153 protein-coding genes, 2 tRNA genes, 1 rRNA gene and 4 pseudogenes are annotated in these 178426 nt (G+C 41.1%); 94 read left to right on the plus strand and 66 right to left on the minus strand.

The window, feature by feature from the left end:
- The first annotated feature begins 4 nt into the window (after positions 1 to 4).
- The 6 genes from rrf to FTU87_RS09135 all read left to right on the plus strand — a co-directional run bounded on the left by rrf (position 5) and on the right by FTU87_RS09135 (position 5983).
- Positions 5 to 119 (plus strand): 5S ribosomal RNA (rrf, locus tag FTU87_RS09110).
- A gap of 166 nt (positions 120 to 285) precedes the next feature.
- On the plus strand, positions 286 to 1533 hold the full coding sequence (locus FTU87_RS09115; RefSeq protein WP_225553404.1) for an esterase-like activity of phytase family protein: 1248 nt from the start codon (positions 286 to 288) through the stop codon (positions 1531 to 1533).
- Positions 1534 to 1821: 288 nt separating this feature from the next.
- Complete coding sequence (locus tag FTU87_RS09120; RefSeq protein WP_171255752.1) at positions 1822 to 3186, plus strand: MFS transporter; 1365 nt, start codon at positions 1822 to 1824, stop codon at positions 3184 to 3186.
- A 336-nt stretch (positions 3187 to 3522) separates the two neighbouring features.
- The gene (locus FTU87_RS09125; protein WP_074383777.1) at positions 3523 to 4872 is read left to right on the plus strand and encodes an aromatic acid/H+ symport family MFS transporter; all 1350 of its coding nucleotides are present in this window, start codon (positions 3523 to 3525) and stop codon (positions 4870 to 4872) included.
- 95 nt (positions 4873 to 4967) lie between these two features.
- Positions 4968 to 5642 (plus strand): hypothetical protein, encoded by a 675-nt coding sequence (locus tag FTU87_RS09130; protein ID WP_159516523.1) that lies wholly within the window; start codon positions 4968 to 4970, stop codon positions 5640 to 5642.
- 17 nt (positions 5643 to 5659) lie between these two features.
- Positions 5660 to 5983, plus strand: a complete 324-nt coding sequence (locus tag FTU87_RS09135; RefSeq protein ID WP_074383774.1) for an ankyrin repeat domain-containing protein — start codon at positions 5660 to 5662, stop codon at positions 5981 to 5983.
- 47 nt (positions 5984 to 6030) lie between these two features.
- Here the strand turns inward: FTU87_RS09135 and FTU87_RS09140 are convergent, their stop codons facing one another.
- On the minus strand, positions 6031 to 6582 hold the full coding sequence (locus FTU87_RS09140) for a type 1 glutamine amidotransferase domain-containing protein (protein WP_180097064.1): 552 nt from the start codon (positions 6580 to 6582) through the stop codon (positions 6031 to 6033).
- A gap of 379 nt (positions 6583 to 6961) precedes the next feature.
- Positions 6962 to 7651: a TIGR04219 family outer membrane beta-barrel protein gene (locus FTU87_RS09145; protein ID WP_100357649.1), complete on the minus strand. Its 690-nt coding sequence runs from the start codon at positions 7649 to 7651 to the stop codon at positions 6962 to 6964.
- A gap of 135 nt (positions 7652 to 7786) precedes the next feature.
- Between FTU87_RS09145 and FTU87_RS09150 the strand changes: the two genes are divergently transcribed.
- The 4 genes from FTU87_RS09150 to zupT all read left to right on the plus strand — a co-directional run bounded on the left by FTU87_RS09150 (position 7787) and on the right by zupT (position 12328).
- Complete coding sequence (locus FTU87_RS09150; RefSeq protein WP_180075602.1) at positions 7787 to 9235, plus strand: aldehyde dehydrogenase family protein; 1449 nt, start codon at positions 7787 to 7789, stop codon at positions 9233 to 9235.
- A gap of 596 nt (positions 9236 to 9831) precedes the next feature.
- Positions 9832 to 11307, plus strand: coding sequence for a sodium-dependent transporter (locus FTU87_RS09155; RefSeq protein WP_074383770.1), 1476 nt, complete (start codon positions 9832 to 9834; stop codon positions 11305 to 11307).
- A gap of 10 nt (positions 11308 to 11317) precedes the next feature.
- Complete coding sequence (locus FTU87_RS09160; protein WP_005173576.1) at positions 11318 to 11428, plus strand: methionine/alanine import family NSS transporter small subunit; 111 nt, start codon at positions 11318 to 11320, stop codon at positions 11426 to 11428.
- 90 nt (positions 11429 to 11518) lie between these two features.
- Complete coding sequence (zupT, locus tag FTU87_RS09165) at positions 11519 to 12328, plus strand: zinc transporter ZupT (protein WP_074383769.1); 810 nt, start codon at positions 11519 to 11521, stop codon at positions 12326 to 12328.
- Positions 12329 to 12399: 71 nt separating this feature from the next.
- On the opposite strand, the gene rsmB is transcribed toward zupT, so the two are convergent.
- Together rsmB and fmt are read right to left on the minus strand one after the other, a co-directional pair.
- The gene (gene rsmB, locus FTU87_RS09170; RefSeq protein WP_100355465.1) at positions 12400 to 13707 is read right to left on the minus strand and encodes a 16S rRNA (cytosine(967)-C(5))-methyltransferase RsmB; all 1308 of its coding nucleotides are present in this window, start codon (positions 13705 to 13707) and stop codon (positions 12400 to 12402) included.
- Positions 13704 to 14666, minus strand: a complete 963-nt coding sequence (gene fmt / locus FTU87_RS09175; RefSeq protein WP_180097066.1) for a methionyl-tRNA formyltransferase — start codon at positions 14664 to 14666, stop codon at positions 13704 to 13706. The genes rsmB and fmt overlap by 4 nt, the downstream gene beginning before the upstream one ends.
- Before the next feature lie 408 nt (positions 14667 to 15074).
- Here fmt and ilvD (FTU87_RS09180) point away from each other — a divergent pair, with 408 nt between their 5' ends.
- The 7 genes from ilvD (FTU87_RS09180) to FTU87_RS09210 all read left to right on the plus strand — a co-directional run bounded on the left by ilvD (FTU87_RS09180) (position 15075) and on the right by FTU87_RS09210 (position 23950).
- A complete protein-coding gene (gene ilvD / locus FTU87_RS09180; RefSeq protein WP_180097067.1) occupies positions 15075 to 16904 on the plus strand; it encodes a dihydroxy-acid dehydratase in 1830 nt (609 codons plus the stop codon).
- A gap of 196 nt (positions 16905 to 17100) precedes the next feature.
- Positions 17101 to 18408 carry an RNA-guided endonuclease TnpB family protein gene (locus tag FTU87_RS09185; protein ID WP_005173589.1) on the plus strand — a complete coding sequence of 436 codons (1308 nt, stop codon included), beginning with the start codon at positions 17101 to 17103 and terminating at the stop codon, positions 18406 to 18408.
- Positions 18409 to 18534: 126 nt separating this feature from the next.
- Positions 18535 to 20220 (plus strand): dihydroxy-acid dehydratase, encoded by a 1686-nt coding sequence (ilvD, locus tag FTU87_RS09190; protein WP_004280835.1) that lies wholly within the window; start codon positions 18535 to 18537, stop codon positions 20218 to 20220.
- Between the two features lie 177 nt (positions 20221 to 20397).
- Entirely contained in the window at positions 20398 to 21693 is a 1296-nt protein-coding gene (locus FTU87_RS09195; protein WP_180076523.1) for an RNA-guided endonuclease TnpB family protein, read from the plus strand.
- A 178-nt stretch (positions 21694 to 21871) separates the two neighbouring features.
- Positions 21872 to 23194 (plus strand): hypothetical protein, encoded by a 1323-nt coding sequence (locus FTU87_RS09200; protein WP_180097201.1) that lies wholly within the window; start codon positions 21872 to 21874, stop codon positions 23192 to 23194.
- Positions 23175 to 23462, plus strand: coding sequence for a chorismate mutase (locus tag FTU87_RS09205; RefSeq protein ID WP_004647685.1), 288 nt, complete (start codon positions 23175 to 23177; stop codon positions 23460 to 23462). Before FTU87_RS09200 ends, FTU87_RS09205 begins: the two co-directional genes overlap by 20 nt.
- 308 nt (positions 23463 to 23770) lie before the next feature.
- On the plus strand, positions 23771 to 23950 hold the full coding sequence (locus FTU87_RS09210; protein ID WP_004280844.1) for a hypothetical protein: 180 nt from the start codon (positions 23771 to 23773) through the stop codon (positions 23948 to 23950).
- Positions 23951 to 24216: 266 nt separating this feature from the next.
- Here FTU87_RS09210 and FTU87_RS09215 read toward each other — a convergent pair whose 3' ends face one another.
- The 3 genes from FTU87_RS09215 to FTU87_RS09225 form a co-directional block, all read right to left on the minus strand.
- A complete protein-coding gene (locus FTU87_RS09215; RefSeq protein WP_148334914.1) occupies positions 24217 to 25512 on the minus strand; it encodes a solute carrier family 23 protein in 1296 nt (431 codons plus the stop codon).
- A gap of 296 nt (positions 25513 to 25808) precedes the next feature.
- Positions 25809 to 28493 (minus strand): phosphoenolpyruvate carboxylase, encoded by a 2685-nt coding sequence (gene ppc / locus FTU87_RS09220; protein WP_180097069.1) that lies wholly within the window; start codon positions 28491 to 28493, stop codon positions 25809 to 25811.
- Positions 28494 to 28642: 149 nt separating this feature from the next.
- Positions 28643 to 29266: a TetR/AcrR family transcriptional regulator gene (locus tag FTU87_RS09225; protein ID WP_180097071.1), complete on the minus strand. Its 624-nt coding sequence runs from the start codon at positions 29264 to 29266 to the stop codon at positions 28643 to 28645.
- A 148-nt stretch (positions 29267 to 29414) separates the two neighbouring features.
- On the opposite strand from FTU87_RS09225, the gene FTU87_RS09230 reads away from it, so the two are divergent.
- The 4 genes from FTU87_RS09230 to dnaJ all read left to right on the plus strand — a co-directional run bounded on the left by FTU87_RS09230 (position 29415) and on the right by dnaJ (position 35389).
- A complete protein-coding gene (locus FTU87_RS09230) occupies positions 29415 to 30518 on the plus strand; it encodes an efflux RND transporter periplasmic adaptor subunit (protein ID WP_035337502.1) in 1104 nt (367 codons plus the stop codon).
- A gap of 2 nt (positions 30519 to 30520) precedes the next feature.
- Positions 30521 to 33658 (plus strand): efflux RND transporter permease subunit, encoded by a 3138-nt coding sequence (locus tag FTU87_RS09235; RefSeq protein WP_180097073.1) that lies wholly within the window; start codon positions 30521 to 30523, stop codon positions 33656 to 33658.
- A 130-nt stretch (positions 33659 to 33788) separates the two neighbouring features.
- Entirely contained in the window at positions 33789 to 34166 is a 378-nt protein-coding gene (locus tag FTU87_RS09240) for a hypothetical protein (protein WP_004280853.1), read from the plus strand.
- 104 nt (positions 34167 to 34270) lie between these two features.
- Positions 34271 to 35389: a molecular chaperone DnaJ gene (gene dnaJ, locus FTU87_RS09245; RefSeq protein ID WP_005094779.1), complete on the plus strand. Its 1119-nt coding sequence runs from the start codon at positions 34271 to 34273 to the stop codon at positions 35387 to 35389.
- Positions 35390 to 35542: 153 nt separating this feature from the next.
- Here dnaJ and FTU87_RS09250 read toward each other — a convergent pair whose 3' ends face one another.
- Both FTU87_RS09250 and FTU87_RS09255 read right to left on the minus strand, forming a co-directional pair.
- A complete protein-coding gene (locus FTU87_RS09250) occupies positions 35543 to 36868 on the minus strand; it encodes an ISNCY family transposase (RefSeq protein WP_180097203.1) in 1326 nt (441 codons plus the stop codon).
- A 134-nt stretch (positions 36869 to 37002) separates the two neighbouring features.
- A complete protein-coding gene (locus FTU87_RS09255; protein ID WP_180097075.1) occupies positions 37003 to 37905 on the minus strand; it encodes a beta-1,6-N-acetylglucosaminyltransferase in 903 nt (300 codons plus the stop codon).
- Positions 37906 to 38347: 442 nt separating this feature from the next.
- Here FTU87_RS09255 and dapB point away from each other — a divergent pair, with 442 nt between their 5' ends.
- Complete coding sequence (dapB, locus tag FTU87_RS09260; RefSeq protein WP_180097077.1) at positions 38348 to 39169, plus strand: 4-hydroxy-tetrahydrodipicolinate reductase; 822 nt, start codon at positions 38348 to 38350, stop codon at positions 39167 to 39169.
- 58 nt (positions 39170 to 39227) lie between these two features.
- On the plus strand, positions 39228 to 39872 hold the full coding sequence (locus FTU87_RS09265) for an START domain-containing protein (RefSeq protein WP_180097079.1): 645 nt from the start codon (positions 39228 to 39230) through the stop codon (positions 39870 to 39872).
- A 411-nt stretch (positions 39873 to 40283) separates the two neighbouring features.
- On the opposite strand, the gene FTU87_RS09270 is transcribed toward FTU87_RS09265, so the two are convergent.
- From FTU87_RS09270 to FTU87_RS09320, 11 genes are all read right to left on the minus strand, one after another.
- A complete protein-coding gene (locus FTU87_RS09270; protein ID WP_005094772.1) occupies positions 40284 to 41312 on the minus strand; it encodes an NAD(P)-dependent alcohol dehydrogenase in 1029 nt (342 codons plus the stop codon).
- A gap of 4 nt (positions 41313 to 41316) precedes the next feature.
- The gene (locus FTU87_RS09275; RefSeq protein WP_180097081.1) at positions 41317 to 41898 is read right to left on the minus strand and encodes a DNA-3-methyladenine glycosylase I; all 582 of its coding nucleotides are present in this window, start codon (positions 41896 to 41898) and stop codon (positions 41317 to 41319) included.
- 24 nt (positions 41899 to 41922) lie between these two features.
- Positions 41923 to 42168 (minus strand): hypothetical protein, encoded by a 246-nt coding sequence (locus FTU87_RS09280; protein WP_004728896.1) that lies wholly within the window; start codon positions 42166 to 42168, stop codon positions 41923 to 41925.
- Positions 42169 to 42183: 15 nt separating this feature from the next.
- Positions 42184 to 42726, minus strand: coding sequence for a M23 family metallopeptidase (locus FTU87_RS09285; RefSeq protein ID WP_005173640.1), 543 nt, complete (start codon positions 42724 to 42726; stop codon positions 42184 to 42186).
- Between the two features lie 69 nt (positions 42727 to 42795).
- A complete protein-coding gene (mutY, locus tag FTU87_RS09290; protein ID WP_180040383.1) occupies positions 42796 to 43824 on the minus strand; it encodes an A/G-specific adenine glycosylase in 1029 nt (342 codons plus the stop codon).
- A gap of 160 nt (positions 43825 to 43984) precedes the next feature.
- Positions 43985 to 44344 (minus strand): HIT family protein, encoded by a 360-nt coding sequence (locus tag FTU87_RS09295; RefSeq protein WP_155861633.1) that lies wholly within the window; start codon positions 44342 to 44344, stop codon positions 43985 to 43987.
- A gap of 94 nt (positions 44345 to 44438) precedes the next feature.
- A complete protein-coding gene (locus tag FTU87_RS09300) occupies positions 44439 to 45173 on the minus strand; it encodes a dienelactone hydrolase family protein (protein ID WP_100355448.1) in 735 nt (244 codons plus the stop codon).
- Between the two features lie 163 nt (positions 45174 to 45336).
- Positions 45337 to 46026: an FKBP-type peptidyl-prolyl cis-trans isomerase gene (locus FTU87_RS09305; protein ID WP_005268184.1), complete on the minus strand. Its 690-nt coding sequence runs from the start codon at positions 46024 to 46026 to the stop codon at positions 45337 to 45339.
- Between the two features lie 48 nt (positions 46027 to 46074).
- Positions 46075 to 46779, minus strand: a complete 705-nt coding sequence (locus FTU87_RS09310; RefSeq protein ID WP_005094756.1) for an FKBP-type peptidyl-prolyl cis-trans isomerase — start codon at positions 46777 to 46779, stop codon at positions 46075 to 46077.
- Between the two features lie 165 nt (positions 46780 to 46944).
- A complete protein-coding gene (locus FTU87_RS09315; RefSeq protein WP_180097083.1) occupies positions 46945 to 49128 on the minus strand; it encodes a polysaccharide biosynthesis tyrosine autokinase in 2184 nt (727 codons plus the stop codon).
- Positions 49129 to 49562: 434 nt separating this feature from the next.
- The gene (locus FTU87_RS09320) at positions 49563 to 50639 is read right to left on the minus strand and encodes a polysaccharide biosynthesis/export family protein (RefSeq protein ID WP_100355446.1); all 1077 of its coding nucleotides are present in this window, start codon (positions 50637 to 50639) and stop codon (positions 49563 to 49565) included.
- A 741-nt stretch (positions 50640 to 51380) separates the two neighbouring features.
- Here FTU87_RS09320 and rfbB point away from each other — a divergent pair.
- The 12 genes from rfbB to FTU87_RS09380 all read left to right on the plus strand — a co-directional run bounded on the left by rfbB (position 51381) and on the right by FTU87_RS09380 (position 64216).
- Complete coding sequence (gene rfbB, locus FTU87_RS09325; RefSeq protein WP_100329659.1) at positions 51381 to 52445, plus strand: dTDP-glucose 4,6-dehydratase; 1065 nt, start codon at positions 51381 to 51383, stop codon at positions 52443 to 52445.
- On the plus strand, positions 52445 to 53320 hold the full coding sequence (gene rfbA, locus FTU87_RS09330; protein ID WP_100329660.1) for a glucose-1-phosphate thymidylyltransferase RfbA: 876 nt from the start codon (positions 52445 to 52447) through the stop codon (positions 53318 to 53320). The genes rfbB and rfbA overlap by 1 nt, the downstream gene beginning before the upstream one ends.
- A gap of 5 nt (positions 53321 to 53325) precedes the next feature.
- Positions 53326 to 53739 (plus strand): FdtA/QdtA family cupin domain-containing protein, encoded by a 414-nt coding sequence (locus FTU87_RS09335; protein ID WP_180050547.1) that lies wholly within the window; start codon positions 53326 to 53328, stop codon positions 53737 to 53739.
- A gap of 111 nt (positions 53740 to 53850) precedes the next feature.
- Positions 53851 to 54942 carry an acyltransferase gene (locus FTU87_RS09340; protein WP_180097085.1) on the plus strand — a complete coding sequence of 364 codons (1092 nt, stop codon included), beginning with the start codon at positions 53851 to 53853 and terminating at the stop codon, positions 54940 to 54942.
- A 98-nt stretch (positions 54943 to 55040) separates the two neighbouring features.
- On the plus strand, positions 55041 to 56156 hold the full coding sequence (locus FTU87_RS09345; protein ID WP_180097087.1) for a DegT/DnrJ/EryC1/StrS aminotransferase family protein: 1116 nt from the start codon (positions 55041 to 55043) through the stop codon (positions 56154 to 56156).
- The gene (locus FTU87_RS09350) at positions 56157 to 57416 is read left to right on the plus strand and encodes an O-antigen translocase (RefSeq protein WP_180097089.1); all 1260 of its coding nucleotides are present in this window, start codon (positions 56157 to 56159) and stop codon (positions 57414 to 57416) included.
- A complete protein-coding gene (locus FTU87_RS09355; protein WP_180078354.1) occupies positions 57413 to 58300 on the plus strand; it encodes a glycosyltransferase in 888 nt (295 codons plus the stop codon). Before FTU87_RS09350 ends, FTU87_RS09355 begins: the two co-directional genes overlap by 4 nt.
- A gap of 150 nt (positions 58301 to 58450) precedes the next feature.
- A complete protein-coding gene (locus tag FTU87_RS09360; RefSeq protein WP_100329664.1) occupies positions 58451 to 59593 on the plus strand; it encodes an O-antigen ligase in 1143 nt (380 codons plus the stop codon).
- Between the two features lie 2 nt (positions 59594 to 59595).
- Positions 59596 to 60462 carry a glycosyltransferase family 2 protein gene (locus FTU87_RS09365; protein WP_180097091.1) on the plus strand — a complete coding sequence of 289 codons (867 nt, stop codon included), beginning with the start codon at positions 59596 to 59598 and terminating at the stop codon, positions 60460 to 60462.
- On the plus strand, positions 60462 to 61613 hold the full coding sequence (locus FTU87_RS09370; protein ID WP_005173678.1) for a glycosyltransferase family 4 protein: 1152 nt from the start codon (positions 60462 to 60464) through the stop codon (positions 61611 to 61613). Before FTU87_RS09365 ends, FTU87_RS09370 begins: the two co-directional genes overlap by 1 nt.
- A gap of 81 nt (positions 61614 to 61694) precedes the next feature.
- A complete protein-coding gene (locus FTU87_RS09375; protein WP_180083345.1) occupies positions 61695 to 62648 on the plus strand; it encodes a GNAT family N-acetyltransferase in 954 nt (317 codons plus the stop codon).
- A 917-nt stretch (positions 62649 to 63565) separates the two neighbouring features.
- The gene (locus tag FTU87_RS09380) at positions 63566 to 64216 is read left to right on the plus strand and encodes a sugar transferase (protein WP_034609171.1); all 651 of its coding nucleotides are present in this window, start codon (positions 63566 to 63568) and stop codon (positions 64214 to 64216) included.
- A 533-nt stretch (positions 64217 to 64749) separates the two neighbouring features.
- Here the strand turns inward: FTU87_RS09380 and FTU87_RS09385 are convergent.
- From FTU87_RS09385 to FTU87_RS09400, 4 genes are all read right to left on the minus strand, one after another.
- Positions 64750 to 66201 carry a capsule assembly Wzi family protein gene (locus tag FTU87_RS09385; protein WP_180097093.1) on the minus strand — a complete coding sequence of 484 codons (1452 nt, stop codon included), beginning with the start codon at positions 66199 to 66201 and terminating at the stop codon, positions 64750 to 64752.
- A 145-nt stretch (positions 66202 to 66346) separates the two neighbouring features.
- Positions 66347 to 68530, minus strand: coding sequence for a polysaccharide biosynthesis tyrosine autokinase (locus FTU87_RS09390; protein WP_180097095.1), 2184 nt, complete (start codon positions 68528 to 68530; stop codon positions 66347 to 66349).
- A 35-nt stretch (positions 68531 to 68565) separates the two neighbouring features.
- A complete protein-coding gene (locus FTU87_RS09395; protein WP_129717794.1) occupies positions 68566 to 68994 on the minus strand; it encodes a low molecular weight protein-tyrosine-phosphatase in 429 nt (142 codons plus the stop codon).
- The gene (locus tag FTU87_RS09400; protein WP_180097097.1) at positions 68994 to 70094 is read right to left on the minus strand and encodes a polysaccharide biosynthesis/export family protein; all 1101 of its coding nucleotides are present in this window, start codon (positions 70092 to 70094) and stop codon (positions 68994 to 68996) included. Before FTU87_RS09400 ends, FTU87_RS09395 begins: the two co-directional genes overlap by 1 nt.
- A 301-nt stretch (positions 70095 to 70395) precedes the next feature.
- Here FTU87_RS09400 and tviB point away from each other — a divergent pair, with 301 nt between their 5' ends.
- From tviB to galE, 22 genes are all read left to right on the plus strand, one after another.
- A complete protein-coding gene (gene tviB / locus FTU87_RS09405; RefSeq protein ID WP_180097099.1) occupies positions 70396 to 71673 on the plus strand; it encodes a Vi polysaccharide biosynthesis UDP-N-acetylglucosamine C-6 dehydrogenase TviB in 1278 nt (425 codons plus the stop codon).
- Positions 71674 to 71691: 18 nt separating this feature from the next.
- Entirely contained in the window at positions 71692 to 72714 is a 1023-nt protein-coding gene (locus tag FTU87_RS09410) for an NAD-dependent epimerase/dehydratase family protein (protein WP_180097101.1), read from the plus strand.
- 11 nt (positions 72715 to 72725) lie between these two features.
- Complete coding sequence (locus FTU87_RS09415; protein WP_180097103.1) at positions 72726 to 74219, plus strand: oligosaccharide flippase family protein; 1494 nt, start codon at positions 72726 to 72728, stop codon at positions 74217 to 74219.
- A 16-nt stretch (positions 74220 to 74235) separates the two neighbouring features.
- The gene (locus FTU87_RS09420) at positions 74236 to 75465 is read left to right on the plus strand and encodes an EpsG family protein (RefSeq protein ID WP_180097105.1); all 1230 of its coding nucleotides are present in this window, start codon (positions 74236 to 74238) and stop codon (positions 75463 to 75465) included.
- A gap of 10 nt (positions 75466 to 75475) precedes the next feature.
- Positions 75476 to 76582 carry a glycosyltransferase gene (locus FTU87_RS09425; RefSeq protein ID WP_180097107.1) on the plus strand — a complete coding sequence of 369 codons (1107 nt, stop codon included), beginning with the start codon at positions 75476 to 75478 and terminating at the stop codon, positions 76580 to 76582.
- Positions 76583 to 76609: 27 nt separating this feature from the next.
- On the plus strand, positions 76610 to 77689 hold the full coding sequence (locus FTU87_RS09430; protein WP_180097109.1) for a glycosyltransferase: 1080 nt from the start codon (positions 76610 to 76612) through the stop codon (positions 77687 to 77689).
- Positions 77690 to 77724: 35 nt separating this feature from the next.
- Positions 77725 to 78747, plus strand: a complete 1023-nt coding sequence (locus FTU87_RS09435) for a glycosyltransferase family 4 protein (RefSeq protein ID WP_180097112.1) — start codon at positions 77725 to 77727, stop codon at positions 78745 to 78747.
- A gap of 24 nt (positions 78748 to 78771) precedes the next feature.
- Positions 78772 to 79980 carry a UDP-N-acetyl-D-mannosamine dehydrogenase gene (wecC, locus tag FTU87_RS09440; protein ID WP_180097114.1) on the plus strand — a complete coding sequence of 403 codons (1209 nt, stop codon included), beginning with the start codon at positions 78772 to 78774 and terminating at the stop codon, positions 79978 to 79980.
- A complete protein-coding gene (gene wecB / locus FTU87_RS09445; protein WP_180097116.1) occupies positions 79980 to 81125 on the plus strand; it encodes a non-hydrolyzing UDP-N-acetylglucosamine 2-epimerase in 1146 nt (381 codons plus the stop codon). The genes wecC and wecB (FTU87_RS09445) overlap by 1 nt, the downstream gene beginning before the upstream one ends.
- A 368-nt stretch (positions 81126 to 81493) precedes the next feature.
- Positions 81494 to 82624 (plus strand): glycosyltransferase family 4 protein, encoded by a 1131-nt coding sequence (locus tag FTU87_RS15300; RefSeq protein ID WP_180097118.1) that lies wholly within the window; start codon positions 81494 to 81496, stop codon positions 82622 to 82624.
- Positions 82625 to 83659 (plus strand): polysaccharide biosynthesis protein, encoded by a 1035-nt coding sequence (locus FTU87_RS09455; protein WP_180097120.1) that lies wholly within the window; start codon positions 82625 to 82627, stop codon positions 83657 to 83659.
- Positions 83660 to 83661: 2 nt separating this feature from the next.
- Positions 83662 to 84774 (plus strand): NAD-dependent epimerase/dehydratase family protein, encoded by a 1113-nt coding sequence (locus tag FTU87_RS09460; protein ID WP_180097122.1) that lies wholly within the window; start codon positions 83662 to 83664, stop codon positions 84772 to 84774.
- 11 nt (positions 84775 to 84785) lie between these two features.
- A complete protein-coding gene (gene wecB / locus FTU87_RS09465) occupies positions 84786 to 85916 on the plus strand; it encodes a non-hydrolyzing UDP-N-acetylglucosamine 2-epimerase (protein WP_180097124.1) in 1131 nt (376 codons plus the stop codon).
- 10 nt (positions 85917 to 85926) lie between these two features.
- Positions 85927 to 87123 (plus strand): glycosyltransferase family 4 protein, encoded by a 1197-nt coding sequence (locus FTU87_RS09470; protein WP_180097126.1) that lies wholly within the window; start codon positions 85927 to 85929, stop codon positions 87121 to 87123.
- Complete coding sequence (locus tag FTU87_RS09475) at positions 87116 to 88060, plus strand: NAD-dependent epimerase/dehydratase family protein (RefSeq protein WP_180097128.1); 945 nt, start codon at positions 87116 to 87118, stop codon at positions 88058 to 88060. The genes FTU87_RS09470 and FTU87_RS09475 overlap by 8 nt, the downstream gene beginning before the upstream one ends.
- A 7-nt stretch (positions 88061 to 88067) precedes the next feature.
- Positions 88068 to 89081: a glycosyltransferase family 4 protein gene (locus FTU87_RS09480; RefSeq protein WP_180097130.1), complete on the plus strand. Its 1014-nt coding sequence runs from the start codon at positions 88068 to 88070 to the stop codon at positions 89079 to 89081.
- Positions 89074 to 89604 carry an acetyltransferase gene (locus tag FTU87_RS09485; RefSeq protein WP_180097132.1) on the plus strand — a complete coding sequence of 177 codons (531 nt, stop codon included), beginning with the start codon at positions 89074 to 89076 and terminating at the stop codon, positions 89602 to 89604. Before FTU87_RS09480 ends, FTU87_RS09485 begins: the two co-directional genes overlap by 8 nt.
- A gap of 42 nt (positions 89605 to 89646) precedes the next feature.
- Complete coding sequence (locus FTU87_RS09490; protein ID WP_180097134.1) at positions 89647 to 91521, plus strand: nucleoside-diphosphate sugar epimerase/dehydratase; 1875 nt, start codon at positions 89647 to 89649, stop codon at positions 91519 to 91521.
- Between the two features lie 13 nt (positions 91522 to 91534).
- Complete coding sequence (gene galU / locus FTU87_RS09495) at positions 91535 to 92410, plus strand: UTP--glucose-1-phosphate uridylyltransferase GalU (protein WP_180097136.1); 876 nt, start codon at positions 91535 to 91537, stop codon at positions 92408 to 92410.
- A gap of 25 nt (positions 92411 to 92435) precedes the next feature.
- Positions 92436 to 93692: a nucleotide sugar dehydrogenase gene (locus FTU87_RS09500; protein ID WP_180097138.1), complete on the plus strand. Its 1257-nt coding sequence runs from the start codon at positions 92436 to 92438 to the stop codon at positions 93690 to 93692.
- Positions 93692 to 95359, plus strand: coding sequence for a glucose-6-phosphate isomerase (gene pgi, locus FTU87_RS09505; protein ID WP_180097140.1), 1668 nt, complete (start codon positions 93692 to 93694; stop codon positions 95357 to 95359). The genes FTU87_RS09500 and pgi overlap by 1 nt, the downstream gene beginning before the upstream one ends.
- Complete coding sequence (gene galE, locus FTU87_RS09510) at positions 95352 to 96368, plus strand: UDP-glucose 4-epimerase GalE (protein ID WP_180097142.1); 1017 nt, start codon at positions 95352 to 95354, stop codon at positions 96366 to 96368. Before pgi ends, galE begins: the two co-directional genes overlap by 8 nt.
- Positions 96369 to 96447: 79 nt before the next feature.
- On the opposite strand, the gene FTU87_RS09515 is transcribed toward galE, so the two are convergent.
- The 6 genes from FTU87_RS09515 to FTU87_RS09540 all read right to left on the minus strand — a co-directional run bounded on the left by FTU87_RS09515 (position 96448) and on the right by FTU87_RS09540 (position 105768).
- A complete protein-coding gene (locus FTU87_RS09515; RefSeq protein WP_180097205.1) occupies positions 96448 to 97818 on the minus strand; it encodes a phosphomannomutase CpsG in 1371 nt (456 codons plus the stop codon).
- Positions 97819 to 97999: 181 nt separating this feature from the next.
- Positions 98000 to 99613, minus strand: coding sequence for a Tn7-like element transposition protein TnsE (locus tag FTU87_RS15230; RefSeq protein ID WP_180097144.1), 1614 nt, complete (start codon positions 99611 to 99613; stop codon positions 98000 to 98002).
- A gap of 2 nt (positions 99614 to 99615) precedes the next feature.
- Complete coding sequence (locus FTU87_RS09525) at positions 99616 to 101151, minus strand: TnsD family Tn7-like transposition protein (RefSeq protein WP_180097146.1); 1536 nt, start codon at positions 101149 to 101151, stop codon at positions 99616 to 99618.
- Between the two features lie 27 nt (positions 101152 to 101178).
- Positions 101179 to 102861 carry an AAA family ATPase gene (locus FTU87_RS09530; RefSeq protein ID WP_180097149.1) on the minus strand — a complete coding sequence of 561 codons (1683 nt, stop codon included), beginning with the start codon at positions 102859 to 102861 and terminating at the stop codon, positions 101179 to 101181.
- Entirely contained in the window at positions 102858 to 104978 is a 2121-nt protein-coding gene (locus FTU87_RS09535; RefSeq protein ID WP_180097151.1) for a Mu transposase C-terminal domain-containing protein, read from the minus strand. Before FTU87_RS09535 ends, FTU87_RS09530 begins: the two co-directional genes overlap by 4 nt.
- A complete protein-coding gene (locus FTU87_RS09540; RefSeq protein ID WP_180097153.1) occupies positions 104965 to 105768 on the minus strand; it encodes a TnsA endonuclease C-terminal domain-containing protein in 804 nt (267 codons plus the stop codon). The genes FTU87_RS09535 and FTU87_RS09540 overlap by 14 nt, the downstream gene beginning before the upstream one ends.
- A gap of 433 nt (positions 105769 to 106201) precedes the next feature.
- On the opposite strand from FTU87_RS09540, the gene FTU87_RS09545 reads away from it, so the two are divergent.
- Together FTU87_RS09545 and FTU87_RS15235 are read left to right on the plus strand one after the other, a co-directional pair.
- Positions 106202 to 106468 carry a DUF1778 domain-containing protein gene (locus FTU87_RS09545; RefSeq protein WP_180097155.1) on the plus strand — a complete coding sequence of 89 codons (267 nt, stop codon included), beginning with the start codon at positions 106202 to 106204 and terminating at the stop codon, positions 106466 to 106468.
- A pseudogene (locus tag FTU87_RS15235) lies at positions 106458 to 107030 on the plus strand (GNAT family N-acetyltransferase). Before FTU87_RS09545 ends, FTU87_RS15235 begins: the two are co-directional and overlap by 11 nt.
- A 598-nt stretch (positions 107031 to 107628) precedes the next feature.
- On the opposite strand, the gene glmS reads toward FTU87_RS15235, so the two are convergent.
- The 9 genes from glmS to FTU87_RS09595 form a co-directional block, all read right to left on the minus strand.
- A complete protein-coding gene (glmS, locus tag FTU87_RS09555) occupies positions 107629 to 109467 on the minus strand; it encodes a glutamine--fructose-6-phosphate transaminase (isomerizing) (protein ID WP_180097157.1) in 1839 nt (612 codons plus the stop codon).
- A gap of 12 nt (positions 109468 to 109479) precedes the next feature.
- A complete protein-coding gene (gene glmU, locus FTU87_RS09560; RefSeq protein WP_180097159.1) occupies positions 109480 to 110844 on the minus strand; it encodes a bifunctional UDP-N-acetylglucosamine diphosphorylase/glucosamine-1-phosphate N-acetyltransferase GlmU in 1365 nt (454 codons plus the stop codon).
- A 20-nt stretch (positions 110845 to 110864) separates the two neighbouring features.
- Positions 110865 to 111386, minus strand: a complete 522-nt coding sequence (locus FTU87_RS09565; RefSeq protein WP_180097161.1) for a phosphatidylglycerophosphatase A — start codon at positions 111384 to 111386, stop codon at positions 110865 to 110867.
- Positions 111364 to 112281, minus strand: coding sequence for a thiamine-phosphate kinase (gene thiL, locus FTU87_RS09570; RefSeq protein WP_074383718.1), 918 nt, complete (start codon positions 112279 to 112281; stop codon positions 111364 to 111366). Before thiL ends, FTU87_RS09565 begins: the two co-directional genes overlap by 23 nt.
- 18 nt (positions 112282 to 112299) lie before the next feature.
- Complete coding sequence (gene nusB, locus FTU87_RS09575; protein WP_004728813.1) at positions 112300 to 112749, minus strand: transcription antitermination factor NusB; 450 nt, start codon at positions 112747 to 112749, stop codon at positions 112300 to 112302.
- Positions 112750 to 112753: 4 nt separating this feature from the next.
- Positions 112754 to 113224: a 6,7-dimethyl-8-ribityllumazine synthase gene (gene ribE / locus FTU87_RS09580; RefSeq protein ID WP_004280926.1), complete on the minus strand. Its 471-nt coding sequence runs from the start codon at positions 113222 to 113224 to the stop codon at positions 112754 to 112756.
- Between the two features lie 18 nt (positions 113225 to 113242).
- Positions 113243 to 114358: a bifunctional 3,4-dihydroxy-2-butanone-4-phosphate synthase/GTP cyclohydrolase II gene (gene ribBA / locus FTU87_RS09585; RefSeq protein ID WP_005105068.1), complete on the minus strand. Its 1116-nt coding sequence runs from the start codon at positions 114356 to 114358 to the stop codon at positions 113243 to 113245.
- A 404-nt stretch (positions 114359 to 114762) separates the two neighbouring features.
- Positions 114763 to 116274 (minus strand): aldehyde dehydrogenase family protein, encoded by a 1512-nt coding sequence (locus FTU87_RS09590; protein WP_005094691.1) that lies wholly within the window; start codon positions 116272 to 116274, stop codon positions 114763 to 114765.
- Between the two features lie 347 nt (positions 116275 to 116621).
- Entirely contained in the window at positions 116622 to 117584 is a 963-nt protein-coding gene (locus tag FTU87_RS09595) for an alpha/beta hydrolase (protein WP_180097163.1), read from the minus strand.
- 366 nt (positions 117585 to 117950) lie between these two features.
- On the opposite strand from FTU87_RS09595, the gene FTU87_RS09600 reads away from it, so the two are divergent.
- Positions 117951 to 119651 (plus strand): NAD-dependent malic enzyme, encoded by a 1701-nt coding sequence (locus FTU87_RS09600; RefSeq protein ID WP_005094687.1) that lies wholly within the window; start codon positions 117951 to 117953, stop codon positions 119649 to 119651.
- Between the two features lie 269 nt (positions 119652 to 119920).
- Here FTU87_RS09600 and FTU87_RS09605 read toward each other — a convergent pair whose 3' ends face one another.
- Positions 119921 to 120157 (minus strand): VF530 family DNA-binding protein, encoded by a 237-nt coding sequence (locus tag FTU87_RS09605; protein ID WP_005173763.1) that lies wholly within the window; start codon positions 120155 to 120157, stop codon positions 119921 to 119923.
- Between the two features lie 166 nt (positions 120158 to 120323).
- Positions 120324 to 120461 (minus strand): annotated as a pseudogene (locus tag FTU87_RS15170) (type II toxin-antitoxin system HipA family toxin); the annotation flags it as partial.
- Between the two features lie 346 nt (positions 120462 to 120807).
- Here FTU87_RS15170 and FTU87_RS09610 point away from each other — a divergent pair.
- A complete protein-coding gene (locus FTU87_RS09610; protein ID WP_180097165.1) occupies positions 120808 to 121899 on the plus strand; it encodes an ATP-binding protein in 1092 nt (363 codons plus the stop codon).
- Positions 121900 to 121947: 48 nt separating this feature from the next.
- Here FTU87_RS09610 and FTU87_RS09615 read toward each other — a convergent pair whose 3' ends face one another.
- Complete coding sequence (locus FTU87_RS09615) at positions 121948 to 122256, minus strand: helix-turn-helix transcriptional regulator (protein WP_005173768.1); 309 nt, start codon at positions 122254 to 122256, stop codon at positions 121948 to 121950.
- A 376-nt stretch (positions 122257 to 122632) separates the two neighbouring features.
- Here FTU87_RS09615 and acnA point away from each other — a divergent pair, with 376 nt between their 5' ends.
- Positions 122633 to 125389 (plus strand): aconitate hydratase AcnA, encoded by a 2757-nt coding sequence (gene acnA, locus FTU87_RS09620; protein ID WP_180097167.1) that lies wholly within the window; start codon positions 122633 to 122635, stop codon positions 125387 to 125389.
- Between the two features lie 267 nt (positions 125390 to 125656).
- Here acnA and FTU87_RS09625 read toward each other — a convergent pair.
- The 5 genes and pseudogenes from FTU87_RS09625 to FTU87_RS09645 form a co-directional block, all read right to left on the minus strand.
- Positions 125657 to 125919 (minus strand): annotated as a pseudogene (locus tag FTU87_RS09625) (helix-turn-helix domain-containing protein).
- Positions 125879 to 126241, minus strand: coding sequence for an MbcA/ParS/Xre antitoxin family protein (locus FTU87_RS09630; RefSeq protein ID WP_159138894.1), 363 nt, complete (start codon positions 126239 to 126241; stop codon positions 125879 to 125881). Before FTU87_RS09630 ends, FTU87_RS09625 begins: the two are co-directional and overlap by 41 nt.
- Positions 126242 to 126369: 128 nt before the next feature.
- A pseudogene (locus tag FTU87_RS09635) lies at positions 126370 to 127527 on the minus strand (site-specific integrase); the annotation flags it as partial.
- Between the two features lie 155 nt (positions 127528 to 127682).
- Positions 127683 to 127758 (minus strand) — tRNA-Gly (locus FTU87_RS09640).
- A 48-nt stretch (positions 127759 to 127806) separates the two neighbouring features.
- Positions 127807 to 127879: transfer RNA gene (locus tag FTU87_RS09645), tRNA-Gly, on the minus strand.
- A gap of 233 nt (positions 127880 to 128112) precedes the next feature.
- Here FTU87_RS09645 and FTU87_RS09650 point away from each other — a divergent pair.
- The 5 genes from FTU87_RS09650 (at position 128113) to FTU87_RS09670 (ending at position 130949) form a co-directional block, all read left to right on the plus strand.
- Positions 128113 to 128421, plus strand: a complete 309-nt coding sequence (locus FTU87_RS09650; RefSeq protein ID WP_005094610.1) for a BolA family transcriptional regulator — start codon at positions 128113 to 128115, stop codon at positions 128419 to 128421.
- A 9-nt stretch (positions 128422 to 128430) separates the two neighbouring features.
- Complete coding sequence (locus FTU87_RS09655; RefSeq protein WP_180097169.1) at positions 128431 to 128823, plus strand: SirB2 family protein; 393 nt, start codon at positions 128431 to 128433, stop codon at positions 128821 to 128823.
- 95 nt (positions 128824 to 128918) lie between these two features.
- The gene (locus tag FTU87_RS09660) at positions 128919 to 129755 is read left to right on the plus strand and encodes a ParA family protein (protein WP_005094607.1); all 837 of its coding nucleotides are present in this window, start codon (positions 128919 to 128921) and stop codon (positions 129753 to 129755) included.
- Positions 129756 to 129768: 13 nt separating this feature from the next.
- On the plus strand, positions 129769 to 130161 hold the full coding sequence (locus FTU87_RS09665; protein WP_180097171.1) for a hypothetical protein: 393 nt from the start codon (positions 129769 to 129771) through the stop codon (positions 130159 to 130161).
- Positions 130162 to 130355: 194 nt separating this feature from the next.
- The gene (locus tag FTU87_RS09670; protein WP_180097173.1) at positions 130356 to 130949 is read left to right on the plus strand and encodes a threonine transporter RhtB; all 594 of its coding nucleotides are present in this window, start codon (positions 130356 to 130358) and stop codon (positions 130947 to 130949) included.
- 21 nt (positions 130950 to 130970) lie between these two features.
- On the opposite strand, the gene FTU87_RS09675 is transcribed toward FTU87_RS09670, so the two are convergent.
- The gene (locus tag FTU87_RS09675; RefSeq protein WP_074383709.1) at positions 130971 to 131609 is read right to left on the minus strand and encodes a DedA family protein; all 639 of its coding nucleotides are present in this window, start codon (positions 131607 to 131609) and stop codon (positions 130971 to 130973) included.
- 271 nt (positions 131610 to 131880) lie between these two features.
- On the opposite strand from FTU87_RS09675, the gene FTU87_RS09680 reads away from it, so the two are divergent.
- A complete protein-coding gene (locus FTU87_RS09680) occupies positions 131881 to 132243 on the plus strand; it encodes a NirD/YgiW/YdeI family stress tolerance protein (RefSeq protein ID WP_005094599.1) in 363 nt (120 codons plus the stop codon).
- Between the two features lie 191 nt (positions 132244 to 132434).
- Positions 132435 to 134003, plus strand: coding sequence for a glutamine-hydrolyzing GMP synthase (gene guaA, locus FTU87_RS09685; protein ID WP_005094597.1), 1569 nt, complete (start codon positions 132435 to 132437; stop codon positions 134001 to 134003).
- A gap of 274 nt (positions 134004 to 134277) precedes the next feature.
- Here the strand turns inward: guaA and FTU87_RS09690 are convergent, their stop codons facing one another.
- Positions 134278 to 135627, minus strand: a complete 1350-nt coding sequence (locus tag FTU87_RS09690; RefSeq protein ID WP_159138891.1) for a GGDEF domain-containing protein — start codon at positions 135625 to 135627, stop codon at positions 134278 to 134280.
- Positions 135628 to 136138: 511 nt separating this feature from the next.
- Here FTU87_RS09690 and FTU87_RS09695 point away from each other — a divergent pair.
- Positions 136139 to 137086 (plus strand): pirin family protein, encoded by a 948-nt coding sequence (locus tag FTU87_RS09695; protein ID WP_180097175.1) that lies wholly within the window; start codon positions 136139 to 136141, stop codon positions 137084 to 137086.
- Between the two features lie 163 nt (positions 137087 to 137249).
- Positions 137250 to 137900, plus strand: coding sequence for a glutathione S-transferase family protein (locus FTU87_RS09700; RefSeq protein WP_180076447.1), 651 nt, complete (start codon positions 137250 to 137252; stop codon positions 137898 to 137900).
- A gap of 48 nt (positions 137901 to 137948) precedes the next feature.
- Here the strand turns inward: FTU87_RS09700 and phoR are convergent, their stop codons facing one another.
- The 3 genes from phoR to FTU87_RS09715 form a co-directional block, all read right to left on the minus strand.
- Positions 137949 to 139307, minus strand: coding sequence for a phosphate regulon sensor histidine kinase PhoR (phoR, locus tag FTU87_RS09705; protein ID WP_074383705.1), 1359 nt, complete (start codon positions 139305 to 139307; stop codon positions 137949 to 137951).
- A gap of 25 nt (positions 139308 to 139332) precedes the next feature.
- Positions 139333 to 140043, minus strand: a complete 711-nt coding sequence (phoB, locus tag FTU87_RS09710) for a phosphate regulon transcriptional regulator PhoB (protein WP_005094589.1) — start codon at positions 140041 to 140043, stop codon at positions 139333 to 139335.
- A gap of 249 nt (positions 140044 to 140292) precedes the next feature.
- On the minus strand, positions 140293 to 140970 hold the full coding sequence (locus FTU87_RS09715) for a TetR/AcrR family transcriptional regulator (RefSeq protein ID WP_074383704.1): 678 nt from the start codon (positions 140968 to 140970) through the stop codon (positions 140293 to 140295).
- 223 nt (positions 140971 to 141193) lie between these two features.
- Here FTU87_RS09715 and FTU87_RS09720 point away from each other — a divergent pair, with 223 nt between their 5' ends.
- Positions 141194 to 142042 carry an SDR family oxidoreductase gene (locus tag FTU87_RS09720; protein WP_074383703.1) on the plus strand — a complete coding sequence of 283 codons (849 nt, stop codon included), beginning with the start codon at positions 141194 to 141196 and terminating at the stop codon, positions 142040 to 142042.
- Positions 142043 to 142139: 97 nt separating this feature from the next.
- Here the strand turns inward: FTU87_RS09720 and FTU87_RS09725 are convergent, their stop codons facing one another.
- On the minus strand, positions 142140 to 143504 hold the full coding sequence (locus FTU87_RS09725; protein WP_100355405.1) for an MATE family efflux transporter: 1365 nt from the start codon (positions 143502 to 143504) through the stop codon (positions 142140 to 142142).
- 128 nt (positions 143505 to 143632) lie between these two features.
- Positions 143633 to 144787, minus strand: a complete 1155-nt coding sequence (locus FTU87_RS09730) for a methionine aminotransferase (protein ID WP_180097177.1) — start codon at positions 144785 to 144787, stop codon at positions 143633 to 143635.
- 245 nt (positions 144788 to 145032) lie between these two features.
- On the opposite strand from FTU87_RS09730, the gene FTU87_RS09735 reads away from it, so the two are divergent.
- The 3 genes from FTU87_RS09735 to FTU87_RS09745 are packed head-to-tail and all read left to right on the plus strand — an operon-like array spanning position 145033 to position 149693.
- Positions 145033 to 147876 (plus strand): type VI secretion system Vgr family protein, encoded by a 2844-nt coding sequence (locus FTU87_RS09735; RefSeq protein WP_180097179.1) that lies wholly within the window; start codon positions 145033 to 145035, stop codon positions 147874 to 147876.
- A 2-nt stretch (positions 147877 to 147878) separates the two neighbouring features.
- Positions 147879 to 149213: a LysM peptidoglycan-binding domain-containing protein gene (locus tag FTU87_RS09740; RefSeq protein WP_180001341.1), complete on the plus strand. Its 1335-nt coding sequence runs from the start codon at positions 147879 to 147881 to the stop codon at positions 149211 to 149213.
- Positions 149214 to 149231: 18 nt separating this feature from the next.
- Complete coding sequence (locus FTU87_RS09745; RefSeq protein ID WP_100329702.1) at positions 149232 to 149693, plus strand: hypothetical protein; 462 nt, start codon at positions 149232 to 149234, stop codon at positions 149691 to 149693.
- Between the two features lie 87 nt (positions 149694 to 149780).
- On the opposite strand, the gene FTU87_RS09750 is transcribed toward FTU87_RS09745, so the two are convergent.
- Entirely contained in the window at positions 149781 to 150701 is a 921-nt protein-coding gene (locus FTU87_RS09750; RefSeq protein WP_180001340.1) for a Dyp-type peroxidase, read from the minus strand.
- Positions 150702 to 150862: 161 nt separating this feature from the next.
- Between FTU87_RS09750 and FTU87_RS09755 the strand changes: the two genes are divergently transcribed.
- Both FTU87_RS09755 and FTU87_RS09760 read left to right on the plus strand, forming a co-directional pair.
- Entirely contained in the window at positions 150863 to 151483 is a 621-nt protein-coding gene (locus FTU87_RS09755; protein ID WP_180000265.1) for a LysE family transporter, read from the plus strand.
- Positions 151484 to 151574: 91 nt separating this feature from the next.
- Complete coding sequence (locus FTU87_RS09760; protein ID WP_180000267.1) at positions 151575 to 151829, plus strand: hypothetical protein; 255 nt, start codon at positions 151575 to 151577, stop codon at positions 151827 to 151829.
- Here FTU87_RS09760 and FTU87_RS09765 read toward each other — a convergent pair.
- Genes FTU87_RS09765 through FTU87_RS09780 form a run of 4 tightly spaced genes read right to left on the minus strand, consistent with a single transcriptional unit; the run spans position 151812 to position 154363 of the window.
- Positions 151812 to 152294 carry a DUF523 domain-containing protein gene (locus FTU87_RS09765; protein WP_180001339.1) on the minus strand — a complete coding sequence of 161 codons (483 nt, stop codon included), beginning with the start codon at positions 152292 to 152294 and terminating at the stop codon, positions 151812 to 151814. The genes FTU87_RS09760 and FTU87_RS09765 overlap by 18 nt on opposite strands.
- A gap of 3 nt (positions 152295 to 152297) precedes the next feature.
- Entirely contained in the window at positions 152298 to 153098 is an 801-nt protein-coding gene (znuB, locus tag FTU87_RS09770) for a zinc ABC transporter permease subunit ZnuB (RefSeq protein ID WP_100329705.1), read from the minus strand.
- A 3-nt stretch (positions 153099 to 153101) separates the two neighbouring features.
- Positions 153102 to 153884, minus strand: coding sequence for a zinc ABC transporter ATP-binding protein ZnuC (znuC, locus tag FTU87_RS09775; protein ID WP_100535453.1), 783 nt, complete (start codon positions 153882 to 153884; stop codon positions 153102 to 153104).
- The gene (locus tag FTU87_RS09780; RefSeq protein ID WP_005173814.1) at positions 153866 to 154363 is read right to left on the minus strand and encodes a transcriptional repressor; all 498 of its coding nucleotides are present in this window, start codon (positions 154361 to 154363) and stop codon (positions 153866 to 153868) included. Before FTU87_RS09780 ends, znuC begins: the two co-directional genes overlap by 19 nt.
- Before the next feature lie 146 nt (positions 154364 to 154509).
- Here FTU87_RS09780 and FTU87_RS09785 point away from each other — a divergent pair, with 146 nt between their 5' ends.
- The 12 genes from FTU87_RS09785 (at position 154510) to FTU87_RS09840 (ending at position 164367) form a co-directional block, all read left to right on the plus strand.
- Positions 154510 to 155346, plus strand: coding sequence for a metal ABC transporter solute-binding protein, Zn/Mn family (locus FTU87_RS09785; protein WP_100329707.1), 837 nt, complete (start codon positions 154510 to 154512; stop codon positions 155344 to 155346).
- A gap of 174 nt (positions 155347 to 155520) precedes the next feature.
- A complete protein-coding gene (locus tag FTU87_RS09790; protein WP_005173819.1) occupies positions 155521 to 155913 on the plus strand; it encodes an ATP synthase subunit I in 393 nt (130 codons plus the stop codon).
- 110 nt (positions 155914 to 156023) lie between these two features.
- Positions 156024 to 156899 carry a F0F1 ATP synthase subunit A gene (gene atpB, locus FTU87_RS09795; protein WP_005094552.1) on the plus strand — a complete coding sequence of 292 codons (876 nt, stop codon included), beginning with the start codon at positions 156024 to 156026 and terminating at the stop codon, positions 156897 to 156899.
- 85 nt (positions 156900 to 156984) lie between these two features.
- Positions 156985 to 157230, plus strand: coding sequence for a F0F1 ATP synthase subunit C (atpE, locus tag FTU87_RS09800; protein WP_000424060.1), 246 nt, complete (start codon positions 156985 to 156987; stop codon positions 157228 to 157230).
- A 39-nt stretch (positions 157231 to 157269) separates the two neighbouring features.
- Entirely contained in the window at positions 157270 to 157740 is a 471-nt protein-coding gene (locus FTU87_RS09805) for a F0F1 ATP synthase subunit B (protein ID WP_005173825.1), read from the plus strand.
- A 12-nt stretch (positions 157741 to 157752) separates the two neighbouring features.
- Positions 157753 to 158289, plus strand: a complete 537-nt coding sequence (locus tag FTU87_RS09810) for a F0F1 ATP synthase subunit delta (RefSeq protein WP_180097181.1) — start codon at positions 157753 to 157755, stop codon at positions 158287 to 158289.
- Positions 158290 to 158332: 43 nt separating this feature from the next.
- The gene (gene atpA, locus FTU87_RS09815) at positions 158333 to 159877 is read left to right on the plus strand and encodes a F0F1 ATP synthase subunit alpha (protein ID WP_074383695.1); all 1545 of its coding nucleotides are present in this window, start codon (positions 158333 to 158335) and stop codon (positions 159875 to 159877) included.
- Between the two features lie 88 nt (positions 159878 to 159965).
- A complete protein-coding gene (atpG, locus tag FTU87_RS09820; protein WP_004280996.1) occupies positions 159966 to 160835 on the plus strand; it encodes a F0F1 ATP synthase subunit gamma in 870 nt (289 codons plus the stop codon).
- A gap of 26 nt (positions 160836 to 160861) precedes the next feature.
- Complete coding sequence (gene atpD, locus FTU87_RS09825; protein ID WP_004280997.1) at positions 160862 to 162256, plus strand: F0F1 ATP synthase subunit beta; 1395 nt, start codon at positions 160862 to 160864, stop codon at positions 162254 to 162256.
- Positions 162257 to 162282: 26 nt separating this feature from the next.
- The gene (locus tag FTU87_RS09830) at positions 162283 to 162702 is read left to right on the plus strand and encodes a F0F1 ATP synthase subunit epsilon (protein WP_005094544.1); all 420 of its coding nucleotides are present in this window, start codon (positions 162283 to 162285) and stop codon (positions 162700 to 162702) included.
- Between the two features lie 101 nt (positions 162703 to 162803).
- The gene (locus FTU87_RS09835) at positions 162804 to 163754 is read left to right on the plus strand and encodes a hypothetical protein (RefSeq protein ID WP_180097183.1); all 951 of its coding nucleotides are present in this window, start codon (positions 162804 to 162806) and stop codon (positions 163752 to 163754) included.
- A 13-nt stretch (positions 163755 to 163767) separates the two neighbouring features.
- On the plus strand, positions 163768 to 164367 hold the full coding sequence (locus FTU87_RS09840) for a hypothetical protein (RefSeq protein WP_180097185.1): 600 nt from the start codon (positions 163768 to 163770) through the stop codon (positions 164365 to 164367).
- Between the two features lie 53 nt (positions 164368 to 164420).
- Here the strand turns inward: FTU87_RS09840 and FTU87_RS09845 are convergent, their stop codons facing one another.
- On the minus strand, positions 164421 to 165353 hold the full coding sequence (locus FTU87_RS09845) for an IS5 family transposase (RefSeq protein WP_005103080.1): 933 nt from the start codon (positions 165351 to 165353) through the stop codon (positions 164421 to 164423).
- A 431-nt stretch (positions 165354 to 165784) separates the two neighbouring features.
- On the opposite strand from FTU87_RS09845, the gene FTU87_RS09850 reads away from it, so the two are divergent.
- Complete coding sequence (locus tag FTU87_RS09850) at positions 165785 to 167161, plus strand: NAD-dependent succinate-semialdehyde dehydrogenase (protein ID WP_180097187.1); 1377 nt, start codon at positions 165785 to 165787, stop codon at positions 167159 to 167161.
- Positions 167162 to 167189: 28 nt separating this feature from the next.
- Here FTU87_RS09850 and FTU87_RS09855 read toward each other — a convergent pair whose 3' ends face one another.
- The 3 genes from FTU87_RS09855 to FTU87_RS09865 form a co-directional block, all read right to left on the minus strand.
- Positions 167190 to 168194: a pirin family protein gene (locus FTU87_RS09855; protein ID WP_180097189.1), complete on the minus strand. Its 1005-nt coding sequence runs from the start codon at positions 168192 to 168194 to the stop codon at positions 167190 to 167192.
- A 129-nt stretch (positions 168195 to 168323) separates the two neighbouring features.
- The gene (locus FTU87_RS09860) at positions 168324 to 168926 is read right to left on the minus strand and encodes a hypothetical protein (RefSeq protein ID WP_005173841.1); all 603 of its coding nucleotides are present in this window, start codon (positions 168924 to 168926) and stop codon (positions 168324 to 168326) included.
- A gap of 528 nt (positions 168927 to 169454) precedes the next feature.
- Complete coding sequence (locus tag FTU87_RS09865) at positions 169455 to 170000, minus strand: glutathione peroxidase (RefSeq protein ID WP_100358032.1); 546 nt, start codon at positions 169998 to 170000, stop codon at positions 169455 to 169457.
- A gap of 190 nt (positions 170001 to 170190) precedes the next feature.
- Here FTU87_RS09865 and FTU87_RS09870 point away from each other — a divergent pair, with 190 nt between their 5' ends.
- Positions 170191 to 171087, plus strand: coding sequence for a DMT family transporter (locus FTU87_RS09870; RefSeq protein ID WP_180097191.1), 897 nt, complete (start codon positions 170191 to 170193; stop codon positions 171085 to 171087).
- Positions 171088 to 171528: 441 nt separating this feature from the next.
- Here the strand turns inward: FTU87_RS09870 and FTU87_RS09875 are convergent, their stop codons facing one another.
- From FTU87_RS09875 to FTU87_RS09885, 3 genes are all read right to left on the minus strand, one after another.
- Entirely contained in the window at positions 171529 to 172098 is a 570-nt protein-coding gene (locus FTU87_RS09875; RefSeq protein WP_074383691.1) for an L-threonylcarbamoyladenylate synthase, read from the minus strand.
- Between the two features lie 41 nt (positions 172099 to 172139).
- On the minus strand, positions 172140 to 173279 hold the full coding sequence (gene dprA, locus FTU87_RS09880) for a DNA-processing protein DprA (RefSeq protein ID WP_180097193.1): 1140 nt from the start codon (positions 173277 to 173279) through the stop codon (positions 172140 to 172142).
- Between the two features lie 92 nt (positions 173280 to 173371).
- Entirely contained in the window at positions 173372 to 174526 is a 1155-nt protein-coding gene (locus tag FTU87_RS09885) for a LysM peptidoglycan-binding domain-containing protein (protein WP_180097195.1), read from the minus strand.
- Between the two features lie 120 nt (positions 174527 to 174646).
- Between FTU87_RS09885 and def the strand changes: the two genes are divergently transcribed.
- The 3 genes from def to FTU87_RS09900 all read left to right on the plus strand — a co-directional run bounded on the left by def (position 174647) and on the right by FTU87_RS09900 (position 177795).
- Positions 174647 to 175177, plus strand: coding sequence for a peptide deformylase (gene def / locus FTU87_RS09890; protein ID WP_180097197.1), 531 nt, complete (start codon positions 174647 to 174649; stop codon positions 175175 to 175177).
- Between the two features lie 92 nt (positions 175178 to 175269).
- Positions 175270 to 175683: a DUF2946 family protein gene (locus FTU87_RS09895; RefSeq protein WP_180097199.1), complete on the plus strand. Its 414-nt coding sequence runs from the start codon at positions 175270 to 175272 to the stop codon at positions 175681 to 175683.
- 72 nt (positions 175684 to 175755) lie between these two features.
- Positions 175756 to 177795: a TonB-dependent copper receptor gene (locus FTU87_RS09900; RefSeq protein WP_180041307.1), complete on the plus strand. Its 2040-nt coding sequence runs from the start codon at positions 175756 to 175758 to the stop codon at positions 177793 to 177795.
- Positions 177796 to 178426: the final 631 nt, after the last annotated feature.

The raw sequence follows: 178426 nt of genomic DNA on the forward strand, positions 1-178426 counted from the left end.
TTGTGCTGGCGACAATAGCAAGAGTGAACCACCTGATCCCTTCCCGAACTCAGAAGTGAAACCTCTTTGCGCTGATGGTAGTGTGGGGTTACCCATGTGAGAGTAAGTCATCGCCAGCTCATTATTCAAAACACCCTCAAGCCAAGGCTTGGGGGTGTTTTTTTGTGCGTGGGGTTTATAATTATTAAGATAAAACTGTCCTTAAAACTTCATCTCATCGCAACTGTCCTGTCATTCACACTGTATTAAATAAGACGTCGACTTTATAAAAAGATGAATAGACGTATGAGAAAAATTTCTTTAAGTTTGCTGGCGGTCTCTGTATTCGCTCTGACGGCATGCAATGAATCCGATGATAAAACCCTTCAGCCCATCGAAAGCGTAACTGAACCAACTTTGGTGTCTTTTGCCAAACTGGATGTAGAGACCTATGCAGAAGGCCTTGATTCAGGACGAGATGTACGTGGGGCAAATGGTATTTTTCCTCCATTTTCAGGCCAGCCTGTACAGGGTTTTTCTGCTGCATTAAAGCAGCCGGATGGAACTTATCTGGTGATGTCGGATAATGGCTTTGGCTCGCAAGATAATTCTTCTGATTATTTATTGCGTTTGCATCATCTTTCTAGCGATTTCAGAACCAAGGCGGGCGGTACAGCAACTGTCAAACATTTATCTTATATTCAGCTTCGTGATCCGAACAAACTGATTCCTTTTGAAATTGTCCATCAGAATACTCAAGAGCGTTTATTGACAGGTGCTGACTTTGATCCGGAATCTATGCAGCGCGCGCCCAATGGCGATATCTGGATTGGAGATGAATTTGGCCCTTATTTATTACATTTTAGTGCAGATGGAATATTAAAAAGTCCGCCGATTGCTTTAGCGCATCCATTAGAAGCTGGAACTGAACTCAGATCTCCACAAAATCAGCTAAACAAGGGGACTACCGGTTATATTGAACCTTTGGTACAGCGGAGTGGGGGCTTTGAAGGTATGGCAATTTCCCCCAATGGTCGCTATTTATATCCTTTACTTGAAAAACCTTTATTAAATGCCACGACGCCACAACTAATCATTTCAGAATTTGATCTGGAAAAGAAAGTTTATACTAGAAATTTCTATTATTTTGAGTTGGCTTCGAAAGCCTCTGCAATTGGTGATTTTCAGTTATTTAGTGCCAAAGAAGGTGTGATTATTGAACGTGATGACAGTGAAAATAATCTGGGCGGCTATAAAAAATTAATCAAGGTCAGATTGAATCAGTCCGGTGAGTCTGTCGCACGTGAAGAACTGGTTAATTTAATGGATCTGGCCAATCCAGATTTACTTTATGGTCCGGTACGTCCGGGAGATCTTGCCACCGGTCAGCGCTTTGGTTTTCCATTTCAGACCATTGAAGACATTATTATTGAAGGGCCTGATTTAATTACCGTCTTGAATGACAATAACTTTCCCGGTTCAAGTGGTCGTAATCGAAATCTGGCAGATGATAATGAAATTATTCAAATCCGATTAGCTCAAGCATTATATTAATTTCAGTTTTTTCTCAATTTTAAAACGTTCCCTGAGTCTGAGAACTCAGGGATTTTTATATCGAAGAAGTAGCTTGAATTGTTAAGAAATCATTAAAAACTGGACGCATGGGTTTAGAATTTTGAGCAAAGCTTAAGACTTTAGTCGCATATTGCCTGAAAATTAGCTGTGTTGAACTAAGTTGTTGCACGAACATGGCGATAAGAATCATTAAAAATAATAAATAAGAGTTAGTGGCATGTGTCGTGCTGAAAACAACGAATAATAACTCACAGGAGGTGAGTAAAAATGGTAGAAAACACGAAAATGGCAGCAAATACGGTTAGTGTGAATGATGTGATTGATCAGGCAAAATTCAATAAATTTCACTTAAGCATTGTATTGTGGTGTTTGTTTATTGTTCTATTTGACGGGTATGATTTAGCAATTAACGGTGTCGTTCTGCCTCTACTGATGCAGGAGTGGGGCATGAGTGCTGTTGAAGCAGGCATGCTTGCCAGTACAGCACTAGCCGGCATGATGTTTGGTGCCATGCTGTTTGGGATGCTTGCAGACAAAATCGGTCGTAAAAAAGTGATTTTAATTTGTGTCACTTTATTTAGTGCTTTTACATTTTTGGGTGGATTTACCACCACTCCAACAGAGTTTGGTATTTTACGTTTTATTGCCGGCTTGGGCATAGGCGGGGTATTACCTAACCTGGTTGCGTTAACCTCTGAATATGCGCCTAAACGTTTAAAAAGTACACTTGTAACCACCATGTTTAGTGGTTATGCCGTAGGTGGGATTATGGCTGCATTATGTGGTACATGGTTTACTCCAAGTTTTGGTTGGGAAATTATGTTCTTCATTGCAGGTATTCCCTTACTTTTTGTTCCATTGTTTTGGAAGTTCTTACCTGAGTCTCTAACTTTCTTGGTTAAAGAACAAAAAATGAATGAGGCACGTCATTTTATAAAACGAGTTGAGCCAACTGCAGACGTACGAGCAGACACTGAACTGGTTCTAGCCACAGGCGATCAGACACAAAGTGCATCAGTAAAAGCGTTATTTACAGAAAATCGTGCAATGGGAACATTCTTATTCTGGATTGCTTTCTTTATGTGCTTGCTCATGCTTTATGCACTTGGAAGTTGGCTGCCAAAACTCATGATGGCTGCGGGATATTCTTTAGGCAGCAGTTTAATGTTCTTATTAGCACTGAATATTGGTGCCGTGATCGGAACCATTAGTGGTGGTATTCTGGCAGACCGTTTTGACTTTAAACCTGTTCTTATTAGTATGTTAACTGTGGGTGTACTGTCTCTGGTTGGTTTAGGCTTTAACTCTCCAACACCTGTTATTTATTTACTTGTCAGTTTAGCAGGTGCTTCATCTATTGGTACCAGTATCTTGTTATATAGCTATGTTGCTCAATACTATCCTGTTGCAGTACGTTCTACCGGTATTGGTTGGGCTTCTGCTGTGGGGCGTACAGGTGCAATTGTGGGTCCAATTGTGATTGGTATGCTGCTGGGTATGGAATTACCACATAAATGGAATTTCATCGCGGTTGCCATGCCGGGTATTATTGGTATCATCGCTATTTCAATGATTCGTCAACCACAACCCGGTCGCGTTCAGGTGAAACAATTAAAAGCAGCCAAAATTTAAACGATCCTCATAGATTCATTCAGTTTAAAAAACCCCTTTGTCTGAAGGGGTTTTTTATATCTTTAGTATGAAATAAAACCACTCAAAAAAAGTGATTGAGCTAAAAAATCTACAAATTCTGCTTAAATTAAAGTCATTATTATTAATGGCTTAAAATTTAATTTTAATAATAATGTGACATATCACGCAAATAAATGGCATTACATTTGTCATAGCAGAATATCAATTAGTCTTATTGTGCCTTAAATCCCGCTTGCGTATATTGCCTGACATTGAAGATTGCCTTCAATCTTCAACAAAGATGTTATGGACAAGTACTCATGGGAGATGAGAACGATGACAACGGAAAAAATAGATGTAAATTCTGTAGTCGATAATGCGAAATTCACGCCTTTCCACTTCAATGTAGTTGCTTGGTGTTTACTTATTATCTTATTTGATGGCTACGATTTAGCAATCAATGGTGTGGTTTTACCCTTACTGATGCAAGACTGGGGCTTAAGTGCAGTGCAAGCGGGCATGCTTGCAAGTACCGCACTGGCTGGCATGATGTTTGGTGCGATGATCTTCGGTTCCCTCGCGGACAAGATCGGTCGTAAGAAAGTGATCATGATCTGTATTGTATTATTCAGTGGTTTAACTTTTGCGGGTGGCTTTGCCTCAAATCCAACCGAATTCGGTATTTTACGTTTTCTTGCCGGTCTGGGTATTGGTGGGGTCATGCCGAATCTGGTGGCATTGACTTCGGAATATGCGCCACAAAAAATGCGCAGTACCTTGGTAACCACCATGTTTAGTGGTTATGCCGTCGGTGGTGTAATGGCTGCGTTGTTGGGTTCATGGTTTACCCCAAGTTTTGGTTGGGAAATCATGTTCTTTATCGCGGGTATTCCATTATTTTTATTACCAGTGATCTGGAAATTTTTGCCTGAATCGCTGGCATTTATTGTGAAGCAAAACAAGCAGGCTGAAGCACGTCAAATCGTACGTCGTCTGGCACCAAATCTAACGGTTACCGAGAATACAACGCTTACCCTGCCACAGGAAAATGTGCCTGAAGCAGCGAACGTGGTGAGCTTGTTCCGTCGTGGCCGTGCGGTCAATACCTTATTGTTCTGGGTCGCGTTCTTCACTTGTCTGTTAACCATGTATGCTTTAAGTAGCTGGTTACCGAAGTTGATGATGGCAGCGGGCTACTCGATGGACAACAGTCTGATGTTCATGATGGTGATGAACGTGGGTGCGGTCGTGGGTATTGTGGGTGGTGGTATTCTGGCGGATCGTTTCCACTTGAAACCGGTACTGATGTTCCTGGGTATTATGGGTGCGATTGTGATGAGCCTGATGGGCTTCGCATCTAACCAATTCTTACTTTACATCCTGGTGTTTCTGGCGGGTGCAGCGTCGATTGGTTCACAAATGTTGCTATATAGCTATGTTGCGCAGTTCTACCCGCTTGCGGTACGTTCGACAGGCATTGGCTGGTCTTCTGCGATTGGTCGTATGGGCGCGATTGTAGGGCCGATCCTGATTGGTGGTTTGCTTGGTATGAACCTGCCTGCTTACTTCAACTTTATGGCAGTCGGCTTACCGGTTCTGATTACTGCAATTGCGGTTGCGTTAATCATGCATGACAATGAATCTGAAAAGATTGGTGCAATTGAGCCAGCAGTGTCTAAAGCTTAAAGCTAAGTTTTTAAATAAGAAGCCTCCGAAAGGGGGCTTTTTTATTATTATCATTAAATGATAAATTTTAAAAATATTAAAAAAGTGATAAATAAATGAACCTAAATGATCGTTTTAAGAAGTTTGCGGATTCTGAATATGAATCGATAGATGATATACAGGATATTAAATTTATAGGGCGTAAGGCAGATTATTTTGCTTTTGAGCGCTCATGGATTTTGGAAGTCAAATTTTTAGAAAAAGATAGACAGAGTACAATTAATGACTTTACAAATGATCAAGTAGATAAAGATCAGGATTTCCCAGAATTTTTTGGGACTGTACATATTGAAGAGTTGATCCAAAAACATAAAGATCCTAATTTTATTAGAAATAAATTATGTGATTATGCCTCTCGAAATTTGCGATCACTTCTTTCATCAGCAGATAAACAAATCTCTGAAACTAAAAAAGCTATAGGAAAAGATGATTGCACAGGGATATTAGTTCTTCTAAATGAAAGAAATGATTTTCATGATCAAGATTTTATTTACCAAGAAATAAGTCGTCTATTACATAGAAAAGATGAACAAGGCAATATTCAAAGAAAACATATACAGGGTGTATGGTATATCCATGAATATAAAGAAAATAATAAAAGAAATGTTTTCTCTAGTTTTTTAATGGGTCCTACAGCTAATATTGAGTCAGTTAAATCATTAGGAAATTTTTTGCACATGGATTGGATTAGTTATAATGGATATGCTTTTATACCCTCAGACTTAAAATAAATCTTGAGGTAGATTCTATGCAATTCGACTCATTCTCCCCAATCCCTGAAGATGATGACGAATTACATCTTCCTGAACTGGTGTACTGGGCTTCTTTAGGCGATGTTGAACAGGTCGAGCAAGGCTTGCAAGAAGGTCTGGATGTCAACTCTGTCGATGACGAAGGCTATAGTGCTTTACAGGCCGCTGCTGAAAATGATCATCTGGAAGTGGTCAAACTCTTGGTCAGCAAGGGTGCTGATATTGCACATCGCAGTCCTAATACTGCTTTAGAATTGGCCGAAATGGCAGGCAATAAAGAAGTGATGGTTTATCTAAAAAGCTTGACCGGAACTATTTAAAGCAAAAGAGAACCTTAATCATGAGGTTCTCTTTTTATGGTAGGAACTTAGGTAGCATCGCCTTCAAGTTCTTTTAAAATGGCTTCATTAAAGGCCGGAAGATCATCCGGATTCCGTGAAGTAATCAGTACCCAGCCACCGGTATTACAGCGATGCACTTCTTCATCGACCCATTTTCCGCCGGCATTTTCCAGATCCAGCTTGATGCTTTTATACGAGGTCAGATTCTTGTCTTTAATTCGATCTGCATCAATTAAGGCCCATGGCCCGTGACAAATCGCCGCAATCGGTTTGTGATTGTCGGCAAAGTGCTGAATAATTTTCTGGGCATCCTGATTAATTCTTAAAGTATCTGCGTTGACTGTACCACCTGGAATCACCAACAGATCATAATCATTCAGGTCGACATGGTCGAAACTGGTATCAGGCGTATATTGGGTAGCAGCTTTGGTATCACCTTTGACAGTGGCTACATCTTCATTTTTTTCTGCAGCATGAATCACTTCAAAACCTTTGGACTTTAAAAAATTTAAAGGCTCAGTCAGTTCATCATGTTCAATACCTTGATTGGATGTAATAAAGAGGACCTTTTTTACCATGATTGCTGTTCCCAAAAAATGTGAGGATTTTTAGCTTAACAACAAGCCGATTTTTACAATGTTGGAGTTTTAACTCGGAACTGTTAAGCAATGATAAATAAAGCAATGCACAGAAAAAGAAATAGCAGAAAAAAAGCCCCAACATCCTGTTGGGGCTTTTTCCGTATCTCGTGATTTAGGTATAACTCCTGTCGTACCTCACGTCCTGATGCTTGCTTATTCTTGTTGTTTTTAGGTTTTCGGAGCATCCTGCTCTCTATGTGTCTAAAGTAATACACAAGCAGATTTTGTACCAGCAGCAGATTGCGCTTATTGTTGTACGCTTTGACTTACATGAACGCAGAGAAATTGAGCACGACCAGCTGCTGAATTCTTGGCATCAAAAATGTACATCTAAGCCAATATACGGGCCTTTAAATTCCAGCTGTAAATCTGGACGTTGATCCTGTTGAAAATCTACCGTCATCATGCGATAACCGATTTTGGCACCGACATCGACCAGCAGATTATCAATAAAATCATATTGTAACTCAGCCTGTACATCGGTCTTTTTACTATCGCTGCCATGACTGTAAACGGCTTCTGCTTTGGCACTCAGTCCGGTAAATGGCAATTTAACCCCTGCAGTTGCATAGAGCAGTGGAGTGTATTCATCCAGATCGTATTGCGTGAAAGCCTCGGTATTCAGGTTTTTTACCGTACCCTCCAGATTGCTTAAGCCTGCGCCTACATCGGCATGTACCACGGTATCCAGTAATTCGTAATACAGAATATAGTCAATATTCTTCAGTTCGATTTCTGAGGCATTGATCGGAGTGCTTTGTTCGCTGTTGCTGTCCAGATTGACATATTTGATTTTGGCATTCGGTAAAAGCGGAATCGGATGTTCAAAAGCCACGGACAGCTGCGCCGTACCTTGTCGATCCAGATCATGTTTCATACTGCTATTTTCGCTATAACCGTTAAAATTCCAGTAGCTGAGATCGGCTTTTGCCCCGATGAAATCTGCATGACTGAGCGTGCTTAATCCAAAACTGAAGAATAATGTGGCGAGTATTTTTGTCTGCATGACAGTGAGTCCCTAAAGCTTTATTAAAATTGAGCGTGTCTGGTTACTTAAAAACATCTTCTTAATATTTATCAGCAAGTGCATGATATAGAGAATTTCAAAAATGTATATCCTGGGATTTTGAAGGACTAAAAAATGCGATCTACAGCAGTACAACAGTGTAAAGACTATTCATTCTATGTGGCTGGTCAGGCGGTTCAGACCGGAGAATGGCTAGAGGTTAAACATAAATATACGCAAGCACTCTATGCACGTGTCGCTTTGGCCGATGCCAAAAGTCTGGAGCAGGCCATCCAGTCTGCCCTAGACACCGAGGCAGAGATGGCGGCTTTAGAACCCTTTCAAAAACAGAAAATTCTACTGCATTGTGTGCGCCGTTTTCATGAAATTCGTGAAGAACTGACTGAAATTCTGATTGCAGAAGGCGGTAAACCGCGCAAAGCGGCAGAAGCCGAAGTCGAGCGTCTGATTAATACCTTTCAAATTGCCGCAGATGCCGTGACTCAAATTGATCAGGGACGTATGCTGCCTTTGGCTGTAACCGCGGCAGCATCGGGGTATCAGGGTATGGTTAAGCAGGTGCCGATTGGCGCAGTGTCTTTAATCAGCCCTTTTAATTTTCCCTTAAATCTGACCGCCCACAAAATTGCACCAGCGATTGCTGCCGGTTGTCCTTTCGTGTTGAAACCCGCCAGTCTGACGCCGATTTCTGCCTTGAAAATTGCCGAGATTCTGGCGGAAACCGATTTGCCGAAAGGCGCATTTTCAGTTTTACCCTGTCCGCGCGAGCTGGCCGATGTGCTGGTCACCGATGACCGTTTTAAATTACTCAGTTTTACCGGTTCCGATGTGGTGGGTTGGGATATGAAAGCGCGAGCTGGCCGCAAAAAAGTGGTTCTGGAGCTGGGCGGTAATGCCGCAGTGATGATCGAGCCGGATACCGAAATTAATGATGCCTTGATTACCCGTCTGGTTGGCGGTGCTTATGGTCATGCCGGGCAGGTCTGTATCAGTGTACAGCGCATTCTGGTGCATCAGGATATTTATGCCGAAGTCAGAGATAAACTGCTTGCAAAACTCAAACATCTGAAAGCCACCGATCCAAATCTGAGCACAACTTTGGTGGGGCCGATGATCAAGGAAGCAGAAGCCAAACGCCTGAAAAAATGGCTGGAAAAAGCACTGAAAAAGGATGCCAGAATTCTGGTAGGTGGTGAGCTGGATGGAGTGATGTTCGCACCGACTTTATTGGAAAACGTGGATCATAATCTGGAAATTTACCGTGATGAAGTCTTTGGTCCGGTGGCGATGATTGAACCTTATCCTGATTTTGAAGCGGGGATTGCCTGTATCAATCGTAGCCGTTTTGGCTTGCAGGCCGGAGTTTATACCCAGAACTTGAACAAGATGCTGTATGCCTGGGATCATCTGCATGTCGGCGGGGTCATTATCAATGACATTCCATCTTTCCGGGTGGACAACATGCCCTATGGTGGGGTGAAGGATTCAGGTTTAGGCCGTGAAGGGATTCAATCTGCCATTCGCGATATGCAGGAAGAACGGATGCTGGTGATTAAATCTTAAGTAAATGACATCAATCGCTCAGATTCTATAATGAATTTGCTGCAGGTCAGACCGGGGTATTGCAGTCCATTTTCAGATGTCAAAGATGCACGTGGAGCAGGGCGATCAGATCTCTGCTCCGCGCATTTCAGCTATAGAGTGGCTCACATCGCGATAAGCCTTTGACTCGAATTCTTCTATAAATATAAGGCGATTTGGATGATCGCAGCATGAGCTTTGCTTGACTGCGGTTCTGTAGTCAAACTTAAGAAAGATATATTCCAAAAAGTTTGTCAATATATAGCCTATAAAATCAGGTGGGTTTCGTTGAATTATTGAACGCTTAATTCGAATAGATTATAAATAACGAATATTTTCAGCAGAATTTACAGAAAAAATTTAAAAAAGTCAGTATTGTTGAACCATCTACAAGGTCAGCTTTTCGATCAGACTTTAAGCAAGATGTAAGACCTGCTGACCTGTTTGTACATTAGAATTCGACGCCCAAAAGGTGCAGCTCTAATCCAAACACCCGAAATAATTGAAATGCTTCTTTATTTGCTTGCGCTATAACCATAACAAGCAGCATCTGAAGGGGTTTAAAGTTTAGGTGTTCTATGACAGAAACTCGTGAGAATTGGTCTGCACGATCAGGATTCATTATTGCAGCCATTGGTTCCGCCGTTGGCTTGGGAAATATCTGGCGTTTCCCTTATGTGGCTTATGAAAATGGGGGTGGGGCTTTCCTGATCCCTTACCTGATTGCGATTTTTGCAGCAGGTTTGCCTTTATTGTTTTTAGACTATGCGGTCGGACACAAGTTCCGTAAAGCACCACCCATGGCCTATAAAAAACTCATGAATGCCGAATCCTTGGGGTGGTGGCAGGTGATGGTGACCCTGATCATCGGGATTTATTATGCCAGCGTTTTGTCCTGGGCCGGCAGTTATATGTTCTATTCCTTTGGACAGCAGTGGGGCACAGATACCCAAGACTTTTTCTTTAACACTTATCTGCAAAATGGTGAAGGTTTAAGTTTAGGTTTTGTTCCTGTCCTGTTTTTCGGTCTGGTGGTTGTTTGGGCTGCGGTGATGCTGATTCTTTACGGTGGGGTACGCCGTGGGGTGGAACTGGCGAATAAAATCTTTATGCCACTTCTGGTAATTTTATTTTCTATTCTGGTGATTCAGGCGGTACGCTTACCGGGTGCAGTCGACGGCTTGAATGCTTTCTTTACGCCGAACTGGGAGGCCATGAGTAACTATAAAGTCTGGCTGGCCGCATTTGGTCATATCTTCTTCTCACTGTCGGTGGGCTTCGGGATTATGTTGACCTATGCCTCTTATTTGAAACGCAAAACCAACTTGACCGGTTCTGGGATCGTGGTAGCACTGGCCAACTCATCCTTTGAAATTCTGGCGGGTATTGGTGTATTTGCAGCGCTTGGTTTTATGGCCTTCAGCGCAGGTGCAAATGTTGAAGATGTCGTATCTGGCGGTATTGGTCTGGCCTTTATTGCTTTCCCGAAAATCATTTCCAGTTTAGGTGCAGGCGGTGACCTGTTTGGCTTCCTGTTCTTTGCTTCATTGACCGTTGCCGGTATTACCTCGATGGTCAGTATCCTGCAAGTTCCGATTGCTGCATTCCAGGACAAACTGGGCTGGTCGAAGAACAAGTCAGTCACGATTATTGCCGGTGGTTCAGCGGTGATTTCTACCTTGATGTTCTCGACCCATAGTGCGATTACCTTTGTCGACATTATTGACTACTTTGCCAATAATATCGGTATTGTCGGTGGTGGTTTGATCTCCATTATTCTGTTGTCGTGGTTCCGTCGTCCATTAATGAAGCAGCTGGAAGGCCATGTGAATCAGTTCGCCAGCGTGAAACTTGGTCGCAGCTGGAACTTCATGCTGACCGTCATCACGCCGTTGTCCTTATTAATGGCATTGGGTCTGACCCTGAAATCGATCATGGCAGAAGGTTATGGTGGCTATGCTGCCAGCACCCTGTGGATGGTGGGTGGAGGTGTCATGGCATTCTTTATTCTGGGCGCCATTCTGTTTAGTCTGGTCAAAGACCGTCATAGCTAGGAGAGCGACTATGAATACATCTGCACTGGTGATGATGATCATCTCTATCGTTTTATTGTGGGGTGGTCTGGTACTGTCCGTGATTCATCTGGCAAAAAATCCGGAAGAACCAGAAGACTAAAAATCTTCACATAAACCTACTGTTTTACTGTAAACGAAAGTCATTATCATCTATGGTGATAATGACTTTTTTAATGGCTGACGATTTGGCATGATTTCCGTTTCAGATGGACAAGTCTATACAGCCTTTGCCGTGACCTTCTTCGCTGGGCTTGCCACCGTGTTGGGTGGGGGACTGATACTCTTCTTAAAAAAACCCAATTTCCGTCTGCTGGCCTTTGGTCTGGCCTTTGCCGCGGGCGCCATGATCTATGTCTCTTTAACCGAAATTCTAAATAAATCGATTGCCTCCTTTAGTCTGGCTTTTGATGAAAAAACCGGTTTTGCCTTTGGCACCTTTGCATTTTTGTTGGGCGTGATTCTGGTGTTATTGCTGGATCATTTTGTGCCGAATCCGCATGAAACTGTTGAAACGCATGCCAGTGAGGGCGTCAGTTCACCGCAACTATTGCGTACCGGTATGCTGACTTTATTCGCCATTAGCGCACATAACCTGCCAGAAGGTCTGGCGACCTTTTTTGCCACGCTGGAAAGTCCTGCCTTGGGTGCGCCTTTGGCGGTGGCAATTGCGATTCATAATATCCCGGAAGGTGTGGCAATTGCCTTGCCAGTGTATATGGCGACCGGACGCAAAGATTATGCGCTCTGGGCCAGTCTGGTGTCGGGACTGGCTGAACCTTTGGGTGCCGCCTTGGGTTACTTTATTCTGGCACCTTATATGAGCGATACAGTATATGGTCTGGTTTTTGGTTTAATTGGCGGGGTGATGGTCTATCTGGCACTGGATGAGTTATTGCCGACGGCAAAACGTTATTCCGAAGGGCATGAAACGGTATATGGACTGGTGAGCGGTATGGCTGCGTTGGCCAGCAGTCTGGTGATCTTTAAGTTTATTCAGTAAGTCCTGTTGCCATCCGGAAACTCCATAAAAAAAGCAGCCTAAGCTGCTTTTTTTGATTGTAAACTAATGATTTATGCGGTCTTTTCAATATGGCAATAGAAGAAACCGTCGCCTTGATCGGCTGTTGGTAACAACTGACGACCGTGAATCTGTTCGATGCCCCAATCGGCTTCAATCTTGATTTCTTTGGCATCGCTATGCTGGGCAAAGAACTCGACCATCTGCTGTTCATTTTCCGCTTTTAGAATCGAACAGGTGATGTACAGCAAGCTGCCGCCAACTTTCAGCTGCTGCCACATATTTTCCAGAATCTGCTTTTGCAGCGCGACGGTTTGCGGAATATCTGTGGAATGACGCAGCAAGCGAATATCCGGATGACGACGAATCACACCAATCGCAGAACATGGCGCATCCAGTACGATACAGTCGACTGGTTCAGGCGCTGTCCAGTTGATGGCATCGGCTGCAATAATTTCAACTTCGGCATATTCTGTTAACAGTAGGCGTTCCAGATTTTCTGCCACACGCACTAAACGTTTGGCGTCCTGATCAATTGCATACAGCTTTTTCGGGCTGTATTTTTCCAGAATATGCGCAGTTTTCCCACCCGGCGCGGCGCAGGCATCGACTACGACCTTGCCTTCAAGATCAGGCACTAAAGTTGCGCAAAGCTGTGCGTGTTCATCCTGAACCGAGAAACCGCCGGCTTCATAGCCTGGCAGGTTCGGAATATGCACGTTTTGTTCCAGCACAATGCCGACTTCAGACAGGGTACAGGCGCGTGCCTCATAACCTTCTTCTTCCAGAATTTCCAGATATTCATCACGGCTGACCTGATTGACATTGACACGCAAGGTCAACGGCGCAATCTGTTTTAACTCATGCGACAGTTCAGCCAGCTGTTCCGGCCAGTCTTTCTTTAAACGCTTAAATAACCAGCTTGGCAGGCCATGCGCCTGATTTAAAGCCAGATCAAATTCTTCTGTTTCACGTGAAACACGACGCAGCACCGCATTGACCAGACCACTTAAAGGTTCGAATCCCAGTTGTTTGGCTGCTGTCACCGTTTCTGAAATCGCAGCATGCGCCGGAATACGGGTACATAGAATCTGGTATAAACCTAAATATAAGCAGCTTTCCAAGGCCTGATTATCGAGAGGTTTGGTTAACAGTGGCAGGGTAATGGCTTTCAGGCCATGCCATTGACGTAAACAGCCCAAGGTTAACTCGTGATACAAGCCACGGTCACGTTCAGACACAATATTGATATGTTGGTTGAGTACAGAAGCAAGTGATTGGCCGTTTTGTACAGCCAATAGCGTTTTGACAACTTGCGCGCGCAAATTCAAGTTTTTAGCTGATGATTGAATTTGGCTCATGTGAATTTATATCCTAGCGATAGTTTTTGAGTTTGATTAATTTGAACAGCATTCAGGGCTTTGCCGCCCGGCCATTGCAGATTGGTGATGCAAATGGCGCTCTGATCACCACACATCACATGTACGCCGTCTTTATCCAGGGCAATCACTTCACCAGGCAGAGCAGTGCTTGCGTTGTGCGTAGAAAGTGATGAGTTCCAGATGCGTAAATTGTTTGTATCATCCAGCGGGGTAAAGGCTACCGGCCAAGGATTAAAAGCGCGGATATTACGGTCAATCTCTGCCGCAGCTTGTGTCCAGTCAATTTGCGCTTCTGCTTTAGACAGTTTATGTGCATAGACCGTCAGGCTGTCATCTTGCACTTCACGCTGTGCTAAATAGTGCTGCAAGGTCTGTTCCGATTCAAGCACAGCCGCAATTGCCTCAGCACCCTGCAGCGCCAGTTTGTCATGCAGGCTGGCAGAAGTATCCTCGGCAGTAATCGGACATCGTGTTTTATACATCATATCCCCGGTATCCAGACCGGCTGCCATTTTCATAATGGTCACACCCGTTTCGGCATCGCCAGTAGCAATCGCGCGCTGAATCGGCGCCGCACCGCGCCAGCGTGGCAACAGGGAACCATGAATATTCAGGCAACCATATTTTGGTGTATCCAGAACCACTTGTGGCAGGATCAGGCCATAGGCTGCTACCACCATCACATCTGCATTTAAGGCTTTGAGTTCTGCTTGCGCTGCCAGACCTTCTTCAGTCGATGACTTAAAATGCAAAGGCTGATAAACCGGAATATTGTATTCAAGCGCCAACTGCTTGACCGCAGATGCCGTGAGTTTTTGTCCGCGTCCGGCCTTGCGGTCAGGCTGGGTATACACCGCCACAATTTCATGCTCGGTTTTGAGCAGCGCAGCCAATGCAGTCGCTGCAAATTCTGGTGTGCCTGCAAATATGATCTTCACACATGAAATTCCAAATAAACTTAAAGCGTATTATAAGCCAAAAGCCAAATTTCAGCCTAATCGTTGCAAAAACTTATTGAATAAGACCGGTGAGTGCTTGAATTTCAGTGGAATTTTTATATAAAAAAAACTCATGCAAATTGTAAAAATTATTCATGAAAGTTTTGTATTGTCCTGATGATGATGACGGTATAGTAGATTTCATCAAGAAATTTTTATCGTCAGATCATTACGACCTCTCTATAGACATTTTTGCCTGCATCTACAACCAAAGGGTCATCTTGTAAAACAAGGGCTTGTAGTATGATAGGTGTAAAATTTAACTGATTTAAGCTTATTGTCAGTATGATTTAGCCAGAGTGGATCTGTCCGGTTCATTTCAAGCTCAAACTTTGTTGGAAATATAAAATGCCTGACTATCGTTCAAAAACATCGACACACGGAAGAAATATGGCTGGCGCACGCGGTTTATGGCGTGCTACCGGAATGAAAGATGAAGATTTCGGTAAGCCGATTATTGCGGTGGTGAACTCGTTCACCCAGTTTGTACCGGGTCATGTGCATCTCAAAGACCTGGGTCAGCTGGTGGCACGTCAAATTGAAGCGTCAGGCGGTGTGGCAAAAGAATTTAATACCATTGCAGTCGATGACGGCATCGCGATGGGTCATGACGGCATGCTGTATTCATTGCCTTCGCGTGACCTGATTGCAGACTCAGTTGAATACATGGTCAATGCGCATTGCGTCGATGCCATGGTCTGTATCTCAAACTGTGACAAAATCACCCCGGGCATGTTGATGGCTGCGATGCGTCTGAACATTCCCGTGGTATTTGTCTCTGGTGGCCCGATGGAAGCGGGTAAAGTCCAAATCCGTGGTAATGAACAGGCGATTGACCTTGTTGATGCGATGATTGTGGCGGCAGATGACAACTACACAGACGAAGAAGTCAAAGCATACGAACGTTCTGCATGTCCAACCTGTGGTTCTTGTTCAGGTATGTTTACGGCCAACTCAATGAACTGTTTGACTGAAGCTTTGGGTCTTTCATTACCGGGTAATGGTTCTACGCTGGCAACACATGCCAACCGTAAGAAATTATTTGAGCGCGCAGGTCAGTTGATCGTTGAAATCACCAAGCGTCATTATGAACAGAATGATTACAGCGTATTGCCACGTAATGTAGCAACCAAAGCATCTTATGAAAATGCCATGACTTTGGACATCGCGATGGGTGGTTCAACCAACACCGTTCTTCACTTGTTGGCAGCTGCTCACGAAGCAGAAGTAGACTTCACCATGGACGATATCGACCGTTTATCTCGTAAAGTGCCTGTACTGTGTAAAGTGGCACCTGCGGTTAAAAACGTCCACATGGAAGATATTCACCGTGCCGGCGGCATTATGTCGATCCTCGGTGAACTAGACCGTGGTGGCTTACTGGATACGTCTGTACCGACCGTACATGAAGCAACGTTGAAAGATGCTTTAGACAAATGGGACATCATCCGTACTGAAGATGAAGAGGTATATAACTTCTTCAAATCGGCACCGGGCGGTGTACCAACCCAAACTGCATTCTCACAAGATCGTTATTACACCCGTCTAGATGGCGACCGTGAAAATGGTGTAATACGTAATGTTGAACATGCCTTCTCGCAAGACGGCGGTTTGGCAGTGCTTTACGGCAACATTGCACTGGATGGTTGTATCGTCAAAACTGCGGGTGTAGATGACTCTATCTTGAAATTCAACGGCACAGCACGTGTATTTGAAAGCCAGGATGATGCAGTTGAAGCCATTCTTGGTGGGAAAATCGTGGCAGGTGATGTGGTGCTGATCCGTTATGAAGGTCCACAGGGTGGTCCAGGCATGCAAGAAATGTTGTACCCAACCAGCTACTTAAAATCGAAAGGTTTAGGTAAAGACTGTGCACTTGTCACTGATGGTCGTTTCTCTGGTGGTTCTTCAGGTCTTTCCATTGGTCACGTTTCCCCAGAAGCAGCTGAAGGCGGCACAATTGCCCTGGTTGAAGATGGCGACCGTATCGAAATTGATATTCCAAACCGTAGCATTCATTTAGCCGTTGCTGAAGATGTATTGGCAGCACGCCGTGAAGTACAAGAAGCCAAAGGTTGGAAGCCTGCAAAGGAACGTCCACGTAAAGTATCTAAAGCGCTGAAAGCCTATGCAATGCATGCCACCAGTGCGGCGAAAGGTGCGGTACGTGATATCTAAGCTGTAATTTTACAGATTTAAATAGCACTCCAGATGGGGTGCTTTTTTATACAAGAAACTATCTTAAAATGAAAGAGGACTCCACCCGACAGTCAGGGTGGAGGTGAATTTCGTAAGTTTTTTAATTTAGCTTTAATTCGTTTTTATGTTAAAATAAAAGAAATATAACATTGTATTTAAATAAGTTTTAAAAAAAATGAAAATCAACAAGGCGTATAAATTTAGGCTTGAGCCTAATGAAGAGCAAGAGGTTATTTTAAACAATCTTGTTGGTTCTGCGCGTTTTGTTTGGAATCAAATTTTAGTTGTGTCATTTGAAATGTTTGCAAAGAATGAATTTATCAATGCAACCAATTTGGTGAATAAAATCACCAGTCTTAAAAAGAATCCTGAATATGCTTTTTTAGCAAATCATTCTAATGCTGTTTCCCTACAGCAAAAAATTCGTGATCTGGCTTCGGCTTGGACAAGGTTTTTCAATGCAAAAGAACATGCAAGATTAAAAGAAAATAAGCGTAAACCACGCAAGCCCAAATTCCTCAAACTCACTGATGGTTCTGAAATCCAGTTACGCCCACTGATGCCTAGATTTAAGAAAAAATCAGATGGTTACGATTCAATTAGATTGGTGCAATTTGATAAATATTGTCGAATTGAGGGTAATCGAGTTAAGCTGCCAAATGGCATAGGATTTGTGAAATTTAGAAAATCACAAGATATTCTAGGCACAATTAAGAATGTGACAATCAGTAAGAGATCAGGTCATTGGTATATTTCATTTGGCAGTGAAAAAGAGTTATTGGAAAATCCAGTACATCCATCCAAAACCGCAGTTGGTGTTGATTTAGGTGTCAAGAAATTAGTCACAACATCTGAGGGTGAGGTATTTAACCCAAAGAACAGTTTTAAAACCAACCAAATTAAATTAGCTAAACTTCAACGTAAGTTGAGCAAAAAATTGAAGTTTAGTGAAAATTGGAAAAAGTTGAACACCACAATTAACAAGCTACATTATCATATTGCTAATATTCGGCATGACTACCTACATAAAGTCACGACAACTCTCAGCAAAAACCACGCAATGATCGTAGTTGAGGACTTAAAAGTAGCCAATATGTCGAAGTCAGCAAGTGGCACAATCGAGAAAAAAGGAAAGAATGTCAAAGCCAAGTCGGGCTTAAACAAGGCAATCCTAGATCAAGGTTGGTCAATGCTTGTTGATATATTGGAGTACAAACAACAATGGCGAGGTGGTTTACTCGTTAAGATTGACCCGAAATACACAAGTCAAACGTGTAGCTCCTGCGGTCATGTTGCAAAAGAAAATAGGCTTACTCAGGCACATTTTGAATGTGTTGCGTGTGGCTTTAGCGAGAATGCGGATATTAACGCTTCTCGTAATATTTTGGCGGTGGGACACACCGTTTTGTCTGTGGAGGGTGGATGCGGTAAAGGTCGCCCGATGAAGCAGAAAGCAAGCGAAATCCGTGAGGAAGTCACCTAAGAGCTGATGCTTTTAGAATCCCCCACTTGAATAAAGTGAAAGTGGTGGGAGTATGTCAAACAATGATCTTAAAATAAATTGTCCAAGACCGACGCTTAAAATCGGTCATCGCCCAGGAAGAGAATAATGAGTAAAGATAATATCCGCGAGCATTCTGCCCCCGTTTATGAAGGTATTGAAAATGCACCGGCGCGTTCCATGATGCGTGCCACCGGTTTTCAGGATGCCGATTTTAACCGGCCATTTATCGGCATTGCTTCGACCTGGGCCAATGTCACGCCTTGTAATATGCATATTGATGGTCTGGCCAGAACCGTAGAGCAGGGCGTGAGTGCGGCGGGTGGCAAGGGCATTATCTTTAATACCATTACCATTTCAGATGGCATTTCCAATGGCACCGAAGGCATGAAATATTCCCTGCTGTCACGGGAAGTGATCGCAGATTCGATTGAAACCGTGGTCGGCTGTCAGGCTTATGATGGTGTGATTGCCATTGGTGGCTGTGACAAAAATATGCCCGGCTGCATCATGGGATTGGCGCGCCTCAACCGTCCGGGGCTGTTTATTTATGGCGGAACCATCAAACCGGGTGAAGGTCATACCGACATGATTTCAGTGTTTGAAGCGGTGGGTCAATATGCCAAAGGTGAAATCAACGCGATTCAGGTCAAGCATATTGAAGAGGTTTCCTTGCCAGGTCCAGGTTCGTGTGGCGGTATGTACACGGCCAACTCGATGGCCTCTGCGATTGAAGCTTTAGGTATGAGCCTGCCGGGCTCTTCGGCACAGGAAGCGGTATCGGAAGACAAGCAAATTGACTGTGCCCGGGCCGGTGAAGCGGTGATGAACCTGTTGCGACTGGATATTAAGCCGCGCGACATCATGACCAAAGCCGCCTTTGAAAACTCGATTAAAGTCTTGATTGCGCTGGGTGGTTCGACCAATGGTGTACTGCATCTTTTAGCCATGGCACATACAGCAGGAGTGGAATTGAGTCTGGATGATTTCGTGCGGATTGGTAAAGATATTCCGGTGGTGGCCGACGTGCGTCCATCAGGTAAATATCTGATGTCAGAACTGATTGCGATTGGTGGAATTCAACCACTGATGAAGCGCATGCTGGATGCCGGCATGCTGGATGGCTCATGTCTGACGGTCACAGGTAAGACGCTGGCAGAAAATCTGGCCGATGTGCAGGACTATCCGGAAGGCCAGCAGATTATTCTGCCTTTTGATGCGCCAGTGAAAAAAGACTCACATCTGGTGATTCTAAAAGGCAATCTGTCACCGAAGGGCGCGGTCGCCAAAATTACCGGTAAGGAAGGACTGCATTTTGCTGGCCCGGCTCGCGTGTTTGAAGGTGAGCAGGGTGCCATGCGCGGTATTCTGGATGGCGAAGTCCAGCCGGGTGAAGTGGTGGTGATTCGTGGCGTTGGTCCCAAAGGTGGCCCGGGAATGCCAGAAATGCTGAAACCGACCTCTGCGATTATCGGGAAGGGCTTAGGCGCTTCAGTTGCCCTGATTACCGATGGACGCTTCTCGGGTGGCAGTCACGGTTTTGTGATTGGTCATGTCACCCCCGAAGCTTATGATGGCGGCCCGATTGGTCTGGTACAAAATGGCGACCAGATTTCAATTAATGCGGAAACCCGGGAAATGACCTGGCATGTGGATGAGCCGGAGATTGCAGCACGTCAAGCAGCCTGGATCAAACCAAAACCGAACTATACCCATGGAGCACTGGCCAAATTCGCCAAACTGACCTCAGGTGCAGAAACCGGGGCGGTCACTGACTTGAATCTTGACCTCTAATCCATTGTTAAACATTGAACATTTGTTTATCTTAATCGGGCGTAAGACCCTCACCGACAGTCAGGTGGGGGATACAAGCGAGTGGCGATAGCCATATTAAAGATAATGTTTTCTTGGTTTTATTGCTTATTTTTGCTATAATTCAAACACTACAATTCTTTTATAAACAATGATTTAATGAAGATTTTACAACACTACAAGTTTAGGCTTCTGCCTAACCAAGAACAGGAAATATTGCTTAATCAAGCAATAGGTTCTGCTCGTTTTGTGTGGAATCAAATTCTCGCTAAATCATTTGAAATGTTTGCTAAAGATGAATATATTCGTTACGAAAGCATTGAAAAAAAATTAGTACCCCTTAAAAAAACACCTGAATTTTCTTTTCTTGGTCAAACATATTCAGCTTGCTTACAGCAAAAAATACGTGATCTTGCTCAAGCATGGGGTAAGTTTTACAACAAAAAAGAACAAGCTCGTTTAAAGCAAAACAAGCGGAAACCACGTAAACCCAATTTTTTTAAATTGGCTGATGGTGGTGAGATTCAGCTTAGACCACTCATGCCAAGATTCAAGAAGAAATCAGATGGTGAGCAATCTTTTAGACTTCCATTTGCAGATTGTGAGGTTATTGGTGATCGAGTTTCTTTGCCTAAAAAAACAGGTTGGATAAGATTTAAAAAATCACAAGAAATTGTTGGTAAAATCACAAGTATTACAATTAAGAAAATTTGTGGGCTTTGGTATGTTTCATTTTGTACTAACCGTGAAATCGAACAACCAATTCATCCATCAAAATCTGCAATTGGTGTTGATCTTGGCATTAAGAAATTAATTACAATATCAACAGGTCAGGTATTTGACCCAATCAATAGTTTTAAAGCCAATCAAGTAAAGTTGGCTAGGCTTCAACGCAAGTTGAGAAAGAAAACCGAATTTAGTCAAAATTGGAAAAAACTTAATTTAAAGATCAATAAATTACATCATCATATTGCCAATATTCGGCATGACTACTTGCACAAAGTCACGACAACTCTCAGCAAAAACCACGCAATGATCGTAGTTGAGGACTTAAAAGTAGCCAATATGTCGAAGTCAGCCAAAGGCTCAATCGAAGAAAAAGGAAAGAATGTTAAAGCTAAATCAGGCTTGAACAAATCAATCCTAGATCAAGGTTGGTCAATGCTTGTTAATATGTTGGTGTACAAACAGCAATGGCGAGGTGGTTTACTCGTTAAAGTTGACCCTAAATATACAAGTCAGACTTGTAGTTCATGTGGTCACGTTGCAAAAGAAAATAGGCTCACTCAGGCAAACTTTAGTTGTGTCGAGTGTGGCTTTAGCGAGAATGCAGATATTAATGCTTCTCGCAACATTTTAGCGGTGGGACACACCGTTTTGTCTGTCGAGGGAAGATGCGGTAAAGATCGCCCTGTGAAGCAGAAAGCAAGTGAAATCCGTGAGGAAGTCACCTAAGAGCTTTTGCTTTTAGAATCCCCCACTTGAGCTAGTCGAAAGTGGGGGGAGTATGTCAAGACTTGATATAAGTTTTTACACCATGCAGGGCTTTTGCTCTGCGATCTTAAAAATAGATTATTCTGTACAGATTCAATTTTTTGAACTGCACACCGTCATCTTTGTCGAGGCCGATCTCATGTCCCTGTTACGCCGTTGGTTTGATCCAATCCGATCGAGTTGGTTTTACCAAAAACCGACCCGTCAAACGGTGTTATCTATTCAAGATGGGCTGAGTATCCATTTAAGACTGGATGATGTGTACAGTTATCTGGCGGTACAACAGTTGCCCCAGCTCGAAGAAATTTTAAGTCCGCAGCTCAAGCCGCTGAAAGTGATCATTTCCAGTGAGCATGCCGAAGCGCCGAACCAGATGTCTTTTGATGAATGGCAGCACTACACGATTAATGATGCAAAAATCTTGTCAAAACAGCATCGTTTCAGTTTTCATGATACGCCGGAATTACCGAGCGCTGAGGCCTTAAAACAGGCTGAACTGATTTTGCGGCATACACCTCTGCGTGGACAAGATTTCCTGTATTTGCTGGAAGATGTGTTTCATATGTTGTGGCAAAAACAGACCGGAAAATTACGAACTCTTTATGCCATGGCCAGTCGCCATCATCAGCCACAGGATTTTCCCGAACGTATTTTTGATCAGACCCCGATTCTGGCCAGCTATTTTAATTTAGGCGGACGCCAGTATCAGGCAGTCGATGATCTGTTGCGTCTGACCCGGCGTCTGGAGCAGCAAAAACTGCTGACCGGTAATCCAATTTTTCTGATTGATCACATTGAATGGCGTGAGCATCTGATCAGTGATGCCGAAGAGCTGAACGAGATCCAGTCGATGGACCCGGAACTGGATTTATATATTGCGCTGGAAGATCCGATTTCCTGGTTGTTGCTGGCCTATATCAAAGAAGAACTGGCGGATTATTATAATATCCAGTTGAATGTCTATCCTTTGTCTTACCGTGGCCGGGATGAGTTTGACTGGAGTCTGGCCACGCGTTTGTCGAAACGGACTGAGGTCGAATTTACCCCGTTCTGCCGTCCGACTGAACAGGCGATTGCCCCCATGGCGCAGTTATTTTATAGCTGTCCTGAAGAACAGCGCATTGAGGCCATGTATCAGATCTTGCAAGCTGTCTGGACCCGTGGTCAAGACTTGTCCTATGCACCGCATTTTAAGCGTATGCAGCAGCAACTCAACATTGCCGAGCTGAGCCAGGACGATATTCTGGCCAAGTTGCAGGACAATGATATGCTCTGTGAAATGAAGTCGCAGCCGAACTTTCCGGTACTGGAACTGCGCATCGATGATCAAAGTTATACATTTAATAGCTTATATCGGGTCTGGATGATTGAAAGTATTTTCAGTAATGTGTTAGAAGAAAAGTATAAGAGTAATAATCAAACTGAAAGTGAACTGAAAAAACATGGAAAAGATCAAAGCTGAATCACTAGAACATGCACGTCAACAGATCGATGCCATTGATACAGCTTTAGTTGAGCTGATCGCTGCGCGTCAATTTTATGTTGATCAAACCACCCGTTTCAAAAAAACCGAAACCGATTTGCAGTCACCAGAACGTATGGAACAGATTGTAGAAAATGTTAGGGCATTGGCGCAAAAGCAGGGCCTCGATCAGGAGTTTATTGAACATCTATACCGTGAAATGTTCCAATACTTTATTCAACGTGAACTGAAAGAGTTTCGTCCTTAAACGGGCTCATTTCAGTTCAACTACGCCGGACGATCTTCAAGCTATGCAGGAGATCTTGCTGTAGCCATGGCGATTTTTAAGCACAACATCGCCTTTTTGCAAAAATAATTTATCCATAAAAAGCCCATTCAGCCAAGTGCCTAAAGCCTTGCCTGGACGGGCTTTGCACGGTTTTATAGAAATTATGGTAAAAAAAATAAATTGATTTTATTAAATATTTTTACAATGTAGGTTTGATTTAATTTAAAAAGTATATATATTGTATATACATCTTTTGCAAAGCAGTCTTTATTTTGGAGAGATAAGCAATGAGCGAGCAAATCAAAAAAATAAAGACAGGCAAGAAAGATGGACAACTTTTAATTCGTATTCAGAGTACGGAGCGTGATGAATTTATTCGTCTCTGCGAAGAACTGGATACTAGTGCTGCTCGTGAATTAAGAAAATTTATTCGTGGTTTTGTGAAACAACACAAGCCTAACGAATAGCCTTACTAGGGAGTAATACCATGGCTAAGCAAGTTAAATCTTTAAAGCAAGAAATCAAAGCACGTTTGAAAAAGATTTCAAAACATAAAGGCAAATTGAAGCAACTGAAGCAAGCGCTTAAAAAACAGAAATAAGCCAACGTGAATCAATTGCCAGTCACTTAAAACAGTTCATTCTAGACAGACTGTTTTAGGCTACAAAAAAGACCGAACATATATGTTCGGTCTTTTTGCTTGCAACAGGCTGTGCCCAGTCATCGCTGAATTTTATTTTTTATCGACCAGACTGAAGAACCAGTTTAAGAACAGGGCTGCAAACGTTGCCGTACCAATACCACCCAGATTGAAGCTACCAAAAGTCAGGGCAAAATCACCCGTACCTAAAATAATGGTCACCGCAGCCACCATCAGGTTCTTGTTCTGCGAAAAATCGACCTTGTTCTCAATCCAGATTTTGGCACCAGCAATAGTAATCAAACCAAAGACTATAATCGAAGCACCGGTCAGAATCGCCGTTGGAATAGTATGAATCACCGCACCAAACTTAGGCGATAAACCCAGGAACACAGCAAAGACACCCGCGACTGCAAAGATGATGGTCGAGTAAACCCGTGTCACGGCCATTACACCAATGTTTTCACCATAGGTGGTCATACCCGGCGCACCCACACCACCGGCTAAAGTGGTTGCAATACCATCTGCTACAAAGGCTTTACCAATATGCGGATCTAGGTTTTCACCGGTCATCGCGCCTACGGCTTTAATATGGCCCAGATTTTCAGCCACCAGAATCAAGGCAATTGGCGCAATGATCAACATCGCATTCAATTCAAAGGTCGGTGCATGGAAAGTCGGTAACCCAAACCAGGCCGCTTGCTGAATGGGAAGGAAGTTGATTGCAGTACCATAACCCATGATATTGCTGAGCATGAAATAGATCAGATAGGCCAGTAACAGACCGACCAATAATAGCAGGCGTTGCAGCAGGCCTTTGGTAAAGACGGCAATCGAGCCCATGCACATCACGGTAACGAGAGACATCCACATATTAAAGGTGTTGCCCATGACGCTTTTAACCGTGACTGGAGCAAGGTTCAGGCCAATGATCATCACCACAGCACCGGTGACCACCGGTGGCATCAACTTTTCAATCCAGCGCGTGCCGGTCGCCATGACCAGAAAACCCATCAGGGCATAGAAGATACCACAGGCAATAATACCGCCGGCTGCGACGCCAATATTGGGGTTGAGTCCACCACCACCGGCATAACCGGTTGCCGCGATGACCACCCCAATAAAGGCAAAGCTTGAACCTAAATAACTTGGAACCCGGCCACCGGTAATCAGAAAGAACAGGATGGTACAAATCCCTGACATTAAAATGGCCAGGTTAGGGTCAAAGCCCATTAAAAAAGGTGCCAGTACAGTCGCGCCAAACATGGCAAAAGCATGTTGTACACCCAAAACGACCGTTTGTGCGGGTGGCAAATACTCTGCGGTACCTACTGGGCGTGCATCGATGCTGCCCTCATAAGGGCGCCATTTGGGAAACCAACTGGACATAAAATGAGCACTCGAAAGATAAATTGTGCACATCATACTCTTGTTCTTTAGAAGATTTAATCACTTAAACAAAATTTTTGTTCAAATTAATTCTATGACTTTATTTAATATTTTACCGGGTGGTAAAAGAATTTTGAGTTAAAACTAAAGTGAAATCAGTAGATTAATTTCTTATAATCAATAGGGCTATGTATAAATAAATCTGATTTACTATATAAAATAAAATATTTCTTGGCTATTGACTGCTCAATAAAAAAGCACATCGCGAAGATGTGCTTTTAAACGGTCTGTTTGGATTAACCGGTATTGCGTAAACCCGCAGCAATTCCGGCAATACTGACCATTAAGGCGTGATCCACCGGGGTATTTTCAGCTTGCTGCTGTTGCAGATAGAGACGACGACGTTTCATCAGCTCGGCTTGCAGCAAATGTAGTGGCAACAAATACGGTTTACGGACTTTCATGGATTGATCCAGAACGCCGTTGCTACTCAACAATTTGGATTCACCCTTTAACGTCAGCAAGGTCTGTACAGCATCCTGCAAACGCTGGCGCAGCTCTGTGCCGAGTACTTTGAGATCTTCATCTTGAGTTAAATGTGATTCATAGTACAGGGCCACATGTGCATCGGCTTTGGACAGCACCATTTCCAGCATATCAATCAGGGTCTGAAAATATGGCCACTCTGCCAGCATCTCATCGAGTACCGCCCGTTGCCCCTGATCCAGGACTTCATTCAGCGCGGCACCGGTACCGAGCCAGGCAGGCAGCATCAGACGAATCTGGGTCCAGGCAAATACCCAGGGAATCGCACGTAGGGACTCAATCCCGCCACTGACTTTACGTTTCGCCGGCCGTGAACCCAACGGCAGCATTTGCAGTTCAAGCTCAGGGGTAACGGTGCGCAGGTATTTGACAAAATATGGGTTTTCCCGCACGGTCTGGCGATAGACCTGAACCGAGAGTTCGGTCATTTGATGCATCAAGTCGCGCCATTCCTGTTTTGGCTCGGGTGGCGGGAGCAAGGTTGCTTCTAAGGTCGCAGCGGTATAAATTTCCAGATTTTGCAGGGCAATTTCTTCCAGTCCGAATTTAAAGCGGATCATTTCACCCTGTTCAGTCACCCTAATCGTGCCTGAAATCGACCCCGGTGGCTGTGAGAACAAGGCTTGCTGGGTTGGTGCACCGCCACGGCTGATCGAACCGCCACGGCCATGGAACAGGGTCAGCTGAACGCCATGTTGCTGGGCAATCGTCGTCAGTTCTTCCTGGGCACGGTACTGCGCCCAGTTGGCCGACATAAAACCGGCGTCCTTGGCTGAATCCGAATAGCCAATCATCACTTCATGCTTGCCCTGAATATGCTGTTTATACCAATGCATATTGAACAGGGTTGACATGGTCTCGGCTGCACCGTCCAGATCTTTGAGGGTTTCAAACAGCGGTACCACTCGTAAGGCGTGCTTGATACCCGCTTCTTTTTGTAGAAGCAATACCGCCAGCACATCACTTGGATATTCCGCCATGGAAATAATATAGGCACCCAGAGACTCACTTGGCTGTTCTGCCAGGGTGCGCATGGTGGCAAAGACTTCCTGTACATCCGGGTGCTGAATCAGACTGCCGGCTGGTTCATTCAGATGTTTTGGGAGCAAGGGACGTTTGCTTTGCAATTCTTGCAGTAAAAAGTTTTGACGTGCCTGTTCGGTCCAGGTTTCAAAATTTCCCAACCCTAAATATTCGGTAATCGCCGAGATTGCCTGACGATGACGTCCTGATTCCTGACGAATATCCAGTTTCAGTAACTCAATCCCAAAGCTGTTGACCCGGTAAATAAAGTCCAGCAGGCTACCATTGGCAATTTCGGCCAGATTGCAGTCCATTAAGGAGCGATAGCAGGTCAATAGTGGCTGTAATAGCTCATCTTTACTTTTAATGACTAAACTATCATCGGCATCATTGCCCTTTAATTTTTCTGCCAGCCAGTGTCGGGTCGCTTTCAGTCGGCTACGGGTATCACGTAAATATTCACGATAGGGTTCCGGATGGTCCTGACCCAATGCCTTGGAGATTTCCGTACTACATTGCTGAATGGAGAGTTCCCAGCGCAGGTTCTCAATATCGCGTAAATACAGATCGGCAGCTTTCCAGCGTGACAGCCACAACACTTCTTGCGTCACATTATGGGTGACATTCGGGTTGCCATCGCGGTCACCGCCCATCCAGGAAGCAAAACGTACCGGTGCAATATCTAAGGGCAAGTTCTGGCCGCATTGTTGTTCGACCATGCCATTTAATTCCCGGATAAATTTCGGAACCGCATTCCACAAGGTCTGTTCAATGGTAGTAAAGCCCCATTTGGCTTCATCAATCGGAGTTGGACGATGCTGACGGATTTCATCGGTTTGCCAGGCAGAGCTGATCAGCTGTTTCAGATCGGCCAGAACTGCCTGACGTTCACGTGGAGTCAGTTTCTGCTGGTCAAATTTGGACAGGGCATTATTGATACCGTCATATTTTTGAATCAGGGTACGGCGGCTGACTTCTGTGGGATGCGCGGTCAGAACCAGTTCAATTTTCAGTTCACAGATTTGCTGATACAGCGTATCGGCAGAAATTTCCTGCTGTTTAAATTTTTCAAATAAAGGCACCAGAGGATTGGGCGATTCTGCAGTGTCATCAAACTCGCTCTGACGGCGACGACGTACCACATGATATTGTTCGGCAATATTGGCAAAGTTCAAAAAATGGGTAAAGGCACGGGTTAGAGGCAGGATTTCCGCATCTTCCAGACTCAAAAATAATTGTTCTAGCTGTTTTTCTGCTTCGACCTGTCCATCGCGAGCGCCTTTGGACAGGGCACGGATCTGCTCGATCTGATTAAACAAATCCTGCCCGGCATGTAATTTTAAGGTTTCCCCAAGCAAATTACCCAGTAAGCGTACGTCTTCGCGTAGTGGTGCATCAATCTGTTGAATCATTTTTTATTCCCTCACATGCATGCTTTGACTATACCGCGACTGCATGACAATCCAAGTCCCTTAGAGACAAAAGTTGCAGAGCATTGGCTGCTTTTTTAGCAACTTTTAGGCCATATACGGTGATCGATGATCAGTCCGAAGGAAAGGAGTTAATCCGGCAGGGCATATTTCAGCATAAACAGTTCAATCGCCTCGCTAATAATCTGTTGCTGTTCTGTGCTTGAAGGGGGAGGGCTGAGACCCAGCAGGATTTTCTGATGACGGGTTCCGGTCAGCAGGGACACGATCAGCTCGGTCTGTTTTTCTGGAAGATCGACCTGAATAAAGCGGTATTGCTGGGCCAGGTTAAAAAAATCATTCCAGACTGCATCCAGTTTGCTATGCGAGGCCTGATAAAACTGCTCTGCCAGCGGGCTTTGCTGCGAGGCCAGCTCCATGAGTAATAGGTCCAGTTTGATGGCTTCAGGCAGGCTAATAATATTCAAAGCGCGTAAACAGGCCCGATGAAATTCCTGAGCAAAGTCACTGCTTGGCTGCAAGACCTGCGGATGCTCATGCAGAATAGCTTCACATGTATCTTCAATGGCACAGCTGAACAGCGTCGCCTTGTCCTGGAAATGGTTATACACCGTCAGTTTGCTCACCCCTGCTTCACGGGCAATCTGGTTCATGCTGGAGGCATGATAACCATGCGCTAAAAATAGCGCTTTGGCCGCGCTCAGGATGCGTTGGCGTTTCTCCAGATCTTTCGGTCGTCCTACAGGTATTTGCACAATTTCTTCCAAAAAAAGTCAACTTGGTCATTGCTTCGAGGGTTCTGTTGTAATTAGTGTACCGGGTGGTATATTAATTAAAAAATAAGCAATTCAATATATCAGCATAGTTTGCCCGAAAAAAGATGATCAGATAAGAGCGAATAAGATGAGCAGGATTTACAGCGTGTTGGCTGGCATGATGATGCTTTGCAGTGTGACCTTAAATGGGTGCAGTAAAGATACAATCGCCGCAGAACAGGAGGTTCCCTTTGTCATGGTGACCACACCGAGCACTTCACAGCATGAACTGAAAAGTTATGCCGGCGATGTGCAGGCGCGTCAGCAAACAGCACTGGCCTTTCGGGTAGCGGGACAGGTGACCCAGCGCTTCGTTGATGTCGGGGACCAAGTCAAAGTCGGACAGGTGCTGGCCACACTGGATGTAAAAGATGCCCAGTTGCAGCTGAATGCGGCACGTGCCCAGCTGGAAAACGCGCAGTCTGCCAGTAAAATTGCTCAGGATGAACTACAGCGTTTCAAGCAGCTGTTACCGGTCAATGCCGTGAGTCGCTCGCAATATGATGCCATCGATAATCAATATAAAGCTGCACAGTCGAGTCTGAAACAGGCGCAATCCAATTATGATACTGCCAAAAACCAGACCACTTATAACCAGCTGATTGCCACTAAAAATGGCGTGATCACGGCACGCAATATCGAAACGGGTCAGGTGGTCGCAGCCGGGCAAGCGGTATATGAGTTAGCCATTTCCGGTGAGCGTGAAGTGGTGATTGGCGTGCCGGAACAGGCCATTTCAGAGGTCAAGGTCGGACAGCCTGCCACGGTGACTTTATGGTCCAAACCAGAAGAAAAATTTAGTGCCTTTGTCCGTGAAATATCACCAGCTGCGGATCAGTCCCGTACCTTCCGGGTCAAAGTCTCACTGCGCGAAGGCAATGCTCAGATCCAGCTCGGACAAAGTGCCCGGGTGTTTTTCCAGCACAGCCGGGACAATAGGCTCAGTGTACCGCTGTCCAGTGTCTCAGCCACAGATCAACAAGCCTATGTGATGCTGGTCAAGCCGGATCATACTGTACACAAAGTCCCGGTGACTTTAGGGGCTTATGGTCGCGATAGCGTACCGGTACTCAGTGGCCTGAAAGCGGAAGATTATGTGGTGATTGGCGGCGTACATTTGCTGCGTGACCAGCAAAAAATCAATCCGATTAATCGTGAAAACCGTCCTGTGACCGTTCAGGCAGGGAGTTAAATATGAACTTTAACCTGTCGGAATGGGCTTTAAAGAATAAGGGCCTAGTACTGTATTTTATGATCCTGCTCGGGCTGATTGGCATCGTGTCCTATTCCCAGCTGTCGCAAAGTGAAGATCCGCCTTTTACCTTTAAAGTGATGGTGATCCAGACCTACTGGCCGGGTGCCAGTGCCAAAGAAGTGTCCCTACAGGTCACGGATCGGATTGAAAAGGAACTGATGACCACGGGGCAATATGACCGCATCATGGCCTATTCGCGTCCGGGTGAATCCATGGTGACCTTTATTGCCAAGGATTCTCTGGCTTCGAAAGATGTGGCCGATGTCTGGTATAACGTGCGCAAGAAAGTCAGCGATATCCGGCATGAATTGCCGCAAGGGGTACAAGGCCCATTCTTTAATGATGAATTCGGCGATACCTTTGGCAATATCTATGTGCTCAAAGGCAAAGACTTCGATTATGCGACCCTCAAGGAATACGCCGACCGTTTGCAGCTACAACTGCAACGGGTCAAAGATGTCGCCAAAGTCGATTTAATCGGCCTGCAAGACCAGAAAATCTGGATTGAGATTTCCAACACCAAAGCTATCCAGCTCGGAGTTCCAGTCAGCGCCATTCAGCAGGCTTTGCAGCAGCAAAATGCCATGACCCATGCCGGTTTTTTTGAAACCGGCTCAGACCGGATTCAGGTTCGGGTCAGCGGTGCCTTAAACAGTATTGAAGAATTACAGCAACTGCCACTTTTGATAAATGGCAAAACCATTCAGCTGGGAGATGTTGCTGAGATCTATCGCGGCTTTAGTGATCCGGCCCAACCCCGGATGCGTTTTATGGCTGAAAATGGCATTGGTATTGCCGTGTCCATGCGCAAAGGCGGCGATATTCTGGCACTGGGCAAACATCTGGAACAGGAATTTGCCCGTCTGCAAAAAACCTTGCCCCTTGGCATGGAGCTGCAAAAAGTCTCCGATCAGCCAGTGGCAGTCAAACGCAGCATTAACGAATTTATGAAAGTGCTGGCAGAGGCAGTAATTATTGTGCTGCTGGTCAGTTTCTTCTCGCTGGGTTTTCGTACCGGACTGGTGGTGGCCTTTTCGATTCCGCTAGTATTGGTCATGACCTTTGCCGGCATGCATTTATTTGATGTCGGCCTGCATAAAATTTCCTTGGGTGCCCTGATTCTGGCACTCGGTCTTCTGGTCGATGATGCGATTATTGCCATTGAAATGATGGCGATTAAAATGGAGCAGGGCTATAGCCGGCTTGAGGCGGCAGGCTTTACCTGGAAAACCACCGCCTTTCCAATGCTAACCGGCACCCTGATTACCGCCGCCGGATTTTTACCGATTGCCACAGCAGCATCGAGTACCGGTGAATATACCCGTTCTATTTTTCAGGTGGTCACGATTGCACTGCTGATGTCCTGGATTGCCGCGGTGTTATTTGTGCCTTATCTAGGCGATAAACTGCTGCCCAATTTCAACAAAGACTTGATACAAAAAGCGCCGTGGTATCAGCGCCTTTGGGCGCGTTTGCGCAAGCAGCCTGAACCTCAGCCGGTCGTACATCATGCCGGCGAACAGCATGACCCTTATCAAACCCGGTTCTATCAAGGTTTCCGCCGTTGGGTAAATACCTGTGTGACCTATCGTAAGACCGTGATTACAGCAACGGTAGGAATTTTTATCCTGTCGATTCTGATGTTTAAGCTGGTGCCACAGCAATTTTTCCCGCCCTCGAATCGGGCTGAAATTCTGGTGGATCTCAAACTTGAAGAAGGCGCCTCTCTGAAAGCCACCGAAGCTGCGGTGAAAAAAGTTGAAGCCTTTTTGTCGAAACAGCAGGGCATTGATAACTATGTGGCCTATGTCGGAATTGGTTCTCCGCGTTTCTATTTACCGCTGGATCAGCAGCTGCCGCAAACCAGTTTTGCCCAGTTTGTGGTGCTGGCATCCTCTTTGGAAGATCGTAACGAAATCCGTCAATCCTTGAGTGACCAGATTCGGCTGTTATTACCGGAAGTCCGTACCCGGGTGTCCCTGCTGGAAAATGGCCCTCCAGTCGGTTATCCATTGCAGTTCCGGGTCTCTGGTGAAGATCTGGGACTGGTTCGTGAATGGGCGCAGAAAGTCGCCGCAACCGTGGGCGATAATCCGAATACCACCAATGTACATCTGGACTGGGGTGAGCCGAGCAAAGTCATCAAACTGGAGATCGATCAGGATCGTGCCCGTCAGTTGGGCGTGACTAGCAGTGAGCTGGCCAATGTGCTGAACAGCTCGATTTTGGGGGCCGGCATTGATCAGTATCGGGAAAAGCGTGAACTGATTGAAATCCGTTTACGTGGTGCGCAGGCTGAACGCGTTGATGTCGCTTCTTTAAGCAGTCTGGCGATACCGACGTCACGTGGTACTTCGGTACCGTTGGCACAGCTTGCCAACATTGAATATAGCTTTGAAGAAGGCTTGATCTGGCATCGGAATCGTTTACCGACCATCACAGTGCGTGCCGATATTCGCACGGCCTTACAGCCGGCCACTGTGGTGAATGAATTACACGATTCACTGCACCAACTTCGAGCTGAGTTGCCGAATGGCTATCTGCTGGAAGTCGGCGGCACGGTCGAAGAATCCGCGCGTGGACAGAACTCGGTCAATGCTGGCATGCCTTTATTCCTGGCGGTAGTGATGACCCTGTTAATGATTCAGCTCAAGAGCATCTCACGGGCCTTTATTGTATTCCTGACCGCACCTTTAGGCATTATCGGGGTGGTGTTATTCCTATTACTTTTCAATAAACCTTTCGGTTTTGTGGCCATGCTCGGGACAATTGCGCTTTCTGGAATGATCATGCGAAATTCCCTGATTCTGATTGACCAGATCGAGCAGGATATTCAGGCCGGAGAATCCCCATGGGATGCCATTATCAATGCCACAGTCCGCCGTTGTCGCCCGATTGTCTTGACCGCATTGGCCGCAGTTTTAGCCATGATTCCCTTGTCTCGCAGTATTTTTTTCGGGCCGATGGCAGTGGCCATTATGGGCGGTTTAATTGTGGCAACACTTCTGACCCTGTTTTTCCTGCCTGCCTTATATGCACAATGGTTTAAAGTGAAAAAAAGTTTAAATTCTGTTTAAAATTGTCATAATTTCAGGTGCGAAATATTGAAATTTTCAATATAGTAGCAGCTGAGATTTTTATAATTTAAAAAAATAAGTAACTACTGCATTGGCCGAACTGCCAATCCGGTAATGAGGTTAAACCAACATGACTCAAACTACATTAACCAAGATGCGACGTTCCGTAGCGATGGCTTATGTCTTCATGTTTTTGGCCTTATTTACGCTATTTAGTGGACTTTTTGCCTACTGGTTGGCCCGTAAAGTGACACAAGTCGATTATGCCGAAGTCTGGTTACAGGCACAGGCCTTGTGGATCATGCGAAATATCGTGATTTATACCATTTTGGCGCTCTTTGCTGCGCTGTGGTTTATTCCGCTGTTTTTCTTTGCCTGGGACAGCCAGTTATGGGTCAAAGCCTGTGTCGTGACCGGGGTGATTTTCAGCTTTATTGCCTTTATTTTCCTGCTCAATGCCTGGTTTAAAGGCCTGCATAAATTCTCTCAAAATAAAGCTGTGTTCTAAAGCATATAATTTTTTTCATATTTCCCCTTGTAAAATCAGGTTTGACCCCAATTTCAGACCTCAGTTGAATATTAAACAAAATTCCGTGAGGAGCATCGCCAGACATGGCTAAACGTGATTATTATGAGGTTTTGGGCGTCGCTAAAACCGCTAGTGATGATGAAATCAAAAAAGCCTACCGTAAGTTGGCGATGAAATATCATCCAGACCGTAACCCGGACAATGCTGAAGCTGAAGATAAATTTAAAGAAGCAGCAGAAGCCTATGAAGTGCTGTCTGATGGTGAAAAGCGCAGCATGTACGACCGTATGGGCCATCAGGCCTTTGAAGGGGGTATGGGCGGCGGTGGCGGCTTCGGTGGTGGTTTCAGCGCAGAAGACATTTTCAGCCAGTTCGGTGATATTTTCGGTGGTGCTTTCGGTGGCGGCGGTGGTCGTGGCCAGCAACGTGCACGCCGTGGTTCGGACTTACGCTATGTGATGGAATTGACCCTGGAAGAAGCGGTCAAAGGCGTCAAGAAAACCATTACTTTTACTGCACCGGCACCATGTGATGCCTGTGATGGTAAAGGCTCAAAAAATCCAAATGATGTAGAAACCTGCCGTACCTGCCATGGTGCCGGTCAAGTGCGTATGCAGCAAGGTTTCTTCTCGGTGCAGCAAACTTGTAGTACCTGTCGCGGTCAGGGCAAGATCATCAAGAACCCATGTAATAAATGTCATGGTTCAGGTGTGTCGGATCGTCAGCAAACGCTGGAAGTTACTATTCCTGCGGGTGTGGATAATGGCGACCGCGTACGCTTGACCGGTAAAGGTGAAGCGATTCGTGATGGTCAGTCAGGTGATTTGTACGTCGAAGTGGTGGTGCGTGAGCACGAAATCTTCCAGCGTGATGGTGCTGACCTGTATATGGATGTGCCGGTTTCAATCGCCGATGCAGCGTTAGGTAAGGAGGTTCAGATTCCGACTCTAGACGGTCGAGTAAGCCTGAAAATTCCTGAAGGGACGCAAACGGGTAAACTGTTCCGCTTACGTGGCAAAGGTGTTAAACCGGTACGTACCAGCATGCAAGGTGATTTGCTGTGCCGTATTGTAGTGGAAACACCAGTTAATTTAAGTGCACGTCAACGTGAACTGTTGAAAGAGCTGCAAGAAACTATGGATGGTGAAGACAGTAAATCATCACCAAAGAAAAAATCATTCTTTGATCGTTTGTTTGATTGATCGAATGAAAATAAAGAAGGACGCTGCGGCGTCCTTTTTTGTGCTTTAAATTTATACTATGATAGAAATAGAATTAGGTACTTGAAATGGGTTCTAACACTGAATGTTATTCCCAAGTAGAAATGTCCTACCTAATAACCAAATAGAAATGTCCTATATGGACATTTCCAAGTCAAGCACAGGATTCAGATTTCGTTGTTGAATTGCTGTTTTCTGTGCACGTCTGCTTGGCATCTTTTGAGAACGATTGCGTTTGTTTTGTTGTTCCAGTTCTTCATGCTGTTGTTGGATATGATTCAGAACAGCACCCAACCGTTTATTCTCAACAATCTCTCGCTGGTTGAGCTGACTTAATTTATCGAAGATGCTGTAATTGATCTTCCGGCCTTCATGCATGATGGCTACAGTACCATCCGGGTATTCTAGAAACTCAAGATATTTACCAATCAGCCTCTGGTTTTCTTCTGTACTCTCCAGGAGATATACACATTTATCATAAGTAATGGTCAGGCTATTGGTGACTCTACGTGGCTCTCGCCAGGTAAAAATATCATCTAATTGCTCAGCTGTTTCGGTGGCAGAGCGGTGTAAGTTCTTAGGATTAAAGGCCGTCTTTGCAAACTTGAGATTGAACTGCTCAATAAAGCAGGGTAACCACTTATTCGCATCTGCAATCGAACTGATACCTTCCAGGCGCATCTCCTTAATCAGACGGTCCTGAAGGGTTCTGTTGGCCCGTTCCACCCGTCCTTTGGCCTGAGGGGAGTTAGCGAAGATGATATCGATATTGAGGGTACTGAGTACGCGTCCAAACTGGGTAATCTTGCTGTCTTTCTTGCTGCTTTGATTCACCCTAAAGACTGAATGTTTGTCGCTGTAAAACGCTAAAGGCTTACCATGCTGTTCAACATACAAGCGTGTCGAAATCATATAGTCAAAGGCTGATTCTGATTCACAGAAGCGTAAATGCTGCAATTTGCCTGTGGCATCATCGATAAAGACTAGCAGACAGCATTTAGCGGCTCTTCCTTCAAACCAGTCATGGTGTGAGCCATCGATTTGTACCAGTTCACCATAACAATCTCGGTTATATCGAGGCTGATATGGGCGTTTCAGGCGCTTGGAGCGAGGAATCCATAAATCGGCTGCAATCATCCAGCAACGCAGGGTTTCCACTGAAAGATCGAATCCATGAACGGTAGTGAGCTTTTCATGCGCTAAAGTGGGTCCGAAACCATGGAGTTGATCCGAAACAATATTGAGGCACTTGAGTCTGAGTTCTTCAGGAAGTTTGCAGTTGCTGGTTTGGCCACGACCAGCATGGGCTAATGCAGCTGGGCCTTGAGCTTTGTATTTCTGCAGTAAGCGTCTGATCTGACGTTCTGAAATATGAAGTAGCTGAGCAGCCTGGGACTGAGTTATGCGTTGATCGCAGATTTCCTGCAAGACCGACAATCGTTTAAGTTCTTTATCCGACATAGACACCAACATATCAAACCGTCCGCTTCAATAATCGCAAAAGTGCATATTCTAAAAGCGGACATTTTTACTTTGGAGAAACCGGACATTTCTATTTTGGGCTTACACTGAAACTTCGTATAAGAAATTTTATGTTAAATTGTTTCTAGATTATTCCGATTTTGATCTAAAAATTCATTTAATTCCTTCAGAGTTAGATCTGGACTCATCTTTCTAGCAAATAAAGCATTACTTGAGCTAATTCTCTTGAAGTCTGATTTATCTAATGTTCTTGGGTAATCTGGACCTGTTTTCCAATCAATGTATCTTAGTGCCATCATTGGTGAAGATAAATCATAATTTAAATTTATGTTTTCTTTAAAGGGAGAGTTATAAATTATTGTATGAAAGAAAACTTCATCTCCACAAAAAGATTTTTCAAATGCAGGAATATAGTTCTGGTTTTTTGATAAATAATCAAAAATATACAATATTGCATCGCAAGTTAAGGTAAACCATTGTGTACCTTTATATAGAGTTGGGAGTTGAGGATAAAGTTTATTTTTAAATAAACCTTTATTGATTAGAATCATTATAAATTTTGATAATAATTTTTCATTAATTGATTTTGATGTGCTTTTTTTAAATAAAAAATCATAAGGATATATATTTTTTAATCTTGGTGTTGGATCTGTAAACTTATCATGACCAATATATTCTTGATTAGATTTCGATAAAAATTCTTCTATTTGGGAAATAGGTTTTACACAAATATCATCCCCAGATAAAAGTGAAAAATATTTAAAATCATATTTTTTAGCTTCATTTAACAGGTTAAGGGTAGCTTCAATTTGTGTGAAGCTACCCCATCTGACGTCAACTCTATCAGAAATGTAAATAATACTCTTATTATTTAATTCTTTTTTGAATTGATTTATATCACTTTTTTTATCTACGTGAATTAAAATAATACTATTAGGGCTTTTAGATAGTTCATCGATGAGTACTTGCAGAGCAGTTGTAACACGGTGACATATTATTCCGTATATAAATTTCATAAATTTCCTAATTTATCAAAAAATTGATATGAATGAGATATAAAATTAGATTGAGTTTAATTTCATATAATTCAATTATATATATATTTATTTTAATAAACTTTTAATTTCATAGATAAATTTAAGTTTTTCTAAAATTAACATAATACACCTTATACGAAATGCTTCAAATTATTTGTTTTAATTCAGTTGTTTATGTTGTATTGAAAAGCCCAATCCTCACCGATTGGGCTTTTTTTATGATTATTCACGTTCCACGCTTACTATTTGAGCAATGTTCCACAACTTTATAAAGCCAATCTAATCAGAAAATTCTAGATATATAAAAATCGCTCATAACACCTTTCATATCTTTTCATTGATTTTTATGCAATGCATCTTAGTGTTATTCCGCAGTTTTGCTATAGTAAAAGCAATTTTGGATCAACATCAGGACTATGTTATGTCAGCTACACCACGCATTGGAATCTTGGGTGCAGGCGGCCGTATGGGGCGTATCCTCATTCAGGCTGTGCATGAAGCCGGTTATCAATTGGCAGCTGCAGTAGAACGCCCTGAAAGTACCCTATTAGGCACAGATGCGGGCGAACTTGCCGGGATTGGTGCAGTCGGTGTCAAGGTGGTGGGTAGTCTTGCAGAGGTGGTCAAAAACTGTGATGTCGTGATTGATTTCACCGCACCGGCAGCGACCGTCAATCATCTGAAAATTTGCCGTGAAGCAGGTGTTGCCATCGTGATTGGTACCACGGGGATGAATGATGAGCAAAAAGCTTATTTAGATGAATCAGCAGCTGAAACCCCTGTGGTTTATGCAGCGAATTATTCAGTCGGTGTGAACGTATCGATTAAACTGCTTGAACTGGCATCGAAAGTCTTTGGCGATACGGTGGATATCGAAGTGATTGAGGCACATCACCGTCATAAAGTGGATGCACCATCGGGTACTGCACTTATGTGGGGTGAAGCGATTGCGGATGCTTTAGGCCGTGACCTGAAAGAAGACGCTGTGTACTGCCGCGAAGGTCATACCGGTCCGCGTGAGCGTCAAAGCATTGGTTTCCAGACCATTCGTGGTGGTGACATCGTCGGTGAACATACCGCCATGTTTATTGCTGATGGTGAACGTGTGGAAATTACCCATAAAGCCACCAACCGCATGAACTTTGCCAGCGGTGCAGTACGTGCTGCTGCCTGGGTGGTCGGCCGTGATGCACGTAAATATGACATGAAAGACGTGCTGGGTTTTAACGACATTCAGGTTTAAAATCTAGTCAAAATCATTTATAAAAAAGATCTAAAACTAAAATAAGACGAATAATAAAATGCAAAAAATGATTTTCCTGCTCTGTGCAGTGGCGCTTGGTGCCATTGCGCAGGCAAAGCCGGCCGAGAATACCAAACTTAGTATTGATAAAAATAATATCAAGGTCTGGACTTATCAGAACCAGCAAAACCCGGTCTTTCTGTATAAAGCTGAAACCACCTACCATGCCCCGATTGAAAATGCCGTGTCGCTGATTCTGGATATCGAGCATGCAGTACAATGGGTGCCCTATATGGGCAGCATCAAGGTCTTGTCCCGCGATGATAAAAAAGGCGATTTCACTTTGTATATGGTGCTGGATTTTCCATTTCCCTTAAAAGACCGTGATCTGATTGTGCAGGGCAAGATGATCAAGCAACCTAATGGACAAATCAGTATCAAGAATAAAGCCATTCAGACCGGCTATCCCTTAAATCCAAACTATGTACGTTTGACCGATTATCAAGGGGATTGGACTTTTCAAAAGCTGGCCAATAATCAGGTCAAGGTTTCAACTTATGGTTATGCCAATCCGGAAGGCTCGATTCCCTTAACTTTTGTAAATATGTTTGTACAGCAGCAGCCGTATCAGATGTTGCAAAAGATGAAAGCAGAGCTGGCCAAGCCTTCAGGCCTTGCAGTTTTGCCTGAAGTACTGCAATAAAAAAAAGACCCAATTGCTGTAATGCTGATCAGTTAAGGAGTTTATAAGTAAAATCTTTAATTTTTTAGTCATTCACGACGGAGTATTAACATTCTAAATCAAATACTTGTAAATCATTTGTTACTTTTGTTTCGCCCAAATGAGAAGCGAAGCTTCGCAAGGAAGGCATCTTGCGGAGCAACACTCCTCATCCGCAAAACTCGTCAGCCACCATCGACTAGTAAATTTGTCGCAGAAACAATCATTTTTAATCTTGCGGTGCAATACACCTCATGTCTCAAACAGTTGCGGATGACTTTTCTACCTATCAAGTATGATCATGAATTTAAAAAATAAAATGCCAGTCAATTCCTTAATTGACTGGCATTGCCCAATTACTGGGTCTTTTTGACAGATTGAAACAGGCAGAGTTTAAGCTTCAAAATCCGCTTTAAGTACAATCCGGTAGCGGGCTTTACCGGAATGCAGATGTTCAATGGCCTGATTCAGCTGTGACATCGGGAAGACTTCAATTTGTGGCGCAATGTTTTTACGTGCGGCAAATTGGAGTAACTGACGCAGTGCCGCAGGTGAACCGGTCGGTGAGCCGGTGACCGATTTAGCGCCGCCAATCAGCATGCCCGCCGGAATTTGCATCGGTTCTAAAGGGAGACCGAGCATATGTACTGTACCGTTCGGTGCCAGAGTGGCCAGATAAGCCTGCCAGTTCAAGGTGACATTGACCGTACTCAGCAATAAATCGAACTTGCCACGCTGTGCCTTTAGGGCAGCAACATCACGACTATTCACCACATGATCTGCGCCCATGGCTTTCAGCTCATCGGTCTTGTCCAGATTTGATGTGAAAGCCGTAATCTCACAGCCCCAAGCTTTGAGCAGTTTAATTGCGATATGACCCAGACCCCCAATCCCGATCACGCCAACATGATGAATAGCCTGAATCTGATGTTTCAGGATTGGATCAAATACGGTAATGCCGCCACAGAGCAGAGGGCCGGCACTTTCAGGATCCAGATCTTCAGGCAGAGGAATGACCCATTGCCAGCCAGCACGGACCTTGTCGGCGAAACCACCGGCATGTCCGACAATAGTCGCCACTTGGCCGCCAGTACAGAGTACCTGCTGACCTGAAATACATGGATCACAATACTGGCAGCTTTCCGCCGTCCAGCCAATGCCAACCCGTTGACCCACTTTCAGGCCTTTGGCTTCGCCACCCAGTTGCGTGATGATACCGATAATTTCATGTCCAGCCACGACCGGATAAACGGATGAACCCCAGTCATTATTGAGGACTGAAATATCAGAATGACACAGGCCACAGTATTCTACTTTGACTTCGACCTGATGTGGCTGTAGTTCACCAGCATCGAATTGATAGGGTTCGAGTGCAGCACCTGCTGACATTGCAGCATAAGCGTGGATAATATTATTCGACATAAATTCAGCTCTTCTTTGAATGGGAGGATCTTGTTTTAAAGTGACAATGATTTTCGTGATCATCGACCATACCGACGGCCTGCATAAAGGCATAGCAAATGGTGGGTCCGACAAATTTAAAACCGGCCTTTTTTAAGGCTTTTGACATGATCTGGCTTTCGATAGTCTGTGCCGCTGCCTGATGATAATCCGCAACATCATTATTCAGTCGTGGTTGCTGGGCAAAAGACCAGAGCCATTGCCCTACATTGATGCCTTGCTGTTGCAGCTTGAGCCATGCTTGGGCATTCTCGCGAATGGCATGCAGCTTGCCACGATGACGGATCAGGCGAGCATCCTTAAGCTTGAGGTCGAGTTGTTGATCTGTAAGTGCTGCAATCGACTGAATGGAATATTGAAAAAAATGTTCACGATACGCTTCACGTTTTCTGAGTACGGTAATCCAGGCTAGACCGGCCTGCTGTCCTTCCAGACACAGCATTTCAAACAGGCGATTTTCATCCAGCAGGGCTTGTCCCCATTCCTGATCATGATAGGTGATATACAGCGGATCATTGGAGCACCAGCCACAGCGTTGCAGAGTCATGCCATGCTCCTTGTTTTTATGGTTTTATAATTTAAACACAGCCCATTGATCCTGCTGATTGTCCCAGTACGACAGTTCAGCCTGATCCAGATCGCTAAATTGAATCCACATGTCTTTACCACTTTTGTCGGTATAACCGGTACTGATCAGCAGCGCATCTTCGGTAATTTCCATCACCCAGCCCTGGTAGCTTTGACCATTCAGCACGATTTTTTGTTGATTGCCTGATTCAGCAAATTCTACCAGACGGTTGATCAACGTTTCTGACATGTAAATATCCTAAAATTAACGTAAATAGGGGTAGGGGTTGACCACACCGCGCCCCTTGCCCTGTAAATAAATACCATAATGCAGATGTGGTGCAGTATGTCGGGCATTACCGCTATTGCCGACATAGCCGATGAGCTGGCCTTTTTTGACAGCATCACCTACTTTCAGGCCGCGTTTATGTCCATCCAGATGTGCATAATAATGCCAGGAGCCGCCCGGACCGAGAATCCAGACTACTTTACCACCCAAATTGTTATTGCGTAAATCTGCAATCAGACCTTCTGTGGCACTAAAGACTTTGGTTCCACGTGGAGCCATGATGTCAATGCCCTCATGCAAACGTCCGCGACTGCGCGACGCCCCCCAAGTATCCTGTAATTCACGTGCCTGTACACGTGCCACCGGGATGGGCAGTGAAGAAGGCATTCGCTTATTTTGCAGTTTTTGTACCAGTAGCGGATTTAACTGTGCAGAAGAAGGTTGTTTCGGCGTACTGCTACAGGCGGTCAGTAATATGGCAATCAAAGCCACCCAGGTCAAAGCAAGGTATTGGCGCACGTTATTCATCCTTAAATATTGGCAATGCTCATTCTGAGCTGATCGATATGATGCTTTGTCCAGACTATGTCATAGGTTAACGGCAGAGATCAATTTTTTCATTGCTGTCGGCAGACCGCAATCAATGGCTGTCTCTGGACGCATCCAGTTGCCTTGCAGTTCAATTGCCAGATGTTCCTGCTGATCCTGATCCACTGCGAAAACGATTGCTTCAAGCTGCCAGGTGAAGTGGGTGAAACTGTGGCTGATCTGGACTTTTTTGAGGATATTTTTCAGGCCAAGCTGCTGACATTGCTGTTCGAATTCATGGGCATTTTCAATAATCGGCAAGCACCAGAGTCCGCCCCACAGGCCACTGTTCGGTCGTTGTTGCCAGAGCCATTCTTCACCGGACTGAATCAGCAAGACCTGTGCTGAGCGCACTGGCACCGGTTTTTTGGCTTTCTTGAATGGTAATTCATTTTCCAGACCTTGCTGATGCGCTTTGCAATGTTGCTGCATCGGACAGTATAGGCACAGAGGTTTTTTCGGAGTGCAGACCGTAGCACCGAGATCCATAATCGCCTGGGTATAGTCATGATTACGTTCGACCGGACATAATTCTTCGGCCAGTTGCCATAAGGCACGTTCATGGATAGGTTTGGACAGATCATCTTCAATCGCGAAGAAACGCGACAAGACCCGTTTGACATTGCCATCCATGATCACGCCGTATTGGCGTAAACCCAGTGACATTAAGGCACCAGCGGTGGAACGGCCGATCCCCGGCAAGGCAATCCATTGTTCCAGAGTTTGGGGAAACTGCTGCTGTGCTGTCACCATGCCGGCAGCTTTGTGCAGGTTACGGGCACGAGCATAATAGCCCAGTCCTGCCCAGTACGGTGCGACCTCATCCCAAGAGGCTTGACCCAAGTCCTGTACAGTGGGAAAACGCTGGATAAAGCGTTCATAATATTGCAGCACAGTTTTGACCTGGGTTTGTTGCAACATGATTTCAGAGACCCAGACTTTGTAGGGATCATCTGTCACCTGCCAGGGCAAGTCATGACGACCATGCACATCAAACCATTCTAACAGGGCATCTGAAAATACAAACATGGATAAATAGCAACCGAATAAGCAGCAGCCATTATAGCGGAATCGGTAGGCTTGAAATGTGAAAAGTAGATAAAAACTGCGGAGTAGTGTGTATGGATATCGGCTTAATAACACAAACAATAAATGCTCCGAAGAGCATTTATTTTAAAACAGCAAAGATTTAGTCGCTAATCCCCCAGCGTTCATCCAGCTTCAACACTTTGTCTTTATAGCGCGGAATAATATGAATATGCAGATGTTCGACCTTTTCCTGAAATACCTCACCATCAATAAAACCGACATGGAAACCGGCGGGCTGGTAACGTAAATGGAGCTCATTACGTGCCTGTTCGAGCAAAGACATCAGGCTTTTACGTTCTTTGTCCGTCACTTCGAAAAACGAGGCCACATGCCGCAATGGAATAATCACACAGTGACCTTCGGATAATGAATTCGGTTCAGGCAGCACCACACCATAATCATTTTTGGCAATGACATCATATTCGTCATAGTTACAGTAAGGGCAGTTGGTTTCAGCCATAGTCAGCATTCTCCTCTGGTAGGATTTATCGTTCTTTTCTTCAATGATTCTTTAAAGTGCTCAGCTTGATTTCAAGTCGAGCACTTATATCTATTTAAGCCAAATGACGTTCCAATAAGGCATACATCGCCGCCAAGCTTTTTTGTTCCGCTTCAGCATTGTAACCAAGATCCACGCCATTGGCTTTGGCCCGTTCGTCGGCGAGCGGGTTGCTAAAGCCATGTTTGGCATCTTCAAAGACAATCACCTCATGCTCGACGTTGGCCGCATGCATTTCTTCACGGAAACTGGCGACATCATCTAAGGTGACCATGCTGTCTAGCTCACCGTGCAAGACTAGAATTTCGGCCTGAACTTGACCTTCTTGAGCCGGTGCTTTGGCAGCAAGTGTCCCGTGGAAGGTGGTCACTACTTTTAAAGGGGCATTGGCACGCGCCAGATCCAGCACTACTTTACCGCCGTAACAAAAACCGATGGCAGCAAGTTTCTCTGCATTGACTTCATCCTGTGCTGCCAAGGTATTTAAAGCTGCTGTCGCACGATCAACGATGGTGTCCGGATCTTCAAAGGTCTGCATCATCCACTGGTAGGCCTGATCAGAATGGGTGGTCACTTTTTTGTCACCATACATGTCAATCGCCAAGGCCGCATAGCCATGTTCTGCAAGTTCGCGAGCACGCTGTTCGGTATATTCATTACGACCCCACCATTCTGGTGCGACCAGCACACCTGCAAGGGGTGTATCTGTTTCTGGAGCGGCAAAATAGCCAATCAATGCGCTACCATCCGGCGCAGTATAATGAATTTCACGGGTCTTGATTGCTGCCATGCTGACGTCCTCTATTCTTGTTGAACCGTTTAATTAACATATAACATAGCAAAACTGATCTGAATGTGACATGAAAACATTCGATTAATTATGCTTCATCCATATAAAAAAGAGAGGCCGCTATCGCGCCTCTCTGATTGAATATTTAAAAAAACAGTATTGATTACTTCATAATTTCCAGTAATTCCACATCAAAAATTAAGGTACTGTTTGGCTCAATCACATCACCTGAACCAATTTGTCCATAGGCCAGTTCTGCAGGAATGAAGAAGCGGTATTTGGCACCTTCTTTCATCAGTTGCAGGCCTTCAGTCCAACCGGTAATCACTTGGGTGGTACGGAAGACCACAGGCTGATTACGGGCAATTGAACTGTCAAAAACCGTGCCATCAATCAAACGGCCTTCATAATGTACGCGGACATTGCTATCGGCTTTTGGCGATTTGCCTTTGCCTTGCTGAAGAATCTGATATTGCAGGCCAGATTTAGTCGTTTTTATCCCTGCTTTTTTGGCATTTTCTGTCAGAAAAGCCTGACCGATTTTGGTGTTTTCTTCAGCTTTTTGTTTTAATTCAATCAGCTCTTTGGCTTCACTTTGACGTTTAAACTGGGTCAGCACTCGAGCCATGTCTTCTTCAGTTAAAGTGGATTGTTTTCCGGCAGCAGCAGCTTTTAAACCGGCACTGAAAGCATCCAGATCAATCCCTTGCAAAGAGTCGGCATTACTTTTTCCCATCAGATAACCAAAGCTATAACCGACCTGTTCAGCTTCCGGGCTTTTATTGGTCACATCTTTGGCAAGCAGATTGCCAGAACTTAGCAGTAAAACCATCAAGCTTATTTGTATTTTCATATTTATTCTCAAAATAAAGGAGAGCGCATTGCTCTCCTTATTTATAGATTATTTGACTTCAATGAGTTCCACATCAAAAATCAAAGTACTGTGTGGAGGAATCGTCCCTGGCACGCCTTGTTCACCATAACCAAGTTGAGATGGGATATACAGGGTCGCTTTACCGCCTTCTTTCATCAGTTGCAGACCTTCAGTCCAGCCTGGAATCACTTGATTGAGTGGAAACTCAATCGGCTCGCCACGTTCAACCGAACTGTCAAATACAGTACCATCCACCAGTTTGCCGGTGTAATGGACTTTCACGATTGAAGAAGCAGCTGGCTGTTTGCCCGTGCCTTCTTTAGTCACTAGGTATTGCAAACCGGAAGCTGTGGTTTTTACACCCGCTTTTTTGGCATTTTCTGTCAGGAAACTGTCACTCGATGCTTGTGCCTGTTTAGTGCTATCGAGTTGCTTTTGCTGCATTTCTTTCTGGAACTGTTCGTAAGCTGCCTGTAATTCTTCTTCAGTATACGCCGGTTCAGTACGCGCATGTCCTTCACGTACGCCTGTCACAAAGCTATTAATATCGAGTTCAGGTGGGGTTTGATGAGCCACTTCATAACCGAGAGCATAGCTGATTTTAGAAACAGCAGAGGCATCTTTAGATGCTTTAGTCGTTTGAGCAGCTGGGTTTTGAGTTGCATAGTAAACAGGTACTAGCGCGGCACCGCCTAGAAGAACAGCGACAGCAATCGGTAAGGCCTTGCTCATGTATTATTCCAATCTAATGTTATCGTTGAGGTTCATTCCATCTTAGCAGAAAATTTTGAGAAATCTTGCAGAATGGGTGGTTTTTTAGCAAGCAAATATCGCAGTTTGGTAGAGCTTTAAAAAAATAAAAAAACCAGCAATGGCTGGTTTTTTTATTCAAAAAGATCAACTGGTTTTTGTTTCGGTTTTATAGCTATAAGTATAATCATAGCTATAACTACCACCTGCTGAACGCTGGATATCATTCAGGATAAAGCCATTTACGGTACTTCCCGCTTGTTTAAAACGGTTCACTGTCAGTGCCAATTCCTTCATTTGTGTTTTTGCATAGCGGGCCACCACCAGATTGAGTCCGACATATCGGGACACGATGATCGCATCCGTGACCGCCAGGACAGGAGGCGTATCAATTATAATATGATCATAGTGTGGCGTCAGGTGTTGCAGTAATTCCTGAAACCGTACCGAATTGAGAAGTTCGGATGGATTGACTGGATTTTCACCACAGGTGATGACGCTGAGGTTTGCTACATTGGTGCTTTGCACCATCTGTTCCAAGGTAATTTGCTCATTCAGGTATTCAGTTAATCCATATTGATTATCCAAATCAAAATATTTGTGTATATGACCACGACGCAAGTCCGCATCAATGATCAATACGCGTTTATGTTTTTCTGCCATGATGACTGCCAGATTGCTGGAAACAAATGATTTTCCAACTCTAGGCGCTGGACCCGAGATCATAATAATATTGTTTTTGGCCTGAGACAGAGCGAAATGACTTGCTGTCCGGATGCTGCGCAAGCTTTCGATCGCCATATCATCACTATGTTTAAGGGCTAATAAGAAAGGCAGTTTTTTCTTTTTCAGCAGTTTCAGCCCCGGTTTCTGAACAGGGGAGTGTGCAATATTGGCATAGACGGGAAGATCCAGCTGGTATTCTATTTGGCTACTATCTTTCACTCCAGAACGGAACATATTGCGGAATAATGCCACCAGAATTCCCAAGAAAGTACCGAAGCAAAAAGTTAAGAACAGAATTAATGGCTGTTTCTGTTTAATCACGTCAATCGGTTCAAGCGCAGTATCAATAACATGTACATTGCCAATCTCGCCGGCTTTGGCAATTCGCAGTTGTTGGTAGGAATTGACCAAATTGGTATACAGTTGTTGTTTGACTTCGACTTCACGAGACAGTTGTAAATACTGGCGTTGTATTTCTGGAAGATTTTTAAGTGTGGTATTGAGCTCACGAATCTTGCCATTAATCACACGAAGTTGAGCAGTAACTTCTCGCATGGTCGGATGTGCTGCTGCATATTTGGCGCCTATTTCCGCCTGTCTCTGTTCGAGTAGAGCTCGTTGTGTTTCTAAAGTCACACTCTGATTTAAATATAATTCTGACTCCCGGGTGATGTCGACAGTATTATGCTGTTGACGGAATTGGTTAAAGACCCGCTCTGCATCATCCAGCTGTTTTCTTAAATCCGGTAATTGAGCATCCAAGAAAGCGAGGGTCTGAGCAGTTTCTGCCGAACGACGGGTAATATTATTTTGGCTATAAATTGCCAAAATAGTATTCAGAACTTTGGTGATGTGCTGTTTGTCATGACCTTGATAGCGAAGCTGCAAAATCCCGCTAAGTTCGCCTTTTTCTACAATTGAATAATTGGCAAGAATAGAATCAATCGCTGAAGGTAAAGAGAGCTTTTGCACCTGATAACTGCTATCTAGCTGATCCTGAGTAAAGATCGCGATTTTCCAGTCGCCCTGCGCAGTCTTGAATTGTACTGGCTGGTTCAGTGCACCCTTGAAAATAGTTTCTTCTGTCACAGGATTGATCAGACTAAAGCCCTGTTGTTGAAATTGCAGTAGCAGATTTTTATCCAAATAGGTGGCAGGAACTTCAAACTGTCGAATGTCGAAGCTTTTTTGACCCTCTTTAAAGCGCACAGTTTCAGGTTGATATTCGGTTTGATAATTTACCCCTTGAAATAGTCGCTTAACAAAAGTGTCTTCAGTACTGGTAATCTGAAGATCTAAATTTAAGCGATTAATTACTGATTCCAGAATATTGCGTGATTTTAATACCTCAACTTCAGCATTAGATGAAGACATTTGCCCAATGACACTTGAAAGGTTACCCAATAAAGCAGCTGAGGCACCTCTACTTTCTTCGACCTGGACGATGGCATCGACCTTATAATTAATCGCTGCAGTGCGTAAATAGAGCAGGACAGCAAGCACGCTGAGCAAGGCACATACGAGGATAAGTTTCCATTGCGCAAACAAGGAAAATAACACCCCTTTTAGGTCAATCATATTTTCGGTATTGTTATTTTTGTTCATAATTTTGCTTTCTAAAAGTTTAAAAGTGATTTTTCCAGTCGATGACGTCGTGTTGCATTAAATTACAGAACTTCATCAAAGACCTGCTGCCCCTGCAAAAATGAATCCCAAATATGCTGGCTTTATTGTTCCCTCAAAAAAAATCTAGTCTGGTAAAACCAGATATTTTTATGATGATCAGGATAAGATTATTTTTATTCAATCTGCTTCATATTTAGTGTTGAACTACATGGAGTTGCAGGCAGATCCCATGCTATTACGTAAAAATGCTGTCTTGTGATCAGCGCTGAGCATTACTTCAGCCATCTATATTTATAGATTTAATCTACAAATACGGGCAGATCTCGTTAGTAAACATTCAGTCATTAATCGATGGTTAATATTTTCAAAACAGCTCCCCAAAATCTTTTTAATATGCATAGCTGAACTACCTGCTAGCGTATAGCTGTACCAGCAACATTTGAAAATGGAAGAATCTGGCTAACCACTCGTTCCCAACGAGTCAGGCCTGTGGCATCTACATAGACAATATCATTGCTGTGCATTTTGAACTTTTTGGCCAAGCCAAAATCTCCCAGGTTTTTTAAACTTAAATGATATATTTCAGTCATCTGATTATTTGAATTGTCACGTAAGACGTAAATTCGACTAGCACTGGCTGAATAGGGATTAATCCCTTCACTTTCACCGAGAACATCCGCGAGAGTCATCCCCTGGTCACGTATGGGTAAGGGGGTATTCGTGCCTGCTTCACCCATGACATAGATTTTCTGATTTTCACGAGGACTGATATACAGGGTGTCATTGGGTTGAATTAACAGCTTATGTAATGAATATCCTGCCTTTTCTAATGCAATTGTATTGAGGTCATAGGCCACACCCTGACGCACCAATTGAATAGAGCTAGAGTTACCTTGCTCGTTAATGCCGCCGGCCAGACCCAGTGCTGTATAAACGCTCACGGGCTGATCAGACAAATAAAACTGCCCAGCTGATTTCACATTACCCATCACTGAATAACGCTGTCCCTGATAAGAAAGTACTCTCACCACTACATCTGGATTGTTTAAATAAGGAATTAATAGTCGGCGTACTTCCCGATTAACCTCCGGAAGGGTTTTCCCTACTGTTTTATAGCGTCCAATTAATGGAAAATGGATATAACCATTTCGGTCAATTTGATAACCATTGGTATTATCAGTTGCTGTTGGAACTGCACTAATTTCCGGGTAGGCCCATAATTGAAAGGATAAAATATCACCTGGATTCAAACGATAATCCTGCATTTCATGCTGAAATAAAGGTGCGTAATGATTCAGGTTTTGAGTTTGGGCTGACTGCACTGCAGGTAGATTGTCCTGAGTCAATTTTACCAGATTAACTTGAGTTCCCAGTTCGGTTTGATAAATTCCTTCATCTGGTAAATCATAGGTTTGAAAGCCAGATGTTGCTGCACATCCGACTAATGATAGGCTTAAGGTTAAAACGCCTATAAGGTGTCTATTGTTCACTTGAAACCCCTTTATTTTTATATATTTAAAATTAGTATTTATTCGTAATTATTAATTTTTTTAACATGGTTTATGTGATTAACATCTAAAAGTTATAACAAATTATATAGCTTGTCTATACTTATTTTTAGTTCTAAGTATACGTTTGAATTAAAATAGATCAATAGTATTTATTAAAAAAAAGTATCTAAAACTTCCATTAAATTAAGGTGTAGAGATACAAGTATTGCTTAGTTTATTCAGGTAAAACGGATTGTTTATAAATTTTATTGCTTGCAGATTAAGGTGATTATCACAGTATAACTATACAAAACAAAAACTTAGTAATAATGAAAGTATTTTCATATTATTTATGTATACTTTAAAGGTTTTTTAGATTCTATTTTTATTAAATTTCACATATATTTATTTGGCATTAGCTAGATTATATAAATGAAGTGTTAATTAATAATCTCTTATTAATTGAAAGTAATATATCAGTAGTTGTAAAGCTTAAGCTGGTTTTTATTGGTTGAAAAGTGTTTAAAAAAAACAATAATTATAAAGTATTGGGTAAGTGGTATAAGAAAAATACTTATCCATAAAATGTAACTATATTTGAGAATAAGATTTTTATAGGTGGTGTGTTGAATAAAATTAATATATGTTATAAATAATCAAATAAGAATATCTATGCCAGAAGGCATCAATGAATTAAAAAAATATTTGAAAAGTAAAATAAAAATAAAAGGAATACTGGGAATGGTGAAAAAAATATTAGTGACTGGTGGAGCTGGTTTTATTGGATCTGCTACCGTCCGGCATATCATCAAAGCGACTGAACATCATGTTTTAAATGTTGATAAGTTAACTTATGCAGGCAACTTGGAGTCATTAATTTCTATATCAGCTCATCCCCGTTATCAATTTGCTCAAACTGATATTTGTGATCATGTATCTTTAACACGATTATTTTCAGAATTTCAGCCAGATATCGTCATGCATTTGGCAGCAGAGTCTCACGTGGATCGTTCGATCGATGGTCCAGCTGAATTTATCAGCACCAATATTGTAGGTACATATACCCTCTTGGAGGTCGCACGAAAATATTGGCAAAATTCGGGTGAAATCAAAAAGTCTAAATTTAAATTTCATCATATTTCAACAGATGAAGTCTATGGAGATTTAGAGGGGACAACCGACTTATTTACTGAAGCCACAGCTTATTTGCCAAGTTCACCTTACTCGGCAAGTAAAGCCAGCTCGGATCATTTAGTGCGTGCTTGGCATCGAACCTATGGTTTGCCGGTCGTGGTTACGAACTGTTCAAATAATTACGGGCCTTATCATTTTCCTGAAAAACTGATTCCTTTGATCATCTTAAATGCGCTGGATGGAAAATCCTTACCTGTTTATGGCAATGGTCAGCAGATTCGGGATTGGCTTTTTGTAGAAGATCATGCCCGTGCTTTATATCAGGTTGCGACCAAAGGCAGGGTCGGCGAAACCTACAATATTGGGGGGCATAATGAAAAACAGAATATTGATGTGGTTAAAACCATTTGCGCCATCTTGGATGAACTTAAGCCACGACTCAATGGCCAAATATATGAAAGCCTGATTAGCTTCGTCAGTGATCGGCCTGGTCATGATTTACGTTATGCCATTGATGCTTCAAAAATTGAGCGTGAACTTGGCTGGAAACCACAAGAGTCCTTCGAGACCGGTATTCGTAAAACTGTGCAGTGGTATCTGGATAATCTGCAATGGTGCCGTCGCGTTCAGGATGGTTCTTATCAGCGTGAACGTTTAGGGGAGGCAGTCTAATGTCAAGATCAACAAAGGGGATTATTTTAGCAGGTGGTTCGGGCACACGCTTGCATCCAATCACTAAAGGAATCTCGAAACAGTTACTTCCGATTTATGATAAACCTATGGTTTATTACCCATTATCTGTGTTGATGTTAGCCGGTATTCAGGAGGTTCTTGTCATCAGTACCCCGGAAGATATTGATGGGTTTAAGCGATTATTAGGTGATGGCTCACAATTTGGCATGCAGCTAAGTTATGCGATTCAGCCTCGACCTGATGGTTTGGCACAAGCCTTTATTCTGGGTGAAGAATTTATTGGGCAAAGTAATGTGTGCTTAGTGCTCGGCGATAATATCTTTTATGGGCAAGGTTTTACCCCCATGCTGCGTCAGGCTGCTGAACGTCAAAAAGGAGCCACTGTTTTTGGCTATCAGGTCAAAGATCCTGAACGCTTTGGTGTGGTGGAATTTGATGAACAGCAACGTGCTATTTCAATTGAAGAAAAACCGGAAAAACCTAAATCTAACTTTGCTGTAACGGGCCTGTATTTTTATGACAATGATGTGATTCAGATTGCCAAACAAGTACAACCTTCTGAGCGAGGTGAACTGGAAATTACCTCCATTAACCAGGCATATCTGGAACGTGGTGATTTAAATGTTGAATTGCTGGGACGTGGCTTTGCCTGGTTAGATACAGGTACACAGGGAAGTCTACTTGAGGCAGCTCAATTTGTGGAAACCCTTGAAAAGCGTCAGGGTTATAAAGTTGCCTGTCTAGAAGAAATTGCAATGAATAATAGCTGGTTAAGCAAAGAACAAGTGTTAGCCATTGGTCAAACGATGAGTAAAAATGGCTATGGTCAATATCTGATTTCTTTGGTGGGGTAATCATGATGAATCTTATTGAATGGATTGATTTACCTAATCTGGGAGATCATCGTGGCAGTTTGGTGGTCGCTGAAGCCAATCGGAATATTCCCTTTCATATACAGAGGCTCTACTATATTTTTGGCGCTCAGCCTGATGTTCCTCGCGGGTTTCATGCACATAAAGAGCTTCAACAAATTGGGTTTTGTATTCAAGGCAGCTGTAAAATATTAATGGATAACAGTAAAGAAAAACAAGAAGTGTGCGTAAGTCAGTCCAATAAAGGATTATTAATTCCGCCCATGGTTTGGCATGAAATGCATGATTTTTCTGAAGATTGCATCTTATTGGTATTGGCAAGCGATTATTATGATGAAAGTGACTATATCCGTAATTACGACCAGTTTTTAAAAGAAGCAGATAAAACTTTTATTGCATAGAAAATGAGACTATAAAATTAAGAAAAATAATTCACAAGTATGATGGCTTTGTTACTCGAGAGACTTCAGAAAATAGAATTTTAAATAATAAATATGAAGGAGATGTATGAGATGATTAAGCCGCTTACATCATTGCGTATGTTTTTTGCGCTATTTGTTTTTCTTAGTCATTTGGCCTTTTTAAAAAATGACACACATTATGCAAATATTTTTAACAGTATTTTTGACGAAGGATTTTTAGGTGTCAGTTTTTTCTTTATATTAAGCGGATTTATTTTATCCTATAACTATAAAGAAAAATTTTTTAGAGGAAATGTTTCAAAAAAAGAGTTTTATATTTCTCGTTTAGCAAGAGTATATCCAGTACATATAGCAACTACGGCAATTGTACTCCTGTTGACCTTTAGCCAGTCTGGACAAGGATGGGAATACTTAATTCAACACATTTTTCTAATACAAAGTTTTTTCTCTGAAGAAAATATTCATTTTTCATTAAACTCTCCATCCTGGAGCATTTCCGATGAATTGTTCTTCTATTTACTTTTTCCATTTGCATTTTTAATTTCTGAAAAAATAAGAAGCTATATATTTATTTTTTATCTTATAGGTATTCTGGTTTTGAATATGCAGCTTGATAAAAACCAGAATCACTATTGGTTGTACATTTCACCATGGGTACGTTTTTCAGATTTTTTACTTGGTATTATCCTGTTTGATCTTTATGAGAAAATAAAAGTTAATTATTCTAAAGTGAAGATACCTACTTTTGTATTTGAATCAGGAGCGATTTTACTTTTTGTCTTATTCTTTGTATTTCATAGCAAGATAGATATCAGTTATAGATACTCAATTTATTATTGGTTACCTATGGCCACCATCATTCTTGTTTTTGCATTGTCTCATGTTGTTAATGAAAAAAGTATTATTACCAAGTTTCTATCAAATAAATATATGGTTTTGGCGGGAGAAATCAGTTTTTGTTTTTATTTGCTTCATGTTTTGGAAATACAAGTTTTAAATTATATAAAAAAGATGTTTTTATTTGATATGGATTTAATGTTGTTTTCATTGATTATATTTATTGTGACTTTAATAGCCAGCTTTATAATGTATAAATATATTGAAAAGCCTCTAAATAGAAAGATGAAGAAATTTTTATTAGAGCCAAGTTTTAAATCTAAGAATTATGAACTGAATAAATAATATTGGGGTTTTCACTTTAATTCATATCAAGAGATTAGTTTTGATAAATGTGAAATTAAAAAAAATGAATAAAATTTTTTTATACGGGATTGATAAGAATGATACCTTTTCTTGAGCTAAAAGCAATAAATGCTCAATACCGTGACAAACTTATAGCAGCTTGTACACAGGTCATTGATTCTGGTTGGTATATCTGTGGCAAAGAGTTAGAGGGTTTTGAACGAAATTTTGCGAATTATTGTGGTACAGAGTATGCCATAGGGGTCGCCAATGGATTGGATGCTCTAATTCTGACCCTGCGTGCATGGAAAGAACTGGGTAAACTGAATGAAGGCGATGAAGTGATCGTACCTTCAAATACCTATATTGCAAGTATTTTGGCAATTTCACAGAATCATCTGAAACCGGTATTAGTCGAACCGGATATCCATACGTTCAATATTGATGTTAAAAAAATTGAAGCCGCGATTACCATCAAAACAAAGGCAATTTTGCCTGTCCATTTATATGGACAGCTTGCTGCCATGCCAGAAATTATGGCGCTTGCCAAGAAACATAATTTACTGGTTTTAGAGGATTCGGCACAAGCCCATGGCGCTGAAATCGAGGGTAAAAAAGCAGGGAATTGGGGAGATGCCTCAGGCTTCAGTTTTTATCCAGGAAAAAACCTGGGTGCGCTGGGTGATGCCGGGGCAATTACCACCAATGATGCTGAATTGGCCCATATGCTTAAGGCTATACGTAATTATGGCTCACATGAAAAATATAAAAATCTGGTCATGGGAGTAAATAGTCGCCTTGATGAAATTCAGGCGGCTATCCTGAATGTAAAACTGCCATTTTTAGATCTGGAGAACCAGCATCGTCGTCAGATTGCAGATCTCTATTTAAAAGAAATTCAGAATCCAGCTATTGTGCTTCCACTTAAAAGTATAAATACCGCAACTGATATGCAGCATGTTTGGCATTTATTTGTGATCCGGACCAGATATCGGGAGAAATTACAAAAATATTTGGCAGAGCATGGGGTACAGACATTGATTCATTATCCGATTCCGCCCCATAAGCAGCAAGCTTATAAAGCATGGAATAACTTAAACTTACCAATTTCAGAACAAATTCATGCGCAGGTCTTGAGCTTGCCGATAGGGCCTACTTTATCCATGGATGAAGCAAAGCAAGTTGTTCAGTTATGTAATGGTTTTCAAATATAGATGAACTTACTTCAGACCAGTGTACTGAATGGGGTGGCGGTCCTGATTAAGACCATAACCCTGTTTGTACTGAATAAAATTCTAGCTGTATATCTGGGGCCGACTGGATATGCAGCTTTAGGTCAATTCCAAAATTTTATTCAAATGGTGACTACTTTTGCGGGTAGTGCAATTAATACTGCAGTCATTAAATATACTGCTGAATATCATGAAGATGAAAGCAAACAACGTGCAATCTGGAAAACAGCAGGCAGTATTGTTTTTGTATTTAGTCTGATGTTCGCATTTTTAATTTTAATTTTCCAAAGGCAGCTATCACTTTATATATTTCATACACTTGAATATCAAACAGTTTTTGTATGGTTTGCAGTATTTTTATTATTCTTTAATTTTAATACCCTGTTTTTAGCCATACTCAATGGCAAAAAAGAAATATTAAAGCTGGTACTTGCCAATATTGCGGGTAGTTTATTTGCGCTTATTGTTACGAGTATTTTAGCAATAAAATTACATTTATATGGTGCCTTAATTGCATTATCCATTTATCAATCTATTGCGTTTATAGTGACGTTATTTCTGTGTTATCGAGCGGACTGGTTTAAGTTTTCCTCTCTGTTTGGAAAAATAGACTTAGAAATTACTAAAAAACTTAGTTCTTTTATCTGGATGGCATTGGTCAGTGCGATCTGTGTGCCTTTATCGCAAATCTTAATTCGAGCCTATTTAAGTCAGGAATTTGGCCTGGCGTATGCCGGTTACTGGGAAGCCATGATCCGTCTAAGCACCGTATACCTGATGCTGGTTACAACAACATTGGGAGTCTATTACTTACCGCGCTTGTCAGAACTCAAGATGATTGATGAAATTAAGAAAGAAGTTTATTTAGGCTATAAGTTTCTTTTTCCACTGGCTGTGGCAGGCGGAGTAGTCATTTTTGTGTTGCGTGACTGGATTATCAAGGTCTTATTCAGTCCATCTTTCGCACCCATGCAGAGCCTGTTCTTTTGGCAAATGATGGGGGATGCATTAAAAATAGGAAGCTGGATACTGGCTTATTTGATGCTAAGCAAAGCCATGACCAAACTGTACATCTCTACAGAGATTATATTTACCTTGTCTCTTATTGCTTTGACCTATGTATGTACCCAGCTTTTTGGATTTGAAGGTGTTTCAATGGCCCACTTCATAAATTATGGGATGTATTGGGTCGTCATCAGTTTTTTTATATTTAAATCATTAAAACAAAGAGAGATAATATGATAAATGGCCAAGCTTTAGTTTCTGTCATTATACCAAGTTATAATCATGAAAAATTTGTATGCGATAGTATTCAGAGTGTCATTAACCAGTCTTATCAGAATATTGAGTTAATTGTCATTGATGATGGATCTACAGATTCTTCAGTAGAAAAAATACAAGAACTGATTCCACGATGTGAAAAACGATTTACCCGGTTTGAATTTAGGCATCGACCGAATAAGGGCTTGAGTGCAACCTTGAATGAAGCCTTAGAATGGGCGCAAGGAGAATATTTTTCTTCTCTCGCTTCTGATGATATAATCTTGGAAGATAAAATAAAAATACAATCCGAGTTTTTAAAGCATAACAAAAATTGTATTGCAGTGTTTGGAGGAATATCAGTTATTGATCATGATTCTAATCAGGTAAAAAATAGAATTAAAAAAAGAAAAAACTATAGTTTTGAACAAATTTTATTGTTAGAGCATGAGTTACCCGCCATGACACAACTGATTAGATCAAATGCTTTAAAAAAAATCGGTGGTTATGATGCTGAGGTGAAAATTGAAGACTGGTATATGTGGTTGCTTTTAGCACAAGAAGGGGAGTTATGTTATCTTCCCGTCCTGTTTGCTAAATACAGGCTACATGATAATAATATGCATAAGCAAACCTCTCTCATGCATGATTCAAGAATGATGATTTTAAATGAGTACCAAAATCATATATTTTTTAATAAAGCAAAAAAAAGAGCGTTATGGATAAATGCGTTTGAATTAGGGTTAATATCCAAAAAGAAATCATTAGAAAAAATGCTGGGAATTTTGAGAGAATATCCATCTGAAATTTTGACATATGATTTTTTCAGATTTTTTTACTGGTTATTTATTAAAAAAGAGTTTTAATAAAAATTAAGTTTGATAAATATTGTTAATTTGAAAAATATATTAATAGTTTTAAAAAATTTAAATAAAAAACAATAATATTAACAATATGAAATATTAATCAGTTCTTTTGCTTTTTTAAAGCATCAGATAATATAAAAGGAATAGATAATGATTATTTTAAATGAAAGTAATTCAAAAAATAACATTATTTTTTTAAGTGATAGTAATATAAGAGATAAAGTTGTTATATATCTTGTATTGTTTTCATTTTTTTTATCTCAGTTTTATTTTTGGTCCAGTGGGATTCCTCAGTTTAGTCACATCTTTATTATGGGGGCTATTTTATTATTATTTAATAAAAGTTCTTCAATAAATATTGAATACTCTAATATAATTTTATTGTTTGTCGCATATGCAATTTGTATAAATTTTGCCTGGTATTTAATCGTCCTAGATTCCAGTTATATGATGTCAACTATTTACTGGGTCTTCAATTTATTATTCTTTTTATTAATGATGAACCTGAATCAGGTTCAGATTAATTTTTTCCATGAAAAACTATTATTTCTTATTCCTTTCTCCTATGTCATTGAAATTATTATCTGGGCAAGTAACTTAGGTCGTTATGATTTTGACCCACGATACAATGGTCTTTTTAATGATCCTAATCAAATGGCATTTTGGGTGCTCAGTACCTGTGCAATTTATTTATATATTTCTGGAAGCAACTCTAAAAAAATAATCGTTTATTCTTTGGCCTTGTTTTTGATTTTATTGACCATGTCAAGATCTGCTTCAATTGGATTTTTAATGTTAACGTTAGGATTTATTTTTAGTCAAAAAGGAGATTTAAATAAAAGAATATTTGTATTCTTTGGGACCTTGGTTTTTTTTGGTGTTTTAAGCTACTTTTTATATAACATGGGGGTTTTTGATAATGTTGTATTACGATTTATAGAAGGATTAAATCAAAGAGATAGCCAAGTAGAAGGACGCGGTCTTTTTAGTTTCTTTGATTATCCTCAATATTTGATTTTTGGGGCTGGGCAAGGAGCTTACTGGTTATATAACCCCACAGGCAATGAAATTCACTCAACCTGGTTAGGTATCTTATTTTATTATGGAATTGTAGGCATATTCTTATTTTTAATATTTTTATATCAAATATTCAGGAAACTTTCACTTTCAAACAAAATGATATTATTAGGGCCAATGTTATATGGGTTTACCACTTATAGTGCAAGAACGCTTATTTTCTGGTTTTTGTTGGCGGCTTTTTTACTATTTTCAAATAATAAGAAGGAAGAATAAATATGTATATTTCTATAGGAATTCCATTTTTTAATGCAGAAAAATACTTGGAAGATGCGATTAAGTCAGTACTGGCTCAAACTTTTCAAAATTGGGAATTGATATTGGTAGATGATGGATCAACAGACCGGTCTTTAGAGATAGCCCAATCATTTGTCGATCCTCGGATTCGTATCATTGCTGATGGATGCAATAGAAGATTACCTTATCGCTTAAATCAAATTATTAATGAAGCACAATATGAGATTATTGCACGTATGGATGCTGATGATTTAATGGCAGTAGACCGGCTGGAAAAACAGATAAAAGTCTTAAATGAAAATCCAGAGATTGATTTAGTGGTAACCAGCTTGTATTCGATTGGAAATAAAAATGAAATTTTAGGGAAAAGAATTTATTCTAATCATCAAATGCAACCCAAAGAAATTTTGCAAGGCCTGACCAATTTATTACATCCTTCACTGCTTGCACGGAAGGCGTGGTGTAAAAGAAATCCCTATCAAGTTAATAACTGTCTAGCGGAAGATTATGAATTATGGCTCTCAGCAGCGATAAAAAATGATTTCAATTATGTGGTTATACAAGAACCCTTATATTTTTATAGAGAAGTAGAAAATGTAAAAAAAGAAAAAATGATTCGTGGTTATAATACTCAAATTGAAGTGATCAAAAAATATTATAACAATATTATTTCTGATATAGACAAAAATAAGATTGTATTGAAGTTTGAAATAAAAAAAATGATTGTAAAAATATTAAGTTTTTTGAATTTAATGCATATTTTACATAAGCGCAGGATGACCACTGTTTCAGACGAGGATAAAATTTTTTATGCTTCACAATTAGAACTTATAGGACGATTAAAATAATGATAAATAAAAAAATTATTATAATTGGAACCACTGCATATAATCTTTATGGTTTTCGTAAAGATTTCATGTTGTCATGTTTAGCAAAAAATTATCATGTTTATGCTTTCGTGTCTGAATATAGCAATGACTGGTTAGATAAAATAAAAAATCTTGGAGTGACTCCTATTACCTATAAACTTAGCCGTGGTGGGTTAAATCCATTGACTGATCTACGTTCAACTTATCAACTCATACAGAAAATAAAAGAAATTCAACCCGATATTGTATTTTCATATTCAACTAAGCCGGTCATTTATGCAACTTTGGCTGCTTATAAGAATAAAGTTCCTTATGTCTATGGCATGATTGAAGGCTTAGGTTCGCCTTTTACAATGCATAAACATGGTCAAAGTTTGAAAGCTAAATTTATACGCTTTATACAAGTATCTTTATACAGAATTGTATTTCCTTATTTAGATAAAATTATATTCTTAAATCATGATGATCCTAAGGACTTAGTACAACGCTATAATATTTATCATAAAAAAAATGCCATTGAAGTCTTGGGGCCGATAGGCCTTAATTTAAAAGAGTATGCCTACAAAAAATGGGATAATCAAAAAAGTATATCTTTTATTTTTGTAGCTCGATTAATCGCTGAAAAGGGCATATTTGAGTATTTAGAAGCTGCCAGAATAGTTAAAAAACAATATCCTGAAATACTATTTAAAATTATAGGTGGCTTAGATACTGAAAACCTGACAAGTTTAAAACAGGCAGAATTAGACCGATTGATAGAAATAGGGATTATAGAATATGCTGGCTTCGTCACAGATGTTGATCAACGAATACGTAATAGCGCAGTATTTGTATTGCCATCCTATCGTGAAGGTATGCCTCGCAGCACACAAGAAGCGATGGCTATAGGACGCCCAGTGATTACCACTGATGTTCCAGGCTGTAATGAGACTGTAGTAGATGGGGTGACTGGTTTTCTTATTCCAAAATGGGATATAGCCGCATTAGTGGAAAAAATGATTTATTTTATAGAGCATCCTGAACAAGTAAATAAGATGGGATATCAAGGATTTTTATATGCTAAAAAAAATTTTAATGCAGATTTGATCAATTATAGATTATCCAAAATGCTAGGAATTGATAAGTCTTAAGGTTTTTTTAATAATGATTTTTAAAAATATTATTTAAATTTTATACCTTATAAAAATTTATAATGATAAAAGGAGATTACGGTGAAAGAAGCTGTAAGTTTTCAAATAAAAAAATATGAAGATGCTGATAAAGAGGTATGGAATGAGTTTTTATTAAATTGTAAAAATTATCATTTCATGTTTAATCGGAATTTTATGGACTACCATTCTGATCGATTTGAAGACTTTTCTTTAATGTTTAAAAATGATAAAGATAAAATCGTGGCTTTATTACCTGGAAATATTAAAGATAATATTTTTTATAGTCATCAAGGTTTAACATTTGGTGGTTTTTTGATTGATAGGGATTGTCGTGCTATTGATATGTTAAGTCTTTTTTCTCAGTTAAAAGGTTTTTTAAAAGAAAATTATATTAAAAAAATTATATATAAATGCATACCTAATATTTATCATCATTATCCTGCTCAAGAGGATTTATATGCTTTATTTCTAAATGAAGCAAGGCTCTATCGTCGGGATATTAGTACTTCTATTAACTTACAGGAAAAAATTTACTATTCAAAATCTAAAAAATGGGCAATCAATAAAGCAAAAAAATCTGGATTAACTTATGAAGAAGTCGAACAGCCAAGCATAGTCTGGGAAGTTATTCGTGAAGTCTTAGGTCAACATCATCATCAAAAGCCAGTTCATAATGAAACGGAAATAGATTTATTAAAAAGTAGATTCCCTAATAACATAAGGGCTTATAAATGTTGTTTTGAAAGTCAGATTGTTGCAGCAGCAGTGACTTTTGAAACTGAGAAAGTAGTCCATTTACAGTATTTAGCCAGTAATGATAAGGGAAGGGAAGAAAGAGCCTTAGATATTCTAATCGATTTTTTAATCAATAAAAATATGCAGTCTACTAAGATATTTGATTTCGGTATCTCAAATGAAAAAGAAGGAAAGTTTTTAAATACAGGACTGATTAATCAAAAAGAAAGTTTTGGTGCTCGTGCGATTGTGCATGATTTTTATAGTATAGATGTATAGTGACCTAACTCATATAGAAATACCTCCACCTTGAAGCATAAATCAATACTTTATAAGAGGTGAATTTTCTGCCTCTTTTTTTTTAGTGTTTCATACTGATAATAAACGCCATCAACATTCTAAAAATAAAGTAGTTTACTTTTAAAGCTGTCCAATTTTTTTGGATTTATCTCGTAGAAATATCAATAAGATTTTTATATAAATCTTAGATGTCATATTGAATAAGATTCCTTCTTTTTACTTATCTGGCTTAGACTTGCTTAAAATTAATTAATAAGGTGAATTAATTCACCTTATTTAAAACTATTTTACATTTTGTTACATATTTTTTAGTGTGAGGTGTGTTGTATTTAAAAAATAGATTTTTTTTCAATAAATAGTAACTTTCACAATTATTTATTAAATATATTAAAAGCTCATGAAAAGATATAATTTCTAAAGTGGTTTATTTAATTGAAATTTTATTAAAGTCTTAATTTCTCAATTAAGTGAAATATCATAGAACCTAGTTGTATGATTTTTTTAATAAAGAAAGATTAATCTATAATAAATTGTTAGTTGTTATTTTTTTGATAAACATATTTCTACTTTTAAAAAAATATAATTGTTATGATTGATAAATAGACATATTGAGGTGTTTATTAATGGATCTAAAAAAAGAAAAAAATAAGATCAAAAACGTTGAAGGAAGCAATATTGTAAGGCATAAGCCTTTATTTATTGAAAAAGATAATAGTTTATCAAATAAATATTCTAAAAATATACAGGGGCATAAGAATGGAATAATACAATTTTCCTCAAAGAAGAATGGAGTTAATGAAACAGATAAGAAAAGCTCTTGGCATTATATGGATAAAAAGAATTTTAGTTTAAAAAAATCTTTATTTCCTCATGTTCATTTTTATTCTTTTTCTAATATTTTTACTAAAGAAAAATTATCTAAAAGAATAGTAGATATAGTTATTGCACTAATAGCTTTATTAGTATTATTTCCAGTTTTTATCATTATGAGCTATAAAGTGCGGAAAAATTTAGGCTCCCCTATTTTCTTTTACCAAGAACGCCCGGGTAAAAATGGTAAATTATTTAAAATGATTAAGTTCCGATCTATGAGAAATGCAGTAGATAAAGATGGCAATCTTTTGCCTGATAAATTTCGTATCACATCATTTGGGCAGAAAATACGTTCAACCAGCTTAGACGAAATGCCTCAACTGATTAATGTTTTAAAAGGGGATATGAGTATTGTTGGGCCTCGCCCTCAAATGAAAGAGTTTCTAGAACATTATACAGATGAACAAATGCGACGCCATGAGGTAAAACCGGGTATGACAGGGCTTGCTCAGGTGAGTGGACGCAACAATTTATCTTGGGAAGAAAAATTTGAATTAGATGTGCAATATGTTGAACAGTATAATATTTGGTTTGATTTTAAAATTATGTTCAAAACTGCTAAGGTAATGCTAAGCCAAGAGGGAATTAATGCTCCTGATCAGGAAGTCGGTGCTGCGCGGTTTTCAAAAAAAAGTATTCATGACACTAGCTTATTTACAAAAGAGGTGAAATAACACCAAGCATGGATAAATAAGACTTTCACGAAAGCTAAATGCAGAGTACTGCAAGATTATATCTAAACTATTAATTTTGAGCATAAGCGAGTATTAGCATAATGTACCTATGCCTTCCAGCTACAGGTATCGAATGAGGTACTAGTGAAAAACTGAATGTTAGATTGACAGTTCTACAAAAAATACTAAGTGTATGACAAGTGGGTTGAGACCAATGTGACATTCAGGTTAGAAAATTGATGCTGACGCAAGTGATTAATAAAAGTTATAGCCGGTCCTAAGCTACTGAGTCATATATGAGTTGATAAGTATGTTGATTATTGACCCCTCTCTCATCAGTAGCTGATTTATCAGCGGGCTGGGGTAAATCACTTTTTAAAAGACTGGTTCAGTCGGTGTAGGGCAGCTCGATGCATTACCAGATACTTAATAAAAAACCAGCAAGCGCTGGTTTTTTATTTTCAGTTTCATCAGTATTTTGGGAGGTATGGGAAAGTTGTCGCTATCTCCCGTACTTAAGTGTTGAATAGGTCTTAGTAAGAAAATAAGCCCTTTTCTAAGGGGAATTCGATACCAATTGATACACCGCCATCGTTACCGTGTACATCAGAGTCACCCACCCACCCATTCAGTTTAAGTGGAATGTCTGGGCGTAGATAATGTGTCCAGGTTAGATCTAGCGCTTTTAATTCATCCTGCGCTGGAAAAGCTAAATTAGTAATGCCTCTATCACGTCGATTAGCTGCTTGGTAAAATTTCGCAAATAGGATGCGTGTATTAACACGATTGAGATGATCCAAACGAATATCACCACCTACAGATAGTATTTGGCCATCACCACCCATGGCATGCGCTAGAGGATAGCCATGTTGGTAAAAACCATCAGTGTAGACATGGTGGTTATAGGAAATGCCCTGTACCTTGCCGTTGGTACGAGTGTCTGCCCATTCGGTATACAGTTGGAAAGGCATATTGTTATAACTTGATGAATAATCGACTCCAGCCAAATACATTTTTTTAGCCGGTAAGCCGCCTGCTTCGTCTTCACCGACATATTGTGCATAAATACCCATAGGGACTTGTACTAGTGATTGTAAATTTAACCGGGCATCAAAACCGGCAATTTGGTTAGACTTATCATCATCACTATTATCAAAGTTATCATTGCCTTTAATAGCATTCCAAAGTGTGGACAAGCTTTCTGAACGATCACCGCCACCCCATTGCATAGCCCGTGATGCACCCAGTTCTAAATAAGGCAAGGGTTGTGCAGTGACACGTAAGCCAATCAGTTTGGCATCAGGCACAGCATAGTAATCATCCAGTTGTCCGGCAAAGGCTTGATATTGCCAAGGCCCAATCCAGGCCAACCATTTGTTTGCAAAAGCATTCTGTTCGGCACGCTGCATCGTCACACCATAGACAGGGCGGCTGGCATCACCACGAATTAAACTGCCATCATGTGCAGGACCCCAGTAGGTCGGGATCTGTCCAGCAATCAGCCATTGATTCCATAATTTTCCAGCGATATATGAGCCTTCAAGATTCAAATCTTGATCATTGTCAATCTGTAGATCTTTTTCTGCATTCACACGAATTCTGGCATCCCAGTTCTCGTTACCCGCATTTAGCTCGATACCTGCCTGATATTGCGCTTTTTGCTGATCGCCAAAGGCTTGAGGAATATTCTTTTGATCAGTTTCTGCAAATAAGGATGCTTTGAGCGACTGGTTATTGGCATTCAAATGTGCCCATACAGTATCAATGACTTTTTGCTGAGTATTATTGTTGATTTTAGCTTGAGCAAGAGCACGTTGGATTTCATCACCACTGATGGGCCAAGTCGACGTGCTTATTTGAATAACACCCTGCTGATTGAGCCAGTTTAAATCGGTACGTAAGTTTTGGTCATTTAAAACGATGCCTTGTGCAAAGGCGAGGGAAGAACTTAATGCCAAGGTAGCGAGCAGTGTTTTGGATAACATTCTTGTATATTCTCAGGAGTTTTAAACTATAACCACGATAGGTTTTTTAGTTGATTTTTTCAACAACAATCATTTGCAATAAATGTAAGGAAGGATAATTTCACACCCTGCTCAGACAGAGTGTGAAAGTCGAGTTTAGAATAGATTAGTCATTATCTTTATGTGCAGTATAGGCATAGGCATAATTATAACCATAGCTACCCGCTGCACCTTTTTGTACATCATTGAGAATCACACCATTAACTTTTACATTGGCCTGTTCAAAACGATTCACCGTAATTTCAAGTTCTTTAATTTGCGTTTTTCCATGACGGGCAATCAATAAATTGACCCCTGCATATTGCGCAATAATAATACCATCAGTCACAGCAAGTACTGGCGGAGTATCAATTAAAATATGATCAAAATGAGCAGATGCCTGATCCAGGAAAGCCTTGAATTTATCGGTACTTAACAGTTCAGACGGATTGACTGGACTCTTGCCGCGAGTAACAAAGAACAGGTTTTCTACAGTCGAGTTTTGGACAATATCTTCATAGCTATTTTGAAGATTTAACAGTTCTGCTAAGCCAGGGCTTAGCTCTGCATTGAAATATTTATGCAAATAACCACGACGCATATCACCATCAATGACGAGTACCCGTTTTCCACCTTGCGCCAAAATGGTTGCAAGGTTAACAGTAATAAAAGATTTCCCAATCTCAGGGGCAGGGCCTGACAATGCAATCACATTATTGCTGGCATTCATTAAGGCAAAGTGAATTGCGGTGCGCATACTACGCAGGCTTTCAATTGCAATATCACCGCTGTCTTTCACTGCAAGAATAGGAATATTTTTTCTCTTATTTAGCAGATTATTACGACTCGCTTGAGTTAAAGAACGCGGTACGGTGGCATACACTGGCAGATCCAGCTCATTTTCAATCTGAGCAGCATCCTTAATGCCTGAACGCATCATATTACGTAACAGTGCTAATAATGTACCGAGGAATCCTCCCAGAAAAATCGACAAAATCAGGATTTGTAATTTCTTCGGTTTAATCGGTTGAATGGGTTCAACTGCAGTATCGACAATACGTACATTGCCAATTTCACCGGCTTTGGCAATACGAAGTTGCTGGTATGAATTGAGTAAACCTGTATATAGTTGCTGTTTGACTTCAACTTCACGGAATAATTGTAAGTACTGGCGCTGTAGTTCAGGTAAACGTTTTAAAGTCCCATCCAGCTCTGCAATTTTTTTATTGATTGCACCGAGTTGTGCATTCATTTGCTGCATCATGGGATGTTCATTGGTGTATTTGGAAGAAGCTTCTGCCACTTGCTGTTCTATCTGAGCTTTTTGTGTTTCTAAAGCAATACTTTGGGTTAGATATAATTCTGATTCTTTGGTGACATCCACTGTATTTGATTGTTGACGGAAACGGTTAAATTCACGCTCTGCAACATCCAGTTGCTGTTTTAGCTCAGGTAACTGATCTTCTAAAAACTTGAGTGTTTGAGCCGTTTCTGCAGAGCGGCGCTCAATATTCTGCTGGCTATAGGCGGTAAGGATAGCATTTAGTACTTGCGTAATATGCTTTTTGTCTTCACCTTCATAGTTGAGACCTAATACGCCAGTCAATTTTCCTTTTTCAGCGACGGAATAGCTGGCGGTTAAAGTCTGCATCGCAGCAGGCAAGCTTTGCTTTCGGATATTATAAGCGGCATCGAAACGGTCTTGACTAAAAACACCTACTTTCCAAAGGCCGTATTCAGATGAGGATTGACTGATCTGGTTTAGAGGCGCAGAAAAAACCACCTGTTCAGTTGTCTCATCAGTCAGGCTATATTTGCCTTCTTTAAAACTTAAAATTAAGTTTTTATCCTGGAAATATTGTGGAATATCAAACTGGCGAACATCAAAACTATTCTGATTATCTTTAAATAATACTGATTTTTTTGAGTATTCGGTGCTGTACTTATGCTTGGCCATTAACCGGTTCCAGAAACTGTCTTCTGTACCAGATATGCGAATATTTAAATTTAAATGGTTGATGACTTCGCCGAGCACCAAACGCGATTTTAAAATCTCAATTTCGGCTTGCGCTGGAGATTTTTGGTCGATCATGCCGGATAAATCACCCAATAGTGCAGCTGAAGTACCTTTACTATCTTCAACTTGTACCAATGCATCTACTGTATATGTATCTGGTGTGGTTCTTAAGTAGAGTAAGGCACAGATCAAGCTTAAAATAATGCACAGGGCAATCAGTTTCCATTGCGCAATTAAGGAAAAAAACAATTCCTTGAGGTCAATGGTATCTTCGGTGTTGGCGGTTTGGCTCATAATTTAAATATCAAAAAGTGAAAATATTAAAAAAATTAAATATATTTTTTCCAGTCAGCAATACAGTCTTGAATTAATTGACAGGTATCATCAAAAAATGTCTGATCATGCTGATAAGGGTCGGCAATATTTTTACTTTGCCAATGCCCCAGTCTAAAAGTTTTGCCCTTGGCAAATGGCCAGGTCTGTTCAATATGCTTTTGCTGGTTCTGACTCATGACCAGAACCAAATCAGCTTTTTTAATCAGTTCAGCATTGAGTTTTTTTGCAACATGTGGACTCATGTCGATCCCAAAACGTTGCATGCATAGACTGGCCTTTTCATCTGCTGCATGTCCGACGACGCCAGCAATACCTGCAGACTCAATCTTTAAGTGCGGATATTGCTGTTTTAAAAAGTATTCTGCCATGGGGCTACGGCAAATATTGCCAATGCAGACCACTAAAATATTATTAATTTTCATTAATTCCCCAAACGGTCTAAATTATACAAAGCATTTGAGAATGGGATAATCTGGTTGACGACACGCTGCCAGCGCGCCAAGCCAGAGGCATCAACATACACAATATCATTGCTGTGCATTTTAAACTGGTTGGCCAGACCAAAATCAGCAATGCTGGTCAAGTCCATCTGATAGACTTCAGTGTGGGCAGTATTTGGTTGGCTACGCACCACATAAACCTTACTACGACTGGCAGAAAGTGGATTTAAGCCCAGACTTTCGCCTAATACATCACTGAGGCTCATGCCTTGGTCACGTAATGGTAAAGATTGGTTTTTACCTGACTCACCCATGACATAGATCTTCTGGTTTTCGCGGTTGTTTACATATAATGTGTCATTTGGCTGAATCAATAAGTTATGCAGCGAAAAACCTGCTTTTTCTAGTTCTACGGTATTTAGGCTATATGATCGTCCCTGACGTACCAAGGTAATCGAGGTATTGTCACCTTGCTGTGCATTTACACCACCTGCCATGCTCAAAGCAGTATAAACACTGACAGGTTGGTCGCTTAAGTAAAACTGACCTCCATTCATCACATTACCTTGCACTGAATAACGCTGGCCTTGATACGATACTATTCGTGCGATTACATCTGGATTTTTTAGGTAACGTGATAGCTGATTACGTAATTCACGATTGACTTGCGCTAGTGATTTTCCTGCAGCTTTATAACGCCCAATAATCGGAAACTGGATATAGCCTTCCGAATCGATTTGGAAACCATTTGCTTGTGCAGACTGATCACTACTAATATTAGGTGGAGAGGTGAGTTCTGGATAAGCCCATAAATAAATTGATAAAATATCACCTGGACTCAGGCTGTAGTTACGGTGCTGTGTTTTGAACAGGTGAGCATATTGTTGTTGAATATTATATTCAGCAGGCCGGGCAGCCATAATAGAATCTTGAGTGATTTTTATGACATTTACTGTAGTACCCAGGTCAGTTTGAAAAACGCCTTCGTCAGGTAAGTCGTATGTTTGTAGACCAGAGGTGACTGCACACCCTGTAGTAGCAAGGCCACATGCCAATAAAGCAGCTAGTTGAAAGTGTCGCACACGTTTTCCCAAAGATTATTTTTAAATTTTAAAATTGAAGCTATTCTACCCAAGTTATTGATCTGATACATAGCAATTTGTAACTATCTTTCTAGTTTTATGATAGGAGGCTAATATTATAAAAAGTTTAATCTATTTTAATAGTTACAAATAAACTAATTGATTTTAACAGAAAGCAAACGTTAGAATATTTTTGAGCTACTTTGAGCACAAATCATAATAGAAATTGCATAATTTTCTGCTAGTATGCCTGCCGAAAGATTTAATCTTCATAAGTACAGTACATAAATAAGGCGTTGAAATGCTATCTATTGCAGATTTAAAAATTGCGGTGATTGGTTTGGGCTATGTGGGCTTACCACTTGCAGTTGAATTTGGGAAAAAAGTACCTGTAGTCGGTTTTGATATCTACCAGAAACGAATTGATGAACTTAAAAGTGGTCAAGATCATACCCTTGAAGTTTCCCCAGAAGAACTCAAACAGGCAAATCAGCTCAGTTATTCAGCAGATTTAGAAGATTTAAAAAGCTGCAACTTTTTTATTGTGACTGTACCTACCCCAATTGATGAGTTTAAGCAGCCAGATTTAACGCCCCTGGTTAAAGCCTCGACTAGTATTGGCCAAGTACTTCAAAAAGGTGATGTGGTGGTTTATGAGTCTACCGTATATCCAGGTGCGACAGAAGAAACCTGTATTCCAGTTCTGGAACAGGTATCGGGCCTGAAGTTCAATCAGGACTTTTTTGCCGGTTATAGTCCGGAGCGAATTAACCCGGGCGATAAGCTGCACCGTGTCACCAATATTCTGAAAGTTACCTCAGGTTCTACGCCTGAAGTCGCTGAATTTGTCGACCAGGTATATAACCTGGTGATTGAAGCAGGTACGCATAAAGCAACTAGCATTAAAGTGGCTGAAGCGGCAAAAGTCATTGAAAATACCCAGCGTGATGTCAACATTGCCCTGATTAATGAGCTGGCCGTAATCTTTAATAAAATGGGAATTGATACGGAAGCAGTTTTACAGGCTGCCGGCACCAAATGGAATTTCTTGCCATTCCGTCCAGGACTGGTAGGTGGGCATTGTATTGGTGTTGATCCGTACTATTTAACTCATAAAGCGCAGTCTATCGGTTATCACCCTGAAATTATTCTGGCAGGTCGTCGTTTAAATGATGGTATGGGGGCCTATGTAGTGACCCAGCTGGTCAAGGCGATGATCAAGAAAAAAATTCAGGTCGAAGGTGCCAAGGTTCTGGTTTTAGGCTTAAGTTTTAAAGAAAACTGCCCGGATATTCGTAACACCAAAATTATTGATATTGTCAATGAACTGACAGAATACAATATTGCTGCCGATGTGTACGATCCATGGGTAGATGCAAGCGAAGCTCAACATGAATACGGAATTACTCCAGTCGCAAATCTGGAACAAGATCAGTATGATGCTGTGATTCTGGCCGTTGCCCATGATCAGTTTAAAGCCATGGGTGCTGAAGCATTACGTGCCTTGGGCAAGTCCGCACATATTTTATATGATCTGAAATATGTACTGGATCAATCTGAATCTGACCTTCGTCTGTAATTTATAGGGACCATAAAAATGAGCCAATATCAAACTGTATGCGAGCAATTACAACAAGCACCAAAAACCTGGTTAATTACCGGTGTGGCAGGCTTTATTGGCTCAAATTTACTGGAAACCCTGTTAAAGCTGAACCAAAATGTGGTGGGTCTGGACAATTTTGCCACAGGTCATCAGCATAATCTGGATGAAGTGCAAAGTCTGGTCAAACCTGAACAGTGGGCAAACTTCAAATTTTATAAAGGTGATATCCGTAATTTTGAAGATTGCCAGACAGCCTGTGCAGGAGTGGACTATGTGTTGCATCAGGCCGCTTTAGGTTCTGTACCCCGTTCGATTGCTGACCCGATTACCACCAATGCAGCCAATATTACCGGCTTTTTAAATATGCTGACTGCTGCACGAGATGCAGAAGTGAAAAGCTTTACCTATGCCGCCAGCAGTTCAACTTATGGCGACCATCCGGCACTGCCTAAAGTTGAAGACAATATCGGCAAGCCACTTTCGCCTTATGCAGTCACCAAATATGTAAATGAGCTGTATGCCGAAGTCTTTGCCCGAACTTATGGGTTCAAAACCATCGGTTTACGTTACTTTAATGTCTTTGGCAAGCGTCAAGACCCGAATGGTGCCTATGCTGCTGTGATTCCGAAATGGACCGCAGCCATGATTGCTGGTGATGATTTATTCATTAATGGTGATGGTGAAACCAGCCGTGATTTCTGTTTTATTGAAAACACGGTTCAGGCCAATATTTTAGCTGCAACAGCAAATGATGAAGCTAAAAATCAGGTTTATAATGTAGCAGTCGGAGATCGTACTACACTCAATGATTTGTTTAATGCCATTAAAGCTGCATTAAATGAAAATGGTGTGACTTATACGAAAGAACCTGTATATCGTGATTTCCGTGCTGGTGATGTACGTCATTCACAAGCGAGTATTGCCAAAATTCAGCAACACTTGGGCTATGCACCTGAATTTGAGATTGCTAAAGGTATTAAGTTAGCAATGCGTTGGTATGTGCAAAATCTTAAATAGAAACCCCGACTATGTCTAAAAAGATAGAGAATACGAGTAATACTCAGCAAGCTTTTTGGGTTGCTTTGGCAAGCTTAGTAACATTTAGTTTTGGTATTTTTAGTGCGGTTATTCTTAGTCGCTACTTATCAAAATTTGATTACGGAACTTATAAGCAAGTATTATTTATTTATAGTACTTTACTCGTTGTTTTTACTCTAGGTTTACCTAAGGCCTATAGCTTTTTTTTGCCAAGAGTAGAAATAAATCAGGCTCGGCATGCCATAAAGAAAATTACTAATATTTTCTTTATTTTAGGTGGTATGTTTTCATTATTGCTGTATTGCTCAGCTGGGTCTATTGCTGAGTTATTGAGAAATGAGCAGTTAGAGCTAGCAATTAAAATATTTTCACCAGTACCCCTCTTCATGTTGCCTACTATGGGGATAGAAGGTATTTTTTCTTGTTATAGACAGACACATTTATCGGCCATTTATACTTTGTGTACAAGGGTATTCATGCTGTTGTGTATGGTTTTGCCCATTATAATATTTAATACTACATATATTGGTGCACTAATAGGTTTTACAACTGCTTCATTTTTTACTTTTCTTACAGCATTATATTTAAAATATTTACCAGTAAAAAGCTCTGGACATGAGAAAAGTGATCTAACATATAATAAAATATTTTCTTTTTCCATACCGTTAATGATTGCAAGTATTTGGGGGATTATTGAAATTTCAAGTAGTCAATTTCTTATTAGTAGGTATTTTGGTACGGAGAAATTTGCAGAATATTCGAATGGAGCTATGGAGCTACCACTTGTAGGTATGGTGTTAGGAGCAACTTCAGCAGTATTGTCTCCAATATTCTCTCGAATGGCTCATCAAAAGGTTGACTTGAAAATAGAACTCTATCCACTTTGGATCAGAGTTTTTGAAAAATCAGCTATGTTAACTTACCCTTTTTTAGCTTTTTGTATCATATTTGCTCAAGAAATTATGATAGCTTTATATGGGGTAGATTACGCTAATTCAGCGATATATTTTCAGATATTTAATATATATTATTTTTTTACTATTATTGTATATGGGCCATATCTAATAAATACAGGTAGAGAAAAAATATATGCAAATGCGCATATGTATAGTGTTCTTATCTTAATCCCATTGCAACTTCTATTTTTGAATATATTTAATAATCCAATTAGTCTGGTCGTTATTGTATTGCTGATAAAAACATTTAGGACTTTATTCTTCTTGAATATTATATCAAATGATTTTAAATGTAGTATTTTTCAGCTTTTACCTATAGTGACAATGTCAAAAATTATTGTTAGTTCTATTCTAATAAGTTTGAGTTCTAAATATATTTTAATAAATATTTTTAATATATCAGGATTGTATTTACTCTTTTTAGGAGGGATTATCTATCTATTGATTTATTCTTTTTATGCATATCTTTTTAAAATTGATTATATTTCAATACTAAAGCCCTTATTAAGTAAGAAATTAAAATTATGAGAATATAGGTGTTGATATGGATAAATGGTTAATTGAAAGTAAACGTGATGTGGAGCTAAAAATTGTATTATTTATAATTTCTCCATTTTTCGCAACTATATATTCTTTTAGAAGAGCTAATACAAAATCATCTTATCTAGTTTTCTTTTTAAGTTCAATTTTCTTTGGTCTTTCTTTTACAGTTGATAGTGGTAAAGATTATATAACAGGTGTAGGTCTTGATGGCCAATCCTATAGAGAAAAATTTGAAAGTGCTAAATATATTTCAAACTATGATTATATAGATGGCTTGTTAGGCTTTTTAGAGCTTGATGAAGGAAAAAAAGATTATTATTTTGAGACAGTGGCATTTTTTTTATCAAGAATTACAGATAACTATCATATAATGTTTATGATATTTGCTATTGTATTCTCATATTTTTCACTAAAAAGTTTTAAATTCTTTACTTCTGAAAAAAAGTTTGATTTTTCTGTTGTAACCTTAATATTATGTTATTTGTTCTTATATAATCAAATATTTAATATCAATGGTGTTCGTTTTTGGACAGCTGCTTGGATAGCAGTGTATTGTATATTCCAAATTTATAGAAATAATAATAAAATATATTTGCTTTTAGCGTTAATAACTCCATTTTTTCATGGAGCTTACTGGGTTTTTGTAGTAATTATCTTTGCTTCTTTATTGTTAAGAAAGTTTGAAAAACTTTGGATTGTATTATTTGCTATTAGTTTTTTTGCATCTGCTCTGGCTGTAGAATTGATTCAATCATTTAGTGGTTTTTTACCTACATTTTTATCTAAATTAGCAGAGTCATATACATCAGAAGAAAGCCTCAGTAAAACCTGGTCGGGTTTTGGGTGGTTACCAATTTTATTTAAAAATATGGTTCTATGTTTTATTACTGGTATTATTTTACTATTTATTAAAAATTCAAAACAAATAAAATCTAACCCTAAAACAAAGGATTTATATTATTTCTTATTGATGTGGGTAACTATATTCAACTTTCTAATGTTTGTACCATCGCTAGGTAATAGATTTATTCAATTATCTTATCCTATTATTTCTTACATTTGGTTAGTAAATTTCAAAGATGAAAAATATAATAAATTTATTTTATTTTTACCATTAGCTTTTATATGGGATATACAAAAGATCTTAAGTTATTATTTTCAAGTTCTAGATTTTGGATTTTATTTTTCAAGTCCTATATACTTAGTCTATAAATACATTATTGCTTATTAAGGATTAACTCGTGAAAAAAATAGTAATTATTTCTTTGGCAACATATCCTAGTCAAACTCCACGTAGTTTTAGAACGGATGAGTTATCACGAGAACTAGCAAATCAAGGTCATGATGTCACTGTATATGTGTTGACTGGAGGATATGATTATTCTGAATATTCAAAAAAAAATAATATCAAAATTAAGTCATTAGGCGATCCTACATTTTTTAAATATGATCATAAAAAGGATATTAACCTAAGTTTTTTTGGAAAAGTGATAAGGAAATTTTTTAAAAAATATATAGAATTTCCATATATAGAATTACTTACTAAAACATACAGAGCTTTAAATAAGGAAAAAAATATAGATTTATTAATAACAATTGGCGCTCCTCATCCTATACATTGGGGAGCTGCTATATATAGAAAAATAAATCAAAATGCTTTAAAAAAAACCTATTGGATTGCTGATTGTGGTGATCCGTATATGGGTAATAGTTTTCATATTAGAGCATTTTACTTTAAATATATTGAAAAAATGTTTTGTAAAAATGCTGATGCAATTACAATACCGATTGAAAATGCTAGGTCAGCATATTATCCTGAATTTCAAAAAAAAATTCATGTAATTCCTCAAGGATTTGATTTTGGTAATATTAAGATCAAGAAAGTTATTGTTGAAAATGATGTTCCAACATTTATTTATGCGGGAATATTTTATCCAAATCTGAGAGATCCTAGACCCTTATTAAACTATTTACTTGAAGCTAATCTTGATTTTAAATTCTTAGTTTATACCAAAACTAGGGAGTTATTAAAGGATTATGAAGAAAGATTAGAAGGAAAGCTCTTTGTTTTTGAATATTTACCAAGAATAGATCTTATTGAGCAGATGAGCCAAGCAGACTTTTTATTGAACTTGGAAAATATTTCAGGTGTTCAATCACCCAGTAAACTTATTGACTATTCTCTAGCTGGAAGACCTATATTAAGTTTAAATACAAATAATATGCTTAATATTGATTTAATTAATGATTTTTTAAAAGGGAACTATACTAAACAACTTGTTATTGATAATATTGAAAACTATAATATTAAAAATGTGGCAAAATCTTTTTTAAGTTTATCCGAATGATTGTAGCTTATTATGAGTTATCAAAATATGAAATTACTGTTGTTAATACCTAGTTTAGGAAGTGGCGGAGCGGAGAGGCAATTAGTTACACTGGCAGTGCTTTTTAAACGAAAAGGTCTTGATGTTGAATTTTTAATATATCGTAAAGATTTTTTTTATTTAAATATTCTGGAAAAAAATAATATAAAAGTAAATATTTTAAATCCAAAAAATTATTTCGATAGAGTAATTAAAGTTAGGCGGTTTATTCAAGGAAATAATTATGATATTATTATTTCATTTTTAGAAATATCTGCTTTTTTAAGTTGTATATCTTCTGTAGGGAAAAAAAAATGGAAATTGATTACAACAGAGTTGAGCTCAAAAAAATCTACTTTTGAGGGATTGAGGGGAAAGTTTTTTGGTTGGTTTAGACGGTATTCAGATTATATAGTTTGCAATTCTTTTAATGCTATGAATATGTGGGAGAAGTATTATCCTGAATATCATGATAAATATAAAGTAATTTATAATCCTGTTATTTTGAATGAGATTAGTACAGAATATTCTTTTAAAAAAAATGGAAAAATAAACTTAGTAATAGCCGCTTCATATCAATATTTAAAAAATCCTATCGGTTTAATAAATTCTGTTGCACTGATGAACGATGATTTGCGAAATAATATTGAAATACATTGGTATGGGCGAAAAGAAGTTAAGACAGGTGATACAAAAGCTTATGATGAAGCTTGTGAGTTAATTAAGACCTTAAAGCTTAATAACACTATTTTCTTACATGAAGCGACTCATGAAATAGCAGATAAAATGAATGAGGCGGATGTAGTTGGATTATTTAGTCAGTTAGAAGGTTTGCCAAATGCAATATGTGAGGCCATGCTGATTGGCAAGCCGATTATAATGACTAGAGTATCAGATTATCATGCTTTGGTAAGTGATAATGGATTTCTTTGTGATTGGGATGATATTGATTCAATTAGAAAGGCTTTAGAAGAAGTCGCTTCATTAACTAAAGTTCAACAGTTATTTTTGGGTGAAAATTCAAAAGTTAAGGCTGAAAAATTATTTTCCACGGAGTCAATAGTTGATCAATGGTTTGATTTGCTATAGTTAATCTTAACTTTTATTGATATTAGTATTGTGAAATGAATATTCTTGTGATTGGTTACTTTGGTTATTTAAATAATCAGCTTGATGGTCAAACTATTAGGACTAGAAGTATTTATGACTTATTAGATAAAAATATAGATAATAATATTAAATTAAATTTTTTTGACACACAGCAATTTAAAGTCAATAAACTGTACTTTTTTAAATTGATCTATTTGTTGCTTAAATCAGATTTGGTATTTGATATTGCGGCGCACAATAATATTAAATATCTGTTTATACTTATATTTTTTATTTGTAAAATTAAAAAAACCAAGTTAAACATTGTTGCTGTTGGTGGTTGGCTTAGTAATTTCATAAAGGATAAGCCACTACATCAACAACTCCTTTCAAGAGTGAATAATCTCTTTGTACAGACTGAAAATCTAAGCAGGAGTTTGAAAAATAATTATAATTTTTCAAATGTAGTAGTGCTAAACAATTTTAGAAATGTTGAGTATCCTGTGATATCAAGTTCTGTTAATCATTTATTAAAATTGGTTTTTTTTGCTCGTGTTCAACCTATGAAGGGGGTAGATTTAATATTTAAGCTTTCAGAGAAAATTCGTCAAGAAAATATTTCTAATGTAGAAATTGATATATATGGTCCTATTTCAGATTTTTATCAAAAAGATTTTGATAAATCATTATCTGAAAGTAATGTAAAATATTGTGGTGTATTACAACCTAATAAGATACATGCTGTACTGGCTGATTATGATTTCATGTTATTTCCGACCAAGTATTTTACAGAGGGTTTTCCAGGTTCAATCCTTGACTCATATATTTCTGGAGTGCCTGTTATTGCAATAAATTGGCTAAATGCAAAAGAATTTATTGATAATGATGAAACAGGATATATCGTAGAATTTGATAATGATGAAAAATTTATTGAAAAAACTATTTACTTACTTAAATATCCAGAATTAATTAGAAAATTGAAAGAAAATGTCATCAAAAAGCGTTATCTTTATTCTCCTGAAGAAGCTTGGAAGACTCTAAGTTTATCTCTTAAATAATGTTTAATTTATAAGGTTTAATTAATGAAAGATACAGTTACTACCCTGGGTCTTGGATATATAGGACTACCAACATCAGCATTGATTGCTAGTCAAAAAATTTATGTACACGGTGTAGATATATCTCAAAAAGTTGTTGATATAATAAATCAGGGGAAAATACATATTGTAGAGCCAGAATTAGAGCAAATTGTCGAAAAGGCTGTAAAATCTGGCTTTTTAAAAGCCGATACTCAACCTGAAATAGCAAATACTTATCTTATTGTTGTACCTACGCCATTTAAAAATAATCATGAGCCGGATATTTCTTATATACAAGCCGCTACAGAAAGCATTTTACCATTATTAAAAGAAAATGATCTATATATTATCGAATCAACTTCTCCCGTTGGTACAACGGAAAAAATGCGTGACTTTATTTACACTCAACGGCCGGAGCTAAAAGATCGGTTACATATTGCTTACTGCCCTGAACGTGTATTACCTGGTAACGTAATGTATGAGCTTGTGAATAATGATCGTGTTATTGGTGGTATAGACGAAAAATCTACTAAAAAAGCAGTCGAGTTTTATCAGCAATTTGTTAAAGGTGAATTGCATCAAACAAATGCTCGTACCGCTGAAATGTGCAAGTTGACTGAAAATTCATCAAGAGATGTTCAAATTGCTTTCGCGAATGAACTTTCTCTCATTTGTGATAAAGCTGATATTAATGTTTGGGAGCTTATCCGCTTAGCGAATAAACACCCGCGTGTTAACATTCTTCAACCAGGGAGTGGAGTTGGGGGGCATTGTATAGCTGTAGATCCATACTTTATTACTGCTGAATTTCCAATGGAATCTCAAATTATTGGTAAAGCTCGAGAGATTAATAACTATAAAGCTTTTTGGTGTGCTGAAAAAGTTACGCTGTCAATAAAGGATTTTGAGATCAAGCACAGCCGTACGCCTTCAATCGCTTTAATGGGTCTTGCATTTAAACCAAATATTGATGATCTGAGAGAATCACCTGCAGTTTATATTACACAAAAAATACTTCAAAAAGCTCAAACTGAGCAATATTTTATTGTTGAGCCAAATGTTATTGACCACCCTTACTATAAAATTTCTGAACTAGAAGAAGCTATAGATAAAGCCAATATCATTGTATTTCTAGTCGCACATAAAGAATTTAAAAATATCCCTATTCCTGAGAGTAAACAGATTTTAGATTTCTGTGGAGTAAGAAACTAATGAAGGTACTATCAGTATTTGGAACACGACCTGAAGCGATAAAAATGGCTCCTTTAGTCAAAGCTTTAGAGGGGGATGATTTTTTTGTTGCTAAAGTTGCAGTGACTGCACAGCATCGTGAAATGTTAGATCAAGTCTTAGAGTTGTTTGAAATTAAACCTGATTACGATTTAAATTTAATGAAATCAGGTCAAGATTTATATGATGTAACTTCAGGTGTATTATTGGGATTACGTGATATTTTAAAAGACTTCCAACCTGATATTGTTTTAGTTCATGGGGATACAGCTACAACATTTGGCGCCTCATTAGCAGCTTTCTATCAACAAATTCCTATTGGACATGTTGAAGCAGGTTTACGTACTAACAATATGTATTCACCATGGCCAGAAGAAGCAAATCGTGTTTTAACTGGTCGCTTAGCACAATGGCATTTTGCACCTACTGTACGTAATCAAAATGCATTGTTGGCAGAAAATATACCGAAATCACAGATTGTAGTCACAGGAAATACGGTGATTGATGCACTACAAATGGTGGTGAGAAAAATTGAATCATCTTTTGCTTTACGTGAAACTATTCAAAACACTTTAATTCAAGCCGATTTAAGTCTAGAAGTAGTTGATAAGCGTTATATATTAGTGACAGGACATCGCCGAGAGAATTTTGGTGATGGTTTTGAAAATATCTGTACTGCACTTGTACAATTGGCAAAAAGTAATCCTGAAATACATTTCATATATCCTGTTCATTTAAATCCAAACGTTCAAGAGCCTGTGAAACGTTTATTAGGTAGTTTGAGTAATATTCATTTAATTGAACCACTAGGCTATGAGCCTTTTGTATATTTAATGCAGAATTCTTATTTAGTACTGACCGATAGTGGTGGTGTGCAAGAAGAAGCACCTGGTTTAGGCAAGCCAGTTTTAGTAATGCGAGATACTACTGAACGCCCTGAAGCTGTGGATGCAGGTACTGTTCGACTAGTGGGAACTAACGTTAATATCATTATTGCGGAAGTTCAAAAGCTGATAGATAATAAAACTCTTTATGAGGAAATGTCTCATGCTCATAATCCATATGGTGATGGGAATGCAAGTAATAAAATACTTTCTTTTTTAAAAAAACAGTATTTTCATGAATAATCCTGTATTAACTCCATTTTTTCTGAGTTTTATCCCTAAATAATTAGAGCTCTTGTGAAAGTACACTTTTACCTAATTTTTGAATCGGCTAAAACCTTATAAAATATAGCTTGTGGCTGTTTAAATTTTGACTAACACAAGAGGTCTATTAATTATGAAAAGATTATGGGTTGATAGTCTCGGATTTGGTGGTACTCAATGACAATTAGTGAATTTTGTTATAACTTTTAAACAAAAGGATCATGGTGTTGAGTCCTAACTTCAGCAAGCAAAATTTTAGAGTAGAACAAAGCTTTAGAGCTTAGTAATGAAGATTTTGCTCTAAGTAAATATTTGATTTTAATTATTTAATTTTTGAGTAAATTATTGTGAAAGTTTTATTGTTATCTCCACTGCCACCTCCTGTTGGGGGTATCGCAACTTGGACCATGAATATAATTAAATATTACGAATTAAAAGACAAAAAAGAGTCTGATATAAATATTATTCATCAAAATACAGCAATTCGATTTCGAAATATAACGAAACTTAGTTTTTTTTCAAGATTAATTTCAGGTATTCAAGATGGAATAAGAACATTTATTATTTTTTTTTATTACTTATTAAAATATAAGCCAAATGTAATTCATTTAACTAGTAGTGGTTCCCTTGGTTTGTGGAAGGATATTCTTTTTGTTTATATTGCTAAGTTATTTAATATTCCTTTAACTATACATTTTCGTTTTGGGCGTATTCCTGAAATTAGTAAACTAAATAATTGGGAGTGGAAAATTTTACAGAAAGTTATTTCACTAAGTTCATCAGTCATTGTACTTGACGATACTTCATATCAAACGCTTATAGCTCAAGGTTTTAAGCATATATTTATTATTCCTAATCCGATCTCAGAATCAGTTGAAGATGTAATGAATACTCAAGAATATTGCCGATTAAGTGATAAAAGTGCTTATAGACGCGTTATTTTTGTAGGACATGTGACAAGAAATAAAGGTATATTTGAGCTAGTCCAATCTTTTTCCTTATTAAGTAATGTTGATGAATTAATATTAATAGGACCTTTTGAATTAGAGATTAAAAATCAGATTATTGAATTAGCGGGTATAAAATCGGATAAAATTACGTTTACTGGTGCTTTAGAAAAAGTAGAAGTTTTGAATGCAATGAAACGCGCTACAGTTCTCGTACTTCCAAGCTATACAGAAGGTTTTCCCAATGTAATTATTGAAGCCATGGCTATGCAATGCCCTATCGTAGCTACAAGGGTTGGTGCTGTAGCGAGTATGTTGAATGATGAATATTCTAATCCTGCAGGATTAGTGGTAGAGCCTAAAAATGTAGACGCTCTAACTGAAGCGCTAGATTTTATAATTTCAGATCCAAATCAAGCTAAAATTTTTGCAGACAATGCATATTTGAAAGTAAAAAGTGAATATACCTTAGAAACAGTATGTCACCAATATGAAAAAATTTGGAAAAATTGTGTAAATAGAGAGATATAAATGTTTAAAGGAAAAACCCTTCTTATTACAGGTGGTACAGGTTCTTTTGGTAATGCTGTTCTAAAACGCTTTTTGGAAACGGATATTAAAGAAATTCGGATTTTTAGTCGTGATGAAAAAAAGCAAGATGATATGCGTAAAAAATATCAGTCATCTAAGCTTAAGTTTTATATTGGTGATGTACGCGATTATAACAGTATTTTAAATGCAACCCGCGGTGTGGATTATATTTACCATGCTGCTGCACTTAAACAAGTACCTTCCTGTGAATTTCACCCAATGGAAGCAGTTAAAACCAATGTAATTGGCACAGAAAATGTTTTAGAAGCAGCTATTCAAAATCATGTTAAACGTATCGTATGTTTAAGTACAGATAAAGCTGTATATCCAATCAATGCAATGGGTATCTCAAAAGCAATGATGGAGAAAGTCATTGTCGCGAAATCACGTAACCTAGAAGAATTAGATACCACTATTTGCTGTACACGTTATGGTAACGTGATGGCTTCACGTGGCTCAGTTATTCCTTTGTTTGTAGATCAAATTCGTCAAGGGAAACCTTTGACAATAACTGATCCAAATATGACTCGCTTTATGATGACTTTGGATGATGCTGTCGACCTGGTTTTATATGCATTTGAACATGGTCAAAACGGTGATATTTTTGTCCAAAAAGCGCCTGCAGCCACAATTCATGTGCTAGCGCAGGCTTTAACTCAGTTATTAAATGTGCCAGAGCATCCTATTTCAATTATGGGGACGCGTCATGGTGAAAAGGCTTTTGAAGCTTTATTGAGCCGTGAAGAAATGGCAGTTGCTTTAGATCAGGGTTATTATTATCGCGTTCCAGCCGATCAACGTGACCTCAACTACTCAAAATATGTTGAAGATGGTGATTTAAAAATTACTCAATATGAAGATTATAACTCCCATAATACTGAACGCTTAGATGTCGAAGGTATGCAAAAGCTTTTACTCAAGCTGGAATTTATACGTGCCTTAACTCAAGGTCAATATATTGATCCAGAGGCTTAAACATGAAAATTTTAGTCACAGGTTCCAACGGTTTTATTGCAAAAAACTTAACTCAATTTCTGTCTGAAAAATCAGAAATCGAAGTTTTAAAGTTTAATCGAGAGTCTAGTTCAGAAGAATTAGAGCAATCTGTACTCGCTGCAGACTGGATTGTGCATTTAGCTGGAGTTAATCGTCCTTTAAATGAACAAGAATTTGTTGATGGGAATGTTACGCTCACACAAAAAATAGCAGACATTCTTAGACAAGCAGAAAAGCAAACCCCGATTATTCTCTCTTCATCTATTCAGGCAGATCGTGATAATGCCTATGGTCAGAGTAAATTGGGTGGTGAACAGGCTTTAGTGGAGCTGCAGCAACAGCAGGGCAATCAGGTCTATGTTTGCCGTTTAGCCAATGTGTTCGGTAAGTGGTCACGTCCAAACTACAATTCGGCTGTAGCGACATTCTGCTATAACACTGCAAATGATTTACCGATCCAGATTCATGATGAAAAGGCAGTTATTCGTTTAGTGTATGTCGATGATGTTGTAGAGTCATTCTGGCATATTATTCAGGGTGAGTTACAAGTAGAACAGTTGTTTAGTATTGAGCCAGAATATCAAATCACTGTCGGTGAACTCGCACGAACACTGCAAGATTTTAAAAAATCTCGCAATACCTTAATTACCGGTCCTGTCGGAACAGGTTTGACTCGCGCACTTTATTCAACCTATTTAAGTTTCTTAAAACCTGAACAATTTGACTATAGCGTACCTAAATATGGCGATCAGCGCGGTGTGTTTGTCGAAATGTTGAAAACCCCAGATGCCGGGCAATTTTCTTACTTTACTGCACATCCGGGTATTACTCGTGGTGGCCATTATCACCATACTAAAACTGAAAAATTTTTGGTCATTAAAGGTAAGGCATTATTTAAGTTTCAGCATGTGGTGACAGGTGAGTTCTATAAGCTTGAAACTTGTGGGAGTGAACCACGAATTGTAGAAACTGTACCGGGCTGGACGCATGACATTACCAATATTGGTGATGAAGAAATGTTTGTTATGTTATGGGCAAATGAAATTTTTGACCGTGAAAAACCAGATACCTATGCTATGCCATTAACGAATTAAGAGTTGAAATTGTGAAAAAATTAAAATTAATGACGGTCGTTGGTACTCGTCCTGAAATTATTCGTTTATCACGTGTGATGACGGCGTGTGATAAATATTTTGATCATGTATTGGTACATACGGGTCAAAATTATGATTATGAACTGAATGAAATTTTCTTTACCGATCTAGGTATTCGTAAGCCAGATCATTTTTTAAATGCTGCGGGTGCAACAGGCGCTGAAACGATTGGTAATGTCATTATTGCAGTTGATAAAGTTTTGGAAGAAGTCCAGCCAGAAGCATTACTAGTGTTAGGTGATACCAATAGCTGTATGGCGGTCATTCCTGCCAAGCGTCGTAAGATTCCAACCTTCCATATGGAAGCAGGAAACCGTTGTTTTGATATGCGTGTGCCAGAAGAAATTAATCGTCGTATTGTCGATCATACGGCTGATATTAACTTGACCTATAGTACGATTGCACGAGATTACTTATTGGCTGAAGGTTTACCCGCAGATCAGGTGATTAAAACAGGCAGTCCAATGTTTGAAGTGCTACATCACTACAAAGCTAAAGTTGAAGCTTCAGATGTGCTAGAGCGTTTAGGTCTAAAAGAGCATCAATATTTTATTGTCAGCGCACACCGCGAAGAAAATATTAACTCAGACCAAAACTTCTTAGATTTGGTCGAAATGCTCAATGCAGTGGCTGAAAAATATCAATATCCTGTGATTGTTTCAACACATCCACGTACTCGTAAGCGTATTGAACAACTCAATATTGAATTTCATCCACTCATTCAACTGTTAAAGCCACTAGGTTTTAGTGACTATAACAAGTTGCAGCTTTCTGCAAAAGCTACGTTGTCCGACAGTGGTACCATTAATGAAGAATCTTCAATTTTGAACTTTCCTGCTTTAAATTTACGTCAGGCACATGAGCGTCCAGAAGGAATGGAAGAAGCGGCGGTAATGATGGTGGGTTTAACTGCTGAACGCATTTTGCAAGGCCTAGATATTCTGGATCATCAACCACGTGGCGAAGAAAGATTACTACGCTTAGTTGCTGACTATAGTATGCCCAATGTGAGTGAAAAGATTGCGCGGATTATTTTAAGCTATACCGACTATATAAACCGTGTGGTGTGGAAGAAGTACTAAGGCTTATATTGTGAAAAAAATTATTGTTGTTTCTGAATTTATTTTGCCTGAACAAAATTCGACAGGTTACTTCTGGCATAAAATTATTCAAAAAATGGCGCAAAGTGCAATTACAGATCATATATCTGTAATTGCACCAGCAGACGAGCAATATATTCCAGATCATTTTGATAAGAAGGTTGAATTGAATTTATTTGATTCACCTATTTACAACAAAAACAGTCTGATCTCTAGAGTTTGGGGACAAATAAAACAAACACATACTTTCTATAAAAAAATTAAAGGTAACTTAGATAGTAATACACAGGTTGTTTCAGGTACAAATCCATTATTTTTAATGGTATTGATTGCAATATTAAAAATATTTAAACCTTTTAAGTGGTGTCTTTTAGTACATGATGTTTTTCCACAAAATCTTGTACCTGCAGGAATACTAAAGAAAAATTCATTTTTCTTTAAAATACTAAATAGTATTTTTAATCGTATTTATGCACAAGCAGATCATATTATTGTAATTGGTCGTGATATGGAAATGGTACTGCGTCAGAAAAACTATAAAAAAGATATTACGGTTATTCCAAATTGGGTTGATTTTAAAGAAATAGAATTACGAGACAAAAATGATTCGGACTTGATCAAACAATGTAATTGGGAGAATGATACTGTCTTTCAATTTTTTGGAAATATTGGACGTGTACAAGGAATTGACCATTTAATACAAGCAATTCAGTTAGTCAAACATCCTCAAGCAAAATTTTTATTCATTGGGGGAGGAAGTGCTGCTGAGTTGGTAAAATCTTATATTGAGAATGATAAAAAGCTCAATAATGTTGCTTATATAAATGAGCTACCAAGTAGTCAGCGTAGTCTAGGTTTGAGTTCTTGTGATGTTGCGATCGTTACTTTAGCCGATGGTATGTTTGGGTTAGGTGTGCCAAGTAAAGCGTACTTTAGTATGGCAGCAAATCGACCTATTTTGGCGATTATGGATGAAAATGCAGAAGTCGCAAGCATGGTGAAAGAACATCAAATTGGTTGGGTTGATGGCTCGAATTCTCCACAGCATTTAGCACAGCTAATAGATGAAATTTGTGATAAAGAGCAGGCAAGTCAGGTGAACTCGCCACGTACTATTTTGGAAAAATATTACCATCAAGATATTTTACTTGAAAAATTCATTAAAACTCTGAGATTGGATAATGAGTAGAATATTAATTACAGGTGGTAATGGTTTTGTTGGCAAAGCTTTGATTTTTGAGCTACTTAAGAAAAATATCTATCAGGTTATTTCTTTAGTTAGATCATTGAAAGATGAACAGCAACTTATTGAGCAAATTTTAGCTAACAATATTTTTAAAGCAAACTTGCCTGATAATATAGATGTTATTATTCATTTAGCAGGTCGTGCACATATTTTAAATGATCAAAGTGTAGATCCCCTAACTGAATTCCGTAAAGTCAATGTAGAAGGTACTTTACAACTGGCGCGCCAGGCTTTGGACAAAAAAGTAAAACGTTTTATCTTTATGAGCTCTATAGGCGTCAATGGTTCAGTGACCTTACAGCAACCATTTACAGAAGATGCTATACCACAACCTCATGCAGATTATGCGGTTTCCAAACTAGAAGCTGAAGAAGAATTGAAGAAACTATTTGCTGGCTCAGACACAGAGTTAGTCATTATCCGTCCACCATTGGTTTATGCAGCACATGCACCAGGTAACTTTGCTCGACTGCTTAAACTGGTTGCAACCAATTTACCTTTACCTTTTGCACGTACACAAAACAAACGCAGTTTTGTCGCACTTGAGAACTTGGTCGATTTTATTCAGGTTTGTATTGAGCATCCTAACGCTGCCAACCAGACATTTTTAGTGGCAGATCAGAACAGCATTTCCACACGTGAACTGGTGCAATATTTAAAACAGGGTATGGAAAAACCGCCATATTTTATTTATATTCCACAGCCTCTTATGAAACTAGGGGCTGCATGTGTAGGTAAATCCAAACTTTATGAACAACTGTTTGAATCACTTGAAGTAGATGCTTCCAAGGCTCAAAAGTTGTTGGGCTGGATAGCTCCGTTAAGTACCCAGCAAGCCATGTTGAAAGCAGGCCAAGATTATCTAAAAATGAAAGAGTAATTCAAGTATGTTAATTTTTGCACAGAGCATTGTATTTTTTATACTGACATTACTATTTACAGGCTACATGCGGCATTATGCCCTAAAGAAAAATATCATAGACAACCCCAATGAACGAAGCTCCCACAGTGTACCCACACCACGTGGTGGTGGTGTAGCTGTGGTGTGTAGCTATTTATTGGCATTGGCTGTGCTGATCTATAGCCAACAACTGACAGTCCATATAGGCTTAACCCTTATGGGGGCAGGTTTTGTTATTGCACTGCTTGGTTTCTTAGACGATCATGGGCATATCAATTCCATGTTGCGTCTAGCCATCCATTTTCTAGTGGCTATAGGTGCGGTGATCAGTTTAGGTGGTTTTGCCGAAGTCACTGCTTTTAATGGTCTGCAACTCGGCTTTGTAGCCAATATCATTGCGGTATTGTTTTTGGTGTGGTTACTCAATCTATATAATTTTATGGATGGCATTAATGGTATTGCCAGTGTTGAAGCCATTACCGCCACAGTGAGTATGGCAATTTTGTACTCTCTGCTAAATACATCGCTGAATTCAGATCTACTTTGGTTATTAGCTGCTTGCGTATTTGGCTTCCTATTATGGAACTTTCCCAAAGCCAAAATTTTTATGGGCGATGCCTGTAGTGGGTTTTTAGGGCTAACATTAGGGATTTTGGCATTAATTGCCCTCAAAGAAAACTTGGCGCTGTTTTGTGCATGGATTATTTGTCTAGGTGTATTTGTGGTCGATGCGACTTATACCCTGATTAAACGCGTACTCAGTGGCTATAAAATGTATGATGCGCATCGCAGCCACAGCTATCAAATTTTATCGCGTAAATGGGGCAACCATACGCCAGTGACTTTGGCGGTAGCAGCTATTAATTTATTGTGGCTCTTTCCAATCGCCTATATCACGACTACCCAACAATGGGCGTATCCTGAATTCGCGATATTGATTGCTTATTTACCATTAGTATTCTTGGCCATCAAATTGAAAGCAGGAAATCCTGATGCCTGAAAAAAAATTGCTTATTTTAGGAGCAGGCGGTTTTGGCCAAACAATTGCTGAAGTTGCTGAACTTTTAGGTAATTGGGAGAGTATTTCTTTTGTTGATGATCGATGGCCTGAGCAGGAATGGGCAGGTTGTTATCCTATTGTTTCAAATATTCAAAACTTATCCTTAATCAAGCAACAAGATTTCGAGGCCATCATTGCGGTTGGAAATAACCAAATACGACAAAAGTGGCAACAATTACTGCTTGATTTATCTATACCAATTACGACTATTATACATCCACAAACCGTCATTGCTCCTAGTGCGAAAATAGGGCAGGGGGTAAGTATTATGGCTGGGTGTGTTATTGGAACAAATACCATTATTCAAGATGGTGCTATTTTAAATATGGGTACATTATTGGACCATGATGTGGTGGTTGAACAATTTGTACACTTAAGTATTGGGGTGAAAGTTGCAAGTAATAATATTATCCCTACATTTTCTTTCTTGGAAGTGGGAAGTATCATAGAACATAAGTCTTAATAACAACTTCTTTAAATTAAGATATGACGTGCTGAAAAATATATGAAATCTCTTGTAATTCCTCTGGTTGAATCTCCACGTTCAGCAAAACTCGCATTTTTAGTCATTTTAGACTTTTGTATTTTCCCTGTTCTAATCTGGCTGTGTTATGCCATCCGCCAGTTTGACCTCGGCGCAGAAGTTGTACCGAATATTCCTTTTGGTGCGGTTTGGGTCAGTGCTATTGCTGTATTGGCTCTATTTCTCTGCGGTGTATATCGCTTTATTGTGCGTACCTTCAATGAATTTTTTATTGTTAAACTGGGTTTGGCAACGATCTTATCCGTGATTGGCCTGTATTTATTGGCTTATAGTACCCATGCCTTTATTCCGACATCCATCCCGTTGATGTTTGGCTTTATGATGTTTGCCTGGGTCTGGTTTAGCCGAGGTTTTATCCGTTTTATCGTGCGTTCTTATTTACAGGCCGGAGTGCCTAAAAAACGTATCGCGATTTACGGCGCTGGGAATGCAGGGCAACAGGTGGCAGCCACCTTAAATCGCTCCAATGAGCATGTGCCGATTATATTTATTGACGATAATCCGTCTTTAAATGGCCAAAATATTGGTGGGATTCAAGTTTATTTACCAGATATTGCTTTGAAATATTTCCCTAAATTAAAGATTAGTGAAATTTTGATTGCACTGCCCTCAGTCGGGCGGATACGTAAAAGTGAAATCGTTAAATTTTTAGAACCCGCACATCTTAAAATTACTGAAATTCCCGGCCTGACTAAACTGGTCGATGGTGAAATTCGAATTTCCGATATTCAGGAAGTGGATATTATTGACCTGCTGGGCCGCGATCCGGTACCTCCGGTGGCAGAACTTTTAGCCAAAAATATTCAAGATAAAGTGGTGATGGTGACAGGCGCAGGTGGCTCAATTGGTTCTGAGCTTTGTCGCCAGATTATTAAAAACCAGCCGGCCAAAATTATCATTTATGAACTGACAGAATTTGCTTTATATAGTATTGATAAAGAATTACGTCTCACTGCCACATGTGACATTATTCCGATCCTGGGCTCAGTACTGGATGAACGCAAGCTGGAGCGGGTGATTGAACAATATGAGATCCAAACAGTTTATCATGCAGCGGCTTATAAACATGTACCTCTGGTGGAGTGTAACCCATTAGCAGGCCTGAAAAATAACGCGGTGGGAACGGCATTTAGTGTCAATGCTGCGGTGAAAAAAGGCGTTGAAACCTTTGTACTGATTTCAACCGATAAAGCAGTACGTCCGACCAACGTGATGGGTGCGACCAAGCGGATGGCAGAGCTTTATTGTCAGGCCATGGCAGAAGCTCAGGACCAGACCCAGATCAGTATTGTCCGCTTTGGTAATGTACTGGGTTCTTCGGGCTCGGTGGTACCGCTGTTTAAACAGCAGATTGCCAAGGGTGGGCCAATTACGGTGACCGATCCCGAAGTGACCCGTTTCTTTATGACCATTCCGGAAGCCTCGCAGCTGGTGATTCAGGCTGGTGCCCTCGGTACCGGTGGAGATGTGTTCTTGCTGGATATGGGTGAACCGGTACGGATTCAGGATCTGGCACGACAAATGATTTCACTCAGTGGACTTAAAGTCCGTGAAGAAAAAAATCCAAATGGCGATATTGAAATTCAATATACCGGCTTACGTCCGGGTGAAAAGCTGTATGAAGAACTGCTGATTGATGAAGAAAATACAGAAATTACCTCGCATAAGCGTATTTTGAGATCAGTCGAGAAGCATTATCCATTGGCAGAAATCCTGGAGGTCTTTAACCGGATGCATGAACTTTCAGCGACCCAATCCGATATTGAATGGGCATTGGCGCAGCTGGAATACTATGTCGATGGTTATGTCCGTGGTAATGACATTCAAGTGAACTAGGTTATTTATAGATATGATTAAGAAAGCAATTCTTCCTGTGGCAGGCCTCGGTACACGTTTTTTACCGGCCAGCAAATCGATTCCCAAAGAAATGGTCACGGTGGTCGACCGTCCGGCGATTGAATATGTGGTCCGTGAAGCGGTAGCCGCCGGAATTGAACAAATTATTTTGGTGACGCATTCTTCCAAGGCATCGATTGAAAATTACTTTGATCGTAACTTTGAGCTGGAAACTACGCTTGCGCAAAAAAACAAAACCGATTTACTCAAAGAAATTACTGAAATTTTACCGGTAGGTGTCAGTATTATTAGCGTACGTCAACCGCAGCCATTAGGTTTGGGGCATGCGGTACTATGTGCGAAAGCCGTGATTGGTGAAGATGACTTTGCGGTCCTGCTTCCTGATGTTCTGGTGAAAGATACACAGACTCAGAATGACTTGAGCTTAATGATTCAGCGTTATGAAGCCTCTGCAGCAGCACAAATCATGGTCGAAGCGGTACCTAACCATCTGGTGGATCAATATGGCATTGTCGATGTGGCAGAGTCACCTGCCGAAGGTCACAGTACTGTGATGCAAGGGATTGTCGAGAAACCGGCAGTCGGGACGGCACCATCGAATCTGTCTGTGGTGGGGCGTTATATCCTGCCGGCAAAAATCATGCAGCTTCTGGAACAGACACCACGCGGGGCAGGCAATGAAATTCAGCTCACCGATGCGATTGCCATGTTACAGCAGACTGAAGCAGTGGAAGCTTATCGCATGAAAGGTCAAACTTTTGACTGTGGCAACAAACTTGGCTATCTTAAAGCTGTATTACATTATGGGGTTGATCATCCCAAGCTTGGTCGCGAGTTTAAAGCGTTGATCCAAGAACTCGCTTTATAATAAAAAATAATAACCAAGGAATACTATGAAAGTCGCAGTACTGGGGAAAACCTTATTTTCCGGGGTCATTTCGGCCCTTTTATCTGAATGTGGTCATCAGGTGGTGTGGTGTAACAGCTTCAGTGCAGATGAGCCGGCCCGGACTTATTTTCAGGATGAATCCTTGCAGTCATTGCTGCACAAACAGGAAAAATCCGGTTTTTTAAACTGTTGTGATTTTCAGCATCTGGATTTTAATCAGGATGTTTTTTTCTTTAGTTTTAACGCCACCGAAGAGCAGCAGGCATTTCAGATGCTGGATACCATTCGGCATGCCTGTTTTGCTCATCCCAAGCTGATGATTAATGCTTCGACCTTTGGCTTGCATGGTACCCAACGTTTTCAGCAACTGCTGCCGAATGATGACTGGATTTATCTGCCCGATATTATTCAGGAAGGTAATGCCCTGCGTAGTTTTGTTCAGGCCACGCAGCTGATCATGGGCTGTGATCATGCAGATGCACAGGCTAAAATCAGAGAGCTGTTACGCCCCTTGTTTCCGCGTGCGCAGCAGTATCTGTTTATGCCGGTACTGGATGCCGAATTTACCAAACTCAGTATTTCCGGCATGCTGGCCACCCGGATCAGTTATATGAATGATCTGGCCAGCGTGGCAGAAAAACTCGGCATCGATATTGAACAGGTGCGCCAAGGCATGGCGGCGGATAACCGGATTGGTTCGGCTTATCTGTTTCCGGGCGTCGGTTTTGGTGGAGAGAACTTCTCGCATGATATCCGCACCTTAACGCATGCAGTAGCAGATTCAGGGGTAAAAAACCAGTTACTGGAACAGGTCTGGGAGATTAACGAACAACAAAAAGAATTACTGTTCCGCAAACTATGGAATTATTTCCGTGGCGATTTACAGGGAAAAGTGGTGGCGATTTGGGGCGCAGCCTTTAAAGAAAATACCCCGAGCATCCAGCAATCTCCAGTGCATGCCATGCTCACTGCATTATGGGCGCAAGGGGTGACGGTCAAACTGCATGATCCGCAAGCATTGGCCAATATTAAAAAAGTCTATGGGACACGGCAGGATCTAATACTGTGTGAAGATCAATATCAGGCAGTTGAGGGGGCAGATGCCTTATGTTTGATGACTGCCTGGAAACAGTATGGTAGTCCAGATTATCCACACCTCATTAAACTGATGCAGCATCCCCTGATTTTGGATGGGCGTAATCTGTATGATCCGGCCTATATCAAGGCGCGTGGTTTTAATTATATTGGGGTGGGACGTTAATGTTAAGTCAGCTTAAACCAGATCTAAATACTGAAACTGTGTGTCAAAAACTCGCCTCGAGCAAAGAACAACTTGATGCGGTGCATCTACGAGAACTGTTTGCCGCCGATCCTCAGCGTTTTAACAAATATTCAATTCAGTTTGAACAGCTGGTCTTCGATTATAGTAAACACAGAATTGATAACACGGTGATGGAGGACCTGATTGAATGGGCAGATGCACAAAACTTAAGATCCTGGATCGGGTCTTTATTTTCAAATCAGGACATTAATTATACCGAGCAACGTGCTGCCATGCATTGGGCATTACGCTTGCCAGTCCAGGATCAGCAGCATGCCGATCTGGCCGCTGATGTGCATGCTCAACTTGAGCGCATGTATGCCTTGGTCGAGCAAATTCATGCCGGGCAGCGTCGTGGTGCCACCGGGGAAGTGATTCAGGATGTGGTCAATATTGGCGTGGGCGGATCAGATCTTGGCCCTCTAATGGTCACCCATGCCTTATCGGATTTTAAATACCAGTCTGCCCAGCCACTCAATGTGCATTTCGTCTCGACCATGGATGGCAGTCAGCTGTCCGAGTTGTTGCATCAACTGCGTCCGGAAACCACGCTATTTATTATTTCGTCCAAATCATTTGGCACGATTGATACTCTGACCAATGCCCAGACAGTACGCTTGTGGTTAGAAAAGGCCTTGGGTCAGCATCCCTATATTCTGAAGCATCATTTTATTGGAGTTTCTACCAAGCCGGAGAAAATGACGGCCTGGGGAATTGCTCCGGAAAACCAGCTACTGTTGTGGGACTGGGTCGGTGGTCGCTATTCACTGTGGTCCTGTATCGGATTGCCGATTGCACTGAGTATCGGCATTGAAGGTTTTAAGCAGCTGCTGGCCGGTGCCTATGCGGTCGATCAGCATTTTCAGTATCAGCCTTTTGAGCGCAATATTCCGGTGTTGATGGGGCTCTTGGGTGCATGGAATAACAATTTTCTGGATATTCAGACCCATGCGATCCTGCCTTATGATGGACGACTGAAATACTTTGCTTCTTATTTGCAACAGCTGGAAATGGAATCCAATGGTAAGTCGATTCAACGTGATGGTGAAAAAGTCCAGCTGGATACCTGCCCGATTATTTGGGGCGAAGTGGGACCGAATGCGCAACATGCCTTTTATCAGCTCCTCCATCAAGGTACGCAGTCAGTCAGCTGTGACTTTATTGCGCCGGTCAAGCGCTATAACAGTCAGCAATATACCTATGCAGACAGTGCTGAGGCATTAATTGAACAGCATCATTTGGCCCTTTCTAACTGCTTGGCGCAATCACGTTTACTGGCCTTTGGGAATGAGGCCTTGGACCAAAAAGAATTAGAGAGCTTGCCGGCCTATAAACAGTATGAAGGCAACCAACCGAGCAGTACGCTGTTGATGCAAGAGCTGAATCCTTATAATCTGGGTATGCTGATTGCTCTATATGAACATAAGGTCTTTGTGCAATCAGTGCTGTGGAATATCAACCCATTTGACCAGTGGGGCGTGGAGAAAGGCAAGGAAATTGCCAACCAGTTGCTGCCTATTTTGAATGGTGAACAGTCTGAGCTAGGTGGTCTGGATGGTTCAACTCAAGGTTTAATTAACATTTTATTAGGGAAGCAGCATGGCTAAAATTTTGGTCACCGGTGGAGCAGGCTATATTGGTTCGCATACTTGTGTTGAGTTATTAAATGCCGGCTATGAGGTGGTGGTTTTAGATAATCTGTGCAATAGCGCTGCTGAGTCTTTAAATCGGGTGCAACAGTTGACCCAGAAAAGCCTGACATTTATTGAAGGGGATATCCGGGATGGCCAGTTACTGGATCAAGTCTTTCAGCAAAATAGCATTGATGCAGTGATTCATTTTGCCGGGCTTAAAGCCGTCGGTGAAAGCCAGCAAATACCATTGGCTTATTTTGACAATAATATTGCCGGTTCAATCAGCCTGGTTCAGGCGATGCAGCGCGCGCAGGTTTTTAAGCTGGTGTTTAGTTCCTCAGCAACGGTGTATGGCGAAAATAATCCTTCACCTTTAAATGAAGAAATGCCTACCGGAATGCCGACCAATAACTATGGCTATACCAAGCTGATTGTTGAGCAGCTCTTGGAAAAGTTGTCTGTGGCGGATGAACATTGGTCGATTGCCTTATTACGTTATTTTAATCCGGTCGGCGCGCATAAAAGTGGCCAGATTGGGGAAGATCCACAAGGTATTCCCAATAACCTGATGCCTTTTGTGACTCAAGTGGCAGTCGGTCGTCGTGAAAAGCTATCTATTTTCGGTCATGATTATGACACGGTGGATGGGACTGGTGTGCGCGATTATATACACGTAGTCGACTTAGCCAATGCACACTTATGTGCCCTCAATAATCGTTTAACTGCGCAAGGTTGCCGTGCCTGGAATATTGGTACAGGTAATGGCATTTCGGTTCTACAAGTTAAAGATACGTTTGAGCAGGTGAATGGTGTTGCGATTGCATTTGAATTAGCCCCTCGTCGTGAAGGCGATGTGGCCACCTGTTTTGCAGACAATACCCGTGCAGTCCAAGAGTTGGGCTGGCAACCTCAGTATGGTTTAGAGGACATGCTCGCTGACAGCTGGAACTGGCAGAAGCAGAATCCGAATGGCTATCGTTAAAATTTTTATAGCGATATAAATATAAAACGGGAGCTTTTGATGAACAGCTCCCATTTTTATTGTGCTGTATGCGTGAAGATTAACTCTGAATCAGCTGAGTTAACTCATCGACATAATTCTGCATTGGTCGTGGATTATGATCACGACGGCTTTCAATATTCAGACGCAATAGCGGTTCAGTATTCGATGCCCGCACATTAAAACGCCATGCACCAAAATTAAGGCTGACCCCATCGGTCTGATCGATCTCCGGCTGCTGATCGGCATAATGATCGAAAAGTTTTTGGATGGTCGCTTGGGTATCGGCGACTTTAAAGTTGATTTCACCACTGCATGGGAACTTGGCGATCATCTCCTCCACCAGAGAAGATAAAGATTGCTGTGTTTCTGATAATACGGCAATAGCCAGTAACCATGGAATCATGCCGCTATCGCAATAGGCAAAGTCACGGAAATAATGATGTGCACTCATTTCACCGCCATAGGCCGCATTATGCTCACGCATCACATCTTTAATAAAGGCGTGACCTGACTTGGACTGAACCGTGATCCCTTGATATTGCTCTACAATATCCAGTGTATTCCAGACCAAACGCGGGTCATGCACAATTTTCTCACCCGATTGTTTTAGCAAGAAGGCTTGAGCCAAAAGACCAACAATATAATAGCCTTCAATAAACTGGCCTTTTTCATCGAACAGGAAGCAGCGGTCAAAGTCACCATCCCAGGCAATGCCCATGTCGGCAGCATGCTCAATCACAGCATCACGGGTGCTGTCACGGTTTTCAGTTAAAATCGGATTGGGAATCCCGTTCGGGAAATTGCCGTCAGCTTCATGATGAATTTTGATAAATTCGACCGGAATATTGAGTTGTTGAAACTTTTGCTCAATGGCATCAATCACATGGCCTGCTGCTCCATTCCCGGCATTCATGACTAGTTTCATCGGACGGATTTTTGCCGGATCAATATAGCTCATCAGATGATTTACAAATTCAGGCAGAATATTATATTTCTCAGTACGGCCTTTATTGCTGACGTCAATAAATTCATCTGATTCTGCTAAAGCCTGAATCTCTTTAAGACCAGTATCGGCACTAATTGGACGGGCATTTTCACGTACCAGTTTCATGCCATTATAGTCCATCGGATTATGGCTGGCCGTGATTTCAATGCCACCTTGCACATCCAGATGGAAGGCGCCAAAATAGACTTCTTCCGTGCCGGTCATGCCCAGATCCAGAACATTGACACCCGCATCATTTAAACCGTGAATGGTGGCCTGTTTTAAGCTTTCACTGCTGAGTCGAATATCACAGCCAATCACCACGGTTTTTGGTTGATAGATCTGTCCATAGGCACGACCAATCCGATAGGCAATATCTTCATTGAGTTCAGTATCGAGTTTGCCACGAATATCATAGGCTTTAAAGCAGGTCAGTTTGGTCATGTAAGTCATTAAAATCCCTGAAAATAAGAAAAATATATAATATATGCTGGTAGTCTAGAGCCAAAATTATTTAATTCAGCTTCCTTCATTCGTAATTTTGTGAGCCAGCATTCCAGAATATTCAGCCAGTAATTGTAAGATCTCACGATCAGTACTTTTGTTAGAGAATAACTTTGGAGATTTATGGTGAGTCATATATAGATTTCCATTTTTCTAGAATGCGCTGTGCCCAGTCTGCATGATAAGTATTTGATACAACGTGATCTTTTTTTGAAATATGGTTAATCATTATATATGACTGGATATTACAAACTTTGTTAATAAAGTCTTTTGGCCAACTTAAAGACTGCGATAAAATTGCAATTTTGAAAGATTCTAAGGTTTTGTTCAGGAAGATTTTATTTGCATTAACATCGTATGGTATCAGTAATGTGGAAATATTCTTTTTTCCATCAGAGGTATCAATTTCACATAAATAAAAAAGCTCATTATCTTCTCTGTCGAGTATTAGATTTACATAAAATCGGCGATTTTGACCATTAGTCAATTTATGCCCTCTGAATCGGCCATATTTTATGAAAGACTTATTATGAATTTGTTTGACTTTATAGCCTTTGCCTTCTATTTTTTTCAGCATTTTGCTAAGGTCTTGATAAGTTGAACTTGTAAAATTATTTTCTGCCTCTATGCTAAATCCTGGAAGGGTGCCTTCGTCTTCTCCTTCTCCACCAGCAAATGGTTGGTCCTCATGAAGAGCTTCCCTACTTGTATTTCGTCTTGTTATATTAATTTCTGAGCATGAAGTATTTAGTGAGATTTGTAGGTCTTCTATGGTATAAATTTCCCCCACAATATTTTTGAGTTGTGTAATTTCCTGATCAATATCAGCGTTAGCTTCATCATCAAATTTAGATTTATCCTGACTTGTCTGTTTTTTAGTATGCTGGTTTTTATCTAGTATATCTTTAGCCTGTCCAAAACTTTTTTGGGATAAAAAATGAAATTTAACAGGTTTATCTATTCCTGTTTCTAAATTTCCGAATGAATTGATACGTTCGATCCGAAATATTTTGCTGTCTGAATAAATACATCCATCAACATCAAGTTCAATGTTTTTGAGGATAGGAGCATCCATATCAAAATCATAGGCTTTAGATTGAGCTTGGTTTTTAATGGTTTTTTCATAAATACTTAAAAAAGATTGATTTAATTCAGGGTGTAATAAAATTAATGCTAGTTTTTTTAGAAAAACAGGGTCCTTTAGATCCTTGGCTGTTATTTTTCTGTTTGGTGCAACAAAAATATGAAAGGCTTTAGCATCATTACGATCAATTAAGACATCAGTTGTATATCTTTCAGAAAATAATGCAGCACGTAATAAATAAGGATGAGAGAAAAAAAGATCTCGTGCGAGTACCAGTTTAGGTAATTGGATGGTCCACCCCTCCAAAGCATCTCCTGGATTGTGATATTGGAAACTGAAGCAGGGACGATTGCGATATGTCGGATGGGTATTTACAGTTGAATTTTCTGCATTGGTCTCGTTCAAAAATCCCAAATTGATTTGAGTGAGCTTATGGTTGACTAAACGTACAGGGAAAACACTGCTCAGTGGTGTTTTGTAGTGGTATAAAAGGATACTTTCAATTGGTCTTTTTGAATGAAAAAAACGCTTTTCTTCGGAATCGCGCATTGTAGTTTTAATATTGAAACGAGTTTTACCACGATGAGTTATCTGTGTTGCACTGTAGTATTGTGTTGCTTCAGGTAAACATACGAATGGAAGGTTAGCCACTTTTATTTCCCCAGAATATTCTTAAAGAATCGACGTGCTTCTGGTGTCAATCGCTGCTCACTTAATCCAGATTCACGTAAAAAAACACTTGGTGGATAGTCTTTATTTTCAGTTTGTTGACGAATATAGGTTCGAGTCAGACGACGTATTTGGTAACAATCCACAGACTCAGCATAACGATCTAAAAAGACTGAAGTCAATGGGAAAAAATTCCAGTTTTTTTCAATCATACTCACTGAACCCAGTTGTCTAATAAAAAACTTTTTTGTCCATTGTGGGGAGTCTAGATCTTCTAATAATTCATCCCGTATTTTGATGAGTTGTTTAACAAACTGTCGATCTCGAGCTCTCCAGTCAATACGTGGTTTAGGGATAGAAGGCGGGGGAGTTAAAGCTGATTTATTGATAAATAATAGCCAATCTTTATGATTGCGATATAAGCGAGCATACAGTGAGCTATTTTGTTGGCGAGCCTGTTTGACAGGCCTTTCTAGGATTAATTTTGTCCATTGTTTTTGGTCCTCAGATAATGTTCGATCTACTTTATTATCCATAGATATTGTTACTGTTGTGGTGGCTTCCTCTAGATCCATGGATGCTAGGTGAATATATTGCTTATATGTTTCAATCGGATTTTTCTCTGGAACAAGAGCTTTTAATGCGATTAGATGCTCAAGATAAGAAAACGCCTTGCGGTGTTTCCTACAGATATTTTTGAGCCAGCAGTTCTCAGACAGCAGATCACCTAAATGATAATATTGAAGAAAACTTTCGCCCCAATATTCAATGACTAATTGGCGGACTTTTTCGTAATTGATATTTTTACGGCCTGATAGTAATTCCCTATCTTTTAAGATAAGAAAATAAGCATCTGATACAGTAGAAAAATCCTGCACATTGAAGGGTGTTGAATGAGCGAGTAGCTCTTCAATCAGTCCCACAAGCTCGATATGGTGATTTAAGTCCTGAGGATTAAATACAAGCTGTGAAGAACTTTTCAGGGTATTTAAGTGAGCACAGTAAAATTTTCTGTCTACCCCGTTGCAAGGGATAGCACTCACAAAGAGAGGTTGCTCATGTTGGGTACAGTACTCGTATCCAGTAATCTGCCAGCTACGTTTCCAGTAAACTTCACCATATTGCTCCATCTGGTCTTTCCAGCAACCTGGACAGAATCTGAAAAAACTCACAGATTTGATCCGCGATGCATTTTTTCCCAATTTAATGTGCAGTGATTGATACTGTTCATTCCTTAATGCCTGCACAGCATAACTCATCATTGTTTTAGTTTGAAATAGTTGATAAATTGGTAATAGGGTATGTTGGCTGATTAAAATAAGTGCATCATATTGATCTGGTAAATAGCTGGCCAACCTGTCTAGATGAGAGGGTAAATCGTAAGTTGGTGTTAAGTTTCTGTTGTTGAATAATTCTTCGGTGAGATATTTTGGACTCAGAATCCCATTGTGAACAGCATAACGTGCAATTACGCTGTAAATCAGCTCATCCGGATATGGCATTGGAAAATTCGAAATCATAATACCGTGCTCTCCATTCTTTGTTGCTTAATGCAAAATTGGATGAGTAGGATCAAACAAATAGGGAGATGATTTTAATAACTCATAAACATCTACTTCCTGTTCTTGTGCCTGACTGAAAAAAATTCGTAAGTCATTGGCTTCAGTACTTTTCCATTCCTCCGGCTTCATGACTTTACGAGATGTCCGTGGCTTCCTTGCCGGAGTCGTGGTTTGATGCTGTTTAAACTTATCTTCTGCTACAGGGCTGTCTAATATTTCCAGAATATGCTGGAGGAGTACCTGTAAGTTTTCGTTTGGATATTTTTTTAATGCAGAAGTGACATGCGGTTCTATTGTAGCGGCGGGATGACCTAATACTGTCAGCATACCTATTAAAGTAGAATAATGCGGTCCCAGATCTTTATGCTGTTTTTCTGTTTTTAATGCGGCTTTAAAACGGTGTTGTTCAACATACTCCTCAATTTGAACTTGAGGGATAGTGAGGTCAGAATACCGTGCAATACGTGCAGGATTGCCTGAACGCAGTGCATCTAGAATATCGTGGACTGGCTGCAATTGTTCTTCGTAGACTTTTTTAAATAATTCTGAGGTGATTTTTTCCAGACCGATGGTGATTGCATGAATTTGTACCAGACAGAACAACTTAACCACTAGATCCGGAATACCTTGCGTATAATAATACCAAGTGGCTCTTAATTCATCGGTCAGTTCAGCTGGTTGTTGAACCCACTGATACTGCCATAGCTTATTTGTAAAAGCATGCCATTCAGAAATAATCATTTGATCGGGAGTACTAGGATCGGGGGTAGGGGCTTCATTACGCATAGGTTCCCAGATTAAAGAGCCTAATCCTGCACTGCGTCTAGCTGATCTCAAGTCTTCTTGCAAAATTTCATTGGCTTTGGGTGTCCTAATCATCACGATCGGAATGGATGCGACATTCACCAAGGTGACAAAGAAATTAAGAATAATCTCGGCCCCACCAGATTTTTTTGTATTCAAATGCTGGATTTCATCAATGATTAAAAGTCCAATTGAATAGTTATTTGCGATGATTTTCATCTGCTGCAGCATGGCATTTACATTTAAGCGGCTTCTGGTAAAACGATGCTCGAAGTTAGTATCTCCTAATGCTAAATCTACTGCTCTAAAAAAGTTTGAGCATAAGTTTTTTAAAGAGCTGTCATGCGGGCAATCAATTTTAAGATAAACAATTTGCTTTAACCCCAGTTGTTTATGCTCAATCACTTGCGGATAATAACGCAAAATCTTGTTCATTGTGGTCGTTTTTCCACTTCCAGAACATCCTATAATAGACATACTAGTGGCTGTCGATTCTGGAGGAGCGTAGCGGTAAGAGCTTTCGTTTGAAAGTTCTAGTTGTTGAAAAGCCGCGTGCAAATGCCTGTGTCGATCACCATTATTGATGTTTCTACTCACGTAACCTTGCCGGATCATGATAGAAATTTTTTGTTCAAGGGATAGATGTTTGGTGAGTGGTTGGAAAAAATCATGAGGCAGTTGAGCAATTAGATGAATTCTTTCCGGTTGAGGCAAAAAACGCTGCTCTGGAATAAATTTTAGTTTCCCTCGTAGGTGTTTAATAACCGACTTCGTGTCAAGAATGGGCGGTAATTGAGTAATGAGAGAATTATCCCCATAGATGTCTTCTATTGATGTATTAATCGTGAGTTCATTATTATTCATTCTTCATCGTCCTCTTCAAATAATTGTCTCATTAAATCTGGTTGACTTGTCAAATCTAGATTGCTGGTTTGAGATGGGGATGTTTGAGTATTATCTTTATTGGGATTGATGGTCCGGATAGAATTAACAGGCCTGTTTTGTAGGTGTTCCGCACGTTCCATCTGCATGGCTTCTTGTTTATTCTGCCGGATATTTCGAGTACGTTGTGCATTAGAAAGTTGGTGAACTCCCGCTTGAGCCCGCCGACTCTGTGCTGACTTAATGATGTTGTCAGTAAAATCCTGCAATTCGCTGATGGCTACAGACTTGAGTTGCGAATGCTGTTTTTCAACAGTTTTGATTGCCTTTTGAATTTGTTCAGCTTCCCACCAAGTCAGGTGTTTATATTGACGTGAGGCATCGCTTAAGTGAGCTTCCCAGTATTCCAATTTATTTTCATCATAAAAAACATAAATGGTATTTACTGAGTATGGATCAAAACCAATCCGCAACTTTTTCGGGCGAGATTTGGTTGTGTTACGAATAAACCAGCCTTGTTGATGCATTTCCAGGCATTGATAGAGTAAGCCTTTGACTTTAAGTCCTTTGTCACTTAAGGACGCATCAATCCTAGGTAGCAAGCCAACATATAGTGATTTGTTATCCACTTGTCTTAACATCCCAGTACGGTGCTGTAGGCCCCACTGCCAGAGCTTAAGAGGAATAGATGGCAAGTCAGTTGGCATATCGGCACTGCGATCATATTTTGTCAAGACATCAAAATTATTGCGTAATAAGATGCAACTTAATATGATTTTTCTGAATTCTTCCAGAGTCAGACAAGCTTCTAGCCGATAATCATGTCCGCCTTTCTTTTTTTCCTTGAATCCAGAAACAACCCCGATATTATCGTAGGATTTAAAGCGTGACTGAATGATTCCGAAAGCCCTCTCCACAATACCTTTGGCATCGCTTCGATACGGTGGTGCATTTTCAATTCGAACAGAAAAGTTTTTTTCAAGAAGTTCAATTTGATAGCCAATTAGTTCACCGCGGTCTGCAAGTATGGCGCTAGGTAAACCATAAATCGGCCAGTCTTCCTGTTGTATTTGCAAGCCATAACTCTGACAGAATTTCACTTTATCTTGGATTGCGACGCTGAGGCATTGTATAGCTGTGTTAAATGAGCTGTTTTCCATACCGACATAAAGCCCAGTAATCATCCGACTAAATACATCGATAGCAATATATACGGTAGGTCTGCCAATAATCTGTGATGGATCTCGTGATGATATAAGGTAGATATCAGCGATTGTTGAATCTATTTCATAACGTGCACCAGGACCATTTGCGTGCATGGTCGCTGTTGAAGTCAGAGGTTTGTGATCTTTCAGAGTTTTCTGATTCGTCAGAATTTCCTTGGAATTGTTCTTACTTCTATATCGCGTATTATAAAAATAATAGAATTGGGCATAGGTTGGAATATCTGCGGCTTGCACTTGATGAAAGTGCTTAGAAAATAAATTTTTAAACCGAAGATAAGTTTCGTTAATGGATTGTTTTTTGACAGGAACTAAATACTCTTCGATGGCTTTCTTAAAATATAATTCAACCTGTTCGGTGACATTCTTACCTTCATTTGATTCATAGATGCGTGGTCTGCCAATTTTTTTATCACCTATAGCTCTTTTTTGGCCTTTTCCACCTGAGTTTTCATAGTCCGGTACCAACGCATTTATAGTTTGACCACGCTGCCAGTAGCGTCTTAGGAGTCGTAGAATTTTATTAATTGATACTTCTTTTTCTAGATGTATAGTTTTAATTTTTGCAGTCCTGATTTTTGCATTGATAAGAACTTGTTCATCATTAATTAAATCTTGAATAATTAAAAAGTTTTCATCTCTTTTTTTGAGTTGAATAGAATCCTCACTCAAGTTTAATCGTTTTAAGTATTCATAAGGATCTTGTGCTGGTATTAGACTTTGATCATCTGAGAGAGTTTGAAGTTCCTTGGACAAAATAAGTTCAGGAAAAGCATTTTTATTATCAATCGCAATCCATACCGTATACTGCGGTAAGAATTTTAGTATCCGGTATTGTGTTGAATTCAAGATGTAAACTGAATTAATTAGTTTCATGGACTGTATTCTCGTTCTGGAGCAAATTACTTGCATAAATATCAGAGAGTTTAAGCTCCAAATACGAAACTTCTAGATTAAATTGCAGTATTCTCAGGGCAAATAGTTTTCTAAACAATGCGAGCGTCGTTCCGATAGCTCTTTTTTGAGTTTGGTCAGTATGGTTGCAGAAAGAGATCAATAAGCTTTGAGGGTGCTGTCTTATTTCTTCCATAAAGTCAATTGCTTGATCTATCATATGATTTCTTATTTCAAGATCATTTTTTTCTACATACAGCCATTTAATGTTCTCTAGTACCGTAGCAGGAATATCCTTTTCAGTAATCAGCTTGAATGGCGTATTGTGCTCTTCTTCCCAGTAACGACGTTTAATTTCTAAAGACTCAATAATATGAGCTTTATTCAAATCCTTGCTATAAAGAGTGTCGAGGGCTATAGAAAACTTGCCAAAATCAACTAAAAAATCTGAAGATAGGGTAAAAGGTAGATAATCAACCGATACCTTTTTCATTCGGTGACGAGAACAGATGGAGTTAAGATCATAGATATCCAAAGGATAATGTTCACGAATATCTGTAACGTTCTGATTCCAATCAAGCAGTAAAAAGGTGGATAACTCTAGATCAGAAAACAAGTGGTGAAGACGTTTACTCACGCGACCTTGTACTCTGTGAGAGCGACCAATTGAACTGAAATTATGAACAGTTTTGCAAGGTTTATAATCTCGTCCATGGCCTTGACCATATCCTTCTTTTACTAATTCTTCATAGTTTTTTATAATTTTTGACATACAGGAGACCTGTGGATTTTGGTTGATAATTCATCATATCTCAAGGAGGATAATTTTGTATTTGGCAAAATTATACAAACTTAAATATATTTATATACAAACAAAATTTTATAATTTTTATTTAATTATTTATTTAATTCAGTAGCTTAATGATTAATAGGGTATTTTAATACTCAATTGATGAGTCTAAAAACCGTTAACGATAGGCGAAAGTATTCAAATTACATCTTAGTGAACATCGTTGCATATTCTTATGTAAACCAACTGCCTATTCAGACTCAAACCGACCATTCATTCTGGTTCATAGTAAAATTCTTATTTTTTATTCCAAATATTTTAAAATAAAATATGCAAATTTGAATCTTAAAGCACTCCCACTAGCTTAATTTTCTATAATTTGTACATCATACTGATGTAGAAATTGGTGGAAAATATGGCTAACGTAGCAACAGAACGAATCAATATTCGTTCAACTGTAGATGCAAAGAATGTAATTGAGCAAGCTGCGAATTTATTGGGGGGGAGTGTGAGTTCCTTTATGATCCAATCCTCATTTGAACGAGCAAAAGAATTACTTAAATCTCATCATAAGTTAAAAGTAAATAATGCTGATCGTGATATGTTAATGAATTTGCTTGAAAATCCACGCCCTGAAAATGGTGAGATGAAAAAATTAATGAGTTTATTGGATGAAAATTAAGGTTTTACAAGCCCATCATCAGACAAAATCATTTAATTGTGGGCAAGATGATTTAAATAAGTTCATAAAATAACACGCATCCCAACATCAGAAATCAGGAACAAGTAAAACCTATGTTGCTCTTGATGCTGATACACATATATGAAAGCAATAAAGTTCCATCCTTTATTGTTCATAAGTATTTATTTTTTTTACTCAAAAACAACACAACAGGTGAGAGGATTTTATTGTCTATCAAGTATCTCTATAGGATTTGATGGGTTGATGCTGTTCTCACTAAACGATTATCTCGTTATCCATTACCTTGTGTGGTTGTGGGTCGCGTTGCCGTTGATCAAGCAGTGCAGAAACGAGGAATTGGAAAAGTACTTTTAGCTCATGCTCTTAAACAACAAGTTTCAAAAGGTTGCTCAAATTATTGGCGTAAATTTTGTTGTGATACGTGATACATGCAAAAAATCAAAAAGCCATGGAGTTTTATCAGGGTTTTGATTTTATCTCATTAACATCAAATCCATTAACATTAATATATCCAGTGAATGAAAGACCTAATTTTAAATAAGGTGGGCTGATAGTAACAGGAGTAGCTAGTAGACTTATTCAGAATTTGCGCATAATAGCTCTTTATCCCTTATTGTACTTTATGACCAAATATTACGTCTAATTATGGGAATTAAATTAAGTTTGTTTTATTTAATTCCTTAAATTGTTGATATTTATGATTCATCATCTTTTAATTTTGAAATTAATTTTGTATTTAAATTTGATTTATTGAATTTTGGATGAAATTAAGTTTGTATGAGATTCTTCTGCTTTAAAATACGAATTCTTACTCAGAAAGGTGAAGAAGCATACTTTAAATAAGAATAAAATGTTTTCAAGGGGATGTTGAAAAGGGATGATTTTTGAATCTATGTGAGGTTCTTATACATCTATATTATTGAATATATTGATTATAATTTTATATTTCGGGGGTAATTCTAATTTGAGCTTAATTACATTAAAAACCCTGTAGACTTGGCGAAGAATCACTAGGTCTACAGGGTAGGGTTTGTTCGTTTACTTCATGGATATACAAACTTAAATAATTAAATCTAAACTCAATTATTTGATACAAACTTAATTATACGAACACATCCCCAGCCCTGATTCAATTTTAATTATTCTACCGTAACCGATTTTGCCAGATTACGTGGCTGATCGACATCTGTACCACGCAGCACTGCCACATGATAAGACAGTAACTGCACCGGGATGCTATATACAATCGGTGCCAAGACAGCATCGACTGCCGGAATATGTACCACATGCTGGCGCTCTTTGGCTTTAATACCACTATTTTCGTCAGCAAAGACAAACAGTTCACCACCACGTGCCTGAACTTCTTCCATATTGGATTTCAGTTTATCCAGCATGTCATCTTGCGGCGCGAGGATGACCACCGGCATGTCATTATCCACTAGGGCCAATGGACCATGTTTCAGCTCACCTGCCGCATAACCTTCGGCATGAATATAGGAGATTTCTTTCAGCTTGAGTGCACCTTCCAGTGCGATCGGGAAGTGCGTACCACGGCCCAGGAACAGGCAATGCTGCTTTTCAACAAACAGCTCAGACAGACCTAAAATTTCATTATCATGACGTAAAGTGTCCAGAATCACTTTAGGCAAATGCCAGAGTTCTGTGCTGATCTTCGTCATCTGTTCTGTAGAAATGCTATTTTTGACCGAACCAATTTTTAATACCAACAGCATTAAAGCAGCAAGCTGGGTGGTAAAGGCTTTGGTAGATGCCACACCAATTTCTGGGCCTGCCAATGTCAACAGACTATGCTGGGTCTCACGTACCATCGATGATGTAGCGACATTACAGATGGTCATCGTAGTGATGTCTAGCCCTTTGGCCGCCGCACGTTTCTGTGTATCACGTAATGCAGCCAAGGTATCGGCAGTTTCACCGGATTGGGAAATACACACATAGAGTGTGTGATTCACAATGACTGGCGTACGATAACGGAACTCGCTGGCAATCTCGACCTGACACGGCAGATCAATCAGCTGTTCAAACCAGTATTTCGCAATCATGCCGGCATGATAGCTGGTACCACAGGCAATAATCTGGATTTGCTGGATTTTTGTGAAGTCCTGTTCCGCACTGGCAAGAAAGTCTTTGCGCAGGTCATTGCCATTTAAGGCTTGAGAAATGGTCTGTTTGATCGCTTCAGGCTGCTCATAAATTTCTTTGAGCATGTAGTGCTTATATTCACCTTTAGAGGCATTGCTGACCGCAGCATTCAGTTCCTTGACCGGACGATCGACCAGTTGACCATCGACGAAAACTTCAATCGTGGTGCGGGTCAAACGCGCAATATCACCTTCTTCCAGGTAGATAAAGCGGTTGGTAATCGGGAGCAGTGCCAGCTGGTCAGAACTGATAAAGTTCTCGCCAATCCCCACACCAATGACGAGCGGAGAACCTTCACGTACGGTAATCAGTTCATCCGGATGATCTGTATGCACGATACCTAGGGCATAAGCACCTTTGAGTTGTGGTACCACCTGGCGCACAGCTTCCATTAAGCTTGGGGTAGATTTCAGGGCGTCATTGATCAGATGTGCAACCACTTCTGTATCGGTCTGTGAAGTAAAGACATAACCCAAAGCTTCAAGATCATCTTTAAGTTCTTGATAGTTCTCAATGATTCCGTTATGGACCACTGCCACATTTTCAGAAATATGCGGATGGGCATTTTCTTCAGTCGGTTTGCCATGGGTTGCCCAGCGTGTATGTGCAATGCCAAGTGAGCCGCTGATCTGTGATTCATTTACGGCCTGTTCAAGGTTCGCGACCTTGCCGACACGACGTTCACGCAGGACCTGGCTATTGTTGATGAGTGCCAAACCTGCTGAATCATAACCCCGGTATTCCAGGCGTTTTAAGCCTTCAATCAAAATATTGGTAATGCTACGTTCTGCAATGCCACCGACGATACCACACATATTTATTCCCCCTTATTTCTTGATTTTTTGCGGACGTGGATAGTTTTCTTTGGCAAATTGCTTAGAACGTTCTACCGCCAAACTGTTGTCTTCCACATCACGAGTAATCGTCGAGCCTGCACCCACTGTAGCACCATTGCCAATTTTCACAGGTGCAACCAATGAACTGTTCGAACCAATGAAAGCCTGATCACCAATGATGGTTTTAAATTTATTCGCACCATCATAATTGCAGGTAATGGTACCTGCACCAATATTAGAACCGGCACCGATTTCAGCATCACCGAGATAGGTGAAGTGGTTGGCTTTAGAGCCTACGCCAATTGTGGTATTTTTCACTTCTACAAAGTTACCGATATGCACCTCGGCAGCAAGCTTCGCACCCGGACGCAGTCGTGCAAAAGGGCCAATCTGGGTATCTTCACCAACGATAGCATTGTCAAAAATGCTATAAGGTTGCACTTTAGTCCCAGCTGCAATTTTGGTATTTTTGATGATACAGCCAGCACCAATTTCAACGTTGTCGCCCAGCTCGCAATCACCTTCGATGATGACATTGATATCAATCTGTACATCTTGACCGACAGTTAAATTACCACGCAAATCAAAACGGCTCGGATCAATCAGATGTACACCTTGTTGCATCAGCTGTTTGGCCTGACATGCCTGAAACTGACGTTCTAATGCTGCCAGTTGCACACGGTCATTTACGCCTTCAACCTCAAAGGCCATTTCCGGTTCTACTGAAGCAACCTGCATACCATCGGCCAGAGCCATCGCCACAATATCGGTCAGGTAGTATTCACCCTGAACATTCTCATTGCTTAAATTTGGCAGCCATTGATGCAACTTGGCATTGCTGACCGCATAAATGCCAGTATTAATTTCTTGGATCTGACGTTGCTCGTTCGTTGCATCTTTATGTTCAACAATGGCCTGAATCTGACCATTTTTACGCACGATGCGACCATAACCATTGGCATCTGGCAAGGTGAGCGTGACCAGACCAATGCCAGTTTCTGCAGTGGCATCGAGTAATTTTTGCAAGGTGAGCGGGTTAATACAGGGTACATCACCAGAAAGAATCAACGATACGCCGTCTTGGGGCAGGACAGGTAAAGTCATTTGTACGGCATGACCGGTACCCAGCTGTTCGCTCTGTTCAACCCATTTAATTTTTTGCGCTGTAAAAGCAGCTTGAACCTGCTCGCCACCGTGCCCGTAAATGGTAATAATATTATCTGCGTTTAATTTTTTTGCTGTGTCAATGACATGACCCAGTAAAGGACGTCCTGCAAGCGGTTGTAATACTTTCGGTAAGCTTGAACGCATGCGCGTGCCTTTACCTGCAGCAAGAATAATAACAGTCGTTGACATGTTCTAATCCTAAATATGGCTTATGCCACGGTGAAGTAAAAATAAATCAAAATACAAAGAGCCGCCCACAGGCCAGCAATGATGTCATCCAGCATGATGCCAAAACCACCGTCGACCTGACGGTCAATGACCCGAATCGGCCACGGTTTCCAGATATCAAATAATCTGAATAGCGCAAAACCGACCAGCAGCCAGAGCCAGTTCATCTGGCCGAGATAGATCAAGGGTAAAAATGTGATGGATTGTCCGGCGAATTCATCCCAGACAATGCGGCCATCATCATGAACGCCCATGACCTTGGCAGTATGCCCGCAGATATATATGCCAATCAGGGACATGATGGCAATGGCAAAAAGACTGTTTAGAAAATCAAGATGCAGCCAAATCGGGATAAATAAAAGTGCAAAGGCCGAACCAAAGGTCCCCGGTGCTTTAGGCATCAGTCCTGAGCCGAAGCCAACGCCAATAAACACAATCAGTCGGTCGGTCCATGACATGGCTTTAAAATTGATCGCAGGTTTATGCAAAATGTTGATACCCATTAAATTGAAGCAAATGATCTACGCCATCTTTTTCAAAAGTTAAGCCGTGCTGCTGCTGAATTGTGCCGACTATACTAATCGAAACATCAAGTTGTTTTTGCAATAATTTTTCGTAATTTTGCGGGCTTATTGTAAAACATAATTCATAATCGTCGCCACCGGCCAGTGCATATTGCCATTTTTGTGCTTCACTTAAGGCCTGCAGGGCAGGATTGATCGGTAAGTGTTCCAGTTGTAGCTTGGCACCGACTTGCGAGGCTTTGAGAATATGTCCAAGATCTTGGGCTAAACCATCCGAGACATCAATCATGCTATGCGCCAGACCTTTTAAGGCGGCACCGAGCTGACAGCGTGGCGTCGGATAGTCCAGACGTTTCTGTAGCGGATGACCTAAATGATTTAAGGCAAAAGCAGCATCGCCGACAGTTCCACTGACGCAGATCAGATCACCTGGTTTTGCACCTGAGCGTGGCACCGCTTGGCCGATATCGACCCAGCCTAAGGCTGTCACAGATAAAGTGAGATGCGGACTTTGGGTGGTATCACCCCCGATTAAACTCACGCCAAATTGATCGCAGCAATCATACAAACCCTGACTAAAGGCTTTGAGCCAGTCATGATCAATTTGGGGTAGGCTCAATGCCAGAAGAATACTATGCGGTTTTGCACCCATCGCGGCAATATCGGAAAGATTAACAGCAACCGATTTCCAGCCAATGGCATGCGGATTTGTATCGAGAGGAAAGTGTCGTCCAGCAACCAGTGTATCGGCACAGATGACCAGTTGTTGCTGAGGCGGAGGGGTGAGCAAGGCTGAATCGTCACCGACGCCTAAATCGACAGAATGGGTATTCTTGCGATTGAAATAGGTGTCGATAATCGAAAATTCAGCCATACAACAATTCGACTTTAATTAGTTGGCTTGTTGCTTTTCTGCTGCACGTAAAGTTGTCGCTAAACGATCCAATACACCGTTGATGTATTTGTGGCTGTCGGCACCGCCAAAATGTTTAGCCAACTCGATCGCTTCGTCTAGAACCACACGATATGGAATCTCAAGATGTTCTTTGAGTTCATACGCGCCTAGACGCAAGGTTGCGAGTTCAACACCATCCAGTGCTGAAAGTTCACGATCGAGTACCGGAATTAAGAGCGCATCCAATGCTTCATGATTGGCAACCACTTGAGTCAACAATTCATGATAATAGCTCAGATCCACTTTATGCATGGCATTTTCCACACGCGTACGTGCTTCAATCTCATGCACCGGATTGTGGCTCATTTGCCATTCATAAATTCCTTGTACAGCAAAGCGACGTGCTTTACGTTTTGCTGCATAAGTTGCTTGAAGTGTTTGCGACATAGCGTTAAATAGCCTTTAACAAGTTAACCATTTCAATCGCAGTCAGGGCAGCTTCGCTACCTTTATTGCCTGCTTTTGTTCCAGAGCGTTCAATCGCTTGTTCAATACTGTCCGTAGTGAGTACACCGTTAATGACAGGTAAGCCAGTGTCCAGGCCAACCACGCCTAAACCTTTGGCACATTCGCCTGCAACGAAATCGAAGTGAGGCGTGCTACCACGAATCACGGCGCCAAGCGCGATGATGGCATCGAAACGATCTGAAGCTGCCAGTTTTTTCGCAACTACAGGAAGTTCCCAGGCACCAGGGGCATGAACAACAGTGATATTATCCTCTGATACACCATGACGTTTCAATGTATCAATGGCACCTTCTAACAGATGTTCAACCACAAAGCTGTTAAAACGACCAACTAAAATCGCATAACGGTCTTCGTTCGCGAGATGTAACATACCTTCAATACGGCGAACTGCCATAACAACCTCGATGATTTCTTAAGATGTTTGTTGTGCGGTGATGTATTCCACCACTTCTAAGTTAAAGCCTGACAGGGCATTGAAGCGCAATGGAGAGCTCAGCAGCTTCATTTTTTCAACGCCTAAATCACGCAAAATTTGTGCACCCACACCAATGGTCTGATACTGCTGAGACAGTGCAGAATTTGATTTTACATTTTTTGGTGCTTTAAGGGTATCTAATGCTGGGCCCAAATCTTGTAAATGGCGCTGGCCAATCCAGACCAGTACACCACGATCGCTATTGGAAATTTCTTTCAGGGCACGATCCAGGTTCCAGGCCGGTTCGCCATCCTGTTTCTTCAGTTTAAGCAAGTCGCGGGTCGGGTTAAAACCATGTACACGCACCGTGGTCACGCCCTCTTTAGGCTCACCTTTAACCAGGGCCAGATGGATATCCGGGTTACCCAGTTCACGATAGCGGTACAGGTCAAAGCTGCCGTATTCAGTATCGATACTTTGCTGATCAATACGCTCAACCGTTTGTTCATTGGTCATGCGGTAATGAATCAGGTCGGCAATCGTTCCGATTTTCAGGCCATGCTTTTCAGCAAACACTTCAAGATCAGGACGGCGCGCCATCGTGCCATCTTCATTGATGATTTCACAAATCACCGAAGCCGGTTCCAGTCCTGCCAAACGGGAAAGATCACAACCTGCTTCGGTATGACCGGCACGGTGCAATACACCGCCTGGCTGTGCCATCAGCGGGAAGATGTGTCCTGGCTGTACAATATCTGCCGGTTTGGCATGAGCAGCCACAGCGGTTTGAATCGTGTGCGCACGTTCAGCTGGAGAAATACCGGTAGAAATACCTTCAGCCGCTTCAATTGACAGGGTAAAATTGGTTCCATGCTGGGCACCGTTTGCATCGACCATCAAAGGCAGATTCAACTGCTGGCAACGCTCTTTGCTTAAAGTCAGGCAGACCAGACCACGTGCATGGGTGATCATGAAGTTGATGTCTTCAGGACGTACGTGCGTGGCAGCAATCACTAAGTCGCCTTCATTTTCACGATCTTCATCATCCATCAGGATGACCATTTTTCCTGCACGGATATCTGCTACAAGCTCTTCAACAGTATTGAGCGGCATCAACCTTCACCTTCTTTTTTGATCTTGATCAGACCGAATCATGACATTATTGGGTACATAGTCTAACGCTTTTTAAGCAATTTTGCCTATGCTTATTAGTTTCCCTATAGTGGTTCAATGTTATACACAGTCTTGGGAATCATGAAAAGCCGACTTTAAATGAAAGCCAGGGCTTTATGCAGGTTTTTTGAACAGTTAAAATGCATAAAAAATGAAAAACTTAGGCGAAGTCCTTCTAAGTTAAAGTATTAATTTGTTTTTTATACAGTTTTATTCCTGTTTTTGTGATTTTCAGGCTTTTATTTTGCTGGTCAACGATCAAGAGCAGAAAAATTTACCAGATATTAAAAAACTTGAATAAAACAAAAAAGCGAACCGCAGTTCGCTTTTGAGAAAATTCATACTTAGAAGAAACCAGCCGGTTTGGTTGAATAACTCACCAGCAGGTTTTTGGTCTGTTGATAATGATCCAGCATCATTCTGTGATTCTCACGGCCAATCCCTGATTTTTTATAGCCACCGAAAGCCGCATGTGCAGGATAAATATGATAACAGTTGGTCCAGACCCGACCCGCTTGAATCGCGCGTCCTGCACGGTAAGAGGTGTGTGCTGAACGTGACCACACACCTGCTCCTAAACCATAAATGGTGTCATTGGCGATTTTAATGGCATCATCAAAGTCCTTAAATGTCGCCACCGCCAGCACCGGCCCGAAGATTTCATCCTGAAAGGTTTTCATGTCATTGGTGCCTTTGAAAATGGTCGGTTCAATATAAAAACCTTGTCCCACTTCCTGACGTGCTTCACCGCCGGTCAGAATCTGCGCACCTTCTTCACGGCCAGTGGCAATACAGCCCAGAATCTTGTCCTGCTGTTCCTGTGAGGCTTGCGCACCAATCATGGTGTCGGTGTCGAGCGGATGACCGGTTTTAATGCGTTGCACCCGTTCTACCGCACGCGCCAGAAACTCATCGGCAATACTTTCCTGCACCAAGGCACGAGAAGGACAGGTACAGATTTCACCCTGATTCAGGGCAAACATGGCAAAGCCTTCCAGTGCCTTGTCCAGATAATCGTCTTCCTGATCCATAATGTCGGCAAAGAACAGATTCGGTGACTTTCCGCCAAGTTCCAGTGTTACCGGAATAATATTCTCGGTGGCGTATTGCATGATTTGCTGACCGACTGCGGTTGAACCGGTAAAGGCAATCTTGGCAATGCGCGGATTGGTCGCGAGTGGACGACCGACTTCGATACCATAACCATTGACAATATTCAGTACACCCGGCGGCAAAATGTCCTGAATCAGTTCAGCTAAAACTAAAATGCTGACCGGGGTTTGTTCCGCAGGTTTCAGCACGATACAGTTGCCTGCTGCCAAGGCAGGTGCGAGTTTCCAGGCCGCCATCAGGATTGGGAAGTTCCACGGAATGATCTGACCCACCACACCCAATGGTTCATGGAAATGGTAGGCAATGGTATCTTCATCAATCTCGGAAATGCCGCCTTCCTGAGCGCGGATACAGCCGGCAAAATAACGGAAATGATCAATACATAGCGGAATATCGGCCGCTAAGGTTTCACGGATCGGCTTGCCGTTGTCCCAGGTTTCTGCCACCGCCAGCAGTTCCAGATTTTGTTCCAGACGATCTGCAATTTTTAGCAGGATATTGGAACGGGTGGTGGCTGAGGATGTATTCCACTGTGCTTTGGCCTTGTGCGCTGCATCCAAGGCCAACTCAATGTCTTCTACAGAAGAGCGCGGCACTTTGGTAAAGACTTTGCCATCTACCGGAGAGATATTGTCAAAGTATTCGCCTTTAACTGGAGCGACCCATTCGCCGCCAATGAAGTTGTCGTATTGGGCTTTAAATTGAATTTTTGCACCGTCAGTATTGGGGTCTGCATAACGCATAATCTATTCCTTTATATGATTGTTATTGGTACACGCTGACCCTATTTTCTCAATTGAAAATGCTACAGTTTCAGCAGTCAGCTCTACTATAAAGAGGGAAAAAGACAGGTGGTGCTTTGATTACACGCTTGCTACAAAAGACAACATTTGGAATATGAAGTATAGGAATTAAATTTTATATTTAATCGAAGCTTATCCTAAGAAATAAGCATTTAACTGGCGCTTAAAAAATCGAAGGATTCATGTATTTCTGATGGTTGCGGATTACATTCAAGAGGGCCATTTTATTCAATCAAAACACTTAACAGAAAACAGGAGCCTAAAATCATCTTTCCTGTTTGCCGGCATTATAGTCCTTTGCTGTTGAGCCATTGAAACAGCTGCTGATAAACCTGTTCACGTACAGATTTGTCTGAAAGCACCAGATCGTGTAAACCATTCTGAATGCTTTGAACCGTGACATCAGCTTTAATTTTTTTGGCATATTTCTGAATGTCTTTAACTCCCAAAATCACATCACTAGTTTGCGCTGCCTTGCCCCATTTTTTTGGATATAAAGTCTGATGCGAATGCATGACCAGAACCGGAATATCGAGTTCGATGCCGCGATGAATTTCTTTTTGTGCTTCATAGATGGCACGAATAAAACTGATCCGTACCCTTGGATAGCGGGTCTTTTTCCAGTCCAGACTGAAGTCCCATTCACCTTTTAAATCCTTGTGCAGACTGGCGGCATACCATTTATTTAACTCACTCGGAAATTTAAGGTCGGGAAAAATTTTCGCCAGTTTGCTTAACTGCGGGATGCCGAGCGCACGTTTTATCGGATTCATATTAAAGTTATAAAATGGACTGTTGACCCAGAGTGCTTTGATTAACCGATGATTAGGGTGATGTGCCGCGTACAATGTTGTGATAAGGCCGCCGGTAGAATGACCACAGAGCAGGGCAGCATCATGGCCCTCGCTTGCGATCATATCCAGTGCCTGGCTAATTTCTGCATCATATTCAGACAGCTCATGCACATTATAATAGTTCTGATGCGGCAGAATCGAACGGCCATATTTTCTTAAATCCAGCGCATAAAAATCAAAACCCTGCTGATTAAAGCGTTCCGCCATTTCAGTCTGAAAAAAATAATCAATAAATCCATGAATATATAAAACCGCTTTAGGAGTAGGCTGCGCTGCTTTTTTACGTATCAGGGTTGCTACAACTTTGCCCTCATAGTCATCTGGAAAGCTCAAGGTGGCTTGCTCATAGCCGATGCCTAAAATATCAGCTTGATAAAGGGGCTGGAATTCACTCATTTTTATACTCATTTATATTATTGAATTTATCCTTTATCCTTGATGAGCTTTAACTTTTTGTCAAATCAATCTTCTGCCTTAGCAGTATGAAAAAGATCAACACTATTTAAATAGGCCATAACCCATTTTAAATCAGTGAGATTTTAAAATAGAACAAGCATTTTTGATGGATAAAAGAAATTTATTACAAAATTAACCAAAATCTCTCCTATCACGCTACGTTATCAGATTATAAAATCCTGCTAAAAGTATTATCAATTTACTAAATACCCCAAAAGGCTAAAATCAGGATAGGCTATATAAAATAACGATAGTGATGTCATTGTTTTCGGCGAAGTGCCGAGGATTGATTAGAAGAGTTAAATAATGCCCAGAGAAAATTTGAACAGTAAACGCCCTTTATATATTCCTTATGCCGGAAATACCTTATTAGAACTCCCGTTACTCAATAAAGGTTCTGCATTTACTGAAGAAGAGCGTAGAAGCTTTAATTTGCATGGTTTAATTCCTCATGTGACCGAGACCATCGAGGAACAGAGTCAGCGCTCTTATCAGCAATATTGTGCTTTTAATAGTGATATCAACAAGCATATTTATTTGCGTAATATCCAGGATACCAATGAAACCCTGTTTTATCACCTGATTGAAAATCACCTTAGCGAGATGATGCCGATTATTTATACCCCGACTGTAGGGGAGGCATGTCAGCGCTTTTCTGATATTTATCGCCGTCATCGCGGGATCTTTATTTCCTATCCGGATCGCGATCAGATCGAGCAGATTATTCACAATATTAATAAAAAGAACGTGAAAGTGATTGTGATTACCGATGGCGAACGCATTTTGGGTTTAGGCGATCAGGGGATTGGCGGAATGGGGATTCCGATTGGTAAATTGGCGCTCTATACTGCCTGTGGTGGAATCAGCCCGGCGTATACCTTACCGATCACTCTCGATGTCGGCACCAATAATCAGCAATTGCTGAATGATCCGATTTATATGGGCTGGCGTGAACCGCGGATCAGCGGCGATGAATACTATGCTTTTGTCGAAATGGTGATTCAGGCCATTCAGCAGCGCTGGCCGGATGCATTGATTCAGTTTGAAGACTTTGCGCAGAAAAATGCCATGCCTTTGCTGGAAAAATACCGTGATCGCATTTGCTGCTTTAATGATGATATTCAGGGAACCGCTGCGGTTTCGGTCGGAAGTTTAATTGCCGCTTCGCGTGCAGCAGGCAAGCAGTTGAAAGATCAGGTGGTGGCATTTCTGGGGGCTGGTTCAGCTGGTTGCGGGATTGCGGAACAGATCATTAAACAAATGATTGCGGAAGGCTTGAGCGATAGCGAAGCACGTGCACGAATCTTTATGGTCGACCGCTTTGGTCTGATCACTGAAAATCAGCCGAATTTACTAAATTTTCAGCGTAAATTGGCACAGCCTGCTGAACATGTAGAAAGCTGGGCAGATGCTGAAGCCATGATTTCATTAACAGATGTCGTGAAGCATGCTAAGCCAACAGTACTGATTGGGGTTTCGGGGCAACCGGGATTATTCACACAGGAAGTGGTTGAAGCTATGGCTGAGAATAGCGTGCAGCCAATTATTTTCCCTTTATCCAATCCGACTTCACAGGTAGAAGCAGTACCGGCAGATATTTTGCAATGGACTAAGGGTAGAGCGCTGATTGCCACAGGTAGCCCCTTTGCACCGGTGAATTATCAGGAAAAAATCCATCATATTTCACAGTGCAATAATTCTTATATTTTCCCCGGAATTGGGTTGGGGGTGATTGCTTCGGGTGCGAAGCGTGTTACAGATAATATGCTGATGGCTTCTAGTAATGCTCTGGCGGATTGTTCGCCTAAGTTGCAAGACCCACAAGCGGATTTATTGCCGAGTCTCGATTATTTGCAGTCTATTTCAAAGCAGATTGCGTTGAAAGTCGCCCTTGCTGCCATTGAGGATGGGGTGGCGCCTAAAGTAAGTATTGAGGACTTGCAGTTAGCGATTGAGCATAATTTCTGGACACCGCAATATCGTGATTATCAGCGGGTCACTTTCTAATTTTAAATGAAGACAAACTCTGACTAAGCACTCGTTTTGGGCTGGTCAGCGTTTATTGGTTAAAATAGGCAATGCCTAAAAAAAGCCCCGATCTTTCGATCAGGGCTTTTTTGAATCTGGAGCGGGAAAGGAGACTCGAGCTCTCTGATTCCAATCTCGATAAAGTCGCTGAGATTTATTTTATTAAATAATATTAATTTTAAATATATGATTTAATGTAAAATATTTTACTGACTGGTATAATTTGATGATAAGAGAGGAGCCTGGGTCTACGGTTTCTGTTTTGCCTTTTGGCGTAAGACGTACAAATATAAGCTTTCTACTTTTTCACGTGCCCATGGTGTGGTACGCAAGAATCGTAATGATGATTTAACACTTGGGTCTATGCAAAAACATCTAATTTCAATTTTACGACTTAAACCTTCAAAGCCACCGTAGTAATCCAATAATTCATCCAAAATGTCAGCAAGTTTTTTGCCGTGTAAAGGGTCATTGGGGGTGTTCATAATAGATCAATCGTATTTTGGGTGGCCATTATTATAACCTGAGCTAATTGGAAAACTAGAGCGTTTGAATGTAGGTAATGATGGACTGAATAGCCACCAAAATTCTGGAGCATGCCCAGCAATCGGGTGAGGCATCATATATATGACTTGGTAATCCCATGTGCTATGTAGGAAAGTTTTTTCTTAATGGGTCACCTTTTAATGGGGGTAGGTACGAGGAGCGTTCTAAACCTTTACGGATCGCTTCAGCACTGTATTCAAAGGCAATTAATGGTCGACCTGTGATTGCTGTTGAGGAGACCAGTGTACCCCAAAGCCAATATTCACCCCATCAATTATAGTAAGCATTAAGTTTTTTGAGCGTGGATTTATTTCCAGATAAAGTCGTTCTTTACGAAGCCTCTCACATAAAACGCAACAACTTCTTCAGGTTTTTCTGAATCTTAAATCCATAATATTGGGTCTTATGTTCAGATATGGCTATTAAGCCACAAAATAATGGAGTTATAAAATGTGTCGGTTGATCGGTGCAAAGGTGCTTTATTGGGTGATTAGGTCCTATTAGATTAAAGAAGTCTAATTAGACATTTACAATCTAATGAAATCTAATACAATCTATAGCAATAAAGAATCATTGTTGAGTAATTAAAATGAGTAGCATCTCCAATGACCCTTGGCATTTTCCACGTACAGAACTAGCTAAACAAATTTTAGGCATGTTTGAGACTGGACTAGCTAGTTCTCTGACTTTTTTTGCCCCACGCCGGATGGGAAAAACTGAATTTTTACGAAAAGATATTACGCCCTTAGCAGAACAGCTTGGATGGCACGTTTTTTATTTCAGTTTTTTAGATGCAGGCCTGCATAGTGAAGGACAGTTTGTAAAAGCTCTTGATGAGTTTTCACAGCAAAATGGCTTGATTGGTAAAGCCAATCATTGGATTAAAAATATTGGCTCTTTAAGTACAGAGGTGGCAGGTGTAAAAGCCGAAGTGACTCTTGCACAAGGGCAAGTGAATTCCAGTATTTTATCTAGTATTACAAAACTGGCTCAGCAGGGTAAACCTATTTTATTGCTACTTGATGAGATTCAGGCTTTAGCTAGTTCAAAATATAAAACAACTATTGCCAGTTTGCGTACTGCTTTAGATATGCATAAAGAAACGATAAAGGTAATTTTTACTGGTTCAAGTCGAGAGGGCTTGAGACAAATGTTTTCTGTGAGTAGTGCTCCATTTTTTCATTATGGGCAGAATTTACCTTTTCCAAATCTAACAAAAGCATTTACAGATCATCTGGCAGATGTATTTAATCAAACAACAGGACGTAGTTTGGATAAAGAAATTTTATGGTGTGCTTTTTTAGATATGAAGCAAAGTCCTCAACTGGTGAGGTCATTGGTTGAGCGTTTAGCATTAAACCCAATGCTGGCTATAGATTTTGCAAAGGAACAGCTTATAGCCGATACAATGGGGCACCGTGACTTTTCAGGATTATGGGGAGAGTTTAAGTTATTAGAACAGCTGCTCTTAAAAGCCATAGCTGAATCACAAGTTGAACTTTACAGTATTCAATTTAGACAGCATCTTGCTGACTCCATCGGTGTAGACAGCATTGCCGTATCAAGTATTCAATCTGCCCTACGTTCTTTATCAAAAAAACAAATTATTTTTAAACCAGAAAATGGTACTTATGAAATCGAGGATGCTCTTTTTAAAGAATGGATTATGGATGAAGCATAAATTTTTTAATAATGGTCAGTACCCGGTAAAATACCTCGTTAAGAGGATTTATGATTCCTCATCTCCGAGAAGACCCTTCCATGGGTTGGTCATTAAGTCATCCTGATCTTCGATCGTGATTTTAATTTCATCATTCAATAATTGTCTGATTAAATGAACTTTATCATCTGGAATGAGCATCAGTTGAGCATTTAATCCTGCCGCGATAATTTCTAAGGTCTCTAATCGTGGATTACCCTGACTTTCCAGTTTTTGGTACTGCTGTCTTGAAATGCCTGTACGGGATTGCATATTAACTTGCTTTAAGCCCAATAGGGTTCGTCTTTTTTTGATTTGCTGAAGTAAAGATTCATTCATTGTAGACACATTTATTTCTTTTAGGTTCTATAAGAAACATATTAGTTTCTTTTTTTTGAAAAGCATTTATGATTTTATTATTTCGATCTGTAAAACAGCCCTAGCTACGTAGTGATCTGAAATCATTCTGAAAATACAGTTAAAATACGCGGTTCAATTTAACTTATCTCCTTACGGAATTGGCAGAAAGATTGTCGATGCCGGATCTGAACTGTCGACAACTCTCTGGCAAAAATTCCTGGCAGCCCTGCATTTAACTACCTAGCGCAATCCGATAATAAATAATAACAAACCCGCCGCGCAGTTGGCATACAGTAAGTAAAGAAGTGGTTGACTGTGATCATAAAAATAACATCTTAAGCCGGAGGGAAACTAGATGGCCAAGTATAGTGATATCAATAGTTTTAATACCTTAGAAACATTGACCGTCGGTTCAGAACACTATCAGATTTTCAACCTGTCCAAATTGCAAGCGCAATTGGGCGACCTGTCCCGGCTGCCAAAATCTTTAAAAGTCTTGCTGGAAAATTTACTACGTTTTGAAGATCAGCTCACGGTGAAAACCGAGCATATTCATGCGCTGGCAGGGTGGTTAAACAACCAAACCTCAGAACAGGAAATCCAGTATCGTCCGGCACGGGTGCTGATGCAGGATTTTACCGGTGTTCCCGCAGTGGTTGATCTTGCCGCGATGCGTGCAGCGGTGGCCAAAGCCGGTGGTGACCCGGAAAAAATTAATCCGTTGTCACCGGTGGATTTGGTCATCGATCACTCGGTGATGGTCGATTACTTTGCCAGCCCGCAAGCTTTTGAGCAGAATGTCGCCATTGAGATGCAACGCAATGGCGAGCGCTACCAGTTTCTACGTTGGGGGCAGGCTGCGCTCAATCAGTTTCGCGTGGTGCCGCCAGGAACCGGGATTTGCCATCAGGTTAATCTGGAACATCTGGCACAAGTAGTTTGGAGCAATGAGGTCGATGGGCAGCGCTTTGCCTTTCCTGATACCTTAGTCGGTACCGATTCACATACCACCATGATCAATGGCTTAGGCGTGTTAGGTTGGGGAGTGGGCGGCATCGAAGCGGAAGCGGCCATGCTGGGCCAACCGATCTCCATGCTGATTCCAGAAGTGATCGGCTTTAAGCTCATAGGTAAACTCAAAGAAGGTATTACAGCAACTGATCTGGTGCTGACCATTACCCAGATGCTGCGCCAAAAAGGCGTAGTTGGAAAATTTGTCGAATTTTATGGCGATGGTCTGGCCGATTTACCCTTGGCTGACCGTGCCACTATTGCCAATATGGCACCCGAATATGGCGCTACCTGTGGCTTTTTCCCGGTTGATGAGGTAACGCTTTCCTATTTACGTTTAACCGGACGTCAGCCGGAAAGAATTGCCTTGGTAGAGGCCTATAGCAAGTTGCAAGGATTATGGCGTAATCCGGGGGATGAACCCGTCTTCACCGATACGCTGGCTTTAGATATGTCGACGGTAGAAGCCAGTCTGGCAGGTCCGAAACGTCCGCAGGATCGTGTGCTATTGTCACAAGTGCCGAAAACCTTTGATGCCTTCATGGATCTGACCTTGAAACCGGTCAAAGAAGAAAAAGAGCGTCTGGAAAATGAAGGAGGGGGAGGTACGGCTGTTGAAGCAAAACAGGCCAACCTGCCACATGAAAATGTTTTTTGTATGATTGAGGGTAAAAAATATCCGTTGCAGCATGGTGATGTGGTGATTTCAGCGATTACCTCCTGTACCAATACTTCGAATCCCAGTGTCATGTTGGCAGCAGGGCTATTGGCCAAAAAGGCAATCGAAAAAGGTTTGCAGCGGAAACCCTGGGTGAAAAGTTCACTGGCTCCAGGTTCCAAAGTAGTTACCGATTATCTCAATGCAGCAGGGTTGACGCCTTATTTGAATCAACTGGGTTATAACCTGGTGGGTTATGGTTGTACCACCTGTATTGGTAATTCGGGACCTTTACCTGAAGCGATTGAAGAAGCTGTGCAATGTTTCGATTTGAATGTAGCCTCAGTACTTTCCGGAAACCGTAACTTTGAAGGACGAGTGCATCCTTTGGTGAAAACCAACTGGCTCGCCTCGCCACCCTTAGTAGTTGCCTATGGTCTGGTCGGGAATATTCGAACTGATCTCACTGCTGAGCCGATAGGTGAAGGTTTTGATGGCCAAGCAGTTTATTTAAAAGATATCTGGCCGACACAGATGGAAATTGATGCCGCACTACAGAACGTGAATACCGAGATGTTCCAGAAAGAATATGCGGAAGTGTTTGAAGGCGATGCCAAGTGGAAAGCGATCCAGATTCCACAAAGTCAAACCTATGCTTGGGATGAACAATCAACCTATATCCGGCATCCTCCCTTTTTTGCAAAAATTGATCAGCCGGTGCGACCAATTCAGCCGATCAAACAGGCACGGATTTTAGCTATATTAGGCGATTCAGTCACAACGGACCATATTTCCCCGGCGGGTAATATCAAAAAAGATAGTCCGGCCGGCCGATATTTGCAGCAACAGGGGGTTGAGGTAAAAGACTTTAACTCTTATGGTTCCCGCCGTGGCAACCATGAAGTGATGATGCGAGGTACCTTTGCCAATATCCGCATCAAAAACGAAATGCTGGGTGGCGAGGAGGGTGGCAATACCCTGCATATTCCAAGTGCAGAAAAACTCTCGATTTATGATGCGGCAATGCGCTATCAGGCAGAACAAACCCCACTCGTAATGATTGCTGGGAAAGAATATGGTACCGGTTCTTCACGTGACTGGGCGGCCAAAGGCACCAACCTGTTGGGGGTGAAAGCGGTGATTGCTGAAAGTTTTGAGCGGATTCACCGTTCCAATCTGGTTGGCATGGGGGTGTTACCTTTACAGTTTGTAGAGGGTCAAAACCGGCAGATCTTGAACCTAACGGGCCATGAAACACTGTCAATTTTAGGCTTGTCTGATGATATTCATCCGCATCAAATGCTGAAAGTAGATGTGCAACATACCGATGGTACGTGTAGCCATTTTCAAGTGTTGTGTCGTATTGATACCTTGAATGAGGTGGAATACTTTAAGGCCGGTGGTATCTTGCACTATGTCTTGCGCAATTTGCTCGCTTCCTAAATTGAATTATGAAAGCCCGATACCTACCACAATGCCGGTCAGTTAAGAATTGAAAAACTAAAATTATGCTCAATTAAGACATAAATTTAGATCAATTTAAATTCAAATATAAGGAAATTTAGATTTTTTTTCATCCAAATTTCCTTAACTGACTGGTATTAATCTTTTGATGGGTCTTTTCATAATCTAATGGAGAGCGCTGACCATTGGAACTATGCCTACATTATTAGGTGTAGATATCAAATGTGAACATAGATCTAATCTAATTTATTCATCATATTCCGCAAATATTTCTTCAATTTCATCCCATTGGGGCAAGTTAAACTTTTTTTATTCACTTCGAATTGTAAACCCATGCCATCAAGCACACGTTCAAATATGTCAAATGAACCTGTAAAATGACCATTCTCTATCTCTGAAATTGTTGTTTTATTCACTTTAGTCTTTTCTGAAAGACTTTTCTGTGTATAGCCTAATAATTTGCTTATCTTAAAGTTTAGCCCGAAGACCTTCCACCAATTGTAAAACAGAGGCCAATCCCTGAGGGTTCTGAATCTGTTCTATTGGAATGCCATTCATCAATTTATTGGGTGATTTCATAAAATGCTGCATCCAGGCTGTATCCCCACCTGTCAGAGCATCTAATGATGTGGTAATACGGATTAAAGTGAGGGCGATTTCTCCCTGTTTTGAAGTGGGATCTAATTCAAGAGAAGTTAAAGCTTTCACCGAATCTATACTGAGTATTAAGGCTAGTTGATCCTGTGCAAGACCAAGTCGTTCAGCAGCAGCTAAGACTGCCTTAGCTAATATCATTTTCTGTTTTGCAGTTTTTTCTGATGTTGTATGCATGATCGATCCCTGTTCCAGACGCTGCTAATTCATAGAGTTTATACTATTTAATTATCGTTGATCAGATACTCAATTTTTACTAAATATATTAAATTTGGCTTTACATAAAGAAGCAACGGTTAAATTATTTAACAGCATGTAGTTATTTTTAGACCTTCAGCTTTAAGTTCAAGAGATCGTGGTCTACCGATACAGGCTAAATGTAAACAGAATTTAAATGCGGCCAGTGCTTTGGCATCTTTTGTTGAGTAAAGCTGGAGACGAACATAATCTTCTTGAGTCTTAGGATGCTCTGTTGTGCTCGATTTAGCCAGCTTCAGTAATAAAGGCTGTTTCTTTTTATCTAGCAATTGTACCAAGTCTTGTCCAAGCAAATGCCAAAATTGATGGGGAAACAGGTCTTTTACCTTGGAATAAAATGATTCCAATTGATCGATTTTATTCCATCGATAATGAATGCCAGTATGCGAAACCGTAACACGACTTAAAAATGTCTCAAGCACCACTTTTATTTGATCTGGCTTTTTTTCAAAGATATTTTGAATATTTTCAAAGAAATAGTTCCTTGCTGTGCACTCTTCAATGGTATCAATCATGGCGGGTTTTAAAGGTTTATCAAGATGATTCGTGTTGTTGAGATCAAATAATCTTGGGTTGTTTTTTTGAGACTTGAGTTGGCCCAGTTGTTTGGCATTTTTATACCAGTACTCAACCAGTTCTATAGGTAAGCTCATTTCCTGTGAGACCTGATCTGGATCATGATGAATTTCCAGTAAATTTAGGCACTTAAAAAACCATGCAAATGAGATTTTGGATTCCTTTGTTCCTGCGAAATATTTAGAAAAATCATGAGGCTGTGAGTTAAATGAAACCTCATCCAGAATGTCTTCTATGTTACTTTTTAACCAGTCAGTTTGGTCGTTGAGTAACTCCTGACTTAAATGAATAGCATGCTTTTCAAAATTGAATGGAGCAGTATCTTTTACTGTGTTTAAAAATTTGAAAGAAGGTAGGTAGCCCATCATCTTCTTTACTAATTGAGTATCTATGTCTGGATGATATTGCAGTATTTTATGCCCAGCGATCAGGTAGCTCAGATGAATATAGCTTTTAAAGGTTTCTGTAGGGTCAATGTGACCCAGTAAATGGGCAATCATAAACCAATGATTTTGACCATGCGTATTACGGAGTAACTCTGTCCGAATGGACTGATATTCTTCTTCGGTATAATCCGTCACATTCTTGACCAGTGGAGCGTAATTACAGTTCAGAACAACGGATAAGGTCGTGGGCACGCCATGGTCACATCTTGGTCACAAAATATAAATTACATTAAGAATATTTTTTATTGAATTGAATAACAAAGGAAGGGGGATTTTTAAAAATATAATAAAATCAACAATAAAAAAGCCCCCATCTTTCGATGAGGGCTTTTTGAATCTGGAGCGGGAAAGGAGACTCGAACTCCCGACCCCAACCTTGGCAAGGTTATGCTCTACCAACTGAGCTATTCCCGCGGAGTCTATAAAGTTTTTTAAATGAAAAAACTAAATGAAAAAATTTTGAGCGGGAAAGGAGACTCGAACTCCCGACCCCAACCTTGGCAAGGTTATGCTCTACCAACTGAGCTATTCCCGCATGCCGTGTATAATACAGCATGAAAAAATGTGGTCAACACCTTTGTTAAAAATCTTGTATCAATTGCATAAAATAAAAGCAAAATATTTTAGACCAGACAATAAATCACCAATATTCATGTGGGAATTCATGAAACTTCGCCACAATCAACAGATTGCGCTGTAACAGATTACCAAAATACTCAGCAGAACAAGGTATACTGACTTTATATTTTCAAAGATTGGAGTCAGGCCATGAGCTTAGAACAACAACTGAAAGATCGTTTAGCACAATTATCTCCGACCCATTTAGACGTGGTGAATGAATCTTCGGGTCATGGCGGTTATTTCCCTGGAAAAGAGTCTCATTTTAAAACTGTGATTGTCAGTCAGGCCTTTGCCGGTTTACGTCCAGTCCAGCGTCATCAGAAAGTCTATGCTGCTGCTGGTGATTTACTGGCCAAAGACAAGATTCATGCGCTGGCAATCCACGCATTTTTGCCTGAAGAATGGGCAGGGCAGGACACGACCAGTCCAGCTTGTGCACATGCACCAAAAAACTAAGAGGAAATGATGGAAACTCAACTTTTAGTCAAAATTATTCATATGTCAGCAGCAGGATTAGCGATTGTCGCCATTCTCGCCCGTGCCTTGACTTTGTTTATTGGTACACAAGGCAACCTACCGAATCCAAAGGCACGAATTGCGCTGGTGGCTTTACAGCATCTGGCCATTACGGTGATCGCGTTTACAGGTATTGTGTCATTGGTGATCAAGGATTTTGATGTGCAACCCTGGTTTTATGCCAAGGTTATTTTATTTTTTGTGCTGGTATCCTCTTTAGCTAAAGCCTATAAAAAAGATGATTCAATCTTGCTGGCACAACGCCGGGCTGGCTTATTTATTGCGGTAGTTTCATTGGTTTCTATTTTGATCTTGGTGGTGATCAAGCCGAATTTTGGCTAAAAGCAAGCAGGCTGTGACTTCAAGCGCAGTCTGCCTATGTGAATAATTAAAAAATACAAGTGTGATAAAAGTAGTTAAAAATAATAGGAGGGGACATGCATACACGTGTGGTATTTAATCAAAAAGGTGGGGTGGGTAAGTCCAGTATTACCGTTAATCTGGCCGCGATCAGCGCACATCAGGGTTTAAAAACTTTACTCATTGATCTGGATCCACAAGCCAATTCCAGTCAATACGTATTAGGTGACGATGCGACCTATTCAAGTGACAAGCCGGCATTAGAACCGAATATTGAAAACTATTTTGAAAATGTGCTGGGCAATCAGCAAAGTAAAGGCTTGCTCGGCAATGCAATTGGCTCGATTTTGAAAAGCCGTAGCAAAGGTCTGGAAAGTTATGTGCATCAGTCTCCCTTTAAGTATCTGGATGTGATTCCAGCCAGCCCGACACTGGGCGCTTTGGCACATGCACTGGAGTCCAAGCATAAAATCTACAAACTGCGAGATGCTTTACAACAATTGTCCGGGCAATATGATCGGGTGTTTATTGATACCCCACCGGCGTTTAATTTCTTTACACTGTCAGCTTTGATTGCGGCAGACCGCGTGCTGATTCCATTTGACTGTGATGTGTTTTCTAAACGCGCCTTACAGACCCTGATTGAAAATGTCATTGAAACCCAAGATGACCATAATGAAAGACTGGAAATTGAAGGTATTGTGGTGAATCAGTTTCAGGCACAGGCCAGATTACCGCGTGAAGTGGTGCAGCAACTGAAAGATGAAGGATTGCCCGTACTCAATAGTATGTTACCGCCCTCCATCTTAATGAAAGAATCTCATCATAAAAATCAGCCCCTGATTCATTTGGCTACTGATCATAAATTGACTCAGGCCTATCAATCGTTGTTCAATGAGATAGAGCAGAACTAAGATCGAGTTAACTATGAAACTTGTGAAATTAAGCCTGAGTATTGCAGCACTTGCATTGCTGAGTGCTTGTGCAACAACGGTGAAACCCACCTATGTGTCCCCGACCCAGTATCAGACCTTGGGTTGTCAGCAGCTACAAGGCGAATATAACCGTATTCAGAAATATATCGACAATGGCGTGGAAGCACCAAAACGTACGGGTGTAGGTGTGGGCGTCGGTCTGGGTGGTGGCTGGGGCAGTCGCGGTGGTTGGGGGATTGGTCCGAGTGTTTCCGTCAATATGGGACAGTCATCCAATACCAAGCGAACCGAACTGGCGCGGCTTTTAGGTGAACAGGAAGCGATTATTCAGGCCGCTCGTTACAAAAATTGTCCGATTGTGGTTCGTCAGAATATTGCTAAATAACCAATTCCTGATCTCTTCATAAATGCTGATCTTGGGTCAGCATTTTTTATGCTTTTTTCAAAATAGCCGAGCTGATATTCCGCTTAATATCACTTGAAATGGCGCGTATCGTCTCAGCATTCTAGATTTATAGAGCTGTTCTGGCATGAGAATATTGATTAAGCTATAAGCTAGGCCCGGAATAGTTCATCACGATGATTGAAAATTGGTTATTTATATTGGGGCTAATCGCCGTTCTGATGATTCCAGGGCCGGCGAATGCCTTGGTCGCCAGCTCTGCGTATCAGCAGGGTCAGGCCAAAACCAGCCTTTATATTCCTGCCATTCTGATGGGTTATTTTTATGCGATTAATGTCTGGGCTTTGTTGATTCATCTGGCTTTACCGATCTGGCCAAATTTCAAAAGCTTGTTGTATGTCCTGAGTACCATCTGTGTGGGCTGGATGACGCTGCATTTATATAAGGCCCAGCAGTTAGAACGCTATAGCAAAAATCATCCGCAGATTCGTCCCTGGCAAATGTTTACTGTCACCTTAAGCAATCCTAAAGCAGCATTGTTGGCCTCCGGGATTTTACCCATGGAAACCTGGCAAAGTCCGACCAACTTTGTTCTGGTGTTTGCTGCCTTTTGCTTGAGTACCGTTCCAGTAGGGATTTTCTGGATGGTCTTTGGTCAGGCAATTTTGAGCAGTCACTCTGAAAAAATAAAAGCCGGCCTTATTTATAGAGGCTCGGCTCTGTTTGTACTGCTTTGTCTGATCCCATTACTGATCAAGCTCTGGGATTAAATGCACAGGCTATAAAAAATCTTAAGCTGTTTTACTTTTTTTGAGTCTTTGTTGAATAAAGCCGATCACACCTGGCAAGACACTTAAAATAATAATACCGAAAATCAAATAGGTGAAGTTATCTTTGACGATCGGCATATTACCGAACATATAGCCCAGAATGACAAATGAGCTGATCCAGATAAATCCACCTACTACATTATAGCTCAGGAAATATTTGTAATTCATGCTGCCAGCACCAGCGACAAAAGGTGCAAAGGTACGAGCAAAAGGCACAAAACGCGCAAAAATAATGGTTTTACCACCATGTCTGGCAAAGAATTGCTGGGTCGCCAATAAATGTTTTTTATTGATAAAGCGCGATTCAATCTCGAAAACCCGCGGCCCGATATATTTGCCAATATGGTAATTCAGGGTATCGCCCAATACTGCCGCAACAAATAAAAGCGGAATCAGTACCCAGGGATCCATCACACCTGTAGACGCTGCCAAAGCACCTGCTGCAAATAGCAAGCTGTCGCCGGGCAAGAACGGCATCACCACCAAACCTGTTTCCACAAAGATAATCAGGAAAAGAATGGCATAAATCCAGATCCCGTAATTGGTGATAAATTCAAGCAAGTGATCATCAACATGCAAGATAAAATCAATCAGTTCCATGAGCCCAGTACAAGCAAAAGTGTGCTCAAATCCTAACAGCGATCACCTATAAAGTCAGTAATAAAAGTCGACTATTTTGCGGCTTATTTTTCTGCTGTCGGGCGAATCCCTTCACTTTTAAAGTGGATGTATCAGCGTATAAACATATTTTTATTGGGGCTTTTTGAGCAGATGACACAAATTCATCATGGCGTTACACAACGTCTGCGGCATCTATTTCTGCTTTCTGTTTAGATCATGGAATCATCATAAAAATGGCAGGTCAACACACATGAAAAAATATATTCTGGCGACACTGGTTCTGGCAGCTGCCAGTCCGGCACTTTGGGCTAAATCAGATCAGGCTATTCTGGAGGAAGCAAAACGGAATGTGGTCAGTATTGCTCAGGCACATAAAATGAAAGATGAAACTGGCGTGACCTTAAGGGGGCAGATCGTCAAACAGCGTGCAGCACAAAGTGACGAATTTGAATTAAGAGATAAAACCGGCAGCATCATGATTGATGTGGATGACGACCACTGGAAAAGATTAAAACTCAAAGCAGGCGATCGGGTAGAAGTCTGGGGCGAGGTCGATACGCACCGCAACAAACCCACCGATATTGAAGTGATTCAGATTGAACGCGTGAAATAAACCATTCATTTGGCTGGAACAGAAAAGCAGCGAAACTCTGCTCTCCTGTGAACCAGTCAAAAATGAGGGCATTATTTTCTGAAATTTCTTAACTGTTTAATATTTAAACCAATTGGAATAGTGTGCTTAAACACAAGAAAAATGCTAGAATACGGCGCTTATCTTTCGTTTGCCTTTCATAGTTGTTCGTCATGACTACCAATACTCAAATTACTGAAGATCGTATCCTGATTCTGGATTTCGGTTCTCAATATAGTCAGCTCATTGCACGCCGTGTCCGTGAAGCTGGTGTATATTCTGAAATGTATGCCTATGATATGTCTGAAGAAGACATTCGTGCATTTAATCCAAACGGTATCATCTTGTCTGGTGGACCTGAGAGCGTTCACCTTGAAGGCAGCCCGCGTGCGCCACAAGTGGTATTCGAGCTCGGTGTACCGGTATTGGGTATTTGTTATGGCCTGCAAACCATGTGCGAACAGCTTGGCGGTAAAGTCGAGCCAGGTACTGTGCATGAGTTCGGTTATGCAGAAGTTGATATCGTGGTACGTGACAAGCTGATCGGTAATTTACAGGACCGTGAAAACCAGTTGCATGTCTGGATGAGTCATGGTGACAAGGTTGCCCGTATTCCAGAAGGCTTCCAGATCACTGCACAAACTCCAAGCTGTCCAATTGCGATGGTGTCTGACGAAACTCGTGGTTTCTATGGTATTCAGTTCCATCCTGAAGTGACACATACCTCTAAAGGGGCAGAATTACTGTCGAACTTCGTTCATCAAATTTGTGGTTGCCGCGGTCTATGGACGCCAGAACACATTATTGATCTACGTGTAGAACAGCTTCGCCAACAGATCGGTGATGAAAAAGTATTACTTGGTCTTTCAGGTGGTGTGGATTCATCTGTCGTTGCAGCGCTGTTGCATAAAGCGATTGGTGATCAGCTGACATGTGTGTTTGTCGACAATGGTCTGCTTCGTTTGAACGAAGGTGATCAAGTGATGCAAATGTTTGCTGACAATATGGGGATTCGTGTTATCCGTGCTGCTGCAGAAGAGCGTTTCTTGACTGCACTTGCAGGCGAAGTTGATCCTGAAGCAAAACGTAAAATTATTGGCCGTGAGTTTATTGCAGTCTTTGCTGAAGAAGCACGTAAATTAGATGGGGTAAAATTCCTGGCTCAAGGTACGATTTATCCAGACGTGATTGAATCTGCTGCAAGCAAACAGGGCAAGGCACATGTGATTAAATCGCACCACAACGTGGGTGGTTTACCAGCAGACTTGGCTTTTGAACTGGTTGAACCATTACGTGACTTGTTTAAAGATGAAGTACGTAAATTGGGTACCACTTTGGGCTTGCCACACAGCATGATTTACCGTCATCCATTCCCAGGCCCAGGTCTAGGTGTGCGTATCTTGGGTGAAGTGAAAAAAGAATATGCAGACATTTTACGTCTTGCTGATGACATTTTCATGCAGGAACTTCGTGCCAGCGGTTGGTATGACAAGACTGCTCAAGCATTTGCGGTATTCCAGCCGGTGAAATCTGTCGGTGTTGTCGGTGATGGTCGCCGTTATGCATGGGTAATTGCACTGCGTGCAGTAGAAACTGTGGACTTTATGACTGCTCGTTTCGCGCATCTTCCTTATGATCTAGTCGATAAAATCTCGACTCGTATCATGAATGAAATTAAAGATGTTTCTCGTGTTGTGTATGACGTATCGTCTAAACCACCTGCAACTATTGAATGGGAGTAAAATCGGGATTTCTAAAAGCGATAGCTTTTAGCCGATTTTACGCCAAGAGCTATGCTCGCGGCAGTGAGGGATTTCACGAAGCACGGCTTCTTGCCTGAATGATGCCAAGCGCTATGCACGTAGTAAATATCTGGTTGATCGGAGATATCCCGATAAAAAAGAGCGCTTCGGTGCTCTTTTTTATTAGGATTTTTTCTTCGTGATAGAATATGCAACTTTTCCATGTAAAGTTTATAAAAATTTAAGCTTTCACTAATATTCCTGATTTCATTATTTAAAGGGCGGACCAGAACTGCTTGGTTTGATTGGCCTTTGAATGACCTTGCTGGGTCACGGGCTTAAAGGCATTCCAAGGATTGGCTGGAGCAGGTTTGGGCTTTTCCAGCATTTTGGAATGATAAACTTCAATCCGATTTCGGCCTGATTTTTTCGCCTGATATAAAGCGATATCGGCTTGCTTGATCAGCTCCTCCAGCTTTTGCGTAGGCGACTCCAGTTCTGCTATACCAATCGAAATGGTAAAACGAATGGGCTGGTTCGGTTTGGCATAAACAAATTGTTTCTGAATTGCACAACGAATTCGCTCTGCAATCACCAGACTGTCTGGCAGCTGGGTATCTTCCAAGAGAGCAATAAACTCTTCACCACCAAAACGTGCAAGTACATCGCTATGGCGCATTTCTTTACGGGTGACTTCAGCAATCAGTTGTAGTACGCGATCGCCGATGTCATGCCCATAGTTGTCATTGATATTTTTAAAATGATCGACATCAAACATCAGCAGGCAGGTGCTGGCATGTTTGGGCCATTGATGAATAGAACGTTCAGCCATATCGACAAAATGGCGGCGGTTGTATAACTGGGTCAAATCATCCGTATGTGCCAGATTTTTTAAGGTTTGATAGTTCCATTCGTCCAGCAAAGAGCGCAGGAAGGAACGCCGTACATTCAGAATGTTATTCCAGTTAATATAAATGCTAAAAAACCAGAGTGGACTAAACACGACAGTAAAAATAAAGGCTTGAGATGCACTCATTAACTGGGTCACTCCAATCATGATAAACAGGGCAATCAAGATGGAACAATAGACCGCAACTTTAAATTGGGTCTGTATACACAGATTGGCGATGAGAATAAAGATCGCAGAGGCGTAAATATAGGTAGCAACATGGGGGCTGCTTGAAAGCACCAGCAGGCCAATCCATGCAGCTGCAGCCACAGTGGTGGCGATCGGCAGGATTCTATCTAGAATCTGAATGTTTTTATATGTGTTAAACAAGTAATAACAGCAAAGCATAGCGCCTAGAACCAAGATGACGCGTATCAGACCAGAAATAAAAAACATGTCTGGAATAATCAGAATATCGGCAAAGAAATACAGCAAAAAGGCAATTTGTGCCAGATAGTTAATTTGACGTAAATTAGTATGACTATGCGTATAGACATAATCATGAAAATATTGCTGAAATGGAGCAGGAATACGAGCATGAGGATCTGTCAGCGCCTGTTCGATCAGCTGACGGTTTTGCAGATCACATTCAGATAATTTCAGTGATTTATCGGTCGTTGAGTTTTGAAAAGATATATTCGCCGTTGAATATATATTCTCATGCTGAGCAGACATGTCCTGGTCCAGTATTATTTTTATAGGTGCCTATTATGCCGTGATTGGATGAAAAATAACCTCCCTAAAATTGGGTATCTGACTTAAATTTGACTTTAAAACGTAACAAAAATTATATTTTTTAGCTGCAAAAGTGATTGAAATCCATAAAAATAATTTTTAATTGCTTTAATTTTTAAATTAAAATCATTCGTTTCACGTGAAACATTGGGTAATTGGGCCAGCAATGTCGAAATGGCTTCTAGTGCAGGCTTGAGAGCACCCTAATCAGCATTGAGCCACTTCCACTCAGGCTGTTACACTGCGAAATTCAGGTTTGATCGCTTGAACAGGAGTTAGATCGATCAAGCGATGTTAAGGGTTTTATACGTATCTAAATATTTCCAAAGATAGATTTTGCAAATAGACCCTGTACATTGTCCTGAATAGGGAGACATCTTGCAGCAGTCCAAGGGAAGAATGTTTCACATAATTTAAGATTTAGAATGAAAATGCCGAGGTGAGCTCAGCCATGTCGAATAATAGTGATATTGAACTGTCCAATTCGGATGATTGTGAAAAATATGTCAATCAGTTTATTCAGGAATTCCCTTTACGCCGTGCCGAAATCGGACAGGGTACCGTAATCAAACGTGCCTTGCCCAGCCGGCATAAACGCATGATTGGTGCCTGGTGTTTTCTGGATCATGCCGGTCCGGCCAGCTTTCCACAAGGAGATGGCCTAGATGTTGGGCCACATCCCCATATTGGTCTGCAGACTTTTACCTGGATGCTGCAAGGCACCATGATGCACAATGACAGTTTAGGTACTCAGCAGCTGATTCGTCCCAAACAGGTCAATCTGATGACCTCGGGCTATGGCATTTCACATACGGAAGTTTCTCCAGAAAGCGAAACGCATATGCATGCGGCGCAGTTATGGATTGCCTTACCGGATGACAAGATCAATATGGCACCGGCTTTTGAGCATTATCCTGAATTGCCGGCAGTGCATGATCAGGGCATCGAATTTACCGTCTTAGTCGGTGAATATTTAAAAACCGTTTCACCGGTAAAAGTGCATAGTGAACTGCTCGGGGTAGACCTGTATGCAGCAGAAAGTACCAGTGCGCGCTTAGCCCTGAATCCAAAATTTGAATATGGTTTTATGGTACTTGAGGGCACGGCCAGCATTAATGGACATGAACTGACGGAAGATAACATGCTGATCCTTGAACCGGGATTAGAGCAGGTTAATGCTGATATTCATGCCGGGAGCCGTGTGCTACTCATTGGTGGTGAACCATTTGAAAGCCCGATTTTACTGTGGTGGAATTTGGTCGGACGTACCACCGAGGAACTTAAAATTGCGCGGCAAGAATGGATTGAAGGCCATGAACGCTTCGGTTCGATTCCGGCCTATGATGGACCACGTTTAGAAGCTCCCGCATTTCCAGACCGGATGCGTGCTTCCAGATAAATGATCAGAATTGCAGGGGTGGATGGAACCCTGTCGGATTTGAACTGAAAATGGCAAATCTGCAACCTATGGAACAGATCATTACAGTCATCAAAAATTGCGCTACATTCCGCTGCTTTTTGCTATGCTCAGCAAGCAAGAACAATAAAATCATGAGTCTAATATGCGTGTTTTACATCATCTCGAACAATCACGATCGTTTCGTATTCTCTGGGCAATGGAAGAGTTAGGACTGGATTATGAAGTGCAATATTATCAGCGCCAGCCTAATCTTTCCGCGCCACCGGCCTTAAAACAGATTCATCCCTTGGGTAAGGCACCAATTCTGACCGATCAGGAGCAGGTACTGGCGGAATCTGCGGCGATCCTGGAGTATTTACAGGAAAGCTATGATGAACAGCAGCAGTTTCGCCCAGAAGATCCTGCCGATAAGGCCCAGTACCGTTACTGGATGCATTATGCAGAAGGTTCATTAATGCCGCTGCTGGTGATGCAACTGGTGATGACTACTGTACCGAAACATACCCCGTTGCTGATTCGGCCTGTAGCCAAGAAAATCTGTGATGGAGTGAAGAAACAGTTTGTACAGAGCCGCTTAAAAGATCATATCCAGTTTCTGGAAAGCTATTTGAGCGAGCATGATTATTTTGCCGGACATTTCAGTTTTGCCGATATTCAAATGAGTTTTCCTTTGGAAGCGATGCAGAGTCGGACAGGCCAAAGTTATCCGGCCATTCAGGCCTATCTGAAACGGGTCTCGCAACGTGCAGCCTATGCGCGTGCACTGAGTAGGGAAAAACAGATCAGCTCTTAAATGCTTAAAAGAAAAGGTGCCGATGGCACCTTTTTTGATTTTGTGAGATTAGTCCGGGAAGCTGAGACGTTCTTTGGGGAAAATTACCTTAAAAGTGGAACCCTGGTTTTCCTTGGAGTCAATTTCGAGATGTGCCTGATGTTGCATCAGGACATGCTTAACAATTGCCAATCCTAAACCGGTGCCACCGGTGCGCCGGCTACGGTCTGAATCGATCCGGTAAAAACGTTCGGTCAGACGTGGCAAGTGTTTGGGATCAATTCCGATGCCGTTATCTTCCACTACAAAATAGGCAGATTCACCATCATCATGCCACCCCATGGTAATGATTCCACCTTTAGGCGTATATTTAATCGCATTGGTGATCAGGTTGCTAAAGGCGCTGGCCAGTTCCATATCTGAACCGATCAGATCGCAATGACTGTCAATGTCCAGATTCAGGGTATGACCATAATCGATATTATAGGCCTGTGCATCATCAAATAGCTGATTCATCAGACTTGGCATTTCGATGATCTGGTTTTTGGCAATATTTTTGTCATTTTCCAGACGTGACAGCAGTAGCAGGTCATTCACCAGCGCGTTCATGCGTCGGGTCTGCGACTGCATCTGATCAAAGGCGCGTTTCCAGCGCGGATTGATATCTTCCTGATCGGTAAAGGTTTCAATATAGCCACTGAGTACGGTCAAAGGCGTGCGCAGCTCATGCGAAATATTATCGACAAAATCTTTACGCATCTGTTCCAGATTGTGCATCCGGGTCACATCATAGGCGACCAGTACCCGGCTTTCTCCACCAAAGCGGGTCATTTTGACCTGGACATAATGATCTTCGAACAGCGAAGATCTCATTTTCAGGCCATCCGGTGACTCATCAATATGATGATAATATTCAATAAAACTCGGCTGGCGCAGCAAAGTTAAAATATTACGGCGACGGTCATCACTGGAGATCCCGAGTAGACGTTCGGCGGCTGGATTCCACCATTCAATCTGCTGGTTTTCATCAATTAAAACCACTGCTTCTTGCAAGGCCACCAGTGAAGACTGTGCTCGATCGATCAGTTCCACCATTTCTGCCTGAACAATCCGTTCCTGCCGCTGAGCGCGATAAACATTAAATAACAGTGCGCCCCAAATCCCGCCGATATTCGGCGGAACATCATAAGGGCGATTAGAAATCCATTCATTGACCAGATATAAAGAGCGCATCTGGGTGCTAAAGAACGCCACAAAGGCAATGACGATACAAATCCAGAAATACCCAATCCCAAAACCGATAAGGCTGGCGATGATCAGGAAAAAAGCCAGTAAGCGTAAATCCTGTTTGGCAAAATCCCATAAACTGCTGTAACGGATTCTTTTGTGCTCACGTGCCAGTTCGGGGACAGGGTAGGGTTCATACATAAAACAAGATTTACCTTAAAAGACGTTAACCTAAAGCCACATCTGCACGGGTTGAAAAACGGTAACCGGTTCCACGTACGGTTTGTACATAGCGGTTTGCGCCATAAGGTTCCAGCACTTTGCGCAAACGGCGTATATGGACGTCAATAGTACGGTCTTCAATATAGACGTTGCCGCCCCAAACCTGATCCAGTAATTGCGCACGGGTATAGGCACGTTCCGGATGGGTCATAAAAAACGCCAATAGACGGTATTCAGTGGGCCCCATTTCCAGAATTTTATCGCCAAAATTAACCCGCTGACTGACCGGATCCAGAATCAGGCCATTGGCATCAATGGTTTTTTCACCGCTGAGTGCATTGGCACGGCGCAGGACAGCTTTAATGCGTGACACCAGTTCCCGGGTCGAGAACGGCTTGGTCATGTAATCATCGGCACCGGCATCCAGACCTTGTACTTTGTGGTCTTCTTCACCGCGTGCGGTCAGCATGATCACCGGAATTTCTGACAGGCTTTCATCACGTTTCAGACGACGACATAGATCTACACCGCTGATCCCGCCCGGCATCATCCAGTCCAGCAAAATCAGTGCCGGACGCTGATCCACAATCATCTGATGCGCCTGCTTGGCATCTTCGGCCTGTAAGCATTGAAAACCGGCCATATCCAGAGAGGTATGGATCATTTCCCGAATCGGGAGTTCGTCATCGACGATTAATATGTAGTCATCTTTCACAACGCAATACCCTATTTCATGTAAACGGTGAACCGTTTTATATTTATGACAGGCTTATTACAAAGACTAATTATGACAGTATCATTGCAGAAAGGGAAAAACTGCTGAAATTCGCAAAGATTTGTGACAATTTTAGTAAAGAAACTTGTTAAAAAATCATAAATTAATTTTACTTTTATCGGTGCTTCAGCAGAAATTAGCAACCTGTTTTAGAATGCAGGAAATCTAATTAAGCCTTTGATTTAACAGCTATTTTTTGTCTGAAAATGACTCCAATAATGCCAAAAATACCACACTGCACGATGATAAAACTTCCTCAAGTGACTGCTTGAATCCACTCATGACCCAGCGAATGGCAATTTGGGTGACATAGCCATTTAAACCGGTCGACACCAGTGAAATTTCCTGCTCACTACGATTTAACTGCGGCATCATTAACATGACAAAGGCATGAATCATGCGGTCGAAGCGCGACATGGTTTCATGAATGGTGGCCTGATTATGCAACTCCTGCACCAGCATGGCATCAATATAAATGATCCGTGCCATACGCGGATTGTCACGCAAGGTGCTAAGCAAGGCGGTTAGCCCCGCTTCAATCATTTTTTTCGGATCAGTGGATGCCTGCATCATGGCCTGCATGACATTCTGTTGCAGTTCATCAATCAGTTTTAAAAAGATGGTCTGAAACAGGTGCTCACTTTTTTTAAAAGATTCATAAAAATAACGTTCAGTCAGTTTGGCTTCATTGCAGATATCTTTCACGGTTACTGAAAAAAAGCCATGGCTGCCATAAGCTTCAATACCGGCTTCAATCAGCTTTTCACGACGTACCTGCTGTCGCTCAGCCATCGACAGGCCTTTAAACTGACGTTCCTTGCTTTTGGGTGGTCGTGATGGTGTTGCTGCATTGATTGAATCGGTCATAAAGCCTGGCTACTCATCTGCATGAAGATTTTGAATATCTTAGCAATAAATCACGCTTTGACCTATGTCGAAATTCAGCAGAGGAATTTGGCCGCTAAGGACATCGGATAATTATTGACAATATATATTGTCAAAATTATATTGAGGGTCTGTGCTAACTCCTGAAACAACAGAACAAGATCCTGCTGTCATGGAAGAGCAGTTATTTACATAAGGAAATTCAATGAAAAATTTTAAGAATAAAGTCGCTGCCATTACCGGTGCCGGTTCAGGGATCGGTCAGCAGCTGGCAGTTTTGCTGGCACAGCAAGGCTGTCATCTGGCACTAAGTGATATTAATGAACAAGGACTGGCACAAACGGTTGAATTGTTGCAGGGCAGTGATGTTCGGGTGACGATTCAAAAAGTCAACGTGGCCAAGCTACAAGAGGTACGCAGCTGGGCAGCACAGGTGGAGCAGGATCATGGCAGTGTCAATATGATCTTTAACAATGCCGGCGTGGCACTTGGCTGTACCGTAGAAGGTGCGAGCTATGAAGATCTGGAATGGATCGTCGACATTAATTTCTGGGGCGTGGTGTATGGCACCAAAGAATTTTTGCCTTTAATCAAGAAAACCGGCGATGGTCATGTGATTAATATTTCCAGTCTGTTTGGTTTAACCGCGCAGCCGACCCAGTCGGCATATAACGCGACCAAGTTTGCAGTGCGTGGTTTTACCGAATCCTTGCGTCAGGAACTGGATCTGCAAAATTGCGGTGTGAGTGCACTTTGTGTACATCCGGGGGGAATTCGTACCAATATTGCCAATGCTGCGAAAATGAATGACAGTATGCTGACCCTGGGCATGAATCCGGAAAAAGCCGCCCGTAATTTTAATAAACTGCTGCGTTGCCCGCCAGTAGAAGCCGCTCGTCAGATTCTGGAGGCGGTACAGAAAGACAAACGCCGTTTATTAATTGGTAACGATGCCAAAGCTGTTGATTTGATTCAACGGATCTTACCAAGCGGCTATCAGCATGTCACTGCACTGGCAAGCCAATTCGGCAAAAAGAAGAAAAAATCTGCTTAAATCATTGGATATTAAACCCGCAAAAGCGGGTTTTTAATCTTTTATTGTAGATCAGGAGTGAGTTGCTGTAAGGCTGTAGGCATGTAAAATAATTAAGCTAAACCAATATTTTAATGGTTTTTTTCTTCCAGACCAACTGATAATACAGTCCCTGCAAAATACACATGCTGACAAAGGCCAATGCATAGGCATACCAGATCCCTTCCAGCCCCCACCACCGGCTAAACAGATAAGCGGCAGGAACTTCAATACAGAGAATTGCAAAAATATTGATCAGCATCGGTGCAGTTACCGTACCACTTGAACGCATAATTGACGCAAAAATGGCGCTGGCACCAAAGAATAAAATAGACCAAAGCACAATGAATAAAAGTTGCTGACCCAGCACCACGACCTGAGGATCAGTAATAAACAGTGCCATTAAATATTTTGAGAACAGATAGGCCAAAACCACCAAACCGCCAGTAAACAGAATATTCATACTGAGTGCAGTCCGTGTGACTTTATTCAGCAAATCGGATTTTCCTGCACCAATCGCTTGTGCACCAAACACAGAAGCTGCAATCGCAATCGACAGAGCAGGAAACTGGATATAATTTAACACCTGGTTGACCGCACCATAGGCAGCCGTTGCTTCTGCGCCATAGCGGTTGACCAAGCCGACAATCACCAGACCGGCGACAGAAGTCGTGATCATCTGTATTCCAGTCGGAACGCCCAGACTTAAAATAATTTTGCTTAATTTAGGCTGATGGCGGATATGTTGTAATAATGCCCAGTCGAGCCTGAGCGGATGTTGTTTATAATTTAAATACAGGACTAGAAACAACAATACGGCCAGATTACCCAAAATGGTGGCAATTGCCGGCGAGATAATGCCCATTTGGGGAAAGCCAAAATATCCGGCAATTAATATCGGGGTGACTACCAAGCCCACGCCAATGGTGAGTGCGGAAGCAAACAGCGGTGTGGTGCTGTCGCCTACACCGCGCAAGATAGAGGTATAAATAATATAAATAAAAATTAGGGGACTACCTGCCAGCATCCATTGCACATAGGGCAAGGATAAATGCATCACCTCCGGATCTGTACCGAGCGCCAAGAGGATATTTTCGGCAAAAATCACACCAAACAGCGCGATCAAGCTTCCGCCAATCAAGGTCATAAATAAAGTTGAACCGACCACACAGCGCACTTTTTCGATATTTTTTGCGCCCCAAGCCTGTCCAATGAGTACAGTAGAACCGGCAGATAAGCCAATGACAAAAGCCATCAAACAAAACAGGATCGGGAAAAAAACGGCAACAGCAGCAATCGCATTCACTCCCAGCATTTGCCCGACAAAAACCGTATTGATCGTGCCGGAGAGACTTTGCAGGATATTGGTTGCAATTAATGGCAACAGAAATACCAGAAAAGCCTTCCATAAATTCTGTTGTTGGATCAGTGATTGCTGTGCCATGCCCTATCCTGTTATTGATTTTTCATCTATTTAATTATGTCGCTATTATTGAATAAAGCAGGAATAAAGGCCTTAGCTTTTAAGTAACTAAGGCATTTATTTTATAAGAATTTTAGTTAAAATTTGAATTAAACCTTTGAAAGAATTTGACCTGCCTGAATCAGGGTCTGTTCTTTTTTTGCAAAACAGAACCTGAGCAGACGTAAATCGGCAGGCGGTTGCTGGTAGAACACAGAGACTGGAATTGCCACGATCCCGTGTTGCTCTGCCAGAAAATGACATATCTCTACATCATTTAAATCAGGCCGGATAGCCGAATAATCGAGATTCTGGAAATAAGTTCCTTGAGAGGGCGTCCATTTAAAACGTGATGTTTCAATTGATGAATTAAATAGATCACGTTTGTTTTGATAGAACCGTGAAAGTTCGCGTATATGTTCAGGATGCTGTTGCATGTATTCCGCCAAAGCCACCTGAATCGGAGTCACGCCACAGAAGCTGGCAAACTGATAAATCTGTCTGAACATTTTCATGAGTGGCGGTGCCGCAATACAAAAACCGGTTTTCCAGCCGGTGACATGAAAGGTTTTACCAAAAGAACCGATCACGAAGCTACGCTCGCGCAGTTCAGGAAATGACCAGGCTGAATGGTGCTGAACGCCGTCAAAAACCAGATGTTCATAGACTTCATCGGATAACACCACAATATTGCGCTCACGGATCAGCTCAATCAGATGCTGCCAGTCTGCTCTGGACCAGACACTACCGCTGGGATTGTGAGGAGTGTTGACCACAATCATGCGGGTATGGTCATTGATGGCATCTTTCACCTGACTCCAGTCCACAGAAAACTCTGGATGCTGTAATGCAATATGTACGGGGGTTGCACCAGCCAGCTGTATTGCAGGTGCATAACTGTCATAGCTCGGATCGAAAATAATCACTTCATCACCCGCACGAACTGTGGCCTGAATCGCACAAAAAATCGCAATTGTGGCGCCGGAAGTAATCGTGATCTCTTCTAGCGGGTCAATGCTCAGCTGATCGCGCTGTCGATACAGATCGGCCACCAGCCCACGCAATATCGGCAAGCCATCTCCAGGCGCATACTGGTTAAATCCGTTATGACTGGCCCGGCTCAAAGCCTCAATCAATGCCGGTGGCGCAGGAAAGTCTGGAAATCCCTGTGAAAGGTTCAATGCGCCGAGTTTTTGTGCCAGGGCCGACATGGTGCTAAAAATCGTGATGCCTAGATCAGGCAGTTTAGAGGGGAATTCCAGCATGTCCTTGGCCTTGAAAATAAGATTGAATCCAGTGTAGCAGCAAGTTCTACTCTGGATAATCAGAAAATTCTGAAATATTTGGCATTATTTTTACTTCTATTTTTCAGAGATTTATTGAATAGGTGCAATTGAATTACTGAAAATCAAATGCCTAATTATGTGAAATGCACACTGAGCTGGACGAAATGGACAACTTTTCCTAGAATTTGCTCCACAATAATAATGCTTAAAACTATAACTATAAAATGCCAAAACATATTCATCTGCTACTGGAGCAACTTGGGCTGAACCGGCAGCATCGTGCGCTGCATCTGCAGTTTTCACATCTGCTCTTAAATCATCAGGTCCTGATTCAGCGGATTGATGGCCAGCATCAGATTAATCAGGGTCTGCAGGCAGAACTGATCTGCCTTTCTACGCAGGCCAATCTTGCTTTAAAGCAATTTATAGGCTGTCAGGTGGCAGTAGATCAGGTAACAGATCGTGGCGAACTTTTTCGAACCAGTGGCATTATTACCGCAGCCAGTCAGGGACACAGCGACGGTGCCTTGAGTCTGTATAAACTGACCATGCAGGATGCTACTGCACTCTGGCACAAACGCCGTAATAGTCGGGTGTTTATGAATAAGAGCGTGCGCAAAATCAGTGAAATATTATTTAGTGAATGGCAAAGCAGAAGTGCATTATTTGCAGCCAGTCTTAGTCTGGACTTGACCGGATTAAATCGGGATTACGATGTACGCCCTTTTGTGATGCAGTCCAATGAGTCGGATTATGATTTTTTAACACGTTTATGGCGTAGTGAAGGAATAAACTGGCTGGTTGATGAAAAGCACTCCATTGTTCCGGTGTCCGCTACTGAGATTCAGCCGCAGATCCTGCGTTTAATCGATCATTCTCAAGCCTTTTCAGCTTTAAAACGCCGTTCAATCCGCTTCCATCGCAGTCATGCCACCGAGCAGTTTGATACGCTGACCAGTCTGATTGCCGTACGTCAGCTTAATTCCAACAGTACCCATACCCAGCGCTGGCAAGCGCAGCACCTTGCGCAGGATCAAAGCCAGTCCTTATTAAATACTCATCAGCAAAGTAGCGTGCAGGATACGGCCAGTCTGAATCTTGAGGATGCCTGGAACATTAGTCCGGCCTGGACAGGTGATTTGAATGCCGAGGATCAGGTGACGGCATCTGGTACGGCACAACTGGAACGACTGAATCAGCAGCTCAATCATTATCATGCGCTGCAATCCAAATATTTTAAAGCCAGCAGCAGTGTACGTGATGCTCAGGTCGGGTATTGGTTTGAATTAAAACAGCATGCTGAAATTGATCAGCATCCCGTGCATGAGCGTGAATTTTTGATTTTGGGTAAACGCTTCTATAACCAGAATAATTTACCTAAAGATATTTTATTGCAGCTAGACAGCTTGCTCGGTCAAAGTGATTGGCAAATTTCGGAGGAAGAACGGCAGGCCAATGAGTTGTATATCGTCCGCCGTGACATTCCGGTCGTACCTGAATATCAGCCTTTTGTACATCGCCCCGCTGCATATCCGCAGCGAGCTCGAGTGGTCGGGCCTGAAGGTGAAACAATCCATGTCGATGCTTGGGGAAGAGTGAAAATTCGTTTTCTATTTACCCGAAGCGATGACCATCAACATGATGCCGGTGCAGGCAGCAATGACAATGATAGCGATTCGGCCTGGATTGATGTATTAACCCCTTGGGCTGGTGAAGGTTATGGAGTCAGATTGCATCCACGAGTTGGTGAAATGGTGGTGATTGATTTTTTTGAAGGCGATATCGATCGGCCCTTTGTTATGGGACGGATTCACGAAGCAGAACGACATCCAGTGATGTTTGATGCGAAGGGACAATTACCAGCCACCAGAAAACTCAGTGGGATCCGTTCCCAAGAAGTAGAGGGTGAGGGTTTCAACCAGCTGCGTTTTGATGATACGACGGATCAGATTAGTGCACAGTTACACAGTAGTCATGGTGCTAGCCAGTTGAATTTAGGAAATCTCAGTCATCCTAAAGAAACAGAATCGAGTGAAGGTCGTGGGGAAGGGTTTGAACTTAGGACAGATCAGTGGGGGGTGGTACGAGCAGGGCAAGGCTTACTGATTTCGACCTATTCGCAAGATACAGCAGCAGGTAATCACCTGGATGCTAAGCCTACCAAGAACCAGATGGAATCAAATCTGAATAACACCAAAGTTCTGAGTGACATGGCAGAAGCTCAGCAAACTGATCCGCTTGAGCTTTTTAATAGCTTAAAACAATTTCTGAATCAACTAGAAACTGAAGATGTGAGCAAAGCCACTGCATTTAAACAGGCTGTTATGGTATTAACGGCACCACATTCGATTGCGCTGAGTACAAATGAAAATATGCATTTATCTGCAGACCAGCAGATAAATTACAGTGCAGGGGAAAGTATCCATCTATCGACTCAACAGTCTCTGATTGCACATGCGCAGCACAAGATCAGCCTATTTGCTGCTCAGAACGGAGCACGCTTATATGCAGGCAAAGGTAAAATTGAAATACAGGCCCAAGATGATGCCATCGAAGCAATTGCACGGAAGGTGATTAAGCTGATTTCAACTGAAGACAAGATTGAGATCACCAGTCCGAAAGAGATCCTGCTAACCGCGGGAGGGTCTCAAATAAAGATTAATAGCAGTGGAGTATGTATCACAACTGGTGGAAAGTTTGAATGTAAAGCGGGGCAGCATTTGTTTGAAGGTGGAGCGACCGCTAAAGCTGAAATACCCAATTTACCTATAATTCAAGATATTAAGACTTTCACAAATAAATGGGATTTTTATAATCTTTTCTATGAGGCTGATTTTAAGGATGTTAAATATAAATTAATCAATAATAGAAATAATACCTATGTATTAGGCACACTTGATCAACATGGTCGAACTCAACGTATGAGTAATTATAATAACGAAGGTTACGACATTCTCATTGGTACAGAAGATAAATGGACTGTGCTTGTCGATGATGAAAATTTAGAAGAAATAGATCATATTTGTAGTTCTTGTGGGCAAGATCAAGATGAGGAAAATGAGGAATAATTATGAACTGTCTTGCAAATATTAAATTTTTAGATGCTCTTGACCAACCCATCAATGGTTTAGTTCATCAACTCTGGGTAGGTTCAACGCTAATTTCTGATTATGTTACACCTGCAAGCGGCGAATCTGTATGGATTAGGCGGCCAGTTGGCACTACTATTGATGTAAAAATAAAAAGTATTACATCGGGCCAATATAAATCTAAGGTTAAAATAGAACTTATTGGTGAAAAGGTAGTCTTTATTGTTCGTAGCCCTAAAGTACTTCTGAAAGGTTTAAACCTCTCAGCCAGGGATGTAGCAACAGGTACATATTTAAGATCAACATATATAGTCGCTGAAGGTGATTATTTATCCCGGATTGCAGCTGATAACCATACAACTACAGCGGAGTTGAGTAGGATAAATAATCTAAAAAGTGATACAGATATCCATCCAGGACAAGTACTTAAGATTCCTCTTAAAAAAACTGAAGTAACTGTTTTAGCATCTGAAAGTAAATCTAAGCTAGAAGTACCAGCATCAAGGAAGCAAGAAAAAACGAAGGTTATAGTTGTTCAGAAGAGTGATACTTTATCATTGATTGCTAAGCTTACAAGAAACTCTCCAGATGAAATTAGAAAGCTTAATAATTTAAGTAGTGATAAAATCAGTCCAAATCAAAAACTAAAAGTTTATGATCGTAAAGTTACTTCTATTTCAACTAAACCTCAAGCAGAGAAGAAAGGAGAAGATAGTTCTTTAACTCCCCCCATAGTTAAACAAAATGCCTCTGAAAATAAAGAAAAAACGCCTGTAGCTAAGGTTGAATCGCCGCTACCTGTCAATAAAAATGGTTTATTGCCACAAGCATGTGGAAGAGAAAAATATTATAAGAGAACATTAGCTCGAATAGCTGAGCTTCATTCGGTTTATCAACCTTATATTATTAAATTAATTAATACAGGGTATCAAAAACTAGGTATATGCTGGGTGATTACAGATGGTTATAGAAGTCCCTCTGCGCAAGATGCGTTATCAAGCGCTAATACAAAGGCTAAAGGATTGAGCAGTTATCATCAATATGGTCTTGCAATAGATCTATACTCTGTCCGAGATGGCGAAATCGTTCTTTTTAATAAAGAATTAAGTATAGAAGACAGAACAAAACAAACAGAGAGTGATCACAAAAAATTAGGGCCTATAGGGGAGGAATTGGGGTTGGTTTGGGGAGGGAGGTGGAAGACTATAATAGACAATCCCCATTATGAATTACATCCTAATGGAAAAACTTGGCGTGATTTAAAACCAAAGTTATTAGAAATTGGTGTAAGTAATTATAAAAAATTGGAATTTTAATAATCAGGATATCTGTGTATGAAGCCCATTTTTTTATTAGTGTGTATTTTTTTTCTGTCTAGTAGTTGTACTGCTAAAAATTATTTATATTATAAGCATACAGGCTATGAAATTAATAATAAATTTAAAAAACTACAAGGATTTAATATTGATTATGAAGTAGAGAATGGAGGGCCTATCTTTAATAATGAGATAAGTATTTATAAAGTTAGCAAGGCTAAATGTATAATTGTATCTAAAATAGATGGTGATTCAGGGGTGTATGGTACGGAAACTATTTTATATTTTTCTAATGCTAAAATATTAGAAGGTTACAGAATAAATTATAGTTATAATTTCTTAGATGGAGAGGGTTCTAAAAAAATAAATAGATTGAACTATGAAAAAAATAGAAAAAATGAAAATTTAGATCAACTAAATAAAGAGTTAAATGGATATTTAAAGTATATTAATAAAAAAACTTTAAAAGAGTGTAGTTAAACTATTATGAAATAGCCTGATTTTTTTCTTTAATTAAATAAAACACTTTAGTTCATAAAAAAAGCCGACTTCCGTCGGCTTCTTAAATCACCCTTCCAAAACTTCTTCCAACAACTCTTCACTCGGTGCAAAGTAATATGCTCCATCTAGTGGAGTGACGAAGTGTAGCAAGCGATCATGGATCCCATCGCCAGACGTACCAAACATACGCTCTAACATTGCATCAATAATAGTTAAATCTTTGGTATAGGCAATGAAGAATAGACCTTGGTCACCACGGCCATCACCATAAGGCAAAGAATGACGGAGAATCTCCATTTCTTCGCCTTCTTCATCTTCCACTACAGTACGTGCAACGTGAGCATTTGCCGGTTTAACCTCATCCTCCAGTTCAATCGATTCCAGTTTGGTACGACCCATCACTTGCTCTTGAGTATCGACTTTCAGCTTTTTCCACTTTTCCAGATCATGCGCATAACGCTGGGCAAAAATAAATGAACTATCCTGGAAAATGCCCGTATCTTCACCGAGTAATGCCACCTCAGCACGATCATCTGGGAATTGCGGATTTTCAGTGCCATCAATAAAGCCTGTCACATCACGGCCATCAAAATAGCGAAAGCAGACACGTTCATCCAGAACTTCAACCTGATCCTGAATCCCTTCAAAAAAAGCCTGACTCAGCGCAAAACAGATATCCGCCCGTGCACTGGCAATATGAATCAGAATATCTGCCGGAACAACCGGCATTGCAAATGAACCCTGAATCGGTTCAAGCTGTTTGAAACCCGCAGGGCTTTGTGAATAAAGTCTTGACCAAAGCTCAGGACCAAAAGCGACCGCTGTTTTAATTTGTGCTTGAGGATGTTGCGTAATCAGACGATCACGAGAAGTAAAAAGATGTTCTAATTTTTCTTTGAGTGCTTCAATATTTAAGTCTTTAAGACGCAATACAATAAAGCGAGCATGATCTGAGGGGAGGGGCAAGATTACCGATTGGGCTGTCATTCATGGCTCCTGTAATGATAAATCCTGTTTTTTAATGCACATATTGTGCCTGAAGCTCTGCAGAGTGAACAGTGCAGCGCCTTATATTTAAGCAATTTTTTAGCCTGAACCTATTGGATAAGTCCTATAATATTGTGCAAGTTTTCCAGAGTTGAATGTTCATGTCCTACCAAATGTGGTTTGCCTATATGCTGGCCTGTTGGGTGATTAGTGTTTCACCCGGTGCAGGAGCAATTGCCTCGATGTCGAGTGGGCTGAATTATGGTTTTCGACATGGCTACTGGAATGCACTGGGTCTGCAACTGGCATTACTGGTGCAGATTGCAGTGGTGGCAGCCGGAGTGGGGGTGCTGTTTGCGACCACGCCATGGGCATTTTTGGTGGTAAAATGGTTTGGTGTGGGCTATTTATTATATTTGGCTATTTTACAGTGGAAAGCGCCACTACAATCCATCGAAATTAAACATGAATTGGCACGTAAATCTGCGGGAAAACTGATTTTATATGGTTTTTTGGTGAATATGAGTAATCCCAAAGCCATTGTGTTTTTACTGGCTGTATTGCCACAATTTCTGGATTTATCCAAACCACAATGGATTCAGTATGTGATTATGGCGCTGACCATGATCACGATTGATCTGATTGTGATGGCGGGCTACACGGGGCTTGCTGCAAAAGTTTTACGATTGCTCAAGTCACCAAAACAACAGAAAATTATGAACCGTAGTTTTGCAGTGCTGTTTGCTTGTGCTGCGAGCTTATTAAGCTTGGTACATCAATAACAGTATGGAATACATTTTTAAGTCTATTAATTGATTTTTAAGCATATTTCATCTGGTTTGATCGTATGAAAACAACAATAGGCGAAGCAGCATGTCAACGCCATTATGGATTTTGATCTATGTCTTACACTGCATTTTAACCAAGTGGATTATTTCGTGGGGCGGGGCAGCATATATTAGAGGCTGGAAAACATGGTTTGTGTTTAACACATCTCAATCTGAAGAATGGACGAAAGATCAGGTAATTATGATGGCGTGGTTCTTTTGGATTGCATTCACGATTTTATTTTTGATTGGGCTGTTTAATCCTGAATTTCGCTTTTATAAATTAAAGAATAGTCTGTGATAATTGCGCCAAGAATTCATGTTCAGTCATCACAACAATGCTATGCTGTTTAAAGAGTGCAGCGGTAACACCATCACCCTGAATTTTATGTCCTGAAAATGATCCGTTATAAATCAAATCACTACCACAAGAGGGACTGTGGGCTTTAAGAATTGCATGTGTGGCGTGAAAGTCTTGCGCAACTTTTAAAGCGAGATATGCACCTTGTATAAAAGCTTGAGAAACATCATTGCCTAGAATATCTATAACTAAAGATTTTTGCGCAAGTACATCTAAGCCTGAACCATTTTGAATTTCGGCAGGTGGACGTGGAATCGGTAGTCCACCTGAGATTTCAGGACACAGACTGATATATTGATTTGGAACTAAAGATTCGAGCACTTCTTTGACAAGGCAATCCTTGCCATCGTAACGAACTTTTTGACCGAGCAAACAGGCACTCACAAAGTAGCGTTTAGTCCCCATGTCCTAGCTCAGCTTTTTAAATTTTTGAAAGATAAACATCATTGCAAATAACACTGCCATGGTCAGCACAATGGTCAGCCCAGTTGAAGTATTAAGGCCTGCGCTCGACCAGAGGCCTACTGTCACACCAATCTGTGCAATCACGAATGCCCAGATCACCATTTGGCGTGGAGAGTTTGCCAGAAGGCGAGCAGTCAGAGCAGGAATAACTAACAATGCACCCATCAATAGGGAACCGACCGCGCGTAAAGCCAGTACAGTAAATAGCGCAAGCAATAACATAAAGATCAGGCGTTGCCATTTGGCATTTACCCCTTCACTGACCGCCATATCCGGATCAATCGCGATCTGAATCTGGGCTTGCCAGCTTTTATATAAAACACCTAAGGCCAGAATGATCACAATGGCGAACGTGGGCAAGTCCGTCCAGGAAATGGTCAGTAGATCACCGAATAAATAGCTGAGCAGTTCAGGTCTTAAACTTGGTAAATGTTGAATAAACAATAAACCCGAGCAAAGTAAGGTCGCTGAACACAGTGCAAGCAGGGCATCATTGGGGAGGCGGGGATCATGTAGCACCCACAGAATGGCAACCAGCAATAATGCCAAGAAGGTCACGCCCATCCACAGCGGTAGACTTAAGGCGCCTGCAATCGCAACACCCAGTAAAGTACCATGTGCCATAGTATCAGCAAAAAATGACATACGACGCCACAGCATCAAGCAGCCTAGCGGTGCCGTCAGAAACACCAGTAGCGTGCCCATAATCCATGCAGGTAAAAGGAGTTGTAACCAATCCATCATGGTTTAAGCTTCCGGCTCGGGGTGAATATGAGGGCGCGTATCATGCTGACACGGCATAGCAGAATCGCCATGCGCACAATGATCATGATGATGCTGATAAAACACCCGGTTGGTGCCAAAGATTGCCTGATATTCTGGATGCTGCTGTACGCTTTCCGGCAGACCGCTACAACAAATATGCTTATTTAGACACACCACCCGAGTCGTACCTTGCATCACCCATTGCAGGTCATGTGACACCATTAATACGGCACAGCCATATTTTTCCGGCAAGTTACGCACATATTCATACAGTTCAGCTTCGGATTGAATGTCCAGACCTTGCATCGGTTCATCCAGTACCAGAATATCGGGCTGGCGTAATAAGGCCCGTGCCAAGAGCACCCGCTGACGCTCACCGCCTGAGAGTTGCTGAACTTTGGAATCTTGCAGTTTACTAATGCCAGTATCGCGAATAATTTCAGTTTTGATTTTGGATGGACATTTTTCCAGCGCCAGTAAATCTTTGACCCGCAGCGGCAAGCTATGCGATGGATTGAATTTTTGCGGCACATAAGAGAATTTCAGTTTACGTGCAGTTTTGATCTCACCAGATTGCGGTTTCAAGATGCCGAGCATGACTTTAATTAAAGTCGACTTGCCTGCACCATTCGGGCCAATCAGCGTGACAATCTCTTTTTCTTGCAATGAAAAATCAATGGCTTTTAAAATATCACGCTCATCAATCTTGACCCAGATCTGGGAGAGCTGGATCAGGGGAGAGGCACTTAAGCTTTGTTGCGACACTGCTGACAGATTCCTGAAATTTCAATAATGCTGTGATGTGCGCTAAAGTCATCCGAGCTTGCAAGTGCATCAAGTTGGTCAAGCAGACCTTGCGCTGATGCTTCTGTCACCGCTTTACATTCGGTACAGATTAAAAAAGCCGCCTGATGCCCTTCACGTGGATGGCAACAAGGAATATAGGCATTGATCGAGGTCAGGCGGTGAATCAGCCCTTTACCCAATAAAAAATCCAGAGTTCGGTATACCGTAGGTGGCGCCGCAGGACGATCACTGGCATTTTTCATTTGTGCCAGTAAATCATAAGCCCCCATCGGGCCAGTCGCATTTAAAATGAGTTCCAGCACTTCTTTACGCAAAGGGGTAAGGCGTGCGCCTGTTGCTGCACAAAGACTTTCCGCTTCAGCAAGACGTTGTGCGACATTGGGATGGTCGTGCACGCCGTGCAATGCGTTGTGGTGTTCGTGCGAACAAGAACCCATAGTTCACCTCAAGTGCGAAACTGAAAATTAATAGATTTCAAATCTTAACATGAAGCGTTCAGAGTTTCGATTGGGCATAGGTATTTTTGTATTTTTGTTATATTATAACACTCACTAATTTTCTCGTTTTTAAGTGATTTCTACTCATGTTCCGTCTCCTTGCAATGGGTCTTTTGGCTTTGTTCAGCACACTCAGTTGGTCACAAAGTCTGGTGGTCTCGACTCAGCCGATCTATCTGATTGCCAAGAAAATTACCCAGGGCGTGGAACAGCCGACTTTATTACTAGCCAATCAGAGCGGACATGATGTCAGTCTGACCCCGGCACATCGTAAAATCATTCAGGATGCCGGTCTGGTGATCTGGTTGGGTCAGGCGCATGAGGCACCGCTGGCCAAAGTGCTGAATGACAGTCATAAAGGTATCGCTATTTTAGAGTCCGGTATTTTGACCACATTGCCGATGCGTAACCCGCGTGGTGAGGCCTTAAAAAATACGGTAGATACGCATGTCTGGCTCGATCCAAACAATGCCGTAAGGATTGGCTTCTTTATTGCGGCGCTGCGTTCGCAACAATTGCCGGAGAACCGTGAACTGTACTGGAAAAATGCACGCGACTTTGCGCAAAGCATGTTTGCGACGGCCCAGCGTTATAGCTCCAGCACTAAAGCCAAAGCTTACTGGTCGTATCATGATGCCTATCAATATCTGGAACGTCCCTTGAATCTGAAGTTCATGGGCGCACTGACCGATGATCCACATGTCTCGCCAACTGTGGCACAAATCAAGTTCTTACAGGATCATCGCCCACAGCCTAAAATGTGCCTTCTGGCCGAAGGTCATGCCAGTGAAAATCAGTACCGAAAACTGAAACCGGTAGTGTTTCAGCATGTCGATGAAAGCATGAGCGGGGCAGGGGACTTTGTGCAAGCCTGGCAGCAATTAGCAGCAGAAACCCAGAAGTGCGTATTAAATGCACGCTAATGATTTAAAAAATAGACAGATTTTGATTAGTTTAACAGCATTGCCCCGATTTAAAAAAACACGACTAAGGTCGGGAAAAGATTGCATGTTCAGGGGTGTAACTCTATAATGCCTGCGATTAAAAATAATCACCTGTTAAACTTGTCAAGCATGATTGCTGTGAGTGAATAAATAATGAGCCGAACTAGTCGCTTGATTGACCGACGATTAGCGAAAGCTTTGGTCCTCCTGCAAGCCTGTATGATCCCTGTTTCAGCCTTGATCGGCTGGGTCGTGAAAGACTCAACCGCAGCCCTGAGTGCAGCATTAGGTGCGCTCGTTTGTTGGCTCGCGACTTGTTATTTTTCGTGGCAATCGTTTCGAGCAGCAGGAGCCCGCGCGTCTAAACAAGTTCTTTCGAACATGTATAAAGGCTTAATGGGAAAGTTTGCAATTGTGATTGTTGGTTTCATTTTAATTTTAAGCAATGTCGAACCGTTGTCAGCGGTGGCGTTGTTTTGTGGTTTTATACTTGTTCAAGCCATGTCGTGGGTCGCTCCGTTTTGGGCGTCACGTCTACAAAAATGAGTATAGACACAACAAGAAATTGAAAAGTTTTTCAGGAGCAGGCGAGATATCAAGCAGCACGCGATATTCGTTTGTTCTATTAGTTTTTTGACATTGACCAGGTGTGATTTATGGCTGCTGAAGAACATGCCCTTACTTCGACCGAGTATATCAAGCATCACTTGACCAACATGACCTATGGCAAAATGCCAGATGGTACATGGAAATTGGCCGAGAGCGGTGCTGAAGCTCAACAGATGGGGTTCACTGCTATTCACTTGGATTCAATGGGTTGGTCTATCGGACTGGGTCTGATTTTCTGTTTGTTATTCTGGTTGGTTGCGAAAGCGGCTAATGCTGGTGTTCCTACCAAGTTCCAGTCTGCAATTGAAATGATTATCGAGTTTGTAGATTCAAGTGTACGTGATACCTTCCACGGGAAGTCTCGATTAATTGCACCCTTAGCTTTAACCATTTTCGTGTGGATTTTCCTCATGAACTTGATGGATTTGATCCCTGTTGACTTTATTCCTTATGTAGCTCAACACGCGATTGCTTCTATGCTGGGTGTAGACCCTCATCAGGTTTACTTTAAAATTGTTCCGACTACAGATCCAAACGTTACCCTCGGTATGTCTATTTCTGTATTCTTCTTGATCATTTTCTATAGTATTCGTGAGAAAGGTGTTGGCGGCTTCGTTGGTGAGTTAGCACTTAACCCATTTAACCCAAGTAACCCAGTTGCTAAAGTGCTTTTGATTCCATTCAACTTATTGTTGGAATTGACCACTTTCTTGGCGCGACCAGTTTCATTGGCTCTACGACTGTTCGGTAACATGTATGCGGGTGAGTTAATCTTCATTCTTATCGCGTTATTACCGTTCTGGATCCAGTGGGCGTTGTCTGTGCCTTGGGCGATTTTCCACATTTTGATTATTACGCTACAAGCATTCATTTTCATGATGTTGACTATCGTGTACATGAGTATGGCAAGCGAAAAGCATTAATGGTATTGCCTAACTGTCAACGGATGGTTGGGCACACAATTTTTTAACTTAATTTGGTATAAAACCTAACCTCTGAGGAATTATCATGGAACTCACTTTAGGTCTAGTTGCAATTGCATCTGCTATCTTGATCGCTTTCGGTGCTTTAGGTACTGCGATTGGTTTTGGTCTTCTAGGCGGCCGTTTCCTTGAAGCTGTTGCTCGTCAACCAGAATTGGCTCCGCAACTTCAAACTCGTATGTTCTTAATCGCAGGTCTTCTTGATGCTGTGCCTATGATCGGTGTTGGTATTGGCTTGTTCTTCATCTTCGCTAATCCATTTGTAGGTTAATCAGCTTAATTCCGAAATTCACTATTTGAGGAATTTGCAATGAATATCAACCTCACATTGTTTGGCCAAGCGATTGCGTTTGCGATTTTTGTCGCGTTCTGCATGAAGTTTGTATGGCCACCACTAATCAATGCGATTAGTGAACGTCAGCGTCGTATCGCTGATGGCTTAAATGCTGCTGAAAAAGCGAAAGCTGACCTTGCAGATGCGCAAGCACAAGTGAAAGCTGAACTGGACACGGCAAAAGCACAAGCGGCTCAATTGATCGAACAAGCGAACCGTCGTGCAGCACAGTTGGTAGAAGAAGCGCGTACTCAAGCATCTGCTGAAGGTGAGCGTATTCGTCAACAAGCGAAAGAAGCTGTTGATACCGAAATCAATTCTGCTCGCGAAGAATTGCGTCAACAAGTGGCTGCTCTTGCAGTGACTGGTGCTGAGAAAATTCTTAGCCAGCAAGTTGATGCAGAAGCTCACAATGCCATGCTGACTCAGCTGGCTGCTAAACTTTAAGAGAGGCAGATTATGGCTGAACTCTTGACGTTAGCACGCCCTTATGCAAAAGCAGCATTTGTTTACGCTTCTGAGCAGGGTGCAACTGACTCTTGGTCAACTGCACTTGAATTGCTCAGTGCTGCGGTGCAAGACGAAGCATTTTCAGCTTATCTAAATCGCCCGGAGCTTACACCTGCTGAGCAGGTGTCTCTTTTTGCCAAAGTTTTAGGTGAAGACCAAACTGCAGCAGTGTCTAACTTCCTGACATTGCTTGCTGAAAACAACCGTTTGACGCTTCTTCCTGAAATTGCTGCAGAATATGAACAGCTCAAATCACAGAATAACAATACTGTGGATGTTGTGATTGAATCAGCATTCCCATTAACTTCTGTTCAGGAACAATTACTGACGCATGCATTAGAGAAGAAATTCGAAGCTGCAGTAAGTGTTTCTGTAGAAGTGAAACCAGAGCTTATTGCTGGTGTAGTTATTCGTGCAGGCGACCAAGTGATAGATGATTCTGCGCTTAACAAGCTTGAGAAAATGCGTACTCGTCTTCTTGCTTAAGAAATAAGAAGACTGAACTTTAAAAAGATTGAGGTATAGCGCAATGCAACAACTGAATCCATCCGAGATCAGTGCGCTCATTAAACAGCGTATCGGCGATCTGGACACCAGCGCAACCGCTAAGAACGAAGGGACCATTGTTATGGTTTCCGACGGTATTGTGCGTATTCACGGCCTTGCTGATGCAATGTACGGTGAAATGATCGAATTCGACGGCGGCCTTTATGGTATGGCACTGAACCTAGAACAGGATTCAGTGGGCGTCGTTGTTTTAGGTAACTACTTAAGCCTTCAAGAAGGTCAAAAAGCGCGTTGCACAGGTCGTGTATTAGAAGTTCCGGTTGGTCCAGAACTTTTAGGCCGTGTAGTCGATGCTTTGGGTAACCCGATTGATGGTAAAGGCCCGATCGATGCTAAATTAACTGATGCTGTTGAAAAAGTAGCACCAGGCGTAATTTGGCGTCAGTCAGTGGATCAACCTGTACAAACTGGTTATAAATCAGTAGATACAATGATCCCTGTAGGCCGTGGTCAGCGTGAGTTGATCATTGGTGACCGTCAAACTGGTAAAACAGCAATGGCGATCGACGCGATCATCGCTCAGAAAAACTCTGGCATTAAATGTGTATACGTAGCAATTGGTCAAAAACAATCGACTATCGCTAACGTAGTACGCAAGCTGGAAGAAACTGGCGCTATGGCGTACACCACTGTTGTCGCAGCAGGTGCATCTGATCCAGCAGCAATGCTGTATTTGGCTCCGTACTCTGGCTGTACAATGGGTGAATACTACCGTGACCGTGGTGAAGATGCGTTAATCATTTATGATGACTTGTCTAAGCAAGCTGTTGCGTATCGTCAAATTTCATTGCTTTTACGCCGTCCACCAGGTCGTGAAGCTTATCCAGGTGACGTGTTCTATCTACACTCGCGTCTACTTGAACGTGCTTCTCGTGTATCTGCTGACTACGTTGAGAAATTCACTAACGGTGAAGTTAAAGGCCAAACTGGTTCATTAACTGCATTGCCGATTATTGAAACTCAAGCGGGTGACGTATCTGCATTCGTACCAACCAACGTAATTTCGATTACTGATGGTCAGATCTTCCTTGAAACATCATTATTCAACGCAGGTATTCGTCCTGCTGTGAACGCGGGTATCTCTGTATCTCGTGTTGGTGGTTCAGCGCAAACCAAGATCATCAAGAAATTGTCTGGTGGTATCCGTACTGCTTTGGCGCAATACCGTGAATTGGCAGCATTTGCTCAGTTCGCTTCTGATCTTGACGAAGCAACTCGTAAGCAACTTGAACATGGTCAACGTGTAACTGAGTTAATGAAGCAAAAACAATATGCTCCATACTCAATTGCTGACCAGGCTGTTTCAATTTATGCATCTAACGAAGGCTACATGGCTGACGTAGACGTTAAGAAAATCGTAGACTTTGATGCTGCGTTAATTTCTTACTTCCGTTCAGAACATGCTGCGTTAATGCAACAAATCGATGCCTCTGGTGATTACAACAAAGACATCGAAGCTGCAATCAAAGCAGGTATTGAAAGCTTTAAAGCGACTCAAACTTACTAATTTAGCAACTTGCTAGATTAGTGTTGGTTTGGTTCACGGAATCAACCTTCGGAAGCTCGCAAGGGCTTTCGAATACTAGGTTAAGCGTATGGCAAATTTAAAAGAAATTCGCGCCAAAGTAGCTAGTATCAAGAGCACGCAAAAGATTACTCGAGCGATGCAAATGGTAGCAGCTTCTAAGATGCGTCGTGCGCAAGAGCGCATGGCTCAAGGCCGTCCGTATGCCGAAAATATGCACCGTGTAATTGCTCATTTGGTCCAAGCGAACCCTGAATACAAACACCGTTATATGGTTGAACGCCCGGTTAAGCGCGTTGGCTATATCATTGTGTCTTCAGATCGCGGCCTTGCTGGTGGTTTGAACATTAACCTGTTCAAGAAAGTGGTAAAACACGTTCAACAGCAACAAGAGCAGTCAATTGAAGTTCAATTTGCTTTAATTGGTCAAAAAGCGGTTTCGTTTTTTAAAAACTACGGCGGTAAAGTGCTTGGGGCGACGACGCAAGTCGGTGATACTCCGAGTCTTGAGCAGTTATCTGGTTCTGTACAGGTGATGTTGGATGCTTATGATAAAGGCGAGTTAGATCGTATTTATCTAGTGTCAAACGGCTTTGTCAATGCCATGACTCAAAATCAAAAGATCGAACAACTTGTTCCTTTGGCTGCTGCTGAAGAAGACAAGACTCTTAACCGTCAATACGGTTGGGATTATATCTACGAGCCTGAAGCTGAAGAGCTTTTAAATGGCTTGTTGGTTCGCTATATCGAGTCTGTGGTGTATCAAGGTGTGATTGAAAACATCGCATGTGAGCAGTCTGCACGTATGGTCGCTATGAAAGCAGCGACAGACAACGCAGGTGAGATCATTAAGAGCCTGCAACTTATTTATAACAAGCTGCGTCAAGCCGCGATTACTCAGGAAATTTCTGAGATCGTTGGTGGTGCCGCTGCCGTTTAACATTATTTTGAATTGAGGAGACAGCAATGAATAGCGGTCGTATCATTCAGATCATCGGCGCGGTTATCGACGTCGAGTTTGAACGCAACAGCGTTCCTAAGATCTATGACGCTCTCCAAGTAGATGGTACTGAAACTACTTTAGAAGTTCAGCAACAGCTTGGTGATGGCGTAGTTCGTACTATTGCAATGGGTTCTACTGAAGGCCTTAAGCGTGGTTTGAACGTAGTTAACACTGGTGCGCCGATTTCTGTACCTGTAGGTACAGCGACTCTAGGCCGTATCATGGACGTTCTTGGTCGCCCGATCGACGAAGCTGGTCCTGTTGCGACTGAAGCGCGTTTACCAATTCACCGCTCTGCACCTTCTTATGCAGAACAAGCAGCTTCTACTGACCTTTTAGAAACTGGTATTAAAGTCATCGACTTGCTATGCCCGTTCGCTAAAGGTGGTAAAGTTGGTCTGTTCGGTGGTGCCGGTGTTGGTAAAACTGTAAACATGATGGAATTGATCAACAACATCGCGAAAGCTCACTCAGGTTTATCTGTGTTTGCTGGTGTTGGTGAGCGTACTCGTGAAGGTAATGACTTCTATCACGAAATGAAAGATTCTAACGTTCTAGACAAAGTAGCAATGGTCTACGGTCAGATGAACGAGCCACCAGGTAACCGTTTACGCGTAGCGTTGACTGGTCTTACTATGGCTGAATATTTCCGTGACGAGAAAGACGAAAACGGTAAAGGCCGTGACGTACTATTGTTCGTAGATAACATTTATCGTTATACACTAGCGGGTACTGAAGTATCAGCACTTCTAGGTCGTATGCCATCTGCAGTAGGTTACCAGCCTACACTTGCAGAAGAGATGGGTGTTCTTCAAGAACGTATTACATCGACTAAGTCTGGTTCTATTACGTCAATCCAAGCGGTATACGTACCTGCCGATGACTTGACAGATCCATCGCCTGCTACAACGTTTGCTCACTTAGACGCAACTGTTGTATTGAGCCGTGACATCGCATCTTCTGGTATTTACCCAGCGATCGATCCACTAGACTCAACTTCACGCCAATTAGATCCGTTAGTTGTTGGTCAAGAGCATTATGAAATTGCACGTTCTGTACAGAACGTATTGCAACGTTATAAAGAGCTTAAAGACATCATCGCGATTCTTGGTATGGACGAGCTTGCTGAAGAAGATAAACTGGTTGTTTACCGTGCGCGTAAAATCCAGCGTTTCTTCTCTCAACCGTTCCACGTAGCTGAAGTATTTACTGGTGCTCCTGGTAAATTAGTATCTCTTAAAGAAACGATTCGTGGCTTTAAAGGTCTTCTAGCTGGTGAATACGATCACATCCCAGAACAAGCGTTCTACATGGTTGGTGGTATTGACGAAGTGATTGCTAAAGCTGAGAAACTTTAATTAGTTCCCTAATTTAGGAGATTCTCATGGCGACTATGCAATGTGACGTTGTAAGTGTTCAAGAGTCTTTGTACTCAGGCACTGTAACTATGCTAATTGCTAAAGGTGCTGGCGGTGAGTTAGGTATTATGCCTGGTCACGCTCCGCTAGTAACTTTGCTCCAACCTGGCGCGATCCGCGTTATTTTGGAAAACGGTACAGAAGAGTTGATCTATGTATCTGGTGGTGTTCTAGAAGTTCAACCGCATGTTGTTACGGTTCTTGCAGATACTGCAATCCGTGCCGACAACTTGGATGAAGCGGCAATTATTGAAGCGCGTAAACACGCTGAACAATTGCTTGCCAATCAAAAGAGCGATTTGGATTCTGCTGCTGCATTGGCTGCTCTTGCAGAAACTGCTGCACAGCTGGAAACGATCCGCAAAATCAAAAACCGCGCTCAATAAGAGACGGTTTGAGATTGAAGAAACCACCCGAAAGGGTGGTTTTTTTATGTGTTGTAAATTATTCTAAGTTTGAAAAATTTATAGAATTTTTATAGACAGAAATGAACACAATAAGTCCTTATTTATTACGAGTATATAATCCGACATTGGAAGTCAATGATAAAGGAAAAATCAAAAAAGGTTTCAATAGCTTGTTGAATGACATTAATGGGTTAGATTTATTTGATCTATTGAAGAAATTCATTACTACTCATAATGATAAATTTTATAAAGTTGAAGATGATAAAAGAAGGAAAGTCTATAAATTTTATGATGTCAAAGCTAGTAATTCTAATAGATTTATATATGGCTGGTTTTTGGAAGGGGAGTATGGTCTAGAAAAAGATATTATTGATATTAATAGTTCAGATATTGAATTCAAAAGGAGGCTGGATAATGCCGAAATTACTAAACATTTTTTTTATATAAAATTACCTTTATTATCGAGACATGGTTTGGTTTTATTGCATAATTTTAATGGAAATGGTGTTAAAACCACCTTTCATGATGAAATTGTTGCATTTACGAGACCTCAATTAGATTGCTTCGTGAGTATGACACCTTTGTCTGATGAGACTTCATTAAAGAAATGGAGTAAAGCTGTTGCGAAAGAAATCAGATTAAATAAGTTTATTGCTCAAGATGATATTGCAGATACTATTACGGATTTAGGCTATGAGGAGAACAATGCATTTACCTTAACAGTTAAGCCACCCATAAGAGGGGGGAATTTTGGTACTTTAGCTGAATTAACCTCAAAAAAGAAAAAAGATAAGCCGTCAAAAAAGCTGTTAGCTGTCGAAATTTTATCTGAGCATTGCAAAGAAGTGAAAACGGTATTTGAACTAAATGGGAAGAGAAGAACATTTAGAATTGGGAATGGAGTATCAAATATTCTTTGTGAAATTGAGGCTCCAGAAGAATTATTAGAAAACCCTACCCCTGAATTTGATGAACTCAAAAAATGGGCATTCGAGGTGGCTGAAGAATTCTCTTCAGAGATAACCCCTTAAGGAATTATACTAAATGAGTAAAAAAATTAGTGTTTTAAATATTTGCACCGAGCACCTTAAAACCTTGACTAAAAGGGATATGTTTAGTTTTTTTGGGTTACCTATTGTTATAGTAATAGGTGCATTATTACTTGATATACGTCTTGCAAAAGATACATTATCATTGTTGGTTAGTTTCGGTTCGATATTTACTGCACTTTTGCTTTCGTTACTTGTACTGATTTTTGATCAGGAAACTAAGTTGGATGAAAAAGCTGAAATTTGGAATAGTAATAAGAGTACTATCCCTTTGTTTAAAAAGAGAAAGCGACTCCTTAGTGAGTTGTATTCCAATATCTCTTTTTCAATTATCTGTTCATTAGTATTAGTTTTAGCTTGTTTAGTTTTGTCACAATTTTTGAGCTATACAGAGCCATCAAAAATGAATGAAAATCTTTCTAAATGGCTATTTAATCCTATAACAACTGCTTTATTGATATTAACAGCACTAAATATACTTATGATATTAAAGAGAATACATACTCTTTTAACTGTAAAGCCTGAAGATGGTTTATTAGTAAAAAAAGTCCATAATCCAAATTCTCCAGAAGATGATGAAGAAACTTTAGCTTGATGGCTTTGTTGCATAAAGGTTTGAAAGGCTGAGTTCCCTTAAGCTACTCAAATTTAAGAGACAACTTGGGTATGAGGGCGACCTAATTCTGTGAATTTATTCAAGACTGCCATGCGTGCATGGATCTCATTCACCTGACTTGGAAAACTCCGCGCTGTTAATTTATCGCCTAATAATTTGATGCAATGCATCTTGGTTTCAACCAAACTTCGACGGTGATAACCAGACCACTTTTTCCAAAGCGATCTGCCTAGCCGTTTGACTGTCTTTAATAATTCGTTCCGCTCTATAGACCTCGCTTGCTGATCCTTCCAAGGCTTTGCATTCTTTCTAGGTGGAATGATCGCATGTGCATCTCGATCTAAAATGACTTGTCGGCAGTGCTTTGTGTCATAAGCACCATCTGTATAAACAGAATCAATTGGTTCATCCAAGGGAATTTGAGCAAGTAAATCTTCGAGTACTTGAGAATCACTGACATTATTTGTGGTGAGTTGTACTGCACGTATTTGCAGGGTTTTAGCATCTATAGCAATGTGAAGCTTACGCCATTGGCGACGATATTCAGCCCCATGTTTCTTGCGTTTCCATTCACCTTCACCAAGAAACTTCAAACCAGTAGAGTCTACGAGTAGATGCAGTCCATCACTACTTTTTTGATAGCTAATCGCAATATCAATATGCTTTTGTCTACGACAAAGGGTGGAATAATCCGGAGCTGTCCAATCTAATCCAGAGAGTTTAATCAGACTTTGAACAAAACCTGTGACCATACGTAAAGAGAGTCGGAATAGTAATTTGATCATTAAGCAGCATTGAATCGCTGTATCGGAGTAGGTTTGATTTCGACCTTGCTTGCCTTGTGATTGTGCATACCACTGAGTCTTTGGATCAAACCAAATGGAAATATTACCTCGGTTAATTAAGGCTCGGTTATAGGATGACCAATTGGTTGTACGGTAGATTTTAGAGGCAGGCTTATTCATTTTGAAATTATATTGCTGAATAAGCTTTTGATGCTAGGTTTGTGCAACAAAGCCTAGCTTGATTAGAAAATTGGGTTTGTTATTTTTATTATTAAAGGATACTAAACTTTCTATTTTCCATAGTTTTCACCTGAAAAATCCGATTAACACCTTCATCCAAACTTGGTATTTCTAGTTGTTATAAGCTATCCAAATCTCCAACTTAAGAAAAATTAGCTCTTTAATTGGTATGTTCTAACCAAATTTCATTTTGTACCACTCGATATAACTTTTACCCTTTCTCAGTAATGTTTTGAACCAATCTGTAAACCTGCACACGCCATAAAAAAATCAATGATAAGTTAAATGATTCGAACAGATTTCGCTTGTTATAGCTGAATGCGATAGAAGTTTAGAACAGGCAAAACTTATAATTGAAAAAAGGGAAAACCATGGCTTATCAATCTATTAATCCATTTACCAATCAAAAATTGAAAGACTACCCAACGCATAGCGATCAAGATATTCAACAAGCACTCGATACTGCAGAAAAAATCCTAAAGTCAGAATGGTCACAGCAGGTCGATACCCGTATTGTAGTACTGCGTAAATTGGCTACCAACATGCGAGCGCAAAAAGCTGAACTGGCCAAGCTTATGACCCAGGATATGGGAAAACTGATCAAGCAAAGTGAAGGTGAAATTGAAACCTGTGCCAAAATTGCCGAATACTATGCGGATCATGCCCAAGAATTTTTAGCGCCAGTGTCCTATGAAACCGATCTGGGTGAAGCGTGGGTCGAGCATCATCCGCTGGGTATTATCATGGCAGTTGAACCGTGGAACTTCCCGTTTTATCAACTGATGCGGGTCTTTGCACCGAACTGTGCCATTGGTAATCCGGTTCTGGCAAAACATGCTGGCATTGTGCCACAATGTGCGGAAGCCTTTGAGCAACTGGTCTTGGATGCAGGCGCACCCAAAGGCGTCTGGACCAATCTGTTTATCAGTTCCGATCAGGTGAAAGACGTGATTGCCGATAAACGTGTACGTGGTGTGGCACTCACAGGTTCAGAAGGTGCGGGCAGTGCAGTCGCTGAACAGGCCGGAAAACATCTTAAAAAATCAACGCTGGAACTGGGCGGGAATGATGTATTTATCGTATTGGATGATGCAGATCTGGAACGCGCAATTAAATTAGGCTGTCAGGCGCGCGTCAATAATGCCGGTCAAGTCTGTACTGCGGCAAAACGCTTTATCCTGCATGAAAAAATCGCTGAACAATTCAAGGCTGGCATGCTCAAAGCCTTTGAACAGTTAAAGATGGGTGATCCGCTTAATCCGGAAACTACCTTAGGGCCACTGTCTTCAAAAGATGCCTTAGAAAAGCTCACCAAACAAGTCGAAAAAGCCGTAGCGCAAGGTGCAACTGTGGTGACGGGTGCTAAAGCCGTAGAACATCAAGGCAATTTCTATGCACCGACCATTCTGGAAAATATCACGCGTGAAAATGAAGCCTGGTATGAAGAATTCTTTGGTCCGGTGGCGCAAATTTATGTCGCAAAAGATGATGATGAAATTGTCGAAATTGCCAATGATTCTAATTATGGTCTGGGCGGCGTGATCCATGCGCAAGATATTGAGCGCGCTAAACAACTGGCGTCACGGGTGGAAACCGGCATGATCTGGATCAACTGGTTTACCGATACCACGCCGGAATTACCATTTGGCGGGATGAAGAACTCCGGTTATGGCCATGAACTCTCGATTGATGGTTTCAAAGAATTTGTGCAAAAGAAACTGGTCGTGGTCAAAAGCCCGAAGAAATAAAATATTGACTCGACAAAGAAGCCACTATTCAGTGGCTTCTTTGTTCTGGATATTCTTCGCGTTGACCACCGTCATAACTGGCAAAACGAGGTCGTTCTCGTGGAAATGATGGTTCAGCGTTTGGCCAAGGCCAAGCACCAAACTGGGTGTCACGATAACGGCGAAAAGCAGCATCCAGTTCCTGCGGAGTATTTAACACAAAGGGCCCGCGCATCGCCACGGGTGCACCAATCGGTTCACCTTCTAGCCATAAAATATGTGATTCCAGTAAACCACCTTTGAGATGAATATCCTGATCTGGTTTGAGTTCTATCAGATGCTTGACCTGTATTTTCTGTCCTTCCAGCTCCAGACTTTTGCCTTGGTAGAAATAACAAAAACGCGTCGCGCTCGCAGTACTTGCCGGAATAATCAGCTCTGCCTCAGGCGCAAGTGTGATCAGGTAAATATTGACCCTGTTTTCAGCAGGTGCTGCCCAAGAATGGGGTGGACGATCCAGTGCTTCGGTATCTTTAAACTGCCCTGAAATGACCCGAATATCCGCTTTAGGTCCGGCTGCATTGGCTGAAAATACATGCGGAATCTGTTCACGCCACAACATTTTATAATCGGCCGGCTGCTTTTTCTGTTCCGGTGAGGAATTCAGCCAGATTTGAAACAGCTCCAGAGGATTATCCTGATCTTGATGAACTAAGGGAAACATTTCGCAGTGCTGTACCCCATTGCCGGTGGTCAGCCATTGCACATCACCTGCGGCATAACGTCCCGAGTTTCCGAGCGAGTCAAAATGGTCGACATAACCGCGCTCGACAATGGTAATGGTTTCAAAACCGGTATGCGGATGCTCCGGAAAGCCGGGAATTTGCTCGCCATAATACATGTCATATTCATGCTGATACGGCGCTGTCACAGGCCCTAATTGGGCATTGCCTTGTGGATAATGATCCTGATGGTGAACAGTAAAAATAAAGGGATCTTTCAGGTCAAGTCGGGATTCGACCGGAACAACAGAATACAGCACTGAATTCGACATGATTGAACTCCTGATTATTTTATTAGATATAAGCTTTTAATTTAAATTAGTTTTTATAATAAATCACAGTGTAAAGCAGATAAGGCGATTGAGGAAGATGCTTTCCGATCTATCGCCTTAGATGAAGGTTTAGGTATTTTCCTGTTCAGTCGTACTGTCTGATTTTTGCTCTGGATTCTGGATCAGCAGCCCCGCCAGTTTGATCATTTCAGCTTGCACATTGACCATCTGCGATTCAATTTTTTTCAGGTCGATCTGGCTTAAATCCATGTCACCATTCAACAGCGGTGAGGCCAAGACTTGCTGATTGGCACTCATGATATTGCTGCGGATCTGGTCAATTTCCTGACTTTTTAAGTTCAGGTTGCCGAGTACCTGATTAAAGCTGTTGAGTTGCTGTTGTAACTGGGTTGCGGTGGACTGCAGTTGCTGAGTATCCTTGGCTTCTACTGCACTTTGTAGCTCAGTCTGAGTCTGCTTCAACTGTTCCACATAACTGCCTGCTTTCAGCTGTAAGTCAGCCACATCACGAACCATATAAAACATATTGCCCGATCTAAGCTCAGTTGGTGCGGTAGCGCCAGTTTGCGGCTGGCTGGCAGTGTCAAGATCGGAACTACGAGTTTCCGCTTGCTCAGTGGGTGCTTCAACTGCCTGTTCACATCCCATCAGTAAAATCCCTGAGCTAAATAATGCAAAAGGAAGAACGGCATTGGCAAGAATCTTGGACATGGAATCAGGGTCTCGGTGCAGGTGGAAATATTTCATGATTTAATATAGGGACAAACTATGGAGATAAAAAAGATTGTTGCAAAGTTATAACAAATTTACTGAAGCGCAGACCGTCTTCGATTAAAAATGCTTAAAAAATAAAGATAAAACTCACGTTTTCAACTCAATAAATTGTTTGGGCTGTAATGATGTTAAGAAACGGAGAGTTCTGGATATGCATGCTTACATTCTCCCTATTCACTTGATCCAGTACGGGTTTCTCATACGCGTAGAATGCATTTGATATAGAAAATACGCTTGCTTTTACTCAATGGTTTATTGCTTCAAGTGTATTGTTAATCTAACCGAGGATCGTTGCAGATTAGGCCTGTTAGATTGATGAACAGGCGACGAACTATAGCCAAAAATAAAAGTTGAGGGCGACTTATAGATAGGATTTATATGAATCATTATGTATTTAACTCGCTGTGTTTAAATTACAAAGTAAGTATCTATTGGGTAAATACATACTTACTTTGCGATTAGCAATTATTTGGCCAGTTCGGCATTTACCGCATCCACAATTCGCGGATCATCTGCAGTAATGTCAGGCGCAAAACGTGCAACCACTTCGCCATTCTTATTGATCAGAAATTTCTCAAAGTTCCATAACACTTCAGGCGGTTGGTTTGGAGTCAGGCCATAATCGACCAGATCTTTCCACCACGGGCCTTCACCGATCCGCTCTGGTACAGCTTGAGTCAGCGTGGTATAGAGCGGATGCTTGTCTTCGCCCGCCACAGAAATTTTAGCAAAGAGCGGGAAGTCAACCTGATAATTGATAGAGCAGAATTCCTGAATCTCTGCTTCGCTACCTGGTTCCTGCTCCAGAAAGTTATTGGCAGGGAAGCCCAGAATTTCCAGACCTTGCGTTTTTTTGTCTTTATACAGCTTTTGCAAACCTTCATATTGCGGAGTCAGACCACATTTCGATGCCACGTTCACCACAAGCAATACCTTGCCCTGATACTGGTTTAAGGTGGTTTCTGGGCCTTGAATGGTTTTGACTGGAATGTCATATACAGAGCGAGTCATTAGATTTCCTGTTTATTCAGACTGAATCGTCTTTGTTTTAACGGGTATTTAGATTCAATACAAGTAACAGCTGCTGAGGCAGGAGGCTTAAATCGGTAAATTGCCTGAATATCATGTGAAAAATCTATTATGCTAGGGTGCGCAAATAGCAATCGCTAAATAACAAGACAAGCGACACATGGATGAGGGTATGACACAGCAGCACAAAGCAGTCTGGTGGGCAATGGTATTGCCATTGGCTGCAGTTTTTATTTGGTCCTTAAACATGACGGTGACACGTTATGTGGCGGATTATATTTCTCCCATCAGTATCAGTTTTTACCGCTGGGTACTGGCACTGCTAATTTTAAGCCCATTTCTGTTGCCCAAGGTCAAAGCAGCCTGGCCAGAGATTCGCCCACATCTTGGACACTTTGCAGTTTTGAGTGCCTTGGGGATGGTGCTGTATCAAGGATTGGCCTATAGCTCTGCACACTTTACCACTGCGACCAATATGGGGCTGATCAATGCCTTTATTCCTATTTTTACCATTATTGTGGGTATTTTCGTCTTAAAAATTCGCCCGACACAGGCTGCGGTACTGGGGAGTCTGCTGTCTTTTATTGGGCTGTTGTATGTCATGGCCCAAGGGCAGGGGTTGCATTTCTTGACGGTGGGCGACAGTTATATCGGTGATTTGCTGATGCTGATCGCAGTATTTTTCTATGCCTGCTATGGTGTCTTGCTGAAAAAATGGCAGATTCAGATTCCACTGTTGCTGAGTCTGTATATCCAGATTTTTATGGCCTGTCTCTATCATATTCCATTGGTACTTTACTTCGGTCTGGACAGTATCAATAGCCATAATGCAGCCAGTATTGTTTATGCCGGAATTTTTCCTTCTATTTTAGCCCCGTTTTTTTGGATGATGGCGGTACAGCAACTCGGTCCAAATCGTAGCAGTATTTTTATGAATCTGATGCCGGTTTTTACCGCGATAGTCGCCTATCTCTGGTTAGGTGAAGCCTGGACCATGTATCACAGTATTGGAGGCGGTATCATTTTACTGGGAATTATATGGGCACAATATCCGGGAAGAGCAAAGTGATAAGCTAAGGAACAGTTTATCAAGATATTAATTGTTTAAATATTAAGCAAACAATCAAGGTTTTTTAATTGAAATAGCCTGTTAAATCCCAATTTTTAAATGTGAAAATAAATATAAAAATCTTAATTTATTTTAAAACTGGAATAGAAAGAGCAAGATAGTTTGAATTTTGGTTAAAAGTTGCCTAGTATTAATAGAAAATATGTATTAATTGAGTTTTTTATTGTACTTGTCGTTGCACTAATTTTCTCTCATAATGCGTCCATCGAGAATGATTAAACATATTTTTCCTTGTTTTATCAAACTCCCAGAGATTTCTGAACCCTCTGGATGTGATTTATGCACATCCTTTTTTATGCTCAACCATCCCTATATGGTTGAGCTTTTTTTTGTCTTAAAACTTTAGTCGAGCTTGAATATCTGAGTCGACTGAGAACCAACTTAGTCGCGAATAATCGCCCCACTGACGGCGTCAATAATCCGGCTCGGTTGCTGGCTTAACCCTAAGTCACCATTCAGATAATTCAGATTCTGATCAAAGTAGCGAATCGCATCTTGCAGTGAACGTGCCGGTTCCAATCCTGCAGGATTGGCACTGGTAGACACAATAAAACCGCCAAAGGCCTGACACAGTGCCATACAGAGTGGATGGTTGGTAACGCGAACCGCCACTTTGGGATGATCGCCCTTAATCCAGGCCGGAATCTCCTGATGCGCGGGAAGCAGCCAGGTGATGGCGCGTTCAGCGGGTCTGTCATTGCTCCAGGATTCAATCACTTGTTCACGCATTTCTGTAGTTAAATCTTGCAGCAGATGTTCCACCTGTGAAATATGCGCTGCCAATAGAATCACCCCTTTTTCAATCGGGCGCTGTTTCAATTTTAAAATCTGATGAAATGCCTGTTCATTATAAGGGTCGCAACCTAAGCCCCAAACAGCCTCTGTAGGATATGCCAAGACTTGTCCGTCTTTAAGACATGCTGCTGCTTCAGCAACAGAGGTAGTAATCATGTGAATACCTTATACAAAACAACAAAGCCCTATTGTGAACTTTATTTCAGTGGACGACAACGCTGATACATGCCCGCTTGTTGAGTACTCAAGCCGAGCAGCTCAAGTTCCATCAGTTGACTGGTTAAGGAAGATACTTCCTGTTGTAAATGAAAACTGAGCTGATCCAGACTCTGTCCGACCCAATCGAGTTGATTATAAAGATGAATTAAATGGGGCGGGATAGCGCGCTCTTGCTCAGGATAAGTATCTTTTTTGAAGTGATTTGCATTCGCTTGCCACTGTGTTGCTAGGGCTAAATCCTCAATCACTTGCTGTGGATGGTCAATTAAAATCGCACCTTCACGAATCAGTTGATGACAACCTTGATGATGTTCACTGTAAATATGCCCCGGAATTGCAAATATGTTCTTGCCTTGTTCCGCTGCCCATTGTGCCGTAAGCAATGAACCACTTTTTAACGCGGCTTCTGCCACAATCACCCCAAGACTTAAGCCGCTGACAATTCGGTTGCGCCGTGGAAAATGCTGCTGCAAGGGTGGGGTAAAAGGTAAAAACTCAGTAATAACTGTACCACCGTGGTTAATCATTTGCTGACGTAGTGCTTGATGTACAGCAGGATAGGTCTGTTCGATCCCTGTACCCATCACTGCAATCGTTCGTCGATGTTGTAGCGCAGCCCGATGTGCTGCTTCATCAATCCCTTGTGCCAAGCCACTATTAATATAAAAACCTTGCTCACTCAGATAAAAGGCAAAGTCATAGGCGACTTGCTGTCCGTGCGGACTTGGCTTGCGACTGCCAACAATTGCAATTTGTGGCTGGAGTAACTGATCTGCATGTCCCTGCCCGAACAGAATTGGCGGCTTATGCTCATAATGACTCAGTTGTTGTGGATATTCAGCATCTGTATGCAAAAGCACAAAATCACTGTGCAACTGAATCTGTTCTAGACTGTGCTGAAAATGGGTTTGAGATTCGCTGCTTTGAAAGTCTTTCAGGCGTTGAATATGATTTTTATGAAGGCCGAGCTTTTGCCAGGTCTCGATTTGAGAACAATGGACTGCATCCGCAAGATCTGCATAATGCCGACTGATTTTATAAAAGCTGGTGAGGGAATGTTGCACCAAATACCACAGCGTGATGGCATTGATTTGTGATGTCGACAATCTGTTCAACATAGTGAGACCTATTTTTGCGTCTTCTTATTATTGGTATGAATGAAAATAATTGAGATGATGCTGATCTATCAACATCATCCCACTTTGCAACCTTAGTCTTCTAACAAAGGAGGCTGAATGCCGGCACCCACTTTAATTGGAAGCTCGCTATCCAGCACATAGGCATAGCTCAATTGATCGAAGGCTTTAAAGACCATGACCTGACCAATACGCTCACCTGGCAATTGCACCCGTTCTTTAGTCTTCGGATCAGTCACCACTTCACCTTTCTGGTTTACGCTAAAGACATGACCTGTCTGAACGCCATGTGCCGTACCACGGTCAAGGGTGACGACACTATGACGTGCTGCAGTACCAATCGACCCCAATACACGCACAATCTGACCACCAGGCACAATACTTTCTGCATTGGTTGGGTAGAACAGCGTCGGTAACATCGGGTCGTATTCAGCGAGTACGCGGTCACCGCGACGCACCTCCGCGTTATAACTGTCAGTCAGCTCCAGTGTGGTTACCTCACCTTCACTACGTACTGCAATAGCAGATGCCACCTGTTGCAGCTCGAGTGCAGCAGTATATTTCTTGCCATTGGCATCGGTAAATACATAAGGCTCAGCTTCACGATAAACGGCATAGCGTTGACCAACGACCAGACCGTTACCACGTACATAGACTTTCTGGCCTTTGCCCGCCAGTACGCGCTGATCTGCAGTTCCAAGAATGTATGGGGTGCCTTGAACTGAATCAGGCGCCATCAGGGTATAGCGCTCTAGCCACTGTTTGATATGTTCTAGTGGAATCACTGGAATGGTATTGTTTAAAGATTCAACCCGAATCTGAGGTTGCAGAGAGGTGCTGCCCAGATAGCGGCTGATAATACCGTCACAACCATCACCTTCATCTTTGCCAATAATCGGACGGCCCTGATAATCACACATCAACAGGCGGTCACCCGGAAAAATCCAGTGTGGATTTTTGACGTGCTTGTTGCTGGCCCAGATTTCAGGCCAACGTACCGGATTTTTCAGAAAGCGTTTCGAGATGTCCCAAAGGGTGTCACCTTTTTTTACCACATAAACATTGGGTGCACTGGCTTTTAATGCCGGTGGATTGACGTTACGTGCAGGTGCTGCCTCGGCAGAATGAATGGTCCCCATACTGACACCTACACAAACAGCGAGTGCCAGCATCTGATTTTTAAACCCCAAGGCACTAAAAAATGGCATGCCCTTCAAAACCTTTTTCATTATCATAATTCCTAAAATTATGTGCGTAGTTGCGTTATAATAACGATCTTACACACATTTTTTTGATGAAGCATTCCCTTCATTTGGTTTTTTGATCAATGGCATAATTGAGGACGCAGTATGGCCTTATTACCTATTTTAAGTTTCCCGGATCCCCGTCTTCGTACCATTGCACAACCTGTCGAAGAAGTGACTGATGAAATTCGTCAGCTCGCTGCAGATATGTTTGAAACCATGTATGAAGCACCAGGTATCGGACTTGCCGCGACTCAGGTGGATCGTCATATTCAGCTGATTGTTATGGATCTGTCTGAAAATAAAGATCAACCGATGGTGTTTATTAACCCCAAAATTACACCATTGACTGAAGAAACGCAGCCCTACGAAGAAGGCTGTCTATCAGTTCCTCAAATATACGATAAAGTTGACCGTCCGTCACGTGTAAAAATCGAGGCAATTAATCTGGAAGGTCAAGCATTTGAACTCGAAGCTGACGGACTTCTCGCTGTGTGTATTCAACATGAAATGGATCACTTAAGTGGCAAATTATTTGTTGATTATTTATCGCCATTAAAACGTCAACGTGCACGTGAAAAAGTAGAAAAACTGGTACGCCAGCGTAATAAAGACAAGGTGGCAGTTAAACGCTAGGATATTTTTTTAATTTATTTTAATGATCCAACAAAGCCCAATTCTGATTGGGCTTTGTTATAATAGACATGAGCATATTTTAGGAGTGGCCTGTGTTTTTACGCGCGGGGCTGCTATTTGCATTTGCAGCTGTGTTTCTACAGATTGCTGTATTTTTACAGCCTTTGTTACCGACGCAATATCAGGTTGCTCCGGTCTGCGAAACCATCACGCGTGCACTTTTTGTAGCAACAGACCCGCATGCGCAGCATAGTATAAGCGAACATACCCATTTCAAGGTTCAATCCGACCATGCTGAGCATGACCATCATGATGCCAATCATCAATGCCAGTACTGTACCGTCTATGCCAATCTGATCTTGCCGCCTGACCTGGAGATCCAGCAGGTACTTGACCGGATTCATGTACGTTTGATTGCTTATCAGAAAACCTTTAAGCATGTCTGGTTTGTCCTTCAGCAGCTCTTCTTAATTCCTCAGGGACGGGCACCACCACTGCCTGCATAAATCTGCATTTTTCCGCTTGGGTTGTTATTGACTCAAGCCATGCTTTATTTATGTATTCAGTGAGATAAAAAAATGGCTCAGCCTAAATTTTTTTTACAGCCACTTGCGGCTGCGATTTGTGTTATCTGTTATTCACCAGCCACAATGGCAAATGAAACGATGCCCGTGCAAACTTTGGCACCGATTGTGGTGACTTCTACAGCAGGTAATGATGCCAATGGACTGATTGTCCGTGCTGATCCGAAACAGCCGATTCAACCGATTCCGGCATCAGATGGTGCAGACTATTTACAAAGTATTGTCGGTTTTAGTGCAGTGAATAGCGGTGCCGGCACCAATGGTGATGTGACTTTCCGGGGTATGTTTGGTTCAAGAATTAAAATCCTGACCGATGGCACTGAAAACCTGGGGGCCTGTCCAAGTCGGATGGACTCACCCACCTCATATATTTCCCCAGAAAGTTACGACCAGATTACGGTGATCAAAGGGCCGCAAACCGTGCAATATGCCAATACTGGTTCGGCTGCAACGGTTATTTTTGAGCGTCGTCCTGAGGTATTTAGCTCAGAGAAAAACTATCGTGGGCAGGCAACTGTTTTATTGGGTTCTTTTGATCGTGTAGATACCAATTTAGAATTGGCTGCTGGAGATGAGCAAAAATATATACGTCTAAATACCAATCGTTCTACTGCAAATAGTTATAAAGATGGGGAAGGTGATGTTGTTCCTTCGGATTGGATGCGCTGGAATGCCGATCTCGCTTTGGGTTGGACGCCATCTGAAGACACATGGTTTGAATTGACCGCTGGTAAAGCAGATGGTGAGGCTGTTTACGCTGGACGTGGGATGGATGGTTCGAAGTTTGCCCGTGAAAGTTTAGGTTTGCGTTTTGAAAAGAAAAATGTCACAGATGTGATTAAAAAAGTAGAAGCCCAAGTCAACTATAATTTTAATGACCATGTCATGGATAACTTTAGTTTGCGCGATTTTAATCCAGCAGGCGGTATGAAGATGCCAATGGCGACCAATGTGGCACGTAAAAGCTTAAATGCACGTTTTGCAGTGACACATGAATGGGACAATATTGATTTCATCACAGGTGCTGATACACAAAATAACCAACATAGCATTCGTAAAGGCATGCATGAAAGTTATAAGAACAAACCACGTGAAACGGACATGGAGTTTCAATCATTCGGTGCATTTGGTGAAGTGAATTATCATTTTAATGAGCAAAATCGTTTGGTGTCAGGTCTTCGTTTTGATCAAGTCAGCGTTAAGGATGAGCGACAAGAATCGATTGATCAGCGTTATAACCGTGAATTAGATCAGACATTGACGAGTGGATTTATTCGTTTTGAAAATACTCATGCCGACCATGATGATGGAAAAACTTATATTGGTTTAGGCTATGTTGAGCGTATGCCAGACTATTGGGAGCTTTTTAGTCCAATCAGTGGTAATGGCAACAACAATACGTTTAATCAGGTCGATATAGAAAAAACACTTCAACTTGATGCGGGATATCAACATCAACATGGCGCAGTAAGTTCATGGGCTTCTATATACGCAGGTGTTATTCAGGATTATATCTTGACGAGATATGACCAAAATTTAAAAGCCCATGCACGTAATGTTGATGCCAATATTGCAGGTGCTGAAGCTGGTATAGGCTATCAGTTTACCGATGCCTTATATACAGATCTGAGTCTTATGTATGCTTGGGGTGAAAATACCACAGACCATACACCCTTGGCTCAAATCTCCCCATTAGAAGCACGTGTCAATCTCCGTTATGTTCAAGAGAAATATAATCTCGGCTTATTGTGGCGTGTTGTTGATGGGCAAAACCGCATTAGTGAAAATGAAGGCAACATTGTTGGTTTTGATATCAAGCCAAGTGCAGGTTTTACGATTTTATCTCTGAATGGTACCTATCATGTGGCAAAAGATATTGATCTTGCCGTTGGTGTGGATAATGTTTTGAATAAAACATATACAGAACATTTAAATAAATTAGGCAATGCTGGCTTTGGTGATGGGTTTGCAACGAAGCAACAATTTAATAATACAGGGCGTAATTACTGGGCAAGAGTCAGTATGACGTTCTAATTTGACGATCTTCTAGACAAAAAGCAGGATTTTTATCCTGCTTTTTTGATATTACTCTCTATAAAATAATAAAAATCAATATCTTATGTGTTTTTAGCTCAAATGGTTTATAGAGATAAATTTTTATATAATTATTTTTTATTTAAAAAACATAAACTTAGTATTTTATCGGCTTATTAAACAAGCAGCTGTTTAAAGAGTTTTAAAAAAGGGGTTGCACCTGATCTGAAATGCTGTAGAATGCACATCCATCGGCAGTGATGAAGATTAAAACTTCTGATAAAACAGCAACTTAGCGCGGAGTGTTAAGATTGGGTTTTAGGAGAAAGTTTAAAATAATTTAAATTACTTGTTGACACTAACAAAATTTAGTGTAACATAGCCGACCTAGCTTGCTACTGACGAAGTAACAAGAAGATCATTAAGAGATTATGAAGAACAACTTGTGTGGATTTTTACTGGTTGATCGATCGAAATTATTTTCATTGATTGATGGTAGAAATTACTCGAAGTTTATTTGAGAAATATTTGTCAGAAAATTGATGAGCCAAGATTGGTGTCCTTTAGGCACTACTGATTTTAAACTGAAGAGTTTGATCATGGCTCAGATTGAACGCTGGCGGCAGGCTTA

The organism is Acinetobacter sp. YH12156 (assembly GCF_013418235.1).
In the GTDB taxonomy this organism is placed as follows: Bacteria; Pseudomonadota; Gammaproteobacteria; order Pseudomonadales; family Moraxellaceae; genus Acinetobacter; species Acinetobacter pseudolwoffii.

Bases quoted from the DNA above. Each gene is read 5' to 3' on its own strand.
- FTU87_RS09115 (WP_225553404.1), top strand. From the start codon at position 286: ATGAGAAAAATTTCTTTAAGTTTGCTGGCGGTCTCTGTATTCGCTCTG.
- FTU87_RS09120 (WP_171255752.1), top strand. From the start codon at position 1,822: ATGGTAGAAAACACGAAAATGGCAGCAAATACGGTTAGTGTGAATGAT.
- FTU87_RS09125 (WP_074383777.1), top strand. From the start codon at position 3,523: ATGACAACGGAAAAAATAGATGTAAATTCTGTAGTCGATAATGCGAAA.
- FTU87_RS09130 (WP_159516523.1), top strand. From the start codon at position 4,968: ATGAACCTAAATGATCGTTTTAAGAAGTTTGCGGATTCTGAATATGAA.
- FTU87_RS09135 (WP_074383774.1), top strand. From the start codon at position 5,660: ATGCAATTCGACTCATTCTCCCCAATCCCTGAAGATGATGACGAATTA.
- FTU87_RS09140 (WP_180097064.1), bottom strand. From the start codon at position 6,582: ATGGTAAAAAAGGTCCTCTTTATTACATCCAATCAAGGTATTGAACAT.
- FTU87_RS09145 (WP_100357649.1), bottom strand. From the start codon at position 7,651: ATGCAGACAAAAATACTCGCCACATTATTCTTCAGTTTTGGATTAAGC.
- FTU87_RS09150 (WP_180075602.1), top strand. From the start codon at position 7,787: ATGCGATCTACAGCAGTACAACAGTGTAAAGACTATTCATTCTATGTG.
- FTU87_RS09155 (WP_074383770.1), top strand. From the start codon at position 9,832: ATGACAGAAACTCGTGAGAATTGGTCTGCACGATCAGGATTCATTATT.
- FTU87_RS09160 (WP_005173576.1), top strand. From the start codon at position 11,318: ATGAATACATCTGCACTGGTGATGATGATCATCTCTATCGTTTTATTG.
- zupT (WP_074383769.1), top strand. From the start codon at position 11,519: ATGATTTCCGTTTCAGATGGACAAGTCTATACAGCCTTTGCCGTGACC.
- rsmB (WP_100355465.1), bottom strand. From the start codon at position 13,707: ATGAGCCAAATTCAATCATCAGCTAAAAACTTGAATTTGCGCGCGCAA.
- ilvD (WP_180097067.1), top strand. From the start codon at position 15,075: ATGCCTGACTATCGTTCAAAAACATCGACACACGGAAGAAATATGGCT.
- FTU87_RS09185 (WP_005173589.1), top strand. From the start codon at position 17,101: ATGAAAATCAACAAGGCGTATAAATTTAGGCTTGAGCCTAATGAAGAG.
- ilvD (WP_004280835.1), top strand. From the start codon at position 18,535: ATGAGTAAAGATAATATCCGCGAGCATTCTGCCCCCGTTTATGAAGGT.
- FTU87_RS09195 (WP_180076523.1), top strand. From the start codon at position 20,398: ATGAAGATTTTACAACACTACAAGTTTAGGCTTCTGCCTAACCAAGAA.
- FTU87_RS09200 (WP_180097201.1), top strand. From the start codon at position 21,872: ATGTCCCTGTTACGCCGTTGGTTTGATCCAATCCGATCGAGTTGGTTT.
- FTU87_RS09205 (WP_004647685.1), top strand. From the start codon at position 23,175: ATGGAAAAGATCAAAGCTGAATCACTAGAACATGCACGTCAACAGATC.
- FTU87_RS09210 (WP_004280844.1), top strand. From the start codon at position 23,771: ATGAGCGAGCAAATCAAAAAAATAAAGACAGGCAAGAAAGATGGACAA.
- FTU87_RS09215 (WP_148334914.1), bottom strand. From the start codon at position 25,512: ATGTCCAGTTGGTTTCCCAAATGGCGCCCTTATGAGGGCAGCATCGAT.
- ppc (WP_180097069.1), bottom strand. From the start codon at position 28,493: ATGATTCAACAGATTGATGCACCACTACGCGAAGACGTACGCTTACTG.
- FTU87_RS09230 (WP_035337502.1), top strand. From the start codon at position 29,415: ATGAGCAGGATTTACAGCGTGTTGGCTGGCATGATGATGCTTTGCAGT.
- FTU87_RS09235 (WP_180097073.1), top strand. From the start codon at position 30,521: ATGAACTTTAACCTGTCGGAATGGGCTTTAAAGAATAAGGGCCTAGTA.
- FTU87_RS09240 (WP_004280853.1), top strand. From the start codon at position 33,789: ATGACTCAAACTACATTAACCAAGATGCGACGTTCCGTAGCGATGGCT.
- dnaJ (WP_005094779.1), top strand. From the start codon at position 34,271: ATGGCTAAACGTGATTATTATGAGGTTTTGGGCGTCGCTAAAACCGCT.
- FTU87_RS09250 (WP_180097203.1), bottom strand. From the start codon at position 36,868: ATGTCGGATAAAGAACTTAAACGATTGTCGGTCTTGCAGGAAATCTGC.
- FTU87_RS09255 (WP_180097075.1), bottom strand. From the start codon at position 37,905: ATGAAATTTATATACGGAATAATATGTCACCGTGTTACAACTGCTCTG.
- dapB (WP_180097077.1), top strand. From the start codon at position 38,348: ATGTCAGCTACACCACGCATTGGAATCTTGGGTGCAGGCGGCCGTATG.
- FTU87_RS09265 (WP_180097079.1), top strand. From the start codon at position 39,228: ATGCAAAAAATGATTTTCCTGCTCTGTGCAGTGGCGCTTGGTGCCATT.
- FTU87_RS09270 (WP_005094772.1), bottom strand. From the start codon at position 41,312: ATGTCGAATAATATTATCCACGCTTATGCTGCAATGTCAGCAGGTGCT.
- FTU87_RS09275 (WP_180097081.1), bottom strand. From the start codon at position 41,898: ATGACTCTGCAACGCTGTGGCTGGTGCTCCAATGATCCGCTGTATATC.
- FTU87_RS09280 (WP_004728896.1), bottom strand. From the start codon at position 42,168: ATGTCAGAAACGTTGATCAACCGTCTGGTAGAATTTGCTGAATCAGGC.
- mutY (WP_180040383.1), bottom strand. From the start codon at position 43,824: ATGTTTGTATTTTCAGATGCCCTGTTAGAATGGTTTGATGTGCATGGT.
- FTU87_RS09295 (WP_155861633.1), bottom strand. From the start codon at position 44,344: ATGGCTGAAACCAACTGCCCTTACTGTAACTATGACGAATATGATGTC.
- FTU87_RS09300 (WP_100355448.1), bottom strand. From the start codon at position 45,173: ATGGCAGCAATCAAGACCCGTGAAATTCATTATACTGCGCCGGATGGT.
- FTU87_RS09305 (WP_005268184.1), bottom strand. From the start codon at position 46,026: ATGAAAATACAAATAAGCTTGATGGTTTTACTGCTAAGTTCTGGCAAT.
- FTU87_RS09310 (WP_005094756.1), bottom strand. From the start codon at position 46,779: ATGAGCAAGGCCTTACCGATTGCTGTCGCTGTTCTTCTAGGCGGTGCC.
- FTU87_RS09315 (WP_180097083.1), bottom strand. From the start codon at position 49,128: ATGAACAAAAATAACAATACCGAAAATATGATTGACCTAAAAGGGGTG.
- rfbB (WP_100329659.1), top strand. From the start codon at position 51,381: ATGGTGAAAAAAATATTAGTGACTGGTGGAGCTGGTTTTATTGGATCT.
- rfbA (WP_100329660.1), top strand. From the start codon at position 52,445: ATGTCAAGATCAACAAAGGGGATTATTTTAGCAGGTGGTTCGGGCACA.
- FTU87_RS09335 (WP_180050547.1), top strand. From the start codon at position 53,326: ATGAATCTTATTGAATGGATTGATTTACCTAATCTGGGAGATCATCGT.
- FTU87_RS09340 (WP_180097085.1), top strand. From the start codon at position 53,851: ATGATTAAGCCGCTTACATCATTGCGTATGTTTTTTGCGCTATTTGTT.
- FTU87_RS09345 (WP_180097087.1), top strand. From the start codon at position 55,041: ATGATACCTTTTCTTGAGCTAAAAGCAATAAATGCTCAATACCGTGAC.
- FTU87_RS09350 (WP_180097089.1), top strand. From the start codon at position 56,157: ATGAACTTACTTCAGACCAGTGTACTGAATGGGGTGGCGGTCCTGATT.
- FTU87_RS09355 (WP_180078354.1), top strand. From the start codon at position 57,413: ATGATAAATGGCCAAGCTTTAGTTTCTGTCATTATACCAAGTTATAAT.
- FTU87_RS09360 (WP_100329664.1), top strand. From the start codon at position 58,451: ATGATTATTTTAAATGAAAGTAATTCAAAAAATAACATTATTTTTTTA.
- FTU87_RS09365 (WP_180097091.1), top strand. From the start codon at position 59,596: ATGTATATTTCTATAGGAATTCCATTTTTTAATGCAGAAAAATACTTG.
- FTU87_RS09370 (WP_005173678.1), top strand. From the start codon at position 60,462: ATGATAAATAAAAAAATTATTATAATTGGAACCACTGCATATAATCTT.
- FTU87_RS09385 (WP_180097093.1), bottom strand. From the start codon at position 66,201: ATGTTATCCAAAACACTGCTCGCTACCTTGGCATTAAGTTCTTCCCTC.
- FTU87_RS09390 (WP_180097095.1), bottom strand. From the start codon at position 68,530: ATGAGCCAAACCGCCAACACCGAAGATACCATTGACCTCAAGGAATTG.
- FTU87_RS09395 (WP_129717794.1), bottom strand. From the start codon at position 68,994: ATGAAAATTAATAATATTTTAGTGGTCTGCATTGGCAATATTTGCCGT.
- tviB (WP_180097099.1), top strand. From the start codon at position 70,396: ATGCTATCTATTGCAGATTTAAAAATTGCGGTGATTGGTTTGGGCTAT.
- FTU87_RS09410 (WP_180097101.1), top strand. From the start codon at position 71,692: ATGAGCCAATATCAAACTGTATGCGAGCAATTACAACAAGCACCAAAA.
- FTU87_RS09415 (WP_180097103.1), top strand. From the start codon at position 72,726: ATGTCTAAAAAGATAGAGAATACGAGTAATACTCAGCAAGCTTTTTGG.
- FTU87_RS09420 (WP_180097105.1), top strand. From the start codon at position 74,236: ATGGATAAATGGTTAATTGAAAGTAAACGTGATGTGGAGCTAAAAATT.
- FTU87_RS09430 (WP_180097109.1), top strand. From the start codon at position 76,610: ATGAAATTACTGTTGTTAATACCTAGTTTAGGAAGTGGCGGAGCGGAG.
- FTU87_RS09435 (WP_180097112.1), top strand. From the start codon at position 77,725: ATGAATATTCTTGTGATTGGTTACTTTGGTTATTTAAATAATCAGCTT.
- wecC (WP_180097114.1), top strand. From the start codon at position 78,772: ATGAAAGATACAGTTACTACCCTGGGTCTTGGATATATAGGACTACCA.
- wecB (WP_180097116.1), top strand. From the start codon at position 79,980: ATGAAGGTACTATCAGTATTTGGAACACGACCTGAAGCGATAAAAATG.
- FTU87_RS09455 (WP_180097120.1), top strand. From the start codon at position 82,625: ATGTTTAAAGGAAAAACCCTTCTTATTACAGGTGGTACAGGTTCTTTT.
- FTU87_RS09460 (WP_180097122.1), top strand. From the start codon at position 83,662: ATGAAAATTTTAGTCACAGGTTCCAACGGTTTTATTGCAAAAAACTTA.
- FTU87_RS09475 (WP_180097128.1), top strand. From the start codon at position 87,116: ATGAGTAGAATATTAATTACAGGTGGTAATGGTTTTGTTGGCAAAGCT.
- FTU87_RS09480 (WP_180097130.1), top strand. From the start codon at position 88,068: ATGTTAATTTTTGCACAGAGCATTGTATTTTTTATACTGACATTACTA.
- FTU87_RS09485 (WP_180097132.1), top strand. From the start codon at position 89,074: ATGCCTGAAAAAAAATTGCTTATTTTAGGAGCAGGCGGTTTTGGCCAA.
- FTU87_RS09490 (WP_180097134.1), top strand. From the start codon at position 89,647: ATGAAATCTCTTGTAATTCCTCTGGTTGAATCTCCACGTTCAGCAAAA.
- galU (WP_180097136.1), top strand. From the start codon at position 91,535: ATGATTAAGAAAGCAATTCTTCCTGTGGCAGGCCTCGGTACACGTTTT.
- FTU87_RS09500 (WP_180097138.1), top strand. From the start codon at position 92,436: ATGAAAGTCGCAGTACTGGGGAAAACCTTATTTTCCGGGGTCATTTCG.
- pgi (WP_180097140.1), top strand. From the start codon at position 93,692: ATGTTAAGTCAGCTTAAACCAGATCTAAATACTGAAACTGTGTGTCAA.
- galE (WP_180097142.1), top strand. From the start codon at position 95,352: ATGGCTAAAATTTTGGTCACCGGTGGAGCAGGCTATATTGGTTCGCAT.
- FTU87_RS09515 (WP_180097205.1), bottom strand. From the start codon at position 97,818: ATGACCAAACTGACCTGCTTTAAAGCCTATGATATTCGTGGCAAACTC.
- FTU87_RS09525 (WP_180097146.1), bottom strand. From the start codon at position 101,151: ATGATTTCGAATTTTCCAATGCCATATCCGGATGAGCTGATTTACAGC.
- FTU87_RS09530 (WP_180097149.1), bottom strand. From the start codon at position 102,861: ATGAATAATAATGAACTCACGATTAATACATCAATAGAAGACATCTAT.
- FTU87_RS09535 (WP_180097151.1), bottom strand. From the start codon at position 104,978: ATGAAACTAATTAATTCAGTTTACATCTTGAATTCAACACAATACCGG.
- FTU87_RS09540 (WP_180097153.1), bottom strand. From the start codon at position 105,768: ATGTCAAAAATTATAAAAAACTATGAAGAATTAGTAAAAGAAGGATAT.
- FTU87_RS09545 (WP_180097155.1), top strand. From the start codon at position 106,202: ATGGCTAACGTAGCAACAGAACGAATCAATATTCGTTCAACTGTAGAT.
- glmS (WP_180097157.1), bottom strand. From the start codon at position 109,467: ATGTGTGGTATCGTCGGTGGCATTGCAGAACGTAGCATTACCAATATT.
- glmU (WP_180097159.1), bottom strand. From the start codon at position 110,844: ATGTCAACGACTGTTATTATTCTTGCTGCAGGTAAAGGCACGCGCATG.
- FTU87_RS09565 (WP_180097161.1), bottom strand. From the start codon at position 111,386: ATGGGTATCAACATTTTGCATAAACCTGCGATCAATTTTAAAGCCATG.
- thiL (WP_074383718.1), bottom strand. From the start codon at position 112,281: ATGGCTGAATTTTCGATTATCGACACCTATTTCAATCGCAAGAATACC.
- nusB (WP_004728813.1), bottom strand. From the start codon at position 112,749: ATGTCGCAAACACTTCAAGCAACTTATGCAGCAAAACGTAAAGCACGT.
- ribE (WP_004280926.1), bottom strand. From the start codon at position 113,224: ATGGCAGTTCGCCGTATTGAAGGTATGTTACATCTCGCGAACGAAGAC.
- ribBA (WP_005105068.1), bottom strand. From the start codon at position 114,358: ATGCCGCTCAATACTGTTGAAGAGCTTGTAGCAGATATCCGTGCAGGA.
- FTU87_RS09590 (WP_005094691.1), bottom strand. From the start codon at position 116,274: ATGCGTTATGCAGACCCCAATACTGACGGTGCAAAAATTCAATTTAAA.
- FTU87_RS09595 (WP_180097163.1), bottom strand. From the start codon at position 117,584: ATGAGTGAATTCCAGCCCCTTTATCAAGCTGATATTTTAGGCATCGGC.
- FTU87_RS09600 (WP_005094687.1), top strand. From the start codon at position 117,951: ATGCCCAGAGAAAATTTGAACAGTAAACGCCCTTTATATATTCCTTAT.
- FTU87_RS09605 (WP_005173763.1), bottom strand. From the start codon at position 120,157: ATGAACACCCCCAATGACCCTTTACACGGCAAAAAACTTGCTGACATT.
- FTU87_RS09610 (WP_180097165.1), top strand. From the start codon at position 120,808: ATGAGTAGCATCTCCAATGACCCTTGGCATTTTCCACGTACAGAACTA.
- FTU87_RS09615 (WP_005173768.1), bottom strand. From the start codon at position 122,256: ATGAATGAATCTTTACTTCAGCAAATCAAAAAAAGACGAACCCTATTG.
- acnA (WP_180097167.1), top strand. From the start codon at position 122,633: ATGGCCAAGTATAGTGATATCAATAGTTTTAATACCTTAGAAACATTG.
- FTU87_RS09630 (WP_159138894.1), bottom strand. From the start codon at position 126,241: ATGCATACAACATCAGAAAAAACTGCAAAACAGAAAATGATATTAGCT.
- FTU87_RS09650 (WP_005094610.1), top strand. From the start codon at position 128,113: ATGAGCTTAGAACAACAACTGAAAGATCGTTTAGCACAATTATCTCCG.
- FTU87_RS09655 (WP_180097169.1), top strand. From the start codon at position 128,431: ATGGAAACTCAACTTTTAGTCAAAATTATTCATATGTCAGCAGCAGGA.
- FTU87_RS09660 (WP_005094607.1), top strand. From the start codon at position 128,919: ATGCATACACGTGTGGTATTTAATCAAAAAGGTGGGGTGGGTAAGTCC.
- FTU87_RS09665 (WP_180097171.1), top strand. From the start codon at position 129,769: ATGAAACTTGTGAAATTAAGCCTGAGTATTGCAGCACTTGCATTGCTG.
- FTU87_RS09670 (WP_180097173.1), top strand. From the start codon at position 130,356: ATGATTGAAAATTGGTTATTTATATTGGGGCTAATCGCCGTTCTGATG.
- FTU87_RS09675 (WP_074383709.1), bottom strand. From the start codon at position 131,609: ATGGAACTGATTGATTTTATCTTGCATGTTGATGATCACTTGCTTGAA.
- FTU87_RS09680 (WP_005094599.1), top strand. From the start codon at position 131,881: ATGAAAAAATATATTCTGGCGACACTGGTTCTGGCAGCTGCCAGTCCG.
- guaA (WP_005094597.1), top strand. From the start codon at position 132,435: ATGACTACCAATACTCAAATTACTGAAGATCGTATCCTGATTCTGGAT.
- FTU87_RS09690 (WP_159138891.1), bottom strand. From the start codon at position 135,627: ATGTCTGCTCAGCATGAGAATATATATTCAACGGCGAATATATCTTTT.
- FTU87_RS09695 (WP_180097175.1), top strand. From the start codon at position 136,139: ATGTCGAATAATAGTGATATTGAACTGTCCAATTCGGATGATTGTGAA.
- FTU87_RS09700 (WP_180076447.1), top strand. From the start codon at position 137,250: ATGCGTGTTTTACATCATCTCGAACAATCACGATCGTTTCGTATTCTC.
- phoR (WP_074383705.1), bottom strand. From the start codon at position 139,307: ATGTATGAACCCTACCCTGTCCCCGAACTGGCACGTGAGCACAAAAGA.
- FTU87_RS09715 (WP_074383704.1), bottom strand. From the start codon at position 140,970: ATGACCGATTCAATCAATGCAGCAACACCATCACGACCACCCAAAAGC.
- FTU87_RS09720 (WP_074383703.1), top strand. From the start codon at position 141,194: ATGAAAAATTTTAAGAATAAAGTCGCTGCCATTACCGGTGCCGGTTCA.
- FTU87_RS09725 (WP_100355405.1), bottom strand. From the start codon at position 143,504: ATGGCACAGCAATCACTGATCCAACAACAGAATTTATGGAAGGCTTTT.
- FTU87_RS09730 (WP_180097177.1), bottom strand. From the start codon at position 144,787: ATGCTGGAATTCCCCTCTAAACTGCCTGATCTAGGCATCACGATTTTT.
- FTU87_RS09735 (WP_180097179.1), top strand. From the start codon at position 145,033: ATGCCAAAACATATTCATCTGCTACTGGAGCAACTTGGGCTGAACCGG.
- FTU87_RS09740 (WP_180001341.1), top strand. From the start codon at position 147,879: ATGAACTGTCTTGCAAATATTAAATTTTTAGATGCTCTTGACCAACCC.
- FTU87_RS09745 (WP_100329702.1), top strand. From the start codon at position 149,232: ATGAAGCCCATTTTTTTATTAGTGTGTATTTTTTTTCTGTCTAGTAGT.
- FTU87_RS09750 (WP_180001340.1), bottom strand. From the start codon at position 150,701: ATGACAGCCCAATCGGTAATCTTGCCCCTCCCCTCAGATCATGCTCGC.
- FTU87_RS09755 (WP_180000265.1), top strand. From the start codon at position 150,863: ATGTCCTACCAAATGTGGTTTGCCTATATGCTGGCCTGTTGGGTGATT.
- FTU87_RS09760 (WP_180000267.1), top strand. From the start codon at position 151,575: ATGTCAACGCCATTATGGATTTTGATCTATGTCTTACACTGCATTTTA.
- FTU87_RS09765 (WP_180001339.1), bottom strand. From the start codon at position 152,294: ATGGGGACTAAACGCTACTTTGTGAGTGCCTGTTTGCTCGGTCAAAAA.
- znuB (WP_100329705.1), bottom strand. From the start codon at position 153,098: ATGATGGATTGGTTACAACTCCTTTTACCTGCATGGATTATGGGCACG.
- FTU87_RS09780 (WP_005173814.1), bottom strand. From the start codon at position 154,363: ATGGGTTCTTGTTCGCACGAACACCACAACGCATTGCACGGCGTGCAC.
- FTU87_RS09785 (WP_100329707.1), top strand. From the start codon at position 154,510: ATGTTCCGTCTCCTTGCAATGGGTCTTTTGGCTTTGTTCAGCACACTC.
- FTU87_RS09790 (WP_005173819.1), top strand. From the start codon at position 155,521: ATGAGCCGAACTAGTCGCTTGATTGACCGACGATTAGCGAAAGCTTTG.
- atpB (WP_005094552.1), top strand. From the start codon at position 156,024: ATGGCTGCTGAAGAACATGCCCTTACTTCGACCGAGTATATCAAGCAT.
- atpE (WP_000424060.1), top strand. From the start codon at position 156,985: ATGGAACTCACTTTAGGTCTAGTTGCAATTGCATCTGCTATCTTGATC.
- FTU87_RS09805 (WP_005173825.1), top strand. From the start codon at position 157,270: ATGAATATCAACCTCACATTGTTTGGCCAAGCGATTGCGTTTGCGATT.
- FTU87_RS09810 (WP_180097181.1), top strand. From the start codon at position 157,753: ATGGCTGAACTCTTGACGTTAGCACGCCCTTATGCAAAAGCAGCATTT.
- atpA (WP_074383695.1), top strand. From the start codon at position 158,333: ATGCAACAACTGAATCCATCCGAGATCAGTGCGCTCATTAAACAGCGT.
- atpG (WP_004280996.1), top strand. From the start codon at position 159,966: ATGGCAAATTTAAAAGAAATTCGCGCCAAAGTAGCTAGTATCAAGAGC.
- atpD (WP_004280997.1), top strand. From the start codon at position 160,862: ATGAATAGCGGTCGTATCATTCAGATCATCGGCGCGGTTATCGACGTC.
- FTU87_RS09830 (WP_005094544.1), top strand. From the start codon at position 162,283: ATGGCGACTATGCAATGTGACGTTGTAAGTGTTCAAGAGTCTTTGTAC.
- FTU87_RS09835 (WP_180097183.1), top strand. From the start codon at position 162,804: ATGAACACAATAAGTCCTTATTTATTACGAGTATATAATCCGACATTG.
- FTU87_RS09840 (WP_180097185.1), top strand. From the start codon at position 163,768: ATGAGTAAAAAAATTAGTGTTTTAAATATTTGCACCGAGCACCTTAAA.
- FTU87_RS09845 (WP_005103080.1), bottom strand. From the start codon at position 165,353: ATGAATAAGCCTGCCTCTAAAATCTACCGTACAACCAATTGGTCATCC.
- FTU87_RS09850 (WP_180097187.1), top strand. From the start codon at position 165,785: ATGGCTTATCAATCTATTAATCCATTTACCAATCAAAAATTGAAAGAC.
- FTU87_RS09855 (WP_180097189.1), bottom strand. From the start codon at position 168,194: ATGTCGAATTCAGTGCTGTATTCTGTTGTTCCGGTCGAATCCCGACTT.
- FTU87_RS09860 (WP_005173841.1), bottom strand. From the start codon at position 168,926: ATGTCCAAGATTCTTGCCAATGCCGTTCTTCCTTTTGCATTATTTAGC.
- FTU87_RS09865 (WP_100358032.1), bottom strand. From the start codon at position 170,000: ATGACTCGCTCTGTATATGACATTCCAGTCAAAACCATTCAAGGCCCA.
- FTU87_RS09870 (WP_180097191.1), top strand. From the start codon at position 170,191: ATGACACAGCAGCACAAAGCAGTCTGGTGGGCAATGGTATTGCCATTG.
- FTU87_RS09875 (WP_074383691.1), bottom strand. From the start codon at position 172,098: ATGATTACTACCTCTGTTGCTGAAGCAGCAGCATGTCTTAAAGACGGA.
- dprA (WP_180097193.1), bottom strand. From the start codon at position 173,279: ATGTTGAACAGATTGTCGACATCACAAATCAATGCCATCACGCTGTGG.
- FTU87_RS09885 (WP_180097195.1), bottom strand. From the start codon at position 174,526: ATGAAAAAGGTTTTGAAGGGCATGCCATTTTTTAGTGCCTTGGGGTTT.
- def (WP_180097197.1), top strand. From the start codon at position 174,647: ATGGCCTTATTACCTATTTTAAGTTTCCCGGATCCCCGTCTTCGTACC.
- FTU87_RS09900 (WP_180041307.1), top strand. From the start codon at position 175,756: ATGGCTCAGCCTAAATTTTTTTTACAGCCACTTGCGGCTGCGATTTGT.